Annotated in this window: 163 protein-coding genes, 6 tRNA genes, 1 other RNA gene and 2 pseudogenes; 78 read left to right on the top strand and 94 right to left on the bottom strand. The window is 69.5% G+C overall.

Annotated elements, in window-relative coordinates; translation table 11 throughout:
* Both ADK36_RS44290 and ffs read right to left on the bottom strand, forming a co-directional pair.
* Positions 1–1,495 (bottom strand): DNA polymerase III subunit gamma and tau (locus tag ADK36_RS44290; RefSeq protein ID WP_053201605.1); only part of this gene is annotated, 1,495 nt, incomplete at its 3' end.
* 46 nt (positions 1,496–1,541) lie between these two features.
* An RNA gene (gene ffs / locus ADK36_RS45550) (signal recognition particle sRNA small type) lies at positions 1,542–1,640 on the bottom strand.
* A 72-nt stretch (positions 1,641–1,712) separates the two neighbouring features.
* Here ffs and ADK36_RS44285 point away from each other — a divergent pair.
* From ADK36_RS44285 to ADK36_RS44275, 3 genes are all read left to right on the top strand, one after another.
* Positions 1,713–1,800 (top strand) — tRNA-Ser (locus tag ADK36_RS44285).
* Between the two features lie 131 nt (positions 1,801–1,931).
* Positions 1,932–2,153, top strand: coding sequence for a hypothetical protein (locus ADK36_RS44280; RefSeq protein ID WP_048587590.1), 222 nt, complete (start codon positions 1,932–1,934; stop codon positions 2,151–2,153).
* Between the two features lie 69 nt (positions 2,154–2,222).
* Complete coding sequence (locus tag ADK36_RS44275; protein WP_048587644.1) at positions 2,223–2,444, top strand: hypothetical protein; 222 nt, start codon at positions 2,223–2,225, stop codon at positions 2,442–2,444.
* A 318-nt stretch (positions 2,445–2,762) separates the two neighbouring features.
* Here ADK36_RS44275 and ADK36_RS44270 read toward each other — a convergent pair whose 3' ends face one another.
* The 10 genes from ADK36_RS44270 to ADK36_RS44225 form a co-directional block, all read right to left on the bottom strand.
* A complete protein-coding gene (locus tag ADK36_RS44270) occupies positions 2,763–5,306 on the bottom strand; it encodes a SpoIIE family protein phosphatase (RefSeq protein WP_053201603.1) in 2,544 nt (847 codons plus the stop codon).
* A gap of 114 nt (positions 5,307–5,420) precedes the next feature.
* Complete coding sequence (locus tag ADK36_RS44265; protein ID WP_048582185.1) at positions 5,421–6,233, bottom strand: Fpg/Nei family DNA glycosylase; 813 nt, start codon at positions 6,231–6,233, stop codon at positions 5,421–5,423.
* Between the two features lie 99 nt (positions 6,234–6,332).
* Entirely contained in the window at positions 6,333–7,652 is a 1,320-nt protein-coding gene (locus ADK36_RS44260) for a TerD family protein (protein WP_078942554.1), read from the bottom strand.
* Positions 7,653–7,751: 99 nt separating this feature from the next.
* Positions 7,752–9,752: a beta-galactosidase gene (locus tag ADK36_RS44255; RefSeq protein ID WP_048582187.1), complete on the bottom strand. Its 2,001-nt coding sequence runs from the start codon at positions 9,750–9,752 to the stop codon at positions 7,752–7,754.
* Positions 9,749–11,077 (bottom strand): glycoside hydrolase family 36 protein, encoded by a 1,329-nt coding sequence (locus ADK36_RS44250; protein ID WP_048582188.1) that lies wholly within the window; start codon positions 11,075–11,077, stop codon positions 9,749–9,751. Before ADK36_RS44250 ends, ADK36_RS44255 begins: the two co-directional genes overlap by 4 nt.
* Positions 11,078–11,103: 26 nt before the next feature.
* Positions 11,104–11,994 carry a carbohydrate ABC transporter permease gene (locus ADK36_RS44245; RefSeq protein WP_048582189.1) on the bottom strand — a complete coding sequence of 297 codons (891 nt, stop codon included), beginning with the start codon at positions 11,992–11,994 and terminating at the stop codon, positions 11,104–11,106.
* Positions 11,991–12,977: a carbohydrate ABC transporter permease gene (locus tag ADK36_RS44240; protein ID WP_048582190.1), complete on the bottom strand. Its 987-nt coding sequence runs from the start codon at positions 12,975–12,977 to the stop codon at positions 11,991–11,993. The genes ADK36_RS44245 and ADK36_RS44240 overlap by 4 nt, the downstream gene beginning before the upstream one ends.
* 85 nt (positions 12,978–13,062) lie before the next feature.
* Positions 13,063–14,376, bottom strand: coding sequence for an ABC transporter substrate-binding protein (locus ADK36_RS44235; RefSeq protein WP_048582191.1), 1,314 nt, complete (start codon positions 14,374–14,376; stop codon positions 13,063–13,065).
* Between the two features lie 258 nt (positions 14,377–14,634).
* Complete coding sequence (locus tag ADK36_RS44230) at positions 14,635–16,491, bottom strand: copper resistance protein CopC (RefSeq protein ID WP_053201598.1); 1,857 nt, start codon at positions 16,489–16,491, stop codon at positions 14,635–14,637.
* Between the two features lie 518 nt (positions 16,492–17,009).
* Complete coding sequence (locus tag ADK36_RS44225; protein WP_048582193.1) at positions 17,010–17,612, bottom strand: TetR/AcrR family transcriptional regulator; 603 nt, start codon at positions 17,610–17,612, stop codon at positions 17,010–17,012.
* Positions 17,613–17,758: 146 nt separating this feature from the next.
* Here ADK36_RS44225 and ADK36_RS44220 point away from each other — a divergent pair, with 146 nt between their 5' ends.
* Positions 17,759–18,472 (top strand): SDR family oxidoreductase, encoded by a 714-nt coding sequence (locus ADK36_RS44220; protein WP_053201596.1) that lies wholly within the window; start codon positions 17,759–17,761, stop codon positions 18,470–18,472.
* A 608-nt stretch (positions 18,473–19,080) separates the two neighbouring features.
* Here the strand turns inward: ADK36_RS44220 and ADK36_RS44215 are convergent.
* From ADK36_RS44215 to ADK36_RS44200, 4 genes are all read right to left on the bottom strand, one after another.
* Entirely contained in the window at positions 19,081–19,914 is an 834-nt protein-coding gene (locus ADK36_RS44215) for an enoyl-CoA hydratase/isomerase family protein (protein WP_053201595.1), read from the bottom strand.
* 121 nt (positions 19,915–20,035) lie between these two features.
* A complete protein-coding gene (locus ADK36_RS44210) occupies positions 20,036–20,842 on the bottom strand; it encodes a hypothetical protein (RefSeq protein ID WP_048582196.1) in 807 nt (268 codons plus the stop codon).
* Positions 20,843–20,873: 31 nt separating this feature from the next.
* Positions 20,874–21,740: an alpha/beta fold hydrolase gene (locus ADK36_RS44205; protein ID WP_048582197.1), complete on the bottom strand. Its 867-nt coding sequence runs from the start codon at positions 21,738–21,740 to the stop codon at positions 20,874–20,876.
* Between the two features lie 66 nt (positions 21,741–21,806).
* Complete coding sequence (locus ADK36_RS44200) at positions 21,807–22,802, bottom strand: NADP-dependent oxidoreductase (RefSeq protein ID WP_048582198.1); 996 nt, start codon at positions 22,800–22,802, stop codon at positions 21,807–21,809.
* 149 nt (positions 22,803–22,951) lie between these two features.
* Between ADK36_RS44200 and ADK36_RS44195 the strand changes: the two genes are divergently transcribed.
* A complete protein-coding gene (locus ADK36_RS44195; protein ID WP_048582199.1) occupies positions 22,952–23,575 on the top strand; it encodes a TetR/AcrR family transcriptional regulator in 624 nt (207 codons plus the stop codon).
* Between the two features lie 373 nt (positions 23,576–23,948).
* On the opposite strand, the gene ADK36_RS44190 is transcribed toward ADK36_RS44195, so the two are convergent.
* The 4 genes from ADK36_RS44190 to ADK36_RS44175 are packed head-to-tail and all read right to left on the bottom strand — an operon-like array spanning position 23,949 to position 28,018.
* Positions 23,949–24,725: an SDR family NAD(P)-dependent oxidoreductase gene (locus tag ADK36_RS44190; RefSeq protein ID WP_048582200.1), complete on the bottom strand. Its 777-nt coding sequence runs from the start codon at positions 24,723–24,725 to the stop codon at positions 23,949–23,951.
* Positions 24,722–25,195, bottom strand: coding sequence for a cupin domain-containing protein (locus ADK36_RS44185; RefSeq protein ID WP_048582201.1), 474 nt, complete (start codon positions 25,193–25,195; stop codon positions 24,722–24,724). The genes ADK36_RS44190 and ADK36_RS44185 overlap by 4 nt, the downstream gene beginning before the upstream one ends.
* Positions 25,192–25,803 (bottom strand): GNAT family N-acetyltransferase, encoded by a 612-nt coding sequence (locus ADK36_RS44180; protein ID WP_048582202.1) that lies wholly within the window; start codon positions 25,801–25,803, stop codon positions 25,192–25,194. The genes ADK36_RS44185 and ADK36_RS44180 overlap by 4 nt, the downstream gene beginning before the upstream one ends.
* Positions 25,796–28,018, bottom strand: a complete 2,223-nt coding sequence (locus tag ADK36_RS44175) for a penicillin acylase family protein (RefSeq protein WP_048582203.1) — start codon at positions 28,016–28,018, stop codon at positions 25,796–25,798. Before ADK36_RS44175 ends, ADK36_RS44180 begins: the two co-directional genes overlap by 8 nt.
* Positions 28,019–28,095: 77 nt before the next feature.
* Here ADK36_RS44175 and ADK36_RS44170 point away from each other — a divergent pair, with 77 nt between their 5' ends.
* The 5 genes from ADK36_RS44170 (at position 28,096) to ADK36_RS51130 (ending at position 31,044) form a co-directional block, all read left to right on the top strand.
* Positions 28,096–28,818, top strand: coding sequence for a siderophore-interacting protein (locus tag ADK36_RS44170; RefSeq protein ID WP_048582204.1), 723 nt, complete (start codon positions 28,096–28,098; stop codon positions 28,816–28,818).
* A 48-nt stretch (positions 28,819–28,866) separates the two neighbouring features.
* Entirely contained in the window at positions 28,867–29,460 is a 594-nt protein-coding gene (locus tag ADK36_RS44165) for an HhH-GPD-type base excision DNA repair protein (RefSeq protein ID WP_048582205.1), read from the top strand.
* A gap of 224 nt (positions 29,461–29,684) precedes the next feature.
* Entirely contained in the window at positions 29,685–30,386 is a 702-nt protein-coding gene (locus tag ADK36_RS44160) for an HdeD family acid-resistance protein (protein ID WP_048582206.1), read from the top strand.
* An 86-nt stretch (positions 30,387–30,472) separates the two neighbouring features.
* Positions 30,473–30,865: a hypothetical protein gene (locus tag ADK36_RS44155; RefSeq protein ID WP_107083731.1), complete on the top strand. Its 393-nt coding sequence runs from the start codon at positions 30,473–30,475 to the stop codon at positions 30,863–30,865.
* Between the two features lie 53 nt (positions 30,866–30,918).
* Positions 30,919–31,044 carry a hypothetical protein gene (locus tag ADK36_RS51130; protein ID WP_267887448.1) on the top strand — a complete coding sequence of 42 codons (126 nt, stop codon included), beginning with the start codon at positions 30,919–30,921 and terminating at the stop codon, positions 31,042–31,044.
* A gap of 30 nt (positions 31,045–31,074) precedes the next feature.
* On the opposite strand, the gene ADK36_RS44150 is transcribed toward ADK36_RS51130, so the two are convergent.
* Positions 31,075–32,709, bottom strand: coding sequence for a helicase HerA-like domain-containing protein (locus ADK36_RS44150; protein WP_048582207.1), 1,635 nt, complete (start codon positions 32,707–32,709; stop codon positions 31,075–31,077).
* A 282-nt stretch (positions 32,710–32,991) separates the two neighbouring features.
* Between ADK36_RS44150 and ADK36_RS44145 the strand changes: the two genes are divergently transcribed.
* Together ADK36_RS44145 and ADK36_RS44140 are read left to right on the top strand one after the other, a co-directional pair.
* A complete protein-coding gene (locus ADK36_RS44145; RefSeq protein WP_003999914.1) occupies positions 32,992–33,288 on the top strand; it encodes a type II toxin-antitoxin system VapB family antitoxin in 297 nt (98 codons plus the stop codon).
* A gap of 145 nt (positions 33,289–33,433) precedes the next feature.
* Complete coding sequence (locus tag ADK36_RS44140) at positions 33,434–34,054, top strand: LytR C-terminal domain-containing protein (RefSeq protein WP_048582208.1); 621 nt, start codon at positions 33,434–33,436, stop codon at positions 34,052–34,054.
* A 24-nt stretch (positions 34,055–34,078) separates the two neighbouring features.
* Here the strand turns inward: ADK36_RS44140 and upp are convergent, their stop codons facing one another.
* Positions 34,079–34,714, bottom strand: coding sequence for a uracil phosphoribosyltransferase (upp, locus tag ADK36_RS44135; protein WP_048582209.1), 636 nt, complete (start codon positions 34,712–34,714; stop codon positions 34,079–34,081).
* 138 nt (positions 34,715–34,852) lie between these two features.
* Here upp and ADK36_RS44130 point away from each other — a divergent pair, with 138 nt between their 5' ends.
* The 5 genes from ADK36_RS44130 to ADK36_RS44110 all read left to right on the top strand — a co-directional run bounded on the left by ADK36_RS44130 (position 34,853) and on the right by ADK36_RS44110 (position 37,443).
* A complete protein-coding gene (locus ADK36_RS44130) occupies positions 34,853–35,038 on the top strand; it encodes a hypothetical protein (protein ID WP_048582210.1) in 186 nt (61 codons plus the stop codon).
* A 315-nt stretch (positions 35,039–35,353) separates the two neighbouring features.
* Positions 35,354–35,881 carry a hypothetical protein gene (locus tag ADK36_RS44125; RefSeq protein ID WP_048582211.1) on the top strand — a complete coding sequence of 176 codons (528 nt, stop codon included), beginning with the start codon at positions 35,354–35,356 and terminating at the stop codon, positions 35,879–35,881.
* 59 nt (positions 35,882–35,940) lie between these two features.
* Positions 35,941–36,372: a tRNA adenosine(34) deaminase TadA gene (tadA, locus tag ADK36_RS44120; protein ID WP_048582212.1), complete on the top strand. Its 432-nt coding sequence runs from the start codon at positions 35,941–35,943 to the stop codon at positions 36,370–36,372.
* A 70-nt stretch (positions 36,373–36,442) separates the two neighbouring features.
* A tRNA-Ser gene (locus tag ADK36_RS44115) sits at positions 36,443–36,527 on the top strand.
* Between the two features lie 718 nt (positions 36,528–37,245).
* Positions 37,246–37,443 carry a hypothetical protein gene (locus tag ADK36_RS44110; RefSeq protein WP_053201593.1) on the top strand — a complete coding sequence of 66 codons (198 nt, stop codon included), beginning with the start codon at positions 37,246–37,248 and terminating at the stop codon, positions 37,441–37,443.
* Positions 37,444–37,477: 34 nt separating this feature from the next.
* On the opposite strand, the gene ADK36_RS44105 is transcribed toward ADK36_RS44110, so the two are convergent.
* From ADK36_RS44105 to ADK36_RS44055, 13 genes are all read right to left on the bottom strand, one after another.
* Positions 37,478–38,767 (bottom strand): tyrosine-type recombinase/integrase, encoded by a 1,290-nt coding sequence (locus ADK36_RS44105; RefSeq protein ID WP_053201592.1) that lies wholly within the window; start codon positions 38,765–38,767, stop codon positions 37,478–37,480.
* 9 nt (positions 38,768–38,776) lie between these two features.
* A complete protein-coding gene (locus ADK36_RS44100) occupies positions 38,777–39,022 on the bottom strand; it encodes an excisionase family DNA-binding protein (protein ID WP_053201590.1) in 246 nt (81 codons plus the stop codon).
* A 210-nt stretch (positions 39,023–39,232) separates the two neighbouring features.
* Positions 39,233–40,378: a DUF3631 domain-containing protein gene (locus ADK36_RS44095; protein WP_053201588.1), complete on the bottom strand. Its 1,146-nt coding sequence runs from the start codon at positions 40,376–40,378 to the stop codon at positions 39,233–39,235.
* Positions 40,375–40,641, bottom strand: a complete 267-nt coding sequence (locus ADK36_RS47535) for a hypothetical protein (protein WP_234330100.1) — start codon at positions 40,639–40,641, stop codon at positions 40,375–40,377. Before ADK36_RS47535 ends, ADK36_RS44095 begins: the two co-directional genes overlap by 4 nt.
* Positions 40,642–40,727: 86 nt before the next feature.
* The gene (locus ADK36_RS44090; protein ID WP_078950870.1) at positions 40,728–41,684 is read right to left on the bottom strand and encodes a bifunctional DNA primase/polymerase; all 957 of its coding nucleotides are present in this window, start codon (positions 41,682–41,684) and stop codon (positions 40,728–40,730) included.
* 89 nt (positions 41,685–41,773) lie between these two features.
* On the bottom strand, positions 41,774–42,238 hold the full coding sequence (locus ADK36_RS44085) for a hypothetical protein (protein WP_053201586.1): 465 nt from the start codon (positions 42,236–42,238) through the stop codon (positions 41,774–41,776).
* Positions 42,239–42,442: 204 nt separating this feature from the next.
* The gene (locus tag ADK36_RS44080; RefSeq protein WP_053201584.1) at positions 42,443–44,560 is read right to left on the bottom strand and encodes an FtsK/SpoIIIE domain-containing protein; all 2,118 of its coding nucleotides are present in this window, start codon (positions 44,558–44,560) and stop codon (positions 42,443–42,445) included.
* 101 nt (positions 44,561–44,661) lie between these two features.
* Complete coding sequence (locus tag ADK36_RS44075) at positions 44,662–44,979, bottom strand: hypothetical protein (RefSeq protein ID WP_053201582.1); 318 nt, start codon at positions 44,977–44,979, stop codon at positions 44,662–44,664.
* A 1-nt stretch (position 44,980) separates the two neighbouring features.
* Entirely contained in the window at positions 44,981–45,328 is a 348-nt protein-coding gene (locus tag ADK36_RS47530) for an RRQRL motif-containing zinc-binding protein (protein WP_078950869.1), read from the bottom strand.
* The gene (locus ADK36_RS44070; RefSeq protein ID WP_053201580.1) at positions 45,328–46,482 is read right to left on the bottom strand and encodes a hypothetical protein; all 1,155 of its coding nucleotides are present in this window, start codon (positions 46,480–46,482) and stop codon (positions 45,328–45,330) included. Before ADK36_RS44070 ends, ADK36_RS47530 begins: the two co-directional genes overlap by 1 nt.
* Positions 46,482–46,919 carry a Pycsar system effector family protein gene (locus ADK36_RS44065; protein ID WP_053201577.1) on the bottom strand — a complete coding sequence of 146 codons (438 nt, stop codon included), beginning with the start codon at positions 46,917–46,919 and terminating at the stop codon, positions 46,482–46,484. The genes ADK36_RS44070 and ADK36_RS44065 overlap by 1 nt, the downstream gene beginning before the upstream one ends.
* On the bottom strand, positions 46,916–47,185 hold the full coding sequence (locus ADK36_RS44060; protein ID WP_053201575.1) for a DUF6284 family protein: 270 nt from the start codon (positions 47,183–47,185) through the stop codon (positions 46,916–46,918). Before ADK36_RS44060 ends, ADK36_RS44065 begins: the two co-directional genes overlap by 4 nt.
* A gap of 87 nt (positions 47,186–47,272) precedes the next feature.
* On the bottom strand, positions 47,273–47,455 hold the full coding sequence (locus tag ADK36_RS44055) for a hypothetical protein (protein WP_053201573.1): 183 nt from the start codon (positions 47,453–47,455) through the stop codon (positions 47,273–47,275).
* 401 nt (positions 47,456–47,856) lie between these two features.
* Here ADK36_RS44055 and ADK36_RS44050 point away from each other — a divergent pair, with 401 nt between their 5' ends.
* The 4 genes from ADK36_RS44050 (at position 47,857) to ADK36_RS47525 (ending at position 50,892) form a co-directional block, all read left to right on the top strand.
* The gene (locus tag ADK36_RS44050) at positions 47,857–48,615 is read left to right on the top strand and encodes a GntR family transcriptional regulator (RefSeq protein ID WP_048582223.1); all 759 of its coding nucleotides are present in this window, start codon (positions 47,857–47,859) and stop codon (positions 48,613–48,615) included.
* 40 nt (positions 48,616–48,655) lie between these two features.
* Positions 48,656–49,213, top strand: a complete 558-nt coding sequence (locus tag ADK36_RS44045; RefSeq protein WP_234330099.1) for a GNAT family N-acetyltransferase — start codon at positions 48,656–48,658, stop codon at positions 49,211–49,213.
* Between the two features lie 608 nt (positions 49,214–49,821).
* Complete coding sequence (locus tag ADK36_RS44040; RefSeq protein WP_048582225.1) at positions 49,822–50,070, top strand: hypothetical protein; 249 nt, start codon at positions 49,822–49,824, stop codon at positions 50,068–50,070.
* A 33-nt stretch (positions 50,071–50,103) separates the two neighbouring features.
* Entirely contained in the window at positions 50,104–50,892 is a 789-nt protein-coding gene (locus tag ADK36_RS47525) for a transposase (RefSeq protein WP_078916275.1), read from the top strand.
* A gap of 670 nt (positions 50,893–51,562) precedes the next feature.
* Here ADK36_RS47525 and ADK36_RS47520 read toward each other — a convergent pair.
* From ADK36_RS47520 to ADK36_RS44010, 8 genes are all read right to left on the bottom strand, one after another.
* Positions 51,563–52,552, bottom strand: coding sequence for a glycosyltransferase family 2 protein (locus ADK36_RS47520; RefSeq protein WP_078916276.1), 990 nt, complete (start codon positions 52,550–52,552; stop codon positions 51,563–51,565).
* 57 nt (positions 52,553–52,609) lie between these two features.
* Positions 52,610–53,530 carry a glycosyltransferase family 2 protein gene (locus ADK36_RS47515; RefSeq protein ID WP_078916277.1) on the bottom strand — a complete coding sequence of 307 codons (921 nt, stop codon included), beginning with the start codon at positions 53,528–53,530 and terminating at the stop codon, positions 52,610–52,612.
* 67 nt (positions 53,531–53,597) lie between these two features.
* Positions 53,598–54,920 (bottom strand): MFS transporter, encoded by a 1,323-nt coding sequence (locus ADK36_RS47510; protein WP_159029174.1) that lies wholly within the window; start codon positions 54,918–54,920, stop codon positions 53,598–53,600.
* On the bottom strand, positions 54,880–55,218 hold the full coding sequence (locus ADK36_RS51725) for a cupin domain-containing protein (RefSeq protein ID WP_425315506.1): 339 nt from the start codon (positions 55,216–55,218) through the stop codon (positions 54,880–54,882). Before ADK36_RS51725 ends, ADK36_RS47510 begins: the two co-directional genes overlap by 41 nt.
* 110 nt (positions 55,219–55,328) lie before the next feature.
* The gene (locus tag ADK36_RS44020) at positions 55,329–56,084 is read right to left on the bottom strand and encodes an SDR family oxidoreductase (protein ID WP_048582228.1); all 756 of its coding nucleotides are present in this window, start codon (positions 56,082–56,084) and stop codon (positions 55,329–55,331) included.
* The gene (locus ADK36_RS49335) at positions 56,085–57,275 is read right to left on the bottom strand and encodes a hypothetical protein (protein ID WP_159029175.1); all 1,191 of its coding nucleotides are present in this window, start codon (positions 57,273–57,275) and stop codon (positions 56,085–56,087) included. It lies immediately after the preceding gene.
* The gene (locus tag ADK36_RS47505) at positions 57,265–58,215 is read right to left on the bottom strand and encodes an NAD(P)-dependent oxidoreductase (protein ID WP_159029176.1); all 951 of its coding nucleotides are present in this window, start codon (positions 58,213–58,215) and stop codon (positions 57,265–57,267) included. The genes ADK36_RS49335 and ADK36_RS47505 overlap by 11 nt, the downstream gene beginning before the upstream one ends.
* A 1,024-nt stretch (positions 58,216–59,239) precedes the next feature.
* Positions 59,240–59,530: a hypothetical protein gene (locus tag ADK36_RS44010; RefSeq protein WP_053084684.1), complete on the bottom strand. Its 291-nt coding sequence runs from the start codon at positions 59,528–59,530 to the stop codon at positions 59,240–59,242.
* Positions 59,531–59,775: 245 nt separating this feature from the next.
* Between ADK36_RS44010 and ADK36_RS44005 the strand changes: the two genes are divergently transcribed.
* The 7 genes from ADK36_RS44005 (at position 59,776) to ADK36_RS43975 (ending at position 66,439) form a co-directional block, all read left to right on the top strand.
* On the top strand, positions 59,776–60,552 hold the full coding sequence (locus tag ADK36_RS44005) for a cation:proton antiporter (protein ID WP_053084685.1): 777 nt from the start codon (positions 59,776–59,778) through the stop codon (positions 60,550–60,552).
* Positions 60,549–61,373: an aminoglycoside N(3)-acetyltransferase gene (locus ADK36_RS44000; RefSeq protein ID WP_048582229.1), complete on the top strand. Its 825-nt coding sequence runs from the start codon at positions 60,549–60,551 to the stop codon at positions 61,371–61,373. Before ADK36_RS44005 ends, ADK36_RS44000 begins: the two co-directional genes overlap by 4 nt.
* A gap of 1,578 nt (positions 61,374–62,951) precedes the next feature.
* Positions 62,952–63,131 carry a hypothetical protein gene (locus tag ADK36_RS43995; protein ID WP_048582230.1) on the top strand — a complete coding sequence of 60 codons (180 nt, stop codon included), beginning with the start codon at positions 62,952–62,954 and terminating at the stop codon, positions 63,129–63,131.
* Between the two features lie 34 nt (positions 63,132–63,165).
* Positions 63,166–63,459, top strand: a complete 294-nt coding sequence (locus tag ADK36_RS43990; protein ID WP_048582231.1) for a Dabb family protein — start codon at positions 63,166–63,168, stop codon at positions 63,457–63,459.
* A 164-nt stretch (positions 63,460–63,623) separates the two neighbouring features.
* Positions 63,624–64,478 (top strand): RNA polymerase sigma factor SigF, encoded by an 855-nt coding sequence (locus tag ADK36_RS43985; protein ID WP_199830374.1) that lies wholly within the window; start codon positions 63,624–63,626, stop codon positions 64,476–64,478.
* A gap of 268 nt (positions 64,479–64,746) precedes the next feature.
* Positions 64,747–65,634: an RNA polymerase sigma factor SigF gene (locus ADK36_RS43980; protein WP_048582233.1), complete on the top strand. Its 888-nt coding sequence runs from the start codon at positions 64,747–64,749 to the stop codon at positions 65,632–65,634.
* Positions 65,635–65,683: 49 nt separating this feature from the next.
* Positions 65,684–66,439 (top strand): hypothetical protein, encoded by a 756-nt coding sequence (locus ADK36_RS43975; protein WP_048582234.1) that lies wholly within the window; start codon positions 65,684–65,686, stop codon positions 66,437–66,439.
* Between the two features lie 32 nt (positions 66,440–66,471).
* On the opposite strand, the gene ADK36_RS43970 is transcribed toward ADK36_RS43975, so the two are convergent.
* A complete protein-coding gene (locus ADK36_RS43970; protein ID WP_048582235.1) occupies positions 66,472–66,669 on the bottom strand; it encodes a hypothetical protein in 198 nt (65 codons plus the stop codon).
* Between the two features lie 205 nt (positions 66,670–66,874).
* On the opposite strand from ADK36_RS43970, the gene ADK36_RS43965 reads away from it, so the two are divergent.
* The 4 genes from ADK36_RS43965 to ADK36_RS43950 all read left to right on the top strand — a co-directional run bounded on the left by ADK36_RS43965 (position 66,875) and on the right by ADK36_RS43950 (position 71,395).
* A complete protein-coding gene (locus ADK36_RS43965) occupies positions 66,875–67,324 on the top strand; it encodes a MarR family winged helix-turn-helix transcriptional regulator (RefSeq protein ID WP_048582236.1) in 450 nt (149 codons plus the stop codon).
* Positions 67,325–67,337: 13 nt separating this feature from the next.
* On the top strand, positions 67,338–69,857 hold the full coding sequence (locus ADK36_RS43960) for an MFS transporter (RefSeq protein ID WP_107083732.1): 2,520 nt from the start codon (positions 67,338–67,340) through the stop codon (positions 69,855–69,857).
* A gap of 111 nt (positions 69,858–69,968) precedes the next feature.
* Positions 69,969–70,802, top strand: a complete 834-nt coding sequence (locus tag ADK36_RS43955) for a YceI family protein (RefSeq protein WP_048582237.1) — start codon at positions 69,969–69,971, stop codon at positions 70,800–70,802.
* Positions 70,803–70,921: 119 nt separating this feature from the next.
* On the top strand, positions 70,922–71,395 hold the full coding sequence (locus ADK36_RS43950; RefSeq protein ID WP_048582238.1) for a PPOX class F420-dependent oxidoreductase: 474 nt from the start codon (positions 70,922–70,924) through the stop codon (positions 71,393–71,395).
* 76 nt (positions 71,396–71,471) lie between these two features.
* On the opposite strand, the gene ADK36_RS43945 is transcribed toward ADK36_RS43950, so the two are convergent.
* From ADK36_RS43945 to ADK36_RS43895, 11 genes are all read right to left on the bottom strand, one after another.
* Entirely contained in the window at positions 71,472–72,257 is a 786-nt protein-coding gene (locus ADK36_RS43945; protein ID WP_048582239.1) for a TetR/AcrR family transcriptional regulator, read from the bottom strand.
* 146 nt (positions 72,258–72,403) lie between these two features.
* Entirely contained in the window at positions 72,404–73,909 is a 1,506-nt protein-coding gene (locus ADK36_RS43940) for an MFS transporter (protein WP_053201570.1), read from the bottom strand.
* A gap of 112 nt (positions 73,910–74,021) precedes the next feature.
* Positions 74,022–76,211 (bottom strand): ArnT family glycosyltransferase, encoded by a 2,190-nt coding sequence (locus tag ADK36_RS43935; RefSeq protein WP_048582241.1) that lies wholly within the window; start codon positions 76,209–76,211, stop codon positions 74,022–74,024.
* Complete coding sequence (locus tag ADK36_RS43930; protein WP_048582242.1) at positions 76,208–77,671, bottom strand: bifunctional glycosyltransferase family 2/GtrA family protein; 1,464 nt, start codon at positions 77,669–77,671, stop codon at positions 76,208–76,210. Before ADK36_RS43930 ends, ADK36_RS43935 begins: the two co-directional genes overlap by 4 nt.
* Before the next feature lie 14 nt (positions 77,672–77,685).
* On the bottom strand, positions 77,686–79,368 hold the full coding sequence (locus ADK36_RS43925; protein ID WP_048582243.1) for a sensor histidine kinase: 1,683 nt from the start codon (positions 79,366–79,368) through the stop codon (positions 77,686–77,688).
* Complete coding sequence (locus ADK36_RS43920) at positions 79,365–80,105, bottom strand: response regulator transcription factor (protein WP_048582309.1); 741 nt, start codon at positions 80,103–80,105, stop codon at positions 79,365–79,367. Before ADK36_RS43920 ends, ADK36_RS43925 begins: the two co-directional genes overlap by 4 nt.
* Before the next feature lie 142 nt (positions 80,106–80,247).
* Positions 80,248–80,502 (bottom strand): type II toxin-antitoxin system RelE family toxin, encoded by a 255-nt coding sequence (locus tag ADK36_RS43915; RefSeq protein WP_048582244.1) that lies wholly within the window; start codon positions 80,500–80,502, stop codon positions 80,248–80,250.
* On the bottom strand, positions 80,499–80,846 hold the full coding sequence (locus ADK36_RS43910; RefSeq protein ID WP_048582245.1) for a hypothetical protein: 348 nt from the start codon (positions 80,844–80,846) through the stop codon (positions 80,499–80,501). Before ADK36_RS43910 ends, ADK36_RS43915 begins: the two co-directional genes overlap by 4 nt.
* A 610-nt stretch (positions 80,847–81,456) precedes the next feature.
* The gene (locus tag ADK36_RS43905; RefSeq protein WP_048582246.1) at positions 81,457–81,657 is read right to left on the bottom strand and encodes a hypothetical protein; all 201 of its coding nucleotides are present in this window, start codon (positions 81,655–81,657) and stop codon (positions 81,457–81,459) included.
* A 251-nt stretch (positions 81,658–81,908) separates the two neighbouring features.
* On the bottom strand, positions 81,909–82,781 hold the full coding sequence (locus ADK36_RS43900) for a DUF2797 domain-containing protein (protein ID WP_078916282.1): 873 nt from the start codon (positions 82,779–82,781) through the stop codon (positions 81,909–81,911).
* Positions 82,782–82,849: 68 nt separating this feature from the next.
* A complete protein-coding gene (locus ADK36_RS43895) occupies positions 82,850–83,221 on the bottom strand; it encodes an HGxxPAAW family protein (RefSeq protein ID WP_048582248.1) in 372 nt (123 codons plus the stop codon).
* 139 nt (positions 83,222–83,360) lie between these two features.
* Between ADK36_RS43895 and ADK36_RS43890 the strand changes: the two genes are divergently transcribed.
* Positions 83,361–83,843 carry a MarR family transcriptional regulator gene (locus tag ADK36_RS43890; RefSeq protein ID WP_053201569.1) on the top strand — a complete coding sequence of 161 codons (483 nt, stop codon included), beginning with the start codon at positions 83,361–83,363 and terminating at the stop codon, positions 83,841–83,843.
* 404 nt (positions 83,844–84,247) lie between these two features.
* Positions 84,248–84,790: a GtrA family protein gene (locus ADK36_RS43885; RefSeq protein ID WP_425315303.1), complete on the top strand. Its 543-nt coding sequence runs from the start codon at positions 84,248–84,250 to the stop codon at positions 84,788–84,790.
* 30 nt (positions 84,791–84,820) lie between these two features.
* Here ADK36_RS43885 and ADK36_RS43880 read toward each other — a convergent pair whose 3' ends face one another.
* Together ADK36_RS43880 and rutA are read right to left on the bottom strand one after the other, a co-directional pair.
* On the bottom strand, positions 84,821–85,474 hold the full coding sequence (locus tag ADK36_RS43880; RefSeq protein ID WP_078916283.1) for an isochorismatase family protein: 654 nt from the start codon (positions 85,472–85,474) through the stop codon (positions 84,821–84,823).
* Positions 85,471–86,538, bottom strand: a complete 1,068-nt coding sequence (gene rutA, locus ADK36_RS43875; RefSeq protein ID WP_053201567.1) for a pyrimidine utilization protein A — start codon at positions 86,536–86,538, stop codon at positions 85,471–85,473. Before rutA ends, ADK36_RS43880 begins: the two co-directional genes overlap by 4 nt.
* Positions 86,539–86,698: 160 nt before the next feature.
* Between rutA and ADK36_RS43870 the strand changes: the two genes are divergently transcribed.
* From ADK36_RS43870 to ADK36_RS43845, 6 genes are all read left to right on the top strand, one after another.
* Positions 86,699–89,980, top strand: a complete 3,282-nt coding sequence (locus ADK36_RS43870) for a SpoIIE family protein phosphatase (protein WP_048582252.1) — start codon at positions 86,699–86,701, stop codon at positions 89,978–89,980.
* Positions 89,981–90,124: 144 nt separating this feature from the next.
* Positions 90,125–90,973, top strand: coding sequence for a PP2C family protein-serine/threonine phosphatase (locus ADK36_RS43865; RefSeq protein ID WP_048582253.1), 849 nt, complete (start codon positions 90,125–90,127; stop codon positions 90,971–90,973).
* Positions 90,974–90,987: 14 nt separating this feature from the next.
* Positions 90,988–92,052, top strand: a complete 1,065-nt coding sequence (locus ADK36_RS43860; RefSeq protein WP_078942552.1) for an MASE1 domain-containing protein — start codon at positions 90,988–90,990, stop codon at positions 92,050–92,052.
* Between the two features lie 119 nt (positions 92,053–92,171).
* Complete coding sequence (locus ADK36_RS43855) at positions 92,172–93,143, top strand: NAD-dependent epimerase/dehydratase family protein (protein ID WP_048582254.1); 972 nt, start codon at positions 92,172–92,174, stop codon at positions 93,141–93,143.
* A 68-nt stretch (positions 93,144–93,211) separates the two neighbouring features.
* The gene (locus tag ADK36_RS43850; RefSeq protein WP_048582255.1) at positions 93,212–93,430 is read left to right on the top strand and encodes a hypothetical protein; all 219 of its coding nucleotides are present in this window, start codon (positions 93,212–93,214) and stop codon (positions 93,428–93,430) included.
* Between the two features lie 69 nt (positions 93,431–93,499).
* Entirely contained in the window at positions 93,500–93,934 is a 435-nt protein-coding gene (locus ADK36_RS43845; protein WP_048582256.1) for a VOC family protein, read from the top strand.
* Between the two features lie 72 nt (positions 93,935–94,006).
* Here ADK36_RS43845 and ADK36_RS43840 read toward each other — a convergent pair whose 3' ends face one another.
* The 3 genes from ADK36_RS43840 to ADK36_RS43830 all read right to left on the bottom strand — a co-directional run bounded on the left by ADK36_RS43840 (position 94,007) and on the right by ADK36_RS43830 (position 95,027).
* Positions 94,007–94,558 carry a YcxB family protein gene (locus tag ADK36_RS43840; RefSeq protein WP_053201565.1) on the bottom strand — a complete coding sequence of 184 codons (552 nt, stop codon included), beginning with the start codon at positions 94,556–94,558 and terminating at the stop codon, positions 94,007–94,009.
* Between the two features lie 95 nt (positions 94,559–94,653).
* A tRNA-Arg gene (locus tag ADK36_RS43835) sits at positions 94,654–94,726 on the bottom strand.
* A gap of 210 nt (positions 94,727–94,936) precedes the next feature.
* A tRNA-Ser gene (locus ADK36_RS43830) sits at positions 94,937–95,027 on the bottom strand.
* 204 nt (positions 95,028–95,231) lie between these two features.
* On the opposite strand from ADK36_RS43830, the gene ADK36_RS43825 reads away from it, so the two are divergent.
* Positions 95,232–95,738, top strand: a complete 507-nt coding sequence (locus ADK36_RS43825; RefSeq protein ID WP_048582272.1) for an SSI family serine proteinase inhibitor — start codon at positions 95,232–95,234, stop codon at positions 95,736–95,738.
* Between the two features lie 337 nt (positions 95,739–96,075).
* A complete protein-coding gene (locus tag ADK36_RS43820; RefSeq protein ID WP_078916286.1) occupies positions 96,076–100,569 on the top strand; it encodes a hybrid sensor histidine kinase/response regulator in 4,494 nt (1,497 codons plus the stop codon).
* A gap of 120 nt (positions 100,570–100,689) precedes the next feature.
* Here ADK36_RS43820 and ADK36_RS43815 read toward each other — a convergent pair whose 3' ends face one another.
* From ADK36_RS43815 to ADK36_RS43790, 6 genes are all read right to left on the bottom strand, one after another.
* Positions 100,690–102,366: a long-chain fatty acid--CoA ligase gene (locus ADK36_RS43815; RefSeq protein ID WP_048582274.1), complete on the bottom strand. Its 1,677-nt coding sequence runs from the start codon at positions 102,364–102,366 to the stop codon at positions 100,690–100,692.
* A gap of 163 nt (positions 102,367–102,529) precedes the next feature.
* Complete coding sequence (locus ADK36_RS43810) at positions 102,530–103,090, bottom strand: SigE family RNA polymerase sigma factor (RefSeq protein WP_048582275.1); 561 nt, start codon at positions 103,088–103,090, stop codon at positions 102,530–102,532.
* 146 nt (positions 103,091–103,236) lie between these two features.
* The gene (locus tag ADK36_RS43805; RefSeq protein ID WP_048582276.1) at positions 103,237–104,403 is read right to left on the bottom strand and encodes a lipid-transfer protein; all 1,167 of its coding nucleotides are present in this window, start codon (positions 104,401–104,403) and stop codon (positions 103,237–103,239) included.
* A complete protein-coding gene (locus ADK36_RS43800) occupies positions 104,400–104,819 on the bottom strand; it encodes a MaoC family dehydratase (protein ID WP_048582313.1) in 420 nt (139 codons plus the stop codon). Before ADK36_RS43800 ends, ADK36_RS43805 begins: the two co-directional genes overlap by 4 nt.
* Positions 104,820–104,848: 29 nt before the next feature.
* Positions 104,849–105,859, bottom strand: a complete 1,011-nt coding sequence (locus tag ADK36_RS43795) for a bifunctional MaoC family dehydratase N-terminal/OB-fold nucleic acid binding domain-containing protein (RefSeq protein ID WP_234330098.1) — start codon at positions 105,857–105,859, stop codon at positions 104,849–104,851.
* Between the two features lie 255 nt (positions 105,860–106,114).
* Entirely contained in the window at positions 106,115–106,441 is a 327-nt protein-coding gene (locus ADK36_RS43790) for a hypothetical protein (RefSeq protein ID WP_048582277.1), read from the bottom strand.
* 385 nt (positions 106,442–106,826) lie between these two features.
* Here ADK36_RS43790 and ADK36_RS43785 point away from each other — a divergent pair, with 385 nt between their 5' ends.
* From ADK36_RS43785 to ADK36_RS43770, 4 genes and pseudogenes are all read left to right on the top strand, one after another.
* On the top strand, positions 106,827–107,693 hold the full coding sequence (locus ADK36_RS43785) for a bifunctional DNA primase/polymerase (protein WP_048582278.1): 867 nt from the start codon (positions 106,827–106,829) through the stop codon (positions 107,691–107,693).
* Positions 107,694–107,787: 94 nt separating this feature from the next.
* Positions 107,788–108,231: a hypothetical protein gene (locus tag ADK36_RS43780; RefSeq protein ID WP_048582279.1), complete on the top strand. Its 444-nt coding sequence runs from the start codon at positions 107,788–107,790 to the stop codon at positions 108,229–108,231.
* A 55-nt stretch (positions 108,232–108,286) separates the two neighbouring features.
* Positions 108,287–108,796, top strand: a pseudogene (locus ADK36_RS43775) (DinB family protein); the annotation flags it as partial.
* A 140-nt stretch (positions 108,797–108,936) separates the two neighbouring features.
* A complete protein-coding gene (locus ADK36_RS43770; protein WP_048582281.1) occupies positions 108,937–109,320 on the top strand; it encodes an amphi-Trp domain-containing protein in 384 nt (127 codons plus the stop codon).
* Positions 109,321–109,404: 84 nt separating this feature from the next.
* Here ADK36_RS43770 and ADK36_RS43765 read toward each other — a convergent pair.
* Both ADK36_RS43765 and ADK36_RS43760 read right to left on the bottom strand, forming a co-directional pair.
* Positions 109,405–109,491 (bottom strand) — tRNA-Ser (locus tag ADK36_RS43765).
* Positions 109,492–109,596: 105 nt separating this feature from the next.
* Complete coding sequence (locus tag ADK36_RS43760; RefSeq protein WP_048582282.1) at positions 109,597–111,180, bottom strand: S1C family serine protease; 1,584 nt, start codon at positions 111,178–111,180, stop codon at positions 109,597–109,599.
* A gap of 266 nt (positions 111,181–111,446) precedes the next feature.
* On the opposite strand from ADK36_RS43760, the gene ADK36_RS43755 reads away from it, so the two are divergent.
* The 3 genes from ADK36_RS43755 (at position 111,447) to ADK36_RS43745 (ending at position 114,264) form a co-directional block, all read left to right on the top strand.
* Positions 111,447–112,274, top strand: coding sequence for a glycerophosphodiester phosphodiesterase (locus ADK36_RS43755; protein ID WP_053201607.1), 828 nt, complete (start codon positions 111,447–111,449; stop codon positions 112,272–112,274).
* A gap of 203 nt (positions 112,275–112,477) precedes the next feature.
* Positions 112,478–113,116, top strand: a complete 639-nt coding sequence (locus ADK36_RS43750; protein WP_048582283.1) for an ATP-binding protein — start codon at positions 112,478–112,480, stop codon at positions 113,114–113,116.
* A gap of 182 nt (positions 113,117–113,298) precedes the next feature.
* Positions 113,299–114,264, top strand: a complete 966-nt coding sequence (locus ADK36_RS43745) for a DUF5926 family protein (RefSeq protein ID WP_053201563.1) — start codon at positions 113,299–113,301, stop codon at positions 114,262–114,264.
* 243 nt (positions 114,265–114,507) lie between these two features.
* Here ADK36_RS43745 and ADK36_RS43740 read toward each other — a convergent pair whose 3' ends face one another.
* Both ADK36_RS43740 and ADK36_RS43735 read right to left on the bottom strand, forming a co-directional pair.
* Positions 114,508–115,176 carry a hypothetical protein gene (locus ADK36_RS43740; protein ID WP_425315300.1) on the bottom strand — a complete coding sequence of 223 codons (669 nt, stop codon included), beginning with the start codon at positions 115,174–115,176 and terminating at the stop codon, positions 114,508–114,510.
* 56 nt (positions 115,177–115,232) lie between these two features.
* Entirely contained in the window at positions 115,233–115,892 is a 660-nt protein-coding gene (locus tag ADK36_RS43735; protein ID WP_048582285.1) for a bifunctional DNA primase/polymerase, read from the bottom strand.
* A gap of 564 nt (positions 115,893–116,456) precedes the next feature.
* On the opposite strand from ADK36_RS43735, the gene ADK36_RS43730 reads away from it, so the two are divergent.
* The 4 genes and pseudogenes from ADK36_RS43730 to ADK36_RS51720 all read left to right on the top strand — a co-directional run bounded on the left by ADK36_RS43730 (position 116,457) and on the right by ADK36_RS51720 (position 120,279).
* A complete protein-coding gene (locus tag ADK36_RS43730) occupies positions 116,457–117,905 on the top strand; it encodes a PP2C family protein-serine/threonine phosphatase (protein WP_425315450.1) in 1,449 nt (482 codons plus the stop codon).
* Between the two features lie 144 nt (positions 117,906–118,049).
* Positions 118,050–119,534, top strand: a complete 1,485-nt coding sequence (locus ADK36_RS43725) for an aminopeptidase P family protein (protein ID WP_048582287.1) — start codon at positions 118,050–118,052, stop codon at positions 119,532–119,534.
* Between the two features lie 128 nt (positions 119,535–119,662).
* Positions 119,663–119,818 (top strand): annotated as a pseudogene (locus tag ADK36_RS49775) (GntR family transcriptional regulator); the annotation flags it as partial.
* A gap of 281 nt (positions 119,819–120,099) precedes the next feature.
* Positions 120,100–120,279, top strand: a complete 180-nt coding sequence (locus ADK36_RS51720; RefSeq protein WP_425315302.1) for a hypothetical protein — start codon at positions 120,100–120,102, stop codon at positions 120,277–120,279.
* Here the strand turns inward: ADK36_RS51720 and ADK36_RS43715 are convergent.
* From ADK36_RS43715 to ADK36_RS43695, 5 genes are all read right to left on the bottom strand, one after another.
* Positions 120,254–121,087, bottom strand: a complete 834-nt coding sequence (locus ADK36_RS43715; protein WP_048582288.1) for a triphosphoribosyl-dephospho-CoA synthase — start codon at positions 121,085–121,087, stop codon at positions 120,254–120,256. The two genes, ADK36_RS51720 and ADK36_RS43715, sit on opposite strands and share 26 nt — an antisense overlap.
* Positions 121,088–121,098: 11 nt before the next feature.
* The gene (locus ADK36_RS43710) at positions 121,099–122,040 is read right to left on the bottom strand and encodes an intradiol ring-cleavage dioxygenase (RefSeq protein ID WP_048582289.1); all 942 of its coding nucleotides are present in this window, start codon (positions 122,038–122,040) and stop codon (positions 121,099–121,101) included.
* A gap of 167 nt (positions 122,041–122,207) precedes the next feature.
* Positions 122,208–123,137, bottom strand: a complete 930-nt coding sequence (locus tag ADK36_RS43705) for a hypothetical protein (protein ID WP_159391263.1) — start codon at positions 123,135–123,137, stop codon at positions 122,208–122,210.
* A 29-nt stretch (positions 123,138–123,166) separates the two neighbouring features.
* Complete coding sequence (locus ADK36_RS43700) at positions 123,167–123,799, bottom strand: peptidase inhibitor family I36 protein (RefSeq protein WP_048582291.1); 633 nt, start codon at positions 123,797–123,799, stop codon at positions 123,167–123,169.
* 99 nt (positions 123,800–123,898) lie between these two features.
* The gene (locus tag ADK36_RS43695) at positions 123,899–124,348 is read right to left on the bottom strand and encodes an ATP-binding protein (protein WP_030047594.1); all 450 of its coding nucleotides are present in this window, start codon (positions 124,346–124,348) and stop codon (positions 123,899–123,901) included.
* A 222-nt stretch (positions 124,349–124,570) separates the two neighbouring features.
* On the opposite strand from ADK36_RS43695, the gene ADK36_RS43690 reads away from it, so the two are divergent.
* From ADK36_RS43690 to ADK36_RS43650, 9 genes are all read left to right on the top strand, one after another.
* Positions 124,571–125,422: a hypothetical protein gene (locus tag ADK36_RS43690; protein ID WP_053201557.1), complete on the top strand. Its 852-nt coding sequence runs from the start codon at positions 124,571–124,573 to the stop codon at positions 125,420–125,422.
* 198 nt (positions 125,423–125,620) lie between these two features.
* Entirely contained in the window at positions 125,621–126,370 is a 750-nt protein-coding gene (locus ADK36_RS43685; RefSeq protein WP_048582293.1) for a YcnI family protein, read from the top strand.
* A 97-nt stretch (positions 126,371–126,467) separates the two neighbouring features.
* A complete protein-coding gene (locus ADK36_RS43680) occupies positions 126,468–127,121 on the top strand; it encodes an SCO family protein (protein WP_048582294.1) in 654 nt (217 codons plus the stop codon).
* Positions 127,118–127,588, top strand: a complete 471-nt coding sequence (locus ADK36_RS43675) for a copper chaperone PCu(A)C (protein WP_048582295.1) — start codon at positions 127,118–127,120, stop codon at positions 127,586–127,588. The genes ADK36_RS43680 and ADK36_RS43675 overlap by 4 nt, the downstream gene beginning before the upstream one ends.
* 13 nt (positions 127,589–127,601) lie before the next feature.
* Complete coding sequence (locus tag ADK36_RS43670; RefSeq protein WP_048582296.1) at positions 127,602–129,701, top strand: copper resistance CopC/CopD family protein; 2,100 nt, start codon at positions 127,602–127,604, stop codon at positions 129,699–129,701.
* 8 nt (positions 129,702–129,709) lie between these two features.
* A complete protein-coding gene (efeB, locus tag ADK36_RS43665) occupies positions 129,710–131,077 on the top strand; it encodes an iron uptake transporter deferrochelatase/peroxidase subunit (RefSeq protein ID WP_048582297.1) in 1,368 nt (455 codons plus the stop codon).
* 100 nt (positions 131,078–131,177) lie between these two features.
* Complete coding sequence (gene pheA / locus ADK36_RS43660) at positions 131,178–132,110, top strand: prephenate dehydratase (RefSeq protein ID WP_048582298.1); 933 nt, start codon at positions 131,178–131,180, stop codon at positions 132,108–132,110.
* 660 nt (positions 132,111–132,770) lie between these two features.
* Entirely contained in the window at positions 132,771–134,048 is a 1,278-nt protein-coding gene (gene serS / locus ADK36_RS43655; protein WP_048582299.1) for a serine--tRNA ligase, read from the top strand.
* The gene (locus ADK36_RS43650; protein ID WP_048582300.1) at positions 134,045–134,863 is read left to right on the top strand and encodes an HAD family hydrolase; all 819 of its coding nucleotides are present in this window, start codon (positions 134,045–134,047) and stop codon (positions 134,861–134,863) included. Before serS ends, ADK36_RS43650 begins: the two co-directional genes overlap by 4 nt.
* Before the next feature lie 512 nt (positions 134,864–135,375).
* Here ADK36_RS43650 and ADK36_RS43645 read toward each other — a convergent pair.
* The 6 genes from ADK36_RS43645 to ADK36_RS43620 form a co-directional block, all read right to left on the bottom strand.
* Positions 135,376–135,462 (bottom strand) — tRNA-Ser (locus ADK36_RS43645).
* Between the two features lie 308 nt (positions 135,463–135,770).
* Positions 135,771–136,013: a hypothetical protein gene (locus ADK36_RS43640; RefSeq protein ID WP_048586467.1), complete on the bottom strand. Its 243-nt coding sequence runs from the start codon at positions 136,011–136,013 to the stop codon at positions 135,771–135,773.
* Positions 136,014–136,136: 123 nt separating this feature from the next.
* Positions 136,137–136,856, bottom strand: coding sequence for an ABC transporter permease subunit (locus tag ADK36_RS43635; RefSeq protein WP_048586466.1), 720 nt, complete (start codon positions 136,854–136,856; stop codon positions 136,137–136,139).
* A gap of 11 nt (positions 136,857–136,867) precedes the next feature.
* Positions 136,868–137,779, bottom strand: coding sequence for an ABC transporter ATP-binding protein (locus tag ADK36_RS43630; RefSeq protein WP_048586465.1), 912 nt, complete (start codon positions 137,777–137,779; stop codon positions 136,868–136,870).
* Positions 137,776–138,693, bottom strand: a complete 918-nt coding sequence (locus ADK36_RS43625) for an ABC transporter permease (RefSeq protein WP_048586464.1) — start codon at positions 138,691–138,693, stop codon at positions 137,776–137,778. The genes ADK36_RS43630 and ADK36_RS43625 overlap by 4 nt, the downstream gene beginning before the upstream one ends.
* Complete coding sequence (locus ADK36_RS43620; RefSeq protein WP_048586463.1) at positions 138,683–139,672, bottom strand: ABC transporter ATP-binding protein; 990 nt, start codon at positions 139,670–139,672, stop codon at positions 138,683–138,685. The genes ADK36_RS43625 and ADK36_RS43620 overlap by 11 nt, the downstream gene beginning before the upstream one ends.
* Positions 139,673–139,941: 269 nt before the next feature.
* On the opposite strand from ADK36_RS43620, the gene ADK36_RS43615 reads away from it, so the two are divergent.
* The 6 genes from ADK36_RS43615 to ADK36_RS43590 all read left to right on the top strand — a co-directional run bounded on the left by ADK36_RS43615 (position 139,942) and on the right by ADK36_RS43590 (position 146,235).
* Positions 139,942–140,793: a M24 family metallopeptidase gene (locus tag ADK36_RS43615; RefSeq protein WP_048586462.1), complete on the top strand. Its 852-nt coding sequence runs from the start codon at positions 139,942–139,944 to the stop codon at positions 140,791–140,793.
* Between the two features lie 8 nt (positions 140,794–140,801).
* Positions 140,802–142,559, top strand: a complete 1,758-nt coding sequence (locus ADK36_RS43610; protein WP_048586470.1) for an SDR family oxidoreductase — start codon at positions 140,802–140,804, stop codon at positions 142,557–142,559.
* 44 nt (positions 142,560–142,603) lie between these two features.
* Positions 142,604–143,551: a MerR family transcriptional regulator gene (locus tag ADK36_RS43605; RefSeq protein ID WP_048586469.1), complete on the top strand. Its 948-nt coding sequence runs from the start codon at positions 142,604–142,606 to the stop codon at positions 143,549–143,551.
* A 122-nt stretch (positions 143,552–143,673) separates the two neighbouring features.
* Positions 143,674–144,222, top strand: a complete 549-nt coding sequence (locus ADK36_RS43600) for an RNA 2'-phosphotransferase (RefSeq protein ID WP_048586461.1) — start codon at positions 143,674–143,676, stop codon at positions 144,220–144,222.
* Between the two features lie 119 nt (positions 144,223–144,341).
* A complete protein-coding gene (locus tag ADK36_RS43595; protein ID WP_048586460.1) occupies positions 144,342–145,244 on the top strand; it encodes an LLM class flavin-dependent oxidoreductase in 903 nt (300 codons plus the stop codon).
* Between the two features lie 103 nt (positions 145,245–145,347).
* Positions 145,348–146,235 (top strand): Cof-type HAD-IIB family hydrolase, encoded by an 888-nt coding sequence (locus ADK36_RS43590; protein WP_199830372.1) that lies wholly within the window; start codon positions 145,348–145,350, stop codon positions 146,233–146,235.
* A 6-nt stretch (positions 146,236–146,241) separates the two neighbouring features.
* Here the strand turns inward: ADK36_RS43590 and ADK36_RS43585 are convergent, their stop codons facing one another.
* From ADK36_RS43585 to ADK36_RS43570, 4 genes are all read right to left on the bottom strand, one after another.
* A complete protein-coding gene (locus tag ADK36_RS43585) occupies positions 146,242–147,324 on the bottom strand; it encodes a M23 family metallopeptidase (protein ID WP_048586458.1) in 1,083 nt (360 codons plus the stop codon).
* 155 nt (positions 147,325–147,479) lie between these two features.
* On the bottom strand, positions 147,480–151,031 hold the full coding sequence (gene cydD, locus ADK36_RS43580; RefSeq protein WP_078916688.1) for a thiol reductant ABC exporter subunit CydD: 3,552 nt from the start codon (positions 151,029–151,031) through the stop codon (positions 147,480–147,482).
* Positions 151,032–151,095: 64 nt separating this feature from the next.
* A complete protein-coding gene (gene cydB / locus ADK36_RS43575) occupies positions 151,096–152,115 on the bottom strand; it encodes a cytochrome d ubiquinol oxidase subunit II (RefSeq protein ID WP_048586457.1) in 1,020 nt (339 codons plus the stop codon).
* A 20-nt stretch (positions 152,116–152,135) separates the two neighbouring features.
* Entirely contained in the window at positions 152,136–153,644 is a 1,509-nt protein-coding gene (locus tag ADK36_RS43570) for a cytochrome ubiquinol oxidase subunit I (RefSeq protein ID WP_048586456.1), read from the bottom strand.
* Positions 153,645–153,786: 142 nt separating this feature from the next.
* On the opposite strand from ADK36_RS43570, the gene ADK36_RS43565 reads away from it, so the two are divergent.
* Entirely contained in the window at positions 153,787–154,179 is a 393-nt protein-coding gene (locus ADK36_RS43565) for a cyclophilin-like fold protein (RefSeq protein ID WP_048586455.1), read from the top strand.
* 15 nt (positions 154,180–154,194) lie between these two features.
* Here the strand turns inward: ADK36_RS43565 and hisC are convergent, their stop codons facing one another.
* On the bottom strand, positions 154,195–155,274 hold the full coding sequence (gene hisC, locus ADK36_RS43560) for a histidinol-phosphate transaminase (RefSeq protein ID WP_048586454.1): 1,080 nt from the start codon (positions 155,272–155,274) through the stop codon (positions 154,195–154,197).
* A 438-nt stretch (positions 155,275–155,712) separates the two neighbouring features.
* On the opposite strand from hisC, the gene ADK36_RS43555 reads away from it, so the two are divergent.
* The 3 genes from ADK36_RS43555 (at position 155,713) to ADK36_RS43545 (ending at position 159,210) form a co-directional block, all read left to right on the top strand.
* Entirely contained in the window at positions 155,713–156,825 is a 1,113-nt protein-coding gene (locus ADK36_RS43555) for a LacI family DNA-binding transcriptional regulator (protein ID WP_078916687.1), read from the top strand.
* A 241-nt stretch (positions 156,826–157,066) separates the two neighbouring features.
* Positions 157,067–158,143, top strand: a complete 1,077-nt coding sequence (locus ADK36_RS43550) for a metallophosphoesterase (RefSeq protein ID WP_048586452.1) — start codon at positions 157,067–157,069, stop codon at positions 158,141–158,143.
* 194 nt (positions 158,144–158,337) lie between these two features.
* Positions 158,338–159,210 carry a membrane protein gene (locus tag ADK36_RS43545; protein WP_048586451.1) on the top strand — a complete coding sequence of 291 codons (873 nt, stop codon included), beginning with the start codon at positions 158,338–158,340 and terminating at the stop codon, positions 159,208–159,210.
* An 85-nt stretch (positions 159,211–159,295) separates the two neighbouring features.
* Here ADK36_RS43545 and ADK36_RS43540 read toward each other — a convergent pair whose 3' ends face one another.
* Both ADK36_RS43540 and thiC read right to left on the bottom strand, forming a co-directional pair.
* Complete coding sequence (locus ADK36_RS43540) at positions 159,296–160,399, bottom strand: hypothetical protein (protein WP_048586450.1); 1,104 nt, start codon at positions 160,397–160,399, stop codon at positions 159,296–159,298.
* A gap of 166 nt (positions 160,400–160,565) precedes the next feature.
* On the bottom strand, positions 160,566–162,350 hold the full coding sequence (gene thiC, locus ADK36_RS43535) for a phosphomethylpyrimidine synthase ThiC (RefSeq protein WP_053201555.1): 1,785 nt from the start codon (positions 162,348–162,350) through the stop codon (positions 160,566–160,568).
* Positions 162,351–162,885: 535 nt separating this feature from the next.
* On the opposite strand from thiC, the gene ADK36_RS43525 reads away from it, so the two are divergent.
* Entirely contained in the window at positions 162,886–164,400 is a 1,515-nt protein-coding gene (locus ADK36_RS43525; RefSeq protein WP_078916689.1) for a YibE/F family protein, read from the top strand.
* 3 nt (positions 164,401–164,403) lie between these two features.
* Here ADK36_RS43525 and ADK36_RS49330 read toward each other — a convergent pair whose 3' ends face one another.
* The 5 genes from ADK36_RS49330 to ADK36_RS43505 form a co-directional block, all read right to left on the bottom strand.
* Positions 164,404–164,568 (bottom strand): hypothetical protein, encoded by a 165-nt coding sequence (locus tag ADK36_RS49330; protein WP_159391262.1) that lies wholly within the window; start codon positions 164,566–164,568, stop codon positions 164,404–164,406.
* Positions 164,569–164,629: 61 nt separating this feature from the next.
* Positions 164,630–165,067, bottom strand: a complete 438-nt coding sequence (locus tag ADK36_RS43520; protein ID WP_030048438.1) for an SsgA family sporulation/cell division regulator — start codon at positions 165,065–165,067, stop codon at positions 164,630–164,632.
* Between the two features lie 98 nt (positions 165,068–165,165).
* Positions 165,166–165,900: an IclR family transcriptional regulator gene (locus tag ADK36_RS43515; protein ID WP_425315359.1), complete on the bottom strand. Its 735-nt coding sequence runs from the start codon at positions 165,898–165,900 to the stop codon at positions 165,166–165,168.
* 341 nt (positions 165,901–166,241) lie between these two features.
* Positions 166,242–166,454 carry a DUF5326 family protein gene (locus tag ADK36_RS43510; protein ID WP_030048440.1) on the bottom strand — a complete coding sequence of 71 codons (213 nt, stop codon included), beginning with the start codon at positions 166,452–166,454 and terminating at the stop codon, positions 166,242–166,244.
* A gap of 222 nt (positions 166,455–166,676) precedes the next feature.
* Positions 166,677–166,994 carry a cupin domain-containing protein gene (locus ADK36_RS43505; protein ID WP_030048441.1) on the bottom strand — a complete coding sequence of 106 codons (318 nt, stop codon included), beginning with the start codon at positions 166,992–166,994 and terminating at the stop codon, positions 166,677–166,679.
* A 60-nt stretch (positions 166,995–167,054) separates the two neighbouring features.
* Here ADK36_RS43505 and ADK36_RS43500 point away from each other — a divergent pair, with 60 nt between their 5' ends.
* From ADK36_RS43500 to ADK36_RS43480, 5 genes are all read left to right on the top strand, one after another.
* Positions 167,055–167,432 (top strand): phage holin family protein, encoded by a 378-nt coding sequence (locus ADK36_RS43500; RefSeq protein ID WP_048586445.1) that lies wholly within the window; start codon positions 167,055–167,057, stop codon positions 167,430–167,432.
* A gap of 7 nt (positions 167,433–167,439) precedes the next feature.
* Positions 167,440–167,931, top strand: a complete 492-nt coding sequence (locus ADK36_RS43495; protein ID WP_048586444.1) for a low molecular weight protein-tyrosine-phosphatase — start codon at positions 167,440–167,442, stop codon at positions 167,929–167,931.
* Complete coding sequence (locus tag ADK36_RS43490) at positions 167,928–169,082, top strand: cystathionine gamma-lyase (protein ID WP_048586443.1); 1,155 nt, start codon at positions 167,928–167,930, stop codon at positions 169,080–169,082. Before ADK36_RS43495 ends, ADK36_RS43490 begins: the two co-directional genes overlap by 4 nt.
* 232 nt (positions 169,083–169,314) lie before the next feature.
* Positions 169,315–170,220 (top strand): LysR family transcriptional regulator, encoded by a 906-nt coding sequence (locus tag ADK36_RS43485; RefSeq protein ID WP_048586442.1) that lies wholly within the window; start codon positions 169,315–169,317, stop codon positions 170,218–170,220.
* A 252-nt stretch (positions 170,221–170,472) separates the two neighbouring features.
* A complete protein-coding gene (locus tag ADK36_RS43480; protein ID WP_048586441.1) occupies positions 170,473–170,955 on the top strand; it encodes an NUDIX domain-containing protein in 483 nt (160 codons plus the stop codon).
* 35 nt (positions 170,956–170,990) lie between these two features.
* On the opposite strand, the gene ADK36_RS43475 is transcribed toward ADK36_RS43480, so the two are convergent.
* Positions 170,991–172,139: globin domain-containing protein (locus ADK36_RS43475; RefSeq protein WP_053201550.1), on the bottom strand; the 1,149-nt coding region annotated here is incomplete at its 5' end.

Here is a 172,139-nt window from a genome sequence, read left to right as displayed (position 1 = left end):
GTGTGGGCGCAGGGGCGGGCGCAGGGGTGGGTGCAGGGGTGGGTGCAGGGGTGAGTGGTGCCTGAGGTGCCGAGGGCTGGGGCTGGGCCGGCTCGGCGGGCGCCGCGGGCGCGGACGTGGTGTGACCCGCAGGCGCACTCTCACCCGCCGGAGCCGGGCCGGCCGGTCCGGCCGAGGGCGCCTGTCCCGGGCTCCCCGAAGCCCGTACGGCGGCCCGGGCCGCGGCGGGTCCGCTGCCCGGCGGAACCGGCGCGGCGGCCGCTCCGGCATGGGCGTCAGGGCCGGGCACGTACCCCATCGCGGGCATGCCGCCGCTCGCGGCGGCCGCGGAGTAGTTGACGCCCCGCTCCAGGCGATCGAGCCGGGCCATCACGGAGCGCTCGTCCCCGTAGGCCGCGGGCAGCATCGCGCGCGCGCAGATCAGCTCCAGCTGCAACCGGGGCGAGTTGGCCCCCCGCATCTCGGTCAGCCCCTGGTTGACCAGGTCGGCGGCACGGCTCAGTTCGGCGGCGCCGAAGGTGCCGGCCTGGGCCTGCATGCGCTCCAGGACGTCGGCCGGAGCGTCGATGAGCCCCTTCTCGGCGGCGTCCGGCACGGCGGCGAGGATGACGAGGTCACGCAGCCGCTCCAGCAGGTCGGCGACGAAGCGCCGGGGGTCGTTGCCCCCCTCGATGACACGGTCCACGACCTCGAAGGCGGCGGCCCCGTCACCGGTCGCGAAGGCCTCCACCACGGAGTCGAGAAGCGAGCCGTCGGTGTACCCGAGCAGAGAGGTGGCCATGGCATACGTCACACCCTCCTCCTTCGCTCCGGCGAGCAGCTGGTCCATGACGGACATGGAGTCACGCACGGAGCCCTGGCCCGCCCGCACGACGAGGGGCAGGACGCCGTCCTCGACGGGGATGTCCTCCTTGCCGCACACCTCGCCGAGGTAGTCCCGCAGGGTGCCGGGCGGCACGAGCCGGAAGGGATAGTGATGCGTCCGTGACCGGATGGTGCCGATGACCTTCTCGGGCTCGGTGGTGGCGAAGATGAACTTGAGGTGCTCCGGCGGCTCCTCCACGACCTTCAGGAGCGCGTTGAAGCCGGCCGACGTGACCATGTGGGCCTCGTCGATGATGTAGATCTTGTAGCGGCTGGAGGCGGGCCCGAAGAATGCCTTCTCCCGCAGCTCACGCGCGTCGTCCACACCACCGTGCGACGCGGCGTCGATCTCGATGACGTCGATGGACCCGGGGCCGTTACGGGCGAGGTCCTGACACGACTGGCACTGCCCGCACGGGGTCGGCGTAGGGCCCTGCTCGCAGTTCAGGCACCGCGCGAGGATCCGCGCACTGGTCGTCTTGCCGCAGCCGCGCGGACCGCTGAACAGGTACGCGTGATTGACCCGGTTGTTCCGCAGCGCCTGCTGCAGCGGGTCAGTGACATGCTCCTGCCCGATGACCTCGGCGAACGACTCCGGGCGATAGCGGCGGTACAGCGCGAGAGACGACACGCATACGAGGTTATAGGCGCCCACTGACAACCCACCCCGCAGCGGGAACGCAAGCGCCCCCCACGCACCCGCCAGAGCCGACCTACCCTTGCTGCCTTCCGGCCCTGGGGGAGTTCAGTCAGATAGCGCCGCGTGAGGGGCTGCCCAAACAGTACCCGATGGCAGGGGGCGGGAACGAGTTCGCGAGCACTCCTCAACGTCTTGTATTGTTTGCGGCGGAGGATTCGCCTAGAGGCCTAGGGCGCACGCTTGGAAAGCGTGTTGGGGGCAACCCCTCACGAGTTCGAATCTCGTATCCTCCGCCAGCTCAGAGGGCCGGATCGCGCAAGCGGTCCGGCCCTCTGGCGTTCGTCCGTCCCGGCCCGACGCGGTCGTCCGTTACTGATCTGTGCCGACGGCCACAGCGAGCGGGGCGCCCATGGGTTCATACTGAGCCATGACAAAGCCTGCGGCACCGAAGCGTCATCTACCCACCAGCCCCTTCAAGGCCCCGGTCCCACCGGCTCCCAAGCACTTCGCCATGGGCGACCAGGTCACCCATGACGTGTACGGCCTCGGCCGGGTGGTCGGCATCGAAGCCGGAATCGCGGCGCTCGTGGACTTCGGCTCCGCGCAGATGCGGATCCTGAGCCCCTACGCCAAGATGACCAAGCTCTAGGACCAGACCCCTCCGACGACCGACGCCTTCCGCCTCGAACGGGACGTACCAAGGCGCATACTGGGGACAATGACAAAGCCTGCTGTACCGAAGCGTCATCTGCCCACCAGCCCCTTCAAGGCGCCGGTCGCACCTGCTCCCAAGCACTTCGCGGTGGGCGACCAGGTCACCCACGATGTGTACGGCCTCGGCCGGGTGGTCGGCATCGAAACCGGAATCGCGGCGCTCGTGGACTTCGGCTCCGCGCAGATGCGGATCCTGAGCCCCTACGCCAAGATGACCAAGCTCTAGAACCGCAGTGCCCGGTCACGGCACACCAGGCCCCAGCAGGGACCTGTAACGAAAGGCAGACACCTCATCGAACCGACGTCGCTGTTCTCCGCTCCGGAAGGGCAACCCCGCCGTTCCACCGTCGCATCGCCGACTCCGACAACCGATCCCTTCCAGGCCCCGGACTTCGGGGAGGAGGACGAGATCCTCCAGTTCGAGGACGTGCAGGAGCAGCAGCCCGCCACGCGCACGCGTGCTGCCCGGCGCAAGGCTGCCTAGCGGGAGCCGGGACGGGGGCGGGCCACACTCCGGCTGTTGCAGCGCCGGGTGAAACGCTCGTCAGAAAACGTCCGGCGGCGCCGGTTCCAGGTGTTGTTCCGCCCAGATGGTCTTTCCCTTGGCGCTCTGGCGGGTGCCCCAGCGCTGCGTCAGCTGAGCGACCAGGAGGAGGCCGCGGCCGCCCTCGTCGTAGCTGCGGGCGCGGCGGAGGTGCGGGGCGGTGTTGCCGCCGTCGGAGACCTCGCAGATGAGCGAGTCGTCGTGGGTGAGATGGATGAGGCGCAGCTGGATCGGGGGTTCCGCGTGCCGGATGGCGTTGGTGACAAGTTCGCTGACGACCAGTTCGGTGACGAAGGCGGCGTCCTCCAGGCCCCACGCCTCCAGCTGGGCCAGCGCGTCCTTGCGGGTCTGGGCGACGGCGGAGGGATCTGACGGAACGCCCCAGGTGGCGACCTGGCTCGCGTCGAGTGCCCGGGTACGGGCCATGAGCAGGGCGACGTCGTCGGACGGGCGGGGTGGCAACAGATCGGTGAGGATCCTGTCGCACAGCGCGTCCAGGGTCGGCTCCGGGCCGGTGAGCAGATGGCGCAGGCGGCGGATGCCGTCGTCGATGTCGCGGTCCGGGGACTCGAGCAGGCCGTTGGTGTAGAGGGCGAGCAGGCTGCCCTCCGGCAGGTCGATCTCGGCCGACTCGAAGGGCAGGCCGCCCAGGCCCAGCGGAGGGCTCGCCGGGATGTCGACGAGGTCGGCGACGCCGTCGGGGCTCACCACGGCCGGGAGCGGATGCCCCGCCCGGGCCAGGCAGCAGCGCTGGGTGATCGGGTCGTACACGGCGTACAGGCAGGTCGCGCCGACCTCACCCCCGGCGCGGGTCTCGGGGGCACGGTCGGCGGGCGTCCGGTCGTCCTCCCGCTCGGTCGACAGACGGGCCACGAGGTCGTCGAGGTGGGTGAGCAGCTCGTCCGGGGGCAGGTCGATGTCGGCGAGGGTGCGTACGGCGGTGCGCAGGCGGCCCATGGTCGCGGAGGCGTGGATGCCGTGGCCGACGATGTCGCCGACGACGAGCGCCACCCGCGCCCCGGACAAGGGGATGACGTCGAACCAGTCGCCGCCGACCCCGGCGTGCACGCCCGCCGGGAGATAGCGGGAGGCGACCTCCACCGCCGCCTGCTCGGGGAGCCGCTGCGGCAGCAGGCTGCGCTGGAGCATCACCGCCGTGCCGCGTTCCCGGGTGTAGCGGCGGGCGTTGTCGATGCAGACGGCCGCCCTTGCCGCCAGTTCCTCGGCCAGCACCACGTCGTCCTGCTGGAAGAGCTTGGCCCGGCGGTGGCGGACGAGGATCGCGACGCCCAGGGTGGTGCCGCGGGCCGACAGCGGAACCACCATCACCGAGTGCATGCCGAACTCACGGGCCCGGGAGGCCCGGGCCGGGTCGCGGGCGACCAGCGCGGTGATCGCGGGGTGCGTCATCTCGTACACCGCGGCCCGTCCCGAGCGGAGCGTCTCGACCGGCGCGGAGCCCTCCGGGTACTCGTCCGCCTCGCCCAGGGCCACGACCGCCTCCGGCAGGCCCGGGGTCACGGACTGGTGGGCGGCCCGGCGCAGCACGAGCGGGCCCGCCAGGGTGCCGGCTTGCGGGAGCGGCTCGTGCAGGTCGTCCAGGGAGGTCAGCAGGTCGACGCTGACGAAGTCGGCGAGTTCCGGGACCGTCACGTCCGCCAGCTCCTGCGCCGTACGCATCACATCGAGGGTGGTGCCGATGCGCCGGCCGGCCTCCGCGATCAGCTGGAGCCGCTTGCGGGCCCAGTACTGCTCGGTCGTGTCGTGCGCGGTGAGGCAGACGCCCCGCACCTCGCCCGTCGCGTCGCGCAGCGTCGACATGAAGACCGACCAGGCGTGCTCGCGTGTCTCACCGGCGGTGCGCAGGAAGTTCTCGTTGTACTGCGGCTCGCCAGTCTCCAGCACCCGCGCCATGCTCTGTTCGGCCCGGTCGCCGGCGGGGCCGTCCACGATCTCGTTGACGCGCAGTCCGAGCATGTCCTGCTCGGTGAGGGCGACCGAACGTTCCATGTCCGCGTTGGCGCGGCGCAGCCGGAGCCGGGTGTCGTACAGCGCCAGCGCGCAGCATGGGGACTGGGCGAAGCTCCAGGTCACGAAGGTGTCGTCGAGCGGCTCGGGCTGCTGCCCGCTCATGGCGGAGACCAGCAGCCATTCGCCCGCACCAGCACCGGCACCCGCGCGCACACCGCCGCCCACATCCGCTCCGGGAGCCGCAGCCCTCTCCCTCTCGGGTGTCCTGTGGTGCGCCAGGACCTTGATCTCCAGCCGTCGGCCGTCGCGGTGCCGGACGGAGAGGTTGCCGTGCCATCTGGGCAGCTGCGCGAAGGGAGGCAGGTCCTCGGCCGGAACCGGCTCGGCCAGCAGCTCGCCCGCCGGTCGCCCGACGATCTCTTCGGCCGCGTACCCCAGCAGCCGCTCGGCCCCCGCGTTCCACCCGGTCACCCTGCCGCGCTCATCGACGGTCACGCGGGCCGTGAGGGCCTCGCAGACCACGTCGTCGAGCGGCCGCGTCGTCGTCCGGCCGGTGATGACGGGCTCGTCCATGATCGTTCATCTCGCTCTCGCCGAGCTACGCCCGGTCCGCGCTCCCGGCCCGCGGACGTCGGGCCGGCGTTTCCGGGTCATAAGCAATTATCGCCGTCGGGCACGGCTCACGGCTCACGTCCCTTCCTCCTTCCCATCCCCGTTCGCCTCCCCCTGACACTCCGGACACCACACCGTCGTACGGCCGCCCACCCGCGACCGGCGCAAGGCGGTGCCGCAACGAGGGCAGTGCGGGTCGGGGGCGTCGCGGTGGCCGGTGAGCCAGGTGGGGCGTGGGGGGACTCGGCCGGCGGTGACCGCGGGGCGGAGGGTGCGGCGCATCTGGGTGTACAGGCGGCGGCGTTCCGGCCCCGTGAGGGCGTTGGCCGGGGTGGCGGGGCGCAGCCTCGCGCGCCACAGGATCTCGTCGGCCAGGAGGTTGCCGAGGCCGGCCAGGACCGACTGGTCGATCAGGACCGCCTTGACGCGGCCGCGGTGGGACGCGAGCGCGGTCTCGAACTCCTCCCGGTCCACCGTCAGGGCGTCGGGGCCCTGGTCCGCCAGGAGTCGTACGACGTCGGAGGCGTCGTCGGCCAGCCAGAGCCCCTGGAGTTTGCGCTGGTCGCGGTAGCGGAGCTGGCGGTCGCGGGCGAGGGTGAACAGGACGCGGTCGTGCGGTTCGGCCGCGTCGTCCGGGTGGGCGCAGAGCAGCAGGCCGGTCATGCCGAAGTGCAGCGCGAGGGTGGGGCCGCCGGTGCGGGCGAGCAGCCACTTGCCGTGCCGCTCCACCCGGGTGATCCGCCGGCCCTCCAGCGCGTCCCGCAGCCGCCTCGCGCTCACCCCGTGCAGTACGCCCGCGTCACGCACGTCGACGTGGCGGATGACCCTGCCCTGCGCACAGGACTGGAGCACCTTCCGGAAACCCTCGACGTCCGGCAGCTCAGGCATGGCGGACGGCCTTCTGGGGCTGAATGCCGCGCACCTTTACCTTTTGCCCGGTTTTGGCGACTTCTCACCTCGCCGGGCCCTCGGTTCCAGGCGCTCGCGTCAGCGCCTCTTGAACTCCACCGGCCCCGCGTTCATCTCGACGGTGCCGTCCGTGTGGAGGACCGGGCGGCGCTCGGTCATACGGCCGCTGTAGGCCTCGACGTGATGGATCGCCGCCCCGTCGAAATCGGTGAAGTCGACGAGGGCGATGGCCACCCAGTAGCGGGTCTTGGTGTTCTCGAAGAGCGGGACGGTGACGGTCGAGCCACGGCCGTCGGTGACCACGACCTTCGCGCCGAAGCTGCGGAAGGAGCCGAAGCCGTTGCTGACCGCGGAGTAGGCGCAGAGCAGGACGTACCCCTGCTGGTCGGGGCGGACGATCCGGAGGGTCTCGCGGCCGGGGACCCGGGCGTCACCGTCGAGGTGGATGAAGGGACGGTTCTGCAGTGAGCCGAGGCGCTTGTAGTAGACGACATCCGCGCCCTTGCCCTTCTTCGCCGTGTCCGCGTCGGGAGCGGGGCGCGATCCCTTCTTCTTCGGCGTGACGAGGGTGCCGGGCGCCTGATCCCCGCGTATCGCCTTGGATGCCGGGACGAACAGGGCGTAGAGGTCGAGGTCGGCGCCCCGCCGGCGGCGCTCGTCGCTGCCGCCGTCCCACTCCAGGGTCGCCGTGACCACCAGCTCGCGGTCCGCTTTGTCCAGGCTCATCGAGACCTGGCCGCCCTTGTCGAGGCTGATCTTGCCGAGCGGGGGCTTGCGCAGGCTCATGGGGAGCTCTGCGGGGACGGCCCGCACCTCCTCGGGCTGCCGCACGGGCACCTCGGGCTGCCGTACGGGGTGGTCCTCCGGCGCCTCGGGCTCCTCCTGCGCCACCTCTATCCCGAAGTCGGTGGCGAGCCCGGCCAGCCCGTCGGCGTACCCCTGGCCGATGGCGCGCAGCTTCCAGGTCTCGCCTCTGCGGTAGAGCTCCATCAGGAGCACGGCACGTTCGCCGTCGGTGAGGGCGGGCGGGCGGAAGTGGACCGGCTCGGTGCCGAGTTGGGCGGCGCGGACCAGCACCTCCTTGACCTCGCGGAAGGTGCGGCTCGCGTCGTCGGGGTCGCAGCTGCCGACCAGGACGACCCGGTCCACGTCCGCGGGAAGCGCGGCCGGATCCATCTCGACGCGCTCGGGGCCCTCGGCGTCCGCCGCGAGGTGCCGGACGGCACCGGCCTCGGCGGACGGCTGGTTGTAGAAGACCAGGTCGTCGTCGGACCTGACCTTGCCGTCCGCCGTCACCAGCAGGGCACTGAGGTCGACCGTGCCGCCCACGGTGTGCAGTTCGGCGACGACGGGCCCGGAGCCCACCGCGGTGTTCCCGCCCTTGGCCAGCTCCGGCATGCCGCCCACCCCTCGAATCCCCTGGCGATTTCAGGCCACCTTGTCACATCCGACCCTGATCGCAAGGGTGTTCGTGGGGCGGCCCGGCATCTGACGGGCTCAGCGCGGCTCGCGCACCACCGCCGTCTCCCCCGCCGGAACGCTGACCGCCCCCGGCGCCGACTTGCCCGTGAGCAGTTCCGTGGCGTCCGGGGCGACCGCGACATGGGCGGGCCGGTCCGTGTGGTTGATGAGGAAGAGGTAGTCGGCGTCATGGCCGCGCCGCAGGACCGCCTCGACGCCCTGCGGGGTGCGGCGCACCGGCTCCACTCCCGCCTCCGAGCGGATGCGGTCCAGCAGCGCGCCCAGGGTCGCCGGATCGGGGAGCGTGGCCACGTACCAACTCGCCCCTGAACCAAGGCGGTTACGCGTCACCGCCGGTCCGCCCGAGAGCGGGCCGCTGGTGTACGACGCGACCGCCTCGGCGCCGGACAGGTGTACCCGCTCCGACCAGAGGGTCCCGGTGCCGCCGTCGCTCAGGCCGACCGACTCCCCCGGCAGCAGCGGGAACAGCTCGTCGGTACGGACGCCGAGCGCCTCCCGGAACGCCCCCGGGTAACCGCCCAGCCGGACATGGCAGTTCTCGTCGACGGCGCCGCTGTGGAAGCCGACGGCCAGGGTGCCGCCGCGCTCCGCGAAGCCGGTGAGGTTGGCCGCGCCCTCGTCGTCCACCAGGTAGAGGCTCGGCGCCAGGACCAGGCGGTACGCCGACAGGTCCGCGTCGGGGCGTACGAAGTCCACCGCGACGCCCGCCCGCCACAGCGGCTCGTACCAGGCGCGCACCAGGTCCTGGAAGCGCAGCTCGCCGCTCGGCTGCGAGGGCAGCTCCATCGCCCAGCGGGCGTTCCAGTCCCAGACGATCGCCACTTCGGCCGTGCCGACGCTGCCGCGCACCTCGGCCAGCGCCCGCAGATCCGCGCCCAGTCGGACGACGTCCCGCCAGATCCGGCTGTCCGTGCCCGCGTGCGGCAGCATCGCCGAGTGCCACTGCTCGGCGCCCGCCTTGGCCGCGCGCCACTGGAAGTAGGCGATGCCGTCCGCGCCGCGGGCGACATGGGCCAGCGCGTTGCGCCGCAGCTCGCCGGGGCCCTTCGCCCGGTTCACGGGCTGCCAGTTCACCGCGCCCGTCGAGTGCTCCATCAGCAGCCAGGGGCCGCCCGCGAGGGAGCGGACGAGGTCGCCGCTGAGCGCGATGTCGATCTCGGACTCGGGGTCGGCGGACTGGAGGTAGTGGTCGTTGGAGGCGATGTCCAGCTTCGGGGCCCAGCGCCAGTAGTCGAGGGCGTCGAAGTTGTGCATCACCATGAAGTTGGTGGTGGCGGGGATGGCCGGGGCCACCTCCAGCAGCACCTCGCGCTCCGCCTCGTACAGCGACAGCAGCTCGTCGCTGCAGAAGCGGCGCCAGTCCAGCTGGTGGGTGGGGTTGGGGACGGCGCCGGTGGGGCGGGGCGGGAGGATCTCGTCCCAGTCGTAGTACCACTGGCTCCAGAAGCGGGTGCCCCAGGCGTCGTTGAGGGCGGCCAGATCGTCCGCGTACCGCCCCCGCAGCCAGCGCCGGAAAGCGGCCGCGCTCTCGTCGCAGTAGCACTCCGCGTTGTGGCAGCCGTACTCGTTGTGGACGTGCCACATCGCCACCGCCGGGTGGTCCGCGAACCGCTCGGCCAGCGCCCGCGCCATCCGCAGGGCCGCCTCGCGATACGCCGGGCTGCTCGGGCAGAACGTCTGGCGGCTGCCGTACGACAGCCCACGGCCGTCCTTGTCCACGGGCAGCGCCTCGGGGTGGGCCTTGAAGAACCACGCCGGGGGTGCCGCCGTCGGGGTCGCGAGGTCGGCCGCGATGCCGTGGGCGTGCAGCAGGTCGAGGACGCGGTCGAGGAGGGTGAAGTCGTAGGCGCCCTCGCTCGGCTCCAGCAGTGCCCAGGAGAAGATGCCGACGCTGACCATGGTCACCCCGGCCTCGCGCATCAGGCGCATGTCCTCGGCCCAGACCTCCTCGGGCCACTGCTCGGGGTTGTAGTCGCCGCCGTAGGCGATGCCGGGGACGGAGAGTTCGCGCTTCACCGGGCATCGCCCCCGAGGAGCCGGCGGGTCGTGGCCACGCCCCACTCGTCCAGGGACAGCAGACGGTCGCTGGAGGCCATGAGGCCGCCGGTCGCCTCGATGTGCGCGGCCCACCGCTCCCGGGTCTCGACGGCCGGGCGGGCCATCAGGCAGTCCGGGTCGTTGATCCAGAGCCGGCCGTGCTGCCACTGCCGTCCGACGCCCGTGAACTCGGCGGGGTCCTGGCCGGGCTGGCTGTAGTCGTCGGCCTCGGGGCGGCGGTGCGGTGCCGTGTCGGGGCTGACCCGCATCGCGTCGAACAGGCCGATGGACGCCAGCAGGGGCGCGCCGCAGCCCAGCAGGTAGGCGTCCGCGCCGATCGCCTCGCGGATCAGCCGGATGCCGTCGCGGTACGCCGTCAGCGCGTCGACGTCCGGGTCGTGCCGTACGCCGTCCAGGGCGCCCGCGTAGAGGAAGTCGACCTTGAAGTAGTCGTAGCCCTCGGCGCGCAGCGTCCGGAAGACCTCCGTCAGATACGCCGCCGCCTCCGGGTGCGTGGTGTCCAGGACGCGCAGGTCGTGGCCCCAGTTGCGGCCGGCGTGCGTGAAGCCGCCGTCCTCGTCCCGGACCAGCCACTCGGGGTGCTCGGCGGCCAGGTCGCTCGCCGGGTCGACCAGGAAGGGTGCCGTCCAGATGCCGGCGCGGCGGCCCCTCGCCCTGATCGCGTCCGCGATGCCCGCGCGGGAGCGGAAGCGGCCGGAGAGGGTGAGCCAGTCACCGAGGGCCTTCTGGTAGCCGTCGTCGATCTGGACGACGTCGATGGGCAGGTCGAGGGTGTCCATCGCACGGAGGTTCTCGTGGATGTCGTCCTCGGTGACGGCGGTGAAGTACTCGTACCAGGAGCACCAGACGGTGGGCGCCGGGCGCGGGTCCGCCAGGCCCAGGCTGTCGGCCCAGTCGGCGAGGGCGCCCTGGATGCCGCCGGGGCCGAGGTAGGAGTAGTGGTCCACCTTGCCGTCGGCGCTGATCTCGGCGTGACCGTCGCGTATCTCCAGACGGATGGACGGTACGGAGCCGCGCGGCTCCGGTGCCGCGAAGACCTTGATCGGTCCGTCCTCGCCGTTGGGGGCCAGGACCAGCAGCCCCTCCCCCTGGAACACCCCGTCGGGCACGGTCGCTCCGGGCCGGTAACAGACCGTCGCCCAGTTGTCGTCGGTCGGGCGGTACGGCTTGTCCCCGAGGGCGTAGGCGCCGCTGGGGCTCCAGGACTGCCAGCCCTCCTCGTGGACGCGGGCCTTGCGAGGGTCCACGGACACGGAGGCGACCGGGGTGAAGGGGTTGTGCACGGAGGTCTCTTTCAAGCTGAGGGCGGTCAGCCCTTGTTGGCGCCGAGCGTGAGGCCGCTGACGAACTGCCGCTGGAGCACGAAGTACACGATCAGCGTGGGGATCGCGGTGAGCAGGGCGCCGGCGGCGACCAGGTTGGGGTCGGTGAAGTACGCGCCGGTGAGGTTGTTCAGCGCCGATGTGATCGGCATGTTCTCGCCGGTGGAGATCAGGACGAGGGCCCAGAAGAAGTCGTTGTAGATCCAGATGGAGAGCAGGGTCGCCAGGGCCGCCATCGCCGGGCGGCACAGCGGCAGCACGATCTGCCAGTACTGACGCCACACCGAGGCGCCGTCGACGAGCGCGGCCTCGGTCAGCTCGTGCGGCAGCGAGCGCATGTAGTTGCTGAGCACGAAGGCGCAGAACCCGGACTGGAACGCGACGTGGATGAGGACCAGCCCGAGCGCGGAGTCGTAGAGCTTGCCGCTCATGGTGATGCCGGGCAGGTCGATGAGCAGGTACAGCCGGTACAGCGGGGTGATGATGACCTGCTGCGGGAGCAGGTTGCCCGCGGTGAAGACCAGCAGCAGGGCGAGGTTGAGGCGGAAGTCGAAGCGGCTGACGTAGAAGGCGACCATCGACGACAGGAACAGCGTCAACAGCACCGCCGGGACGGCGATGATCATGGTGTTGACGAAGTAGTGGCTCATGTCCGACTGCGTGAACGCGTTCGTGAAGTTGTCGAAGTTCAGCGTGTCCGGCCAGGACACGTATCCCTTCTCGCTCGTCTCGCTGTACGGCCGCAGCGCCGAGTAGATCGCCCAGGCCAGCGGCGCGATCCAGACCAGTGCCATGGACGCGAGGAAGAGGTGCAGCAGGATCCGGCCGGGGCGGACGGGGGTGCGCTGCTTGCCCAGCGTGGCGGTGGGGGTGCTCATGCGCGCCGCTCCTTCCGGAAGGTGGCCACCAGGTAGGGGATGATCACGACGAGGGAGATCAGCAGCAGGACGACCGCGATCGCGGAGCCGTAACCGATGCGGCTGGACTCGCCGATGATGTTGTTGGTGACCAGGATCGAGAGCAGCTCGGTGCCCTCGGCGCCCTTGTTGAAGACGAAGACCAGGTCGAAGGCGCGCAGGGCCTCGATGATGGTGACGACCAGGACGACGGTGTTGGTGGGGCGCAGCGTCGGGAAGATGACGTTCTTGAAGGTCTGCCACTCGTTGGCCCCGTCGAGCGCGGACGCCTCCCGCAGCGAGGGGTCGACGCCCTTCAGGCCGGCCAGGTACAGGATCATCATGTAGCCGGTGTGGCGCCAGGACGCGGCGACGAGGATCGCCCAGAGGTTGAGGTCCGGATCACCGATCCAGTCGATGTACTTGCCCGGCTCGTTGGCCCCGATGATGCTGTTGATCAGGCCGGTGTCGGGGTTGTAGATCAGCTGCCAGACGAAGCCGATCACGGCCATCGACAGCACGACGGGCAGGAAGAACGCGGTCTGGTACACGCGGCTGAACCGGATCTTCTTGTCCAGCTGCACGGCCAGGAACAGCCCCAGAGGGGTCGGGATCACGATCAGCACGACGAACCAGATGACGTTGTGCTGGACGGCGGGCCAGAACTGCGGGTTCTGCTCGAAGAGTTCCTTGAAGTTCTGCAGCCCGACCCACTTGATGGAGTCGAAGCCGATGCCGTCCCAGGTGGTGAAGGCCAGTGCGATCGAGGCCAGGGCCGTCACCCAGACGAGGGCGATGTGCAGGATCGTCGGCAGGCCCGCCATCAGCCCGAGGGTGAACCGGTCACGGCGGGTCAGCAGACGACGGTGCCCCTGAGGCACCTTCTTGACGTTCTCGGCGGGGGCAGCGCCCGGAGGCGGCGCGGCGGCCGCCTCCGGGTTCTCCTTGGTGAGGTCGGTAGTCATGTGATCAGCCAGATCTGCCGTATCAGTCGGTCAGTCGGTCAGTCGGTCGGCCGGTCCGGGGGCGCCGGCCGGCCGGTCAGCCCGGTCAGCCGGACGCGAAGATCGTCTTCTTCTGCCGCTCGATCGAGGCCAGCAGGCTGTCGACGCCCTTGGGGTCGCGGATGAACTTCTGCAGCGCGGGCTGCATCACCGTGGAGGTGAAGTCCGGCCGGCTGTCCCGGTCCATGAACTGGGTCAGGGACTTGGCGCCGCTGATCATGTCGTACGCCTTCTTCTGAATGGCGGTGTACGACGACGTGTCGGCCTTGGTGGACGCGTGGACCACGCTCGGGTCGGACTTGAGGTAGATGTCCTCGGCGTCCGGAGTGCCCAGGTACTGAAGGAGCTTGACGGCCTCGGCCTTGTTCTTCGGGCTCTTGCTCATCATGAAGCCGTCGGTGGGCGCCTCGACGGTGTCCTGCCCGTACGCCGGGTCGATCTCCGGGAAGGCGAAGAAGTCGAGGTCGTCCAGGTCGGCCTTGTTGGTGAACTGCTGCGCCACGAAGGTGCCGAGCAGATACATGCCGGCCTTCTTCGAGGCGAGCGTCTGCGCCGCGTCCTGCCAGGTGCGGCCGACGGCGCCCTCCTGGTGGTAGGGGAGGATCTCCGCCCACAGGTCGAAGGCCTTGCGCACCTTGGCGTCGGTCCAGGACGCCTTGCCCGCCATCAGCTCGACGTGGAAGTCGTAGCCGTTCTGGCGGAAATTGATCTGGTCGAAGGTGCCCAGGGCGGGCCAGGCGTCCTTGTCGCCGAAGGCTATCGGGACGAGGCCGTCCTTCTTCATCTGCTTGCACAGCGCGACGAAGTCGTCCCACTTGGTGGGGACTTCGTAGCCCTTCTCCTTGAAGACGCTCTTCCGGTAGAAGATCGCCCACGGGTACGTGTACAGCGGCACGAAGTAGTACTTGCCGTCCTCGCCCTTGCTGAGCTTGTGCATCGCCTCGGGGAAGTTGCCGCCGATGGTCTTCCACACGTCGTCGATCGGCGTGGCCAGGCCCTTGGCCGCGAAGAACTGCATCCGGTAACCGGCGAACCAGGTGAACACGTCGTCCGGCGTGCCCTGGAGGTAGGAGTTGATCTGCTCCTGGAAGGTGTTGGAGTCCTTGGTGTTCACGTCGACCGTGATGCCGGACTTCTTCTTGTAGGCCGCGTAGATGTCGGCGAACGCCTTCTTCGGCACCGGGTCGGACGCCTTGGAGCCGAGGGTGACGGTCTTCGGGTCGCTCGCCGTGCCGCTGCCGCCACAGGCGCTGAGCAGCGGGATCCCGGCGCCGAGAACGGCGGCGCCGCCCACGCCGCGCAGGAGGGTGCGGCGGCTCGGTGAAGGGAGTGAGAGACCGGAGGGGGTGAGGTGCTGCATCTACGGCTCCTGATGACAGGGTTCGATCATGAGGGTTGGACGTGTCGAAGTCCGTCGTAACCGACCAGAAATCAACTTGACCGAACACGGTGGCGCAATAACAGCCCTTTGTCAGGTCATGCGTCAAGAGATGTCGATCGCCGTTTCGGAAACGTGACCGACATCTCGAACGAACACTCAACACTGTGTTGATCGCCCCTGCGGCCGGGCGAAGATCGCCCTCGCGACACCGCGAAGATCGTCCCCGGCGGCGCGGCCCTAGCGCACGACCACTGACCTGGTCTCGCTCACCTGGTCGACCTCCGACGTCCGGACGGTCACCTTCATCTCCCACGTCCCGGCGATGGGGAGGTTGAGGAAGCTGTTGCCCCAGTAGCCGCCCTTGTCCGTGAGTCCGGCGTCGAGGGGGCCGATGTCCTTGGCGGGGTGGGTGAAGGAGATCCGCAGCTCGGGAACGACGGAGACGCCGCCGTCGGGGCCGTAGACGAGCGCCTCGATCGAGTTGTCGCCGACCCGGCCCGGATCGAGGGTGACCTGCACCTTGCCGTGGCCGCCGGGGGTGCCCACGTCGAAGGGGACGTTGGTGACGGAGGCGCCGACGACGGCGGGCGCACCGGCCGCCGCATCGGCCTCCGCCCGGCCGGGCAGCGTGCTGGTGAGGATCGTGGTGACCGCGAGCACCGCCGCACCGACGGCGACCTCGGCGAGGACGGAACGGCGCAGGGCTCGGTGGTGGGGGGCGGTGGGGGGAGGTGGTGCGTCGTCCGTGCGAGGAGATACGTCGTCGGTGCGAGGCGGCACGTCGTCCGTGGAAGGAGGCGGTACGTCGGTCTGCGCCGACGGCTTGGGCAGCGCGGGCCCGCCGACCGCCTCCGGGACGCGCTCCCGCTCCCGCTCCCGGTCCAGGTCCAGGTCCCGATCCCGCTCCCGGACCCGTTCCTCTTCCCGTACGGCCGTCTCCGCGTCGGACGTCGTCGCCAGCCGCGCTGTCCAGCGACGCGAGAGGGCCGCCGCGCCGAGGAGCAGGGCCACCGCGAGCAGCTTGAGGGTCAGGAGCCTGCCGTACGCCGTGCCGCTGAGCGCGTCCCAGGAGCCGAGGCCGCGCCAGGACTGGTAGACGCCGGTGACGACGAGGACGGCCACGGAGGCGAAGGCGAGGCGCGAGAAGCGGGTCACGGCGGCCGGGCTGAGGTGGGCGCGGTACAACGTCACGAGCAGGGCCGTGAGCCCGCCCAGCCATACCGCCGTGGCGAGCAGATGCAGCGCCGAGGACGTCATCGCCACCGGCACCTGGATGCCGGCGGAGGCGTGCTCGCCGGCGGCCCAGGTCAGGGTGAGGCCGACGGCGAGGGCGGCGCCGGCCCAGCCGTACGGCTTGCGCCGCCTGGTCAGTCGTACGAGATAGACGGCGGCGACGGCCAGGAGGCCCAGCCGGACGACGAGGACCGCGCCCGGGCGGCCGGTCAGGGTGCTGGTGAGGGAGTCGGCGCTCAGCGACCCCAGGGGGCCCTCGCCCGTCTCGTACGGGGCGCGCAGCACCAGCAGGGCGAGGGTGGCGGCGAGGAGGGTCCACCAGCTCGCCCTCAGCAGCTTCAGGAGCACTGGCGCGTCCGGTGGGCGGCAGACCGCCATGAACGTCGCCGTGCCGATGAGCAGGGCGACGGCGAGGTAGGCCAGATAGCGGGCGATGTTGTAGAGGCTCTTGGTCGCCGGGTCCTCGGTGGGACCGGTGTCCACGGTGGCCGTGGTGAGGGACGCCTTGCCGACGGAGAACGTGAAGGCGCCGGAGACGGGGTGGCTGTCGGCCGACACCACCCGCCAGGCGACGGTGTACGTCCCCTGGGCCAGCTTCGCGGGCAGCGTCACACGGGCCGTTTCGGCGCCGTCCCGCGCGTGCGTCGGCTCGTCCGTGCGCAGGCGGCGCCCGTCGGGGTCCAGGACGCGGAAGGAGTCGTCGAGCAGTCCGACCGACTCCGTGAAGGTCAGGGTGAGGTGGCGGGGGGCCGACTTGAGGACGGTTCCGTCCTGGGGATCGGTGGCGCGGAGCGCCGCGTGGGCCGACGCGGGGGCCGTGCCGCCGAGGAGGAACAGGACCAGCAGGGTGCCCAGCAGCACCAGCCTTTGAAGTCGTCGCCGGTCTTCAGGTCGACGTTCTCGACGCCCTCGACGCCCTGGCCGTCCGCCATCACACCTCACGCCACATCTCCGTCGTCGGTCGTGCCACCTCGGGGTTACGTACGGATACGAAGGGTTCCGCGCTCACTTGCCCGTCACTTGCCCGTCTCGAACCAGAGCAGCTTCCCGGCGCGACGGTCAAGGGCAGGCGGAGGACGTACACCCAGGTGTCGGGCGGGGACACGGTGCGCAGGGATCCTCCGGACGTCTCGCAAGGAAGGGGGGGTTGAGGGGTGTTGGACCGACCTCGCTCAACTGCCGTGCCTGGCGGTGGCATTGCCTGGAGGCGAAATCCCAGCAGCACGCGGTGGCGGTAGCCCTCCGGCCGCCCGCCCCACCCCTCCGGCCATGTCGGAATGGGCAGTAACGGCCGGACGACCTGCCATTTGGGGATTCGGGCCATGACGCAGCCGAGGACCACCCGGATGATCGCCTGAGCCTGAGACTGGAACCGCGCTTCAGCGAGGCAGCAGGACGTCGACCTGCCCCCGGATGTCCTGCATGATCTCCTCGACGCTCAAGGCGATGTTCACGCTCGCCGCCATGCTGAGGAACATCACGGCGGACACGATGTGTGCCAGCGTCGCGGCGTCGCCCTCTGCGACCCGCTCGTCTCGGCGCAGCACGGCGGCGATGACCTCCTCGGTCTGCGCGACGATGGCCAGTGCCGCGCCGTGCCGGGGCTCCTCGGGGTCGCCGAAGACCATCTCTCGCAGGTAGGTGCGTCCGTTGTCGATCTGGGTGCGGTTGCACTCCACGATCGGCCGGACGATCGCCAGCACCGCGTCCAGCACGCCTGGGACGGTCTCGGCGTCCGCCCGGCCCTGCTCGAGCGCTTCGGCGTACTTGGCGTTCTGCACAAGCAGGAGGAGTTCGCCCTTGGTCTTGGCATAAAGGAACAAGGTCCCGGTGCCGATGTCGGCCTTGTCCGCGATCTGCTGGGTCGTGACCTCATCGACGCCGTGTTCGGCGAACAGCTCACTGGCGGCAGCGACAATGCGGTCGAGCTTTTCCTGCTTGTTCCGCTCGCGCCGTCCGACCGACTGGGGGGCGACAGACATGGCGGTGTCCTCCAGGAATAAATTCTGACTGCGCTCAGTTATGAGAGTAGTTGGCTCTGCTCATTCTTCCACGACGGGGCGAGGAGTCATTGCTCCATCCGTGCACCGCCACGCACTGCACATCCCCTTGGAAAGAAGGAAAAGCAATGCCCTCTCTCGACGGATCAGTCGTCCTCGTCACCGGCGCCAATGGCGGTATGGGCACCCACTTCGTCCACGACGCCCTGGCACGCGGCGCCGCCAAGGTCTACGCCACCGCCCGTTCCCCCCGCGCCTGGGACGATGAACGCATCGTCCCCCTGACCCTTGACGTCACCGACCGCGCGTCGATCGACGCGGCCGTCGCCGCCGCGGCGGATGTCACCGTGCTCGTCAACAACGCGGGCGCCATCCCGCCGAGCGCGAGCCTGCTGGACGTCACCGAGGCGGACATCCGGGCGAACATGGAGACGAACTTCTTCGGGCCGGTCTTCCTCGCCCGCGCCTTCGCACCGGTCCTCGCCGCCAAGAAGGGGTCAGTCCTCATCGACGTGCACTCCGTTGCCAGCTGGTATGCCTTCGGCGGCGCCTACAGCGCGTCCAAGGCCGCACTGTGGTCGGCCACCAACTCGCTGCGCATCGAGTTCGCACCCATGGGCGTCCACGTGACGGGTGTGCACATGGGCTACGTCGACACCGGTATGGCCGCGCACGCCGACGGACCCAAGTTGCTGCCGACGCAGCTGGTGACGACGGTCTACGACGCCGTCGAGGCCGGAGAATACGAGGTCCTGGCCGACGAGTTGACCAAGGGGGTCAAGGCGGCTCTGAGCGGCCCGGTCGAGGCGCTTTACCCGGACCTGCACAGCACGGACGCCTGAGCTTGTTCTTCGGTCCCGACGTGATCTCTTCACGTCGGGACCCCGTGATCCATGGCGTTCAAACAGTTGGCCGGCCGGTGTCGAGAAGGGGTGCACCCTCGCGGCCCTCGAGCGGTGGATGACATCGGCGGTCGATCCGGCGGCAGCCCGATCAGCAGCGGGACACCGCCGTGGTGACAGACCATCGCGGCTGTCACCACGGGCTCAGGCGGTGCCAGGCATCGCGAGTTCGGCCCGGTCGGTGCCGGTGCCGGTGTCGGTGTCGGTGTCGGTGTCGGTGTCGGTGTCGGTGTCGGTGAAGCCTTGGTCAGGCCATGCTCGGCACGCACTCGTCCGCGCATCATCCGGTGTAGTTCGTCCAGCGACCGCCAGGCACTTCCCCCGCCGCGATTCGCAGCGGTGTCGGCGGATACAGGCTGCGCCACTGGGTGGTGAGTCCTGGCCGATCGGCCCGTGGCCCGGAGAGGGCGCCGACGCGTTCGAATTCGCCCGCGATGCTGGTGCGCCGGTCGACCACGGTGCCGAAGACGTCGGAAATCAGGTGGGCCCCGCGGCAAAAGAGGACGGACGCGGCATCGGCTGCGTCCGTGCTCGTCTTCCGATGGGTGTCAGCGTTGCTGGTTGGCGATGCCGATGTAGTGCCCGAGCCGGTACTCGAAGTCGATGCCGGCCTGTTCGACGACGGCCTGCGTGCCTGCGGCCCGGGTGAGGAAACCGGGGAGGGTGAGGGAGTGGGTGAACTCGCCGTACGCGGCGACCAGGTCCGCGTCCGGGGGCAGGGTTGCCCGGTTGATCTGGGCCTTGGCCGAGGCGAGTGAGGTGCGGTCGAAGGAGGCGAGCCGGGCGGCGACGGTGCCGACGAAGGCGTCGAGTTCGCTGTCGGGGAGGGCGCGGGTGACCCAGCCCCAACGCTCGGCGGTGTCGGCGGCGTAGTCGTCGCTGGTGAGGATGGCTTCCAGGGCGCGGTCGCGTCCGATGGCGCGGGGGAGGCGTTCGCTGCCACCACCGCCGGGGAGCAGTCCGCTACCGACCTCGGGCTGTCCGAAGATCGCTTTCTCCCGGCTGGCGTAGCGCAGGTCGAGGGCGAGGGCGAGCTCGTTCCCGCCGCCGCGGGTGCGTCCACGGATGACCGCGATGGTGATGTAGGGCGCTTTGGAGAGTTCCAGGACCAGATTCGTCCATGCCGGCACCGCGTCCGGGTCCTCGGGGGCGGGGAAGTCGGCGGCGGCGGCCAGGTCGAAGTGGTTGTAGAAGAAGTCGGGGGTGGCGCTGTCGAACAGCACGACCTGGATGTCCGGGTCGGTGGCCAGTTCGGTGACGATCTCGATGAGGCGCAGGACCGTCTCGCCGGTGATGAGGTTGACGGGCGGGTTGGCGAAGGTGATCTTCGCGATCTGCGGTGAGGTGCGCTCGTAGTGGATGGTGCTCTGCTGCTCGCTCATGGCTGGCTCCGGATGCGTGAGGGGTATCAGACGGCGATTGGGGTGCGAGGAGGGCAAGGAAGCCGGGGCGGATGGATGTGCCGAGCAGATCCAGTGGTCCCGCTTCCTGTCTGCGCGCCGCTCACTCCTGGTAGCGCGGGAGGATCTCGCCGTTCTTGACGTAGGTGAGGGTGGCGGTGACGTCGTAGGCGTGGATCGCGGAGACTTGCGGTGCCAGGCGGTTGGACAGGTCCTCGATCACGTGGCCGGTGAAGAAGGCGTCCCGTGCCGCGGTGTCGGTGAACCCGAGGCTGACCGAGGCGTGGAAGTGCTGGTCGCGGGGGTTGTCGTGGGCGACGTCCGGGGTGTCCCAGAGCTTTTCGAGCCAGGGCAGGAACGTCTGCGTGCGCAGCTCCTTCAGCACTCCGGTGCCGGCGAGCGCGGGTGCGAGCTGCTCGTTGACGAACTTCCGGAAGGCACCGGCGCCGACCCCGTGTCTGCGGCGAAGGTAGATCAGCGCGCGGGCACCGACCCTCTGTCCGGGGCCTGCGACGTCGTACCACCGAGAGGAGTTCGGCGGGCCGGCGTAGAGCAGGGTGCGGCGGAACACGTTGATCTCGTCGGCGTAGGCCAGCTTCGTCTGCTCGCGCCCTTTCAGGGGTGCGAGCACCGATTGGAAGGTGACTTCCGCGACGCCGTCGATCTTCCGGTCGGCGGGGATCGCGGTCTGGACCCCGTCGATGGCCGGCCACAGGCCCGTGTTGTGCTCGGCGAGGTGGATCTGCCGGTACTCCTCCAGGCCCGGGGTGGCGGAGATGATCCCTGAGTGCGGGCCCTTCCAGTGGTCCATGCCGGTCTGGCGGGGCTGGTCGGTGCGCACCCACAGCAGGATCGAGGAGGTGAGAGGCTTCTTCACTTCCAGGGGTGCGGCGACCGGTGACGTGCTCATGATGTTGCCCTTTTTCCTGGTCAGCTGGTGGTCATCGCGCCAGGAACTCGACCGCTAGGGGGGCGAATTCCTGGTGGTACTGGAAGATGCCGCCGTGCCCGGAGTCGGGGTAGATGATCAGCTCGCTGCCCTTGATGCGCCGGTGCAGGTCCTCCGACAGGACCGAAGGCACCATGCGGTCGTTGTCGCCGTTGGCGATCAGGGTGGGCTGCGTGATCGACGACAGGTCGTCGGGGGCGGAGCGCCCCCACTTCTTGATCGCCTTCAGCTGCGTCTGGAACGCCTTGGTCTTGATCTCCGCGTCGCGGTCGACAGTGCGCTCCTTGAGCCGGTTGACGAACGCGCGCCCGGCGGTCTTGCCGGTGGCGTTGCGGTTGAAGAACAGGAACTCCTTGGGGTCCGAACGGGTCAAGGTGGCGCGCAGGATGTCCCAGTAGGTGATTCTGGCGACCTTGTCCATGTCCTTGCCGCCCTTGGGCCCGGTACCGGTGAGGACGAGCTTGCGGACGAGCTCGGGGTGCTTCACCACCAAGGCCTGAGCGACCATGCCGCCGAGGGAGAAGGAGAAGACGTCGATCTTGTCGTACCCGAGCGCCTTGATGAAGGTGTAGGCGTCGTCGGCCATCGCCTCGACACTGTCCGGCACCTGACCGGTGGACGCCCCGACACCGCGGTTGTCGAAGGCGATGACGTGACGGCCCTTCGCGATGGGGTCGACGATGCGGGGGTCCCAGTTGTCCAGGGTCGCGGCGAGGTGGACGAAGAAGACGACGGGGATGCCGCCCTTCGGTCCCAGCTCGCGGTAGGCGTAGGTGACGCCGCCGGCCCTGACGGTGCGGGCCGGGGCCTTCGCGTAGGAGGTGATGACGGCTTCCTCAGGGGTGTTGGTGCTGCTCATGATGGATTCTCCTTGCGTGTTCTGTGTCGCTGTGTGTTTCGTGTCGCCCGTCGCGGTTGCGGCGGGTCAGCTGTGGCCGATGACGGCCTTGCCGCGGATGCCACCCTGGGACAGGGACTGCAGCGCCTGCGGGGTCTGGTCGAAGCCGACCACCTTTCCCACGACCGGACGCACCACGCCCTCGTCGATGAGGGTGGTGATCTGGCGGAGCTGGTCGCCGCTGGCGCGCATGAACAGGAACTCGTACGTCACGCCGAGCTTCTTGGCCTGCCTGCGGATCTTGCCGCTCAGGCCGGTGACCGCCAGGCGCAGCAGCGGGTTCAGGCCGGCCTCGCGGGCGAACGCGGGGTCCGGGGGACCGGTGATCCCGATGGCTTTGCCGCCGGGCTTGAGCACCCGCAGGGACTTCTCGAGGGTCTCCCCGCCGATGCTGTCCAGCACCAGGTCGTAGCCGGTCAGGAGCTGCTCGAAGTCCTGGCTGCGGTAATCGATCACCGTGTCCGCGCCGAGCGCGCGCACGAAGTCCGCGTTGGAACCGCTGGCGGTCGTGGCGACGCTCGCACCGAGGTGCGCGGCGAGCTGGATCGCGATCGAACCGACCCCGCCGGCGCCGGCGTGGATGAGAACCTTCTGCCCTGGCCGCACCTTCCCGCGCTCCACCAGCGCCTGCCACGCCGTGAGCGCCGCCAGCGGCAGCGAGCCCGCCTCTGCCATGCTGATCGAAGCGGGCTTGAGCGCCAGGTCGCCCTCGGCTACGGCGATGCGCTCGGCGAACGTGCCGATGCGGTCCTGGTGGGGCCGGGCGTACACCTCGTCTCCGGGCTTGAAGCCGCGAACTGCCGTCCCGACGCTGATGACGGTGCCCGCGACGTCGTTACCCAGGATCAGCGGCAGCTTGTAGGGCAGGATCTGCTTGAACTCACCGGCGCGGATCTTCTCATCCAGCGGGTTCAGTCCGGCGGCCTCCACCCGGACGAGCACGTCGTGCTCCCCCACGGTGGGCTCGGGGACGTCCGCCTCCTGCAGCGGCTCCTTGTACTTGGCGACGACGAACGCTCGCATGGGGCGCCACTCCTTATCTTCGTCCTATTTATCCAGGCGTGAGGCCAGATCAGCCAATTTCGGCGTGACGCCTAGGGTCTCGCCTCACTCCAACAACCCGAGTACACTCAACTATGAGTCTACTCAGAATTATTGTCAAGGGAGGTCCCATGGGACGCGGCCACATGCCGATCGGACGCCGCGAGCGGGCCAAGCAGGCCAAGCGCGAGCGCATCATGACCGCAGCCCGCGAACTGTTCGCCGAACACGGCGTCAGCGGGGTCACGACACAGCAGATCGCCCGCCGGGCCGACGTCGCGATCGGCACTCTTTACCTGTACGCGTCCACGAAGGCCGAGTTGCTGATCATGGTGCAGAACGAGAAGTTCGCCGCCGCCATCGATTCCGGCCTCGCCGCCGCGAACGCCGCCGTCGGCCAGGGCGTACTGGAGCCGGTCGTCGCTCTCCTCCGTCCCGTGGTGGAGTGCCTGAGGGAGCACACCGAGAACGGCCGCACATACCTGCACGAACTCGTCTTCGGCGACCCGGCCGAGCCCTACCGGCAAGCGGGTCTAGCCCTTGCCGGCCGCCTCGAGGACGGCATCACCGGCCTGCTCACCCGCAACGAGTACATCGATGCCGCCGACGCGGCGACGCTGGCGCGGGTGATCACCGCGATCATCCACATCAGCACCACCGCCACCCTGTACCTGCACCGGAGTGACGAAGCCGTCCTCGCCGACATCCGCGACCAGATCCACGCCACCCTGGCGCCCCACCACCGCGCGGCATGACCACTCGCTCCACGGGCCAACCATCGAACACCTTGGAAAGGGGGTACGTCGTGAGCGTGCACTACGACGTCATCGCCCTCGGTGCCGGCTCGAGCGGGTACGTCGCCGCGATCCGCACCGCGCAACTCGGCAAGAACATCCAGTCCGGAGTCCGGCAGTGCGGACGACGGACAGCCGCAAACCCTGTCCACAACAAGATCTCCTCGGACCTCCCAACCGACCGGCCCGCATTGAATATCAGCGCATTGCGTTGGCCGAGTCTGTGCCCTTTGAGGCGGACGGCCTTGGCGTCTGAGCTGGAGGAACTGGCCCAGTCCAGGGCGGATCCGGCCGACACACTCGGCTCACAGGCGGGAGCGGAATCCGCCCGCGCTCACCACGTCGGCCGAGCCGACACCCCGCCATCCACCACCAGGTCATGCCCCGTGACCCACGACGCGAGCCCCGACGCCAGGAACACACACGCGTCGCCCACGTCCTCCGCCCGCCCCAGCCTCCCCGCGGGAGCGGCCTCCCGCCACCTGCGCACCCCGTCCGGCCACGCCTCCTCCAGCCCCTCCCGCTCGACCAGGCCGGGCGACACCGTGTTGACGCGGATCCCGAAACGCCCGTACTCCAGGGCGGCCGAGCGGGCATGCATGACCACCGCCGCCTTGGACGCGGAGTAGTGCGCGTGCGCGGGTGCCGGATGCGTCGCCTCGATGGAGGCGATGTGGGTCACCGAGCCGCCGGGCCCCGCCTGCCCCCGCATGACCTCGACCGCGGCCTGCGTGCAGGCGAAGACGCTCGACAGGTTGGTGTCCACGACGGCCCGCCACTCCTCCACCGTCATCCCGGACAGCTCCCGGGTCGGCTGTACGCCCGCGTTGTTGACCAGCGCCGTCAGCCGGCCGCCGCCCCACTCCGCGGCCTCGCCGACCAGCCGCCGGCAGGCGTCCTCGTCGGTCAGGTCGGCCCGTAGGACGAGGGCCCGCCCGCCCGACTCCCGGACGCGCCGCGCCACGTCGTCCGCCGCCCGCACCGCCGTACGGCAGTGCAGCACGACCGCCGCCCCCTCCTGCGCGAACCGGGTCGCGATGCCCCGCCCGATGCCGCCGCCCGCGCCCGTGACGAGGGCGACCTGTCCTTCGAGGAGTCCGTGTCCGCTCATGGTCGGCACAGTGTCGCGATACGCGCGGCCTCGGAGGGATAGCGCGCCGTCAGGTCCGCCGGGTCGCCGTGCTCGTAGCCCTCGTAGGTGAAGCCGGGGGCCATCGTGCAGCCGAAGAAGGTCCAGGACCCGCCCGCCGCCACCCGCGCGCCCATCCAGGTACCGGCGGGCACGGTGAACTGGATGTGCTGGCCTTGCGGGAGGCCGGGGCCGAGCACGGCCGTGCGGGACGTGCCGTCGGGCGCGAGGAGCAGGAGTTCCAGGGGGTCGCCCAGATAGAAGTGCCAGACCTCGTCGGACGGCAGGCGGTGCAGGGCCGAGAAGTCGTCCGCGGTGAGCAGCACGACTATCGCCGACCCCTGCGGGCGCCCGTCGGCCAGCTCCGGTCCCGCCCAGGTGCGCCGGAACAGCCCGCCCTCTCGCGGGATCGGCTCCAGTTCGTAGTGCGCGACGAGGTCTTCAGGAGTCACGCCGGGAAGGCTACCCCCCGGTCGAGGAAGGCCAGTTGAGCGTCCTTCCGCGGTATGAACACCTCCGGGAGGTCGACCTCGGGCAGCACGACCGTCGGGCCCGCGGTGAAGCCCTGCCTGAGGAAACGGGCGATGGCCTTCTCGTTGCGCACGTCGGGGTCCACCACCACCCGCTGCCGGTCCAGGGTGAGGAAGACGTACGACGTCACCACCGTCAGGAGCGCCGAGGTCCAGCCGGACCGCCTGCCCCCGGCACCGGCGGGCGCCAGCAGCAGATGGACGCCGATGTCGCCGGGGCGGACGTCGTAGCACTCGCTGACGCGGTCGGCCTCCGGCTCGTACGTCTGGAGGAGCGCGACCGGGTCGGCGTCCCGCAGGACCAGGAAGGCGTGGTGGGTGTCGAGGGTCTCCATATGGGCGTAGATCTCGGCCACCTGGTCCCTGGTCAGGCCGTTCATGCCCCAGAACGCGGCCCGCTCCTCCCCGGCCCAGCCGTGGACGACCTCGGCGTCCGCCTGCGGGTCCAGGGGACGGATACCGACGGTGCCGAAGCCGTCGACCACCTCTTCGTGCACCCATGCGCGGGCTGCCGTCGGCTGCTCAGACATCGGACTCCTTCTCGAACTCGGTGAGCTCGGTCAACTCGGTCAACTCGGTGAACTTCGTGAGCTTGGTGAAATCGGTCTGGACCGGGACCAGGTCTCCCCCCAGCCACAACGGGAGTTGGTCGCGGTGGTGCGGTGAACCGGGGATGCCGCAGGCGCCGAGCGGGACCACCCAGCGGCTGGCCTCGCGGTCGGCCAGGTCCCAGACGTAGCGGGCGGCGGGGCCGCGCGCGCTCAGGTCGGTGACGCCGGGTACGGCCGAGGTGCACAGCACGCAGTCGTGGTCGCCGGAGAGGCCGGGTGCCTCGTACGACGGGTCGGCCAGCGCCCGCCAGGGGGCCAGGCGGTGGGTGTCGCCCCAGGTCCGGCCCCGGCTCTCGCTCCTCCCGGTTCCGACGGGCTGCCCGGCGGCCACCTCCTCGACCGCCGCGCGGACGGTCCCGGCGCGGTCGATGCCGTACAACTCCTCGGCGCGCAGCAGGTGTTCGAGGGCGAACCCGACGCGCGGCAGCAGGGCCAGCCAGGGGAGGAGGACCTCCGGGTAGGCGGGCGGGGCGGAGAGTGCGGCGAAGGCCGGGTGGGCGGCGAGTCGCCGTACGACAGCACTGCGCACCGCCGCGTACAGGGCGGCCGCCTCGCTGTCCGCGTCCATACGGCGGTCCCAGCCCAGGAGGGCCTCCCGGACGCGGGCGGCCTCGGGGGAGAGGGGAGCGTCGATGGCGCTCAAGAGGTCCAGCAGGGGTGTGGCGGACGCCAGTCGGGTGTCCATGTGGATCGCCGGCATGTCCGCGGCCGACCAGCGGTCCTTCTCCCCCAGCAGCGCCGTGATGCGGTCGGCGCGATGCGGCGGGGCGAACTCGACGCCCAGCGGTGCGGCGAGGCCGCGCTGGTTGGCCATGGCTGCGATGCCGTCGGTGAGCCCGCCGCGGGGCGTCTCGTGCCAGCCCTGCCAGTCGTGGCCGGGCTCCCAGGCGGGCACCAGCCGGGTGCGGTTGGCCGCGGAGCGCACCGGCACCTTTCCGGCGACGCGGTGCAGCAGGCCGCCCTCGGTGTCGGCGGCCTGGACGACGTTGACGGGCTCCGCCCACAGGTCGACGGCACGGTCGACGTCGGCGACCCGGCGGGCGCGCAGGAGGGGGAGGAGGGCGCTGAAGCCGAGGTCGGAGGTGACGCGGGGTGGGTAGCGGAGGGCGACGGCGAGGGGCGGGGTGTCGTCCGGGGTGTCGTCCGGGGTGTCGGGGAACACCTCGGACAGTCCGCCGGAGAAACCTTCCTGCATCCCGTCGGGCACCCCCTCGGGCCCTCCGATCACCACCGGTCCCCGCTCCGTCTCGATCACCTCGACCTCGGCCGGCTCCTCCTCCCCCGCGACCTGGACCACCTCGGTGTGCCGGGCGGCGCGACGCCAGACCCCGTCCGGCCCCAGGGCCTCCACCCCCGCCCCCGTACGCCGCAGCCGCTCCCGGTACAGGTCCTGGTAGTCGGCCATGGCGTTGGTGATGGCCCAGGCGACCGTGCCGGTGTGGCCGAAGTGGGCGATGCCGGGGATGCCCGGGACGGCGAGGCCGACGACGTCGAACTCGGGGCAGGAGAGGTGGATCTGCTGGTAGACGCCGGGTTCCTCGATGAAGCGGTGCGGGTCGCCGGCGATGATCGCGTGTCCGGTGACGGTCCGTTCGCCGCTGACCAGCCAGCCGTTGCTGCCGGAGGTGGCGGGCCCGTCGGTGGCGAACAGGTGGACCGCGTCGGCGCCGAGATGCCGTACGACCTGCTCACGCCAGAGCTTGGCCGGGAAGCCGGCGAAGAGGATGTGGATGCCGAGCCAGACGCCGAGCGGGGTCCAGGGCTCCCAGCGGCCGGGGGCGAGCCCGGTCCGCGCGAACTCCGGCGTACGGCGGGCGCCCTCGGCCAGTCCCTCGTTCACGCCGTCGACGTACGCCCGCACCCACCCCGCCGACTCCGGGTCCCGTCTCTCCAGTTCGGCGAAGCAGCGTCTCGCCGTGTCGTCGAGGCGGGCCCGTCTGACGAACCGGTCCCAGGGCAGGGCCTCGGCCCCGAGGAAGGACGCGGACGTGCCCTGGGACCGGTGCCGCTCCACCTCCAGCTGCCAGGCCCGGTCGAGGGCGGTGACACGGCCCTGCACCCGGGCGAGTGCCATCGTGTCGTCCGCGCGAAGATGCGGAATGCCCCAGGCATCACGGAAGATCTCGCCGGTCACCTGTGCCCCTCCTTTGCTTTAGGTTAGCCTTGCCTAAGTCATTGGTGCGGGAATGGTACGTGAAGGGTGAACAAGCCATGGTGCAGGGGCACGGCTGGGAGGGCGCGGTCCTGAAGCTGCTGCGCGCCAAGGACTTCGTGTTCACGGTGACGGGCGCCGAGGACGTCACCGAGAACTACCGTCGCGTCCACCTCACGGACGGCGGCATGCTGGCCGCGACCGGCGTCCACCCCACCATGTGGGTCCGGCTGTGGTTCGACAACGCGGGCAAGCCCCACCAGCGCGCCTACACCCTGGTCGACCCGGACCCCGCGGCCGGCACCTTCAGCCTGGAGTTCGCCCTGCACGAGGGGTGCGCCAGCGACTGGGCGCGGGCGGCGAAGCCCGGCGACACGATCGAGGCGACCATCCACGGCACGGGCTTCGAGCGGCCCGAGCCCGCCCCCTCCCATGTCTTCGCCATCGCGGACCCGGCCTCCCTCCCCGCCCTCAACTCCCTCCTCACCGCCCTGGACTCGTCCCCGGCCACGGTGTGGTTCGAGGGCGGCGAGCAGGACGGACTCCCCTTCCGCACCGAGCCGTCCCGCCACGACATACGGACGCTGCCGAGGCGCGACGCCGGCGCCCACCTGGTCGCCCAGGTGAAGGAGGCCCTGCCCGGCCTTCTCAAGGGCACCTCCGACCCGTACGTCTGGATCGCCTGCGACACGGCGACGACCCGCGCCCTCACGTCGTACGTCCGCAAGGAGCTGGGCCTGCCGAAGCAGCGGGTGAACGCCCTGGGGTACTGGCGCGCCTGACCCGGCCCACGGCTGCGGGGCCTGGGTCGAGGGGGCATGATCGGGGGCATGGACGTCACCCTTCACCTCGCCCAGGACCCCGAGGCCGACGAGCTCCTCGGCCGCAGCCCGCTCGCCGCGCTGGTCGGCATGCTGCTGGACCAGCAGGTTCCGATGGAGTGGGCGTTCAAGGGGCCCCGCACGATCGCGGACCGGCTCGGCGCGGACGACCTGGACGCGCACGACATCGCCGCGCAGGACCCGGAGGCCTTCGTCGCCCTGCTGTCGGAGAAGCCGGCCGTGCACCGCTACCCGGGGTCCATGGCCAAGCGGATCCAGCAGCTGTGCCAGTACCTCGTCGAGCACTACGACGGTGAGGCCGAGCTCGTCTGGAAGGGCGTCGAGGACGGTCGCGAACTGCTGCGCCGACTGCAGGAACTGCCCGGCTTCGGCAAGCAGAAGGCACAGATCTTCCTCGCGCTGCTGGGCAAGCAGCTCGGCGTACGGCCCCAGGGCTGGCAGGAGGCCGCCGGCGCCTACGGCGAGACGCAGTCCTTCCGCTCCGTCGCCGACATCACCGGCCCCGAGTCGCTGGCCAAGGTGCGCGCGCACAAGCAGGAGATGAAGGCGGCGGCGAAGGCCGCGAAGGCCGCGGGGAAGTAGGTACGGCGGCGGGGAACGCGAGCGGGTGCCGGGGCGCGGGCGTGGTCGGGCGCCCGTGACCACCGTCCCGCCACCCGGCGCGGAACGGCCGCCTGAGCCTGCCGCCCGGCGGGTTCCGTCATTCGTTCCGTCATTCGTGCCGTCATTCATGCCGTCATTCATGCCGTCATTCGAGTGGCCCACCCCGAATGGCGGCGTGGGCCGGGTCGTTCCCAGCATGGATCATGACCGAGCCACCGACCGGCTCCCCCTGGGGCCGGGACTACGACGACCGGCGGGTCCATGCCGGGCAGCCGCCCGGGGCGGGGCCGGGCACGGGCAGGGGTATCGGCACGGGTACGGCCCATGAGCCCGAGCCGCCCCTCGAAGGCCCCCTGCACGCCCTCTCCCGCGCCGCCTGGCAGGTCGTGCTGGGCACCGGCGTCTGCTCGCTGGTCCTGGGCGTCCTGGTCCTGGTCTGGCCGGGCGCCCCGCTCTTCGTCTCCGGTGTGCTCTTCGGCCTCTACCTCCTGATCAGCGGTGTGTTCCAGCTGGTCTCGGCCTTCGGCACGCACCGCACGACCTCGCTGCGGGTGCTGGCGTTCATCAGCGGCACCCTGTCGGTCGTCCTCGGTCTGTTCTGCTTCCGCCGCCCGATGCAGTCGATCCTGCTGCTCGCCCTGTGGATCGGCATCGGCTGGCTCATCCGCGGCATCTCCCAGCTCCTGGCCGCCGTCTCCGACAGGTCCATGCCGGCCCGCGGCTGGCAGATCTTCCTGGGGATCGTCACCGTCATCGGCGGCATCGTGCTGATCGACTCCCCGATCGAGTCGGTCACCGTGCTGATGTGGCTCGGCGGGTGCTGGCTGGTGGTGGTCGGCGTGGTCGAGATCGCCATCGCGCTCCGGATCCGGGGGCGGGCCCGCCAGGTCCCGCACGAGCTGTGATACGCGCCGCGAACCCGTACGCCGTGCGGGCGGTTCTCGCCCGGCACGGGATGAACCGCGTGCGTCCACCGGGCAGATGACTTCCCGTGAGTACCGCGAGTACCGCACGATGCCGCTCGCGCAGCCGCACCTGGCTGCGGGTCCTCGTGCTGCTGCTCGCCCTGCTGGTGCCGGGCGCCCACACCCAGGCGCACGCCCAGCCCTTCGTAACCGGTGTCTCCGGCAGCTCCGGTGCCTCCGGTGCCTCGGGTTCGGGTGAGGCCGCCGAGCACGATGTCCTGGACACGGTCCTGCGGCCGCCGGCCCGCGGCGACCGGCGCAGCACCGTACGGCCGGTACGGCAGGGCCCCGGCCCGCTGCCGAAGCCCGCACGCGCCGTCCGGACGTGCCCGAGCAACCTCACGCCGCCACCGGCACCGGCACCGGTACCGGCGCCGTACGTCTCGCACCTCCTGCGCACTGTGGTCCTGCGCTGCTGACAGCCCTTCGCCACGAGGTCAGTCAGCGACGACACGAGGAGCAGGAGCACACCATGCCCACCGACCACTACGCCGTCCTGCGCGCCCTGCTGCGCGCGGAAGCCGCACGCAACACGCCGAAGCCGCAGACGAAGAAGCAACAGCCGCAGCATCCGCCGAAGGAACGGGAGCGCGGCTGACGCGGGCGCGGCGGAGGCGGGCTTCTCCGGTCACCGCCTCCGTCGCGCCGTACCGAAGACCGATCGGGTGATCTCCCGCCCGATCTGCGTACCGATCGACCGAGCCAGGGACTTGAACATGCCGCTCCCGACGACCTGTTCCACGACGGAGGGCTGCTCCTGCTGTCCCCCGGCCCTCGGCTCCCCGGCCTTCCGGTCGTCCCCGGCCGTCACGGCGTCGCGCATCTCGTCCGGCCCCTTCGCCCCGCGGGACGCCTCCAGCCGCTCGTACGCCGACTCCCTGTCCACAGCCTGTGCATACCGCCCGTACAACCCGGACGCCGTCACCGCCCGCTCCAGCGCGCCCGCCTCGACCGGCCCCATCAGCGACTCGGGGGCCCGCAGCCGGGTCGCGGCGACCGGCGTCGGGGCGCCCTTCTCACTCAGGACGGTCACCACGGCCTCGCCGGTGCCGAGGCCGGTGAGGAGCTCCTCCAGGTCGTACGCCGAGTTGGGGAAGGTCTTCACCGTGGCCTTGAGCGCCTTCTGATCGTCCGGGGTGAAGGCGCGCAGTGCGTGCTGGACGCGGTTGCCCAGTTGGCCGAGGACCTCGGCGGGTACGTCCTTCGGTGACTGCGTCACGAAGAAGACGCCGACCCCTTTCGAGCGAATCAGCCGCACGGTCTGCGTGATCGAGTCCAGGAAAGCCTTCGAAGCGTCGTCGAACAGCAGATGCGCCTCGTCGAGGAAGAACACGAGCTTCGGCTGCTCGGCGTCCCCGACCTCGGGGAGGTCATGGAAGAGGTCGGCGAGCAGCCACATCAGGAACGTCGAGAACAGCTGCGGCTTGTCCTGTACGGCGGGCAGTTCGAGGACCGACACGACGCCCCGCCCGTCCGGCGCCGTCCGCAGGAACTCGCCCGTGTCGAACTCCGGCTCCCCGAAGAAGCCGGCCGTGCCCTGCGCCTCGAAGGCCGTGAGGGATCGCAGGATCACGCCGGCCGTGGCGGTCGAGAGCCCGCCGATGTTCCTCAGTTCCGCCTTGCCCTCGTCCGAGGTCAGAAAGGCGACGACCGCCCTCAGGTCCTTGAGGTCGACCAGCTCCAGCCCCTTTCGGTCCGCGTAGTGGAAGACCAGGCCGAGGGACTGCTCCTGGGTCTGGTTGAGCTGGAGGACCTTGGACAGCAGCAGCGGGCCGAAGCTGGTGATCGTGGCGCGTACGGGGATGCCGCGGCCGATGCCGCCGAGCGCGTAGAACTCGGCGGGGAAGCCGGTCGCGGCCCACTGCTGGTGCACCTCGGCCGCACGGCTGCGGACCTTGTCGTTCGACTGCCCCGGCGCCGCGAGCCCGGACAGATCGCCCTTGACGTCGGCCAGGAACACCGGCACGCCCTGCGCCGACAACTGCTCGGCGATCAGCTGGAGCGTCTTGGTCTTGCCCGTACCGGTGGCACCCGCGACCAGTCCGTGCCGGTTGAGCATGGGCAGCGGGAGGCGGATCTGCGCATCGGGCAGACAGGCCCCGTCCCAGAGCAGGGCTCCCAGATCGAGCGCGGGCCCGCCGAAGGCGTACCCGGCGGCGATCTCCAGAGCCTCCTGCGGCAGAGCGGGAGCACTGCCCCGCCCCTCGGCCCCCACAGCCGACCGCACGGCCCCGCCCGGACCCGCACTCTCCCGATCCCTCATCTCAGCCCACCACCCTCTCGAACTCCGACGGGCACGGCGTGTCGCAGCCCGTCAGGCATTTGAGGACGAGGCCCTTCGGGCCGAAAGCGGGGGTCCGCGGGCGCAGCCCCAGGTATGGGACGGGTAGGGGCGGCGGGGGCGAGATCCACACGGCCCGCACCACCGATCCGGCCACCACTTCCTCCGGCTTTGCCGGTTCGTCCCGTTTTGCTATCGCATTTCCAGCGTCGCACTCCGTCGTCATGGCTGCGCCCGGAAGGTCTTGACCGGTAGGCTTTCCGTGTGATCTTCAAGCGCATCGGAAACGGCCGGCCGTACCCCGACCACGGCCGGGAAAGCACCCGGCAGTGGGCGGACGTCGCGCCGCGCCCGGTCCGCCTCGATCAGCTCGTGACGACCAAGGGTCAGCTCGATCTGGAAACACTGCTCGCCGAGGACTCCACGTTCTACGGCGACCTCTTCGCGCACGTCGTGAAGTGGCAGGGCGACCTCTATCTGGAGGACGGCCTCCACCGCGCGGTGCGGGCGGCGCTCCAGCAGCGCCAGGTCCTGCACGCGAGGGTCCTGGAACTGGACTGACCCGGCTGGCCCCGGGGGCTGACGCGACCGGGCGTCACCAGTTGCCCCTTTCGGGTTGGACCGCGCGGCCTCGAATGATCATCTAGTAGGCATTGCCGCTCGGGCGCACTACGCTGCGCCCATGAGCATGCTGACTCCCCCGGGCATGGGCGGCCAGTACCGGATCAAGGGGGACAAGTACCCGCGGATGCGCCGTCCTCGGCGGCGCGGGAGGCTCCTCGTCGTCACCGTCGCCTCCGCCGCCGCGGTCGGCATGATCGGCTGGGGCACCCTCCAGCTCATCGACCTCTTCACCGGCGGCGGCGAAAAGGCCTCGGCGGCCGGCCCGAGGGCCGACTGTGAGACCGGGGCGACCCCCTCGGCCACGGCCAAAGCCCCCGCGACGCTGCCCAAGCCGGGCAAGATCACCGTCAGCGTCTTCAACGCCACGACCCGCAGCGGCCTCGCCAAGCAGACCGCGGACGAGTTGAAGAAGCGCGGCTTCAAGATCGGTGACGTGGGCAACGCGACCAAGGAGTTCGACAAGAAGGTCAAGGGCACCGGGCTGCTGCTGGGCCCGGCCGCGTCCCTGAACACCTCGCTGCCGGTCCTCGCCACCCAGCTCACGACGGCCGAACGCCGTACCGACGCGGCCCGCAAGGGCGCGACCGTCGACCTGATCATCGGCGACAAGTTCAAGGAACTCACGAAGAGGGCGGACGCCGACCGGGCCTTGGCCGCCCTGGCCAAGCCTCAGCCGACGCCCACTGACAAGCGGGGCTGCTGAGAAACCCCTTCCCCGCTACCCCGCCTACTCGGCCGCGCCGTAAAGACGGTCCCCCGCGTCCCCCAGCCCCGGCACGATGTACCCGTGCTCGTTGAGGTGGTCGTCGACGGCGGCCGTCACCACCGTCACCGGCGTCCCCGCCAGCTCGCGCTCCATCAGCTCGACGCCCTCGGGCGCGGCCAGCAGCACCACGGCCGTCACATCGTCCGCGCCGCGCTTGATGAGCTCGTGGATCGCCGCGACCAGCGTGCCGCCCGTGGCGAGCATCGGGTCAAGGACGTACACCTGACGTCCGGACAGGTCCTCCGGCATGCGCGTGGCGTATGTGGAGGCTTCAAGCGTCTCCTCGTTGCGGATCATGCCCAGGAAGCCCACCTCGGCGGTCGGCAGCAGCCGGACCATGCCGTCCAGCATGCCGAGGCCGGCGCGCAGGATCGGCACCACCAGCGGGCGCGGGTGGGAGAGCCTGACGCCGGTGGTGTCGGTGACCGGGGTCGTGATGTCGACCGCTTCGGTGCGCACGTCCCGCGTGGCCTCGTAGGCGAGCAGGGTGACCAGTTCGTCGGCGAGCCGACGGAAGGTCGGCGAGTCGGTGCGCTGGTCGCGCAGCGTGGTGAGCTTGTGAGCGACCAGGGGGTGGTCGACGACGTGGAGACGCATGTCCACAACATTAACCGGGCCGGGTAGGCCCAGCGCCCTCACACGCAGCAATCCACAGGCCAACACATCACCCTTGCCCTGGCATCAAACCGCCCGTCAGAGGGAAAGTGGGAGGGACATACCGGGGGTGGTGTGCCTATGCCTGATCGTGAGTCCCCGGCGGACACCGCGCAGGAGGAGGCGGACGCCGCACGCCGTCGGCGCCGCGCCCAGTTCCTGCGGGAGCTCGCCGAGGCCCGCGCCCTGCGGGACCGGGTCCAGCCGCGCCGCGCCAAGGCGGCCCGCCTGCGCCACGCCCTGCGTATGCGAACGTTCCGCTGGTAGAGCGAGCCGCCGGGGAAGATGCGCGCCCTTCGGGGGCGTTGGAGCGGTGGGCGTGCGTGGACAGCAGGAAAAGCCGCGTACGATCCGCACGTGGCGGCAACGAGTGCGCTGGTGAGTCCTTCACGGACATGCTCGCGGACCCCCTCGGGCCAACGCGATCAAAACTGCCGGACACAGGGAGCCGAAGACGTCCCCTGAACGCCTTGTTTCTGCCACGATTCCGAGTGGGTGGGCTCGGAGCACAGCTCTCCCCGCCCCCAACCTCCGCCGGGGGGACCCCCAACCGGCACGCCTATGACCAGTGGGAGAGTCACGGTGTACTTCGCCGCACTGCTCGCGCGCACCGAAGACGGGTGGGAAGCGAGCGACACAGAGCTCGACGATGTGGAGACCCTGTCGGACCTGGCCGACCTGGCCCGTGAAGCCTCGCCCGAGGACGACACGGTGCTCGTGCTCATCGAGCAGGAGGACGCCTGGTTCGGGGTCGTCCGCATCGATGGCGAGGAGGACCCTCGCATCTACGTCTCGGACGCCGCCGCCGCTGCCCGCAGCAGCTACGGGGAGATCCTGCTCACCGACGAACTGCTCGGAAGGGAGCCCGGCGACGACAGCGACCTGGACTCCCTGGACCTCGACGGCACGGAGGAGCCCGACGGCGACTCCGACGACGACGAGGACGGCGGCTCCGCGGAAGCCGTTCCGCACAGCCCCGTCGGCGATACCGAGATCCTCGACGACCTCGGCGTCAGCGAGAAGGAGCTGAAGGCCCTGGACGCCGAGGACGCGCTCGGTGCGATCGCCGAGGCGCTGGGCGCCTCGGAGGTGCTGGAGACCGTCCGCTGACCTCGTTCGAGCAGGGGCCCGAACTGCCCGACCCCGTACGCGACCGCTGGCGGGCCGCGATGCGGCTCGCCCTGGACGAGGCGGAACTGGCCGTCCGGGGCGGGGACGTCCCCGTCGGCGCCGTCGTGCTGTCCGCCGACGGTACGACCGTGCTCGCCGCCGGTCACAACGAGCGCGAGGCGACCGGCGATCCGACCGCCCACGCCGAGGTGCTGGCCATCCGGCGGGCGGCCGCGAAGGTCGGGGAGTGGCGGCTCGCAGGCTGCACGCTCGTCGTCACGCTGGAGCCCTGCACCATGTGTGCCGGTGCGATCGTGCAGTCCCGGGTGGACCGGGTCGTGTACGGCGCCCGGGACGACAAGGCCGGTGCGGCGGGCTCCCTCTGGGACGTCGTCCGCGACCGGCGGCTCAACCACCGGCCTGAGGTGATCGAGGGCGTGCTCGCCGAGGACTGCGCCAGGATTCTCACCGAGTTCTTCCGGACCCGCTGACGCCCTGACCGGGGGCCGGGCGGGGAAACGGATTTCAGAGCACGGCCGACGGTGCTGTAAGGTCTCCCTCGGTAGCGTGTCCGAGCGGCCGAAGGAGCTCGCCTCGAAAGCGAGTGTGGCGCAAGTCACCGAGGGTTCAAATCCCTCCGCTACCGCAGGTAGACAAAGGGCCCGGTCCATTGGACCGGGCCCTTCGTGCTGCTCCGTCTCACTTTCCGTCTCACTTGCCTTCCGCCAAGCTGCGGCACCCTGCAGAACAGTGCACGGGCGGGGGCCTCATGGAGCACAATCTTGGAGGAGGGAATGACGCGACCGCCGCAGTCGCACACCTCCCGGGGGGAAGGTGATGCATGAACTCCGACTACTGGGCATCGATGGCCGTGGCCGTCTTAGCGGGTGCCGTCCTCACCGTGGTCAGTGATGTTGCGCGAAGCGTTCTACGTGCAATCTTTCAACGCCCGCGACGAACCTCCGTGATCGTCGAGCTGGACGGTAAGCGGGTGGAGGTAAGCGGCTCCAGCCCAGAAGAAATCCGGACAGCCCTGGATGAGCTCCTGAACACGAGGCCTGACAGTCCCGGGCCCCCTCCTGAGAACGAAGATCAGGAAGACAACGGCGGGGCCCCGCGCATCCCGGCCCAGGGCGTGGTCGCAACTGGCCGCAGTGTTGCCATCTCGGGCATGGCGGGCGGAATCGTGAGCACGGGAGAGTCAGGCCACCAAACAGGCGGGACTAACGGCACCCAGCCCACCCAAGGGGGTGGGTCCAATGAGTGAAGGGCTAGCGAACGCCAGCACTGACGCCCCTGTCGCTCCCGCACCTGCCCCAGGCCAAGTTCCCGTTGCAGTTCCTGCTGCGCCAGAGGTCACCACGGTGACCGCCCACTTCAAGCTGGTCTTTATCTGCGTGACGGTGATCACGCTTCTTACTCTCGCGGCTAGCCTCTACATCGGTATCTTCATCGAAAAGCCGACTGATGCCGCGAAGTCAGCCATGGACACTTGTTCCACCCTCGCAAACTTGGGCTTTGGCGCGATGGTTGGCCTGTTGGGCGGCAAGGCCGTGAACTAGCCCGGGGGCAGACTGGAAGCCTGCCCCCAGGTCCTCACGGCACCCGGACCCGGGATTCGGCTGTTCCGTCATCATCATCGTCGGACGGCCCGTCCCGGTCCGGCCTCCAGATCAGTCCGTCGACCTGGCGGGCGACGTCGCTACGAACGGAGTCGACCATGTGCTGATACCGCGCGGCCATGGCCGTGGTGGACCAACCCATGAGCCCCATGACGGCACGCTCGGAGACTCCGAGGATCAGCAGGACCGTGGCGGCGGTGTGGCGGGCGTCGTGCAACCGGCCGTCTCGGACCTTCGCGTCGTCCAGTAGCTCCTTCCAGTCGTCGTAGTCCGTTCGGGGGGATGTGCCTCGCCCGGTCGGGGTCGCGAAGAGCCACCCTTCGCCCGCCCACTCGGCGCCGGCCGCCGCGCGTTCGGCCTGCTGCTTGGTCTGGTGGGTGCGCAGCAGGTCTACGAGTTGGGAGGGCAGGCCCACGGCTCGGCGTCCGGCGCGAGACTTCGTGTCGGCCGTCTCCGGGTTCGTTCGCTGACGCTGCGGGCAGTACCCGGCTTTCCTCCCGCAGGCATCCCCACAGCCGTGGGCGTAGCGCGGCCGACGGCGACTTCGCCGGACCATGAGGACGCCCCGGTCCAGGTCGACATCCGCCCACTTGAGCCCGAGCGCTTCGCCTTGCCGGAGTCCGAGGGCGAGCGCGACGGCCCACCGTGCAGAGTTCCGACGGTCGTCGGCAGCACGCAACAGCCGTTGTACCTCTTCGACGGTGTACGGCTCGATCTCCTCTTCGCTGACCCGTGGGGACTTGGCAAGTTGCACGGGGTTGCGGGCGAGGTGGCCACGCCGCACCGCCTCGTTCAGTGCGGTGCGGAACGTGCGGTGAATCTGGTGGATCGTCCCCGCCTTGCGGCCGTCGGCCACCATGCGGCCGTAGAAGTTCTCGATGTACTCCGGCTTGAGTTTGTCCAGCCGGTGAGCACCGAGTGCGGGGATCAGGTGCTTCCGCACCGCCACGCCGTACCCCACCATCGTGTTCTCGTTGACTGCGAGGGGCGCGATGTTCTCGATCCAGTGGGTCAGCCATGTCTTGACCGTCCAGGCACGCCCGGCCTTCCGGATGGTCTTCGCGTCGCGCTCCCGCTCCAACTCGCGAACGGCGGCGGTCACCTCAGCGCGGGTCTTCCGCTCGACGTGGCGGCGGTCCGGCTTGCCGTCGTCGCGGATGCCGACGGTCACGCGGCCGTGCCACTTGCCGTCCGCGCCCTGGTAGATGGACGAACGGCCGTTCGGCTGACGGGTGCGCTTCTTGTCGCTCTTGTCTTCTGCCATGCGTACTCCTCAGGCGGCCGGGACGGCGGTCAGGGCGGGGGCGGGGCGCTGCCTCTTGCGGCGGCGGGTAACGAACTCGGGAACGGCGTCAGCGGGGACCCGGCGGAGGTGGCCGACGGTGATGGACTCCAGCTCTCCGGAGTGAATGAGCCGGTAGCAGACGGTCCGACCTATCTGGAGACGGCGGGCTGCCTCTTCGACGGTCAGAAGCACAAGGGTGGGGTCGATGGCATCGGCAATGTGGGCCGTGTCCATGCGAATGACGCTCCTTCGTCTCACGGGTGGGGATTTGGGGAGCAGGGCCTTCGTGGGACAGGCCCCTTCTGAGGGCCGCTACTTCCGCTACCTCCGCTACCGCGCAGGTCAGGGGCCTGTTTGAGGTAGCGGGAAGGGGTAGCGGTAGCGGATGGGTAGCGGCGCGGTAGCGGCAACCGAGGCCGGTTGCCGCTACCGCGTTGTCGCTGGTCAGGCCGCGTTTTCGGTGCCGGGTAGCGGAGGTAGCGGACTTTCCGGGGGTGGGGGGCAGTAGCGGCCCCACGCGTCGGCGAGATCGGCCGCGTAGTAGCCCTTGAGGACGCTTCCGGCGGTCTTGATGTTGCGGGAGGTGATGGGCTCGTTGTCGACCGTCATGTACTCCGCGAGCATCTTCGACAGGCGCCGGTTGTCGAGCGGCTTGCCGTGCAGGTCGGCCCAGGGGGCGTCGTCCAGGGCGTTGAGCCGGTCGAGGATGGCGACGGTGGGCAGGCGATCGATGCCGACTAGGACGTGATCGCGCAGGTCGGTCAGCAGGCGGACACCGAGGCTGCCTTTGTCGTTGGCCTTGGATGCGGTCACGAGCGTCACGCATGCCGCCCGTGCGCGCTCGGGCCAGTCGCCTCCGGCCGCGTCGGCGATGGCGAGCAGGGGTTCCCACACATCGGCCGGGCGGTCGGTGACGCCGTCGGGCATGTCCGGCCAGGCCCCCATGACGAACCCTCGTGCCTGCTCTGCCCACTGGGCGAGCCGGTCACGGAGCTTGTGGCCTTCCGCTTCGTGGACGCGGGCTCGGAAGGGTTCCACCTTCTCGTTCCTCGCCCGGCGGCGCATGCGGATGATGACGGAGCGGCTCATGATCGTGTCGGGCAGGTTGCCGAGTCCGGCGACCGCGACCCCGCAGTACGAGGGGAATGCCTGAACGGTCTGGTTGCCGCCGTCGCCGATGCACCGGTAGGTGACCCCGGTGCGGCGGTGTCCGGCGTTGAGGAACCCGCGCAGTTCCTCGTTGTCGCCCGCCTTGGGGCCGAAGACGGTGTCGATCTCGTCGAACAGGATCGTCGGCTTGCCGTCGGTTCCGGAGACGGACCGGAACAGGGCGGCGGCGGACGCGTTGACGGCGGTCATGGGCTGGGGAACAAGGGTTTCCACGATCTCCAGTGCCCGGGTCTTGCCTGACCCCGGTTCGGGGGACAGGAAGGCGATGCGGGGTGTGGAGTCGAAGCAGTCGAGCAGGTGGGCGTGCGCGTCCCACAGCGCGACGGCGACGTAGGCGGCCTCGTGGGGGAAGACGTTGAAGCGGCGGTGGAAGGCTTCCACCTCGTCGAGCAGCGCGGCGCCGTCGATGGGGCTGGTCATGCGGCGGCCCTTCCTTCCTGGGGATTGCGCAGGGGGCAGGCGTCTCGATGAGCGGCGTGGTCGTCGATCAGGGCGAGCACCCGGGGCTTGCCGATGGCGCTGCGGTCGCGTCCGCACGCACACTTGGACGTGGCGGTGGGGATGACGCCGCGTGGGGCGACGATGTGCAGCCACGCGATGGGGCGGCGGCCGTCGTCGCCGTGCGGGTCAGCACCAACAGCAGTTCGGACGCCCTGACGGGCGACGCCTTTCGGCTCGCCCACGCCCGCAGCGTCCACAGGCTGTGGAGCGGCGTGCGGCCGGTTGGGGGTGTTGGTGGGGCAATCCAGGGCGGGGGGAGTCGGCGCCGTCATGCCGCCCCCCGGGGCGTGGCGTGGGCGATGACCCAGTCCATGGCGCTGCGGATGGTGGTGCGGCACTCGGCCGGCGGGAGTCCCGTGGCCTCCCCCGCCCCCTGGATTGCCTCCTCCACGACGTGCCGGGGGATGTCGCCCCATGCAACGAACCGGGCCACCTTGCAGGCGCTCTTGTGGAGGGTGTTGTTGCGGCCGTGTGGCCCGCCCTCGGTCGCGGAGGCGATGACGGCGCACTCGCGTTCCAGGGCGGTCGTGGCGGCGCGGGTGCCGTCGTGGACGTGGACGGGCACCGGGGCGGGCTTGTGCGGCTCGGTGAGCAACGCGGCAAGCCAGTCGGGCAGTTCGGCTACGGAGGCGTCGTGGGCGACCTCGTAAGTGCCGTCGGGGGTGGTGCTGCCGGGGGCGACGACGTAGCCGCCCCATGCGCGGGTGTCGATGTGGGGTCCGAGCCGGTTCGCGCTGTTCTTCAGGCGCACCCCCTTGGGGGTGGTGAAGTACAGGTGCTCTCCGCCGCGTGCGGTCCGCACCCGGTAGGTGGTGGGGACGGTCTGTCCGGTGCGCTCGCAGAGCGCCGCAAGGGAAGTTGCGCCGTCAGGCGCTCCTTTGGGTTCTTCGGGCTTGCACACGTCCAGGTCGATGACGAGCAGTCCGGCCGGGCCGGTCGCGATGCCCACGTTGTAGGGGCGGGTGGCCCAGGTGGCGTGGATCAGGTCGGGGTTGGTGGTGGCGCGCTGTTCGGGCTTGCGGTGCCCGTCCGCGCAGCGGCCGGTGCGGGGGCAGTCGCGTTCGGCGTGTCCGGCGGGCCGTTTGGCCTGCGGGTGCAGGGGGATGACGGGCCATCCGCGTTCAGCGCTGGTGAGTGCGGAGGCGAGCAGGGGCAGGCAGTCCAGGGAGGCGGTCAGGACGTCCGGGGAGCGGGTGGCTCGCCGGACGTCGATGGGTTGCGTCATGCTGGGGTGTCTCCAGTTCCTTGACGGGTTCTGGCTGGCAAGAGCGGCCCCGGATTCATTGGCGTGAGTGGGGGCCGCTCTTGGCGTAGCTAGCCGTGGAAGTGGTTGCGCTTGATCACGGCTTTGCGGATGTTGACCGTGGTCCCGCCCTTGTGACCGCTCGCGCTGAACACCTGCACGGCGATCCATCCGCCGAAGATCACGGCGGCGAGCGTGATGAGCTGAGTGATCAGCGCGGTCAGGGCAGTGATGAACGTGGTCAGCAGGAGCAGTCCGCCGCACACGGCGAGGAAGCCGACGCCCCCGAGGGCGACGTTCACGGCCGCGCGGGAGACGGGCGGCTTGACCGCGACGGTTTCGGGCTTGGCGGGCTCGATGGCGTAGCCGGTGACGACACGGCCGTCCGGCAGGACGACGCTCGCCACGGCCGGGACGCTCCCCGGCTGGACGGGAACGAGCGGCGCCGGCGTCATCACGGCGGGGGTGATGGGGGTGGGCTGGTGGACTTCCACGGCCCCGTGGACGGGCACGCCGTGGGTGTGGTCGGGGTGCATGCGGAATCCCTTCCGGAGACATGTCAGGGAGGCGGAGGCACCGCCTTGCGGGAGTGCTGTGGAGGGGGTTTCAGGGGTCTGACCTGGGGTGCCTCCCTGCCTCCCTGAACGATCATTCATGCAGGTCAGGGCAAGGGATGCAGGTCAGGGAGGGGGTCAGGGAGTTCTCCCTGCCTCCCTGACCCGTCGGGGGTCGGCTCCCTGTCATCCGACGTCGGAAGCGGAACCGTCCGCGTCGCGGTTGGCGAGGGCGCGGGCGAGGCGGTCACGGCTGACGACCATGACCCCGTCGGACTTGTAGGGCTCCGCTCCGGCGTCGTCCAGGACGCGCTTGAGGTCGATGAACGACCAGCCGCCGTAGGCGTCCGCGTTCCGCGTCGCGAGCCGCGCCAGCACGTCCTTGGTCCGCACGCGGGGCGCGTCGCCGACGACGGCGGCGATGTCGGCGAGCGGGTCGCGGTCCTCGCCGTGCTCGATGGCGTGCAGGGTGGTCACGCCGTCGCGCATCGCCTTGGCGCGCTCGGTGATGGCCTTGGCCGCGTCGTCGTCGATGTAGTGCGTGCGCACTGTGATGGACGACTGTCCGGCCGGGATGTCGATGCCGGATGAGGCGAGGACCAGGGTTCCCTGGTCCAGGCCGGGGCGGAGCAGGTTCGGGGCGGCGCCGCCGTCGACGGCCTTGTCCCCGAGCGCCATGCGGGCCTGAGACTCGGTGCCCAGGGCGAGGGAGGCGCGGGTGTGCGCCCCTTCGCGGACGAGCTTGGGGAGGTTCTCGTTGGTGGGGTCCTGGGTGCCCTGCCACATCAGGACGTTGACCGCACGCCCTTGGTTGTGGATCTTGCGGACGGCCATGAAGTAGCGGGAGTTGGCCTTGGCGCCGCCGTAGGGGCGCTTGTCCTCGTCCTTGGCCGGGCACATGAACGCGACCTGCGCTTCGTCGACCAGCACGATCAGCGGCGGGAACTGCGTTCCGGGCGGAGCCTGGATACGGCGGTTCATCTCGTCGACGGCGCCCTCGACCATCTCGGTCACCTGGATCACGTGCTCATCCGTCGGCCCCTGGATCAGGGTGGTGGCCAGGCCGTCGAACATGGCCCAGTCGCCCACGCCCTTGAGGTCACCCATCAGGAACTGCACCGACTTGTCCAGCGACAGCCACAGCGCCAGGGAGCGCAGAGCGACCGTCTTGCCCTGGTTGGACAGGCCCGTGATGAGCAGGTGGCGCTGATACAGGCTCAGCGCGGCGGCGTCACCGCGCAGGTCCTGCCCCCACGGCGCCTTGCCCTTGGCGTAGTCGGCGGTCATCGTCTCGTCGGTGACCAGCGGGGACGGGCCGATCGGCTCATCGAGCGCACCCGAGTCCGCCACCCACAACCTGACTGTTCGCGCTGCGGTGGGGATGGTGATGAACACTTCGTGCTCGTGCCGGGTGAGGTTCTCCGCGAGCTTGCGGCGCCGCTGCTGTACCTCGTTCGTCGACACCCCGGAGGGCAGGGTGACGTCGACTTCGACACCGCATCCGGCGATGGTGATCGGTCCGAGCATGGAGGCGCCGGCGTCGCCCATTTCCTTGATGGCGTTGCGCATCGCCGGGATGCCCAGGTCCCGCAGGGCCTTGACCACGATCGACGGGGTAATCGGCTCACCCTCCCCGGAGCGGACGTTCGCCGGGAGCGCCCACTGGGGTGCGGCCTGCTGCTTGCTGCCGACGGCCCACAGGGCGAGCAGGGCGAACAGCGGGCCGATCGTGAGGGCCGGGCCCCACACGATCTGCACGATCCGGATCAGGGTGGCGATGAAGTCGACGGTGGCCGAGAGGGGGGTGATGACGTCTTTGACGTCGCCGTTGTTGATGGCCATCACGACCCCGAGCGCGACCAGGGTCCCGATGCTCATGCCGACACCGACCCCGATGCCCTTGGCGACCTCTACCGGGGAGTGCAGCAGGTCCATACGGCGGCGGTGGCGAGCGTCGCGGAAGCGCTGCAACCGCTCCTCCCACTCCTCCGCCAGCTCGTAGTTTCCCGCGGCTTCAGCGGCGCGGATCATGCGCTCGTAGCGGGCGCCGGTCTTGCCGTCCCAGGTGCGGCGGGCGACGATCCGGCCCCCGTTGAACGTGTAGAGGCCGTGCCGGGCGACCGCGCGACCCGTGGTCTTCGTGCGCTCGTGGGTGGCGACGGTCTTCACCGCGCGGCCGGAGCGCACCCACAGCGGCACCGGCCGCGCGGGCGGGGCGTCGGGGACGACGGTCAGCACGGTGGGGGCCGCGTCGTCGACCTGGGGGTCGGTGTCCTTGTGGAGGTGGATGACGTTCTCGGTCATGCTGGGAGGTCTCCTGACTGCCCCGATGCGGGGCGGGAGTTGAGGAATGCCGGGGTGGCCGTGTCCGTGGCAGGGACGGCCACCCCGGGCGTTATGGCTGGTCAGAACCAGCCGGAAGACTTCTTCGTGGCCTTGGCGCGGGCGGCCTCGGTGATCAGGCGCTGACGCTCGCCGTACAGGGCGGTCAGCTCCGCGTTCAGCCGCCTCTCTGCGGCGGAACCGATGGAGTCCATCCGGTCCTCCGCCCCTGCCGTGCTGCGTCCCCGGTGGATGCTGCGGGCGCCTCCGGCCATCGCGCGGGTCATCGCGAGCCGTTCACGGCTGGTCAGCGGCCACCACTCGCCCCGCTGCACGGCTTCCAGCTTCTTCGTCGTCCGCTGGATCTCCCGATCCAGGCGGCGGATGTCGGAGTTGCCCATGTCAGGTACTCCCTTCAGACCCGTGCGGGCCGGGGAAGGCGCACGGCACGCAGGTGCCGAGCGAGGAGGGAATGACGTATCCGGCGTCACGCCGGCAGGCCGGGCAGCGGCGGCGGGCGGCGTTGGCCTTGGCCAGAGCCGCCCACCGCGCCGGGGTCATCGGCCGTACCGGCTTCGCGCAGTCGACGCGGTACAGGTAGGCCACCAGCGGCCCACGCCGTCGGCGCGGCTGCTCCAACTGAGCAGCCACACCCTGCCCACCAGGCCGCAGGCCCCGTGCGCGCAGTTGGCGGCGAGTGGCGTAACCGTCCGGGGCCAGATGCCACCGGAACACCGGCAGCGTGGCCATCAGACGGCCGGGGCGGCGGCCCGCTCAGCGAGCAGGGCATCACGCAGCTTGCGGGCATTCGCCGGAGAGGTGCGGATCGCGCGGCGGATGCCCTCAGCGGTCACCTTCACGTCCGGCAGTGCGGCCGTCGCCTCGCGCGCCTCATCGAGCAACTGATCCGGGGTCCGCTTCGTCCGGGGCGATCGGGCCACATCGGGGAGTCGACCGGTCGCCCGACGCGGCGGAGTCGACTCCGCCGGAACGGTCCGCCGCTCAGACGCCGCAAAGAGATCGAGATGAGCCGCACCGCCTTCTACGACGACCGGTTCGGTCGGGGCGGCAATCGCGGGCATCGGCTTGAGTGGCGGAATCGACTTGCCCAGGTCGACGGCGACCGGGTCCGGCACCGAAAGTCGGGTGAGCGTCACTACCGGGTCCGGGGTCGATTCCCGCAGCTCAGCCATAGACCGTTTCATTGCGGTCTCGATGGATTCCTCCGCATTCGCGTCCGGGGCGGGATCGAGGGCGGGGGCGGGAGCAGTGCCGCCGAACATCGACGCGAGCGCGGCATCCGCACCGGCCGTGACCCGATCACGCTGCACGTCCAGCAGCCTCGACCCGAGCGCCACATCCCCGACACCGACCTTGCGCGCCAGACGCCACGACTTGAGCTCCGACCACTTCCTGACCCAGCCAGTCGGATGCTGCGTGGCGCGGGCACGGTGATAGGCGAGCGCCTGGACCAGGTCGGCGGTGCGGCGCTCGTGCTCCGCGTCGCGGCCGTCGGTGTGGACGACGATCCGCCGCGCGAGGAACGCCATGCCCTCCGCCGACACGGACATGCCCATCGGAGTAAGGGCGTAGATGACAGTGCGGCCCAGGTCGGGGGCGGCCATGGCGCCCATGACAGCGGCGGTGGCCGGCAGAACCCACAACCCCATCCGGACGATGCGCGGGGAGGACTGGCCCAGCATGGTCAAGCCCAGCAGCACCAGGGCCAGGACGGCAGTGGCCCCCTCACCGGCCGCGAGCGCACCGAGCGCGGTGCCCTTGCCGTAGGAGTGCCCGATGTTGCTGTACGTGCCGATCCCGCCGAACACGCCCGTGGCCAGCATCGGCACGAACGCCGCCGTCAGCACCCCGACCTGAACCTTCGTCAGCCTGGTGCGGTTCATCAGGCACCCCCGGCGGTGAGTAGAGCGGCGAGGATGAGCAGGGCGCCGCCGGTCAGGGTGAGGTCGACCGCGCGGCGCAGGCCCGTGAACTTGGCGACCGTCAACCGGGACAGCCCGGCGATATCGGCGGCCAGGTCGGTGGCGACGGTGGCGGTGATCTCCTCGGCCGAGAGGGTGGCCCACAGCGGGAAACCGTGCGGGCCAAGCCTCGGCCGTGTGGAGCGGAGCAGCAGTCCGGCCGCCGCGACCAGCAGCGCCATCCCGCCCCCGCCCACCACGGCCGCCGGGATGGTCAGGGGCAGGTCGCGGGCGATGGTCCAGGATCCGGCGAGGACAGCACCGACGAACGCCAGCAACAGGCCCGTCTTGGTGTCGGTCCGCGCGATCTCCGCCTTCACCTCAGCGTGCGCGGCCGTCAGACTCCGAGTGGTGCTCATGCGGCACCACCCGGCAGCATCGCGACGGCCGGGCTGTTGGTCAGGTCCCGCCGGGCCGCCAGTACCCGGTTGCGGGCCCGGCGGATCCGCCGGGCGTCCACCTCGTTCGGCGTGCGGTCCAAGGCCGTGATCTTCGCATCGAGCAGGTCGACCTCCGCCAGGATCAGCGGCATCTCGATCGAGATGAGCGCCAGCTCGGCATCGGTCGGCTCGATCCAGTCGGCGAACGCAGTAACAGGGTCCTGAGCAGTGACGATGGTCTTCATTGGGTCGTGTTCCTCTCACAGGGGTGAACGGTCCGACCAGCACCCCCGGAGGGCCTAAGCTCCGGGGGTGCGCGGGCACCAGATGGGTCAGCGGCGGAAGGCCCAGGAAATGAGCCCGCTCACCGTGTCGGTCACGTCGGCGACGCGGCCGGACTCCAGCTCGTCGGCGTAGGACTCCATCCGCCGCGCGCTCTCCTCGTTGCCGCGACTACGCACGACACGGGCGGCCTCACGGCTCTTCTCGGCCTGCTTCTTCATGCGCTCAGACATCGGATTCCTCTCGACTGATGAGGGTGAATGCGCAGGTGGTGCGAGGGACCGCATACGGCGGCCAGTGCCCCGGACCGGACTCGAACCGGTCTGGCTTCCTGCGGGGCACGCCGGTCTTCTCCGCCTTGTTTCCGACCCCTTCGGGCAGGCGGACCACGGGTTACCGGCAGTTCCCTGTATGGAGTTCTCAAGCAACGGGCGCTGCCTTCGTACTCACCCCCGCGGGCTTTCCTCCGGGCGCTCCTGTACGGCAGGACCGTACGTGACACCCCGTCCGTCTTGTCTGGAGGAGTGCCGCTGAGCAAGAGATTGCACGAGCCGAGCTTGGAGAGTCAAGCCCCCTGGTCTAACTTGTACGGAGGAGTCGGAGCAGAGGAGGCGCATTACCGGTGCGACGCGGCATGACGAAGGCTCAGGAAGTTGCCTATGACCTGCGCGAACAGATCGAGTCCGGTCAACTGGCGGGCGGTGACGCGCTTCCGAGCGAGTCGAAGATGATGAGCCAGTACGGCTACAGCCGGGAGACCATCCGCGCCGGCGTCCGCCTCTTGATTGACGAGGGACTGGTCGTCACCGGCCAGGGGCAAGGCAAGTACGTCCGTGAGGACTATCCGCCCGTCGTGTGGAACTGGACGACGTTGGAGAGTCGGAGCCGCCACGCCACGGCGGTCGAAGGACAGACCGCCGGTGACCAGTGGGCAAGCGCGATCGAGGAGAACGGGAACGCCCCCCGCCAGGAGATCACGGTGTCGATCGTGGAGCCCCCGGCCCACGTGCGCGAGTGCCTCGAACTCCCCGCCGATGGTTTGGCCGTGGCGCGTAAGCGCATCCGGTACATAGACAACCGGCCCTACGCTCTTGCCGACTCGTACTTCCCTCAGGAACTCGTAAGCGGCACACCGTTGATGGAGCCCCGTGACGTCTCCGCGCCCGGCGGCATCCTGGCTTCGGTGGGGCTGGTGCAGGCCAAGTACAGGGATGAGATCTCAGTCCGTATGCCAACTCGACAGGAAGCCGAACTACTTGCTCTCCCTGCGGCAACACCGATCGCAGAGCACACCCGAACGGGCTATGACGCGGACGGCCGCCCCCTCCGCTGTATGGTCACCATCCTCCCCGGAGACAGGCACAAGATCCTCTATGAAGTCGACACCGACTGAGTACCTCCGCCCGGCAGCGGCGGGGGACGTACCAGCCCTCTTGACTCTTCGCACGGAAGCCGAGGGCTGGCTACGCACCAAGGGCACGGACCAGTGGAGCGACCCCGAAACCGGCGAGCGAGCCATCGCCAAATGGCGCGCCAGCATAGATGAGGGGCGCGCGTGGGTCGTGGTCGGCGAGCATGACGAGGTGCTGGCGACCGTCAGCCGTGGCCCCGTCGACCGGGATTTCTGGAAGGACGACGACCGCCCCGAGACAGCCCTGTACCTGTACAAGCTGATCGTCGCGCGGGAAGCGTCCGGCCGGCAGCTCGGCACTCGGGTCATCGACTGGATGTCCCGCCTTGCAGCGCTGGAGGGGCGAACCTGGGTGCGCATCGACACGTGGCGCAGTAACACGGGATTGCACGCCTACTACGAACGGCTGGGCTTCAAGCACGTGCGGACCGAGGCGCCGTCCCACAGGCGATCAGGGTGGCTCGCTCAGCGACCAGCGGGGGAGCTTGCCATGCCGCACAACCTCCTGCCCGTCTCCTTCAACGAGGGGTTGGACGGGGCCACGGTCGAACGCGTCGAGCTGCCGCTACAAACGAGCTGACGTGCTGGTCAGAGGGCATGGCTCCGTCTCAGTTTCCGTCTCATTCATAGCCGTCCAGAGCCGTTCACAGCGGTTCACGCCACCGGCAGGAGTACGGGAATGAACGAGCCTGAACGGCTCCGGATCATGCCCTGACCAGCACGAACAGACCTCGAAAGCGAGTGTGGCGCAAGTCACCGAGGGTTCAAATCCCTCCGCTACCGCTCTCACACCCTCCTGACCTGCGGAAACGCGGCCAGGAGGGTGTTTTGCGTGAGGCACGTGCCGCACGACCGGGAGGCACGGGAGGCAATAGGTGCCCGACCGCCCCGCACTCCGGGCGCGTTGCACCTTCCCACGGAGGGATCTGTCGCCTGCGGTCCCTCCGAGGAAATCCCAGAGCCCGGCCGCGCCTGACGGCGCTCCAGCCCGCGATCACGACGCCACCGCCCCGACCCCGCCTCAGCCGGATCATCAAGGCCCAACGACCCTCGGTTCAGGCTGACAGCGGACAAGAGCCCAGCACAGCGAGCTTCAGCCCGGTGTTCATGGGGGCGCTTCTCAGGCCGACGCGGTCCGGCCCCTGCCCGACTGGACAGAAATCCCACTCCTAGCAGGATATTCCTGACATGACTGTCGAACACGCGCCCCCGGACGACACCACCGTCAAGAAGTCCGTCACCGTCCCCGAGTCACTTGCCCGCGAGGTCGAAGCCCGCACCGGCGCCCGGGGCTTCTCCCGTTTCGTCTCCGATACCGTCGAACACGCCCTTGCCCTGACCAGAACCAGGGAGATCGTCGAGGCGTACGAGGACGAGCACGGCTCCTTCACTCCCGAGGAGATCGAGGAGGCCCGCCGGGCATGGCACGGCAAGTGAACCCGGCGTCCCCTCGCACCCTCCTGGCCGGAGATGACCGCCCGCCGTCCGTGTCCGCCCGCGCCGGGGCCGTTGGAGGAATATGCGTCCCGGTTCGATGAGCCCTTCGTCAGCCTGGCCCGGCGGGGGTTTCGCGAGTATCTGAGCAGGCTGCCGGCGCCGCGCGAGCGGAACAAGACGATCACTTGCCTTGCAGGGGCGGAGCCGGTGGCCGGCGCGGGTATACCGGGAGTGCAGCGACCGCAGTTCTTCCTGTCCGAGTCCGCCTGGGACGCCGAGCAGGTCAACGACCGGCGGCTTGAGCTGCTGCGCGGCCAGGCGGCAACCGCTCCGCACGACGGCGGAGTCATCGTCATCGACGGCGCCGGGGACCGCAAGGACGGCACGGCCACCGCGCACGTGTGCCGGCAGTGGCTGAGCCGGTACGGGCAAGACCGACAACGGTATCGTCACGGTGACCACGGTGTGGACCGACGGACGCGTGTACTACTCGCTGCACGCGACTCCCCATACCCCCGCCCACCGCTTCCCCGCGGCCGGTCCGATCCAGACTTCCTCACCAAGCCGCAACTGGTGGCCGCCATCGCGGCCCGCGGAAAGGGGGCGGGCTTCGGTTGCCGGGCGGTGGTCGCCGACTGCGCCTACTCCGACAGTGACGACTGGTACCTCGCGCTGCGCGCAGCCGACCTGGCCTACGTGGTGGCCCCCGAACCACACGGGGGGTACCTGGGCCCCGGCCGACCAGCCACGCACCCCCATCGACGCTGCCCGTGCCCTGCCCCGGCATGGTGCTTACCAACCTGGCGAGTGGACGCCCATTGAGCGTCACTTCCGTGACAAGCGCACCGAGAACTGGTGGGCCGCCGTGCCCGCCTGGGCGGATACCGCCCCGACTCCCCTGCCGCCTGATCGTCGCCACCACCGATCCCGCCGCCCTGCCGGAGAAGGACACCTGGTGCCTGGCCAGCAACCTGCGCCACCCAGCCCCAGGCCACGCCGCCACCGGCCCGCACCCGCCGACCGAGCCTGCCCGAGATCATCCTTCTCCGCGGGCTGCGGCCGTGGATCGAGCAGAGCTACAAACAGATCAAGGACGAACTCGGCTGGGCCGACTTCCAAGTCCACTCCGACCGCGCCATCCGCCATCATCAGCCCCTGGTCAACCGCGCCTTCTCCTTCTGCTGAGACCGGTGGTTCGCCCCAACCGGACCCCGGCCCCGACGACGGGCCAGAGAAGGGGACCAGCCGACCCCCACCCCCCAACTGCCCTGCTGGCCCAGGGCCTTACGCGCGGTCTGCGACTGGCTTAACCCCGCCATCACCCTCAACCGGTGGTGGCGAGCCTGGACGGACAATGACCCGCCCTCCGAACTCCAAGCCCTGATCGACGCGGTCACTACGGGACACGGTCTTGCTCTCTACTGCCGGGGTCAACCAACTACCGATACGCCGAGCTGGCCGCCGTGGGCTCGTACGGAGTCCACCCGCCGCGTCAGCGTGACGACGGAAGGGACTCAAGGGCGCGCCTGGCCTCACGCAGTTCATCGAAGTCCCTTTGGAGAAATAGCTCTGTTTGCGTCCGGTACGGCTCAGGCAGCCCTTCTATAACCTCTCTATTCATCTGCACGAGAAGGTTCCACCCTATCTCAAGGGCAGTATCAAGTTCCTCGGCAGTATTCTTCAGCAACGCCGCCACAGCTATCCGAAGATCCCCTAGACACACATTCCTCTCGTACACGTCGATCAGCTCCGGGGCGTGCACACGAATAATGTCACCAGTAACACGTACCGCGTGCATCAGGTCGGCCAGATTGTCAGGCTCGTAGATTCTCTGAGTAATTGACGGCTCCCCCGCCTCCCGCCGCCGCCAGTAGTAGACGACTTGATCGAGAACATCCACGGTTTCTGCGGCGATATGAGCGTGTATCATCACCGGCGCATCTTCGTACCGAGGGAGGGAGAATTTGAACCCATGCCGATCCCAGAAAGAGCGCGAGAAAACCTTGTTCCATACCATGCGATCTGTTATCAGACTATGGTCGCGCGTTATATGAGTGCGCTGCCGAGAGTGGGAAAATGCATCGCGGTACCCTCGATGAGGCGCATTCCCTTCAGAAGTCAGCCGCAGTACGTTTCCACACGCGAAATCGGACTTGGTAGATTCTAGTGATTTCACCAATGAACTGTAGGCATCTGCCGGCACAATATCGTCTGCATCGGCGAACGCGAGATACTCCCCGACCCCGTGGCTCACTCCAACATTTCGCGCCACACTGAGACCTAGATTGTCCTGCACTATCAGACGGAACCTCTTGTCCTTCCTGACCCAATAAGATGCTGTCTGCGAGCTACTGTCGCTGGAGCCGTCATCTACCAGAATGAACTCAACATCTTTGAGATGCTGAGCGGAAAGCGATTCCAGGAGAGCGGAAAAATAGGGTGCGACATTATAAAACGGAACAACAACACTCAGCGTGGTCATGTAGGCTCCCAATAACTCGATTCTTGAAACGTGACGGTAGGCGGTGGCGGCACAGCACTACGTCAGGCTGCCCCGCGTGAGCGCCTGCTGGAGGCGCGCCAGCTTGTGGGGATATTCCGCAAAGTGAATTTCGCACGCCGCATCAAATTCTGGCATGAGGTCGTCTGTGATCCTCCCAGGGATGGCAGCAGTGTAGAAGAGTCTTTCTATGGACTGTTCCGCCACTACCTCTCGCCATTCAGAGAATTCAGGCTCCGAGTCCAAGAATTCGAATACAAGCGCAAGCTGCTTGAATATATCAAGATGCTTGCGTCCACCTGTTGCCATGATGCTGTCCGGGCGCCCCTTGCGGTAATGTAGACACACCTTGTCGAGCAAAGTGATCTCCTTGGCTTCGAGGAGCGCTTTACAGGTCCAGGGCAGATCCTCATAGACACCAGTCGGGAACTCCAGTCCGTGCTTCAGCACGAATTCGCGCTGGTACACCTTGTTCCATGACGCCCACGTAACCTTCAGCAGGTCAGGGTTCTCCTCGAGTTTGAATGTCTGATGTGGCCACTCTAGAACATTCGCCGGAAAACCATTTGGCTCAATGCTTCCGGATGGGTAGAACCTTGCAAAGTCGTAAATGAGAAGGTGGGGATACCCTGCTGTGCGCAGGCGTTCCGCAATTGATTGGAGCGCTCCAGGAGCAAGGCGGTCGTCACTGTCAACAAACAAGAGGTATTCCCCAGAGGCCTTCTCGATCCCCACGTTACGCGTCAAGCCGAGTCCCCGGTTATCGGCAGAGCGAACAGCGATGATCCGGCCATCTATTGCAGCGTATGAAGAGAGGATTCGCCAGGAATCATCGGTTGATCCGTCATCGATAGCCACTATCTCAAAATCACCGAAAGATTGACTCACCAACGAGTCAAGGCATTCCCCGAGGTGCTCCTCCACCTGGAAGACGGGAACGATGATGCTGAATTTCGGCATGACACTTCACTCTCTTCGGTGTAACTATCGGGAATGTGACTACTTACGTGAACTTTTGCAGAAGTAGCTAAGCGGACGGCCAGGAAGCCTGACGCAAGCTTTTACCAGCAGTGAGAAAAACGAGAGGCACGGTTACGGCCAGGCAGATCGTCCAGACAGCACCTTGCGGGCTCAGGATGCTGAGAAGGAACCCTGTCAGGGTGTTACCGAAGGAACTACCTATCGCTTGCGCAAAGAGCACAACAGATATCACCCGACCCCGCACCTCATCGTTCGCCCGGCGGAATACCATTATGTCGAGTGCGACCATACGGGCCGGAACCCCTACCCCGATGACAAACAGCATTGCGAATACCCAAATTAGCCCCCATGGAATCACCAGAGCCACTACCGGAAGTACGGTGCACCACGAAAGGATCAAGAGAAGTTTTCCGGGGGCCATAAGACTATGGAGCCAACGAGTCAAGAACGCTCCCACCATTCCCCCTAGCGCTTCCCCAGTGAGCGCAAATCCAATGGCACCGCCGCCGTAATGCTGATGCTGCAGCAGAAGTACAGCAGGGAGTACCACTGCTACAGCAAGCAGGTTAGCGACGGCACTGAGACTTACCAGGGCTCGGAAAGTCGTGTCTCGCCACAGGAAGCTGATTCCTGCCGTTACACCTCGTAGGGATGCCTGGGCTTTCCTCTGCACCCGACCATCGAAAGGGACCAGAGACGCAGTTCCCAGGGCTATCCCGTAACCAACTAGAATCGCAATGAACGGACCCAGCTGCCCAACCTCGTACAGGGCACCTGCAAGCACTGGTCCAAAGAGGCTGGCAACCCGGATTCGGATTTCGTCCTGACTCAAAGCCTGTGTCAGCTGTTCCGGAGGAACGATTGACCTGAGGACCAGCGCGCGCACGGGTGTCCCCAACGCAAGGGCAGCACCCAATGCGATGGCGAGGAGTACGATCTTGATCCACGAAACGTCGTCCCGCAGCAGCGCTGCCACCAAGCCGGCAACGGACAGCAGCCTGATCACCTCCGTGGTGATCAGGAGAGCGCGGCGGTTGATGCGATCTGCCACTACTCCCGCTGGAATTCCAAGCGCGAGCTGTGAAATGGTAAGCACCGCACTGTAGCCACCAGCCAATGCAGGCGAATGTGTCGACGAGAGAATGAGAAGCGGGACGGCAAGATTTACAATAGATGTCCCGAGTCCGCCGGCGGTAGCACCGATCCAATAGAATTGGAAATTCCAGTTCAGGCGGAGAGGAATAAGTTTCGCATCCCTCGCGGGTGGACGACATTCCTCATTCGAATCAGGGAGCATTCGGCTTCCTTTAAAATGGTGGCATGCTGCCTCAAGCAGGATCGACGAATTGAGGAACAGTCGGCTGTTCAAGCTCTCTGTGCCTGTCCGACTCCTGATACACCTCCACCACGTAGGTTCCTGGCGCAACAGTCGCAGAATGCTCATCATTCTCGTCTATGTTAAATACGTCGCCAGCCTGCCAGGTATGAGTGACTCCTTCAACTGTGAGTGTCACCTGCCCACGAAGCACGATACCGAGCTGGGCTCCGTGGCGATGAGGAGGGACCGATCCGCCCTCTTCGAATCGCCAAAACGCCACTTGGCCATAAGATCCCGAGATAAGTCGAGCCTCGGCGCCCGGGAAGTTCACGTCGGCCAAAGGGAGCATCTTAATAAAATCTGGATACATAAATCTCTCCTTCGTTGTTTCTATGGCGTTTCCGGCGGGAAACTTCGCCGCCTCAGTTCCGTGCCCTAATTGTTCATGGCGTGGATGCCTTACAGGCATGGGATGGTCCCACCATCAACAGGGATCAGAGCTCCCGTCATGAACGACGCGGCAGGAGACAGTACAAAGGCTGCGACCCGAGCGAATTCAATAGGATCGCCGTCGCGACGCAGATCGACCGATGCCACATCTTCATGAATATCGTCCAAATCGCGGGCCGCATTCATCTGGAGGAGTCGATTGGTCTGGATGCGGCCAGGAAGCAGAGAATTAACTCGGACACCGTGAGGTCCGAATTCTGCGGACAGGGATCTGGCTATCATTGCCAGGCCCGGACGCAATCCGTTGGAGATGGCCAGGTACGGGATGGGCATTCGGACAGTTGAGGAAAGAACGAAGGCGATGCTTCCCCCATTTGGAAGGGTCGCGCCGATCACACGTGCGATCCTGACCGCACCCAAGAAGATCGATTCAAACGCCTCCCTCCATTGTTCGTCTGTTGTTTCTTGTACGGATCCTGAGGGCGGGCCACCCACACTCACCATGACACCGTCAAGTCGTCCGAACTCTCGATGGGCGGAGTCAATGAGCTGCTGGGGTGTATCAGGATCCGCGTTGTTGACGGCGCAGGCTGTAGCTACTTGAGGTCCGCCCAGGTTCCCGCAGGCAGTCGTCAGTTTTTTCGGGTCTCGTGCGCCGAGGACAACACGTGCACCCTCGGCGACGAGAGTTTCGGCAGTTGCGTACCCGAGCCCACTACTCGCACCTGTGATCGCGTAGACGCGACCTTTGAGCCCAAGATTCACCTAATCACCTATTCGGTCGCGGTGCCCAACCGGGTGATTGTCGCCCCCCGCGTAGGCCAGCTGTCTGCGATATCCAAACAGAAATGTGCGGAGATTCCAGTAGTAGTCGCGGCGAATCTCTGTGAGGAAGTGACGAAAGTGAGATTCAGGAAGGGTGTTGGTTTTCGTGCTTGCGCGAATAAAATCTTCATAGGGTGCGGACCCGACGAACAGCTGGCTAGGATCAAGATTCCTCCATCCGTCAATGAACGCTTCTCGAGCCTCGCGCTGCGAACCTTCCAAAGGATCACTCATCCACAACAGCATGGGTACCGTCAGTTGATATATGTCAATAATGCTGCTGCTTCTTTGCAGTCGCTCTGTCAGTGCGTTTACTACAGCAGCTCCCTGTCCTGTGCCAGGCGCAATGTTGAAGAGCACTGCAACCATACGTTGCATGACGGTCTTGATGGAGCTGTTCGAGGGCGAACCGTCGAACAGCTCCCTACGTCTGAAAAGCTCATAAACCTCTGTAGGGCTGAGCACTGCCGTTACCAAATGGCTCTCACGGTTTTCATATACGTCACGGTATCGGAGCAGTTCACCTGAGCTCGCCTCGATCAAACAGCGCAAACCCTCGAGCGTAAGTTTGATCTCGTGCACGGCGCGAGAGGACCGAAAGTGCAGTGCGCTTCCAGTAGGCCGAGCATTTTCAGGATAGAGAAGGTAGCTTCCCAACTGATGGATGAACGCTTCGTACTTCTCTCGTTGTCCTACGCAGGGAGGCGGGAATGTATCCACCGCGTAAGCCTGGACGATGGGTTGCCGGAGGGCGTACCAGAGGTCACGGCCCAGCAATGAGGTGACGGTCGGTAGGTCTGTCGACCTTATGCTGAATAGAGAAGTGCTAACCTCGGGCATGATCTGGTTCATGTGATCTTCGAGATATCGAATGGGATGGCCTGCACTGTCCCCATCCTTGATGACGGCTATCAGATCGACATCGGAGAGCAAGGAGTACTGGCCGTTCTGGTAACTTACTGAAGGCTCTTTTCGCGATAGTGACCCCGTGATATAGAGATTGACGTCATGCATCGCATGACGGTTGAAGAACCTGTGGATATTCTCTTGATGCCGAAGGATCTGGCTATTTACAATGGAGCGCGCTTGCTCGGGCGTCGTGATGCAGTAGCTGAACCAGTCAGTGCTCATCCGGGTTATCTCCTTCCTGGACTTTTGACCTCATGGGTAGCGGCATCGCAGCTCGCCCGTAGGTACTCCGAACAACGGCTACATCCAGTCGCGCCAGACCCTGGTCATGTGCTCGCTCGTACTGTTTTCTCGCCTGGCGCGCCAAAGGCAGGTAAAGCCCTTGAGCAGCTTCGCTCTCTGACGCATAGCGTAAATCTTTGAGGAGCGTTCCCAGTGCGCAGTCAATACGGGTGTAGTTGCTCCTCGCCATGTATTCAGCTTTTCGCTGTGCCGCGCCCAACCCGTAGCTCGACAATCCTGCGATGATCTCCTCTGTGTCGAAGCCGTAGGACTGCGCCAAGGCAACAGATTCGGCCACGGCAACCAGGATGCTGCCCCCCATCATGTTGAACGCGAGTTTGAAACGGGTGCCCGATCCCGGGGGGCCGAAGTGGATCACCCGTTCAGCCATCGCTGAGAAGACAGGGCGAAGCCGTTCAAGCGGCTCCTGATGCGCGCCGGCGAACACAACCAGAGTTCCCGATTCTGCGCCATCTCTGCTGCCCGTTACTGGAGCATCCACCGCAGGAACGTTATTGTGGGAAGCCGCAGCAAGCCAGCGTTCGACGTAGCCTGGGGTGAGTGTGGAGCATTCAACTGCTATAGCGTCTGCACCAATGGACTCAAATGCTCCGCCAGAGCCCATCCAGATGGTCTCGCTCGCCTGGTCGTCGAGCACGAAGGACAGAACTACGTCTGCGCCGTCTGCTGCTTCCGCTGGCGTTTCGACAACTCTGTCCCCTGGTCGAGCCAACCTCAGGACTTTTTCACGCGTCCGGTTGTAGAGGACCAGTGAAAATCCTTGGTGGTGGAGCCTTGATATAACGCCACTGGCCATTATTCCAGCACCTAGAACCGCGATGGTTATTTCGCTCTCCGGGCGGCTTTCTACTGCTGTCATCGATGACATTTCCCTTTAGTGACTACTGGGCGCCGCTCTCTTAGGGCTTGTACAAGCACCAGACCATCGTTGGATGCAGTGTCTTATGGATAGTGAGTGAAGAATTTTGTTGTACTATGTCTCGTGATCCAAGGCATGCATCGACGAGTCCGTTGGCCGCACATTCCACTGCTATGGGTTTTGCTCGGGTGTAGGTGTAGTCGGCGTCTGGGAGAATTTTTCGTGCCAGGGTTTCCGTCGAAGGGTGTATTGCCACTGTACGGACATCTTCAAGACGTCTCACCTTTTGGTGATTGAAAGCCAGGCACATCTCCTTCGTTGGGCTTTCCCATATGGCCGAGATATGCATCTCACCGAGCCACTGAAAGTGAATGTCGACCCAACTTTGAGAGACATTTCCGGTATTACCGGTTCGTTCGATGTAACCAGCTGCCACGAGTGCGTAGTGTTTTTCCTCATGCGCTCTGGTCATGGCTTCTGGAAATGTTTCAGCCAGTATTACATCTCGGAAGATCTTTGAGGCTTCTGTGTACGCATCCGTTCCGGTAGGTCCGAGTGTCACAACTTTCGCGGCTTCTTTGACAACGGGACGCTTGCCAGCCCAAACGGATTTCGCTGCGCTGTCGGGTGCAGCGCGTGATGAACTGGACGCTGGGGAATGATCGTGTGTCGTTGTGTACATGTCTTGAACCCCTTACTCCAACCCGATAATCGATGGCCTCCACTGACTGGAGTGGTGTTCCATGGGTGCTTTCCGCTTGTACAGAGACGGACCACAGTCATCTTCTAGTGCACGCATGAATCTTGGCCGAGGCGCCGGTTGTGCTTCCGTTGATCTTGAGAGGTTCCTTTTTAGACGCTCCATGCCCGGCTGACACCCTGGAAAGTTCTAGGTACGCCCCAAGCGGGGGAGGTGCAGCGGTCTCGTCCGGATCAGCGGGCGGACTGGAGGGACCCCACGCGGCCCGTCCACTCGCGTAGGAGAAGGACGGGCCGCGGTGGGTTCGTGGGACGGCTGGGTCCGTCAGACCTTGTTGGCCCACACCTTGAATGCGGCCTTGGTCCCGCTGCCGGCGATGCCGTCGATCGCGCCGGTGTAGCCCCAGTGCGTCGCCAGCCAGCGCTGGACGTTCCTGGCCTCCGCCTGGGTCAGCCCCAGGTTCTGCACCGCGAGCGGCGCGACGGCCTTGGCGCTCGCCGCCTGCTGCTGGGCCGGCGCGGGAGCCGCCATGGCCGTGCCCGCGGTGGCCAGGCCGCCGGCGCCGATCCCGACGGCGGTGGTGACACTGACGAGTGCCTTGGTGAGAGCTCGCATGCTGTTCCCCTCCGTTGACGTGCGTTGGTCGGAGCCGACCGCACCGGCCGGCTCCGCAACGAGACTGCGGGTTCGGCGCGATGGTCGGCCACAGCTGACGCAGAAGTGACCTCATCCCGGGACGTCCCGCGCACTGCGCCTGATCTGCGGCCTCGGCCCCGACACCCTCGCCTCGCACCGCACTGCTCCCACTCTCAGGAAAAACCGCAGGTGAGACGTCACGGACTGCGGGCTGCGCGAAGAGGGTGGGTGCGCTCGCTCTGGCCTCCGCCGCGGTGGGCGACCTGATCGCCTGGTGCCTGCTCGTCGTCGTGTCGGTGATCGCCGCGGCGGGCGGTCCGGGCCGACTGGTCCAGGTCGCCGCGCTGAGCGCCGTGCACGCGGCGGTCCTGATCCTGGTCGTACGGCCGCTGCTGCGCCGCCTGCTCCAGCCGCGCGAGGGCCGGCTGCCCGGGCACGTCCTGCCGGTGCTGGCCGCCGGTGTGCTCGCCTCCGGCTACGCCGCCGCCGCGATCGGCCTGGACGGCATCTTCGGCGCCTTCGCCTTCGGCCTGGTCATGCCGCGCGATCTCGGCCACGAGCTGAGCGAGCAGGTCGGCACGCCGGTACGGCAGATCACCGCGCTCCTCATGCCCGTCTTCTTCGTCACCACCGGCCTCTCGGTCGACATAACCCGCGTCGCCGACGGCGCCCTGCTCGAACTCGCCGGCATCCTCGCCGTCGCCTGCCTGGGCAAGATGGTCGCCGCCTACGTCTCCGGACGGCTGATCGGGCTGTCACGGCGGGACTCCCGGCTGCTGGGCTTCCTGATGAACACCCGGGGCCTGACCGAACTGGTCATCCTGAACGCCGGAGTGACCCTGGGCGTCCTCGATCAGTCGATGTTCACCATGATGGTGATCATGGCACTGGTCACCACCGGCATGGCCGGCTTCGTCCTTCCCGCCGCCGAACCCGAGCGGCTCGCGACATCCGCGCCCGCCGTACCGGCTCGGGCCGTCCCGTCGAGGAGCGTCGCATGACCCAGGACACGGTCCGTCACAGCAAGCGGCTGGTCGTCACCGGCAAGGATCTGCGCGCCGGGTTCGAGGAACTCGGGCTGCCCACCTCGGCGGTGGTGATCGTGCACGCGTCCCTGTCCGCCTTCGGCCACGTCGACGGCGGTCCGGCGGCGGTCCTGGACGCGTTGCGTGACCACCTCGGACCGGAGGGCACCGTGGTCGTACCCGCGTTCACCGGGGACGCGGTGCGCGACCCGCACCCGGGGGCCGGACCTGACGCGGGGGCGGAAGTCGACGCGGACCGGGCGGCCGTACCCCTGTTCCATGATGAACTGCCCACTCTCATGGGCGCGTTGCCCACGGCTCTGCTCACCGATCCGGACCGGCTGCGCAGCTCACACCCGCAGGCGTCCGTCGCAGCGGTGGGGGCCCGAGCACAGGAAATCACCGAACGGCAGCCGTTCGCGTACGCGGTGGGACGTGACTCGCCGTTCGACCGGCTGCATGCCCTCAGCGCCCACATCCTGCTGCTCGGCGTCGGTCACAACCGCAACTCCTTCCTGCACTACGCCGAGTCACTGATCCCGAACCACCGGCGCAAGCTGCGCAGATTCCCGTACGTCGTGGCCGGTGAGCGGGTGTGGGTGGAGGTACCGGACGTGGGCGACGACAACGGGCGGCACTTCCCCGGCGTCGGCGAGGAGGCGGAGCGGGAGGGGCTGGTGCGGGTCGGACGGATCGGTGCCGCCGAATGCCGTCTGATGGCGAGCGTCCCCTTCGTGGAGTTCGCCTGCCGCCGACTGCGGGAACGGCTCGCTCGGGAGGGGCGCCACAGGCGCTGAGGAAACACCGCGAGGCGCCCACAACGGGTGTCGGCAAGCGCGCTGTCAGGGCTGGTCGTAGACGATACCGAGCTGGGGCGATCGGCGGGTCGTCCGCGTGACACTCCGAGGAGAACTACACGGTCGTTGACGAGGTGGATCCTGATGGCGAGCGAGCGGGCGACGATGTGGTTGTGGGCGAGGTTCGCCTCCAGTTGATCAGGCTGGATGGTCAGGGCCGTTTCTCGACTGCCAGTAGTCGCTCTCATGGTTGAAGCTGCCCCCTGGGAGGTGCCGGAAAGCTCACGCCTGCTCGTCGGCCAGGTGTGAGGTGATCCGGCGTGCCGCGGCTGCTGTGATCTCCTCGGGGTGAAGTCGCGCAGGAGTCGGGCCAGGGAGGACCCCAGTTGCGCCTGGTGTGTGGAGCGGTCGCGGGCCAGTGCCTGCAGGACGGCGTCGTGCAGGTGCTATTCGGGGCTCTTGCCGGCTGCCCGGCCGTGGCACCTTGCACGGCCGCGACCGGGAGGAGGCGAAAGAGTAGTGGGCCATGGTCGGCCCCTCTACGTGTTGTCCTCGCCATCCTTCCGCGGCCCGGGGCGGCCCGTCCCCCGTGCTGAACCAACTGAACCACGGTCGCCGGTCAGAAGAACGGGGAACTGCTGTTCGCGTTGGTCCGGCTGCATCCGCCGCCGAAACCTGGATCCAAGGTGAGTTCAGTCCCTTTGTTGAGCCGATCCGGTTCGGAATGGCATCGCTTGCACAACCGATCAGCCCCGCCGCGCCCGGACTCAATGGGACAGAGCCGTCCGACCGCGGCCCGGTGCCTTGTGGAGGAGCCAGGCCCTGCCGGAAGCCGCCCGTCTCCGCAAGGTCACCGGCAGTCGCCCGTCGCCAATGCGACTCACTGTTCGGCATCCGCCCCGCAGATCGGCATCGCCCGCACCGCCGCCGTCGTCATGCCGACCGACAGCGACGGCGCGTCATCCTGCTCACCCCGCAGTGTCCTCGGCGGGACCATCCCTCCCCGGACCAGCCGGCCGCTCCCGGGCGATCGGCTCGGCGCCCCGGGCAGGGCGAGCTGTCCACGAATCCGACCAACAGATCGCAGTCCGGATCGAAAGAGCGGCCGTAGCAGACCGACCCCGCAGCCTCTCGTCGCGCTTCGGGCATCAGCCATCTCCGGGCTGACGCCCGGCACACCACAAACACAGAATGCGACTCTCCGTAATCGATGTGCTCGCTCCCCCTCCATCGATCAACTGCGATCACGAGACTCTGCCACCCCAGACTTGCCCGCATTTGGCGGCGGCTCCCAAGCTCCCTCCGCCGCCGACCACAGCTCTCGCTCAGCCGCCGGAGCCGCTCTGCGCGCCGTGAGGCACGTGCCTCACGGGAACCGTCAGAGGCCGATCGAGCAGGATTCAGCAGGATAGAAACGGGGCGGTATATCCCACTTTCAGGAAAAACCGCAGGTGAGACGGGTCACGTAAGCGGGTTCAAATCCCTCCGCTACCGCTCTCCGAAGGGCCCCGCCGAAAGACGGGGCCCTTCGTGCGATCATGTGCGGTCGATGGGGCAAAAGTGACTGGGGAGGCCGCCATGGCGGTGAATTCGAAGAAGGCCGCCGTCTATGTCGTCGTGGTCTTCGTGTTCTACGTGATCATCACGGACCCGAAGGGGGCCGCCGACTACGTGCAGATAGGGTTCGAGGGCATATCGGACGCCGCCAAGGCCATCGGCGACTTCATGACGTGGATCGCCAACGGAGGCGGCAGCTAGGGCCTGTCGTGGGCCACATCTTCCGGGAGTACGCATGATCCGCCACCTGGTCCTCTTCAAGCTCAACGAGGGCGTCCGGCGCGACGACCCGCGGGTCGTGGAGGGCGTCGAGGCCTTCCGGTCGCTGGAGGGCAAGATCTCCGAGATCCGGCACTGGGAGCTCGGCTGGAACATCAGCGACCGCCCCATCGCCTATGACTTCGCGATCAACTCGGCCTTCGAGGACGCGGCGGCCCTGCGCGCGTACGCGGAGCACCCGGAGCACCAGGCCGGCGTCACGCTGTGGCGGGAGTTCGCCACCTGGGTGATCGCCGACTACGAATTCTGAGCCGCGCTACCCCGGTCCCGCCCCGGACCCCCAGAGCCCTCCGCCGGAACGCGGGGGGCTTTCGCGTGTCTTACGCACCGATCCATTCCCAACACGGGATTATGCGGTACTTGAACACAATGAACTGTCTTGTGATGCTATGACCGCTTTTGACGGATGAGTTGATGGATCACGAGGTGGAGTTGACCGTGCCGGCCAGTACTGCGCCTCAAGCCCCGACCCAGGAGGACACCCCCGCGCCCACGCCGCCCCGCAGTCGCGGCGCGGACACCCGGGCACTGACCCAGGTGCTCTTCGGGGAGCTCAAGGAGTTGACGCCCGGTACGCCGGAGCACAACCGCGTGCGCGGGGCGCTTATCGAGGCCAACCTCCCGCTCGTGCGCTACGCGGCCGCCCGCTTCCGCTCCCGCAACGAGCCGATGGAGGACGTGATCCAGGTCGGCACCATCGGCCTCATCAACGCCATCGACCGCTTCGACCCGGACCGGGGCGTGCAGTTCCCGACGTTCGCGATGCCGACCGTCGTCGGCGAGATCAAGCGCTACTTCCGCGACAACGTCCGCACCGTCCACGTTCCGCGCCGGCTCCACGAGCTGTGGGTCCAGGTCAACAGCGCGACCGAGGACCTGACGACGGCCTTCGGGCGGACCCCCACCACCGCCGAGATCGCCGAGCGGCTGCGCATCACCGAGGACGAGGTGCTGTCCTGCATCGAGGCGGGGCGGTCGTACCACGCCACCTCGCTGGAAGCCGCGCAGGAGGGCGACGGGCTCCCCGGCCTGCTGGACCGGCTCGGCTACGAGGACCCCGCCCTGGACGGCGTGGAGCACCGGGACCTGGTCCGGCACCTGCTGGTGCAACTCCCCGAACGCGAGCAGAGAATCCTTCTTCTCCGCTACTACAGCAACCTCACCCAGTCGCAGATCAGTGCGGAACTCGGGGTCTCCCAGATGCACGTTTCGAGGCTACTCGCGCGTAGCTTCCAGCGACTGCGTTCGGCGAACCGGATCGACGCGTAACCGCAAACAGGAGCGACCGGTAACCGTCACGAGCGAATCGCTCACCAGGGCGGATCCCGACAGTTCTGGGCCGAAAGGCCGTCAGACCCCCTTTATCCAGGGCGGATTCAAGTCTCACATGTCGACATGTCACTACAGCGTGTTGCCGACATGTGACATTCTTCGGGAAGCGCGTTTGCCGTGGCTTCGGCTCCGGTATTCAGGTGAAGGCTGGCGTTCCTCGATCGGAGCGTTCGCCACGACCGTCCCGCGACCCAAAGGGGGTGGCATGTCCGCAGACCAGGGCAGCTCGAAGGTGCTCACGCTCACAAAGAGCGAGTCCGCGCCCGACGCCGCGCTCGACGACGTTTCACCCCTGGAGGCCGTTCCGGCCCCAGCCCTCCCGGCATCGGAGTCCATCGACACCCGCACCCTGTCCCGCTCCCTGTTCCTGCGGCTCGCCGCACTGGACGAGAACAGCCCCGAGCGCGCATACGTCCGGGACACCCTGATCGAGCTCAACCTCCCCCTCGTGCGCTACGCGGCGGCCCGCTTCCGCTCGCGCAACGAGCCGATGGAGGACATCGTCCAGGTCGGCACGATCGGCCTGATCAAGGCGATCGACCGCTTCGACTGCGAACGGGGCGTGGAGTTCCCGACGTTCGCGATGCCGACGGTGGTCGGCGAGATCAAGCGGTTCTTCCGCGACACGTCCTGGTCGGTGCGCGTCCCGCGCCGGCTCCAGGAGCTGCGCCTGGCCCTCACCAAGGCCAGCGACGAGCTCTCCCAGAAGCTGGACCGCTCCCCGACGGTGCCCGAACTCGCCGCCGTACTGGGCGTGTCCGAGGAGGACGTCGTCGACGGCCTCGCGGTCGGCAACGCGTACACCGCCTCCTCGCTGGACTCCCCGGCGCCGGAGGACGACGGCGGTGAGGGCTCTCTGGCCGACCGGCTCGGCTACGAGGACACCGCCCTTGAGGGCGTCGAGTACCGCGAGTCCCTCAAGCCGCTGCTGGCCAAACTGCCGCCCCGTGAGCGGCGGATCATCATGCTGCGCTTCTTCGCCAACATGACCCAGTCGCAGATCGGCGAGGAGGTCGGCATCTCCCAGATGCACGTCTCCCGGCTGCTGACCCGGACCCTGGCACAGCTGCGGGAAGGTCTCATCTCCGACTGATCCCCTCCGGCCCCTTCATAATTGACGGAGTGTCAGCCACCATGGCCCGATGCTTCGCGCGAAGTGGTCGCCGTGGACGACATGGACACATGGCCGTCGGTGCGCCCTGCTGGGCGCGTCGGCGGCCGTCGTCTGTCTGGGCGGGGCGCTGGCCGCGTGCGGAGGCGGCGGAGGTGGTGACGGGTACGTCGCGACGGGGGCGGCGGGAGGACCGCCCCGCGTCTCCGGTACGGCCGTCGCGCCGACGGGCGGGGTGACGCTGGTGCCGCTCGACGGGCCGGAGGGCGACCGCGGCGCCGGCAACTCGCCCGGCCTGGAGGGAAGTCAGGCACCGTCCGCCGGCCCGGCGGGAAACGAACGTCCCGCCGGCCGCCCGAGCGACGCCGCCCGCGAACCCGCGGTCGCACCGACCGACTCGGCCACCCCGCCCGGCAGTTCACCCACACCCTCGTCACCCCCGTCACCCCCGGCGCCCGCGACTACTGCCGCACCCGCCTCACCCGCGAAACTCACCGTGAGCGCCCCCGTACGGGAGCCCACGGACAAGCGCTGGTGCGAGAAGGTGACCCTCGACTTCCGCAACTCGGGCGGCACCGCCGTGCGTTCGGGCACCGTCACCTTCGGCACGCACATCATCGGCGCGCTCGGCATCGACTGGGCGACGGTGGAGTCGACGGAGGAGCTCCCGGCGCCGATCGGGGCCGGGGCGCGCGAGGAGAAGACCTGGACGGTGTGCGTCGACGCCTGGCGCGTGCCGCTGGGCATGCGCGTAGAGACGCGGGACGTGTCCGTCCGGTGGAAGTGAACCCGGCCCGGTGGAAGTGAACCCGGCGGCGACTACTTGAGCGCCAGCCAGGCCACCGCCGCCACGATCACCACGGCGGCGATCACGCCGACGATCACGCCGATGCGCGGACCCGAGGAGGCGGCCGCCTGCTGCCGACCGCCCTGCGGACCCTCGTCGACGAACGCGCGGAACATCTGGGTGCTGCCTGCGGGGTCGTGGTTGCCCTGGGGGCCCTGGGTGTTAGCCATGGCCTGAGACCCTAGCGAATTCGCCCGTTCGGCCCAAGTGGGGGCTCCCGCCCTGCACAGGGGGTCACAGGACCCACCCCACCTGCACATTTACGGTCGCAATACTTGCCTTTGCCAAGTTTTTGCGGCTCGACCGCCCCCTCTTATTTGCCTGTAGCAACCAACAGCTCCTATGGTTGCCCTAAGCAACAAATACGGAGGTGTGATGGCCGAGCAGGCGCAGTACGAGGAGCTGGTCCGCCAGTTCAGCGCCTTCGGCGCCGTGAAACGGGAGATGGGACGGACGCTGCCGTCCGACTGCCCCTCCGGTTCCGCCGCCGTACTGACGTTGCTGGCCCGCCACGGGGAGATGCGCATGAGCAAGCTCGCCGAGCTGCTCGCCGTGGACATGTCGGTCACCAGCCGCCATGTCACCCATGTCGCCGAGCGCGGCTGGATCGAGCGCTCCCCCGACCCGGCGGACAAGCGAAGCCGCATCCTCCACCTCACCCCGGCCGGTGAGGACCGGGTGCGGGAGATGTCCCGGCGGACCACGCAGCTGCTCGCCGAGCGGCTGAGCGACTGGACCGACGACGACGTCACCACGCTCACCCGGCTCATGGCCCGACTGAGGGCCAGCTTTGACGACTGCCGTACACCCGCGATCACCCAGTAAGAGAAGGAAGCCCATGGCAACGACCACACCAGCCGGTGTGCGGGCTCACGCCAAGCCCTCAGGGGGCGCCCACGCCGACGGCGCTCCGATGTCGCACCGGCAGATCCTGGAAGCGCTGACCGGGCTGCTGCTCGGCATGTTCGTCGCGATCCTGTCGTCGACGATCGTCTCCAACGCCCTGCCCGACATCATCAAGGACCTCGGCGGCGGCCAGAGCGCCTACACCTGGGTGGTCACCGCGTCGCTGCTGGCGATGACCGCGTCCACCCCGCTGTGGGGCAAGCTCGCCGACCTGTTCTCCAAGAAGCTGCTCATACAGCTGGCGCTGGTCATCTTCGTGGCCGGTTCCGCGCTGGCGGGTCTGTCGCAGAACGCCGGGATGCTCATCGCGTTCCGCGCGGTGCAGGGCATCGGCATGGGCGGTCTGTCCTCGCTGGCCCAGATCATCCTGGCCGCGATGATCTCCCCGCGTGAGCGCGGCCGGTACAACGGCTACCTCGGCGCCACCTTCGCCACCGCCATGGTCGGCGGCCCGCTGATCGGCGGCGTCATCACCGACACCGACTGGCTCGGCTGGCGCTGGTGCTTCTACGTCGGTGTGCCCTTCGCCGTCATCGCCCTGATCGTGCTCCAGCGCACCCTGCACCTCCCGGTCGTCCGCCGGAAGGTCAAGGTCGACTGGGCGGGCGCCTTCTTCATCACCGCCGCGGTCTGCCTGCTGCTGGTCTGGGTGACCTTCGCCGGTGACAAGTACGACTGGCTGTCCTGGCAGACGTACGCGATGACCGGCGGCGCGCTCGCGCTGCTGCTGATCTTCGTGTTCGTCGAGTCCAAGGCGAGCGAGCCGATCATCCCGCTGCGCCTGTTCCGCAACCGCACCATCACCCTGGCCTCGCTGGCCTCCCTCTTCGTCGGCATCGCGATGTTCGCGGGCACGATCTTCTTCAGCCAGTACTTCCAGCTGGCCCGCAACGAGTCGCCGACCATGTCCGGCGTCCTGACCATCCCGATGATCGTCGGCCTGTTCATCTCCTCGACCGTCTCCGGCCAGGTCATCACCCGCACCGGCCGCTGGAAGGCCTGGCTGCTCGCCGGCGGTGTGCTGGTGACCGCGGGCCTCGGGCTGCTGGGCACGATCCGCTACGACACCGAGTACTGGCACGTCGCGATCTTCATGGCCCTGCTGGGTCTCGGCGTCGGCATGATGATGCAGAACCTGGTCCTGGCCACGCAGAACCAGGTCGACCCGAGCGACCTGGGCGCCGCCAGCTCGGTCGTGAACTTCTTCCGCTCCCTCGGCGGTGCCATGGGCGTCTCGGCGCTCGGCGCGGTCCTCAGCCACCGCATCACCCACTACGCCGAGGAGGGCCTGACCAAGCTCGGCGTGCAGGGTTCGTCGGGCCACGGCGAGATCCCGGACCTCGACGCGCTGCCCGCGCCCGTCCGCACGGTCATCGAGAGCGCGTACGGCCACGGCGTCGCGGACGTCTTCCTGTACGCCGCGCCGATCGCGTTCCTCGCCCTCCTGTTCGCCCTGTTCATCAAGGAGGTCCCGTTGAAGACGAAGGGCGCCCTGGCCCAGGCCGCCGAGGGCAGTGAGCCCGCGACGCCGGAGCCCGCCGAGGCCGCCGCACCGGCCGCCGCGCAGGAGCGGGTCCCCAGCTGGGCCACCGTCACCTCCGACACCGAAGCCTCGACGGAGGGCACTCAGAAGCTCGCGGCCGTGGCCACGGTGGCCCGCCCCGAGGCGACCACCGGTCCGTCCGGCGGCGGCGTCCCGGTCCGCGGTTTCGTGCGGGGTGCCGAGAGCGCGCCCGTACCGCAGGCGGCGGTCACGCTGATCTCGCTGGCCGGACGGCAGCTCGGCCGGTCGGTGGCGCAGGCCGACGGCTCGTACGCGGTCGACGCGCCGGGCGCCGGATCGTACGTCCTGATCGCCTCCGCCGACGGTTTCCAGCCGCAGGCCTCCACGATCGTCGTGGACGGCGACGAGCCGGTGGCGTACGACATCCTGCTCAGCGGCACCAGCGGCCTGAGCGGTGTGGTCCGGGCCGGGGGGAGCGCGCTGGCCGTCAAGGACGCGATGGTGATCGTCACCGACGTCCGCGGGGATCTGCTGGCCACCGCCGCCACCGGGGAGCAGGGCGAGTTCAGCTTCGCCGAGCTGGTCCCGGGTGCCGTGACCGTGGCGGTGAACGCCGCCGGATACCGGCCGCGCGCCCTGCCCGTCGAGATCGGCGGCACCGGGGTCACCCGGATCGAGGTCGACCTGGAGGCGGGCGCCCAGGTCCAGGGCGTCGTACGGGCGCCGCACGGGCCGCTGGCCGACGCGCGCGTCACTCTGGTCGACGCGGCGGGCAACGTGGTCGGCACGGCGACGACCGGGGCGGACGGGGCGTACGCCTTCACCGACCTGGACGGCGGCGAGTACACGGTCATCGCGACGGGTTACCCGCCGGTGGCGACGGCGCTGACGGTGACCGGCCGCGGCACCGACGACCACGACATCGCACTCGCCCACCCCGGCGAGTAACACGAACCCCGGCCCGTGGCGGGCGGCACGCTCTGAGCGGAGGTGTGTCCGCCCGCCACGGGCCGGCTTCTTTACGACCAATTTGTAAGTCTTTGCAGGGAGTTGGACGGGATGGGACTGACGGGACTGACCGCGAGGATCCGTACCCGGGACGGATGGGCCGTGTCGCACGCGGTCGTCACGGTGACCGACATGACCGGAACGCAGGTGCTGCGGGCGGAGGCGGACGCGGAGGGGGCCGTACGGGACGCGAATCCGCTGGCCCCGGGGGCGTACACCGTCATCGTCACCGCCGTCGGCTACGCGCCCGCCGCCGCGAGCGCGATCGTCACCGCGAGCGGACGGGCCGAGGTCGGCACGGTGACGCTGGCCCGGCAGGGCGGCACGGAACTGCCGCCACCCGGACCGTGGACCGTCGACCCGGCGCACTCCAGCGTGGCCGCCGTGGCCCAGCACCTGGGGATCTCCAGTGTGCGGGGCCGTTTCACGCGGTTCTCGGGCGCCATCGAGATCGCGCCCGACGACGTCACCAAGTCCCGGGTGGAGGCGGTGATCCGGGCCGACTCGATCGACACGGGCAACGACATGCGGGACGGGCATCTGAAGTCGCCGGACTTCCTGGACGTGGAGAAGTATCCCGAGATCACGTACCGGTCGACCGGGGTCACGGCGGCCACGGGTTCGGACCGCTGGACGGTGCACGGCGAGCTGGGCATGCACGGTGTCGTACGGCCCGTGGATCTGGACCTGGCCTACCTCGGCACGGGGGCCGATCCCTGGGGCGGGACACGGGCGGCGTTCCGGGCGACGACCGAGCTCCATCGGGACGACTTCGCGATGAACTACAACCAGGTCGTCCAGGCCGGCATCGCGGCCATCGGGACGACGCTCAAAGTGGAGCTGGACATCCAGGCGGTGCAGGGGGAGTCGCTGCCGGCGGCTTGAGAGCGTGGAAGGACTCCACCCCGGGAGGTACCCGTAACTCCGCGGGGTGCGGGCCGGACGGATGTCGTGCCACCAACAGGGTCACGCTGAGCGGGCCGGTCAGACCCTAGGCTGAGCCCATGGCACCGAACATCGCTACCAACACCCGCGTCTCGCTCGAAGAGTTGCTCGACTTCGTACGTCCCCGTCACCGCGCCATCCTGCTGACCCGGCGGACGGACGGCAGCCCGCAGGCCTCGCCGCTGACCTGCGGGGTCGACGATTCGGGGCGGCTCGTGGTCTCCACGTATCCCGAGCGGGCGAAGACGCGGAACGCGAAGCGGGATCCCCGGGTGAGTGTCCTGGTCCTCAGCGACGACTGGAACGGGCCGTGGGTGCAGATCGACGGTTCCGCCGAGGTGATCGACTCACCGGACTCCGTGGAGCCGCTCGTGGAGTACTTCCGGAACATCTCCGGGGAGCACCCGGACTGGGACGAGTACCGGGCGGCGATGGTGAAGCAGGGTAAGTCGATCATTCGGGTGACGCCGGAGAAGTGGGGGCCGGTGGCGACCGGTGGGTTTCCTGCGCGGCTGGTTTCCGAAGACGCCTAGGAGCTCGGGGCGTGCGGATCGTCGTGCGGCTGCGGGTGCGTCGTGGCTGGTCGCGCCCGCGCGGCGGAGCCGCATATCAGGCACGGTCCCGCGCCCCTGGTGGTGCGCCGCGCGCGACCATCGCCTCGATGCCCGCCACCAGTAGGTCCAGGGCGAACTCGAAGTCCCGTTCCCACATTTCCTCGACCGTGTCGCCGCCTCGGGCCGCCATGAGTTCCGCGGAGTCCTGGACGATGTCGGCGGTGTCCGGGGCCTGGGTCACCGTGCTCATGGCGTGCTGGAAGTAGTCGTCCGGCGTCATGCCGAAGGCCGCGCTGCGGGAGATGAAGTGGCCCTCCATCGTGCCGAAGCCGTAGACGAACTGGAAGACGGCGGAGATGGCGGCCACCAGGCCGTGCGCGGGCAGGCCGGTCTTGCGGATGACTCGCTGGACCAGGCGGGAGAACTCCAGGCTGTTCGGGCCGATGTTGACGTAGGTGCCGATCAGCGGCGAGAGCCAGGGGTGGCGGACCAGCAGGTCGCGGTACCCGCGGGCCAGTGCGCGCAGCTGGTCGTGCCAGTCCTCGTCCGCCTCCGGGTCGGGCAGCGTGAGTTCGCCGAACGCGGCGTCGAGGGCGAGTTCGAGGAGGTCGTCCTTGGTGTCGACGTACCAGTAGACGGACATCGCGGTCACGTTCAGCTCGGCGGCCAGCCGCCGCATGGAGAACTTGGCCAACCCCTCGGCGTCCAGCAACCGGACGGTCGCCGCGGTGATGCGGTCCCGGTCGAGCCCGGAGGGCTGTCCGCCACGCCGCCCGCCCCCTCGGGCCTTGCCTTCCAGCCAGACACTGGTCCGCGCGGACTCCCGGGCTGCCCTAGCCATGGCGCCCCTTCCTCGTCGTTCTGATGCCGGTCACGGGACTCGCCCCTTCAGGGGCGCGGGACTGTGCCTGATATGCGGCTCCGCAGCGCGGGCGCGACCAGCCACAACGGTCCCGCAGTCGCCCAACAACCCTATGGCCCGAGCCCTTAGGCGGACTCTCCCCGCTCAGCCCGCCGAAGCAACACCGCCGCGACCAAACCGCCGGCCAACACCGCCACCGCCCCGACCAACTGACTGCTCTCCAGGCCGGAGGCAAACGCATCCGTGATCCGCGCCCGCTCTCCCTCCGACCCCGCAGCCGCCAACGCCCCCGGCAGGGACACCGCGGCGACCGGAATCAGCGCGGCGAAGCGGGCATTGAGCACCGCCCCGAGCACCGCGACACCCAGCCCCGTGCCGAACTCCGCCACCATGCCGTTGATCCCCCCGCCGACCCCCGCCTTCTCCGGCGGAATCGCACTCATGATCGCGTGAGACATCGCCGGACTCGCCACCGCGGCCCCGGCGCCGATGAGCACCAGTCCCAGCAGTGTGCCGGTGTACTCGCCGGACGGCATCAGGGCGATGGAGGCGAGGCCGCCGGCCATGACCGCCATGCCCAGCCCGATGGCGAGCGGGGTCCCCAGCCGGGCCGCACACTTCGCCGCCACGCCGGTGAAGTTCAGCGCCACGATCATCAGGGCGAGCGGAGCCGTCCGCAGGCCGGCCTCCAAGGGCTCGTAGCCGAGCACGAACTGCATGTGCTGTGTGAGCAGGAAGAGTGATCCCCCCATCCCGAAGGTGATCAGCACACCGCCCGCGATGGCTCCCGTGAACTGCCGGTTCCGGAAGAAGTGCAGGTCCAGCATGGGGTACGGGATCCGGCTCTCCCAGTACGCGAAGACGGCCAGCACGACGATCGCCACGGTCGCCGTCACCAGGACCCGGCCGGACGTCCAGCCGTGTTCGGGCCCGGAGATGATCGCGAAGACCAGGGACGCCATGCCGATCGTGGAGAGCACGGCCCCCAGCAGGTCGGGACGGTCGCCCTGCGGGTTCTTCGACTCGGGGACCAGCGCCACGACCGCCACGAGGGCGAGCACCGCGACCGGCAGGTTGATCAGGAAGATCGCGCCCCACCAGAAGTGGTCCAGCATGAAGCCGCCGAGCAGCGGTCCGGCCGCGAAGCCGAGCGAGTTCACGGCGGCCCAGATGCCGATCGCCTTCGGCTGCTCCTCGGGCGTGAAGATCTGGATCGCCACGGCCAGGACCGTGGTCATCAGCAGCGCGCCGCCGACACCCATCCCGGCCCGCGCCGCGATCAACTGGCCCGTGGAGTCGGCGAGTCCGGCCACGAGCGAGCCCACACCGAACAGCGCCAGGCCCGCGACCAGCATCTTCTTACGGCCGTAGCGGTCGGCGGCGCTGCGCGCGGTGAGCAGCAGGCCGGACTGTACGAGCGAGTAGGCGTTGATCATCCACTGGATGTCGGAGGTGCCCGCGTCCAGCTCACGGGTGAGCGAGGGGATGGCCACGTTGAGGACGGTGTTGTCGAGCACCACGGTGAGCACCGCGATGCAGAGGACGCCAAGGATGAGCCAGCGCTGGGGATGGCCGTCCTGGGCCGGGGCCGGAGCCGGGGTCAGGGGCTTTTCCTGGGGGGACGTCGACATGCCATACACCGTAGAACATCCCCCATACGCTGTACAACGGAGTTACGGGAAAGGGCGGCGGCCACATACGGCCACCGCCCTGTCTCTCCGGCTACGTCTTTCGCCGGCTACGTCAGCTGCTCGCCTCCTGCGTCAGGTCGTAGAAGGTCGCCGAACCGACCGTCACCTTCTTGAAGTTGGCCTCGACCCACTCGCTGATCTGCGAGGACGTGCCGCTGCTGCTGCCGCCCATGCCGCCGCCACCGGAACCGCTGGAGATGAAGTAGTGGATCTTGCCTTCCGCCACGTACTTCTTGAACTCGGCCAGTGTCGGGGACGGGTCGGTGCCGTTGAAGCCGCCGATCGCCATCACCGGGTCGCCGGTGGAGAGCTGGTAGCTCGCGGCGTTCTGCGCGCCGATGGCCGCGGCCGCCCAGGTGTAGTCCCCCGCGTTCTTCTCCAGCAGTTCCTTGGCCTCGTCGCTGACGCTGGCGCCGTTGAGCAGACCGCCCACGCCGCCACCGCCGCCCCTTCCGCCGCTTTCGCCCATCTGGCCCCCGCCGGGCATGCCGCCCTGCTGACCCTGCTGGTTCTGGTTCTGGCTCTGGCCGGGCATGCCGCCGCCGTTGCCGCCACCGGGGAAGCCGTTGCCGTTCCGCTGGTTCTGGCCGCCCTGCTGGTTGTTCTGGCCCTGCTGGCCCGGCATGCCGCCACCACCGGGGCCGCCGCCACCGCCGGGGCCGCCCCGACCGCCCGAGACGGCGGGACCCGCCGTGACGATCGAGCCGGTGTGGCCCTCGTTCAGCGTGGTGAGGGTGTACGCGGACGGGCCGGCCAGCGCGGCGGTGAGGCCCAGGCCGACGACACCCATGGCCAGTTGACGGCCGAGCCTGCCGGCGAAGACCAGGCCCAGCGCGGCCGCCAGACCGCCGACCAGGACCAGCCACTGCAGCCAGGGCAGGTAGTCGGAGGAGCGGTTGAGCAGGACGTAGCCCCAGACCGCGGTGGCCGTCATCGCGGCCGCCAGGCTCAGCGACGCCCACGCCTTGTCGCGCTTCTCCCAGAGCAGCGCCGCGCCCATGCCGATCAGCGGGGCGATGTAGGGGGCGAGGGCCACCGTGTAGTACTCGTGGAAGATGCCCTGCATGTAGCTGAAGACCAGCATGGTCGTGATCAGCGCGCCGCCCCAGACGAGGAACGAACCGCGCGTCACCGACGTACGGCCCGCCTTGCGCGTGGCCACCAGGGCCGCGACCAGCAGGATCAGCGCGGCCGGGATCAGCCAGGAGATCTGGCCGCCGATGCTGGAGCTGAACAGGCGGTCCCAGCCGGTCTCGCCCCAGGCGCCGCCGCCGTTGCCGCCGCCACCGCCGACGCTGCCGGTCTCCTCGCCGTTGAGCCGGCCGAGGCCGTTGTAACCGAAGGTCAGCTCCAGGAAGGAGTTGTTCTGCGAGCCGCCGATGTAGGGGCGGGAGGAGGCCGGCCACAGCTCGACGATCGCGACCCACCAGCCGCCGGAGACGACGATCGCGGCGAGGCCCGCGGCCAGCTGGCCGATCCGCTTCTTCACGGGCACCGGCGCGCAGACCGCGTACACGATCGCGAGCGGCGGCAGGATCAGGAAGGCCTGGAGGGTCTTGGCGAGGAACGCGAAGCCGATCGCGGAACCGGCCCACAGCAGCCACTTGGTACGGCCGTCCTCCAGGGCGCGGATGACGAAGTAGCAGGCCACGGCCATCAGCAGGGCCAGCATCGCGTCCGGGTTGTTGAACCGGAACATCAGCGCCGCGACGGGGGTGAGCGCGAGCACCGCGCCCGCGATCAGACCGGCCGCGGGGCTGAACCGGCGGCGTACGGCCGCGTAGACCACGGCGACCGTGCCGACGCCCATGAGGACCTCGGGAAGGAGGATCGCCCAGGAGTGGAGGCCGAAGAGGCGCACCGAGAGGGCCATCGGCCACAGGGAGGCCGGGGGCTTGTCGACGGTGATGGCGTTCGCCGCGTCCAGCGAGCCGAAGAAGAAGGCCTTCCAGGACTGGCTGCCGGCCTGAACGGCCGCCGAGTAGAAGGAGTTGGCGTAGCCGGAGGCGCTCAGGTTGTAGAGGTAGAGGGCGAGGGTGGCGATGAGGAGGCCGAGGAAGGCCGGGCGGGCCCAGTGCGGATCCTCGGGGCGGCCGCGCCACAGCCGCCGTACGAAAGGCTGCTTGGGTTCGCCGGAGTCGGGGGCCGGTGCGGCGGGCGAGGGTGCCGGGGGTGGGCCCCAGGTGTCGGGGCTCGTGCCTCTGTCGTGGTGCGTCGTCGTCTGGTCGTGGTGGACGGTCATCGGGAGTCCTTCGAGTCGGTGTCGTGCGGGCGCACCGGCTGCAGCTGCATGGTGGCGTCCCGCCAGGTGCCGTCCGCGGCTGCACCGGCGCGGAACTGGGCGGCGTCGTACGTGTACTGGGGCGTGCGCCGCGGCAACCGACCGTCGTTCCGCGGGGGCTGCTGGGTGGAGTACGTGGGCGAGGACGGGTGGTGCGAGGTGACCACCATCGAGTCGGTGTCGCGTTGCTCCGGGAACACCCACGCCCGGAAGAGCAGGAAGCGGAGCACCGTCGCCGCGAGGTTGGCGGCGACGAGGACCGCGAGTTCGGTGGAGTGCGCGGGGTCGCTGCTGGCCGCGTTCAGGGCGGCGAGCGAACCGCTGGTCAGGGCGAGGCCGATGCCGAAGACGACCAGGCCCTGCGCCTGGTGCCGTACGGCGCCGCCGCGGCCGCGCACTCCGAAGGTGAGGCGCCGGTTGGCCGCCGTGTTGGCGATCGCGGAGACCAGCAGGGCGAGCGCGTTGGCGATCTGAGAGCCGGTGAAGAGGCGGAAGCCGCTGTAGAGGAGGAGGTAGAAGAGGGTGGACAGGGCGCCGACGACGCAGAAGCCGACGAGCTGGCGGGCCAGCCCCTTGGGTACGTCCTTGATCTCGCGGTCGCGCGGGTCGTCACCGAAGGGACGGGCGAGCCGGTCCAGCGAGAGCGAACCGGTGGCGAGCGCCCTGCCGACCCGCCACACGCCCTTGAGGTCCTCGGTCGCCGTCTTCACGATGTGGACCGTGGAGTTCGGGTCGTCGACCCAGTCGACCGGCACCTCGTGGATCCGCAGCCCCGCGCGCTCGGCGAGCACCAGCATCTCCGTGTCGAAGAACCAGCCGGTGTCCTCGACGAGGGGCAGCAGGACCTGCGCGACATCCCGCCGTACGGCCTTGAAACCGCACTGGGCGTCCGAGAAGCGGGCCTGGAGCGAGCCGCGCAGGATGAGGTTGTAGGCCCGGCTGATGAACTCCCGCTTGGGCCCGCGCACCACCCGTGAGCTTCGGGCCAGCCGGGAGCCGATCGCCAGGTCCGAGTGACCGGAGATCAGCGGCGCCACCAGGGGGAGCAGGGCGTTGAGGTCGGTGGACAGGTCCACGTCCATGTAGGCGAGGACGGGGGCGTCCGAGGCGGACCAGACGGTCCGCAGCGCCCGGCCGCGGCCCTTCTGCTCCAGCCGGAAGGACGTGACCTCCGGGAGTTCCGCCTCCAGCCGCCGCGACACCTGGGGGGTGGTGTCGGTCGACGCGTTGTCCGCGATCGTGATGCGGAACGCGTACGGGAACGTGCGCTTGAGGTGATCATGCAGTCTCAGTACACACGGCTGGAGGTCCTTCTCCTCGTTGTAGACGGGGATCACTACGTCCAGAACAGGCGTACCGGCGTCGCCGGCCGGGAGGTGCTCCCGCGCCGGCAGGGTGCCGGGAGAAGAGTCGGTTCGCATGACACCGACTTTTGTCAGGCGCCCTGTTCCGCCCATGTGGTGACGCTGTGCTGTGCCTGTGAGTGCTGTTGCCAGCTCATTTCGGGGCTCGGCTGCGCGGGCAGCGCCGGCAGATGCACGGTGAACACGGTCCGTCCGGGCACGCTGTCGACGGTCACGGCGCCGCCGTGCGCGGTCGCCACGGCCTGCACGATGGCCAGGCCGAGGCCGGTCGAGCCGGAGGCACGGGAGCGCGAGGAGTCACCCCGCGCGAACCGTTCGAAGACGTGCGGAAGCAGTTCGGGCGGGATGCCCTGCCCGTTGTCCTCCACGTCCACGCACATCCAGGGGCCCCGCCGCTGAACACGGGCTGTGACGGTCGTACCGGGCGGGGTGTGGTTGCGGGCGTTGCCGAGCAGGTTGACGAGGACCTGTTGCAGCCGGGCCGCGTCCGCCGACACGAGCGCGGGCTCGTCGGGCAGGTCGAGCCGCCAGTTGTGGTCCATGCCCGCGGCGCGGGCGTCGCTGATGGTGTCGACGACGAGCGGGATGAGATCGGTCTGCTCGAACTGAAGCGGCCGTCCGGCATCCAGCCGGGCGAGCAGCAGCAGATCCTCGACGAGCAGGGTCATACGCCCGGCCTCGGACTCGATACGGCCGAGCGCGTGCCGGGTGTCGGGCCCGACGTCCTCTCTGCCTCGTCTGGTCAGCTCGGCGTACCCGCGGATGGAGGCGAGGGGCGTGCGCAGCTCATGGCTGGCGTCGGCCACGAACTGCCGGACGCGCATCTCGCTCTGCTGGCGGGAGTGGAGAGCGCCGTGGACATGGTCCAGCATCCGATTCAGCGCCGCACCGACCTGGCCGACCTCGGTGTGCGGGTCGGTCTCGGACTCGGGGACGCGTTCGCTGAGGTTGACCTCGCCGGTGTGGAGGGGGAGTTCGGAGACGCGGGTCGCCGTGGCGGCGACCCGGCGGAGGGGGCGGGTGGCCACGCCGACGATGACGGTGCCGGCGATACCGGCGGCTACCAGGGCGGCGGCGGTGACGCTGGCCTCGATGAGCATCAGGGTGTTGAGGTTGCTGCTGACGTCCTTGGTGGGGATGGCGACGTAGTAGCTGCGGGTGCCGTCGGGGCTGGTCCGGTACTGGACGCGGTATTCGCCGAGGCTGCCCAGTTCGACGGTGTGCTGCTTGTCGTCCTGGGCGACCTTGTTGAGCGCCGCTTCCTGGGCTTCGGTGAGATCGACGGCCTTCATCCCGAAGGGGTCGGCGGCGGTGCTGTCGTTCGTGTTCTGGCTGACCTTGGCCTCGGTGATGACACCGTTCCGGACCAGGGCGATGACCGTACCGGACGACCCCGGGCCGCCCGCGCGCTTGGCGAACTCGCCGAGGCTGAAGGTCTGGACAGCGTTGCCGGCAGTGTCGCTCGTGTTGCCGTCGTTCTTGTCAGCGTCGTTCTTGTCAGCGTCGTTCTTGTCGGGGTCGTTCTTGTCGGGGTCGCCGCCGGGAGGCTTGCCGACGGCCCGATCGCCGATCTCGCTGAGCTGGGTCCCCAGCTGCTCGTACAGGTGCGAACGCAGCGCGAGCGTCGTCACCGTACCGATCACCGCACACACCACGGCGATCAGCACCAGGGACGCGACGACGAGCCGCGCCCGCAGGGTGCGCGGCTGACCCGCGCGTCTCTTCTGCGTACGCGGTCGTCGTCGCCCGCTCATGACGCGGCGGGCTTGATCAAGTAACCGGCACCACGCCGGGTGTGGATCATCGGCTCGCGACCGGCGTCGATCTTCCGCCGCAGGTAGGAGATGTAGAGCTCCACCACATTGGCCTGCCCGCCGAAGTCGTACGACCACACGCGGTCGAGTATCTGGGCCTTGCTGAGCACGCGCCGCGGATTACGCATGAGGAACCGCAGCAGCTCGAACTCCGTGGCGGTGAGGTGGATGTTCTCCCCGGCCCGCGACACCTCGTGGCTGTCCTCGTCGAGGGTGAGGTCCCCCACGACCAGCACGGAGTCGGACCGCCGGTCGGCGGCACCGGAACGCCGGATGAGCCCGCGCAGCCGGGCCACGACCTCCTCCAGGCTGAACGGCTTGGTGACGTAGTCGTCCCCGCCCGCGGTGAGCCCGGCGATCCGGTCCTCGACGGCGTCCTTGGCCGTCAGGAACAGCACGGGCACGTCCGGCAGATCCCGCCGCAGCCGCCCCAGCACGGTCAGCCCGTCCATGTCCGGCAGCATCATGTCCAGGACGACGGCGTCGGGCCGGAACTCACGCGCGGTCTGCACCGCGCCGGTACCGTCACCGGCACTCCGGATCTGCCAGCCCTCATAGCGAAGGGCCATGGACAGAAGTTCGGTGATCGACAGCTCGTCGTCCACCACAAGCACTCGGACGGGGCTCCCGTCCGGCCTCAGCAGTTCGGTGCGCCCCTGGGGCGAGGTCGTGGTCATAGCGGACACGATGTCGGGGTCCTCTGAGAACACGCTTTCTGAAAGCTGTGATTTTCCTGAGAAACACACAGGAGGCTCTCAGGAAACGCCTGGGTGTCCGGATACGGCATGGCCATACGGCATGCCCCTTCGGCCCTCGCCGTCAGACCGCCGTACTGCCGACCATGAGGATCTTGTTGGCTACGGTTCCGCCCTCGATCTCGTACGTTGCTCGATGGACGCCGACCCGCAGCCGCCTCAGGTTGGTGGTACCGAGCTTGTTACTCGTGTTGGGTTCGGGGTTGAGAGCGAGGGAGTTGATCGCCTTGACGAGAGGTTTCACCGCGTCGCCATCGCGGGCCCGGAGCCGTTTGAGACCTTCGGATGCCGCCCGTTCCCAAATGATCGTGTAGCTCAACGGGCCTCGGCTCCGGTGACGATGGCGTCGATCTCCGACTGGGTGGACGTCGGCCCGCCGGCCGCTCGCGCGAACAGAGACACGGCCACGTCGGCGAAGTCGATCGCCTGCTCGCGCACCTCCTCATCGGGGGCGGCGTCGGCGAGTGCCTGCGTCCACCAGTGGTTGAGGAACGCCTCGAAACCGCCGGAGTCCGCCAGAGCGCCCAGCTCGCCGTAGAAGGCGGCGCGGTGATCGAGGCGCAGGGCCGCTCCGATGCCGTCGACGGTGCGCTGGACGACATGACCCGTGAACCCGGTGGCTTCCCGGGCCTCGGCCACCGCGTTCTGCCACTCGCCTGCCATCCACGTCTCCCTTCGCCGTGCGGCCAAGGTACCCGCACGGCACCTTCTGAGGCGGCTCAGCACGCTACGCACCGATGGCACCTCGGGATGTCGAGTTCGCCCCAGACGACACTCCTTCACCTGGTCTCACAGCACAGGTGAAGGACCCGGCGGCGAGGGCCGTGCCTCACCGGGCCAGGCGGTCCGGTGCGCCCTCCCGCTCGAACCCACTGCTGTGCTCGACCCTCGCGATGTGCAGCGAGTAGCGCTCGTACCAGTGCGCACACCCGTACTCCTCGGCCGCGCCAGACCGCGCCGGTACCGGAACGGGCTCCGCCGCCTTGTCGGCAACGGAGCCCGTGCGTCCCGTCAGGAGGAGGCGACCGCAGAGAGGACCTTCTTTCTGTTCGCTTCCTCGCTCACGACGATTGAGATTGACTTGTCGTCGTTGGAATGGGATACGGAGAGTGAGCCGGTGCGCTTTGTTTCCTTACCGGCGTTAGGCGACGACTAGTTGACAACGAGAGCTCTTCGGCTGCACGAGAGTTCCGCCCATGCTGGGGCGTCACCTGACCCGTGTCCGGATGACCTCATATAGGGTCCGAATGGCAGACGTGAACTTCCCTCGTCGTCATTCTTCGGCCAGGCGGTGCGGCATGCGGCCTTTGGTGTCGGTCAACGCGGCTTCGGCCTGCGTGAGCAGGGCGAGGGTCTGTGCGGTGGTCTGCGGGTCCTCGCTGGCTGAGTCGCCGAACCGGGGCCTCGGGCGCTCACTTCCGTTTACGGTGCAGAAGCCGAGGACGCGGTCGAGCCTGAGCATCACATGCGGCATGTCGACGAGTGCGGGCCCCAGTACCGGGCCTTGACGTCCCGGGTGATCATCGAGCGGCGCTCTCGGGTGGTGCCCCGGTTGGTGACTGCGGTTGCGGTCATGGCCGGTCCGTCGCCGAGCCCGAAGGTCTGCGCGGTCAGTGGACGCTCGGCACGAGGCCAGCTGCTCCTGGGAACTCCTACCGCTGCGGCCGCAACGCGCAGTACCGCATCACCTACCCGTGGGGCACGGCAGTCACCTGCGGACGCCGGTCAGAACAACCCGTCCTGCACACTCACGTCCTGCCTGAACGCCCTCACAGGCAAGGAGAGTTCGTCGCCGACGGCCGGAACCAGCTCCCACCCCCGCATCAGCCGCGTATCGACGACAACCACCCCACCGCCCGTCTCCACATGCAGATCCGGCCCCGCAGCCGCCACCAACCGCCCGCTCACCGCCCCGCCCGCGACAAGCTCGGTCACCTCCCCGACAGCGGGAGGCAGACCCGCGAGCCCGAACGCCCCGGCGTGATCGACCGGTTGGCAGGGCTCACGGTCGAGTGACTCCGGCCAGGCGGGGAGGGCCACGGCCCGGGCGTGCAAGTCCTCCACCTCGGCCGCCCGCTCCGCCGCCGACGCCGGCAGCGCGGACCGCACCGCCCGCTTGGCGCCGTACGGAATGCGGTCCGGCACCCGCAGTGCGGCCCGCAGCAGTTCCTCCGTACGCCGCGCCGCCATCAGTGGGCCGACACCCAGCCAGCTGAAGCAGACCGCCCCCTGCTCCAGCAACCGGGCCGAGCCGCGCTCAAGGGCGGTGATGCCGACCTTGGTCATGCCGGGGCCGAACCAGGCCAGATATACGTGGTAGGGACGAGGGTCGTCCGCGATCGTGTCCGCGGCCACCGAGTGCGCCCGGTCCAGCCGTGCGCACTCCTCGCAGCGTGCCCCCGTACTGCGCCCCGGCACGATCGCCCGCACCGGACACGCATGCCCCCGAGCTCCCACGCATGTCCGCACTCCCCTTTCCGCGACCCCGAAGGCGACCCGCTTCCCCCAGGTCAGCGCGGAGCGCCGACCGCCGTCCCATGCCAGCTCAGGGCCGTCCGCCGACCACCGCAGCCCCGAGCATCTCCATGCCTGTGCCATCGCTCTTCGAGAGTAGAGGCAGGCACTGACAACGCCCGTTCAGCGATTTCCTACGGTCTCGGCGTGCTTCAACGTGCCTCAGCGACAGCCGGCTCCTCCTCACCGGTGACGACCGGCACGACCTCAGTCACCCTCGCCGTCGCACGCCGCCCCCGCCCCGCCAGCCGGCACGACCAGCACTCCGGATGCCCCTCCCGCGCACTCAGGTCGCGCGCCCCCATGCGCCACTGCCCCCGCGGCCGTACGCCCGGCGGCTTGCCCCAGCCGGAAAGGTGCAGGGTCCAGGTGACGAGGACGCTCGCCGCCACGATGCCCAGCCCGCCTGTGATCAGCACGGCCGAGACCGTGCATATCCCCGCCCCCACGACGGCGGAACCGATCGTCGCGATCGCGGTTCCGGTCCATCCTGCGACCGTATGTCCCTCGTCATACTGGCTCATGTGCCTGCTCCCTCCGGTGGGCAGCGGAACTCCACGGGACTCCACGCAACTCCACGTATGGCGGAGCGATCCCGGAATCCCTCACAATGTAAGAAGTTTAGCCAGTCAATCTCTCACTAGCTAAGGCAATCCGAAAAAGATGCAAGCCAAGCCGCGTCCCACCGCCACCCCGGCCCAGGCGCTGGACGCGATGGACTCCCTCATCGCGGCCCACCTGCTCGGCCAGCAGGAGATGGCCCAGCGGCTGGGCCTGAACATCACCGACCTGCTCTGTTTCGGCTGCGTCCTGAAGGCCGGCGAGAACCTCCTCACGGCGGGTGACCTCGCGGAACACGCCCACGTCACGACCGGCGCGATGACCGGCATCCTCAACCGCCTGGAACGCGCCGGGTTCGTCACCCGCCGCCCGGACCCGGCCGACCGGCGCCGCGTCCGCGTCGCCGCCGTCCCGGCCGCCGTCAGCCGGGTCGAGGCCCTCTACGGCCCCTACTACGCCCGTCTGATCGACCTCTTCGCCGACTACTCCACCGACGAGATCGCCGTACTCACGGACTGGTTCACCCGCACGACGGGCCTCGCGCAGGGCTACATCGACGAACTCCGCGACCAGGACAGGGCCTGACGGCAGGGCTGCGGCAGAACTGCGGCAGAACTGACGGCAGGACTGACGACTGGGCCGATCGCGTCGTCGATCGGGCGGTTGCCCGACCTCGCAGGGTGGAGCCTGCCCCACCATCGGTCCGGTGGAGCACTCCATCGTTTCCGCGGGCGGACCACGGAATCGTTGGCCTCGGTTGATCCCGGCTGAAACCGGTCGACTCGGGCTGAAGCCGGGTTGATACCGGCTGAAGCCCGACTGAGGCACCGCTGAAGCCGCGCCGGGATGAGGTGTGTCCCTCAGAGGACAGGCCCGCCCGGAAGGAAACCGCCATGGAGTCGCAGCGCCCCTCGATACCGGGCCGGTCGATGCCGAGCCCGTCGATACCCGGCCCGGCCACGTCGAGCGCGTCCATGTCGAACCCGTCCATGTCGAGCCCTTCGCTTCCGAGCCCCTCGAAGCCCGGCCCCCTCTCCTCCTTCGCCCGCTTCGTGGTGTGCGGCGGCGGTGTCGGGCTCCTCTCCAGCGCCGCCGTGCCGCTGCTGGCCACGACGATGCCCTGGGCACTCGCGAACGCTCTGATCACCGTCGCCTCCACCCTCCTGTGCACCGAGTTGCACGCCCTGTTCACCTTCGGCACGGGACGCCGCCCGGGCCTGCGGCAACATCTGCAGTCCTCCGGGTCGGCCGTCGCCGCCTACCTCGCCACGACCTCCGCGATGCTCGTACTCCACGCGGTCCAGCCGTCCCCCACGCTGCTCCGGGAGCAGGCCGTCTACCTCACCGCCTCCGGGCTGGCCGGCATCGGCCGGTTCCTGGTGCTGCGGCTGTTCGTGTTCGCCGAGCGGAAGAAGCAGGCGACCCCGGCAAACGTGGCCCCGGCTCGGCCCCTCGGCACCCTGTCCGTCAACGCCCTCACCACCGGCCCCCACGTCCCCGCGTACTCCCCGATGACCCCATCCCTCGTATAGCCGCCGCCCGTCAGATACCGACCACCGTTCTCACAGCCGTGCACCGCCTTCCTCCAGGTATGCGGTGACGCGCTCCATCGGCCACACCTCCCCGATCTTGTGCCGGATGTCGAAGAGGTTCGCCGCGTGCACATCCGGGTCCCGGTCGCCGGCCGCCTCCTCCGCGACGACGGGGACGAACCCGTGCTGCATGGCGTCCAGGGCGGTGGCACGTACGCAACCGCTGGTGGTCAGGCCGCCGATGAGGAGTGTGTCGATTCCGTTGGCGGTGAGATACGCCGCCAGTGATGTACCGAAGAAGGCGCTCGGGTACTGCTTCGTCACGGTCAGCTCGTCCGCCGCGGGCGCCAACCCGTCGATGAAGTCGCCGTACGGACTGCCCTCGGCGAACACCCGCAGCGTCGGCACCTTGCGGAAGAAGACACCGCCGTCGCTGCCGTCGGACCGGAACCGCACCCGCGTGACGACCACGGGGACGCGCGCTCGCCGGGCGGCCGCCAGCAGCGCCCTCATCGCCTCCACGGCCGGTTCGACGCCGGCGTAGAGCGGGCAGTCGGGGTCCACGTACGCGCGCGCCGGGTCCACCAGGAGCAGGGCCGGGGAGGCGCCGGGGGTGAGGTGCCCGGCCAGGCCGGCCCGCTCGTAGTCGTCCTCCGGCAACTCCTGGTGCCGTAACCGGCTCACGCCCGGCGGCTCTTCATCAGCGGCTGGATACGCGTGCCGAAGTTCTCGATGCCGTCCAGGAAGTCGTCGAAGACCAGCATGATCCCCTTGGTGCCGTTGACCTCCGCGACCTCGTCGAGCATCTTCGCGACGGTCTCGTACGACCCCACCAGCGTGCCCATGTTGAAGTTCACCGCGCCCTCGGGCAGCACGATGGTGCGAGCGGTCGAGGAGTCGTCGGCGGTGGTGTCCGAGGCCGATTCGCCCGCCATGTAGGCGAGGGCCGCGCGGTCGGCGTTGTCGTGGTAGTCCTGCCACTTGGCCTGCGCGGCCTCGTCGGTCTCGTCCGCGATGACCATGAACAGGGAAAGCGCGCCGACGTCCCGGCCGGTCTCGCGCGCCGCGTCCACCAGCGTGGCCGTGGTGTCGGCGAACGCGAGCGGGGTGTTGACGCCGCTGCCGAGGATGAAGTTGTAGTCGGCGTGCTCGGCCGCGAACCGCATACCGGTGTTGCTCTGGCCCGCGGCAACGATGTCGATGTGCCCGTCCGCCGGGCGCGGCGACAGCACGCAGTCGTCCATCTCGTAGAACTCGCCCTTGAAGTTGCTGACGCCCTCGCGCCACAGCTCCTTCATCACGGTGACGTACTCGACGGCACGGTCGTAGCGGTTGCCGAAGTGCTCGTCGCCGGGCCACAGGCCCATCTGGGAGTACTCGCCGGGCGCCCAGCCGGTGACGATGTTGATGCCGAAGCGGCCGGGGGCGATCGAGTCGACGGTCGTGGCCATCCGGGCGACGATCGCCGGGGGGAGGACCAGGATCGGCGTGGAGGCGTACAGCTTGATCCGGTCCGTCACCGCGGCCAGGCCCGCCATCAGCGTGAACGACTCCAGGCAGTGGTCCCAGAACTCGGTGTCGCCGCCGAACCCCTTGAGCTTGATCATCGACAGCGCGAAGTCGAGCCCGTGTTCCTCGGCCTTCTGCACGATGGCCTTGTTCAGCTCGAAGGTGGGCAGGTACTGAGGCGAACTCTTCGATATGAGCCAGCCGTTGTTGCCGATAGGGATGAATACGCCGATGTCCATGCCACTCCTCAGCGGTCGGGGGTCCCGGTGATGCTAAGCCGCGCACGTCAACTCAACGTTAGAAATGGGTGGTTGACGTCGTGTCGACCGGCCGCGCGCGGGGCGTGAGGATCTTGCGAACGATCGATTCGATTGAACACGGAACGGTAGGGTCCACGACATGAACGCTCGGCTGACCCTGCTCGGCACGGTGGCTCCCGGTGTCGCGGAAAGCGAGGTTTTCCGGCTGGCCCTCCAGCATGCGGTGGGCGAGCTGGGCGCTCTGGGCGGCATGATCCATCTGCGGGGCCCGATGTCCGCGCTGCGCCTGGTGTCGACGGCCGGGCTGCCACCCGCCCTCACCCGTAGCTGGGAGATCATCGACCAGGAGGGTCCGCTGGCTCCGGCGCGTGCGCTGCACGAGGGGGGTGGGGTCTGGGTCCCGATGGGCGCGATCGGGGTGACCGGGGTGGCCGAGGCGACCGGCTCTGCGTTCGGCTCACCGACCGGCTCCGCGCCCAACTCCCCGACCGGTTCACCGGCCGGCTCCCCGGCCGGCTCTGTGCCCGGCTCCCGGACCGGTTCTACGGCCGGCTCCGCGGCCTTCTCCTCGTTCGGCCCTGTGGCCCACTCCTCGACCGGCTCACCGGCCCACCCCCCGACGGGCTCACCGGCCCACCCCCTGAAGGGCTCCACGGCCGGCTTCCCGACCAGCTCGCCGACCCGCACAACGGCCGGTTCCCCGACCGACTCCACGCCTGCTTCCCGGGCCGTCTCCGCCCCCGACGACCCGAGCCCCGCCTGGCCCGGCACCGGCCTCGCCGCCCTGCCGATGTACCGGGGCCGGCGCAGCACCGGCGCCCTCAGCGTCCTGATGGGTGACCAGGGCGAACCGGGCCCCGAGCACTGGGAGTTCCTGCGTGCCGTCGTCGCCTGGACCGAGGAACGCATGGTCCAGGCACCGCCGACGGCCGGCCCCTCCCGGCCCGCGCAGCCGGAGCAGAGCGGCGAGCGTCTGCGCCAGGCGCTGAAGGAGGTCAGCGTCGGCTCCTGGGACTGGAACATCCAGACCGGCGAGCTGCTCTGGGACGAGGCGGCGCTGGAGCTGTACGGCACCCGGCCGGAGGAGTACATCGGCCTGGTCGAGAACTGGATGAGGTGCGTCCACCCCGACGACCTGGCGCCGACGCTGGCGCTGGTGGACCGGGCGATCCTGGAACACGGCGTGTTCGAGGCCGAGTACCGGGTGCGCAAACTGGACGGCAGCTGGGGCTGGACGCAGGCCCGCGGCAGGGCGACGTACGACCACAACGGCGAGCCCCATCGGATGATCGGCGTCGGCTGGGACAGCAACGAGCCGCGTTCCGCCCGTGACGCGCTCGGCCGGGCCCTGCGGCACATGAGCGACGGCTTCCTCGCCATGGACGACGACTGGCGGATCACCTTCGCCAACGTGGAGGCCGAACGCACCCTGGGCTTCTCCGAGGAGGAGCTGTTCGGCCGGCTGCTGTGGGACCTGCCCGCCGCCGAGCAGGTGCCCGGCCTGGAGATCCGCTGCCGGCAGGCCGCCGCCGCGGAGAAGTCGGTCAGCTTCGACGTACGGCTGCCGAACGGCCGCCTGTGCCACCTGCGACTGGTCCCGGGCCCCGACGGCCGCACCATCTACTTCACCGACGTCACCGAGAAGCGGCGACTGGAGGAGGAACGCCGGTCCGCCGAGCGCGCCGCGACCGAACGGGCGGCACGGATAGCGGAGTTGACGGCCGCGCTGGCCAAGGCGACCACCTCGAAGGACGTGGTGGACTCGGTCGCACGGCGGGTACTGCCGCCGTTCGAGGCGACCGGTCTGGTGGTGCAGGCCGTGGAGGGCGACCGGCTGCACACCGTAGGGTCCGTCGGCTACCCGGAGGACGTCCTCGCCTTCCTCGACGGCCGCGAGCGTACGGAACCCAGCCCGCTGTGGGACGCGATCATCTCCGGCACGCCGCTGTTCCTGTCCTCCCCGCGGGAGTTCGCCGCCCGCTACCCCGAGCTGACCGACCTGCCCGCCCGCGCCGGCAAGCAGGCCTGGGCGCTGCTCCCGCTGACCGCCTCGGGACACACCTTCGGTATCTGCGCGGTCTCCTTCGACCACCCGCGCCGCCTCACCGACGAGGAGCGCACCCTCCTGACCGCCACCAGCGCCCTGGTCGCCCAGGCCCTGGAACGGGCCCGTCTCTTCGACGCCGAGCGCACCCGGTCCCGCGAGCTCCAGCGCAGCCTGCTCCCCCGCGACCTGCCCGCCCTGCCCGCCTGCACGGCCGCCGCCCGCTACCTTCCGGCCGGCCAGGGCATGGACGTGGGCGGCGACTGGTACGACATCATCCCGCTGTCGGGCGGCCAGGTCGCCCTGGTCGTCGGCGACGTCATGGGCCACGGCCTGCCCGAGGCGGCGACGATGGGCCGGCTGCGCACCGCCGTCCACACGCTGGCCGACCTCGAACTGCCCCCCGACGAGATCATGAGCCACCTCAACGACATCGTCGGCGCCATGGGCGAGGAGTCGTACGTGACATGTCTGTACGCGCTGTACGACTCCACGACCCGCGTCTGCTCCATATCCAGGGCGGGGCACCCGCCGCCGGCCCTGCTGCACCCCGACGGCACGGTGGTGTTCCCGCCCCTGCCGGCCGACCCACCGCTCGGCGCGGCGGAGCCCCCCTTCGAGACGACGGAGATCCCGGTCCCCGAGGGCAGCGTGCTGGCGCTGTACACCGACGGTCTGGTGGAGTCGTCCAAGCGCGAGATGGACGAGGGCATGGCAGCGCTCGCCGACATCCTGCGCGCCGCGCACGCGGACGGCACGGCGAGGGACCTGGAGCACCTCTGTGAGCGGGTCACCTCCGCCCTCCTCCCCGCCGACCACCAGGCGGCCGACGACGCGGCCTTCCTGCTGGCCCGCCTGCACGCACTGCCCGACTCCCGCATGGCCTCCTGGCCCCTCCCCAAGGACCCCAAGGCGGCCGGCCAGGCCCGCAGTCTGATCCGCAAGCAGCTCACGGCCTGGAACCTGGAGGTCCTCACCCCCACCACCGAACTCCTGGCCAGCGAACTCGTCGGCAACGTCATCCGCCACGCCAAGGGCCCCCTCCGCCTCCGGCTCCTCCACGGCGCCACCCTGATCTGCGAGGTCTTCGACGGCAGCCTGACCATGCCGCGGATACGCCGGGCGACGGAGACGGACGAGGGCGGCCGGGGGCTTCAGCTGGTCACCGCGCTGTCGCTGCGGTGGGGGACGCGGTACACGCCGACGGGCAAGTGCATCTGGACGGAGCAGGCCGTACAGCCGACGCCGGACGCGGTACGGGGCGACCTCGACCTGGCGCCGGACGCGCTGGAGCAGATGTTCCTGGGCGTGGCGGGCCTGGGGGAGGACTTCGACGGCGATCTGGACGCGCTGGCGTTCGGGGACCAGGACTTCTAGGTACACCACCGACGGGGACGTACGGCGTCGACGGGGACGTACGGCGTCGGCGCGGGCGTTCCCAGGGAGACCCTCCCGCCACGGGAGTACCGTGAGAACGCCGCATATGGCGCGGCGCTCCGCAAGAGCCCGGGGTGTGATGCCATGGCCCACCGCCGCACCGATTCGGCCGGTGCCACCAGAGAGCTGCTGCAGAGGCTCGGGGACCTCACGGGCCGGATACTGGACCAGATCAAGTTCCAGCAGGCACGCGTCGAGCTCGCCGCCGCGCTCCAGCGTCAGGTCCTCTCCGCGGAACTGCCGGATCTGCCGTGCCTCCAGGCGGCGGGACGGTACACGCCCGCACGGGTCGGGCTGGACATCGGGGGCGACTGGTACGACGGCTTCGTGATGCCGGACGGTTCGGTGGGGTTCGCGATCGGGGACGTCCAGGGCCATGACGTCGAGGCCGCGGCGCTCATGGGGCAGGTGCGCATCTGTCTGCGCGCTGTCGCGACCGCCACCACCGACCCCGCGGAGGTGCTCGGGCGTACCAACGACCTCCTCGTCTCGATGGCCACCGAGCTCTTCGTGACCTGCTCCTTCCTACGCTTCGACCCGGCCACCGGGGAGCTCAGCGACGCCCGCGCCGGACACGTCCCGGCCGTCTGGGCCAGGACCGACGGCCGCTGCGAGATCGTCCTTAACGACGGCGGCCTGCCGCTCGGCATCCACGCCGGTGAGCGCTACCCGTCGTCCCGCCGGCTGCTGACCGACGCGGGCGCGTTCGTCCTGCTCACCGACGGTGTGGTGGAAGGCCCCGACTACCCGATCGAGGACGGTCTGAAGAGGGTGGCCGACCTGGTCGGCGACGCGTGCTGCACCGACCCGGACGAACTGGCCGCCCAGGTGATCAAGGTGGCGGACCTCACCGGCCACAACGACGACGCCGCGGTCCTGGTCCTGCGGTACGGAGCGCTCGGGGAGCAGTCGGGAAGCGGCGACCTGGGATGACTGGGCCGACTGGGATGACTGGGGCGACGGGTGCGGCGGCGCCCGGTGCGAGGCTCCGGCGGTTCGGCGGGTACGGCGGGTTCGGCAAGTTCGGCAGGTTCGGCGGGTACAGCGTCGAGGGACTGAAGCTCGCTGCCGTGGCCGCCGCCTACTACGGCAGCGCCAAGCTCGGTCTCGAACAGCAGCTGGTACGCGGTCAGGTCACGCCGTTCTGGCCGCCCACCGGCATCGCCCTCGTCGCCCTGATGCTGTGGGGCCTGCGGATGTGGCCGGCCATCGCGGTCGGGGCGTTCGTGGTGAACGTGACGCTCGGGCCGTCGATCCTCCCCGTCCTCGCCATCGCGGCGAGCAACACGATCGCCCCGATCTGCGCCTGCCTCCTCCTGCGGCGCGTCGGCTTCCACATCGCTCTCGACCGGCTCCAGGACGCGCTCGCCCTGGTCTTCCTCGGGGCCCTGGCGGGGATGCTGATCAGCGCGACGATCGGCACCGGCGTCCTGGTGGCCTCCGAAGCGCTCACGGCGCACGACTTCTGGCCGACCTGGTCGGTGTGGTGGACCGGCGACGCCATGGGCGTCCTCTTCATCACACCGCTCCTGCTGGCCGCCCGCACCGCCCGTCCGCCCCGCGGCTCGCCCGCGCTGCGCTGGGCCGAGGCACTGCTCCTGCTCGGCGGCACGACCACGATCACCCTGGTGGCGACCCGAAGCTCGCTCAATCTCCTCTTCCTCGTCGTCCCCTTCCTGATCTGGGCGGCCTTCCGCTTCCAACTCATCGGCGCCGCACCCTGCGCGCTGATCGCCTCCGTCGTCGCGATCTACGCGGGCTCCGTCGGCTCGGGCCCGTTCGCCGACCACGACCTCCTCGCCAAGATGGTCATCCTCCAGGCCTTCAACGGCACGGTGGCGCTGACGGCGCTCCTGCTCTCGGCGGTCATCGCCGAACGGAACCAAACCCTCCGGGCACTCCAGGATGCCTGCGACGACCTGACGGAAGCACTGGCCCAACTCGTCCCCGACCAGCCACCCGATGCGCGCCCGGAACGGCACGGGCCGGTGGTTGGGGATGAGGGTCCCTGAGCCGGGAATGCGACCCCCATCCGACATTGATCCGGCCCTGATCCTGCACTGATCCGGCCCTGATCCTGCACTGATCTATCGATCCGGCACTGATCTGACATTGAACTGATTGGACCAGCATGCGAATCGTCGTCATCGGCGGCAGCGGCCACATCGGCACCTTCCTCGTCCCTCGGCTGGTGCGGGCCGGCCACGAAGTGATCGGCATCAGCCGCGGCAGCCGCACCCCCTACGCCGATGCTCCCGAATGGCAGCAGGTGCGCCACGTCGCCGCCGACCGGGAGCGGGAGGACGGCGAGGGCACTTTCGGCGACAAGGTGGCCGCGCTGGCCCCGGACGCCGTAGTCGACCTGGTCTGCTTCACCGTGGAATCGGCCACCGCACTGGTCGAACGTCTCCGCGGCGAGGTCGGACACCTGCTGCACTGCGGAACCCTGTGGCGCTACGGCCCCAGCGACAAGCTGCCGATCTCCGAGAGCACGGGCACCACCCCGGTCGGGGAGTACGGCATCCAGAAGGACCGGATCGCACGGATGCTGAAGGAGGAGACCGCTTCCGGCGGCCTGGTGACCACGTCCCTGCACCCCGGGCACATCGTCGGGCCCGGCTGGCACCCCATCGGCCCACTGGGAAACCTCGACCCCGCGGTCTGGTCGACGCTCTCGGCCGGGCAGCCGCTACGGATCCCCGGCACCGGTGTCGAGCTGATGCACCACGTCCACGCCGACGACGTCGCACAGGCCTTTGAACAAGCCATCCAGCACCGGGACGCGGCAGCGGGAGAGGACTTCAACGTCGTCGCCCCCACCGCACTGAACGTCCGCGGCTTCGCCCGTGTCGCGGCCGGCTGGTTCGGCCAGACCGCGTCGCTGGACCCGGTGACCTGGGAGGAGTTCCGCCGGACCACGACGCCTGAGCACGCCGAGAGCAGCTGGGAGCACCTCCACCGCAGCCATTGCCTCACCATCGAGAAGGCCAGGACCCGCCTCGCCTACGCACCGCGCTACGAACCGGAAGCCGCCGTGCTCGAGTCCGTCCGCTGGCTGATCGACCACGATGAACTGAAGGTGGCCGGCCCGCTCATCGCCTGACGGCGGGCGGCACGGCGCGGGCGCCATGGCGATGGCATAAAAAATCGAACACATGATTGAATTCAGCCATGCGACCGTTCCCCGACGATCTCGTCCAGGCACAGCAGGAGTGGAGCCACACCTACCACCAGCTCGCCGAGCGGCCCGGCCGAACCGAGCTGCGCCGGCGCCTGTACAGGCTGTCGACCGCGGTCCTGTTCCACCCTTACTGGCAGCAGCGCGAAAGAACACCGGCGGCATGGTGGGAGCTCCGGAGCCTGGGCCGTGAGGAAAGGAACTGGAGGTGAGGAACAGCACGCCAACCTCCGCACAACCACCGGGAATTGAGCAACGGAACCCCCCGCTATGGTGGACCGATGGCGTCGATCAAGCAGTTCCAAGTCACTTTCGACTGCGCAGAACCTGAGCGTGTCGCTCGCTTCTGGTGCGAGGTGTTGGGGTACGTCGTACCGCCGCCACCGTCGGGGTTCGCCACTTGGGACGACTACGAAAGCTCGCTGCCGGCCGAGGAACGGGGCTCGTGGTTCGCGTGCAGCGATCCTTCAGGTGTCGGCCCGCGACTGTTCTTCCAGCGCGTCCCCGAAGGCAAGGTCGTCAAGAACCGGGTGCATCTCGACGTGCGGGTCGGCACCGGACTCGTGGGTGAAGAGCGCCTCGCCACGCTTGAGGCCGAATGCGCACGACTGGTCGCACTCGGCGCGGTACGCGTGCAACTACTGCCCGCCGACGACGACAACGAGTCGTGCATCACGATGCAGGACGTCGAGGGCAACGAGTTCTGCCTCGACTGACTCGCGAACCACACATTCCGAGGTCAGCCGATATAGGGCCGATGACGGCGCGTCCGGAATCCCCGCAGCCGCCTAGAGCCGCTTCAGGTTCCGGTCCAGGATCGTCCGGAGCCGGTCAACGTCCGCAGGGTCCTGAGCACCCCGCTTGGGCAGTATCGCGACTCCGGCCGAGCGGTCACCGCCAAGGAGCACGAAGAGTCCGGGCGTCTCCAGATACTCCCGGGACACCGTCCAGTCCATGCTGAAGGACGCCCGCTCGCCGGTGGTGACCGCACCCCGGTCGTCGGCCACCACTCGGCACTGCCCGTATGGCTCCACAATGCTGAACATCCGGCGGGCCATGGTGCGCAGTCCTCGCACAGTGGCCCAGAACGCGATGGGCACGGTGATCACCAGCGAGATGGTCCACACGGGCAGCGAGGCATCCTGCAGAACCGAGAAGACACTCACAGCGGCGGCTGCCGTGAGCGGCGCCATGAGTGCCTGAGCCCGCCCCGACGGTGACCGACGAGCTCGTGCACGGAGCGCCTCTTCGAAGTCCGCTGCCGTTGGCCGGTAGACGAACTCCACGGCCGTACCGAAGTCCGTGTTCTGATGGATGGAATCCCCACCCCTGGTATCCATGGGCAGGGATCGTAGCGAGGAAGGGTCAGGCGGACTGACGTCAGGGCATAAAGCAAAGGCCCTGTGGATCACTCCACAGGGCCTTTGACGTGCTGTGCACTCGGCAGGATTCGAACCTGCAACCTTCTGATCCGTAGTCAGATGCTCTATCCGTTAAGCTACGAGTGCTTGTTCTGTTTTCCGCCGCTCCCGGCCCTTCCGGCCCGCTCGCGGCGACAGGAAGAACATTACATGACTGCCGCCGCCATGTGAAATCCATTAGGCGCACCCATTGTGACCTGCGAAAACAGCCCGATGAGGCCTTCAGAGGGCACCCCCGCGAGCGGTGCGAAAACGACGAAGCCCCGGTCCAGTGGACCGGGGCTTCGTGATCGAGCGCGGAGGCGGAGGGATTTGAACCCTCGATGGGCTTTAAGGCCCAAACCGCATTAGCAGTGCGGCGCCATAGACCGGACTAGGCGACGCCTCCAGCACAGCCGCTCGCGCGAGCGCGAGTGGTGCGTGCAGATGATGACACAGTCGAGCGTGCTGTCACCAATCGACCTCCACGGTACTAGGCGGGGTGGCCGCAGGGCAAAGCTCTTCTCGGCGTGCTTCGAGGGGCGTGTGGTGCAGGGGAGCGACGTCCCAGGGGTGGGCGCAACGTACGGAGTCGTACGGCGTTAGTCAGGTCATGTTGCAGGTCAACCGTTCCGTCCCGGCCTGGCGCCTTCGCCGGGTCCTCCTCGTCACCGCCGGTTCCCTCGTCGCCGTCGGCTCCAGCTCCGTCGTGCCGGCCGCACACGCGCAGGCCGCGCCGCTCCCCCTCCTGTCCCCGTCCCTCCAGGCCCCCGACCGCCCCGGCGACCACCTCACCGTCACCGTCCGCGGCGCCGGCGCCGATGCCGACGGGACCTACGAGCTGTCCTGTCATCCGGCCGGCGGCGACCACCCCGACGCCGGCGGCGCCTGTGCCGCGCTGGATCGCGGTACCCGGTGGGGCAAGGACGCCTTCGCTCCCGTACCGCAGGGCAGCTTCTGCACCATGCAGTACGGCGGCTCGGCCACCGCCCATGTCACCGGCACCTGGGCCGGACGCCCCGTCGACGCGCGGTACGACCGCGGTGACGGGTGCGAGATCGCACGGTGGGACCGGCTCGTGCCGCTCCTTCCCGACCTGCGGCAGGAGGGGCGGCCGTAGCCCGCTCCGTCAGGGAAGCAGGGGATCCGGTACGTCGTCGCACAGACATTCCATGGAGGAAGCACCGGCCCCGTAAAAGTCCCGCGAAGGTCTCGCGAAGCCGCGATGACGCGGGAACGGTGCAGGAAGGACGCAGAGAGGACGCGGGAAGGACACAGGAAAGGACGTCCGCACAGGCGGACATACGTTCTGGGTCACTTCGTCGTGCGACCTGCCTCTCATCCGGCGTCGCGAGCGCAACCCCAGCCCTTAGACTCCCTCGCGTGACACGCCGCGGGCCGGTTGGCAAGATGGCCCGAGCGGTCGGCAAGGTGCGGTAACAGGGAGGAAGCGTCTCGTGAGCAGCAGGCCATCCCGAGGCGCTGCTCGCCTCGCAGCCATACTCGACGCGCTTCCCGATGCGTTGGTGCTGGTCAACGCCAATGGGACCGTCGTCAACGCCAACACCATCGCCCTGGAGGCCTTCGAGGCGCCGGGGACCGCACTGGTGGGCCGGGGGCTGCTCGATCTGCTGCCGCAGTTCGACTCGAAGCTGATTCCGGGATCCATGCGGCGGCCCGACCACATGGACCCGCAGGGCCGGACCAAGCCGACCCGGATGATGGCCCGGCGGACCGACGGGACCGAGTTCCCGGTCGAGGTCACGTCCGCGAATCTCGAGAACGGCCAGCAGGCCTACGACAGCTACGGCTACAGCGGCGACGAGCTGCTGATGCTCGTCGTACGGGATCTGACCGGGACCGTCGACACCGAGGCCGAGCTGGCGCGTTCGCAGCGGCAGACCGAGATGATCCTGCGGGCCGCCTCCGAGGGTGTCGTCGGCACCGACACCGACGGGCGGATCGTCCTCGTCAATCCGGCCGCCGCTCAGATACTGGGTTATCGGGCCAGTGATCTGGGCGGTCGGGAGCTGCACACGCTCGTCCTGCACTCCCGGCCCGACGGCTCCCCCTTCCCGTACGAGGAATCCCCGCTCGCCGACACCCTGCGCTCCGGGCGCAAGCACCGGGTGCGCGGGCAGGTGCTGTTCGCCAAGAACGGTGACAAGGTGCCGGTCGACCTGACGACCGCGCCGGTGCGTGACGGCGACCAACTCGTCGGCGCCGTGATGACCTTCGCCGACCGGCGGCCCTACGACGCGCTCGCCGAGGAGAAGACCGCCGACGAGAAGCGGCACGCGGAAGAGCTGGAGCGGCTCGCCGAGGAGCACGCCTCCGAGCTGACCGCCCTGCGGCAGAAGCACGTGGCCGAGCTGGAGGAACTCCAGGAGCGGCACGCGGAGGAACTCGCGGCGGGCGAGGAGCGGTACGCCGCGCTCGGAGAGCGGGAGAAGGACCGGTACGAGGCCCTCTCCGGTCGGCACGAGCAGCTGCTGACGCTGCTCGCGCGTTCGCTCCGGGGCCCGCTCGACGAACTCCGGCGTGAACTGGCCGCGCTCGCAGCGGACGACGCGGGGCAGTTGTGGCCCGAGGCCAACCAGGTGCTGCACCACCTGTCGGCCGGTTACTCGCGCATCACGACTCTGATCGACAACGTCCTCGGGTACCAGCAGCTCGACACCGGTGGCGCGGGGGTCGTGCGGACGAAGGTGATGCTGGACGCCGTCGTCGCCGCGGGTGTCGACGGTGCCGTCGAGCTCATCGGCCCGGGGAGGGTGCAGTTCGCCGTGCACGCCCCGCCCATCGAGGCCGAGGTGGACCCGCAGCGACTCGCCACCGCGCTCGCGCATCTCGTCGCGGATGTCGCGGGGGTCGACGCGACCGGTAACTCGCCCGTGTCGGCGGGCGGTTACATGGACAACACCGTCGTCGTCGCGGCGGCGCAGCGCGGTGAGGTCGTACGGATCGAGGTGCGCGGGCCGTATGCCGGGGGAGACCCGGTGCACGAGCCGATCGTGCGCGGGATCGTGCGGGCACACGGCGGTGTGCTGCAGACGCACGAGGTCCCGGGGATGAGCGGCAGTGCGTACGTCCTCGAAGTGCCCATCGGGGGTGGGGCCGGGGCCGTTGTCGCCGCCCCCGGCGGCCCCGCCGCCATCGAGGCCGGTGACGGGGCCGGGGGCGCTGTCCCGGGTGCCGAGCAGGACGTCGAGCAGGGTGCCGGTGGCCGGCGGCGGGCCCGGCGGTCCTCCGTCGACGCCTTCCTGGAGAGCGACATGCCCGGTGCCGACGCCGAGGGCGGTTCCGCGCCCGGGGATGCCGAGGGTGCGGCGCCCACCGGGCGTCGGCGCAGGCGCGCGGCCCCGCCCGAGCTCCCGCAAGGGGCTGGTGCCGGGGACGCGGGCGGCGAGCCCTCCGGCGGTACCGGACGGCGGCGTGCACGCCCGGCCGAGAACGGCCAGAACGGTGTGGACGGCCAGAACGGTGTGGACGGCGTGGCCGGCGGGGACGGCCTGGATGGCGGGGACGGCGTCGCCGAGGGCGCCGTCGTCACGGCCGCCGAGCATGCGGCGGGGACCGCGGCCGCCGGGAACAACCTGGGCGGGACCGTACCGCCGCAGGGCGTGCCCGCGCCCAGTGGACGCCGCGCCCGGCGGGACGGCGGGGAGCAGCACGCTCTGCCGCCTGCCCTGCCTGCGGCCGGTGCCGCCCAGACGGCTTCCGGGTCCGGTACGGCCGACTCGGGCGACGCTCCTCAGCCGACGGGCCGGCGCCGACGTGCCCTGGCCACGGCGGCCGAGCGTGGTGCCGCGCAGGCACAGGAGGCCGGGCCCCGTCCTGTGTTCGCCCTGCCGCCCGCCGAGGCGGACCGCGCTGCCGCCCCCGCTCCGGCGGGGGAGGGACCGGGCGGTGCCGCCGAGCCGAACGCGCCCGCGGCTGCGGCCGCCACGGGTGCGGCTGCGGGTATGACTCCGGCTGCGCCTGGGGCCCCGGCCCCCGCCGCGGCTGCGCCTGCACCTGTGGCTGCGGCTCCGGGACAGGCTCAGGTGCAGGTTCCCGGGCAGGCCCAGGTTCCGGGACAGGCACCGGTTCCGGTTCCTGGACAGGTACCCGGGCAGGCTCCGGTTCCTGGGCAGGCACCGGTTCCTGGGCAGGCACCGGTTCCTGGGCAGGGTTTTCCGGGGGACGTACTCGTCGACGAGGGCCGGCACGATGCCGTGCCGCACGACCAGGCCGAGGACCACACCCCGCCGCAGCCGCATCCCACCAGCGCGCCGACCGGGCGTCGCCGACGGGCCGTGGGCCAGCCGGCGGAAGCGGCCGGGACGCCTGCGCCGGGTGCTCCGGGGCCGGTGGCGCCGGTACCGCCGGGTCAGCCCCAGCCGGTTCCCGGCCAGCGCCTGCCCGGCCAGCCCCTGCCCGTCGAGGCGGCCCCCGGCCAGGGCGCACCCGAGCAGGGCGCTCCTGCCGCCCAGGGAGTTGGCGCCCAGGGCGTTCCCGCCCCGCAGCCATGGCCCGCCGCGGATGACACCCCCGACGCCGGGACGGCCGTACCGGCGAACGTCGCCGCCACCGCTGTACCGCCGAATCCGACCGCCCCGCAGCCCGCGCAGCCTCCGCGGCCGGTCCAGGCCCAGCCCGCCGCGGGCACCCCGGCTCCGGGCACCCCGCTGCCTCCGGAAGCGGCGGCGGCACAGCCGCTGCCCGCCGAGGCCGGTGCTCCGGGCGCCCCCGCCGCCCCCGTCGACCCGAACTCGACGCAGGGTCGCGCGATCAGCGTGCGGACGTTGGGGCAGGGTGTGCCGTTCACGCGGCAGGCGGCGCAGGTGCAGCAGCCCGCGCCGGCCGCGCAGTCGTCGGCCACGCCTCCCCCGCACCAGACCAACGGCGGACGGCGCCGCAAGCTCGGTACGCCGCCCGACCCGGCCACGCGGGCCGGTGCCTCGGCGGAGCAGGCGGCGCGACCGCATCCGTCGGCCGAACCGCCGGTGCCCGCCGCCCAGCCTCAGCCGCAGGCTCCGGCCCAGCCGTCGCTCGGCGGGCAGCCTCAGCCCCAGCCGTCGATGGCAGAGCAGTCGCGGCTCGCGCCGATGACCGAGGGGGCCGGACGGTCGTACGCCATAGGCGCCCCGGACGAGAACGCCGCCGAGGGGCCCGAGCCGTTGGACGGGCCGGGTGGGGCCGTCGAGGTCGCCGACACTCCGCGGCCGCAGCCGATGGACGACGAACTGCCGCCGGAGCCGCTCGACAACCCGCGGCGGCTGCTCGTGTGGCCCGCGCCGGATGTGACGACCCAGCAGGCGCTGAGCGACCGCGGTTACCGGCCGGTGATCGTGCACTCGCGCGAGGAGGTGGACGCGCAGATCGCGGCGTTCCCCGCCGCGCTGTTCGTCGACCCGCTGACCGGGCCGATCACGCGGACCGCGCTGCAGTCGTTGCGGCAGGCCGCGGTCGCCGCCTCGGTGCCGGTGATGGTGACGGCGGGGCTCGGACAGGCCTCGCGGGAGGCGGCGTACGGCGCCGATCCCGCCGTACTCCTCAAGGCGCTGGCGCCTCGGGACAGTGAGCAGCACCCGCCGCGCGTCCTGCTGATCGAGGAGCACGCGGAGATCGCGCTGGCGCTGACCGCGACGTTGGAGCGGCGCGGAATGCAGGTGGCGCGGGCCGCGAGTGACGCGGACGCGGTGGCCCTGGCGGGGGACTTCCGGCCGAACCTGGTCGTGATGGACCTGATGCAGGTGCATCACCGCCGGGCCGGGATCGTCGACTGGCTGCGCGCGAACGGGCAGCTCAACCGCACCCCGCTCGTCGTCTACACCGCCGCCGTCGACCAGGCCGACCTACCACGGCTGGCCTCCGGCGAGACGGTGCTGTTCCTGGCGGAGCGGTCGACGAGCAACGAGGTGCAGAGCCGGATCGTGGATCTGCTGGCGAGGATCGGGACCAACTGAGGGACGGGGCGGAAGCGCCCCCGAGGGGCGCGGGGAACTGCGCGATCAACCACGGACAACCCGCGGCCGACCGACGACAGTTCCCCAACGGCGCCCCGTCAGATCTGGGTCAGATCTGGGTCAGATCTGGGTGACGTCCAGGCCGCCCTCCGCGTACTGCCTGCGCAGCACCTTCTTGTCGAACTTGCCGACGCTGGTCTTGGGAACCGCCTCGATCAGCGTCCAGCGCTCCGGCAGCTGCCACTTGGCGATCTTGCCCTCGTCGGCGAGGAAGGTGCGCAGGGCCTCGAAGTCGGTGGTGGAGCCCTCCTTGAGGACGACTGTGGCCAGCGGGCGCTCGCCCCACTTGTCGTCGGGGACGGCGACCACGGCGGCCTCGGCGACGTCCGGGTGGGACATCAGCGCGTTCTCCAGCTCGACCGAGGAGATCCACTCGCCGCCTGACTTGATGACGTCCTTGGCGCGGTCGGTGAGGGTGAGGAAGCCGTCGGGGGAGATGATGCCGACGTCGCCGGTCTTCAGCCAGCCGTCCTCGCTGAACTTGTCGGCGGGCCGCAGGGGTTCGGCGTCGGGGCCGTTGTAGTAGGCGCCCGCGATCCAGGGGCCGCGCACCTCCAGCTCGCCCGCCGACTCGCCGTCCCAGGGGAGGCGCTCGCCGCCGGGGCCGGTGAGGCGGGCCTCGACGCTGGTCGGGAAGCGGCCCTGGGTCAGCCGGTACGCGAACTCCTCCGCCGTGCCGACGGCGTGGGCCGGCGGGCGCGCGACCGTGCCGAGCGGGGAGGTCTCCGTCATGCCCCAGGCGTGGCAGACCCGCATGCCCAGCTTGTCGAACGCCTCCATCAGCGAGGGCGGACAGGCCGAACCGCCGATGGTGACCTGCCCGAGGGTGGAGACGTCCCGCGGCTTCGCGGTGAGCTCGGCGAGCAGGCCCTGCCAGATGGTGGGCACGGCGGCCGCATGAGTCGGCCTCTCGCCCTCGATCATCTCGGCGAGGGGCGCGGGCTGGAGGAAGCGGTCCGGCATCAGCATGTTGACGCCGGTCATGAAGGTGGCGTGCGGCAGCCCCCAGGCGTTGACGTGGAACTGCGGCACCACGATCAGCGACGTGTCCTGGTCCGTCAGGCCCATCGACTGCGTCATGTTGACCTGCATGGAGTGCAGGTAGACGGAGCGGTGGGAGTAGACGACGCCCTTGGGGTCCCCGGTCGTCCCGGAGGTGTAGCACATGGAGGCGGCCTGCCGCTCGTCCAGCTCCGGCCAGTCGTACGTCGTCGGCTTGCCGGCGATCAGCTCCTCGTACTCGTGCACCTGCACGGCCGCGCCCGCCAGCCCGGAACGGTCACCCGGCCCCGACACCACCACGTGCTCCACCGTCTTGAGGTGGGGCAGGAGCGGGGCGAGGAGGGGGAGGAGCGAGCCGTTGGCGATGACGACCCGGTCGGCCGCGTGGTTGACGATCCAGGCCAACTGCTCGGCCGGGAGGCGGAGGTTGAGGGTGTGCAGGATCGCGCCCATGGAGGGGATCGCGAAGTACGCCTCGACGTGCTCGGCGTTGTTCCACATAAGGGTCGCGACCCGTTCGTCGCCACTCACGCCCAGGTCCTCGCGCAGGGCGTGCGCCAGCTGTGCCGCACGGGCACCGACCTCGGCGAAGGAGCGGCGGTGCGGCTCGGCCTCGCCGGTCCATGTGGTGACCTGCGATGTGCCGTGGATCGTCGACCCGTGGGTCAGGATCCTAGAGATCAGCAGCGGTACGTCCTGCATGGTGCTCAGCACGGCGTCCTCCCGGGGCGACATTGCCTACGCGGTAGTAAGGGTTGCGGAGATTCTGCGCGCATACCGCGCGGTATGTCACTAGGGTCGGCCGATCGATCATGTCACGTTGCGTTTACAGAGCTCTCCCGCTACGGGCGGGGGGAAACTTCGCCGCCCGCCGTGCACGGTGACGCCGTGCCCTGGTCTACCTGACCAGCCCCAGCTCAGGGTCCTCGCGCAGTTTCCCGAGCGCCCTGGACACCGCCGACTTCACCGTGCCGACCGAGACGCCGAGCACCTCGGCCGTCTGTACCTCGCTGAGGTCCTCGTAGTACCGCAGGACGACCATCGCCCGCTGGCGCGCCGGCAGCCGCATGATCGCGCGCCACATGGCGTCGTGCAGCGCCTGCTGCTCCGCCGGGTCGTTGTCGTGGCCGGGCCTGGGCTCCGGCTCGGGCAGCTCGTCGCAGGCGAACTCGTCGACCTTGCGCTTGCGCCACTGCGACGTCCGCGTGTTCAGCAGCGCCCTGCGCACATAGCCGTCGAGGGCGCGATGGTCCTCGATGCGCTCCCAGGCCACGTATGTCTTGGTGAGCGCGGTCTGCAGCAGGTCCTCCGCGTCGTTCGGGTTCGCCGTCAGCGACCGGGCGGTACGCAGCAGCACCGGCTGGCGGGCCCGCATGTACGACGTGAAGGAGGGATACCTCGCGTTCGGAAGGGACCGCGTCGCGGCGTCGGAAGCGCTGGTGCAGACGGGTGTGGTCATGGCTCCACGCTATGAGCGGCTCCTGCTTCAGCGGATCGGCCGCAGGTGCCGAAGCAGCGTCCGCCTCAGGTTGTAGGGGTGGGGCTGACTCCACCTCCTGAAGGTGGACGAGCGAGGGACACCTACTGCGGGATTACCCCTGGGGGTCATCGGTCGGCGGTAAGGACGAGCCCCGACGTCGGCACCCCCGTTCCCGCCGTCACCAGTACCCGTTCCGCACCGGATATCTGGTTCACGGACGTCCCCCGCACCTGTCTCACTCCCTCCGCGATCCCGTTCATACCGTGCAGATACGCCTCCCCGAGCTGCCCTCCGTGTGTGTTGAGCGGAAGCCGCTCCTCGGCCACGAAGTCCCCTCCCTCTCCCTTCCCGCAGAACCCGAACTCCTCGAGCTGCATGACGACACAGGGGGTGAAGTGGTCGTACAGAATCCCCACATCGATCTCCCCCGGCCCCAGCCCCGCCGTCCGCCACAGCTGCCGCGCCACCACGGCCGTCTCCGGCAGGCCGGTGAGGTCGTCCCGGTAGAAGCTCGTCATCTGCTCCTGCCCTCGGCCCGCGCCCTGGGCCGCCGCCGCTATGACGGCGGACGGGCGGGGCAGGTCACGGGCCCGGTCGACGGACGTGACGACGAGCGCCTGGCCGCCGTCCGTCTCCTGGCAGCAGTCCAGCAGCCGCAGCGGCTCGACGATCCAGCGCGAGGCCGCGTGGTCGGCGAGGGTGATGGGTCTGCCGTGGAAGTACGCGGCCGGGTTGGTCGCCGCGTACTTGCGGTCCACCACCGCCACATGCCCGAACACCTCCGGCGTCAGCCCGTAGGTGTGCAGATACCTCTGGGCCGCCATCGCCACCCAGGAGGCCGGGGTGAGCAGCCCGAACGGCAGGGACCAGCCCAGCGCCACGCCCTCCGCCGACGGCTCCCGGTGCTGCACGCCCGAGCCGAATCTCCGGCCCGACCGCTCGTTGAACGCGCGGTAGCAGACCACCACCTCCGCGACCCCCGTCGCCACGGCGAGCGCCGCCTGCTGAACGGTCGCGCAGGCCGCGCCGCCGCCGTAGTGGACTCGGGAGTAGAACGACAGCTCCCCCATCCCGCACGCCTGCGCCACGGTGATCTCCGGGCTGGTGTCCATCGTGAACGTCACCATCCCGTCCACGTCCCCCGGTGTCAGGCCCGCGTCGTCCAGCGCGGCCCGCACCGCCTCCACGGCCAGCCGCAGCTCGCTGCGCCCCGAGTCCTTGGAGAACTCGGTGGCCCCGACACCGACGATCGCTGCCCGACCGGCCAGGGCGTCCCTCGTGCGCACACTCATGCCGGCTCCTCCGATGCCACGGTGCACGCCGGGTCCATCGGCAGGGTGACCGTCACCGTGCCGGTCACGTGCTTGCCGATGCCGTTCGCGCCGACGACCCGAACCGTCGCCGTGTCTGCGTCGACCTCCTCGACGCGCCCCGTCAACACCATCGTGTCCCCCGGGTAGTTGGGCGCCCCGAGTCGTATGGCCACCCTGCGCAGTACGGCCGTCGGTCCGAAGTGGTCGGTGATGTAGCGGCCGACCAGGCCGTTCGTCGTCAGGATGTTCATGAAGATGTCGGGGGAGCCCTTCTGGCGGGCCAACTCCGCGTCGTGGTGGACGTCCTGGTAGTCGCGAGAGGCGAGGGCCCCGGCGACGATCAGTGTGCGGGTGATCGGGATTTCCAGCGGCGGCAGTGCGTCACCGGCCCGCATACGCCTCCCCGTCACCTCCTCCCCGCTCTTCATGCGCCTGCCTCCTGCATCTCCCGAGTCCCGTGAGCACGCCAGAACGGCAGCACCAACTCCTCGTCGCAGTCCTGGAATTCGAGCTGTACCGGCAGCCCGATCCGCACCTTGTCGTACGGCACCCCCAGCACATTGCCGAGCATCCGCACCCCCTCGGCCAGCTCGATCAGGCCGACCGCGTAAGGGCCCGCCGCGTCAGCTGCATGATCGGATGCCGTGAAGGCGGGGAACGGGGGATGGTGCATCACGACGTACGAATAGACCGTCCCCTCGCCGCTCGCCTCCACCGTGTCCCAGCCCAGCCCGCCGCAGGCGTTGCAGCCGGGCAGCCAGGGGTGGCGCAGGGTGCCGCAGCCGGTACAGCGCTGGATGAGCAGTCTGTGCCGCTGGACGCCCTCCCAGAAGTCGGCGTTGTCCCGGTTGACGACGGGGCGGGGGCGGGGGCGGGAAGGCTTCTGCGACCGGTCCTGCCGGCCCGGCAGGTCTGCCCTGTGCCGGGGCGCGTACTTGAGGATGCGGAAGCGGTGGGTGCCCGCGAGGTCGGGGCCGACGCGGATGTCCATGCGGGTCGTGACGAAGTACCCCGTGCCGAGCTTGGTCGTCTTCCGTTCCGACACCGACTCGATCACCGAGTCGTAGGTGATCTCGTCTCCGGGCCGCAGGGGCCGCGGATACTCCTGCTCGCAGTCCGTGGCGACCACCGAGGTGTAGCCCGCCTCGTCGAGCAGGCCGAGCAGCTCGTCGTACGCGTGGGTGCCTCTCGTATGGCCGGAGAGGCCGCTCATGGTCCATGCCTGGAGCATGGTGGGCGGTGCGATGGCGTCCGGCCCCGAGTACGCCGGGTTGGTGTCGCCCATCGCCTCGCACCAGTGCCGGATCATGGGCGCGTTGACGGGGTCCTTGCCGACCCGGGCCACGGCGGCGCGCTGCCCCTCGTAGCCCTTCAGACGGGTCGCGAACTCGTCGCCCGCTTCCGCCTCATGGCTCACCACCGGCTCGTAGCTCACGGTCGGCCCCCTCGCCCTCATCGCCCCACGGCGGATCGCACTGACACTTCTGGTACACCGCGACCGCCGATCCGGTTCCCACGCGAAGGTTTCTGACTGTCCGTCAGATTCAGTGCACTGTCAAGGCCGCAGAAAAACGCCTGCGCGGCGGCACCGAAGTACCGCCGCGCAGACGCGTTACACCCCACAGAGCACACCCCACACACAACTCCGAGGAGGCCGGCGCCTGAGCACGGGGGCGCCGGCCCCCTCAGCTCACCACCACAGCGGGGTGAAGTTGACGGCCGCGTTGTCGTTGCCCTGGTTGATGGCCGTGAACGCGGAGCCGTTGACCTGGGCCGTGTTGCTCTGGTTCGAGGCGCCGGAGCCGGTCGCCTGCTGCTGGGTGGTGGACGAGGTGCCGTAGTTGTCGCCGCCGACCCCGCTGCCGATGAGGCCCTGGGCGGCGTTCGAGACGGCCGCACTGGATCCGTCGTCCGCGAAGGCGCCGTTGTCCGCAGCCGCGACACCGGTGAACAGAGCGGCGGCGAGCGGCAGGGCGGAGACGGCGGCGATGACGCGGGCGGTACGGATGCTTGCCATGTTGTTCCTCCAGAACAGGTGCGCCCAGGCTCCCCGCCGGACGCATTGGTGGTGCATGAAGTACTGCGCGTTCCAAGGCAGTTGGCCGACCGCCCCGGAGTTCTGCACGACGTCGCGAGATCAGAGTTGCCCACCGAATCCCCGGCGAACCACCCCGGAAGCCCCTATTCGCCCTGAAGCGTGATGACAAGTCGATAAACCCCTTTCGCCACTTCCAGCGCTCACGTCAGGGCAGTACGGGCACTACGGGCACCTCCACCCCAAGCCCCACAAGAGGGGAAAGGTTCCGTCACGACCCCGGCCAATGCCCGCCGACCGGCGAGTCGTCGGCACGTCACACTCAGCACCTCTTTCTTTTTTCGAACATGCGTACGAACATAGAGGCATGGCCACCACCGACCGGCAGGCCACGACGCTGGCCCTCGCACACGCCCTGTCAGCCGCCGAGCGCGGTCTGGCCGTCATCCCCCTGTCCCGGACGAAGCTCCCGGCCCTGCGCTCCCCGCACCGCGACGACCCCGACCCAGCCCCCTGCCACGGCGAGTGCGGCCGCTTCGGGCACGGGGTCTACGACGCCTCCACCGACCCCGCCCGCATCCGCGAACTCTTCGCCGCCGCCCCCTGGGCCACCGGCTACGGAATCGCCTGCGGCCTGCCCCCGCACCACCTCATCGGCATCGACCTCGACACCAAATCCGGTACGGACTCCTCCGCCGCCCTGCGCGAACTGGCACTGCGCCACCTGTTCACGATTCCGCCCACGGTCGTCGTCCTGACCCCGAGCGGCGGCCGCCACCTCTGGCTGACCGGCCCGCCCGAAGTCGTCGTCCCCAACTCGGCGGGCCGCCTCGCACCCGGCATCGACATCCGCGGCGCCGGCGGCTACCTCGTCGGCCCCGGCTCGCGCACCGATCACGGCGTCTACAGCACGGCACCAGGCACCTCCCACATCGGCCCCGCGCCCTGTCCGCGCGCCCTTCTGCGCCTCCTGCTCCCCCCACCCCGCACGCACCACCTCACGCCCCCGTCAGCCGGCGGCCACGGCCAGGGACTCGTCCAGTTCGTGCTCGCCGCGCACGAGGGCCAACGCAACACCCGCCTGTTCTGGGCCGCCTGCCGCGCCTACGAGGACGGCATCGGCCCCACCCTCGTCGACCCCCTCGTCGAGGCGGCGCTCAACACCGGCCTGACCGAACGCGAGGCCCGCGCGACGATCGCGTCGGCGGCGCGGCTGACGGGGCACCGGCCCTGACGTACGCAGACGCCGCTGACGTACGCAGACGCCGGACCGAGGTTTTGAAGAAACGCACGGGAGCTCGATGCACCACCGCCACGGAGTGCCGACCATGTCGCTGACCCGCGTCGTCCTCACCTCCGGCCGCTCGCTCGACCTCTCCGAGCTGCGGCTCTCCTCGACGTACGGCGGGATGTGCGGCGGGATGCTGGAGGGCTACCCGTGCAAGCCGGTCAACGACCTGAAGATCAGGGGCCTCGTCCGCGCCGCAGAGCACGCTCACCCTTCCGTGCCGGTGCACCTCGTCCCGCCGCAGCGCGAGTATCCCGACCAGTACGCGGGCGCCTTCGGGCCGGTCGAGGTACTGCCCGCCGTGGCCTGCGTCGGCGCCTTCCACTCCACGGCCCTCGACCGCGACCGCGACCCGGTCCTGAGCCGTTCCGCCCTCACGATCATCTGGTTCCAGCCCACCGCGCGCGTGCCGTACGGCTGCGACGCGGAGGAGGCGCTGCGGGACGTCGACTGGGAGGGGCTGGCGCGGGACTACGAGCTCTAGCGGGGCGGAGAAATCGGCTTGCCCCACAGGGGATCCCGTATGCCAGTGTCGGCCGATGAGCGTTTCCCGACGTGACCTGTTGCGCTGGCAGTTCGACCTGAACTGGGCGTTGTTCGAGTATCACCTTGAGCGGCTGCGGCCCGAGGACTTCCTGTGGGAGCCGGGGCCGCACTGCTGGACGGTGCGTCAGAGCGCGGACGGCACCTGGGTGCCGGACTGGGCGGAAACCGAGCCCGACCCCGTGCCCGTCCCGACGATCGCCTGGGTGAGCTGGCACATCGGCTGGTGGTGGAGCGTGGCCACCGACCATCTGAGCGGCCGCCCGCCCCGGGACCGGACCGAGGTCACCTGGCCCGGCGACGGGAAGGCGACCGTCGCCTGGCTGCGCGACCTGCGCACGGACTGGCTGGCGGCTCTGGACCGGCTCGACGACACGGACCTGGACGCCACGGCGTCGTTCCCCTCGCCCGACGACCCGCAGTACACCGTCGCCCACATGATCAGCTGGGTGAACGCCGAGCTGATGAAGAACGTCGCGGAGATCGGGCAACTACGGATGCTGCGGGTCGGCATAGGCCGTGAGCGGTCGTCGGCGCCTCGCCCCCGACCTGCACTGTTCCCGCACGCCACCACCGAGATGTCCCGCTCGCCACGTGGCCCCAGAATAGGAGTTGTCGGCTGTTTGCGGGCTGGATCGGAGAGGCCATGAGCGACCTCAAGTTTGAGCAGAAGCGCTCACTGTCGCGCCTTGAGGCGGCAGATCAGCTCGCGGCGCTCGCGGCCGCGCTGAGGCAGGGCGGGGATGCCGAACTGGAGCTTGAGCCGTGGACATTGAGTATGCGGATCCCCGCCGACCTTCGCAGCGAGATAGAGGTCGAGGTCGGTGACGGGGAGATCGAGCTGGAGATCGAGCTCAAGTGGTCGACCGCACCAGCCGCTCGGACCACGGCATCACAGTCGGCAGCGGGCGCGGAGAAGACCGGAGGCAGGCGGAAGGGCGCGCCTGCCGCTTCCGGGGGCACTCGCGCCGGCGGAGGCAGACCGTCGAAGCGAGCCGCCGCGAAACGGACGACCGCCACGAAGTCCTGATCGAGGTCAGCCGCAGACGACGGGCACGCGAAACGGCCCCTCACCGATTCACCTGGTCAGGGGCCGTTCTCACTGCTCGCTGCGCGGAGGCGGTGGGATTTGAACCCACGGTGACATCGCTGCCACGACGGTTTTCAAGACCGTTCCCTTAGGCCGCTCGGGCACACCTCCCCGCGCCGTCCTGATCGGCGGCGCGGGGACAAGAGTAACGGGTGGGCACGCGCGCGTGGGGTGGGCTCTTGCCGAAGTCGGCGTGCGCGCGCGTAGCCGGTCGTGTCAGCTGTCGCCGGTGCGGGAGCCCAAGGTGACGTCGACGGTGCGGGTCTGGCCGCCCCGCTCGTAGGTGATCGTGACCTTGTCGCCTGGCTGGTGGGTCCAGATCTCGCCGATCAGGGTGGGGCCGGAGTCGATCACCGTGTCGTCGAGCTTGGTGATGACGTCGCCGGGCTTGAGGCCGGCCTTGGCTGCGGGTCCGCCCGCCTCGACCGCGTCGGAGCCGCTGGCACCCTGCTCGGTGATCTTGGCGCCGTCGGTGGTGTCCTCCAGGGAGACGGAGGCGCCGATCTTGGCGTAGACCGGCTTACCGGTCTTGATCAGCTGCTGGGCGACGTACTTGGCCTGGTTGATCGGGATGGCGAAGCCGAGGCCGATCGAGCCGGACTGGCTGGTGCCGCCCAGGCCGTTGGCGGCGGACTGGATCGCGGAGTTGATGCCGATGACGTTGCCCTGGGCGTCCAGCAGCGGGCCGCCGGAGTTGCCGGGGTTGATCGAGGCGTCCGTCTGCAGGGCGCTCATGTAGGAGGCGTTGCTGCCGGTGCCGTCGCTGGAGGCGACCGGGCGGTTCTTGGCGCTGATGATGCCCGTGGTGACCGTGTTGGAGAGGCCGAAGGGGGCGCCGATCGCGATCGTCGAGTCGCCGACCGCCACCTTGTCGGAGTTGCCGAGCGTCAGCGGCTTCAGGTTCGACGGGGCGTTCTTGAGCTTGATGACCGCCACGTCGTAGCCCTGCGCGTGGCCGACGACCTCCGCGTCGTACTTCTTGCCGCTCGCGAAGGTCGCCGTGAGCTTGCCGCCGTCGACCGCGTCGGCCACCACGTGGTTGTTGGTGAGGATGTGACCCTCGGTGTCGAAGACGAAGCCCGTGCCGGTCCCGCCCTCGCCCGCGCTGCTCTCGGCCTGGATGGTGACGGTGCTCGGCAGCGCCATGGCGGCCACGCCCGCGACGGTGCCCGGGTCGCGCTTGACCGAGCCGCCGCTGTCGGAGGCGGAGACGGTCGTCGAGGAGGTGTTGTCGTCGTTCTTGGCCAGCGTGTAGCCGAGACCGCCGCCCAGGCCGCCCGCGACCAGCGCGGCGATCAGGACCCCTGCGAGGATTCCACCGCGCCCGCGGCCGGACTTCGGCGCCGGCTCCTGGTACGTCACACCCCAGCCGGAGCCCACACCGGCACCGCCCATACCGGCTCCGTCCATCCCCACGCCGGCCGCGGCACCAGCACCGGCGCCCGCGGCGGCACCGGTGTCGGCGTACGGCGGCGCCGCGGGCGGCGGCGGAGGCGGCCAGGAGGCGTCGGGGGGCGAGCCCTGCGGGCCGGTCGGGCCCGTCGGCTGCGCTCCGTTCGAGGCGGGGGCCTGGGCAGGAGCCGGCTGCGATCCGCCGGCCGCCGGCTCGGCGGCGTACGGCTGGGTGGCGTTCGAGCCGGCCGGGTTGTCGCTGGGCACCGGCGGGAGCGGCGTGGTCGGCGCGGCACCGCTCTCGGGAGCCGGGGGCTCCTGGGACGCCGGAGCAGCGGGAGCATCCACCGGCACGGGGGGTGCGGACGGCGCCGGGGGTACCGCGGCGCCCTCGTTCTCGGTGCTCACAGCTTCTCTCCTCGATCCACGGCTGGTGTTTTTCGGTCGCACTCGGTCACGCCCGTTCACGCTTGTCGACGGCCGGTGCGCTTCAGCTGTGCAGGTTTTTGTATGCGGTCAGCTTTTCCCACAGGCCGTCAGAGCACCATAAGCGGTTGCTGTGCGTCCACGGCCACTCCTTACATAGGTCATGTGCGGTTAAAAAGGCACAATCTCAGTGTCCTCATGACTCCTCCGACCGCACGTCTACCCCCGTGCGGTGGCACCATGACGCGGTGACCCACGCACGGCAGCAGCAGATCCAAGTCGTCGCTCATCGCGGAGCCTCCGAAGACGCTCCCGAACACACCCTGGCCGCGTACAAGAAGGCGATCGAGGACGGCGCGGACGCCCTTGAGTGCGATGTACGTCTCACTGCGGACGGCCATCTCGTCTGCGTCCACGACCGTCGCGTCAACCGTACGTCCAATGGCCGCGGCGCGGTCTCGGCGCTGGAGCTCGCCGAGCTCGCCGCCCTGGACTTCGGCTCCCGCAAGAACCGCGACTCGTGGAAGAACCGGGCCGAGGAGCCCGACTGGGAGTTTCGCCCGGAGGATCCGGAGGACACCTCCGTGCTCACTCTGGAGCGGCTGCTGGAGCTCGTCGCGGACTCGGGGCGACGGGTGGAGCTGGCCATCGAGACCAAGCACCCGACCCGATGGGCGGGGCAGGTCGAGGAGCGGCTGCTGCTTCTGCTGAAGCGGTTCGGGCTCGACTCGCCCGCGTCGGCCGCCGAGTCCCCGGTGCGCGTCATGAGCTTCTCCGCGCGCTCGCTGCATCGCGTGCGTGCCGCGGCGCCGACGCTGCCGACGGTCTATCTGATGCAGTTCGTCTCACCGAGGCTGCGGGACGGACGGCTGCCCGCGGGTGTCCATATCGCGGGCCCCTCGATCCGGATCGTGCGCAGTCACCCGGCCTACACGGAGCGCCTGAAGCGGGCCGGCCACCAGGTGCACGTCTGGACCGTGAACGAGCCCCAGGACGTCGATCTCTGCGTCGAGCTGGGCGTCGACGCCATCATCACCAACCGCCCCCGCGCGGTGCTGCACCAGCTCGGCCGCTGACCCGCGCGCGGGCAGTACTCGACCGCGTTCCCTGTGCAAAGCACGCATCCGGAAACCTCTGAAACCTCACCAATCCCTGCGCAACCCCTTGACCCCTGAGCCCCTTCAGCCCCATCCTCCACTCTCGGCCACACCGACGGATTTCAGCCATCCCGATTACAGGGAGTGCTCCGGCGCGTTCGGTCCGTATTCGATCGTTGCGAATGCGTCACCGGACCTTGATTGGCCGGTTTCCGGTACAGGCCAATGGGGCATCCACACCGTGGCGTGGGGCAAAGGAGGTCTCGGGGGTGGCGTTGGTGGTGGCACAGGAGGTGCCCGCGTCGTCGAGCATGGCCGTACCCCATGGTCCTGCGGGCGTGGGGGAAGCGAGACACCGTATGCGCTCACAGTTGCGCAGGGGCGGCGTGGCGGAATCGGTCATCGACGATGCAGTACTGATTCTTTCCGAACTCTTGAGCAACGCGTGCAAACACGGCCGGCCGCTGGGTGACGCGCTGTCCGGGGACGGCGACGTCCTGGCCGCATGGCGCGTGGACGCTAGCGGCAGGCTCACCGTGGAGGTGACCGACGGCGGCGGGCCCACCCGCCCTGCTCCGGCCACGCCCTCGGTCACCGCTCACGGCGGCCGCGGGCTGAACATCATCACCGCCCTGGCCGACGACTGGGGTGTCCGGGACGACGCCCGTGGCGAGGTCACGGTCTGGGTCGTGGTCCATGACGACGTTCACGATCCCGATGCGGGGCACCGTCGCGACGACTTCGCTACGCGCGTCGCTGCGCCGGCGGTGAGCGCGATATCCGGCCTCGACTTCGCGGACGCCTTCGAGAGCATGGACTGAAGCATGAGCATGGGCTGACGCACGGGCTGAAGGCACCGGTTTCGGCGGCGGTTCCGCTTCGGCCCCGAATCGGCTCCGCTCCCGGCACGACCGGTGGGTTGTCCACAGGCTCCCGTCGACGATGGCATGAACGGCTAGGCTCGCGCCCGTACGAGACGAGCCGTAACCGGGAGACACCCACGATGGCCAAGAAGCGACCCCAGACCAAGGCCAAGCGCCCGCAGCTCAGCGACGGGGAGATCCCGGTAGTCGGCGCGCGCGAACCCTGCCCCTGTGGCAGCGGCCGGCGTTACAAGGCCTGTCACGGCCGGGCCGCCGCGCATGCGGTGACCGAGCTGGTGCAGCGTCCGTTCGAGGGACTGCCGGGCGAGTGCGACTGGGTGGCCCTGCGCGAACTGGTGCCCGCCGCAACCGTCGAGCTCCCCCTGAAGGGCGGCCTCCCCGAGGGCGTCCCGTCCGTCACGCTGGCCACGGTGCTGCCGATGGCCTGGCCGGCGCTGCGCCGCGACGACGGCTCGGTGCTGCTCGGCCTCCAGAACGACACCGCGTCGGGCGACATCAGCCGCGACCTGGCCGACACTCTCCAGAAGGCCCTCACCGCGAAGCCCGGCACCCCGGTCCAGGGCCGTCGCGCCCCGGCCGACGGGCCGCGGCTCCAGGATCTGCTCGACCCGGAAGGCACGTTCGAGCCAGTTGTGCACCCGGGCTTCGAGTTCTGGGTCCCGGACGCGGAGAACGCCACTCCGGAAGTGACCGCCTCCCTGGAGCGGGCCAACGCCGCGGCCATCCCGACCGTGAAGCTGACCGGCGTGGACGCCGCCTACTGGTGCGAGACGCCGGAGAAGAACCACCTGCGCTGGGTCATGCCGCACCCCGAGGAGCAGCTTCTGGACGCTCTCGCGCGGCTGCACGCGGCGGGCGGGTCGAACCTCGGCGAGGGCACCCGTCTCGTGGGCTCCTTCCGCGCTCACGGGCTCACCGTGCCGGTCTGGGACCTGCCGAGCGGAGTCGGCGCCGAGGACGTGGAGAAGCCCGCGGCCGAGTTCGCCGAGCGCCTCGCCACCGCCCTGGCCACGGACGCTCCGCTCACCCCCGACGAGCGCCGCGCGCGTGGCGGCCTGACCAACCGGCAGGTCACGCTCAGCTGACGCGCACCACGGAGATCGGGTTCGGCTGAACGGCCGTTCAGCCGAACCGGCCCGCGCGCGAGGGGTGAATCCGATCACAACTCCCCTGCGGAGCAAGGGAATCCGTGACTGGAAAGCCCGGATCGAATTTGCGAACCGCCGATCTCTTGTTACCGTTCGAGTAGCCCGGTTGCTGGTGCATCCCCCGTCGCCAGCAACCGGGTCTTTCCATGCGCCCGTTCCTTTACGGAACGACGTCACATGTCAACTCCCCGTGGAAGCCTCGGAATTACCCGCCGGGGAGTTGCTCGCGGAACGCAACAGCAGCGCCCCGCGCCCGGCCCGCTCCGCGAATTCCGTGACCGCCGTATAGGCGTCCGGGCCTCCCCGCGTGCGCTCCCGGGGCGTCTCACACGTTCCCGGCTCGTCCTCGGCGCCCACGACGCACCGCATCTGCAGCGTGCGCCCCCCGGGCCCCATGAGGCTCAGTACGGAGTCCAGCGCGCCGCCCGTCGCATTGCGGAAGTACGTGCGCGCCCAGGTGTCCTCGCCCTGGGTGAGGACACAGGTCTGCGCCTCGATGCCCTCGGGCGAGGTGAGTTCGGGACCGCAGCGCACGGCCGTGGCGAGGCCCAGGTCGAGCAGCAGCCCGGTTCCGGTCGGTTCGGCGGAGGGCGCCTTGGCGTCGACGCGTGGTGACGGACGTACGGCACCTGCCTTCGGGGCAGGCGAGGAGGCACGTGCGGCATCTCGCGCGGGCGCCCCCACGGCGGCCCGGCCCGCGTCGACGACCTGACCGGCGGCCGCCCAGGCCAGTGGCAGGGCGACCGCGGCCGCGGCGACGGACGCGAGGGCGATCAAACGGACTCTTCGGTGGTTCGGCCCGCGGCGATGCGACGACGGTGCCCTTTTTCCCCTGATATGACGCGGCATATAGCGGAAGATAACGACCACGCGCGCGTGCACCGTCCCGCGCACGCCGGACGGCCCTACAACTCGGGCGCGCTCACACCCGTACGAGTGAGGGCCTCGACCACGGCGTCGACCACGGCCTCGACGTCGGGCACCCAGGGGGAGGCCGAGCCGGGGAGGGGGGCGCGCTGCCAGGTGATGGGGCCCTGGCCGGTCTCGGACGGAGGCAGGGCGATGTAGCCGCCCTCGCCGTGGAAGCGGAGGGAGCCGGGGACGAAGTCCTTGGCGTACAGCAGCTCGCCCAGCTGTTCCATGGAGTACGGCTTCACCAGGATCGACCAGCGGGCGGGCGAGGCGACGACCGGGCCCAGACGCATGCCCATGCGGTCGAGCGCGGTGAGGGCGTGCGCGGCCGGCAGGGCGGGCAGGCTGACCGCGCAGGGAGCCGTGGAGCCGGTGGCGAGGATGATCGGCGCCGCGGGCCGGTTGCTCCACCACCAGCGCACCATGCGCTCGTCGGTGGTGGCCGCGAGGAGGCCGGGGTCGAAGGGGTGCGCGCCGGGCACCGTGCAGTCCGGGTCGGGGCAGCCGCAGCGGGAGTGTCCCTGCGGGTGCGTCGTCACGCCCGGGAGTACGGGCCAGCGCCATTCTGTCGCGAAGGTCAGGGCCGCGCTGATCAGCTCAGACTTCCCGTCGCTACGCAGGAGCCTGCGTCGCCTTCCGAGGATCTCGCGCATGAGCGCTCGTTCCTTTCCGTTGCACCGCTGGCAACACCGTGGTCACATCACACCATGTGTCGATCACTTCACTGTGCGTACCTGTAGGCGCATCACACCCCTGCGAGGAGCAAGGGGATCCCCTATGGGCCGAGCGTTGGCTGCTTCCGCGGCAGCCTCGTCCATACTGCGTCCATCAAAAGCATGGGCGTGGCGTGGGGTGGCGAAGTATGGCGTTTGCCGTCGCGCGTATTTCTCTTCGCCTCCGCCACGGGAGGATGGGACACGATCGTCGGTGGCTAAGACGCCCGGGTCCGTCACCAGGTTCCGGGTGGTTGTCAACCACCCCTGGCCTTCACCGAGTACGTACCCATCACGACCGCTGTGACGCTCTGTGGAGCGAAACCAGTCGACCGCAATACCCCGTTCCCTGAGGCAGTTTTAAGCCAACTTCGCCTTTACGCAAGAGGTCTACGACGAGTGCTCAGGTTACCCACGGACACCAGGAATCCCAGCAGGACAATGCTGGACATCCCCTAACGAGTGCGTGTACATGTGGAGACACTGCTAGCGGCGCAGAATGACATGGGGGTTTGCGATGCTTTTGAGCAATACGCACCGGTCGGAAAGCCGGACGCCATGAACGCCCCTCACCCTCCGAAAGTGGCCGGAATCGATTCCACGGTTCCCTCGCCCGCACACACTGTCGCGCCCGCGCCCGCGGCCCCGGGAACCCCAGCGGTCCCGCCACCGAACCCACCGGGCGCAGTGCTGCAGGACCGACTCGCCGGCTGGGTCTCGGACCTCACGACACTGCACGAACTCACCGAGCGCCTGGCCCGCACGGACGCACTCGCCGACGCGCTCCAGGAACTGCTACGCGCCGGATCCGCCCTGGTGGGCGCCCGGCGCGGTCTCGTCGTACTGGAACCGGCGGACGGACTCGGCCCGGACACCACCATCGGGCTGGGCCTCGCCCGCGCCGACCTCGGTCACATCGAGACCGTGCCGCGCAGCGCGATGTCGTACGGCAGGATCCTCGACGGACTGCCGGGCGGCGACGACGAGATCGCCCAGCCGGACCTGCTCTCCGAGGACGGACTCGACCCCCGCCATCGCGAGGTCGCCGCGCGCCTCGGCTACGCCGCCAGCTATGCCCTCCCCCTGTCCACCGACGCCGCCGGCCGCCTCGGTGCCGCCGTCTGGCTGTACGACGAGCCCGCCGAACCGGCCGAGCGCCAGCGCCACCTCGTCGGCCTGTACACCCGCTACGCCACCGAGCACCTGGCCCGGCTCCTCGAAGTCGAGCGCACGCGCGCGTGCATGCGGACGATGGCCGAGGAGCTGCTCCCCTCCCGGTTGCCCCGGATGGCCGGCGTCCAGCTCGCCGTGCGGCACCGCACCGGGCCGCGCGGGGGCGGCGACTGGTACGACGCGCTGCCGCTGCCCGACGCCGCGCTGGGCCTGGCGGTCGGCTCGGTGACCGGGTCGGGGCCGAGCGCGATCGCCGCGATGGGACGGCTGCGGGCCAGCCTGCGGGCGTACGCCGTGATGGAGGGCGAGGATCCGGTCGCGGTCCTGTCCGACCTGGAGCTGCTGCTCAGACTCACCGAGCCGGCCCGTTCCGCCACCGCCCTGTTCGCCTACTGCGAGCCGTCCCTGCGCAAGATCACGCTCGCCGGAGCCGGGCACACACCGCCGCTGCTGATCGGCGACCGGCGCACGGAGTTCGTGGAGACCTCCGTGTCCGCGCCGCTGGGCATGCTGGCCTGCTGGGAAGCGCCGAGCGTGGAGCTGATGGCGGACCCCGGAGAGACGGTTCTGCTGTACACCGACGGGCTGCTGCACCGCACCGGCGACCCCACCGACCGCGCCTTCGCCCGGCTGCACGCGGCGGCGGCCGGCGTACCCAGGGCGATCCGGCACGACCCGGACGCCGTCGTCGACCATGTGCTGCGGACCGTGCTGCCGAACGGGCTGGACCAGGCGGACAGCGAGGAGGACGTCGTGCTGCTGGCTGCTCGCTTCGAGTAGCGGCTCGTGGCCCCTCGGTCACTCCCCATAACAGGCACGTGTTCCGCGCCATAGCAGCGGCGGACGGACGGTCATTCGCCCTGGGCGCTCTCCTCCACGACCGTACGATGGACGGGGTCCAGTGCCGTATCGAGGAGGAAGACCGTGGCCGACGAGCTCACCCCGGCCGAGTCCATTGCTGCTACCGCAGCGGGCCCGGAGACCGAGTCCGAAGAGCCGATCAAGCAGCGCAAGAACGGCCTGTACCCGGGCGTGTCCGACGAGCTCGCCGAGAACATGAAGTCCGGCTGGGCCGACACCGAGCTGCACGACCTGGAGCCGATCGCCCAGGCCGCCGAGACCGCCGCGCGGCGCGCCGCGCTGTCGGCGCGGTTCCCGGGTGAGCGTCTGGTGATCCCCGCGGGCAACCTGAAGACCCGCTCGAACGACACCGAGTACGCCTTCCGGGCGTCGGTCGAGTACGCGTATCTCACCGGTAACCAGACCGAGGACGGCGTGCTCGTCCTGGAGCCCAAGGGTGAGGGCCACGAGGCCACGATCTACCTCCTGCCGCGCTCCGACCGCGAGAACGGCGAGTTCTGGCTCAACGGCCAGGGCGAGCTGTGGGTCGGCCGCCGGCACTCGCTCACCGAGGCGGAGACGCTGTACGGCATCCCCGCGTCCGACGTGCGCGAGCTGGCGGACAAGCTGCGCGAGGCGACGGGTCCGGTGCGGGTCGTACGGAGCTACGACGCCGGCATCGAGGCCGCGCTCACCGACAAGGTCACCGCCGAGCGGGACGAGGAGCTGCGCGTCTTCCTGTCCGAGGCGCGGCTGGTCAAGGACGAGTTCGAGATCGGCGAGCTCCAGAAGGCCGTCGACTCGACGGTGCGCGGCTTCGAGGACGTGGTGAAGGTCCTCGACAAGGCCGAGGCGACGAGCGAGCGCTACATCGAGGGAACGTTCTTCCTCCGCGCGCGCGTGGAGGGCAACGACGTCGGCTACGGCTCCATCTGCGCGGCCGGCCCGCACGCCTGCACCCTGCACTGGGTGCGCAACGACGGGCCCGTGCGCTCCGGTGAGCTGCTGCTGCTCGATGCGGGCGTCGAGACGCACACGTACTACACCGCCGACGTCACGCGCACGCTGCCGATCAACGGCCGGTACAGCGAGATCCAGAAGAAGATCTACGACGCCGTGTACGACGCCCAGGAGGCCGGTATCGCGGCCGTGCAGCCGGGTGCGAAGTACCGGGACTTCCATGACGCGTCGCAGCGGGTGCTGGCCGAGAGGCTCGTCGAGTGGGGGCTCGTCGAGGGGCCGGTGGAGCGGGTGCTGGAGCTCGGGCTTCAGCGGCGGTGGACGCTGCACGGGACCGGGCACATGCTCGGGATGGACGTCCATGACTGCGCTGCGGCGCGGACGGAGACGTACGTGGAGGGAGTGCTGGAGCCGGGGATGGTGCTGACCGTCGAGCCCGGGCTGTACTTCCAGGCCGACGACTTGACCGTGCCGGAGGAGTACCGGGGCATCGGTGTGCGGATCGAGGACGACATTCTGGTGACGGCCGACGGCAACCGGAACCTCAGCGCCGGGCTGCCTCGGCGGTCGGACGAGGTGGAGAGCTGGATGGCCGGGCTGAAGGGCTGACGTTGGATCGATGGCCGGGTGCCAAAGGGGTGTCCGGCCATCGTTGCGGTCTACGGGTTGTGGGGGTTGATCGCGCCCACGCGGCGGAGCCGCATATCGATACAGTCCCGCGCCCCCAGGGGGTTGGGGTGGACCTGCATCTGGAACTGGTCGGCGGCGACGGCCGTCGTGCAGGGCTTGAACGGTCACTGCGGGACGCCGTTCGGGACGGGCGGCTCGCTCCCGGGGAGCGGTTGCCTGCTACCCGGCGGCTCGCCTGCGAGCTCGGGATGTCGCGGAACACCGTGATGGTCTTCCAGGTGGGGATGGCGCGCGGCGTGACCGGGCTCGTGTCGGCCACGCGCGCGGTGCGGTGGTCGGGGTGGGTGACGCTGGCGGCGTGCGCGGTGTTCGCGCTGTCGGCGGGAGCGTCGCCGTGGGTGGCCGCCGGGGTGCTGGTCGCCGGGGCGGTGCTCCAGGTCGTCGCCCAGATGGGGCAGTCGGCGTGGTCCTGGCAGCTGTCGTTCGATCTGGCGCCGGCGGCCGGGTGGGCGAGTACCAGGGGTTCTTCGGAACGGGTGTGACGGTGGCGCGGACCCTGGGGCCGCTCGTCCTGACCTCGCTGCTGGTGGGGTGGGGGACACCGGGGTGGCTGCTGCTGGGCGCCCTGACGCTGGCGGCGTCGTACGCCATGGGGCCGACGGCGAGGTGGGCCGCCGGCACCCGTGCGAGGCGGGACGTCAAGCGGCCCGCGCCGGTGCCCTGACGGGCAGGGAGTCCAGGAACAGCGCCCCGGCCAGCAGTCCCGCACTCCCCCGCGGGCTCCACGCGCGCGCGTGCAGGTCGGCGTCGAGAGCCGCCAGGGCCTGGGCGCCCGCGTCCGTCGCCGAACCGCCCGCTTCCATGACTCCCCGGGCGCCCGCCTGGACGTGCCGCAGTCCGATGGGGCCGGCGGTGTAGAGGAGTTCGGTGTCCTGGAGGGTGGACATCACGGTGAGCAGGGCGTCCAGGCGGGCCTGTCCCTCCGTGGCGCCGGCCGAGCGGGCTGCGGCGAGGGCGTCCAACGCCCGCCGTACGTGCGGGAATCCGGCCCGTGCCTCGCCCCGTGCCCCGGCGGCGCCGTACTTCGCGGACACCGAGGAGCCCCGGGAGGGCCTGCGCGGGGCGCGTTTGTCGGTGTGCGCGGCGATGCGCTTGGCGGTCGCCGCGACGTCCCGCGCGCCGGACCGGGGGTCGAGCGCGGCCGCGGCGACCAGCAGGCCCAGAGCCCACAGGGCGCCCCGGTGACCGCCGCCCGCGAGGTGCACCGAGTGCTCGGTGCACCTGCCGATCGCACCCAGTTCGCTGCGGAGCCCGGGCGTCGGTTCGCCGGTGCGCCGGGCGGCGGCGGCCATCGCCGCGAGGCCCGGCGCGAGCGCCTTGGCCGACCAGCGCAGCATGCGGTGGTCCCGGCGGCCGACGTGGGCGTCGAGGTCGCGCGGGTCGGGCAGGCCCGGCTTGGGGGCCAGGGCCAGTTGCCCGGTCAGCGCGGTCACGGCGGCCTGCGCGAGCGCGTCGTCCTCGCGGCTGCTCATGGCCGTACCTCCTACGAGGAGGCCGAGGCCGACGGGGCGCCGCTGGGCGGGGTGCCGGTCGGGGCATCGCCGGGCGGGGTGCCGCCGTCGCCCCCACCGCCGCCGCTGCCCGCGCCGGTGTTCTCGGCGTCGGGGTCGACGCCGAGGGTGAGGAAGCCCTTGTAGCCCTTGGAGGGGTCGGCCTTCTTGACCGGCTCGAGGGTCAGCAGGCCGCTGGAGGCGCCGCCGCCGTCATAGACCATGTCGTTGTCGAGGGTGGTGTAGCTGCCGGAGTGCTTCGAGTAGGGCTCCAGCGTGAAGATCTCCTCGGCGATGTCGTCGGCGAAGAACAGCTGGCCGGTGTAGTTGACCTTGCCGCCCTCGTAGGTGCCGTCCTCCTTCTGGCCGCCCGTGTGCACCTTGAGGTGGATGTGGCAGGTGCGCGGGGTGTACCAGCCCGGGAAGATCGTCTCGAACTTGACGACCCCGTTGGCGTTGGCGATCTGGTAGCCGCGCAGATAGGTGTTGTCGTTGGCGGTCGAGCCGTCCTCGCTCTCGGCGGGGGCCGAGCCGCCGGGGTTGGCGGTGGTGTAGCCGGAGTAGTAGCCCCAGGCGTCGCAGTGCCAGATCTCCACGGCGGCGCCCTTGACCGGGGTGCAGCCGTCGGTGGCGTCCACGACGGTGAGGCGCAGCGTCAGCGGGACGCCGCTCTTGCCCTCGGTGATGTCCTTTCGCACCAGGGCGTTGTCGAGGTAGTACGGGCCTTCGGTGACGCTGGACATCAGCGTCATGCAGCCGGTGCTCTCCGAGGCGGTCGTGGTGGCCGTCGCCGCCGCGTCGGTCGTGGTCGTGCCGGTGTCGGCGAAGGCCGCCCGGTAACCCGCGACGGCGAGCCCGCCCGCCGCGACCGTGCCTCCGGTCACCGCGATCGCACGGCGCCTGGTGATCGACTTGTCCTTGTGGTTTCCCGTCATGGCCAGGAAGTTAGGGACGCCACCCGTCAGAGGCTTGAGGTGGCACTGTGCGGCGGCTGTGAGTCCTGAGGAAACTGAAGTCGGCGGCGCTCGCTCTCCGCGCTGCCGGCCGGGTCCAAGTGCGGCGCTCCGGCATGGTCGGAGGCGTCGCACTTGTCCGCGGGCACCTACTTCCGCCCTCTGAGGACAAGGTCGACGTTGCTGAAGTGCCGGTCCAGGACCTTCTTCACGCGATCCCAGGCGGCCGGGTCCTCGGCCATCCGTTTCCGCTGGTAGACGCTCTCGGCTCGGCTCCAGACCAGGTCGACCCGCGACTCACCGACGCATGCGGCGTCAGCGACGGCGATCTTCACTTCGGTGCTGTCCGGTGACGGCTTCGGCCGGGTGTCCGATCCGTCGGCGTCGCCCAGGGCCAACGACGAGGCCGAGAAGATGTCGGCGGGAAGCCGATAGCCGTGGTCCTTCATGCACCGCGACCACGCCTGCTCCGCTCTGCGTACGGCCGGCTCCTTGCGGGTGGACCGGAACGACGCCGTGTTCAGCTCGTTGCCCGCCGCCAGGGCCTCTCCGTACGTCGCGTTCGTGGCGCCGGGGCCGTCGAGGGTTCGGGCGACCTCGCCCATGCAGCCGCCGTCGGGGACCCTCGTGCCCTTGTACGTCGTGACCGCGCCGGTGGCCACCTGGCCCTCTTCCGGCGACGCCGGCCTGCCGGGCTCGTTCCGTCCGGCGTCCTGGCCGGGGAACCAATAGCCGTACTCGGCGGCCCACGTCGTGTCACGCGTGCCGTAGCGGACCTGGACCAGGGTGCGAGGGCCGACGTGCTGCCGTATCGGCGCGGGGTCCTTCTCGTGCGCGGTGATACCGAAACGCTTCAGGCACCGGTTGAGAAGAATGCCGCGGGCGCGGTCGTCGTCCTGGACGTTCCAGTCCGTCGGGGAATAGCCCTGCAACGGCAGCGACATCCCTCGCGGCACGGAGGGGCCGGTCGACTCGTTCCCGCCCCGCGCGGCGTGCCGCGTGGGCGATTCCTTCCCCGGGCCTTGCGGTTCCTGGGCGGTACAGGCCGCGGTCGCGGCGGTGGCAGCCAGGGCTGCCACCGCCGCGACCGCACGCACACGGGCGCCTGTCACCACGACTTGAACGACTTCCCCGACGCGTTCTCGTTCTTCACGTAGTCGAGGTTTCCTCCGGTACCGGGAGAGAACCACTCCCGGTCGCCCTTCCAGCCGCTGTTGTAGAACACGCCGAAGGTGTAGTGACCGGAGGCGTTGTGCACGGCCGCGGCGTTGTTCTTCACCGGCTGTCCGCCGCCCGCGAGCCCGGCCGGGAACTTGTAGCCGGCGTAGTCACGAATCGTCGAGTTGGTGTCGACGCGCTTGAAGTTCGCGCCCCGGCCGCCGGAGTTGTAGTAGAGGCAGTGGTCCCCGAAGGCGCACAGGTTGTTCGCCTCGGCCGCCGCCTTCGCACCGGCGCGCGACATGTCCGCCGGCGCGAAGTAGGCGGTGTTGCCGACCACCATGGTTCGGGTCGTGAAGAGTGCGCCGGGCGTGGTGTCGATGCCCATGGCGGCTTCCTGCGCGTCCTTCTCCGACTTGTGGCGCAGGTGGTCGGGGTCGAGCTTGCCGTCGGCGAGGTCGCGCTGGTGCTGCACGTCCTGCGAGACCGGGTCGGGGTCGGGTTCGGCGAACGCGACGGTGGGCACGGTCAGGACGGCTGCCCCGGTGAGGGCGGCGACGGCTATGGTCCGTGCGGTCAACATGGGTGTTCCCCCTGTGGAGTTGAGCTGTGGTCAACGTCAACTCTTTCAGTCGAACACCTGTCTATATCCTGTGCGACACACGTGAGGTCGGTTACAGAGCTACACCGCCACCAGAGGGGCGTCTTCCCGCCACTTGAGGATCTTGTCGAAGCTCACCACAGCCCCGCCCCGCCCCGGCTTGTTGCCGATCTGGACGTGGTCGGCGAGTTCCTGGATGAGACAGAGCCCCCGGCCGTGCTCGGCGTCGGAGGTGGCCGGGCGGGGCGGGCGGTGAGGTGCGGTGAAGCCGGGGCCCGCGTCGGCGACCTCGATGTGGCACTTCTCGCCGTCCAGGTAGGCCGTGACGCGGTAGGCCTGCGGAGGGCCGTCGGGCGGGGTGTCGCCGCCGTGTTCGACCGCGTTGGCACAGGCCTCGCTGAGGGCGACGGAGAGGTCGTAGGACACATCGGGGTCGACGCCCGCGGTCTCCATGGTGCCGATCAGCAACCGCCGGGCGAGCGGCACGCTCGCGGCTTCCCGCCGCAGATGGAGTGACCACCAGATGCTCATGCTCCAGCCTCCTGGCCGCGGCTCGACATACCGTTACGTATTGCCCCGAGTGCCCGGCTGTAAGCACATCATTGACGTGATGCCGCCCATATGGTCGATGCGTCTACGCGGGAATCGGTGTATGTGAGGGCGGGCCACACCAGAAGGTGATCTTCCGGCCGTACGTCATCTTGCGGACCTGCCGTATGGCGGTCATAAGGCCAGTGCGATGATGAGCCCGCCATGACTGCCCCCCACCCGCGCACGACGCGCTCCGGAAGTGATCTCCGGATACTGCGGGCCGCGGTGTTCGCCGCGGTCTGTGTCGTGCTGGCCGGGGTCGGGCACGTGCTGGGCTCCTGCGCCGCGATCCCGCTGTGGACGCTGGGCGCGGGGTTCCTGGGGGTCCTTCTCGTCACGGTGCCGTTCGCGGGGCGCGCGCGCTCGCTGCCCGGCATAGCGGCGCTGCTCGCGATCGGCCAGACCGTGCTGCACACACTGTTCGGGCTGGGGCAGCACGGGGCGAGCGCGATGTCGTCCGTGTCCTCCTCCGCGTCATCCGCTTCCCTGTCCGACGCCGCGCTCGTCCAGCAGGCCGCGCGGCTCGTCTGCGGGACCGCCGCGGCGGCGATCAGCCCCGCCCAGGCCCAGCGGATCCTCAGCGAGGCGCGGATCGGCCCGGCCACCGGGGCGCACGCCTCGCACCCGTCGGCGGAGGCCCTGCCCTCCGTCACGGACTCCGCCACCGGCTTCTCCGCCTCGCTGCTGCCGTCCCTGCCCATGGTGCTCGCCCACGTTCTCGCGGCGGTCGCCGCGGGGTGGCTGCTGCGGCGCGGGGACCTGGCTCTGCTACGGATCGTCGAGATGTCCGCGGTGTCGGCGCACACGGTCGCCGAGGGGGCGTTCATACGATCCCTGCGCGGGGCGCTCGCGCTGGTGCGAGCCCTGCGTGCGGGGCTGCCGGGTGCACCCGAGGCGGGCCCGCGCATCCGGTGCGCCGGATGGTTCGGCCCGTCCGAGCCCCACATCGTCGCACTCCAGCACACGGTGATCAGACGCGGTCCGCCGGCCACCGCCTTCACTCTCGCCGCCTGACACGACGCGACCACCACTTCACATCAGTGGGGATGAGGGCCGCCGTCGTGCGGCACGCGCGCGTACCCGAGTCTCCGATCGAGGGACGGCTCCTTTCCGCCTTTCCGGCTGCTGTCCCGCCTGATCGGGCACCCCTGCGCACGCGTACTCCTCTTCACCACCGGAATCTCGAATCTCACCCACAGTGGAGTGCTCCGAATGAAGGCCTCTCGCATCGCCGCCGCCTGCGCCCTCGCCGGCCCGGCCGTGCTCGCCCTGTCCGTCCCCGCCTTCGCCCACGTCAGCGTGCAGCCGGAGGGCACCGCCGCCAAGGGCGGTTACGCGGTCGTCGACTTCAAGGTGCCGAACGAGCGCGACAACGCCTCTACCACCAAGCTCGAGGTCAGCTTCCCGACCGACCACCCGCTCGCCTCCGCCATGCCGGAGCCGATGCCCGGCTGGAAGATCGAGGTCACCAAGTCCAAGCTCGACAAGCCGATCGAGATGCACGGCGAGAAGATCTCCGAGGCGGTCTCCAAGATCACCTGGACCGCCGACGGCAAGGGCGTCGAGCCGGGCTACTTCGAGAAGTTCCCGGTCTCCATCGGCCAGCTCCCCGAGGACGCCGACGAACTGGTCTTCAAGGCGATCCAGACGTACTCCAACAAGGAGGTCGTGCGCTGGATCGAGGTTCCGCAGGACGGCCAGGAGGAGCCGGAGAACCCGGCGCCGGTACTCGCGCTGTCCGCCGCCGAGGACGGCCACCACGGTTCGTCGTCCTCCGACAAGTCCTCCGCCGAGGCTTCCGACTCCGACGACGCCGAGGCCGCCTCCGCGAAGACGGAGGCCGCCGAGCCCGCCGACAGCAGCGACACGACCGCCCGTGTCCTGGGCGTGGTCGGCATCGTCGTCGGTGCGCTGGGCGTGGCGTACGGCGTGCTCGCCGGCCGTCGGCGCACCGAGGCCTGACGGCCCCTCCGGTTCACGGCGCGCGCCGGTGCATGCCCCCGGTGCGCGCCGGAACTCCCACAACTAGGACACATTGCTATGCGTAAGAAGACTTGCCATGCGTAAGAAGACCTTCGCCGCGGCAGCCCTGCTCGCCGCCGCCACCCTCACCCTCTCCGCCTGCGGCAACGGCGACGACAGCGCCGAGCCTGTGACCGTGGTCTCCGAGGAGGCCGGCTCGGACAAGGCGGCCATCGTCCTCGACAAGCCGTTCGAGAAGCCGGACCTGGTCCTCACCGACACGAACGGCAAGAAGTACGACCTCCGCAAGGAGACCGAGGGCCGGCCGACGCTGATCTACTTCGGCTACACCAACTGCCCCGATGTCTGCCCGCTGACGATGAACAACATCGCCGTCGCCAAGAAGCAGCTGCCCAAGGCCGAACAGGACAAGCTGAGCGTGGTGTTCGTCACCACCGACCCTGAGCGCGACACCGCGTCCGCGCTCGGCAAGTGGCTCAAGGGCATCGACTCGCAGGTCGTCGGCCTGACCGGCGACTTCGACACCATCCAGGCCGGCGCCCGCACCCTCGGCATCTCCATCGAGCCGCCGCACAAGGACAAGAACGGCAAGATGGTCTCCACGCACGGCACGCAGGTCGTCGCGTTCTCGCCGAAGACCGACGCCGGGTACGTCCTCTACACCGAGGAGGCGACCGTCGACGACTACACCAAGGACCTCCCCAAGCTCATCAAGGGGGCCAAGCCGTGAGGCGTCTCGTCGCGCCCGTCGCGGTTCTGACCGGGGCCCTGGTCCTCGCGGGCTGCGGTTCCGGGGACTCCCCGGCCGATTCCCAGGGCGCCTCCCAGGCCGAACTTTCCGTCAGCGGCGCCTATATGCCGCAGCCCGTCTCCGACTCCATGGCGGCCGGCTTCCTCACCGTCACCAACAAGGGCGGTACGAAGGACGAGTTGACCTCCGTCACCAGCGACGCCGGCGAGGTGACCGCCCACGAGACCGTCGGTTCGTCGATGCAGGAGGCCACGGACCTCGCCGTACCCGCGCATGGCCAACTCGTCTTCAAGAGCGGCGGCAGCCATCTGATGTTCGAGAAGCTGAAGCGCAAGCCCGAGCAGGGCGAGAAGGTGACCGTGAAGCTCCACTTCGCCAAGTCCGGCACGGTCACGGTCGAGATGCCGGTGAAGTCGGCGACGTACAGCCCGAAGACCGGACACTGAGGGAGAGATCGCCTTGACCCAGACCATCGCCCCCCGCGTCCGGACCGGGGTGCCGCCGCGCGTCCGGACCCTGGTGCTGCTGCTCCTGGCCGCCACCGGCCTGCTTCTCGCGGGTGCCGGGCCGGTCTCCGCGCACGCCGCGCTGACCGGCAGCGACCCCCGGCAGGGGGCAGTGGTCGACAAGGCCCCGACGCAGGTCTCGCTGACCTTCTCCGAGAAGGTCGCCCTGTCCGACGACTCCCTGCGCGTGCTCGACCCCAAAGGCAAGCGCATCGACCGCGGCGACCCGGCCAACCTCAGCGGCACGACGTACGCCGTGAAACTCCACAGCGGCCTGCCCGACGGCACGTACACCGTCACCTACCAGGTGGTGTCCGAGGACAGCCATCCCGTCGCCGGCGCCTACACCTTCTCCATCGGCGCACCTTCCCAGACCACCGTCTCCGTCTCCGGACAGACGGCGGGCGGCGGGATCGTCGGCGCGCTCTACGGCTTCGGTCGGTACGTGTCGTACGCCGGCTTCATCGTGATGGTCGGCGGCGCCGCCTTCGTGCTCGCCTGCTGGCAGCGCGGGGCGGGGGTACGGGCGCTGCAACGGCTCGTCGTCTCCGGATGGCTGGCCCTGACCGCCGCCACGCTCGGACTGCTGCTCCTGCGCGGCTCGTACACCAGCACCGGGAAGGTCGGGGACATCTTCGACCTGGAGCTGCTGGGGCAGGTGCTGCAGACCAAGACGGGTGCGGCACTGGTGTCCCGGCTGCTGCTGCTCGCCGCGGCGGCGCTGTTCATCGCCGTGCTGTTCGGGGCGTACGACAAGCGCGAGGACGACGAGAAGCGGGACCTCACGTTCGGGCTCGCCATCGGCGGGACCGTGGTGGCGGCGGGGCTCGCGGCGAGCTGGGCGATGTCCGAGCACGCCTCGACCGGGCTCCAGGCCGGGATCGCGATGCCGGTCGACGTCGTCCATCTGGTGGCCGTCGCGAGCTGGCTCGGCGGACTCGCCGCGCTGCTGGTCGCCCTCTACTGGGCGCCCTCGGACACGCCGCTCGACGGGTCCGCCGTACGACGGTTCTCGCGCGTCGCCTTCGGCAGTGTGCTCGCGCTGATCGCGACCGGGATCTACCAGTCGTGGCGGCAGCTCGGGTCGTGGTCGGCGTTCACCGACACGCGGTACGGGCAGTTGCTGCTGGTCAAGATCGGGCTCGTGGTGCTGCTGGTGGGGATCGCGTGGATCTCGCGGCGGTGGACGGCGCGGCTGGCGGAGACCGTGGTGGTGCAGCCGGAGATGGCGGGGACGCCAGGGAGGCCGGGGAAGGCGAATGCGGCGGGCGAGGCGAACCAGGCCGCCGGCGGCGAGACGGAGTCGGTCGAGGGCGCAGACAAGACGGCCGAGGGCGATGAGAAGGCGGCCGAGGGCGATGAGAAGGCGGCCGAGGGCGAGAAGGAGCACGCCGCCGCCCGGGCCGGTACCTCCACCGCCGCCGGTGGCAAGAAGCACGGCGATTCCAAGGGCGGCGATTCCACGGCCGGCGGCTCCCAGCGCGCCGCCCAGCTCGCCCGGCAGCAGGCCGCGATCGACACGGCACGGCAGAAGCAGCAGCGGGACGCCGACCCGAACCGGTTCGGACTGCGCCGCTCGGTGCTCGCCGAAGCCGGCGTCGCCGTCGTCCTGCTCGCCGTCACCACGATGCTGACGTCGACCGAACCGGGGCGCACGGAGGAGGAGGCCAGGGCGGCCACGTCGGCCTCGTCCGCCGACGCGTCGTCGGCCGGGGCGCTGACCCTGGACATGTCCTTCGACACCGGGGGCGAGGACGGCGAGGGCGTCGTACGGATCGACCTCGATCCCGCGCGCGTGGGCGGCAACGAGATGCACGTCTATGTGCAGCGGCCCAACGGCCGCGCCTTCGACATCCCCGAGGTGAAGGTCGCCTTCACCCTGGAGTCCCAGGACATCGGGCCGTTGCCCGTCGTCCCCGACCACATCTCCACCGGACACTGGTCGGCGAGCGGAGTGCAGATCCCCATGGCGGGCGAGTGGAAGATCGCCGTGACCGTACGGACCTCCGACATCGACCAGACCACCGTCTCCAAGAACGCGCAGATCGGCTGAACCACACCATGGCTGACCAGTCCATTCCGGAGGCCCGTACTCCCAAGAGTCCCAAGGGTGCCCAGAGTCCCAAGACGCCACGCAGGGCTCCCGAGACGGCACGCGAGGCTCCCGAGACGGGACTTAATGACGGCGTTTCCGAAAGTGCCTCCCTGAAGGAGGGTCTCTCGCGGCGCCGGCTGCTCGGAACCGCCGGTGCGACCGGGCTGGTGCTCGGTGCGGCCGGCGGGGCCGTGGGATACGCCGCCCGGCCGGCCGAGGCGACGCCGCTGACGTCGCTGGGCGCCGGTCAGGTGATGTTTCACGGGAAACATCAGCCCGGCATCCTCCAGGGCCTCCAGGCACGCGGCCACGTCGTCGCCTTCGACCTGGCGGCGGGCGCGGGCCGCAAGGAGGCGGTGGCGTTGCTGCGCCGCTGGTCGGAGACGGCTCGGCGACTGATGGCGGGCGAGGCGGCGCAGCAGGACGACACGGATGTCGCCCGGGACGCCGGCCCGTCGTCGCTGACGATCACCTTCGGCTTCGGGCACAGTTTCTTCGCGCGGACCGGCCTGGAGAAGCAGCGGCCGGTCGCCCTGGATCCGCTGCCCGACTTCTCCTCCGACCAGCTCGACAAGGCGCGCAGCAACGGCGACCTGTGGGTGCAGATCGGCGCGAATGACGCCCTGGTCGCCTTCCACGCCCTGCGCGCGATCCAGAAGGATGCGGGCCGGGCCGCCAAGGTGCGGTGGCAGATGAACGGCTTCAACCGGTCGCCGGGCGCCACCGCGCACGCGATGACGGCACGCAATCTGATGGGCCAGATGGACGGCACGCGCAATCCGAAGCCGACCGAGGCCGACTTCGACGAGCGGATCTTCGTGCCGGAGTCCGGCTCGAAGGACCCCGCGTGGATGGCAGGCGGCTCCTACGCCGTCGTACGCCGCATCCGCATGCTCCTCGACGACTGGGAGCAGCTTTCGGTCAAGGAACAGGAGGAGGTCATCGGACGTCGCAAGTCCGACGGGGCGCCGCTGTCCGGGGGCACCGAGACGACCGAGATGGACCTGGAGAAGACGGACGAGGCGGGGAACCTGGTCGTCCCCATCAACGCGCACGCGCGCATCACACGGCCCGACCAGAACGGCGGTGCGGCGATGCTGCGGCGCCCGTTCTCGTACCACGACGGCATCGACGCGGACGGGGTGCCCGACGCGGGCCTGCTCTTCATCTGCTGGCAGGCCGACCCGCTGCGCGGCTTCGTCACGGTCCAGCGCAAGCTCGACCGGGGCGACGCGCTGTCGAAGTTCATCCGCCACGAGGCGAGCGGGCTGTTCGCGGTGCCGGGCGGGGCGGCGGAGGGGGAGTACGTGGGGCAGCGCTTGCTGGAGGGGTGACCGGGGCGTGGCAAGGGGTGACGTCGGCGCCGGTTCACCCCATTCGGCGGCCGGGCGAGATCTGTACGCCGCGTCCTACGAGGCCCATTAGGGTGAGGTCATGCCAGCGAGCTATGCCTATCTCGGCCCCGAAGGCACCTTCACCGAGGTCGCCCTGCGCACGCTTCCCGAGACCGCGACCCGGGAGCTGATCCCGTATGTGTCCGTGCAGTCCGCGCTCGACGCGGTGCGCGTAGGCGAGGCCGAGGCCGCCTTCGTGCCGATCGAGAACTCCGTCGAGGGCGGGATCACGACCACGCTCGACGAGCTGGTCTCGGGCGCACCGTTGATGATCTACCGCGAGGTGCTGCTGTCGATCACCTTCGCGTTGCTGGTCCGGCCCGGCACGAAGCTGTCGGACATCAAGACGGTCTCCGCGCATCCGGCCGCCCAGCCGCAGGTGCGCAACTGGCTGAAGAAGAACCTCCCGGACGCCGACTGGGAGTCGGCCGCCTCGAACGCGGACGCCGCGCGGCTGGTCCAGGAGGGCCAGTACGACGCCGCCTTCGCCGGTGAGTTCGCGGCCGCCCGGTACGGCCTGGAGGCCCTGGAGACCGAGATCCACGACGCGGAGAACGCCCAGACGCGGTTCGTACTGGTGGGCCGGCCCGCCCGGCCCGCGGCGCCGACCGGCGCGGACAAGACGTCCGTCGTGCTGTGGCAGCGCGACGACCATCCCGGTGGCCTGCGCGACCTCCTGGGCGAGTTCGCCACGCGCGGCATCAACCTGATGCTGCTCCAGTCCCGGCCGACCGGCGCGGGCATCGGCAACTACTGCTTCTGCATCGACGCCGAGGGGCACATCTCCGACCGGCGGGTGGCCGAGGCGTTGATGGGGCTCAAGCGGATCTGCCTGGAGGTGCGGTTCCTGGGCTCGTATCCGCGCGCGGGCCTGACGCCCGGGGAGGTCCGGCCGCCGCGTGCCGGGACGTCGGACGAGGAGTTCGTGTCGGCGGCGGACTGGGTGGCGCGCTGCCAGGACGGGCGGTTCTGAGCCGCCTGTGCCAGGCAGGCCGGGCGACCCGTGACAGGCCGTCCGTGCGACCCGTAACAAGGTGGTTCCGGGCGGCCGGTAACAGGCGGTTCCGGGCGGCCATGACGAGCGCCTGGGGCCCGCTTCAGCACGGCCTTCCCGCCGGTACTACTAGCTTATTATCGTTATCCACAGGGGTTATCCACAGGTACTCTTCTCGACCTGGGGACAAGTCGACAGGCAAGGGTGATTCTGTCGATAAATCGGCCTCCAGGTCCCCTCGGAGGTCACCGCCACGCAAGTCACCCTTCGTCCACTCTTTTCCTTTGGGCAATCCTTTGGGGCGACCGCTTTCCACTCGAACGTGGGGATGACAAGGGTTTGTCCTGGGAATCCTCGACTTGCTCGGCACGTTACGGAGTGATCGATTCCGACGTCCACAGCTCATCCACACACCCTGTGGATAACTCTTCGAGGGCTGGGGATTCCTGTGGACAACCGCGACCCAAGTCCCGTTCTCCACAAGGGAATCGAGTCAACCGGCCGCCTTGCGCCTGCCCCGTTCCAGGGAGTGAGACACCTTTTATTGACACAGCTCGCATTTCTCCCATAACGGAAGGTAAGCCGCGGCTCGGAATAGCGAGTCGTGGGCTGTCACCCCGCCCCGGTAGCCTTGAGCGCGTGATTGACCTTCGCCTGCTCCGTGAGGACCCCGACCGAGTGCGCGCCTCGCAGCGCGCCCGTGGAGAGGACGTCGCGCTCGTCGACGCCCTCCTGTCTGCCGACGAGCGGCGCAGGTCGTCCGGCGTCCGCTTCGACGAGCTGCGTTCCGAGCAGAAGTCGCTCGGCAAGCTCATCCCCAAGGCCACCCCTGAGGAGCGTGCGGAGCTCCTGCAGAAGGCGGAGCAGCTCAAGGCCGACGTCAAGGCCGCCGAGGCCGCGCAGAACGACGCCGACGAGGAGACCAAGCGCCTCGCGGCACAGCTCGGCAACCTCGTCCACCCCGACGTCCCCGTGGGCGGCGAGGAGGACTTCGTCGTCCTGGAGACGCACGGCACCATCCGCGACTTCGGTGCCGAGGGCTTCGAGCCCAAGGACCACCTGGAGCTCGGCGAGGCGCTGGGCGCCATCGACGTCGAACGCGGCGCCAAGGTGTCCGGCTCCCGCTTCTACTACCTCACCGGCGTCGGCGCCCTGCTGGAACTGGCGCTCGTCAACGCGGCGATCGCCCAGGCCACCGAGGCCGGCTTCATCCCGATGCTGACCCCCGCGCTGGTCCGCCCGCGCGCCATGGAGGGCACCGGCTTCCTCGGCCAGGCCGCGGAGAACGTCTACCACCTGGAGAAGGACGACTACTACCTGGTCGGCACCTCCGAGGTCCCGCTCGCCGCGTACCACATGGACGAGATCCTCGACGCCGACAAGCTGCCGCTGCGCTACGCCGGCTTCTCGCCGTGCTTCCGCCGCGAGGCCGGCACGTACGGCAAGGACACGCGCGGCATCTTCCGCGTACACCAGTTCGACAAGGTCGAGATGTTCTCGTACGTCGCCCCCGAGGACGCGGAGAACGAGCACAAGCGGCTCCTGGAGTGGGAGAAGCAGTGGCTCACCGGCCTCGATCTGCCCTTCCAGGTCATCGACGTGGCCTCGGGCGACCTGGGCGCGTCGGCGTCCCGCAAGTACGACTGCGAGGCGTGGATCCCGACCCAGGGCAAGTACCGCGAGCTGACGTCGGCCTCCAACTGCGACGGCTTCCAGGCGCGCCGCCTGTCCGTCCGCATGCGCGAGGGCAAGAAGGTGCAGCCGCTCGCGACGCTCAACGGCACCCTGTGCGCCGTACCGCGCACGATCGTGGCGATCCTGGAGAACCACCAGCAGGCCGACGGCTCCGTCCGGGTGCCCGAGGTGCTGCGCCCGTACCTGGGCGGCCGAGAGGTCCTGGAGCCGGTCGCCAAGTGAGCGCCGCTTCTCCTGTCGCCGGGTTCCCGTACAAGCTGGTCGCGACCGACCTCGACGGAACACTCCTGCGCTCCGACGAGTCGGTCTCCCGGCGCACCCGTGACGCGCTCGCCGCAGCCACCGCGGCGGGTGCGGCGCACATCGTCGTCACGGGCCGGGCGGCCCCCTGGACCCGCCACATCCTCGACGACCTCGGCTACGAGGGCCTCGCCGTCTGTGGTCAGGGCGCCCAGGTGTACGACGCCGGCCAGCACCGCCTGCTGACGTCGGTGACGCTGGACCGACAGCTCGCGGGTGTGGCCCTGGCCAAGATCGAGGCGGAGGTAGGGCCGCTGTTCCTGGCGGCGAGCCGTGACGGCCTGGACGGCGATGTGCTGGTCGGCCCCGGCTACGCGGTCACGGGCGCGCTCCCGTCGACCCCGTTCACGGAGGCGTCGGATCTGTGGTCCGCCCCGCTGAACAAGATCTACATACAGCATCCGGAGCTGTCGGACGACGAGCTGGCCGAGGCGGCCCGCCGGGCCGCGGGCGGCTTCGTCACGGTGGTGATGGCGGGCGAGGGCATCGTCGAGCTGCTGCCCCTGGGCCTGTCCAAGGCCACCGGCCTGTCCCTGGCGGCTCGCCGTCTGGGCCTCAAGGCCGCGGACACGATCGCCTTCGGCGACATGCCGAACGACATCCCGATGTTCGCCTGGTCGGCCCACGGGGTCGCCATGGCCAACGCTCACGAGGAACTCAGGGCGGTGGCGGACGAGGTGACGTCCTCCAACGAGGAAGACGGGATCGCGGTGGTGCTGGAACGGTTGCTCGGCTAGCAGAGCGGTCACATCTGCTCTCGCGCCGGGGGCTGACGTATCTGCTCTGCGCCAGCCCGGGGCTGTCGTACCCACCCCGCACCCGTCGAGGTCGTACTTGCTCCGCACCCGCTGCGGCACGCGTATCTGCCCTGCACCCGCCCGGCTGTCGTACCCACTCCGCACCCGCCGAGGCAGCCCTGGGGCCCCCACCCGCCCGCCTGTCGTATCCGCTCCGCACCCGCAGTGGGCAGTCGTACCTGCTCCGCACCCACCGGCGCAGTCGCGGGGGGCCACGCACCCGCCCGGCTGTCGTACCCACTCCGCACCCGCCGAGGGCAGTCGTACCTGCTCCGCACCCACCGGCGCAGTCGCGGGGGGCCACGCACCCGCCCGGCTGTCGTACCCACTCCGCACCCGCCGAGGGCAGTCGTTCCGCAGGGCGGAACGGGTGGGCACGGCCTGCAGCGCCGGGTGCCCGTTCAAGGCGCCCCAAGCCCTGCACCACGGCCAGCCCCAGTGGCAACGTCTCGCGGAGGATGCACGAATCGAACGTGCGCGGGCTTTCACACCCGACCTTGGCTTAGCAAGCCAGTGCCTTACCACTCGGCCAATCCTCCGGGTGGGCGACCCACGCGAGAGCGACATCGCGTGCTCGAAGCGGCCGCCCCGGGCAGCTCCCCGTGCGGTACGGACTCTACGGAGGGGTAGCGATTACTCCGGAGCCCGCCGCCGGCTGCCCTGTCGGGAGCTCGACGTACTGCCGTGCATGGACATCGTCGTGCTCCTCTCCCAGAATGTGGCGCCGAACTCGCCGTCCGGCGGGGTGGACACAACCACTGTGCCTGTGCGGCGAGTTGGGCGCCACTGATTAAAGGCCCTGGACAGACTGCCCTGGAGAAGCCCCCGGAAAGGCGGCGTACGCCCCTTACCGGCGGCGCCACTTGCGTCGGCGCCCCTTGCTGAAGAACCAACCGGCCGGCGGCTCGTCGGAGCGCCACGGCTGCGGCTCGGGCGCCTCACGGCGCCAGCGGGCGGCCAGCATACGGGCCCGGGCGGACGGCTCGGCGGTCTCGGCCTCGCGTATGAAGTCGTCGTCCAGGACCAAGTTGCTCCAGGTGTCGTCCCCGGACTGTTCCCGATCCTCGTGCTGCGCGCTGCCGCCTGCCATCGCTGTCCTCCAGTTCCTACAGCGCATCCTCTTTGACCCAGTGTGCCCGGACAGAGGTGAAGCCCCCGTCAAGAGCGGGCCCGGTAAGGGCCCGGCTCTTTGGCTCTTGCTTATCTCGCGCGCCTACTCCTCACCCGCGAGCGTCAGCGTCCGCAGCTTCTGCCCCGCGTACCAGGTCGCGAGGACGGTGACCACCGCCAGCAGGACCGTCGCCGTGGGCAGTGCGACGTCCGACCGCACCATCTCCCCGCCGGCGACCTTCTGAGCCACCGCCAGCGCCCACTGCTGGACGCTCAGGGTGCGCGCGCCGGACACCAGGGAGCCGAACAGGGCCTCCCAGACGAGCGCGTAGACGAGCCCGAAGACGACCGCGTGCCGGGACACGGTCCCGAGCAGCAGGAAGATCGCGGCGTAGGCGATGGAGGCGACGAGCGCGGCGACCGTGTAGGCGACGGCGATCTGCTGGCCGTTGCCGTTGAGGATGAGGCCCGCGACGAAGGTGGGCAGCGCCGAGAACACCATCGTCACGGCGATCGCCACGATCAGCTTGGTGAAGATGATCGTCGGCCGTTTCACCGGCTTGGACAGCAGGTACACCACCGAGCCGTCGTCGATCTCGGGTCCGATCGCGCCCGTGCCGGCGATGACGCCGATGATCGGCACCATGGTGGCGAGCGCCAGCCCGCCGAGCAGGTCCGACGCGGTCTGGTCGTCGGCGCCGGCGAGGCCGCGCACCACGACGGCGATCCCGATGAGCAGCAGCGGCAACGCGCCGAGGATGAGGGCCCGGCGGCGGCCGAGCAGGGCTCGATAGGTGAGCCGGGCGACTGTGGGGTCGTACATCTTTCGGCCTCCTACGCCGCGACGAGATACGAGAAGACGGACTCGAGGGACTCGTCCGACGGCGAGACCGTGAGCAGGCGGATGCCGTGGTCGCGCGCCACCCTGGGCAGCAGGGTGGTGAAGCGGCCGAAGTCGACGGCCTGGATGTGCAGCGCGCCCTCCGCCAGGTCGACCTCGATGCCGGACGTCGACGGGTCGGCGATCAGCGCGGCCGCGAGGGTGCGGTCGTCGCTGGAGCGCACCAGGTAGCGGTGCGGGCGGTCGGTCATCAGGCGACGGATCTTGCGGAAGTCGCCGCTGGCCGCGTGCCGCCCGGCGACGACCACCTCGATGTGCCAGGCGAGTTGCTCGACCTCTTCGAGGATGTGGGAGGAGAACAGCACCGTGCGGCCCTCGTCGCCCATGCGTCGCAGCAGATCCATGAGCTGCATGCGCTGGCGCGGGTCCATGCCGTTGAAGGGCTCGTCGAGCAGGAGCAGTGAGGGGTTGTGCACGAGGGCGCTCGCCATCTTCACGCGCTGGCGCATGCCCTTGGAGTACGTCTGGATCTTGCGGTCCTGCGCGTACTCCATCTCGACCGTGGCCAGGGCCTTTTGGGCGGCCTTGGCGCCCAGACCGTGCAACTCGGCGTTGGCGACAACGAATTCGCGGCCGGTGAGGAAGTCGTACATCGCCTCGCGCTCGGGGACGATGCCGATGTGCTGGTAGATCGACTCGTTGCGCCACACCTGCTGGCCGTCGAGGGTGACCGTGCCGGTGGAGGGGGCCAGGAAGCCGCCCATCATGTTGATGAGGGTGGACTTTCCGGCGCCGTTGGGGCCGAGGAGGCCGGTGACGCCGGGGCCGATCGTCATGGTGATGTCGTTGACGGCGACCACGTTGCCGAACCAGCGGGAGACGTGGTCGATCTGGAGCGTGGTCACAGTCCCACCTTCTTGTAGCGGCGCATCAGCAGGCCGTAGCCGGCGGCGATCAGGCCGAGGGTGACGAGCACGTAGACCGCGCCTTCCCCGTTGGTCGGGCCGACTCCGCCAGGGAAGGCGGACGTGGCTCCCAGGAAGGCGGACTGCACGCCGTCGATCAGCGTGACCGGCGAGAAGAGGCCGATCCAGGCGATGGCGCCCGAGCTGTTCTGCACCTCGGCGATGGCCTGGAGGGTGGAGACGGCGCCGTAGGAGATGGTCAGTACGGCGATCACGGCCGCGATGCCGAAGCCGCGGCGCGGGGTGACCGACGCGATGACCAGGCCGATGCCGGCGAACAGCAGCGAGAGCAGTGCCACGGAGACGAGTCCCTGCGCGAATCCCTTGGTCTGGTCGGCGAAGTCGAGCTTGGCCAGCAGCGCGCCCACATAGAGCACCAGCAGCGGGGCCGCGGTGAGGATGAACAGCGCCGAGGCCAGCGCCGCGAACTTCGCGCGTACGTAGTCGGCGGTCTCGATGGGCCGCGAGAAGTACAGCGGTACGGTCTTGAAGCGCAGGTCGCGGGAGACGGACTGGGGTGCCTGCGAGGCGATGTACAGGCTGATCACGGCCTGCATGACGATCGCGTAGCGCGTGTAGTCGAGGGGCAGGTCGTTGGCCTTGGTGGCGACCGCGACGGCGACCATGATGGCCGCGGGGACGCACATCACCACGAACAGCAGCATCGGCAGCACCTTGGACTTCACCGACCGGCCGAGGCCGTAGGCGCCGCGCAGGGACTGCGAGTAGAGGGACCGCGTGGCGTAGGAGCGGCCGAGGCGGGGGCCGTCGTAGGTGCGGTAGCCGATGTTGTGGATACGGGTCTGGTCACCCGACTGGGTGACCGGTGTCCGCATGGGCTGCTCAACCGCCATGGCCGACCGCCTCCTTCCGCTGTGCTTCGGTGCTCTGCTCGCTGCCCTGCTCGGTATCGGTGAAGACCTCCGAGATGTGGTGCCGGCGCTGTTCCATGCGCACCAGGCCGAGGCCGAGGTCGGCGACCACGTCGCGCACCAGGTCGTAGGTCTCGTCGCCCTGCGCGGTGAGCAGCAGGATGTGCCCGGCGCCGGGGAGGCCGCCGCTGCCGTCGAGGACGTCCACCCCGCGCGCGTGGAGCGCGTCGCGGACCGCGCGGGTGCCGTCCGGGTGGTCGTCGGTGTCGGTGACCTCGATGGCGAGGGTCGTAGTGGTCTGGGTGAAGTCGGTGGTGGAGCTGGAGCGCAGGAGCTTGCCGCCGTCCACGACGACGACGTGGTCGCAGGTGCGCTCCAGCTCGCCCAGCAGATGGGAGGTGACCAGGACCGAGATGCCGAAGTCGGTGTGGATACGGCGGATGAGGCCGAGCATCTCGTCCCGGCCGACCGGGTCGAGGCCGTTGGTCGGCTCGTCCAGGAAGACCAGCTGCGGGTCGTGCACCAGGGCCTGGGCCAGCTTCACGCGCTGCTTCATGCCGGTCGAGTAGCCGCCGATGGGGCGGTAGCGCTCCTCGTACAGACCGACGTGGCGCAGTGTGTCCGCGGTGCGCTCGCGCGCGGCGGCGGGCGGCAGGCCGGACATCCGGGCCATGTGCACGACGAACTCGGTGGCCGACACGTCGGGCGGCAGACAGTCGTGCTCCGGCATGTACCCGACCCGCTCGCGGATGGCGGCGCCCTTGGTGGCGACGTCGAGACCGAGCACTTCGGCTCGGCCCTCGGTGGCGGGGGACAGACCCAGCAGGATCTTGATCAGTGTGGACTTGCCGGCTCCATTGGCTCCGACGAGTCCGGTCACACCGGGCCCGACGTCCACGGAGAGCCGGTCAAGCGCGGTCACCCTGGGGAACCGCTTGCTCAGGCTTTCGGTCGCGATCACAGTCACGCTTCGAAGGTAGTGACGCGGACCACGCCGGTCGTCACCCCGCAGAGCTGTATTGGGGTCAGACTCCAGGACTAGGGGGCCCTAGGGGTCAGCCCTGAGTCGAACAACGCGACCCTGGTTCTGCACATCTGCGGGGTTGCGTCCGCGTGGTTTTCCACAGCCCGAGGCACCGCTATTGACGCAGCCTCTAACAACTGTCACATTCGCCAGTGTCAAGTTACGGGCACGTACCGCAGTCAGTGTGGACAAGGTGGGGCGGTGGCATGACTACGGCGGTGACAGGCGAACTCTCCATGGAATCAGCGGAATTGCGCGGGTTCCGACAGGTCCAGCAGCTGGCGTACGAGTGCGCGGAGGCGGTCGCGGCGCAGCTGGAGCCGGGCATCACCGAGCGCGAGGCGGCGCGGATGCAGCGCGAGTGGCTGCGTGAGCGCGGGGTGCGGGACTGGTTTCATCTGCCCTTCGCCTGGTTCGGGGACCGCACAGCGTTCGTGAACTTCCGGATCCCGTTGCAGTTCTTCCCCACCAATCGCCGGCTGGAGCCCGGGATGCCGTTCATCCTGGACATGGCCCCTGTGTACGACGGTTACACGGCCGACATCGGCTACTCCGGCTCGCTCGGCATCAACCCGGTGCAGGACAAGCTGATGGCCGACCTGGAGGCACACCGGGAGCTGATCCTGCGCGAGGTGCGCGAGCGGCGGCCGCTGCGGGAGATCTACGAGGACGTGGACCGGCTCATGGTCCGCCAGGGCTACGCCAACCGGCACCGCGCCTATCCCTTCGGCGTGATCGCGCACAAGGTCGACCGGGTCAGACAACGCCGCTGGTCACCCCATGTCTTCGGGTTCGGTACCCAGTCCCTGAAAGGGCTGGCGAGCGACGCGCTGCGCGGTCACCGCGACGGCTGGTCCCCGCTGTGGTCGCCGTACCGCTTCTCCGACCACCCGCCGCAGCCGGGCCTGTGGGCGGTCGAGCCGCACCTCGGCTTCAGGGGTACGGGCGCGAAGTTCGAGGAGATCCTGGTCGTCACCGACTCCGCGGACCCCGAACAGAGCGCCTTCTGGCTGGACGACGATCTGCCGCACGTGCGGCGCTGGGCGGAGGAGAAGTGACGGAGCCGGTGACTCTTCAGGGCGCGCGCGAGCGCAGGGTGCGGACCGGCGGGGTCGAGCTGTGCGTGGCCGAGCTGGGCGACCCCGGACAGCCGACGGTGATCCTCGTGCACGGTTATCCGGACAGCAAGGAGGTGTGGTCCGCCGTCGCGCCGCGGCTGGCCGGCCGCTTCCATGTTGTGCTGTACGACGTCCGAGGTCACGGCCGGTCGACGGCACCGAAGCCGCTGCGCGGCGGGTTCACGCTGGAGAAGCTGACGGACGACTTCCTGGCCGTCGTGGACGCGGTCAGCCCGGATCGGCCCGTGCACGTGGTGGGGCACGACTGGGGCTCGGTGCAGGCCTGGGAGTTCGCCACGGTCAAGCGCACCGAGGGCCGGATCGCGTCCTTCACCTCGATGTCCGGACCGTCCCTGGACCATTTCGGGCACTGGATCAGCGGGCGCCTGAAGCGTCCCACCCCGCGCCGGATCGGGCAGCTCCTCGGCCAGGGCGCCAAGTCCTGGTACGTCTACGCGCTGCACACGCCCGTGCTGCCCGAACTGGCCTGGCGCGGCCCCCTCGGCAAGACCTGGCCGCGCATCCTGGAGCGCGTGGAGAAGGTCCCCCGCGGCGGTTATCCGACCTCGTCGCTGCCGAGGGACGCGGCGCACGGGGCGTGGCTGTACCGGGACAACGTGCGGGCCCGGTTGCGCCGTCCGCGCGCGGACGCGTACGCCCACGCGCCCGTGCAGCTCATCACGCCCCTCGGGGACGCCTTCCTGTCGGAGCGTCTCTACGACGAACTGGAGGTGTGGGTTCCGCAGTTGACCCGGCGCACGCTTCCGGCGAAGCACTGGGTACCGCGCAGCCGACCCGACCAACTGGCGGCCTGGATCACGGAGTTCGTGACGTCCGTGGAGGGCGGGCGACCGGAAAGGGTGACGGCGACCGGCAAGTACGCCGACCGCTTCGGCGGGCAGCTCGTCCTGGTCACGGGCGCCGGCAGCGGCATCGGACGGGCGACGGCGTACGCGTTCGCCGAGGCCGGCGCACGTGTGGTGGCCGTCGACCGGGACGCCGAGGCCGCCGCCCGCACCGCCGAGATGTCCCGGCTGATCGGCGCGCCCGAAGCCTGGGCGGAGACCGTCGACGTCTCCGACGAGCAGGCCATGGAGAAGCTCGCCGCGAAGGTCGCCGCCGAGTACGGCGTGGTGGACGTCCTGGTGAACAACGCCGGGATCGGCCTGTCCGGCTCCTTCCTCGACACCACACCGGAGGACTGGAAGAAGGTCCTCGACGTCAATCTGTGGGGCGTCATCCACGGCTGCCGACTGTTCGGCAGGCAGATGGCCGAGCGCGGTCAGGGCGGCCACATCGTCAACACCGCCTCGGCGGCGGCGTTCCAGCCCTCCAAGGTGCTGCCCGCCTACAGCACCTCCAAGGCGGCCGTACTGATGCTGAGCGAGTGCCTGCGCGCGGAGTTGGCCGGCCAGGACATCGGCGTCACCGCGATCTGCCCCGGCATCGTCAACACCAACATCACCTCGACCGCGCGCTTCGCCGGGGTCGACGCCGAGGAGGAGAAGAGGCGCCAGAAGAAGTCCGCGCGGCTGTACGGGTTGCGCAACTACCCGCCGGAGAAGGTCGCCGACGCGATCCTGCGGGCGGTCGTACGCGGTGAGGCCGTTGTTCCGGTGACACCGGAGGCGCGTGGGGCGTATCTCATGTCGAGGTTCACGCCGAGGGCGCTGCGCAGGATCGCGCGGTTGGAGCCACCGCTATGAGTGAGGTGGACCGCCGGACCGAACAGCGCGGTGCGGTCGGCGACATGGCCGGGGGACCAGCTCCACCCGCCTACCGGATCGAGGATCTCGCCCACCTCAGCGGTGCCACCGTCCGCACCATCCGCGCCTACCAGGACCGGGGCCTGCTCCCCCGCCCCGAGCGCCGAGGCCGCGCCAACCTCTACGCGGACACCCATCTCGTCCGGCTACGCCAGATCGCCGACCTTCTCGACCGCGGCTACACCCTCGCCTCCATCAAGGAGCTCCTGGAGGCCTGGGACGCCGGTCGTGGCCTCGGCGGGGTGCTCGGGCTGGTCGCCGAGGTGGACGGGCCCTGGACCGACGAGGAGCCGGTACGGATCTCGCGCGCCGAGCTGGACCGGCGCTTCGGCGGCGCCCCCGACGACGCGGCGGTGGCCGAGGCCGTGGAGCTCGGTGTGCTGGAGCCGGTCGCCGACGACGAGGACTCGTTCGTCGTTCCGAGCCCTCAAGAGCTCGCTGTGGCAGTCGAGTTGCACGCATCCGGGGTACCGCTGTCCGCGATCTCAGCCCACCTAAGGGAGTTGAGAGGCCAGGTCGAGCACATCGCCGCCCGCTTCCTGGAGTTCACCACCGAACATGTCTTCGCCCGCTACCTCGACGGGCCGCACCACCCGACAGACGCGGAGGCGGCCGAAGCGGCCTCGCTCATACGACGTCTGCGCCCGCTCGCCCAGCACACCGTGGACGCGGAACTCGCCCGTGCGATGCGCCTGTTGGCGGTGCGCCACCTGCGCCGGCACCTGGGCGCAGACGAGACGCCGGAGCATCGGAACCGGACTAGAACGGTGCCCTTGGCCGAGGAGACAATGCGGGCTGTCGAGAGCCTGGTTGGCCCGGAGCATGCGGCGGCGTTCGTCACACTGGCCGCCGAACGGGAAGTGCGCGCACGGAACTTGGACCGACTCGCCTCAAATCACTGCTCATCAGCTGATCTTGGCGAAACCCCTTGAATCGACGGCTCGTTGTCCACAGAATCGCCAATTCCCCTGTGGATAACCGCACTTGCTTGTGGACCAAACATCCGGAGCGAAATCGTTCGCGTGATTCGTGCCTCTCCCGGCAGGCTGGTGGCATGGACGAAAGACGCACCGTGAAGGTGTCGAAGTACCTCTCGAAACACCTGCGCCACCAACCCGAGCGCATCGGGCTCACCCTCGACGAGGGCGGCTGGGTCGAGATCGACGCACTGATCGCCGCCGCGGCCACGCACGGCTTCCGGTTCACCCGGGAAGAGCTGGACCATGTGGTGGCCGCCAATGACAAGCGGCGCTTCGCGATCGAGGGCTCCCGGATTCGCGCCAGCCAGGGCCACAGCATCGACGTCGATCTCGGACTGCCCCCGGCGACACCACCGCCGTACCTCTACCACGGCACCGTGGCCCGCAATCTGGACTCGATTCGCAGCGCGGGCCTCAGGCCCATGAACAGGCACGACGTGCACCTCTCCGCCGATCGCGAGACCGCGAACCGGGTCGGTGCCCGGCGGGGCCGTCCGGTGGTGCTCTCCGTGGACGCCGGCGCCATGCACCGGGACGGCCATGTCTTCCACGTCAGCGCGAACGGGGTGTGGCTGACGAAGGCCGTGCCGCCGGAGTATCTGCGCTTCCCCGCGGCGCACTGACCCTGGGCGAGGCCCACGTTTCCTGGGCGAGGCCCACGTGCGGCCGCACTCCGTAGCCGGACAACCACGGCCGATGACCGTTTCACGTGAAACCCGTTCGGCCGCATACGCTCGAAAACATGAGTCTGCGCCTGAGCACCGTGATCCTCCCGTACCGACGCTGGTCCGAGGGAGGCCGCGAGGCATGGCAGCGCGCAGAGCAGCTCGGCTTCCACACGGCGTACACCTACGACCACCTGTCCTGGCGCAGCTTCCGGGACGGCCCCTGGTTCGGTGCCGTGCCGACACTGACCGCCGCCGCGGCCGTCACCGACCGTCTGCGCCTGGGCACGCTGGTGACCTCGCCGAACTTCCGGCATCCGGTGCCCTACGCCAAGGACCTGCTCTCCCTCGACGACATCTCCGGCGGCCGTCTCACGCTCGGTGTGGGTGCGGGCGGTTCCGGGTTCGACGCCACCGTGCTCGGCCAGGACCCGTGGACGCCGCGCGAGCGGGCCGACCGGTTCGCCGAGTTCGTCCAGCTCCTGGACCGGCTCCTGACCACGGACTCGGTGTCGTACGAGGGCGACTTCTACTCGGCGCACGAGGCGCGCAACATCCCAGGCTGTGTACAGCGTCCCCGGCTGCCCTTCGCGGTCGCCGCGACCGGGCCGCGCGGGCTGCGGCTCGCGGCGCGGTACGGACAGGCATGGGTGACCACGGGCGACCCCAAGCTGTACGAGAACGGCACTCCTGAACAGTCGATTCAAGCCATTCGCGGGCAGGTCGACAAGCTGGCCGACGCCTGCGCCGCGCTCGGGCGGGACGTCACCGCGCTCGACAAGATCCTGCTCACCGGATTCACCCCGGACCGTGGCCGCCCGCTGGAGTCCCTCGACGCGTTCGTGGACTTCGCGGGGCGCCATCGGGAGCTGGGCTTCACCGAGATCGTGGTCCACTGGCCGATCCCCGACTCGGACTTCGCGGCCGACGAGAAGGTCTTCGAGCAGATCGCCATGGAGGCGGCGGCGCAGCTGCGGTGAGAGCGACAGTACTGGTCAGGGTGCTGGAGACGGTGTTCTCAGGGGCGGTTTCTCCTCAGATGCGGTCTCAGATGTGCGGACTGCCGCACGGCCGTGCAGGCATATGCGGGAGAATGACCCGGTGACCTCAGCGACTCGACAGCCCCAGACCCCGGCGGCCGCTGTCCGCCCGCGACTCATCGCCACCGACCTGGACGGCACCTTGCTGCGGGACGACAAGTCGGTCTCCCCCCGCACGATCGCCGCGCTGGCCTCCGCCGAGGAGGCGGGCATCGAGGTGTTCTTCGTCACCGGCCGCCCGGCTCGCTGGATGGACGTGGTCAGCGATCACGTCCACGGTCATGGCCTGGCGATCTGCGGCAACGGCGCCGCCGTGGTCGATCTGCACGGCGGCCCCGGCACCCACCGGTTCGTGAAGGTGCGGGAACTGGCCCGGGAGAACGCCCTGGACGCCGTACGACTGCTGCGCGAGGCGGCGCCGGGCACGGTGTACGCGGTGGAGCAGACGTACGGCTTCTACCAGGAGCCGGACTATCCCAAGCTGCACATGGAGATACCGGACAACCTCGCGCCCGCCGAGGACCTCCTGGCGCCGGACGCCCCCGGGGCCGGCGAGCCGGTGCTCAAGATCCTCGCCTACCACCGCACCCTCGATCCCGACGCCTTCCTCACCCTCGCCCGCCTCGCCATCGGCGACCGCGCCAATGTCACCCGCTCCAGCCCCAGCGCCCTGCTGGAGATCAGCGGCCCCGGCGTCTCCAAGGCCAGCACGCTCGCCCTGTGCTGCGCCGAGCGCGGTATCTCGCACGAGGAGGTCGTGGCCTTCGGGGACATGCCCAACGACGTCGAGATGCTGACGTGGGCGGGCCAGTCGTACGCGATGGGCAACGCGCACCCGGATGTGGTCGCCGCCGCGTCGGGGCGGACGGTCGCCAACAACGAGGACGGCGTGGCGGTCGTGATCGAGCAACTGCTGGCGGAGGGGCGCTAGGGCTGCCTACCCGACGGTCGCCCCCCGCTCCGTCAGCCACGGCACCGGATCCACGGCCGTGCCCATCTCCGGAGTGATCCGCACCTCGAAATGCAGGTGGGGGCCCGTGGAGTTGCCGGTCGTGCCCGACTGACCGATCCACTGTCCGGTCTCGACCCGTTCGCCCTGGTCGACGGCGACGGACGCGAGATGGGCGTACTGCGTGTAATAGCCGCCCGCGTGCCCGACGACGATCTCCATACCGAAGGCACCTCCGCACGTCACTTTGACCACCCGGCCGTCCCCGACCGCCCGCACGGGCGTGCCGATCGGCACCGCGAAGTCCTGCCCGGTGTGCCGGTTCGCCCACCGCAGCCCGCCGCTACCGAACGCGGCGGACAGCTCGTACGACTCCACCGGTGTGACCCATGCCCTGGTGAGGCCCGTCTCCTTCTGGTCGAGCCGCACAGCACCCGGGCAGGAGCCGGCGGCCACGGAGGCGTCGGCCTGCCCCTGCAACTGCCAGCGTGCGCCTTCGAGCTTGTCCTCAATGCCCTTCTTCAGCTCGGCGAGCTCGGTGTTGCGCTTCTCCAGCGACTGCCAGGCCGCCGCGGCCCTGGCCTCGTCCCTGGCGAGCCGGGCCTCGGCGCGCCGGCTCTTCTCGATGGCGTTGGTGACGGCCAGATTCGTCTGCGAGAACACGTGCTGACCGCGCATCAGCTGGTCCGGGCTCGACGCGAGGATGATCTGCACGGTGAGCGGCACCCCGCCGCTGCTGCGGTACTGGGCGCGCGCGATCCGGCCCAGGTCCTCGTGCAGGACGTCGATCTCCCGCCGTTCGCGTTCGAGCAGCGCCTCGATGCGCAGTGCTTTCACCCGCTGCGCCTCGGCCTTCTTCCGCCCCGCCTCGTACCGCTCCGTCGCCAGGGCCGCGTCCTCGTACAGCTGCACCACCTGCGCGCTGAGCCCCGAGTCGCCGCCGGTGCCGGTGCCGTTACGACCAGGGATGCCCTTGCCGTCGCCGAAGGCTTCGGCGGGCCGGGCCACGAGTGAGACGATCGCGCACAGAAGCGCCGGCACGACCTGGAGGCGACGGCGATAAGAGCGCATGCCAGCGATCCTGGCCCGCAGATGGGGTCACGGCCTGTTCAGGTCGTACGCCTGGGGGACGTGTTGCCGCGGATGGGTCAGTACGACTGTTGACGCGAGCGGCGACCAGTACGGCCCGGGACAGCCTTCGCCCACGCCCGCAAACCGGTCGTGCGCTACGGCGCCCCAACCAACAGATCCGCCTCCTCCTCCCGCTCCACCATCTTCCGCAACGGCCCATCCACCACGGCCAGCTCCGCGAACGTCCCCCGCTGCGCCACCCGCCCCTCGTCCAGCACGACCACCTCGTCGACAGCCTCCAGCCCGGCCAGTCGATGGGTGATGAGCAGGGTCGTACGGTCCTCGGTGGCGGCCAGCAGATCGGCGGTGAGGGCGTCCGCGGTCGGCAGGTCGAGGTGCTCGGCGGGCTCGTCGAGGACGAGGACGGGGAAGTCGGCGAGCAGCGCCCGGGCCAGTGCGAGCCGCTGCCGCTGCCCGCCCGACAGCCGTGCCCCGTGCTCGCCCACGAGCGTGTCCAGCCCGTCGGGCAGGCTGTCGGCCCAGTCGAGCAGCCGGGCGCGCTTCAGGGCGTCGCGCAGTTCGGCCTCGGTGGCGTCCTTCCTGGCGAGGAGCAGGTTCTCGCGCACGGAGCTGTCGAAGAGATGCGCGTCCTGCGCGCACAGCCCGACGAGCCGCCGTACGTCGTCGCCGTCCAGCGCGTGCGCGTCCACGCCGCCCAGCGTGTACGAACCCGCCTCGGCGTCCAGGAAGCGCAGCAGCGCCTGCGCCAGCGTCGTCTTGCCGGACCCGGACGGTCCGACGACGGCGATCCGGCGGCCCTCCTCCAGGTTCAGGTCGAGGCCGGCGAGCGCGTCCCGGTCCTGCCCCGCGTGACGGACGGTCAGCCCCCTGAGGGCGACCGGGAAGGGTGACGCCGGTGCCCGCCGGGGCTGCTCCGGTTCCCGTACCGGCTCGGGCGCGTCCAGCACCTCGTAGACGCGCTCGGCGCTCTTGCGCACCCGCTGCCGGTACTGCACGGCGAGCGGCAGGCCCAGGACAGCCTCGAAGGCGGCCATCGGCGTGAGGACGACGACAGCCATCGCAACGCCGCCGAGCCGCCCGTCGGCGACCGCCTGGGCGCCCACGAGGGCGGTGGCGGCGACGGTGAGCCCGGAGATCAGCGCGGTGAGTCCATCGCCGAGCGCGGTCGCGGTCGCGGCTCGCGAGGCGATCCGGGTGAGCGCCCGGTCGGCCCGCCGTGCTGCGGCGGTGCGGCTGGGCAGGGCGCCGGCGACAGTCAGCTCCGCGGTGCCGGTGAGCAGATCCGTCACGCGCGTCGCGAGCACTCCGCGGGCGGGGGCCAGCGTGCACTCGGCGCGCCGGGCGACGGCACCGGTGACGAGCGGGACTCCGGCCCCGGCCACGAGCAGCCCGACCGCCAGTACGGCACCCGCCTCGGGCAGCAGCCAGGCGGTGAAGCCGACAGACCCGGCGGACACCACGGTCGCGGCAGCGGCGGGCAACAGCCACCGCAGCCAGTAGTCCTGTAGCGCGTCCACGTCCGTGACGAGCCTCGCCAGCAGATCGCCCCGCCGCGTGCGGCGCAGCCCGGCCGGAGCCAGGCGCTCCAGCCGTCGGTACACGGCGACCCGGGTGTCGGCCAGCATCCGCAGCACCGCGTCGTGCGACACCAGGCGCTCGGCGTACCGGAACACTGCCCGCCCGATGCCGAAGGTCCGCGTCGCCGTCACGGCCACCATCAGATACAGCACGGGCGGCTGCTGCGAGGCCCGTGAGATGAGCCACCCGGAAGTGGCCATGAGCCCGACGGCACTGCCGAGCGCGAGGCTCCCGAGCAGCAGCGCGAGGGCGAGACGACCGCGCCGGGGGCCCGACAGGGCACGGACACGGGCGAGGACACCCCGCCCGCCCGTCGTGAGCGAACCGGAGTCGGAGCCGCCCGAAGGGGCCGCCTCGGCGTTGTGCGAGACGGACACGTCGCCCGAAGTGCTGCCGCCGTGCACTCCGCGCTCGCCGTCGAGGCGAACATCGGGCGCCTTGGGCAAGCCCTCGCCCGGCGCGGGCGCCACGGCTTCCACCAGCCGCACCACCCGGTCCGCCACGCCCAGCAAGGCCGGCCGATGCACCACGAGCAGCACCGTCCGCCCCACAGCCAGCCTCCGCACGGCCTCCACGACCTCGGCTTCGGTGGCCCCGTCCAGGGCGGCCGTCGGCTCGTCCAGCAGCAGTACGGGCCGGTCCGCGAGGAACGCCCGGGCCAGCGCGAGCCGCTGCCGCTGTCCCGCGGACAGTCCGGCCCCGTCCTCACCCAGTACGGTGTCGGCCCCCTCGGGCAGCGCGTCCACGAACTCCAGGGCTCCGGCGTCCGCCAGCGCCCGCCTCACGGCCGCGTCATCGGCGTCGGGACGCGCCAGCCGTACGTTCTCGGCGATCGTCCCGGCGTACAGATGCGGCCTCTGCGGGACCCAGGCGATGCGCGAGCGCCACCCCTCCAGGTCGAGTTCGGCGAGATCGGCTCCCCCGACCGACACACGCCCGTCGGTCGGCCGCACGAACCCGAGCAGCACGTTCAGCAGTGTCGACTTCCCCGCGCCACTCGGCCCGACGAGCGCGACCGTCTCACCGGGCTCGATGTGGAAGGACGCGTCCGACACGGCGTCGGTGGACCGGCCGGGGTAGCGGACCGACACTCCCTCGAACGACACCGCCCCCGTCGGCACGGTCGCGGTCCCCGACGCCGGCACCGGAGTCTCCAGTACCTCGAAGATCTCCTCGGCCGCGGACAGCCCCTCGGCCGCCGCGTGGTACTGCGCGCCCACCTGACGCAACGGCAGATACGCCTCGGGCGCCAGCACCAGGACGACCAGGCCGTCGTACAGATGCATCTCGCCGTGGACGAGCCGCATGCCGATCGTCACCGCGACCAGGGCCACCGAGAGCGTCGAGAGCAGTTCCAGTGCGAAGGAGGAGATGAAGGCGATGCGCAAGGTCCGCATGGTCGCCCTGCGGTACTCGCCGGTGATGCGCCGGATCGACTCTGCCTGCGCCTTGGCGCGCCCGAACACCTTCAGGGTCGGCAGGCCGGCGACAACATCCAGGAAGTGCCCGGACAGCCGGGACAGCAGTTGCCACTGCCGGTCCATACGGGACTGTGTGGCCCAGCCGATCAGCATCATGAAGATCGGGATGAGCGGAAGCGTGCCGACGATGATCGCCGCCGAGACCCAGTCCTCGGTCACGATCCGCGCCAGCACCGCCACCGGCACGACCACCGCGAGCCCCAACTGCGGGAGATAGCGCGAGAAGTAGTCGTCCAGGGCGTCGACTCCTCGCGTCGCGAGGGCGACCAGCGATCCCGTCCGCTGTCCGCTCAGCCAGCCGGGTCCCAGCTCGGCCGCCCGCTCCAGCAACCGGCCCCGCAGCTCCGACTTCACCGCCGCGCTCGCCCGGTGGGCGGCGAGTTCGGTGAGCCAGGCGACCACCGCACGGCCGACGGCGACCGCCACCAACCACAGCAGGGGAGTGCGCAGTTCAGCGGCGGACATCCCGTGCTTGAACGCCCCCACCACCGCCTCGGCGATGAGCATCGCCTGCGCGATGACCAGCACCGAGCCGACGGCACCCAGACCTACGACCGTGAGCAGGAAGAGGCGAGTGGCGCGGGCGTATCGGAGGAGACGCGGGTCGATCGGTTTCACGTGAAACATGCCCTTCGGTCCAGGGCGGGGTGTTTCACGTGAAACATCGTGAACCACCCCGCCCGCGGCGGACTCAGTGCGTGGCCCCCGCAGCGGCGTCCCCGGCGATGTGCTGCGTGCCGATCCGCTTGCGGAACACCCAGTAGGTCCAGCCCTGGTAGAGCATGACGATCGGTGTGGCGATCACCGCGCACCAGGTCATGATCTTCAGCGTGTAGGGACTCGACGAGGCGTTGGTGACCGTGAGACTCCACTCGTCATTCAGCGAGGACGGCATGACGTTCGGGAAGAGCGTCAGGAAGAGCATCGCCACGGCGGCCACGATGGTGACGCCGGAGAAGGCGAACGACCATCCCTCACGGCCGGCCTGGTTCGCCACCAGTGCCGCCACCAGGGCGGCTACGGCCACAACGAGCGCTACCAGGCTCTTGCCGTCGCCGTTCTCTACCTGCGTCCAGAGCAGGAAGATCAGCGCCAGTCCGGCGGCGACGAGGCCGGCCCACAGGGCCAGCTTGCGCGCCCGCTCCCGGATCTCCCCGACGGTCTTGAGCGCGGTGAACACCGCACCGTGGAAGGTGAACAGCGTCAGCGTCACCAGACCGCCGAGGAGCGCGTACGGGTTGAGCAGGTCCCACAAGTTGCCGACGTACTCGAAGTTCCGGTCGATCTTCACGCCCCGCACGATGTTGCCGAAGGCCACACCCCACAGGAACGCCGGGATCAGCGAACACCAGAAGATGGCGTGCTCCCAGTTGCGCTGCCAGTTCTCCTCGGGCCGCTTCGCCCGGTACTCGAATGCGACACCCCGGACGATCAGGCAGACCAGGATGAGCAGCAGGGGCAGATAGAACCCGGAGAAGAGCGTGGCGTACCACTCGGGGAAGGCGGCGAACGTGGCACCGCCCGCCGAGAGCAGCCACACCTCGTTGCCGTCCCAGACGGGGCCGATGGTGTTGATCAGCACCCGCCGCTCGGGCCGGTTGCGGGCCAGCAGCTTGGTGAGGACGCCGACCCCGAAGTCGAAGCCCTCCAGGAAGAAGTAGCCGATCCACAGGACGGCGATCAGGACGAACCAGACGTCGTGAAGTTCCATGACTGTGCAGCTCCCTCGGCCTAGTACGAGAAGGCCATCGGCTTGTCGGCGTCACGGGAGTCGCCGCCGATCTTCGTGGGCGGATTCAGGTCGGCCTCCGTCAGCTCGGGCGGTCCGGCCTTCACGTACTTCACGAGCAGCTTGACCTCGACGACGGCGAGGATGGCGTAGAGCGTGGTGAAGACGATCATCGAGGTGAGGACCTCGCCCTGAGAGACGCCGGGGGAGACCGCGTCACGGGTCCGCAGGACGCCGTAGACGACCCATGGCTGACGACCCATCTCGGTGAAGATCCAGCCCCAGGAGTTGGCGATCAGCGGGAAGCCCAGGGTCAGGACGGCGATGCGCCAGTACCACTGGGTGAGCTTCGGACCGAGGGCCTTCTTGGGCAGCAGCACGAGATGCGGCACTTCGTCGTCACCGACCCTCAGGTGCTGCGGCAGCATGAACTTCTTGCGGGTCAGCCAGAGTCCGAGCAGGCCGATGGCGAACGACGTCATGCCGAACCCGATCATCCAGCGGAAGCCCCAGTAGGCGACCGGGATGTTGGGCCGGTAGTCGCCGGGACCGTACTTCTCCTGCTCGGCCTTGTTGACGTCGTTGATGCCGGGGACGTACGAGCTGAAGTCGTCCTTGGCGAGGAAGGACAGCAGTCCGGGGATCTCGATGGCGACCTTGTTGTGGCCCTTGTCGACATCGCCGTAGGCGAAGACGGAGAAGGGCGCGGGAGCCTCGCCGTCCCAGAGGGCCTCGGCGGCGGCCATCTTCATCGGCTGCTGCTCATACATGATCTTGCCGAGGACGTCGCCGCTGATCGCGGTGAGCATGCCACCGATGACAACGGTGACCAGGCCGAGCCTGAGCGATGTCTTCATCTCGCGGATGTGCTTCTTGCGCAGCAGGTGGAAGGCGGAGATGCCGACCATGAACGCGCCACCGGTGAGGAAGGCCGCGGAGAGGGTGTGGAACGCCTGGGCGAGCGCGGTGTTCTGGGTCAGTACGAGCCAGAAGTCGGTGAGCTCGGCCCGCCCCTTGGCCTCGTTGATCCGGTAGCCGACCGGGTGCTGCATCCAGGAGTTGGCCGCGAGGATGAAGTACGCCGACAGGATCGTGCCGATGGAGACCATCCACATACAGGCCAGGTGGATCTTCTTCGGCAGCTTGTCCCAGCCGAAGATCCACAGGCCGATGAAGGTGGACTCGAAGAAGAAGGCGATGAGGGCTTCGAAGGCGAGTGGGGCACCGAAGACGTCACCGACGAAACGGGAGTAGTCGGACCAGTTCATTCCGAACTGGAACTCCTGCACGATGCCGGTGACCACACCCATCGCGATGTTGATCAGGAAGAGCTTGCCCCAGAACTTCGTCGCCCTGAGGTACTTCTCCTTCTCGGTGCGCACCCAGGCGGTCTGCAGGCCGGCCGTGAGGGCGGCCAGTGAGATCGTCAGGGGGACGAACAGAAAGTGGTAGACGGTGGTGATACCGAACTGCCAGCGCGCCAGAGTCTCCGGCGCCAAAGCCAGGTCCACGTCGCCGCTCCTTACTACCGCTTGTGAAAGCGTTCACATTCACAAGCAATTATGCAGCACCGCTCTCCCGGCCCTCGAAGGGGGGTCCCTCCTTGAGCTCGACCTCTTGGCGCGAACTTCAACATATTGTTGAATCGACGCCATGCAGACACCGACGCCAACACACATACGGATCTCCTGGCCCGCGGGACACCTCACCGCGACCCTCGACGACACCCCGACCACGCAGGCCCTCGCGAAGGCCCTGCCCCTCGTCTCCACCGCCCGCACCTGGGGCGAGGAGGTCTACTTCGACACGGGTGTCGCCGTTCCACGTGAAACCAACGCACGGCAGGTCGTCGAGCCGGGCACGGTCGCCTTCTGGACGGACGGCGACGCGCTCGCCCTCCCCTACGGCCCCACACCGATCTCGCAAGGCGACGAGTGCCGCCTCGCGAGCCCGTGCAACGTCCTCGGCCACATAGACGGCGACCCCCGCCTGCTGGCGACCGTCCGCGACGGCGACCCCGTGCGCGTGGAACTCGTGGACGCCTGACCGGCTTACGGAGCTCTACAGCTCCTTGCGGAACCCTTCCGCCACCTTCAGGAATATGTCGTTCGCCTCGGCCTCTCCGATCGTCACCCGCACACCCTCGCCCGGGAACGGTCGGATCACCACGCCCGCCTGCTCACAGGCCTGAGCGAAGGCGACCGTGTGCTCCCCCAGCCGCAGCCACACGAAGTTGGCCTGGGTCTCGGGCACCGTCCAGCCCTGAGCGCGCAGCCCGTCAACCACACGGTTGCGCTCGCACACCAATGAACCGACCCGGCCGATCAGTTCGTCCTCCGCGCGCAGCGAGGCGATGGCCGCGTCCTGCGCGATCTGGCTCACCCCGAAGGGCACGGCCGTCTTACGCAGCGCCGCCGCGACCGGCTCCTGGGCGATCGCGAAGCCGACCCGCAGACCGGCGAGGCCGTACGCCTTGGAGAACGTCCGCAGGACACAGACGTTGGGCCGCTCGCGGTAGATCTCCACGCCGTCCGGCACCTCGGGGTCGCGGATGAACTCGCGGTACGCCTCGTCGAGCACCACTAGGACGTCGCCGGGCACCCGGTCGAGGAACCGCTCCAGCTCGGCCCGCTTCACGACCGTGCCCGTCGGGTTGTTGGGGTTGCAGACGAAAATCAGCCTGGTGCGGTCGGTGATGGCGGCGGCCATCGCGTCCAGGTCGTGCACATCACCCGGCGTCAGCGGCACCTTGACCGATGTGGCGCCACTGATCTGCGTGATGATCGGGTACGCCTCGAAGGACCGCCACGCGTAGATGACCTCGTCGCCGGGTCCGGCGGTGGCCTGGATCAGCTGCTGGGCGACACCGACCGAGCCGGTGCCGGTGGCCAGATGGGCGGCCGGGACGCCGAAGCGCTCGGACAGCTCGTTCATCAGCCCCGTGCACATCATGTCCGGGTAGCGGTTGAAGGACGAGGCGGCGGCCGTCACGGTCTCCATCACGCCGGGCAGCGGCGGATAGGGGTTCTCGTTGGAGGACAGCTTGTAGGCCACCGGGCCACCGGCCGCGGCAGGCTTGCCCGGCTTGTAGGTGGGAATACCCTCCAGCTCGGCGCGCAGCTTGGGGCTCGTCTCGCTCACCGCAGTCCTCCTCGCGACCACCGGCGGCCCATCACCACCGCCGGCTCCAATACTTCTCACCTTATGAGGATTCGGCGCCGATGCGTACAGGTGCGGCGGGCTCGTCTGTCGGACCCTGCTCCCCACTCCTGTCACACCTGCATCAGGGGCATCAGCGTACGAAGGCGTACGAATTAGGGGGCGCATCACACATATATCTATGCGCCGGTGGCTCGCGCCGTGGCGCGCATCACCCGTGCAGGTGAGTTGAGACCTCTTCGAAACATCGGGCACTTGGCAGGCCCATGCGTGCCGACAAGTCACGTCTTACCATTGGATCGTTCAACTCCCTTGGTTTCCAAGGAGTTTGGTGCAAGATGACCTTGCAGAAACGTGTCTGTCAACGACTGCATATGCGTCCGCACTACCCCACCGAATGAGCCCTACTATCGGCTCGCCATGACAGCAGCAGGGAAGCACCAGGTGAGCCGCGCGGAAACCTCACGTCGAGGCAGCCGGCCCGGCCGGGCGGGTATCAGAGACGTGGCCGCCGCAGCCGGGGTCTCCATCACGACCGTCTCCGACGCCCTCAACGGCAAGGGCCGGCTCCCGGACGCCACCCGACGCCATGTCCGCGAGGTCGCCGACCGGCTGGGCTACCGCCCGTCGGCCGCCGCCCGGACACTCCGTACCGGCAAGTCAGGACTCATCGGCCTGACCGTGACGACATACGGGGATGAACCTTTCACCTTCACCGAGTTCGCGTATTTCGCCGAGATGGCCCGTGCCGCCACCTCGGCCGCGCTCGCCCGCGGCTACGCCCTCGTGATCCTCCCCGCGACATCGCGCCACGACGTCTGGTCGAACGTCGCCCTCGACGGCACGGTCGTCATCGACCCGTCCGACCAGGACCCGGTCGTCAGCGAACTGGTCCGGCAGGGTCTCCCGGTCGTGTCCGACGGCCGCCCGGCCGGCTCGCTCCCGGTCACCGCCTGGGTCGACAACGACCACGAGGCCGCCGTACTCGGCATCCTCGACCACCTGGCCGACGCGGGCGCCCGCCGGATCGGACTGCTGACGGGCACCACGACGGACACGTACACCCACCTGTCGACCACCGCGTACCTGCGCTGGTGCGAGCGGGTCGGCCAGGACCCGGTGTACGAGGCCTACCCGGCGCACGACCCGTGCGCGGGCGCCGTCGCCGCCGACCGGCTACTCGCCCGCCCCGACCGGCCCGACGCGGTCTACGGCCTGTTCGACCCGAACGGCACCGACCTGCTCGCCGCCGCCCGCCGCTACGGTCTGCGCGTACCGGACGACCTGCTTCTGGTGTGCTGCAGCGAGTCCACGGTGTACGCCAACACCGAGCCGCCCATCACCACGCTCTCCCTGAAGCCCCGCCGCATCGGCACGGCCGTGGTCCAGCTCCTCATCGACGCCATCGAGGGGGTCGAATCGGACCGGCCGGTCGAGCAGGTGATACCGACCGAGCTGATCGTGCGTACCTCGTCCCAGCGACGCCCGCCGCGTACGACGGTCAGTCCGCCCCGGTCGCCCGAGGACCGGTAGGAGCCGGCCGAGGAACGGCACAAGCAGGTCGAGGGGGTGCGGGAGCACGCTCGTCGAGTGGTCGAAGCCCTGCCCAATCGGGGCGAAAGCCGCGGTGAACAGGAGTCCTGCTCCGATTCACCACCCCTGGGTCATCACATGGCGCGATCGGCATTCCTATGATGGGCCCACGACACCCGCGGGCCGCTGCGACCAGGCAGTCCGATGCGGTGCAGCTGCGGCGCGATGGTGGAGGGGTCTGATGACTCAGGGGGCCGGTCAGGGACCCGAGGTGGAGCGGACGGCGACGTTGCGCGACTTCCGGGTGCCCGCTTACGTGCACGAGACCGGTCCGTACGCCCACAGCACACACCCGGGCGAGGCCGCCCCGCTCCTGGACCAGGCATATCCGGAGGGGTACACGCCCACCCAGCGGGACCTGCCCGTGATCAATCGCGGCGACACGGTCCAGGTGCACGTCGACCCCGCCTCCCTGCCCGCGCAGCAGCCGGTGGACGGTCCCGGCCCGCTGTTCGTCGTCGGCGACGTGCACGGCTATCTCGACGAGCTGGTGGCCGCCCTCCAGGAGAAGGGCCTCATCGACTCGGCGGCGAACTGGTGCGCCGGCACCGCCCGGCTGTGGTTCCTCGGCGACTTCACCGACCGCGGCCCCGACGGCATCGGCGTCATCGACCTCGTGATGCGGCTGTCGGCGGAGGCCGCCGCGGCCGGCGGCTACTGCAAGGCCCTGATGGGCAACCACGAGCTGCTGCTGATCGGCGCCAAGCGGTTCGGCGACACCCCCGTCAACTCCGGGGCGGGCACCGCCACCTTCCAGGCGGCCTGGCTGCTCAACGGCGGCCAGAAGACCGACATGGACCGCCTCCAGGACCATCACCTCCAGTGGATGTCCCGGCTCGACGCCATGGAGGAGGTCGACGGCCATCTGCTCGTGCACTCGGACACCACCGCCTATCTCGACTACGGCAACTCGATCGAGGCCGTCAACGACACCGTCCGCGAGACGCTCACACGCAACGACGCCGACGAAGTCTGGGATCTCTTCCGCAAGTTCACCAAGCGCTTCTCCTTCCGCGACGAGGGCGGCGCCGACCATGTGCGCTCCCTGCTCGATACGTACGGCGGCACCCGCATCGTTCACGGCCACAGCCCCATTCCGTACCTGATGGGCGAGGTCGGCTCCGAGGACGGCGAGGACGGCGGCGGGCCCGTGGTCGAGGGACCGCACGTCTACGCCGACGGCCTCGCCATCGGGATGGACGGCGGCGTGACCATGGCCGGAAAGCTGCTGGTCCAACAACTTCCCCTGGATATCTGAACGTTCACCGGGCAGGCGTCCCCCAGGTGACGCAGTGACGGAAGACGGCGCAGGCCAGGGCCCAATTTTGGCAAACCCCCTGTCACCGTGTGCCGTCACCGCTCTACCATCGGCTTATCCGTAGCAGGCTCCCCTCCGTTTCTGCCCGACGGCTCGTTGGCATGCGAGCCCCAAGCCCTACGGAGCATCGGGGGATGCACATGAACAGCGTTCCGCAGCACCTGCACAGCGAGGACCGCCAGGAATACGAGCGGATCCTCGATGAGGCGCTGCGCTCCGCACCACACCGCCCGGAACTGACCGCTGTCGGACAGCGGCTCAACCCCGAACAGCTGCGCACCATGGCGCTCAACGCCACCGCACTCATCACGGCGGCCGCGGCGACCGAGTACCAGCACTACGTGAAGGTCCGCGAGGAACTGCGCCAGCCGGCGCCGTCCACCCCGTCGTCCACCCGCGAGTCCGGCTCCAGTGAGTCGGGGACGGGCGCGGTGGGGCTCGCCACCACCATGGGAGAGGTCGCCGAGACGGCCGGCCCGGGCGTCGTGGCCGTGCTCGCGGTCCTGGCGCCCGTCCTCGCCGGCACCGCCGCGGCGATCTTCCTGCTCGTCGGCTACATCCTGACAATGCTCAACCCCGAGCCGGCGTTCGCCCAGACGATGCTCACCACCGGATGGGTGTTCGGCGCCCTGGCAGCGGCCGCGATCCTGGTCGCCGCCGTCGGACTCCTGCTCACCGCTCTGCGCAACCGCCCGGCCTTCGACAGCGGGCCGTACGGCGAACTGAGCGAGGAGGTCGCCCGGGCCCGGGAGATCTGGCGCGAAGCCCTGCTGGAGCGCGGCATCCTGCCCTTCCTGCGGGAGGCACTGGCCAACCCCGGCACGGCATCGGCCCTGCACCGCACGTCACCGTCCACGCCGGCCGGCGGCCGCATGCCGAACCTCGGCTACGACCGTCCGGGCTTCAGCAGCCCGGACGACGGCGCCTCCCGGGGCTCACGTCCGAGCTTCACCAGCCCGGACTACACGAGCCCGGACTTCGGAGGGCCGGAACACCAGCCGGATTAGCCCTTCGGCTTGCGCCCCCGCCCGGGGAAGCCCAGGCTTCGGGGAGCGCAAGCCGGACACCCGGCCTCGGCCTGCCATCGGCTTCCTACAGACGGCGGACCACCTGAGCCTCGACGCGTTCGACGAGCGTACGGCTGAACGCGTGCACCAAGGCCAGGTGGAAGAGCGCTGGTGCCAGGGGCGCCCACCGGTGTACCCGGTCGTCCCTCAGCAGGTAGCGGACCACTGGAGCCGGCCGGAACGGCACGTAGTCGATGGCCTGGTGCTCCCAGCGGTCCGCGACACCCCTGCTGATGCGTGCCTGGAGATCCTGGCTGCGCAGTTCCTTGAGCCGGGCGAAGAAGTGAGCGCTCCAGCCACGCTTGTCCACGTCCAGGACGAAGGCCAGGAGTTCCAGCGTGTACTCGTGCGGTTCGAGCGCCAGCTCCTCCCGCATGCCGCGGCGTGCCACCGCGTGCAGATCCGGTGCACTCCGGCCGGAGGAGTCGATGTGCCGTGACAGGCCCTCGTTCACAGACGAGTTCCACACACCCGGCGCCATACGGACCCGGTCGCTGCGCCGGCTGACGACCAACATGTCGTCCGCGGTCACCACCGCGATGTTGGCGGCGAAGCTGCAGTGCAGAAAGGCCGGCGCCTTCAAGGGCTCGTTCGCGTCCAAGTAGGCGGAACGAGGGGTCGATCCGTCGGGCAGTCGACGGTCGAGCTGCTGGGCGGCAAGAAAGGTGTAGTAGTCGGTAGGTCTCAGCCTCAGATGGATTTCGGGTCGCTCGTCCAGGGGGGTGCGGGAGATGTCGAACGACTCGACCGCGTACCGCTGGCCGTTCCACAGCGGGGTGCGTCCCTCCTCCCGTAGCCGCTCGCTTTCCGCAGCAATCTCGTCCCGCCAGGGCACCATGGCCGCGGGCAGCGTCACCTCCTCGTCCAGCACATGCACATAGACCGTCTCCGGGGGAATCGGAGCCTCTCCGTCGCCCTCCACGACCAGGGCCGACGTCTGCAACGGCCCGAGGGAGAAGGTGCTCCACGCCGGCCCCGACTCCTCCCGCCGCCCCAGGCTGCGTATCGCGCTCCTCGAGCGTCTGCGCAGCCGGAACCAAGCGTCCTGCAGAGGCTGCTGGAACAACACCGCGAACAGCATGCCGAGTACGGCGCCCACCACGCCGTTGGCCACGTCTATCCCGCCCATGCCAGAGACATTAGTGATCTTGGCGAGGTCGGGCGGCGACGTGCTCGTTCCGTTATGACGACCACGTCGGCACACCGCTCGGAGAATCCGGCCCACTGCCACCGGCCCGTGGCCCCGGCTCGGCCTCGTGGGCCGTCCGGAAGCACGGGACGGTGGCTGACAGGGCTCAGTCCGCCATCGGCAGGTACACCCTGTTGCCCGCCGCAGCGAACTCCTTCGACTTCTGAGCCATGCCCTCCTCGATCTCCTCCTGGGACCCGCCGTGTTGGCGGCGGATGTCCTGGGAGATCTTCATCGAGCAGAACTTCGGCCCGCACATGGAGCAGAAGTGAGCCGTCTTGGCGGGCTCGGCCGGCAGGGTCTCGTCGTGGAACTCCCGTGCCGTGTCCGGGTCGAGAGCCAGGTTGAACTGGTCCTCCCACCGGAACTCGAAGCGGGCGTCGGACAACGCGTCGTCCCACTCCTGCGCACCGGGGTGCCCCTTGGCGAGGTCGGCCGCGTGGGCAGCGATCTTGTAGGTGATGACACCGGTCTTGACGTCGTCACGGTTGGGCAGGCCCAGGTGCTCCTTGGGCGTGACGTAGCAGAGCATGGCCGTGCCCCACCAGGCGATCATCGCGGCACCGATACCGGAGGTGATGTGGTCGTACGCGGGGGCGACGTCGGTCGTCAGCGGGCCGAGCGTATAGAACGGGGCTTCATCGCAGATCTCCTGCTGAAGGTCGATGTTCTCCTTGATCTTGTGCATCGGGACGTGTCCCGGGCCTTCGATCATGGTCTGTACGTTGAAACGCTTGGCGATCGTGTTGAGTTCCCCGAGCGTCCTCAACTCGGCGAACTGCGCCTCGTCGTTGGCGTCCGCGATCGAACCGGGCCGAAGGCCGTCGCCGAGGGAGTACGTCACGTCGTACGCGGCGAGGATCTCGCAGAGTTCCTCGAAGTTCTCGTACAGGAAGCTCTCCTTGTGGTGCGCCAGGCACCACGCGGCCATGATCGAGCCGCCGCGCGAGACGATGCCGGTCTTCCGGTTGGCGGTGAGCGGGACGTACGGCAGGCGCACGCCCGCGTGGACCGTCATGTAGTCCACGCCCTGCTCGGCCTGTTCGATGACCGTGTCCTTGTAGATCTCCCAGGTCAGCTCCTCGGCGCGGCCGTCGACCTTCTCCAGCGCCTGGTAGAGCGGCACCGTGCCGATGGGGACGGGGGAGTTGCGCAGCACCCACTCGCGGGTGGTGTGGATGTTGCGGCCGGTCGACAGGTCCATGACCGTGTCGGCGCCCCAGCGGGTCGCCCAGGTCATCTTCTCGACCTCCTCCTCGATGGAGGAGGTGACCGCGGAGTTGCCGATGTTGGCGTTGACCTTCACCAGGAATCGCTTGCCGATGATCATCGGCTCGATCTCCGGGTGGTTGACGTTGGCGGGCAGCACCGCCCGGCCCGCGGCGATCTCCTCGCGGACGACTTCGGGAGAAACGTTCTCCCGGATGGCCACGTACTCCATCTCGGGTGTGATCTCGCCGCCACGCGCGTAAGCGAGCTGTGTCACCGCCTCGCCGTCGCGGCTGCGACGGGGCTGGCGCGGTCGCCCGGGGAAGACCGCGTCGAGGTTGCGCAGGCCGCCGCGCGGCGAGGTGTGCTTGATCCCGTCGTCCTCGGGGCGGACGGGCCGTCCGGCGTACTCCTCGGTGTCGCCCCGGCCGATGATCCAGTTCTCCCGCAACGGGGGCAGCCCCCGGCGGACGTCGGTGTCGGCGAGCGGATCGGTGTACGGGCCCGAAGTGTCGTACAACGTGACCGACTGCCCGTTGGTGAGGTGCACCTGGCGGACCGGCACCCGCAGATCGGGGCGTGAGCCCTCGACGTACGCCTTGTGCCAGCCGATGGACTTCCCGGCCTCCTCGGACTTGTCGTCCTGAACGGAGGCAGGCGTGCGTGCGTCCTTGATGGTCATGAGACCTACTCCCTACGCCGGCATTACCCGGTAACAGGTTCGGCGGTCGACGCAGCGGCTTCCGTCTGCCGACGTTTCGTGTGAAACATCACTCGCGATGGGTGATGTTTCATGTGAAACATCGCTGGGACGGAGGTCAGCGCCCTCTCAGCCCGGTGCTCCGAGCTCCCGCGTGTACAAAGGTGGCACCACGCTAGCGTCAATTCGGGCGCGGTGAACAGAGGGCCCCGGTCGTTCTTGCGATGATCGGTCGGTGACCACGACCCATGAACCTCCGTACCCACCGCCCGAGCCGAGGCGCGGCTCCGGCTCCGGAAACGGCCCCGCGCGGGGCAACGGCCCTACGGACGGCCGGGGTTCAGGGGTTCCCAGCGGCAGATACGACGGTGGCTACGGCCGTACTGCCGGAGGTGACCACGACGATCACACGTCTGGAACCGGCGGGTGGCACGAGCACGGCTTCGGGCCCGGTGGGACGCAGGAGCACGGGAGCGGGGTCGGCGGCGGGCACGAGCACGGAGCCGGTGCCGGAGACCTGCACGATCACGGCCATGGTCACGGTCACGATTCCGGAGGCTCTCCGGGGCGGGGGCCCGGCCCGGGTGACGGGAACGGAAACGGGCATGGACACGATTCCGGTGGCGGTCGTGGGCATGGCCCCGGTTCCGGCGGTCGGCGTGGCGGCGGTGACGGTGGCGAGCCTGGGCACGGGCACTCGCACAGTCATGCCCACGGCCCGGCGGCTCCCGTCTCCCAGCATCTGCGCAAGGTCATCGCGGCGATCCTGATCCCGTTCGCCGCGGCGGTGGTGGTGGGGCTCGCGGTGCTGTGGCCGGGCGGTGCCCCGCCGCACGAGCGCACCGGGGTCGGTTTCGACCGGCAGACGCAGGCGGCCACGGTCACCAAGGTGGTCGAGCTGAGCTGCAAGGACGTCAACGCCTCGGGAGCCCCCCCGACCGGCGACACCTCCACCGCTGAGGGCTCCTCCGCCGTGCAGCAGGACAGCGGCACCTGCAAGAAGGCGACGATCCGGGTCGACACGGGCAAGGACAAGGGCCGTACGTTCACGGAGATCGTGCAGCCCGACCAGTCACGGCAGCTGCACGAGGGCCAGGAGGTCGTGGTCGCCTACGAGCCCTCCGCGCCCAAGGACCTGCAGTACTCGGTCACCGACGTGAACCGTAAGTTCCCGATGGCCCTGCTCGCCGGCATCTTCGCGCTCGCCGTCGTGCTGGTGGGCCGGATGCGCGGCGTCATGGCACTGGTCGCGCTGGCCATCAGCTTCCTCGTGCTGACCTTCTTCATCCTGCCGGCGATCCTGCAGGGCTCGAACCCACTGGTCGTGGCGGTGGTGGGGGCGAGCGCCATCATGCTGATCGCCCTCTACATGTGCCACGGCCTGTCGGCCCGAACGTCCGTGGCGGTGCTCGGCACGCTGCTTTCGCTGCTGCTGATCGGCCTCCTCGGCTCGGGGTTCATCGACTGGGCCGCACTCACCGGCAACACCGACGACAACACCGGCCTGATCCACGGGCTCTATCCGTCGATCGACATGAGCGGTCTGCTGCTCGCCGGCGTCATCATCGGTTCGCTCGGTGTCCTCGACGACGTGACGGTCACCCAGACATCCGCGGTCTGGGAGCTGCACGAGGCCAATCCGACGATGGGCTGGCGGGGGCTGTACCGAGCGGGTATCCGTATCGGCCGCGACCACATCGCGTCCGTCGTCAACACCCTCGTCCTCGCCTACGCGGGCGCCGCGCTGCCGTTGCTGCTGCTCTTCTCCATCGCGCAGAGCGGCGTGGGGACGGTCGCCAACAGTGAGCTGGTGGCGGAGGAGATCGTGCGCACGTTGGTGGGCTCCATCGGCCTGGTCGCGTCGGTGCCGGTGACCACCGCCCTCGCGGCCCTGGTGGTCTCGGCCGACCGGCCGGCGAACGGGAGGGTGCAGGGGGGTGCCCAGCCGGTCCCGTCGGGCGCGACGCCGGCTTCGACGGGCACACAGCCCGCTCCGGGGCGCGGCGGGCGGGGGCGCCGGCGGAAGCGGTGACGGTCACGAAGCGGTGACGGTGACGGTGACGGTGACGGTGACGGTGACGGTGACGGTGACGGTGACGGTGACGGTGACGGTGACGGGAAAGAACGCCCAACCTGGGCGGCAGGCTCCGCCCGTCCGGCGGAGCGCGAAGCACATCCAGCGGGGCGGAAGCGCTCCCACGCGCCCCTTGCACACCCGCTGAAGCGTTACGCCTCCCCCTCGCCCCGGCTGCCGTAACGCTTCAGCCCGCGCTCTGCTCCTCCGCCAGGATGCGGTCCAGGGCCTCGTCGAGGTGGGCGTCGAAGTCGGCGAGCGCGCCCTCCTGGCCGAGCGGCACAAGCTTGTCGGTGCGGTCGAGGAAGGCCACGAGCGGCGCCACCGAGGACCGGAACAGCGCCTGGTCGGCACCGACCTGAAGGCGGATCAGCACGTCACCCAGGGTTTCGGAGCCGGCCGGTGAGACGCGCACATCTCCCTCCCCGCAGGGCCTGCCCACCCCGTCGACCAGCAGCTCCCGGCCGAACGCCCAGGTCACAGGGGCATCGCCGGGCAGGTGGAAGGTCAGCCGTACGGCATAGGGATCACAGGTCTCGTAGCGCAACTCCACCGGGATGCGGAAGGAGAGCTCCTCGGACACGAGAAAGCTCATCATGACCTCTGCCTCTACGGACTCGCGCATCGCCTACCCCGTCGGTTGCCGTCGACTGGCCGGGAAGGGTGCCCCGACACTGGTGGAATCTTGCTGAACGTACACGAGAGATCACAAGGAGTGAGTTTTCAGATACTGATAGAGATCGCGAGTGACCCCAGGAGCCGTCCCATCTCGTCCTGCAGTTGCCGAGCCGCCGACAGCAGCCGGTCGGCCTGATGGACGGGCAGGGAAATGGCCATCGTGGCGGCCGTGGTGCCCACCGTGATCGGGATCGCCGCGCACACCGTGCCCAGCGCGTACTCCTGGCGCTCGGTCACCGGCTCCATCCGGCGGGTCCGTTCAAGCCGCCGTAGCAGGGTGCGGCTGTCGCGCACGGTGTACGGGGTGATGGACTGCACGGGATGGCGGTCGAGGTGATCGCGGCGGGCGTCGTCGTCCAGCTGGGAGAGCAGGCACTGCCCGATGGCGTGCGCGTGGCCGGTCTCCCGGAAGTCGGCCCATTCCTCGACCGCGGGAATGCCCGGGGTGTCCGAGACGCACATGACCTCGATCTCACCGTCGCGGTACTGGGCGTAGTAAACGGGGACACCGATGGCGTCACGCCATTGAGCGAGCGCGTCGGCGACCGTGCTGCGACGTTTCTGCTGGGCTCCGCTGCTGCTCAGCCGTACAGCCGCGTCACCGAGGAAGAACAGCCCTTTGTCCCGGCGCAGATAGCCTTCGTGGACCAACGTGCGCAACAGGTGGTAGGCCGTGGGCAGCGCCAGGCCGGTCTCACGGGCGAGTTGCTTGGCGGGAGCGCCGTAGTCGTGCTCGGCGACACACTCCAGCAGGCGCATCGCCCGCTGGACGGATCCGATGAGCGTCGCGGAATGTGGCTGCCGGGGGGACGTCGGGGAGGCCTGCCGCGGGACCTGGGGTACGGAGGAATGCGGCCTCCCGAGGGGGGCGTGGGGGTCTGAGGGTGCGGTGTCAACCGTGGCCAAGGGTCACTCCCGAAGCGCGAGGGGGGAGCCCGTGCGGGGGAACACGGGATGGGGGTGCACGCCGCTCGCGGGGGCGTCCCCGCGTCGATTTCCGGACTCTATTCGTCAGCCACCGCTCGCAGACGCCCTGCCCGGAAAACTTCCCTCGCCCGAGGGAACCAGTGATTCCTGTTACCGCCCGCCGGTCCCCACGGCCCTCGTGGCCCTCGTGGCCCTCACCAGTCGCTGCGTGACGAGGAGCTCGATGTGAACTTCCGTACGACGTAGATCAGTCCACCGACCAGTGCCACGAAGACCAGCACCTTGAAGAGCAGTCCGATGACGAACCCGACGACGCTGGCTATCAGCCCGCCGAACACGACCAGGGCGATGACCGGCACCGCGATCCACTTAACCCACCACGGCAGTCCTGCGAAGATTTCACGCATCGCCCTCGTCCTTACCTCTCCGCCCGTCTCTGCGCCGGGTTCTGATATGTCGAATCCGCTGACCACGGATCCGCTGACTTCGAATCTGCTGAGACCGAAGCCTCTGCGACCGAAGCCGCTGATTCCCTGCCCTCGATGCTAGGTCCGGCAGGTGCCCCGGCGGGGGCCTCGCAGCCCTTGTCCTCCCCTGATCGATCCCCTAGGGAACCCCGAGGCCAAAGGTCAGCTCTCGGGTGGAGAGAACATCACCAGCACCCTCAGGTCCTCGCTGATGTGGTGGAACCGGTGGGCCACCCCGGCAGGCACGTACACCACGCTGCCGCGCGCCACCTGTGTGGTCTCCATACCGACGGTGATGTGGGCGCGGCCACTCACAACGAAGTAGACCTCGTCCTGATTGTGCGGCTTCTGTGGATCATGCTCTCCGGCATTGAGCGCGTACAGACCGACCGACATGTTGCGCTCCCGCAGAAACTGCAGGTAGGCGCCCTCGTTGGCGGCGCGCTCCGCCTCCAGTTCGTCCAGCCGGAAAGCCTTCATCGCTCTTGTCCGCCCTCGTACCCGTGTTGGTGTCCGATCTCGTCTGCCACGATCAGACACATGAAGAATTTCGTAGTCAAGACGATCGCCAACGCGGGTGCCCTGGCGGTCGCCGTCTGGCTGATAGACAAGATCACCCTCACCGGTGACAGCACGGGCAAGAAGATCGGAACCCTGGTCCTCGTAGCGCTGCTCTTCGGCCTGGTGAACTTCGTCGTCAAGCCGGTCGTGAAGCTCCTCAGCCTCCCGCTGCTCATCCTGACGCTCGGCCTGTTCACCCTGGTCGTCAACGCGCTGATGCTGCTGCTGACCTCGTGGCTCGCCGACAAGTTCGATCTGAGCTTCCATGTCGAGGGTTTCTGGACGGCCGTACTCGGTGGCCTGATCATCTCCATCGTCTCCTGGGCGCTGAACGTCGTCCTGCCCGACGGGGACTGAGCTTCCGATGACCTACCGCGTCTGCTTCGTCTGCACCGGCAACATCTGCCGCTCCCCCATGGCCGAGTCCGTCTTCCGCGCCCGCGTGGCGGAGGCCGGACTCGACGGCCTGGTGGAGGTCGACAGTGCCGGCACCGGCGGCTGGCACGAGGGCGACCCGGCCGACCCGCGTACCGTCTCCGTCCTCGAGGAGCACGGCTACGACAGCGGCCACACGGCCCGGCAGTTCCAGACGTCCTGGTTCGACCGCCTCGACCTCGTCATCGCCCTCGACGCCGGCCACGTCAAGGCCCTGCGACTCCTCGCGCCCTCGCCGGAGGACGCGGCAAAGGTGCGGCTGCTCCGGTCCTACGACCCCGGCGCGGGCGACGACCTCGATGTTCCCGACCCGTACTACGGGGGCCGGGACGGGTTCGATGAGTGCCTTGAGATGGTGGAGGCGGCAAGTACGGGCCTCCTCGCCGAGGTCCGCGAACAGGTGGAGGGACGGGCGGCATGAGCGGTACGGGTTCTCAGGGGCTGCATTCCGGCGACGGGGACGGCACGCGCGCGGTGCGGGCCGGGCTGCCCGAGGCGGTCAAGTACGAGCCGACCCTGCCGGGTCCCGTGTTCGCCGCCCACTACCACCTGCCGGGCGAGCCCACCGGACCGTACACCTACGGCCGCGACGAGAACCCGACCTGGACTCACTTGGAGCGCGCCATCGGCGAGCTGGAGGCGCCGGGGGAGGCCGGTGTCGAAACGCTGGTCTTCGCGTCGGGCATGGCCGCCACGTCGTCGGTGCTCTTCTCCCAGCTGCGGGCCGGGGACGCGGTCGTCCTGCCCGGCGACGGCTACCAGGCGCTGCCCCTGGTGCGTGCCCAGTTGGAGGCGTACGGCATCGAGGTGCGCACGGCGCCGACCGGCGGGGACGCCCAGCTCGGCGCCTTGGACGGCGCGAAGCTGCTGTGGATCGAGACCCCGTCCAACCCCGGTCTCGACGTGTGCGACGTCCGGCGGCTCGTCGAAGCGGCACACGCGCGTGGCGCCCTCGTCGCCGTCGACAACACGCTCGCGACGCCGCTCGGGCAGCGTCCGCTGGAGCTCGGCGCGGACTTCTCGGTGGCCAGCGGCACCAAGCAGCTGACGGGACATGGCGACGTGCTGCTGGGATACGTCACCGGCCGCGACGCCGGCGCCATGGCCGGCGTACGGCGTTGGCGCAAGATCGTCGGTGCGATTCCGGGGCCCATGGAGGCCTGGCTCGCGCACCGTTCCCTCGCCACGCTCCAGCTGCGGGTGGAGCGGCAGAACGCCAATGCCCTCGCTGTCGCGGAGGCGCTGCGGGACTGGCCGGAGGAGCTCGGGGTGCGCTATCCGGGGCTGCCCGGCGACCCCTCGCACAAGATCGCCTCGCAGCAGATGCGGCGCTACGGCTGCGTGGTGTCCTTCACGCTGCCCACGCGCGCGCGTGCCGAGCGTTTCCTGGAGGCACTGCGGCTCGTCGACGACGCGACCAGCTTCGGCGGGGTGCGTTCGACGGCCGAGCGGCGCGGACGCTGGGGCGGCGACGCCGTGCCGGAGGGCTTCATCCGTATGTCGGTCGGTGCCGAGGATCCCGAGGATCTGGTGGCGGATGTGCTGCGTGCGCTGGACGAATCGGCTCAGTGACCGGGTCCGCCCCCGCGTCCATCAGTGCCCGGTCATGGAGAACGGGCGGTCCGAGCCTCCCCCCTCGTGGCTCGGACCGCCCTCGGTTCCGCGCGCGAAGAACCGCGCGAACAAGGCTAGTTGACTCTCTGTCAGTGTCCAATCACAGTAGCGACAGCGACCTATCGACTTATTTATAGTTGGGCCCTGCCCTGGGGGGTGGAGAGAAGGGCGGGGAAGGGGAGGGTGCGGCATGGATCTGGCCTTGTTGCGCACTTTTGTGACCGTGCACCGGGCTGGTTCCTTCACCCGCGCCGCCGCGCTGCTCGGGCTGTCGCAGCCGGCCGTGACCTCGCAGATCCGCACTCTGGAACGGCAGCTGGGCCGTCCCCTCTTCCTACGGCAGGCCCGCGGGGTAACGCCCACGACCATGGGCGACGAGCTCGCCCACAAGGCCGCGCCGCATCTCGACGCCCTGGTGGAGATCACCGAGACGGGCCTCGACGACGAGTCCTCCTTACGCACGCTGCACCTCGCCGGACCCCCTGAGTTCACCGCCGAGCGGGCGCTGCCCGCGCTCACCGAACTGACCGGCGAGGACGGCCAGGGCTTCGCGCTGCGTACGTCCTTCGGCAATGCCGAGGAAACCCTGGAGGGGTTGGCCGCCGGGCATCACGATCTGGCCATCAGTACGGCCCGTCCGCGCGGCGCGCTGCTCACGGCGACTCCGCTCTGCGACGAGGAGCATGTCCTCGTGGCCGCTCCCCGCTGGGAGGACCGGATCAGCTCGGGGACGCTGTGCCGCAAGGGGGCGCGTGCGCTGGAGGACATCCCGGTCGTGGAGGTGCACGAGTCCCTCCCCTTCGTCTCCCGCTACTGGGCTTCGGTCTACGACTCCCGTCCCGCCGCCCCCGGCACCGTGATCGTCCCCGACCTGCGCGCGGTCCTCGCCTGTGCGGTCGCAGGGGCGGGGCTGGCGGTGTTGCCCCGCTATCTGTGCGCGGCCGCCCTGGAGCGCGGCGACGTCGTCACCCTGCACGATCCGCCGGTGCCACCGCTGCGGACATACTTCCTGGTGGTCCGCACCGGCACGCTGGCGATGCCGCATATCGCGCGGGCCCATGAGTGGCTCTTGCGGGCAGCTTCCGACTGGGCCTGAGCACTGGCCTCCGACCGGGCTTGAGCACCCGCTTCCGAGGGGGTATTGAGCAGCGGTTCCCGACCGGGTCTTGAGTAGCGGTTGCCAACCAGGTCTGAGCCGGCTTCTCAGCGGGTCCGAGCAGCTTTCCCAGCGGGTCCGAGCCGGTTTCGCAACGGGTCCGAGCAGGGTTTGCAGGGCCATCACACCGTGAGCTCGACCAGTGACGGTTCGCGATGTTTCACGTGGAACCAGCCGGGCCACATTTCTCCCATGACCGTCCGACCCGTGGTCAAGCGCACCGCCCGCGCCGTTTTGCTGGACGGCGACGACCTGATCCTCATCAAGCGCACCAAGCCCGGCATGGATCCCTACTGGCTCACACCCGGTGGTGGGGTCGAGCCGACCGACACGACTGTTGTCGACGCCCTGCACCGCGAGGTGTACGAGGAGCTTGGCGCCAAGATCACCGACGTGGTGCCCTGCTTCGTCGACACCGTCGAGCACATCGGCGAGGACGGTGGAGCGACCGGTGTGAAGGTGCAGCACTTCTTCGTCTGCCGCCTGGGGTCCATGGACCCGTCCTTGCGGCACGGACCCGAAGTGGACGAACCCATCGGCGAGTACGAGATCGTGCGGGTGCCGTTCACTCGGGTCGGGATCGCGTCCGTCCATCTCGTACCGCTCTCGCTGCGGCACTACCTCGACGGGAACATCGAGGGCGTCCGCGCGATGCACGCACCGGACTTGGGCTGATACCGCCCCGTCGCTTCGACTGCGCAGAGGGCTCGTCAGTCCCCGGTGACGACGAGTTCCTCCACCGAGTCATGGCGTATGCGTTCGGACGGGATGCCGACGTCTCGCAACGCGTCCACGCCGCTGCGGATCATGCCGGGCGGTCCGGAGACATAGGCGTCGTACTCGGTCCAGGGCCCGTACTGGCGTATGGCTTCGGGGAGCTGGAGCAGTCCGTGCCGGTCCACCACCGGGCGGACCTCCAGCCAGGGGTGGGACTGCTTGAGCCTGAGCATGGTGTCGATGTCGTACAGGTCCTGGTCGGAGCGGGCGCCGTAGAAGACCTCGACCGATCGCCGGTCGCCGTGCTCGGCGACGTCCTCGACCAATGCCTTGATGGGCGCTATGCCGGTGCCTCCGCCCAGGCAGAGCAGACCGCTGTCGGTGGTGTGGTCCACGGTCATCGAACCGGCCGGCGGCCCGAGCCGGATGATGTCGCCCGGCCGGGCGCGATGCACCAGCGCATTGGAGACCCAGCCCGCGGGCACGGCCTTCACATGGAACGTCAGCAGGCCGTCCGAGCGGGGCGAGGAGGCGAAGGAGTAGTGCCGCCAGATCCTGGGCCACCAGGGCGTCTCCACGCTCGTGTACTGCCCGGCGAGGAAGGGGTAGGGCTGGTCGGGGCGGACGGTGAGGACCGCCACGTCCGACGTTCTCAGGTCGTGTGACACGACCTCCGCGTACCACCAGGCGGGGGCACGCAGTTCGTCTGCCGCCGCCGCGTCGATCATGACCTGCGAGATCGTCGTGTACGTCCGGACCCAGGCGGCCTCTGTTTCGCCGTCCCAGATACCGGCGGCGTACTTGCTCAGCGCGCCGATGAGGCACTCTCCGACGGCCGGGTAGTGCTCGGCCCGGGTGCCGTACTTGCGATGACCGCGGCCGAGGTTGCGCAGGTAGTCGACGAGAACAGGGGTGTTGTCGATGTGCTCGGCCGCGGTGAGCAGCGCCTTCAGCAGCCGGTCCCGCTGGGTGTCCATCGCGGCCGGGAACAGGGACCGCAGATCGGGGTGGCGGACGAAGAGCAGCGCGTAGAAGTAGGAGGTGACCTTGTCGGCCACAGGCCCGATCTCGGCCATCGTCCGGCGGATGAGGGCGGCGTCGGGGGAGGCGGGAGGAGCGGGAGAGGCGGGGGAGGCGGGTTG

This window comes from Streptomyces viridochromogenes (genome assembly GCF_001270495.1).
GTDB lineage: Bacteria > Actinomycetota > Actinomycetes > Streptomycetales > Streptomycetaceae > Streptomyces > Streptomyces viridochromogenes_A.
This window is presented reverse-complemented; position numbering and strand designations above follow the sequence as displayed.

Bases quoted from the DNA above. Each gene is read 5' to 3' on its own strand.
- ADK36_RS44280 (WP_048587590.1), top strand. From the start codon at position 1,932: ATGACAAAGCCTGCGGCACCGAAGCGTCATCTACCCACCAGCCCCTTC.
- ADK36_RS44275 (WP_048587644.1), top strand. From the start codon at position 2,223: ATGACAAAGCCTGCTGTACCGAAGCGTCATCTGCCCACCAGCCCCTTC.
- ADK36_RS44270 (WP_053201603.1), bottom strand. From the start codon at position 5,306: ATGGACGAGCCCGTCATCACCGGCCGGACGACGACGCGGCCGCTCGAC.
- ADK36_RS44265 (WP_048582185.1), bottom strand. From the start codon at position 6,233: ATGCCTGAGCTGCCGGACGTCGAGGGTTTCCGGAAGGTGCTCCAGTCC.
- ADK36_RS44260 (WP_078942554.1), bottom strand. From the start codon at position 7,652: ATGCCGGAGCTGGCCAAGGGCGGGAACACCGCGGTGGGCTCCGGGCCC.
- ADK36_RS44245 (WP_048582189.1), bottom strand. From the start codon at position 11,994: ATGAGCACCCCCACCGCCACGCTGGGCAAGCAGCGCACCCCCGTCCGC.
- ADK36_RS44240 (WP_048582190.1), bottom strand. From the start codon at position 12,977: ATGACTACCGACCTCACCAAGGAGAACCCGGAGGCGGCCGCCGCGCCG.
- ADK36_RS44235 (WP_048582191.1), bottom strand. From the start codon at position 14,376: ATGCAGCACCTCACCCCCTCCGGTCTCTCACTCCCTTCACCGAGCCGC.
- ADK36_RS44225 (WP_048582193.1), bottom strand. From the start codon at position 17,612: ATGTCTGTCGCCCCCCAGTCGGTCGGACGGCGCGAGCGGAACAAGCAG.
- ADK36_RS44220 (WP_053201596.1), top strand. From the start codon at position 17,759: ATGCCCTCTCTCGACGGATCAGTCGTCCTCGTCACCGGCGCCAATGGC.
- ADK36_RS44215 (WP_053201595.1), bottom strand. From the start codon at position 19,914: ATGAGCGAGCAGCAGAGCACCATCCACTACGAGCGCACCTCACCGCAG.
- ADK36_RS44210 (WP_048582196.1), bottom strand. From the start codon at position 20,842: ATGAGCACGTCACCGGTCGCCGCACCCCTGGAAGTGAAGAAGCCTCTC.
- ADK36_RS44205 (WP_048582197.1), bottom strand. From the start codon at position 21,740: ATGAGCAGCACCAACACCCCTGAGGAAGCCGTCATCACCTCCTACGCG.
- ADK36_RS44200 (WP_048582198.1), bottom strand. From the start codon at position 22,802: ATGCGAGCGTTCGTCGTCGCCAAGTACAAGGAGCCGCTGCAGGAGGCG.
- ADK36_RS44195 (WP_048582199.1), top strand. From the start codon at position 22,952: ATGGGACGCGGCCACATGCCGATCGGACGCCGCGAGCGGGCCAAGCAG.
- ADK36_RS44190 (WP_048582200.1), bottom strand. From the start codon at position 24,725: ATGAGCGGACACGGACTCCTCGAAGGACAGGTCGCCCTCGTCACGGGC.
- ADK36_RS44180 (WP_048582202.1), bottom strand. From the start codon at position 25,803: ATGTCTGAGCAGCCGACGGCAGCCCGCGCATGGGTGCACGAAGAGGTG.
- ADK36_RS44170 (WP_048582204.1), top strand. From the start codon at position 28,096: ATGGTGCAGGGGCACGGCTGGGAGGGCGCGGTCCTGAAGCTGCTGCGC.
- ADK36_RS44165 (WP_048582205.1), top strand. From the start codon at position 28,867: ATGGACGTCACCCTTCACCTCGCCCAGGACCCCGAGGCCGACGAGCTC.
- ADK36_RS44160 (WP_048582206.1), top strand. From the start codon at position 29,685: ATGACCGAGCCACCGACCGGCTCCCCCTGGGGCCGGGACTACGACGAC.
- ADK36_RS51130 (WP_267887448.1), top strand. From the start codon at position 30,919: ATGCCCACCGACCACTACGCCGTCCTGCGCGCCCTGCTGCGCGCGGAA.
- ADK36_RS44150 (WP_048582207.1), bottom strand. From the start codon at position 32,709: ATGAGGGATCGGGAGAGTGCGGGTCCGGGCGGGGCCGTGCGGTCGGCT.
- ADK36_RS44140 (WP_048582208.1), top strand. From the start codon at position 33,434: ATGGGCGGCCAGTACCGGATCAAGGGGGACAAGTACCCGCGGATGCGC.
- upp (WP_048582209.1), bottom strand. From the start codon at position 34,714: ATGCGTCTCCACGTCGTCGACCACCCCCTGGTCGCTCACAAGCTCACC.
- ADK36_RS44130 (WP_048582210.1), top strand. From the start codon at position 34,853: ATGCCTGATCGTGAGTCCCCGGCGGACACCGCGCAGGAGGAGGCGGAC.
- tadA (WP_048582212.1), top strand. From the start codon at position 35,941: ATGCGGCTCGCCCTGGACGAGGCGGAACTGGCCGTCCGGGGCGGGGAC.
- ADK36_RS44105 (WP_053201592.1), bottom strand. From the start codon at position 38,767: ATGGCAGAAGACAAGAGCGACAAGAAGCGCACCCGTCAGCCGAACGGC.
- ADK36_RS44100 (WP_053201590.1), bottom strand. From the start codon at position 39,022: ATGGACACGGCCCACATTGCCGATGCCATCGACCCCACCCTTGTGCTT.
- ADK36_RS44095 (WP_053201588.1), bottom strand. From the start codon at position 40,378: ATGACCAGCCCCATCGACGGCGCCGCGCTGCTCGACGAGGTGGAAGCC.
- ADK36_RS44090 (WP_078950870.1), bottom strand. From the start codon at position 41,684: ATGACGCAACCCATCGACGTCCGGCGAGCCACCCGCTCCCCGGACGTC.
- ADK36_RS44085 (WP_053201586.1), bottom strand. From the start codon at position 42,238: ATGCACCCCGACCACACCCACGGCGTGCCCGTCCACGGGGCCGTGGAA.
- ADK36_RS44080 (WP_053201584.1), bottom strand. From the start codon at position 44,560: ATGACCGAGAACGTCATCCACCTCCACAAGGACACCGACCCCCAGGTC.
- ADK36_RS44075 (WP_053201582.1), bottom strand. From the start codon at position 44,979: ATGGGCAACTCCGACATCCGCCGCCTGGATCGGGAGATCCAGCGGACG.
- ADK36_RS47530 (WP_078950869.1), bottom strand. From the start codon at position 45,328: ATGGCCACGCTGCCGGTGTTCCGGTGGCATCTGGCCCCGGACGGTTAC.
- ADK36_RS44070 (WP_053201580.1), bottom strand. From the start codon at position 46,482: ATGAACCGCACCAGGCTGACGAAGGTTCAGGTCGGGGTGCTGACGGCG.
- ADK36_RS44065 (WP_053201577.1), bottom strand. From the start codon at position 46,919: ATGAGCACCACTCGGAGTCTGACGGCCGCGCACGCTGAGGTGAAGGCG.
- ADK36_RS44060 (WP_053201575.1), bottom strand. From the start codon at position 47,185: ATGAAGACCATCGTCACTGCTCAGGACCCTGTTACTGCGTTCGCCGAC.
- ADK36_RS44055 (WP_053201573.1), bottom strand. From the start codon at position 47,455: ATGTCTGAGCGCATGAAGAAGCAGGCCGAGAAGAGCCGTGAGGCCGCC.
- ADK36_RS44050 (WP_048582223.1), top strand. From the start codon at position 47,857: ATGACGAAGGCTCAGGAAGTTGCCTATGACCTGCGCGAACAGATCGAG.
- ADK36_RS44040 (WP_048582225.1), top strand. From the start codon at position 49,822: ATGACTGTCGAACACGCGCCCCCGGACGACACCACCGTCAAGAAGTCC.
- ADK36_RS47525 (WP_078916275.1), top strand. From the start codon at position 50,104: ATGACCGCCCGCCGTCCGTGTCCGCCCGCGCCGGGGCCGTTGGAGGAA.
- ADK36_RS47520 (WP_078916276.1), bottom strand. From the start codon at position 52,552: ATGACCACGCTGAGTGTTGTTGTTCCGTTTTATAATGTCGCACCCTAT.
- ADK36_RS47515 (WP_078916277.1), bottom strand. From the start codon at position 53,530: ATGCCGAAATTCAGCATCATCGTTCCCGTCTTCCAGGTGGAGGAGCAC.
- ADK36_RS51725 (WP_425315506.1), bottom strand. From the start codon at position 55,218: ATGCTCCCTTTGGCCGACGTGAACTTCCCGGGCGCCGAGGCTCGACTT.
- ADK36_RS49335 (WP_159029175.1), bottom strand. From the start codon at position 57,275: ATGAGCACTGACTGGTTCAGCTACTGCATCACGACGCCCGAGCAAGCG.
- ADK36_RS47505 (WP_159029176.1), bottom strand. From the start codon at position 58,215: ATGACAGCAGTAGAAAGCCGCCCGGAGAGCGAAATAACCATCGCGGTT.
- ADK36_RS44010 (WP_053084684.1), bottom strand. From the start codon at position 59,530: ATGCGAGCTCTCACCAAGGCACTCGTCAGTGTCACCACCGCCGTCGGG.
- ADK36_RS44000 (WP_048582229.1), top strand. From the start codon at position 60,549: ATGACCCAGGACACGGTCCGTCACAGCAAGCGGCTGGTCGTCACCGGC.
- ADK36_RS43995 (WP_048582230.1), top strand. From the start codon at position 62,952: ATGGCGGTGAATTCGAAGAAGGCCGCCGTCTATGTCGTCGTGGTCTTC.
- ADK36_RS43990 (WP_048582231.1), top strand. From the start codon at position 63,166: ATGATCCGCCACCTGGTCCTCTTCAAGCTCAACGAGGGCGTCCGGCGC.
- ADK36_RS43985 (WP_199830374.1), top strand. From the start codon at position 63,624: ATGGATCACGAGGTGGAGTTGACCGTGCCGGCCAGTACTGCGCCTCAA.
- ADK36_RS43980 (WP_048582233.1), top strand. From the start codon at position 64,747: ATGTCCGCAGACCAGGGCAGCTCGAAGGTGCTCACGCTCACAAAGAGC.
- ADK36_RS43975 (WP_048582234.1), top strand. From the start codon at position 65,684: ATGCTTCGCGCGAAGTGGTCGCCGTGGACGACATGGACACATGGCCGT.
- ADK36_RS43970 (WP_048582235.1), bottom strand. From the start codon at position 66,669: ATGGCTAACACCCAGGGCCCCCAGGGCAACCACGACCCCGCAGGCAGC.
- ADK36_RS43965 (WP_048582236.1), top strand. From the start codon at position 66,875: ATGGCCGAGCAGGCGCAGTACGAGGAGCTGGTCCGCCAGTTCAGCGCC.
- ADK36_RS43960 (WP_107083732.1), top strand. From the start codon at position 67,338: ATGGCAACGACCACACCAGCCGGTGTGCGGGCTCACGCCAAGCCCTCA.
- ADK36_RS43955 (WP_048582237.1), top strand. From the start codon at position 69,969: ATGGGACTGACGGGACTGACCGCGAGGATCCGTACCCGGGACGGATGG.
- ADK36_RS43950 (WP_048582238.1), top strand. From the start codon at position 70,922: ATGGCACCGAACATCGCTACCAACACCCGCGTCTCGCTCGAAGAGTTG.
- ADK36_RS43945 (WP_048582239.1), bottom strand. From the start codon at position 72,257: ATGGCTAGGGCAGCCCGGGAGTCCGCGCGGACCAGTGTCTGGCTGGAA.
- ADK36_RS43940 (WP_053201570.1), bottom strand. From the start codon at position 73,909: ATGTCGACGTCCCCCCAGGAAAAGCCCCTGACCCCGGCTCCGGCCCCG.
- ADK36_RS43935 (WP_048582241.1), bottom strand. From the start codon at position 76,211: ATGACCGTCCACCACGACCAGACGACGACGCACCACGACAGAGGCACG.
- ADK36_RS43930 (WP_048582242.1), bottom strand. From the start codon at position 77,671: ATGCGAACCGACTCTTCTCCCGGCACCCTGCCGGCGCGGGAGCACCTC.
- ADK36_RS43925 (WP_048582243.1), bottom strand. From the start codon at position 79,368: ATGAGCGGGCGACGACGACCGCGTACGCAGAAGAGACGCGCGGGTCAG.
- ADK36_RS43920 (WP_048582309.1), bottom strand. From the start codon at position 80,105: ATGACCACGACCTCGCCCCAGGGGCGCACCGAACTGCTGAGGCCGGAC.
- ADK36_RS43910 (WP_048582245.1), bottom strand. From the start codon at position 80,846: ATGGCAGGCGAGTGGCAGAACGCGGTGGCCGAGGCCCGGGAAGCCACC.
- ADK36_RS43905 (WP_048582246.1), bottom strand. From the start codon at position 81,657: ATGCCGCATGTGATGCTCAGGCTCGACCGCGTCCTCGGCTTCTGCACC.
- ADK36_RS43900 (WP_078916282.1), bottom strand. From the start codon at position 82,781: ATGGCACAGGCATGGAGATGCTCGGGGCTGCGGTGGTCGGCGGACGGC.
- ADK36_RS43895 (WP_048582248.1), bottom strand. From the start codon at position 83,221: ATGAGCCAGTATGACGAGGGACATACGGTCGCAGGATGGACCGGAACC.
- ADK36_RS43890 (WP_053201569.1), top strand. From the start codon at position 83,361: ATGCAAGCCAAGCCGCGTCCCACCGCCACCCCGGCCCAGGCGCTGGAC.
- ADK36_RS43885 (WP_425315303.1), top strand. From the start codon at position 84,248: ATGTCGAGCCCTTCGCTTCCGAGCCCCTCGAAGCCCGGCCCCCTCTCC.
- rutA (WP_053201567.1), bottom strand. From the start codon at position 86,538: ATGGACATCGGCGTATTCATCCCTATCGGCAACAACGGCTGGCTCATA.
- ADK36_RS43870 (WP_048582252.1), top strand. From the start codon at position 86,699: ATGAACGCTCGGCTGACCCTGCTCGGCACGGTGGCTCCCGGTGTCGCG.
- ADK36_RS43865 (WP_048582253.1), top strand. From the start codon at position 90,125: ATGGCCCACCGCCGCACCGATTCGGCCGGTGCCACCAGAGAGCTGCTG.
- ADK36_RS43860 (WP_078942552.1), top strand. From the start codon at position 90,988: ATGACTGGGGCGACGGGTGCGGCGGCGCCCGGTGCGAGGCTCCGGCGG.
- ADK36_RS43855 (WP_048582254.1), top strand. From the start codon at position 92,172: ATGCGAATCGTCGTCATCGGCGGCAGCGGCCACATCGGCACCTTCCTC.
- ADK36_RS43850 (WP_048582255.1), top strand. From the start codon at position 93,212: ATGCGACCGTTCCCCGACGATCTCGTCCAGGCACAGCAGGAGTGGAGC.
- ADK36_RS43845 (WP_048582256.1), top strand. From the start codon at position 93,500: ATGGCGTCGATCAAGCAGTTCCAAGTCACTTTCGACTGCGCAGAACCT.
- ADK36_RS43840 (WP_053201565.1), bottom strand. From the start codon at position 94,558: ATGGATACCAGGGGTGGGGATTCCATCCATCAGAACACGGACTTCGGT.
- ADK36_RS43825 (WP_048582272.1), top strand. From the start codon at position 95,232: ATGTTGCAGGTCAACCGTTCCGTCCCGGCCTGGCGCCTTCGCCGGGTC.
- ADK36_RS43815 (WP_048582274.1), bottom strand. From the start codon at position 102,366: ATGTCGCCCCGGGAGGACGCCGTGCTGAGCACCATGCAGGACGTACCG.
- ADK36_RS43810 (WP_048582275.1), bottom strand. From the start codon at position 103,090: ATGACCACACCCGTCTGCACCAGCGCTTCCGACGCCGCGACGCGGTCC.
- ADK36_RS43805 (WP_048582276.1), bottom strand. From the start codon at position 104,403: ATGAGTGTGCGCACGAGGGACGCCCTGGCCGGTCGGGCAGCGATCGTC.
- ADK36_RS43800 (WP_048582313.1), bottom strand. From the start codon at position 104,819: ATGCGGGCCGGTGACGCACTGCCGCCGCTGGAAATCCCGATCACCCGC.
- ADK36_RS43790 (WP_048582277.1), bottom strand. From the start codon at position 106,441: ATGGCAAGCATCCGTACCGCCCGCGTCATCGCCGCCGTCTCCGCCCTG.
- ADK36_RS43785 (WP_048582278.1), top strand. From the start codon at position 106,827: ATGGCCACCACCGACCGGCAGGCCACGACGCTGGCCCTCGCACACGCC.
- ADK36_RS43780 (WP_048582279.1), top strand. From the start codon at position 107,788: ATGTCGCTGACCCGCGTCGTCCTCACCTCCGGCCGCTCGCTCGACCTC.
- ADK36_RS43770 (WP_048582281.1), top strand. From the start codon at position 108,937: ATGAGCGACCTCAAGTTTGAGCAGAAGCGCTCACTGTCGCGCCTTGAG.
- ADK36_RS43750 (WP_048582283.1), top strand. From the start codon at position 112,478: ATGCGTCACCGGACCTTGATTGGCCGGTTTCCGGTACAGGCCAATGGG.
- ADK36_RS43745 (WP_053201563.1), top strand. From the start codon at position 113,299: ATGGCCAAGAAGCGACCCCAGACCAAGGCCAAGCGCCCGCAGCTCAGC.
- ADK36_RS43740 (WP_425315300.1), bottom strand. From the start codon at position 115,176: ATGCCGCGTCATATCAGGGGAAAAAGGGCACCGTCGTCGCATCGCCGC.
- ADK36_RS43735 (WP_048582285.1), bottom strand. From the start codon at position 115,892: ATGCGCGAGATCCTCGGAAGGCGACGCAGGCTCCTGCGTAGCGACGGG.
- ADK36_RS43730 (WP_425315450.1), top strand. From the start codon at position 116,457: ATGGGGGTTTGCGATGCTTTTGAGCAATACGCACCGGTCGGAAAGCCG.
- ADK36_RS43715 (WP_048582288.1), bottom strand. From the start codon at position 121,087: ATGAGCAGCCGCGAGGACGACGCGCTCGCGCAGGCCGCCGTGACCGCG.
- ADK36_RS43710 (WP_048582289.1), bottom strand. From the start codon at position 122,040: ATGACGGGAAACCACAAGGACAAGTCGATCACCAGGCGCCGTGCGATC.
- ADK36_RS43700 (WP_048582291.1), bottom strand. From the start codon at position 123,799: ATGTTGACCGCACGGACCATAGCCGTCGCCGCCCTCACCGGGGCAGCC.
- ADK36_RS43695 (WP_030047594.1), bottom strand. From the start codon at position 124,348: ATGAGCATCTGGTGGTCACTCCATCTGCGGCGGGAAGCCGCGAGCGTG.
- ADK36_RS43690 (WP_053201557.1), top strand. From the start codon at position 124,571: ATGACTGCCCCCCACCCGCGCACGACGCGCTCCGGAAGTGATCTCCGG.
- ADK36_RS43685 (WP_048582293.1), top strand. From the start codon at position 125,621: ATGAAGGCCTCTCGCATCGCCGCCGCCTGCGCCCTCGCCGGCCCGGCC.
- ADK36_RS43680 (WP_048582294.1), top strand. From the start codon at position 126,468: ATGCGTAAGAAGACCTTCGCCGCGGCAGCCCTGCTCGCCGCCGCCACC.
- efeB (WP_048582297.1), top strand. From the start codon at position 129,710: ATGGCTGACCAGTCCATTCCGGAGGCCCGTACTCCCAAGAGTCCCAAG.
- pheA (WP_048582298.1), top strand. From the start codon at position 131,178: ATGCCAGCGAGCTATGCCTATCTCGGCCCCGAAGGCACCTTCACCGAG.
- ADK36_RS43640 (WP_048586467.1), bottom strand. From the start codon at position 136,013: ATGGCAGGCGGCAGCGCGCAGCACGAGGATCGGGAACAGTCCGGGGAC.
- ADK36_RS43635 (WP_048586466.1), bottom strand. From the start codon at position 136,856: ATGTACGACCCCACAGTCGCCCGGCTCACCTATCGAGCCCTGCTCGGC.
- ADK36_RS43625 (WP_048586464.1), bottom strand. From the start codon at position 138,693: ATGGCGGTTGAGCAGCCCATGCGGACACCGGTCACCCAGTCGGGTGAC.
- ADK36_RS43615 (WP_048586462.1), top strand. From the start codon at position 139,942: ATGACTACGGCGGTGACAGGCGAACTCTCCATGGAATCAGCGGAATTG.
- ADK36_RS43605 (WP_048586469.1), top strand. From the start codon at position 142,604: ATGGCCGGGGGACCAGCTCCACCCGCCTACCGGATCGAGGATCTCGCC.
- ADK36_RS43600 (WP_048586461.1), top strand. From the start codon at position 143,674: ATGGACGAAAGACGCACCGTGAAGGTGTCGAAGTACCTCTCGAAACAC.
- ADK36_RS43595 (WP_048586460.1), top strand. From the start codon at position 144,342: ATGAGTCTGCGCCTGAGCACCGTGATCCTCCCGTACCGACGCTGGTCC.
- ADK36_RS43590 (WP_199830372.1), top strand. From the start codon at position 145,348: ATGCGGGAGAATGACCCGGTGACCTCAGCGACTCGACAGCCCCAGACC.
- ADK36_RS43585 (WP_048586458.1), bottom strand. From the start codon at position 147,324: ATGCGCTCTTATCGCCGTCGCCTCCAGGTCGTGCCGGCGCTTCTGTGC.
- cydD (WP_078916688.1), bottom strand. From the start codon at position 151,031: ATGTTTCACGTGAAACCGATCGACCCGCGTCTCCTCCGATACGCCCGC.
- cydB (WP_048586457.1), bottom strand. From the start codon at position 152,115: ATGGAACTTCACGACGTCTGGTTCGTCCTGATCGCCGTCCTGTGGATC.
- ADK36_RS43565 (WP_048586455.1), top strand. From the start codon at position 153,787: ATGCAGACACCGACGCCAACACACATACGGATCTCCTGGCCCGCGGGA.
- ADK36_RS43555 (WP_078916687.1), top strand. From the start codon at position 155,713: ATGACAGCAGCAGGGAAGCACCAGGTGAGCCGCGCGGAAACCTCACGT.
- ADK36_RS43550 (WP_048586452.1), top strand. From the start codon at position 157,067: ATGACTCAGGGGGCCGGTCAGGGACCCGAGGTGGAGCGGACGGCGACG.
- ADK36_RS43545 (WP_048586451.1), top strand. From the start codon at position 158,338: ATGCACATGAACAGCGTTCCGCAGCACCTGCACAGCGAGGACCGCCAG.
- ADK36_RS43540 (WP_048586450.1), bottom strand. From the start codon at position 160,399: ATGGGCGGGATAGACGTGGCCAACGGCGTGGTGGGCGCCGTACTCGGC.
- thiC (WP_053201555.1), bottom strand. From the start codon at position 162,350: ATGACCATCAAGGACGCACGCACGCCTGCCTCCGTTCAGGACGACAAG.
- ADK36_RS43520 (WP_030048438.1), bottom strand. From the start codon at position 165,067: ATGCGCGAGTCCGTAGAGGCAGAGGTCATGATGAGCTTTCTCGTGTCC.
- ADK36_RS43510 (WP_030048440.1), bottom strand. From the start codon at position 166,454: ATGCGTGAAATCTTCGCAGGACTGCCGTGGTGGGTTAAGTGGATCGCG.
- ADK36_RS43505 (WP_030048441.1), bottom strand. From the start codon at position 166,994: ATGAAGGCTTTCCGGCTGGACGAACTGGAGGCGGAGCGCGCCGCCAAC.
- ADK36_RS43500 (WP_048586445.1), top strand. From the start codon at position 167,055: ATGAAGAATTTCGTAGTCAAGACGATCGCCAACGCGGGTGCCCTGGCG.
- ADK36_RS43495 (WP_048586444.1), top strand. From the start codon at position 167,440: ATGACCTACCGCGTCTGCTTCGTCTGCACCGGCAACATCTGCCGCTCC.
- ADK36_RS43490 (WP_048586443.1), top strand. From the start codon at position 167,928: ATGAGCGGTACGGGTTCTCAGGGGCTGCATTCCGGCGACGGGGACGGC.
- ADK36_RS43485 (WP_048586442.1), top strand. From the start codon at position 169,315: ATGGATCTGGCCTTGTTGCGCACTTTTGTGACCGTGCACCGGGCTGGT.
- ADK36_RS43480 (WP_048586441.1), top strand. From the start codon at position 170,473: ATGACCGTCCGACCCGTGGTCAAGCGCACCGCCCGCGCCGTTTTGCTG.